Annotated in this window: 216 protein-coding genes, 2 tRNA genes, 1 pseudogene and 1 riboswitch (2 of these 220 cut by a window edge); of the genes and pseudogenes, 139 read left to right on the forward strand and 80 right to left on the reverse strand. The window is 67.7% G+C overall.

Features of this window, described 5'->3' with window-relative positions:
• The 4 genes from ACIP5Y_RS34020 to ACIP5Y_RS34035 form a co-directional block, all read left to right on the forward strand.
• On the forward strand, nucleotides 1–964 hold the 3' portion of the coding sequence (locus tag ACIP5Y_RS34020; RefSeq protein ID WP_400356932.1) for a MurT ligase domain-containing protein. The gene continues 269 nt to the left of window position 1, outside the view; only the last 964 of its 1,233 coding nucleotides appear in the window; the start codon falls outside the window, past its left edge; it ends in the stop codon at nucleotides 962–964.
• A complete protein-coding gene (locus ACIP5Y_RS34025; protein WP_400356464.1) occupies nucleotides 961–1,671 on the forward strand; it encodes a type 1 glutamine amidotransferase in 711 nt (236 codons plus the stop codon). The genes ACIP5Y_RS34020 and ACIP5Y_RS34025 overlap by 4 nt, the downstream gene beginning before the upstream one ends.
• 320 nt (nucleotides 1,672–1,991) lie before the next feature.
• Entirely contained in the window at nucleotides 1,992–3,620 is a 1,629-nt protein-coding gene (locus ACIP5Y_RS34030; protein ID WP_400356465.1) for a GMC oxidoreductase, read from the forward strand.
• A 207-nt stretch (nucleotides 3,621–3,827) separates the two neighbouring features.
• The gene (locus ACIP5Y_RS34035) at nucleotides 3,828–4,643 is read left to right on the forward strand and encodes an ion transporter (RefSeq protein ID WP_400356467.1); all 816 of its coding nucleotides are present in this window, start codon (nucleotides 3,828–3,830) and stop codon (nucleotides 4,641–4,643) included.
• A gap of 36 nt (nucleotides 4,644–4,679) precedes the next feature.
• Here ACIP5Y_RS34035 and ACIP5Y_RS34040 read toward each other — a convergent pair whose 3' ends face one another.
• The 4 genes from ACIP5Y_RS34040 to ACIP5Y_RS34055 all read right to left on the reverse strand — a co-directional run bounded on the left by ACIP5Y_RS34040 (nucleotide 4,680) and on the right by ACIP5Y_RS34055 (nucleotide 7,442).
• The gene (locus ACIP5Y_RS34040; RefSeq protein WP_400356469.1) at nucleotides 4,680–5,888 is read right to left on the reverse strand and encodes a low temperature requirement protein A; all 1,209 of its coding nucleotides are present in this window, start codon (nucleotides 5,886–5,888) and stop codon (nucleotides 4,680–4,682) included.
• Nucleotides 5,889–5,953: 65 nt separating this feature from the next.
• Nucleotides 5,954–6,514, reverse strand: coding sequence for an SRPBCC family protein (locus tag ACIP5Y_RS34045; RefSeq protein ID WP_400356471.1), 561 nt, complete (start codon nucleotides 6,512–6,514; stop codon nucleotides 5,954–5,956).
• Nucleotides 6,515–6,650: 136 nt separating this feature from the next.
• Nucleotides 6,651–6,836 (reverse strand): DUF1918 domain-containing protein, encoded by a 186-nt coding sequence (locus tag ACIP5Y_RS34050; protein WP_400356473.1) that lies wholly within the window; start codon nucleotides 6,834–6,836, stop codon nucleotides 6,651–6,653.
• Between the two features lie 30 nt (nucleotides 6,837–6,866).
• Nucleotides 6,867–7,442: a TetR/AcrR family transcriptional regulator gene (locus ACIP5Y_RS34055; RefSeq protein ID WP_400356475.1), complete on the reverse strand. Its 576-nt coding sequence runs from the start codon at nucleotides 7,440–7,442 to the stop codon at nucleotides 6,867–6,869.
• Between the two features lie 71 nt (nucleotides 7,443–7,513).
• Here ACIP5Y_RS34055 and ACIP5Y_RS34060 point away from each other — a divergent pair, with 71 nt between their 5' ends.
• The 3 genes from ACIP5Y_RS34060 to ACIP5Y_RS34070 all read left to right on the forward strand — a co-directional run bounded on the left by ACIP5Y_RS34060 (nucleotide 7,514) and on the right by ACIP5Y_RS34070 (nucleotide 10,553).
• Nucleotides 7,514–8,101, forward strand: coding sequence for a dihydrofolate reductase family protein (locus ACIP5Y_RS34060; protein WP_400356477.1), 588 nt, complete (start codon nucleotides 7,514–7,516; stop codon nucleotides 8,099–8,101).
• 73 nt (nucleotides 8,102–8,174) lie between these two features.
• Nucleotides 8,175–9,440: an aspartate kinase gene (locus ACIP5Y_RS34065; RefSeq protein ID WP_397005624.1), complete on the forward strand. Its 1,266-nt coding sequence runs from the start codon at nucleotides 8,175–8,177 to the stop codon at nucleotides 9,438–9,440.
• A gap of 78 nt (nucleotides 9,441–9,518) precedes the next feature.
• Nucleotides 9,519–10,553 (forward strand): aspartate-semialdehyde dehydrogenase, encoded by a 1,035-nt coding sequence (locus tag ACIP5Y_RS34070; protein ID WP_400356480.1) that lies wholly within the window; start codon nucleotides 9,519–9,521, stop codon nucleotides 10,551–10,553.
• An 84-nt stretch (nucleotides 10,554–10,637) separates the two neighbouring features.
• On the opposite strand, the gene ACIP5Y_RS34075 is transcribed toward ACIP5Y_RS34070, so the two are convergent.
• Nucleotides 10,638–10,838 (reverse strand): hypothetical protein, encoded by a 201-nt coding sequence (locus tag ACIP5Y_RS34075; RefSeq protein ID WP_400356482.1) that lies wholly within the window; start codon nucleotides 10,836–10,838, stop codon nucleotides 10,638–10,640.
• A gap of 456 nt (nucleotides 10,839–11,294) precedes the next feature.
• On the opposite strand from ACIP5Y_RS34075, the gene ACIP5Y_RS34080 reads away from it, so the two are divergent.
• The gene (locus tag ACIP5Y_RS34080) at nucleotides 11,295–12,533 is read left to right on the forward strand and encodes a helix-turn-helix domain-containing protein (protein WP_397005618.1); all 1,239 of its coding nucleotides are present in this window, start codon (nucleotides 11,295–11,297) and stop codon (nucleotides 12,531–12,533) included.
• Nucleotides 12,534–12,560: 27 nt separating this feature from the next.
• Here ACIP5Y_RS34080 and ACIP5Y_RS34085 read toward each other — a convergent pair whose 3' ends face one another.
• Nucleotides 12,561–13,931, reverse strand: a complete 1,371-nt coding sequence (locus ACIP5Y_RS34085; RefSeq protein ID WP_400356484.1) for a serine hydrolase domain-containing protein — start codon at nucleotides 13,929–13,931, stop codon at nucleotides 12,561–12,563.
• 386 nt (nucleotides 13,932–14,317) lie between these two features.
• On the opposite strand from ACIP5Y_RS34085, the gene ACIP5Y_RS34090 reads away from it, so the two are divergent.
• Both ACIP5Y_RS34090 and ACIP5Y_RS34095 read left to right on the forward strand, forming a co-directional pair.
• On the forward strand, nucleotides 14,318–14,737 hold the full coding sequence (locus ACIP5Y_RS34090; RefSeq protein WP_400356485.1) for a Fur family transcriptional regulator: 420 nt from the start codon (nucleotides 14,318–14,320) through the stop codon (nucleotides 14,735–14,737).
• 68 nt (nucleotides 14,738–14,805) lie between these two features.
• Nucleotides 14,806–16,266 carry a catalase gene (locus ACIP5Y_RS34095; RefSeq protein ID WP_400356487.1) on the forward strand — a complete coding sequence of 487 codons (1,461 nt, stop codon included), beginning with the start codon at nucleotides 14,806–14,808 and terminating at the stop codon, nucleotides 16,264–16,266.
• Nucleotides 16,267–16,356: 90 nt separating this feature from the next.
• Here the strand turns inward: ACIP5Y_RS34095 and ACIP5Y_RS34100 are convergent, their stop codons facing one another.
• Nucleotides 16,357–16,950 (reverse strand): TetR/AcrR family transcriptional regulator, encoded by a 594-nt coding sequence (locus ACIP5Y_RS34100; RefSeq protein WP_400356488.1) that lies wholly within the window; start codon nucleotides 16,948–16,950, stop codon nucleotides 16,357–16,359.
• A gap of 123 nt (nucleotides 16,951–17,073) precedes the next feature.
• On the opposite strand from ACIP5Y_RS34100, the gene ACIP5Y_RS34105 reads away from it, so the two are divergent.
• Nucleotides 17,074–17,799 (forward strand): SDR family oxidoreductase, encoded by a 726-nt coding sequence (locus ACIP5Y_RS34105; protein ID WP_400356489.1) that lies wholly within the window; start codon nucleotides 17,074–17,076, stop codon nucleotides 17,797–17,799.
• Between the two features lie 31 nt (nucleotides 17,800–17,830).
• Here the strand turns inward: ACIP5Y_RS34105 and ACIP5Y_RS34110 are convergent, their stop codons facing one another.
• Nucleotides 17,831–18,583 (reverse strand): TetR/AcrR family transcriptional regulator C-terminal domain-containing protein, encoded by a 753-nt coding sequence (locus ACIP5Y_RS34110; protein ID WP_400356491.1) that lies wholly within the window; start codon nucleotides 18,581–18,583, stop codon nucleotides 17,831–17,833.
• A gap of 156 nt (nucleotides 18,584–18,739) precedes the next feature.
• On the opposite strand from ACIP5Y_RS34110, the gene ACIP5Y_RS34115 reads away from it, so the two are divergent.
• On the forward strand, nucleotides 18,740–20,284 hold the full coding sequence (locus ACIP5Y_RS34115) for an MFS transporter (RefSeq protein WP_400356493.1): 1,545 nt from the start codon (nucleotides 18,740–18,742) through the stop codon (nucleotides 20,282–20,284).
• Between the two features lie 490 nt (nucleotides 20,285–20,774).
• On the opposite strand, the gene ACIP5Y_RS34120 is transcribed toward ACIP5Y_RS34115, so the two are convergent.
• The gene (locus ACIP5Y_RS34120; RefSeq protein ID WP_400356494.1) at nucleotides 20,775–21,962 is read right to left on the reverse strand and encodes an LUD domain-containing protein; all 1,188 of its coding nucleotides are present in this window, start codon (nucleotides 21,960–21,962) and stop codon (nucleotides 20,775–20,777) included.
• A gap of 496 nt (nucleotides 21,963–22,458) precedes the next feature.
• Nucleotides 22,459–24,093 carry a GMC family oxidoreductase gene (locus ACIP5Y_RS34125; RefSeq protein ID WP_400356496.1) on the reverse strand — a complete coding sequence of 545 codons (1,635 nt, stop codon included), beginning with the start codon at nucleotides 24,091–24,093 and terminating at the stop codon, nucleotides 22,459–22,461.
• Between the two features lie 213 nt (nucleotides 24,094–24,306).
• Between ACIP5Y_RS34125 and ACIP5Y_RS34130 the strand changes: the two genes are divergently transcribed.
• Together ACIP5Y_RS34130 and ACIP5Y_RS34135 are read left to right on the forward strand one after the other, a co-directional pair.
• A complete protein-coding gene (locus ACIP5Y_RS34130) occupies nucleotides 24,307–25,539 on the forward strand; it encodes a cytochrome P450 (protein ID WP_400356498.1) in 1,233 nt (410 codons plus the stop codon).
• A gap of 45 nt (nucleotides 25,540–25,584) precedes the next feature.
• Entirely contained in the window at nucleotides 25,585–26,079 is a 495-nt protein-coding gene (locus ACIP5Y_RS34135) for a glutathione peroxidase (RefSeq protein WP_400356500.1), read from the forward strand.
• A 7-nt stretch (nucleotides 26,080–26,086) separates the two neighbouring features.
• On the opposite strand, the gene ACIP5Y_RS34140 is transcribed toward ACIP5Y_RS34135, so the two are convergent.
• Both ACIP5Y_RS34140 and ACIP5Y_RS34145 read right to left on the reverse strand, forming a co-directional pair.
• Nucleotides 26,087–27,445 carry a cytochrome P450 gene (locus ACIP5Y_RS34140; protein WP_400356501.1) on the reverse strand — a complete coding sequence of 453 codons (1,359 nt, stop codon included), beginning with the start codon at nucleotides 27,443–27,445 and terminating at the stop codon, nucleotides 26,087–26,089.
• A 94-nt stretch (nucleotides 27,446–27,539) separates the two neighbouring features.
• Nucleotides 27,540–28,103, reverse strand: coding sequence for a TetR/AcrR family transcriptional regulator (locus ACIP5Y_RS34145; protein ID WP_400356933.1), 564 nt, complete (start codon nucleotides 28,101–28,103; stop codon nucleotides 27,540–27,542).
• 118 nt (nucleotides 28,104–28,221) lie between these two features.
• Between ACIP5Y_RS34145 and ACIP5Y_RS34150 the strand changes: the two genes are divergently transcribed.
• Together ACIP5Y_RS34150 and ACIP5Y_RS34155 are read left to right on the forward strand one after the other, a co-directional pair.
• Entirely contained in the window at nucleotides 28,222–28,593 is a 372-nt protein-coding gene (locus ACIP5Y_RS34150; protein ID WP_400356503.1) for a hypothetical protein, read from the forward strand.
• 113 nt (nucleotides 28,594–28,706) lie between these two features.
• Entirely contained in the window at nucleotides 28,707–29,450 is a 744-nt protein-coding gene (locus tag ACIP5Y_RS34155; protein ID WP_400356505.1) for a short-chain dehydrogenase/reductase, read from the forward strand.
• 68 nt (nucleotides 29,451–29,518) lie between these two features.
• On the opposite strand, the gene ACIP5Y_RS34160 is transcribed toward ACIP5Y_RS34155, so the two are convergent.
• The 6 genes from ACIP5Y_RS34160 to ACIP5Y_RS34185 are packed head-to-tail and all read right to left on the reverse strand — an operon-like array spanning nucleotide 29,519 to nucleotide 35,341.
• Nucleotides 29,519–30,376 carry an LLM class F420-dependent oxidoreductase gene (locus ACIP5Y_RS34160; RefSeq protein WP_400356506.1) on the reverse strand — a complete coding sequence of 286 codons (858 nt, stop codon included), beginning with the start codon at nucleotides 30,374–30,376 and terminating at the stop codon, nucleotides 29,519–29,521.
• Between the two features lie 15 nt (nucleotides 30,377–30,391).
• Nucleotides 30,392–31,861 (reverse strand): FAD-dependent oxidoreductase, encoded by a 1,470-nt coding sequence (locus ACIP5Y_RS34165; protein ID WP_400356508.1) that lies wholly within the window; start codon nucleotides 31,859–31,861, stop codon nucleotides 30,392–30,394.
• 13 nt (nucleotides 31,862–31,874) lie between these two features.
• Nucleotides 31,875–32,234: a carboxymuconolactone decarboxylase family protein gene (locus tag ACIP5Y_RS34170; RefSeq protein ID WP_400356509.1), complete on the reverse strand. Its 360-nt coding sequence runs from the start codon at nucleotides 32,232–32,234 to the stop codon at nucleotides 31,875–31,877.
• Nucleotides 32,231–33,109 (reverse strand): NAD(P)-dependent oxidoreductase, encoded by an 879-nt coding sequence (locus ACIP5Y_RS34175; RefSeq protein ID WP_400356511.1) that lies wholly within the window; start codon nucleotides 33,107–33,109, stop codon nucleotides 32,231–32,233. Before ACIP5Y_RS34175 ends, ACIP5Y_RS34170 begins: the two co-directional genes overlap by 4 nt.
• Nucleotides 33,106–33,858: an SDR family oxidoreductase gene (locus ACIP5Y_RS34180; protein WP_400356513.1), complete on the reverse strand. Its 753-nt coding sequence runs from the start codon at nucleotides 33,856–33,858 to the stop codon at nucleotides 33,106–33,108. The genes ACIP5Y_RS34175 and ACIP5Y_RS34180 overlap by 4 nt, the downstream gene beginning before the upstream one ends.
• Nucleotides 33,859–33,871: 13 nt before the next feature.
• Nucleotides 33,872–35,341, reverse strand: a complete 1,470-nt coding sequence (locus ACIP5Y_RS34185; RefSeq protein WP_400356515.1) for an aldehyde dehydrogenase — start codon at nucleotides 35,339–35,341, stop codon at nucleotides 33,872–33,874.
• Nucleotides 35,342–35,575: 234 nt separating this feature from the next.
• On the opposite strand from ACIP5Y_RS34185, the gene ACIP5Y_RS34190 reads away from it, so the two are divergent.
• The 8 genes from ACIP5Y_RS34190 (at nucleotide 35,576) to ACIP5Y_RS34225 (ending at nucleotide 43,211) form a co-directional block, all read left to right on the forward strand.
• Nucleotides 35,576–36,781, forward strand: coding sequence for a cytochrome P450 (locus ACIP5Y_RS34190; protein WP_400356517.1), 1,206 nt, complete (start codon nucleotides 35,576–35,578; stop codon nucleotides 36,779–36,781).
• On the forward strand, nucleotides 36,781–37,608 hold the full coding sequence (locus ACIP5Y_RS34195) for an SDR family oxidoreductase (protein ID WP_400356519.1): 828 nt from the start codon (nucleotides 36,781–36,783) through the stop codon (nucleotides 37,606–37,608). Before ACIP5Y_RS34190 ends, ACIP5Y_RS34195 begins: the two co-directional genes overlap by 1 nt.
• Entirely contained in the window at nucleotides 37,608–37,811 is a 204-nt protein-coding gene (locus ACIP5Y_RS34200; protein ID WP_400356521.1) for a ferredoxin, read from the forward strand. Before ACIP5Y_RS34195 ends, ACIP5Y_RS34200 begins: the two co-directional genes overlap by 1 nt.
• Nucleotides 37,812–37,821: 10 nt before the next feature.
• Nucleotides 37,822–38,370 (forward strand): nuclear transport factor 2 family protein, encoded by a 549-nt coding sequence (locus tag ACIP5Y_RS34205; RefSeq protein ID WP_400356523.1) that lies wholly within the window; start codon nucleotides 37,822–37,824, stop codon nucleotides 38,368–38,370.
• Complete coding sequence (locus ACIP5Y_RS34210) at nucleotides 38,364–39,671, forward strand: hypothetical protein (RefSeq protein WP_400356524.1); 1,308 nt, start codon at nucleotides 38,364–38,366, stop codon at nucleotides 39,669–39,671. The genes ACIP5Y_RS34205 and ACIP5Y_RS34210 overlap by 7 nt, the downstream gene beginning before the upstream one ends.
• 86 nt (nucleotides 39,672–39,757) lie before the next feature.
• Nucleotides 39,758–40,468 (forward strand): acetoacetate decarboxylase family protein, encoded by a 711-nt coding sequence (locus ACIP5Y_RS34215; protein ID WP_400356526.1) that lies wholly within the window; start codon nucleotides 39,758–39,760, stop codon nucleotides 40,466–40,468.
• Complete coding sequence (locus ACIP5Y_RS34220) at nucleotides 40,465–41,235, forward strand: SDR family NAD(P)-dependent oxidoreductase (protein ID WP_400356528.1); 771 nt, start codon at nucleotides 40,465–40,467, stop codon at nucleotides 41,233–41,235. The genes ACIP5Y_RS34215 and ACIP5Y_RS34220 overlap by 4 nt, the downstream gene beginning before the upstream one ends.
• Nucleotides 41,236–41,429: 194 nt before the next feature.
• The gene (locus ACIP5Y_RS34225) at nucleotides 41,430–43,211 is read left to right on the forward strand and encodes an ABC transporter ATP-binding protein (protein ID WP_400356530.1); all 1,782 of its coding nucleotides are present in this window, start codon (nucleotides 41,430–41,432) and stop codon (nucleotides 43,209–43,211) included.
• A 65-nt stretch (nucleotides 43,212–43,276) separates the two neighbouring features.
• On the opposite strand, the gene ACIP5Y_RS34230 is transcribed toward ACIP5Y_RS34225, so the two are convergent.
• Nucleotides 43,277–44,098 carry a crotonase/enoyl-CoA hydratase family protein gene (locus ACIP5Y_RS34230; RefSeq protein WP_400356532.1) on the reverse strand — a complete coding sequence of 274 codons (822 nt, stop codon included), beginning with the start codon at nucleotides 44,096–44,098 and terminating at the stop codon, nucleotides 43,277–43,279.
• A 137-nt stretch (nucleotides 44,099–44,235) separates the two neighbouring features.
• Here ACIP5Y_RS34230 and ACIP5Y_RS34235 point away from each other — a divergent pair, with 137 nt between their 5' ends.
• A complete protein-coding gene (locus tag ACIP5Y_RS34235) occupies nucleotides 44,236–45,864 on the forward strand; it encodes a succinic semialdehyde dehydrogenase (RefSeq protein WP_400356534.1) in 1,629 nt (542 codons plus the stop codon).
• Nucleotides 45,865–45,917: 53 nt separating this feature from the next.
• Here ACIP5Y_RS34235 and ACIP5Y_RS34240 read toward each other — a convergent pair whose 3' ends face one another.
• Nucleotides 45,918–46,370 (reverse strand): YbhB/YbcL family Raf kinase inhibitor-like protein, encoded by a 453-nt coding sequence (locus ACIP5Y_RS34240; RefSeq protein WP_400356536.1) that lies wholly within the window; start codon nucleotides 46,368–46,370, stop codon nucleotides 45,918–45,920.
• A 346-nt stretch (nucleotides 46,371–46,716) separates the two neighbouring features.
• Here ACIP5Y_RS34240 and ACIP5Y_RS34245 point away from each other — a divergent pair, with 346 nt between their 5' ends.
• Nucleotides 46,717–47,577 carry a helix-turn-helix transcriptional regulator gene (locus ACIP5Y_RS34245; RefSeq protein WP_400356538.1) on the forward strand — a complete coding sequence of 287 codons (861 nt, stop codon included), beginning with the start codon at nucleotides 46,717–46,719 and terminating at the stop codon, nucleotides 47,575–47,577.
• 105 nt (nucleotides 47,578–47,682) lie between these two features.
• On the opposite strand, the gene ACIP5Y_RS34250 is transcribed toward ACIP5Y_RS34245, so the two are convergent.
• From ACIP5Y_RS34250 to ACIP5Y_RS34265, 4 genes are all read right to left on the reverse strand, one after another.
• A tRNA-Pro gene (locus tag ACIP5Y_RS34250) sits at nucleotides 47,683–47,756 on the reverse strand.
• 65 nt (nucleotides 47,757–47,821) lie between these two features.
• A complete protein-coding gene (locus ACIP5Y_RS34255; RefSeq protein ID WP_400356540.1) occupies nucleotides 47,822–49,000 on the reverse strand; it encodes a hypothetical protein in 1,179 nt (392 codons plus the stop codon).
• Nucleotides 49,001–49,047: 47 nt separating this feature from the next.
• Nucleotides 49,048–50,247, reverse strand: a complete 1,200-nt coding sequence (locus tag ACIP5Y_RS34260; protein WP_400356541.1) for a hypothetical protein — start codon at nucleotides 50,245–50,247, stop codon at nucleotides 49,048–49,050.
• Nucleotides 50,248–50,297: 50 nt separating this feature from the next.
• Nucleotides 50,298–51,260 carry a metallophosphoesterase gene (locus ACIP5Y_RS34265; protein ID WP_400356543.1) on the reverse strand — a complete coding sequence of 321 codons (963 nt, stop codon included), beginning with the start codon at nucleotides 51,258–51,260 and terminating at the stop codon, nucleotides 50,298–50,300.
• Between the two features lie 187 nt (nucleotides 51,261–51,447).
• On the opposite strand from ACIP5Y_RS34265, the gene ACIP5Y_RS34270 reads away from it, so the two are divergent.
• Complete coding sequence (locus ACIP5Y_RS34270; protein WP_400356545.1) at nucleotides 51,448–51,912, forward strand: GatB/YqeY domain-containing protein; 465 nt, start codon at nucleotides 51,448–51,450, stop codon at nucleotides 51,910–51,912.
• A 72-nt stretch (nucleotides 51,913–51,984) separates the two neighbouring features.
• On the opposite strand, the gene ACIP5Y_RS34275 is transcribed toward ACIP5Y_RS34270, so the two are convergent.
• Nucleotides 51,985–54,351, reverse strand: a complete 2,367-nt coding sequence (locus ACIP5Y_RS34275) for a penicillin-binding protein (protein ID WP_400356547.1) — start codon at nucleotides 54,349–54,351, stop codon at nucleotides 51,985–51,987.
• A gap of 299 nt (nucleotides 54,352–54,650) precedes the next feature.
• On the opposite strand from ACIP5Y_RS34275, the gene ACIP5Y_RS34280 reads away from it, so the two are divergent.
• The gene (locus tag ACIP5Y_RS34280) at nucleotides 54,651–54,974 is read left to right on the forward strand and encodes a WhiB family transcriptional regulator (RefSeq protein WP_397005530.1); all 324 of its coding nucleotides are present in this window, start codon (nucleotides 54,651–54,653) and stop codon (nucleotides 54,972–54,974) included.
• A 147-nt stretch (nucleotides 54,975–55,121) separates the two neighbouring features.
• Here ACIP5Y_RS34280 and ACIP5Y_RS34285 read toward each other — a convergent pair whose 3' ends face one another.
• Nucleotides 55,122–56,309, reverse strand: coding sequence for an ArsA family ATPase (locus ACIP5Y_RS34285; protein ID WP_400356549.1), 1,188 nt, complete (start codon nucleotides 56,307–56,309; stop codon nucleotides 55,122–55,124).
• A gap of 2 nt (nucleotides 56,310–56,311) precedes the next feature.
• Nucleotides 56,312–57,331, reverse strand: coding sequence for an ArsA-related P-loop ATPase (locus tag ACIP5Y_RS34290; RefSeq protein WP_400356551.1), 1,020 nt, complete (start codon nucleotides 57,329–57,331; stop codon nucleotides 56,312–56,314).
• Between the two features lie 170 nt (nucleotides 57,332–57,501).
• Between ACIP5Y_RS34290 and ACIP5Y_RS34295 the strand changes: the two genes are divergently transcribed.
• From ACIP5Y_RS34295 to ACIP5Y_RS34305, 3 genes are all read left to right on the forward strand, one after another.
• A complete protein-coding gene (locus tag ACIP5Y_RS34295; RefSeq protein ID WP_400356553.1) occupies nucleotides 57,502–57,666 on the forward strand; it encodes a hypothetical protein in 165 nt (54 codons plus the stop codon).
• On the forward strand, nucleotides 57,666–58,133 hold the full coding sequence (locus ACIP5Y_RS34300) for a RidA family protein (RefSeq protein ID WP_400356555.1): 468 nt from the start codon (nucleotides 57,666–57,668) through the stop codon (nucleotides 58,131–58,133). The genes ACIP5Y_RS34295 and ACIP5Y_RS34300 overlap by 1 nt, the downstream gene beginning before the upstream one ends.
• Before the next feature lie 75 nt (nucleotides 58,134–58,208).
• A complete protein-coding gene (locus tag ACIP5Y_RS34305) occupies nucleotides 58,209–59,015 on the forward strand; it encodes an MBL fold metallo-hydrolase (protein ID WP_400356557.1) in 807 nt (268 codons plus the stop codon).
• Between the two features lie 105 nt (nucleotides 59,016–59,120).
• Here the strand turns inward: ACIP5Y_RS34305 and ACIP5Y_RS34310 are convergent, their stop codons facing one another.
• Together ACIP5Y_RS34310 and ACIP5Y_RS34315 are read right to left on the reverse strand one after the other, a co-directional pair.
• On the reverse strand, nucleotides 59,121–59,795 hold the full coding sequence (locus tag ACIP5Y_RS34310; protein WP_011206875.1) for a Crp/Fnr family transcriptional regulator: 675 nt from the start codon (nucleotides 59,793–59,795) through the stop codon (nucleotides 59,121–59,123).
• 273 nt (nucleotides 59,796–60,068) lie between these two features.
• Nucleotides 60,069–60,311 (reverse strand): hypothetical protein, encoded by a 243-nt coding sequence (locus ACIP5Y_RS34315; RefSeq protein ID WP_033089361.1) that lies wholly within the window; start codon nucleotides 60,309–60,311, stop codon nucleotides 60,069–60,071.
• 91 nt (nucleotides 60,312–60,402) lie between these two features.
• Between ACIP5Y_RS34315 and nth the strand changes: the two genes are divergently transcribed.
• The 4 genes from nth (at nucleotide 60,403) to ACIP5Y_RS34335 (ending at nucleotide 63,971) form a co-directional block, all read left to right on the forward strand.
• Nucleotides 60,403–61,245: an endonuclease III gene (nth, locus tag ACIP5Y_RS34320; RefSeq protein WP_400356558.1), complete on the forward strand. Its 843-nt coding sequence runs from the start codon at nucleotides 60,403–60,405 to the stop codon at nucleotides 61,243–61,245.
• A 44-nt stretch (nucleotides 61,246–61,289) separates the two neighbouring features.
• Entirely contained in the window at nucleotides 61,290–61,940 is a 651-nt protein-coding gene (locus tag ACIP5Y_RS34325; protein ID WP_400356934.1) for a TlpA family protein disulfide reductase, read from the forward strand.
• A gap of 112 nt (nucleotides 61,941–62,052) precedes the next feature.
• Nucleotides 62,053–62,781: an NUDIX hydrolase gene (locus ACIP5Y_RS34330; protein WP_400356559.1), complete on the forward strand. Its 729-nt coding sequence runs from the start codon at nucleotides 62,053–62,055 to the stop codon at nucleotides 62,779–62,781.
• Entirely contained in the window at nucleotides 62,778–63,971 is a 1,194-nt protein-coding gene (locus tag ACIP5Y_RS34335) for a MarP family serine protease (protein WP_400356560.1), read from the forward strand. Before ACIP5Y_RS34330 ends, ACIP5Y_RS34335 begins: the two co-directional genes overlap by 4 nt.
• 102 nt (nucleotides 63,972–64,073) lie before the next feature.
• On the opposite strand, the gene ACIP5Y_RS34340 is transcribed toward ACIP5Y_RS34335, so the two are convergent.
• The 4 genes from ACIP5Y_RS34340 to acs all read right to left on the reverse strand — a co-directional run bounded on the left by ACIP5Y_RS34340 (nucleotide 64,074) and on the right by acs (nucleotide 69,020).
• The gene (locus ACIP5Y_RS34340) at nucleotides 64,074–65,027 is read right to left on the reverse strand and encodes an alpha/beta fold hydrolase (protein WP_400356561.1); all 954 of its coding nucleotides are present in this window, start codon (nucleotides 65,025–65,027) and stop codon (nucleotides 64,074–64,076) included.
• 23 nt (nucleotides 65,028–65,050) lie between these two features.
• Nucleotides 65,051–65,587 carry a phage holin family protein gene (locus ACIP5Y_RS34345; protein WP_400356562.1) on the reverse strand — a complete coding sequence of 179 codons (537 nt, stop codon included), beginning with the start codon at nucleotides 65,585–65,587 and terminating at the stop codon, nucleotides 65,051–65,053.
• 41 nt (nucleotides 65,588–65,628) lie between these two features.
• Nucleotides 65,629–66,855 (reverse strand): Na+/H+ antiporter NhaA, encoded by a 1,227-nt coding sequence (gene nhaA, locus ACIP5Y_RS34350; RefSeq protein WP_400356563.1) that lies wholly within the window; start codon nucleotides 66,853–66,855, stop codon nucleotides 65,629–65,631.
• Nucleotides 66,856–67,073: 218 nt separating this feature from the next.
• Nucleotides 67,074–69,020: an acetate--CoA ligase gene (acs, locus tag ACIP5Y_RS34355; RefSeq protein ID WP_400356564.1), complete on the reverse strand. Its 1,947-nt coding sequence runs from the start codon at nucleotides 69,018–69,020 to the stop codon at nucleotides 67,074–67,076.
• 404 nt (nucleotides 69,021–69,424) lie between these two features.
• Between acs and ACIP5Y_RS34360 the strand changes: the two genes are divergently transcribed.
• From ACIP5Y_RS34360 to ACIP5Y_RS34380, 5 genes are all read left to right on the forward strand, one after another.
• Nucleotides 69,425–70,939, forward strand: a complete 1,515-nt coding sequence (locus ACIP5Y_RS34360; RefSeq protein ID WP_400356935.1) for an ABC transporter substrate-binding protein — start codon at nucleotides 69,425–69,427, stop codon at nucleotides 70,937–70,939.
• 4 nt (nucleotides 70,940–70,943) lie between these two features.
• Entirely contained in the window at nucleotides 70,944–71,870 is a 927-nt protein-coding gene (locus ACIP5Y_RS34365) for an ABC transporter permease (protein WP_400356565.1), read from the forward strand.
• Between the two features lie 13 nt (nucleotides 71,871–71,883).
• Nucleotides 71,884–72,843 (forward strand): ABC transporter permease, encoded by a 960-nt coding sequence (locus ACIP5Y_RS34370; RefSeq protein ID WP_400356566.1) that lies wholly within the window; start codon nucleotides 71,884–71,886, stop codon nucleotides 72,841–72,843.
• Nucleotides 72,840–74,510 (forward strand): dipeptide ABC transporter ATP-binding protein, encoded by a 1,671-nt coding sequence (locus ACIP5Y_RS34375; RefSeq protein WP_400356567.1) that lies wholly within the window; start codon nucleotides 72,840–72,842, stop codon nucleotides 74,508–74,510. Before ACIP5Y_RS34370 ends, ACIP5Y_RS34375 begins: the two co-directional genes overlap by 4 nt.
• A gap of 153 nt (nucleotides 74,511–74,663) precedes the next feature.
• Nucleotides 74,664–75,413, forward strand: coding sequence for an oxidoreductase (locus ACIP5Y_RS34380; RefSeq protein WP_400356568.1), 750 nt, complete (start codon nucleotides 74,664–74,666; stop codon nucleotides 75,411–75,413).
• Nucleotides 75,414–75,867: 454 nt separating this feature from the next.
• Here the strand turns inward: ACIP5Y_RS34380 and ACIP5Y_RS34385 are convergent, their stop codons facing one another.
• Nucleotides 75,868–76,668, reverse strand: coding sequence for an HAD family hydrolase (locus tag ACIP5Y_RS34385; protein WP_400356569.1), 801 nt, complete (start codon nucleotides 76,666–76,668; stop codon nucleotides 75,868–75,870).
• Nucleotides 76,669–77,048: 380 nt separating this feature from the next.
• On the opposite strand from ACIP5Y_RS34385, the gene ssd reads away from it, so the two are divergent.
• The 7 genes from ssd (at nucleotide 77,049) to ACIP5Y_RS34420 (ending at nucleotide 82,540) form a co-directional block, all read left to right on the forward strand.
• Nucleotides 77,049–78,233 carry a septum site-determining protein Ssd gene (ssd, locus tag ACIP5Y_RS34390; protein ID WP_400356570.1) on the forward strand — a complete coding sequence of 395 codons (1,185 nt, stop codon included), beginning with the start codon at nucleotides 77,049–77,051 and terminating at the stop codon, nucleotides 78,231–78,233.
• Nucleotides 78,234–78,483: 250 nt separating this feature from the next.
• Nucleotides 78,484–79,671: a TadA family conjugal transfer-associated ATPase gene (locus ACIP5Y_RS34395; RefSeq protein WP_400356571.1), complete on the forward strand. Its 1,188-nt coding sequence runs from the start codon at nucleotides 78,484–78,486 to the stop codon at nucleotides 79,669–79,671.
• A gap of 424 nt (nucleotides 79,672–80,095) precedes the next feature.
• A complete protein-coding gene (locus ACIP5Y_RS34400) occupies nucleotides 80,096–80,908 on the forward strand; it encodes a type II secretion system F family protein (protein ID WP_400356572.1) in 813 nt (270 codons plus the stop codon).
• Nucleotides 80,909–80,934: 26 nt separating this feature from the next.
• Entirely contained in the window at nucleotides 80,935–81,537 is a 603-nt protein-coding gene (locus tag ACIP5Y_RS34405; protein WP_400356936.1) for a type II secretion system F family protein, read from the forward strand.
• A gap of 69 nt (nucleotides 81,538–81,606) precedes the next feature.
• Nucleotides 81,607–81,810 (forward strand): DUF4244 domain-containing protein, encoded by a 204-nt coding sequence (locus ACIP5Y_RS34410; protein ID WP_400356573.1) that lies wholly within the window; start codon nucleotides 81,607–81,609, stop codon nucleotides 81,808–81,810.
• Nucleotides 81,811–81,836: 26 nt separating this feature from the next.
• Entirely contained in the window at nucleotides 81,837–82,154 is a 318-nt protein-coding gene (locus ACIP5Y_RS34415; protein WP_400356574.1) for a TadE family type IV pilus minor pilin, read from the forward strand.
• The gene (locus tag ACIP5Y_RS34420) at nucleotides 82,151–82,540 is read left to right on the forward strand and encodes an Rv3654c family TadE-like protein (protein WP_400356575.1); all 390 of its coding nucleotides are present in this window, start codon (nucleotides 82,151–82,153) and stop codon (nucleotides 82,538–82,540) included. The genes ACIP5Y_RS34415 and ACIP5Y_RS34420 overlap by 4 nt, the downstream gene beginning before the upstream one ends.
• 352 nt (nucleotides 82,541–82,892) lie before the next feature.
• Here the strand turns inward: ACIP5Y_RS34420 and ACIP5Y_RS34425 are convergent, their stop codons facing one another.
• On the reverse strand, nucleotides 82,893–85,289 hold the full coding sequence (locus tag ACIP5Y_RS34425; protein WP_400356937.1) for a DEAD/DEAH box helicase: 2,397 nt from the start codon (nucleotides 85,287–85,289) through the stop codon (nucleotides 82,893–82,895).
• Between the two features lie 434 nt (nucleotides 85,290–85,723).
• Between ACIP5Y_RS34425 and ACIP5Y_RS34430 the strand changes: the two genes are divergently transcribed.
• From ACIP5Y_RS34430 to ACIP5Y_RS34480, 11 genes are all read left to right on the forward strand, one after another.
• On the forward strand, nucleotides 85,724–85,927 hold the full coding sequence (locus tag ACIP5Y_RS34430; RefSeq protein ID WP_029925108.1) for a cold-shock protein: 204 nt from the start codon (nucleotides 85,724–85,726) through the stop codon (nucleotides 85,925–85,927).
• Nucleotides 85,928–86,236: 309 nt separating this feature from the next.
• Nucleotides 86,237–89,110, forward strand: coding sequence for a type I DNA topoisomerase (topA, locus tag ACIP5Y_RS34435; RefSeq protein WP_400356938.1), 2,874 nt, complete (start codon nucleotides 86,237–86,239; stop codon nucleotides 89,108–89,110).
• A gap of 112 nt (nucleotides 89,111–89,222) precedes the next feature.
• Entirely contained in the window at nucleotides 89,223–89,726 is a 504-nt protein-coding gene (locus ACIP5Y_RS34440) for a DinB family protein (protein ID WP_400356576.1), read from the forward strand.
• A gap of 46 nt (nucleotides 89,727–89,772) precedes the next feature.
• Nucleotides 89,773–90,987, forward strand: coding sequence for a DNA polymerase III subunit delta' (locus tag ACIP5Y_RS34445; RefSeq protein ID WP_400356577.1), 1,215 nt, complete (start codon nucleotides 89,773–89,775; stop codon nucleotides 90,985–90,987).
• 76 nt (nucleotides 90,988–91,063) lie between these two features.
• Nucleotides 91,064–91,136: transfer RNA gene (locus ACIP5Y_RS34450), tRNA-Thr, on the forward strand.
• 379 nt (nucleotides 91,137–91,515) lie between these two features.
• Complete coding sequence (locus ACIP5Y_RS34455; protein ID WP_400356578.1) at nucleotides 91,516–92,724, forward strand: ABC transporter substrate-binding protein; 1,209 nt, start codon at nucleotides 91,516–91,518, stop codon at nucleotides 92,722–92,724.
• A 230-nt stretch (nucleotides 92,725–92,954) separates the two neighbouring features.
• Nucleotides 92,955–93,908 carry an ABC transporter permease gene (locus tag ACIP5Y_RS34460; protein WP_400356579.1) on the forward strand — a complete coding sequence of 318 codons (954 nt, stop codon included), beginning with the start codon at nucleotides 92,955–92,957 and terminating at the stop codon, nucleotides 93,906–93,908.
• Nucleotides 93,902–94,744, forward strand: a complete 843-nt coding sequence (locus tag ACIP5Y_RS34465) for an ABC transporter ATP-binding protein (RefSeq protein ID WP_400356580.1) — start codon at nucleotides 93,902–93,904, stop codon at nucleotides 94,742–94,744. Before ACIP5Y_RS34460 ends, ACIP5Y_RS34465 begins: the two co-directional genes overlap by 7 nt.
• The gene (locus tag ACIP5Y_RS34470; RefSeq protein WP_400356581.1) at nucleotides 94,741–96,174 is read left to right on the forward strand and encodes a PLP-dependent cysteine synthase family protein; all 1,434 of its coding nucleotides are present in this window, start codon (nucleotides 94,741–94,743) and stop codon (nucleotides 96,172–96,174) included. Before ACIP5Y_RS34465 ends, ACIP5Y_RS34470 begins: the two co-directional genes overlap by 4 nt.
• Complete coding sequence (locus ACIP5Y_RS34475) at nucleotides 96,171–96,860, forward strand: YcnI family protein (protein WP_400356582.1); 690 nt, start codon at nucleotides 96,171–96,173, stop codon at nucleotides 96,858–96,860. The genes ACIP5Y_RS34470 and ACIP5Y_RS34475 overlap by 4 nt, the downstream gene beginning before the upstream one ends.
• Before the next feature lie 59 nt (nucleotides 96,861–96,919).
• Nucleotides 96,920–98,749 (forward strand): copper resistance protein CopC, encoded by a 1,830-nt coding sequence (locus tag ACIP5Y_RS34480; protein ID WP_400356583.1) that lies wholly within the window; start codon nucleotides 96,920–96,922, stop codon nucleotides 98,747–98,749.
• A gap of 75 nt (nucleotides 98,750–98,824) precedes the next feature.
• Here ACIP5Y_RS34480 and ACIP5Y_RS34485 read toward each other — a convergent pair whose 3' ends face one another.
• The gene (locus ACIP5Y_RS34485; RefSeq protein ID WP_400356584.1) at nucleotides 98,825–99,889 is read right to left on the reverse strand and encodes a diacylglycerol kinase; all 1,065 of its coding nucleotides are present in this window, start codon (nucleotides 99,887–99,889) and stop codon (nucleotides 98,825–98,827) included.
• Between the two features lie 25 nt (nucleotides 99,890–99,914).
• Complete coding sequence (locus ACIP5Y_RS34490; RefSeq protein ID WP_400356585.1) at nucleotides 99,915–100,703, reverse strand: SDR family oxidoreductase; 789 nt, start codon at nucleotides 100,701–100,703, stop codon at nucleotides 99,915–99,917.
• A 131-nt stretch (nucleotides 100,704–100,834) separates the two neighbouring features.
• On the opposite strand from ACIP5Y_RS34490, the gene ACIP5Y_RS34495 reads away from it, so the two are divergent.
• Nucleotides 100,835–101,467: a TetR family transcriptional regulator gene (locus ACIP5Y_RS34495; protein ID WP_400356586.1), complete on the forward strand. Its 633-nt coding sequence runs from the start codon at nucleotides 100,835–100,837 to the stop codon at nucleotides 101,465–101,467.
• Nucleotides 101,468–101,541: 74 nt separating this feature from the next.
• Here the strand turns inward: ACIP5Y_RS34495 and ACIP5Y_RS34500 are convergent, their stop codons facing one another.
• Nucleotides 101,542–102,192 (reverse strand): hypothetical protein, encoded by a 651-nt coding sequence (locus ACIP5Y_RS34500; RefSeq protein WP_400356587.1) that lies wholly within the window; start codon nucleotides 102,190–102,192, stop codon nucleotides 101,542–101,544.
• Nucleotides 102,193–102,318: 126 nt separating this feature from the next.
• Here ACIP5Y_RS34500 and ACIP5Y_RS34505 point away from each other — a divergent pair, with 126 nt between their 5' ends.
• Both ACIP5Y_RS34505 and ACIP5Y_RS34510 read left to right on the forward strand, forming a co-directional pair.
• Nucleotides 102,319–102,816: a DUF2752 domain-containing protein gene (locus ACIP5Y_RS34505; RefSeq protein ID WP_400356588.1), complete on the forward strand. Its 498-nt coding sequence runs from the start codon at nucleotides 102,319–102,321 to the stop codon at nucleotides 102,814–102,816.
• Nucleotides 102,817–102,869: 53 nt separating this feature from the next.
• Nucleotides 102,870–103,058 (forward strand): hypothetical protein, encoded by a 189-nt coding sequence (locus ACIP5Y_RS34510; RefSeq protein ID WP_397005404.1) that lies wholly within the window; start codon nucleotides 102,870–102,872, stop codon nucleotides 103,056–103,058.
• Between the two features lies 1 nt (nucleotide 103,059).
• Here the strand turns inward: ACIP5Y_RS34510 and ACIP5Y_RS34515 are convergent, their stop codons facing one another.
• Nucleotides 103,060–104,373 (reverse strand): aminotransferase class V-fold PLP-dependent enzyme, encoded by a 1,314-nt coding sequence (locus tag ACIP5Y_RS34515; protein ID WP_400356589.1) that lies wholly within the window; start codon nucleotides 104,371–104,373, stop codon nucleotides 103,060–103,062.
• A gap of 53 nt (nucleotides 104,374–104,426) precedes the next feature.
• Nucleotides 104,427–104,540: riboswitch (SAM riboswitch) on the reverse strand.
• A gap of 235 nt (nucleotides 104,541–104,775) precedes the next feature.
• On the opposite strand from ACIP5Y_RS34515, the gene ACIP5Y_RS34520 reads away from it, so the two are divergent.
• Together ACIP5Y_RS34520 and ACIP5Y_RS34525 are read left to right on the forward strand one after the other, a co-directional pair.
• Nucleotides 104,776–105,438, forward strand: a complete 663-nt coding sequence (locus tag ACIP5Y_RS34520; RefSeq protein WP_400356590.1) for a heme oxygenase (biliverdin-producing) — start codon at nucleotides 104,776–104,778, stop codon at nucleotides 105,436–105,438.
• A gap of 240 nt (nucleotides 105,439–105,678) precedes the next feature.
• Nucleotides 105,679–106,353: a LysE family translocator gene (locus ACIP5Y_RS34525; protein ID WP_400356591.1), complete on the forward strand. Its 675-nt coding sequence runs from the start codon at nucleotides 105,679–105,681 to the stop codon at nucleotides 106,351–106,353.
• Nucleotides 106,354–106,395: 42 nt separating this feature from the next.
• Here ACIP5Y_RS34525 and ACIP5Y_RS34530 read toward each other — a convergent pair whose 3' ends face one another.
• From ACIP5Y_RS34530 to ACIP5Y_RS34540, 3 genes are all read right to left on the reverse strand, one after another.
• Nucleotides 106,396–106,860 carry a flavin reductase family protein gene (locus ACIP5Y_RS34530; protein WP_400356939.1) on the reverse strand — a complete coding sequence of 155 codons (465 nt, stop codon included), beginning with the start codon at nucleotides 106,858–106,860 and terminating at the stop codon, nucleotides 106,396–106,398.
• 139 nt (nucleotides 106,861–106,999) lie between these two features.
• Nucleotides 107,000–107,473: a YbaK/EbsC family protein gene (locus tag ACIP5Y_RS34535; RefSeq protein WP_400356592.1), complete on the reverse strand. Its 474-nt coding sequence runs from the start codon at nucleotides 107,471–107,473 to the stop codon at nucleotides 107,000–107,002.
• A gap of 40 nt (nucleotides 107,474–107,513) precedes the next feature.
• Nucleotides 107,514–107,834, reverse strand: a complete 321-nt coding sequence (locus ACIP5Y_RS34540; RefSeq protein WP_400356593.1) for a 2-oxo-4-hydroxy-4-carboxy-5-ureidoimidazoline decarboxylase — start codon at nucleotides 107,832–107,834, stop codon at nucleotides 107,514–107,516.
• A 214-nt stretch (nucleotides 107,835–108,048) separates the two neighbouring features.
• On the opposite strand from ACIP5Y_RS34540, the gene ACIP5Y_RS34545 reads away from it, so the two are divergent.
• Both ACIP5Y_RS34545 and ACIP5Y_RS34550 read left to right on the forward strand, forming a co-directional pair.
• Complete coding sequence (locus tag ACIP5Y_RS34545; RefSeq protein ID WP_400356594.1) at nucleotides 108,049–108,870, forward strand: crotonase/enoyl-CoA hydratase family protein; 822 nt, start codon at nucleotides 108,049–108,051, stop codon at nucleotides 108,868–108,870.
• Between the two features lie 93 nt (nucleotides 108,871–108,963).
• A complete protein-coding gene (locus tag ACIP5Y_RS34550; RefSeq protein ID WP_400356595.1) occupies nucleotides 108,964–110,616 on the forward strand; it encodes an MDR family MFS transporter in 1,653 nt (550 codons plus the stop codon).
• A 45-nt stretch (nucleotides 110,617–110,661) separates the two neighbouring features.
• Here the strand turns inward: ACIP5Y_RS34550 and ppa are convergent, their stop codons facing one another.
• Entirely contained in the window at nucleotides 110,662–111,153 is a 492-nt protein-coding gene (gene ppa, locus ACIP5Y_RS34555; protein WP_400356596.1) for an inorganic diphosphatase, read from the reverse strand.
• A 198-nt stretch (nucleotides 111,154–111,351) separates the two neighbouring features.
• Between ppa and dacB the strand changes: the two genes are divergently transcribed.
• The 5 genes from dacB (at nucleotide 111,352) to ACIP5Y_RS34580 (ending at nucleotide 117,116) form a co-directional block, all read left to right on the forward strand.
• A complete protein-coding gene (gene dacB, locus ACIP5Y_RS34560; protein WP_400356940.1) occupies nucleotides 111,352–112,788 on the forward strand; it encodes a D-alanyl-D-alanine carboxypeptidase/D-alanyl-D-alanine-endopeptidase in 1,437 nt (478 codons plus the stop codon).
• Nucleotides 112,789–112,948: 160 nt separating this feature from the next.
• Nucleotides 112,949–113,953, forward strand: a complete 1,005-nt coding sequence (locus ACIP5Y_RS34565) for a zinc-dependent metalloprotease (protein WP_400356941.1) — start codon at nucleotides 112,949–112,951, stop codon at nucleotides 113,951–113,953.
• A gap of 286 nt (nucleotides 113,954–114,239) precedes the next feature.
• Nucleotides 114,240–115,199 carry a tRNA lysidine(34) synthetase TilS gene (gene tilS, locus ACIP5Y_RS34570; RefSeq protein ID WP_400356942.1) on the forward strand — a complete coding sequence of 320 codons (960 nt, stop codon included), beginning with the start codon at nucleotides 114,240–114,242 and terminating at the stop codon, nucleotides 115,197–115,199.
• 16 nt (nucleotides 115,200–115,215) lie between these two features.
• The gene (gene hpt / locus ACIP5Y_RS34575) at nucleotides 115,216–115,770 is read left to right on the forward strand and encodes a hypoxanthine phosphoribosyltransferase (RefSeq protein ID WP_397005386.1); all 555 of its coding nucleotides are present in this window, start codon (nucleotides 115,216–115,218) and stop codon (nucleotides 115,768–115,770) included.
• Nucleotides 115,771–116,222: 452 nt separating this feature from the next.
• Complete coding sequence (locus tag ACIP5Y_RS34580) at nucleotides 116,223–117,116, forward strand: LysR family transcriptional regulator (protein ID WP_397005384.1); 894 nt, start codon at nucleotides 116,223–116,225, stop codon at nucleotides 117,114–117,116.
• Between the two features lie 139 nt (nucleotides 117,117–117,255).
• Here ACIP5Y_RS34580 and ACIP5Y_RS34585 read toward each other — a convergent pair whose 3' ends face one another.
• Nucleotides 117,256–118,650 carry an amidase gene (locus ACIP5Y_RS34585; protein ID WP_400356943.1) on the reverse strand — a complete coding sequence of 465 codons (1,395 nt, stop codon included), beginning with the start codon at nucleotides 118,648–118,650 and terminating at the stop codon, nucleotides 117,256–117,258.
• A 212-nt stretch (nucleotides 118,651–118,862) separates the two neighbouring features.
• Here ACIP5Y_RS34585 and ACIP5Y_RS34590 point away from each other — a divergent pair, with 212 nt between their 5' ends.
• Genes ACIP5Y_RS34590 through ACIP5Y_RS34600 form a run of 3 tightly spaced genes read left to right on the forward strand, consistent with a single transcriptional unit; the run spans nucleotide 118,863 to nucleotide 124,472 of the window.
• Entirely contained in the window at nucleotides 118,863–121,472 is a 2,610-nt protein-coding gene (locus ACIP5Y_RS34590) for a serine/threonine-protein kinase (protein ID WP_400356597.1), read from the forward strand.
• A complete protein-coding gene (locus tag ACIP5Y_RS34595) occupies nucleotides 121,465–123,732 on the forward strand; it encodes a protein kinase (protein WP_400356598.1) in 2,268 nt (755 codons plus the stop codon). The genes ACIP5Y_RS34590 and ACIP5Y_RS34595 overlap by 8 nt, the downstream gene beginning before the upstream one ends.
• Before the next feature lie 53 nt (nucleotides 123,733–123,785).
• Nucleotides 123,786–124,472, forward strand: a complete 687-nt coding sequence (locus ACIP5Y_RS34600; protein WP_400356599.1) for a nucleoside/nucleotide kinase family protein — start codon at nucleotides 123,786–123,788, stop codon at nucleotides 124,470–124,472.
• Here the strand turns inward: ACIP5Y_RS34600 and ACIP5Y_RS34605 are convergent.
• Genes ACIP5Y_RS34605 through ACIP5Y_RS34615 form a run of 3 tightly spaced genes read right to left on the reverse strand, consistent with a single transcriptional unit; the run spans nucleotide 124,457 to nucleotide 127,844 of the window.
• The gene (locus ACIP5Y_RS34605) at nucleotides 124,457–125,356 is read right to left on the reverse strand and encodes a PfkB family carbohydrate kinase (protein WP_400356600.1); all 900 of its coding nucleotides are present in this window, start codon (nucleotides 125,354–125,356) and stop codon (nucleotides 124,457–124,459) included. The genes ACIP5Y_RS34600 and ACIP5Y_RS34605 overlap by 16 nt on opposite strands.
• Nucleotides 125,357–125,385: 29 nt before the next feature.
• Nucleotides 125,386–126,219, reverse strand: coding sequence for an SDR family oxidoreductase (locus tag ACIP5Y_RS34610; protein ID WP_400356601.1), 834 nt, complete (start codon nucleotides 126,217–126,219; stop codon nucleotides 125,386–125,388).
• Nucleotides 126,219–127,844: an aldehyde dehydrogenase family protein gene (locus ACIP5Y_RS34615; RefSeq protein WP_400356602.1), complete on the reverse strand. Its 1,626-nt coding sequence runs from the start codon at nucleotides 127,842–127,844 to the stop codon at nucleotides 126,219–126,221. Before ACIP5Y_RS34615 ends, ACIP5Y_RS34610 begins: the two co-directional genes overlap by 1 nt.
• Before the next feature lie 155 nt (nucleotides 127,845–127,999).
• Here ACIP5Y_RS34615 and ACIP5Y_RS34620 point away from each other — a divergent pair, with 155 nt between their 5' ends.
• Nucleotides 128,000–129,268, forward strand: a complete 1,269-nt coding sequence (locus ACIP5Y_RS34620; protein WP_400356603.1) for a PucR family transcriptional regulator — start codon at nucleotides 128,000–128,002, stop codon at nucleotides 129,266–129,268.
• A 15-nt stretch (nucleotides 129,269–129,283) separates the two neighbouring features.
• Here the strand turns inward: ACIP5Y_RS34620 and ACIP5Y_RS34625 are convergent, their stop codons facing one another.
• Nucleotides 129,284–129,553: a DUF2277 family protein gene (locus tag ACIP5Y_RS34625; RefSeq protein ID WP_400356604.1), complete on the reverse strand. Its 270-nt coding sequence runs from the start codon at nucleotides 129,551–129,553 to the stop codon at nucleotides 129,284–129,286.
• A gap of 173 nt (nucleotides 129,554–129,726) precedes the next feature.
• Here ACIP5Y_RS34625 and ACIP5Y_RS34630 point away from each other — a divergent pair, with 173 nt between their 5' ends.
• Nucleotides 129,727–130,569: a DUF1266 domain-containing protein gene (locus ACIP5Y_RS34630; protein ID WP_400356605.1), complete on the forward strand. Its 843-nt coding sequence runs from the start codon at nucleotides 129,727–129,729 to the stop codon at nucleotides 130,567–130,569.
• A 105-nt stretch (nucleotides 130,570–130,674) separates the two neighbouring features.
• Here ACIP5Y_RS34630 and ACIP5Y_RS34635 read toward each other — a convergent pair whose 3' ends face one another.
• Nucleotides 130,675–131,538 carry a hypothetical protein gene (locus tag ACIP5Y_RS34635; RefSeq protein WP_400356606.1) on the reverse strand — a complete coding sequence of 288 codons (864 nt, stop codon included), beginning with the start codon at nucleotides 131,536–131,538 and terminating at the stop codon, nucleotides 130,675–130,677.
• Nucleotides 131,539–131,919: 381 nt separating this feature from the next.
• On the opposite strand from ACIP5Y_RS34635, the gene ftsH reads away from it, so the two are divergent.
• From ftsH to ACIP5Y_RS34740, 21 genes are all read left to right on the forward strand, one after another.
• Nucleotides 131,920–134,313 carry an ATP-dependent zinc metalloprotease FtsH gene (gene ftsH / locus ACIP5Y_RS34640; protein ID WP_400356607.1) on the forward strand — a complete coding sequence of 798 codons (2,394 nt, stop codon included), beginning with the start codon at nucleotides 131,920–131,922 and terminating at the stop codon, nucleotides 134,311–134,313.
• A gap of 162 nt (nucleotides 134,314–134,475) precedes the next feature.
• Nucleotides 134,476–135,096, forward strand: coding sequence for a GTP cyclohydrolase I FolE (gene folE / locus ACIP5Y_RS34645; RefSeq protein WP_400356608.1), 621 nt, complete (start codon nucleotides 134,476–134,478; stop codon nucleotides 135,094–135,096).
• A gap of 11 nt (nucleotides 135,097–135,107) precedes the next feature.
• Complete coding sequence (gene folP, locus ACIP5Y_RS34650) at nucleotides 135,108–136,034, forward strand: dihydropteroate synthase (RefSeq protein WP_400356944.1); 927 nt, start codon at nucleotides 135,108–135,110, stop codon at nucleotides 136,032–136,034.
• 5 nt (nucleotides 136,035–136,039) lie between these two features.
• Complete coding sequence (gene folB / locus ACIP5Y_RS34655) at nucleotides 136,040–136,414, forward strand: dihydroneopterin aldolase (protein ID WP_400356945.1); 375 nt, start codon at nucleotides 136,040–136,042, stop codon at nucleotides 136,412–136,414.
• Nucleotides 136,415–136,951, forward strand: coding sequence for a 2-amino-4-hydroxy-6-hydroxymethyldihydropteridine diphosphokinase (gene folK / locus ACIP5Y_RS34660; protein ID WP_397005354.1), 537 nt, complete (start codon nucleotides 136,415–136,417; stop codon nucleotides 136,949–136,951). It abuts the gene before it with no gap.
• On the forward strand, nucleotides 136,948–137,418 hold the full coding sequence (locus ACIP5Y_RS34665; RefSeq protein ID WP_400356609.1) for a DUF3180 domain-containing protein: 471 nt from the start codon (nucleotides 136,948–136,950) through the stop codon (nucleotides 137,416–137,418). The genes folK and ACIP5Y_RS34665 overlap by 4 nt, the downstream gene beginning before the upstream one ends.
• A 69-nt stretch (nucleotides 137,419–137,487) precedes the next feature.
• Entirely contained in the window at nucleotides 137,488–138,693 is a 1,206-nt protein-coding gene (locus ACIP5Y_RS34670; protein ID WP_400356610.1) for a DUF6779 domain-containing protein, read from the forward strand.
• A gap of 249 nt (nucleotides 138,694–138,942) precedes the next feature.
• Nucleotides 138,943–139,872, forward strand: coding sequence for a Rossmann-like and DUF2520 domain-containing protein (locus tag ACIP5Y_RS34675; protein WP_400356611.1), 930 nt, complete (start codon nucleotides 138,943–138,945; stop codon nucleotides 139,870–139,872).
• Nucleotides 139,872–140,798 carry a pantoate--beta-alanine ligase gene (gene panC, locus ACIP5Y_RS34680; protein ID WP_400356612.1) on the forward strand — a complete coding sequence of 309 codons (927 nt, stop codon included), beginning with the start codon at nucleotides 139,872–139,874 and terminating at the stop codon, nucleotides 140,796–140,798. The genes ACIP5Y_RS34675 and panC overlap by 1 nt, the downstream gene beginning before the upstream one ends.
• Nucleotides 140,799–140,811: 13 nt before the next feature.
• Entirely contained in the window at nucleotides 140,812–141,234 is a 423-nt protein-coding gene (panD, locus tag ACIP5Y_RS34685; RefSeq protein ID WP_400356613.1) for an aspartate 1-decarboxylase, read from the forward strand.
• A 34-nt stretch (nucleotides 141,235–141,268) separates the two neighbouring features.
• A complete protein-coding gene (locus ACIP5Y_RS34690; protein ID WP_400356614.1) occupies nucleotides 141,269–142,063 on the forward strand; it encodes a type III pantothenate kinase in 795 nt (264 codons plus the stop codon).
• Between the two features lie 178 nt (nucleotides 142,064–142,241).
• Nucleotides 142,242–142,856, forward strand: a complete 615-nt coding sequence (locus ACIP5Y_RS34695) for a cysteine dioxygenase (RefSeq protein ID WP_400356615.1) — start codon at nucleotides 142,242–142,244, stop codon at nucleotides 142,854–142,856.
• Nucleotides 142,853–143,284 carry a rhodanese-like domain-containing protein gene (locus ACIP5Y_RS34700; RefSeq protein ID WP_397005338.1) on the forward strand — a complete coding sequence of 144 codons (432 nt, stop codon included), beginning with the start codon at nucleotides 142,853–142,855 and terminating at the stop codon, nucleotides 143,282–143,284. Before ACIP5Y_RS34695 ends, ACIP5Y_RS34700 begins: the two co-directional genes overlap by 4 nt.
• A 215-nt stretch (nucleotides 143,285–143,499) precedes the next feature.
• Nucleotides 143,500–144,966, forward strand: a complete 1,467-nt coding sequence (lysS, locus tag ACIP5Y_RS34705; protein ID WP_400356616.1) for a lysine--tRNA ligase — start codon at nucleotides 143,500–143,502, stop codon at nucleotides 144,964–144,966.
• A 117-nt stretch (nucleotides 144,967–145,083) separates the two neighbouring features.
• A complete protein-coding gene (locus ACIP5Y_RS34710) occupies nucleotides 145,084–145,446 on the forward strand; it encodes an Lsr2 family protein (protein ID WP_397005336.1) in 363 nt (120 codons plus the stop codon).
• Nucleotides 145,447–145,674: 228 nt separating this feature from the next.
• Nucleotides 145,675–146,298 carry an FHA domain-containing protein gene (locus tag ACIP5Y_RS34715; protein WP_397005334.1) on the forward strand — a complete coding sequence of 208 codons (624 nt, stop codon included), beginning with the start codon at nucleotides 145,675–145,677 and terminating at the stop codon, nucleotides 146,296–146,298.
• A gap of 135 nt (nucleotides 146,299–146,433) precedes the next feature.
• The gene (locus ACIP5Y_RS34720) at nucleotides 146,434–147,054 is read left to right on the forward strand and encodes a DUF1772 domain-containing protein (RefSeq protein WP_400356617.1); all 621 of its coding nucleotides are present in this window, start codon (nucleotides 146,434–146,436) and stop codon (nucleotides 147,052–147,054) included.
• Between the two features lie 180 nt (nucleotides 147,055–147,234).
• Nucleotides 147,235–148,194 (forward strand): esterase/lipase family protein, encoded by a 960-nt coding sequence (locus ACIP5Y_RS34725; protein ID WP_400356618.1) that lies wholly within the window; start codon nucleotides 147,235–147,237, stop codon nucleotides 148,192–148,194.
• A gap of 309 nt (nucleotides 148,195–148,503) precedes the next feature.
• Nucleotides 148,504–151,062: an ATP-dependent Clp protease ATP-binding subunit gene (locus tag ACIP5Y_RS34730; RefSeq protein ID WP_400356619.1), complete on the forward strand. Its 2,559-nt coding sequence runs from the start codon at nucleotides 148,504–148,506 to the stop codon at nucleotides 151,060–151,062.
• Between the two features lie 123 nt (nucleotides 151,063–151,185).
• A complete protein-coding gene (locus ACIP5Y_RS34735) occupies nucleotides 151,186–151,974 on the forward strand; it encodes a phytanoyl-CoA dioxygenase family protein (RefSeq protein WP_400356620.1) in 789 nt (262 codons plus the stop codon).
• 58 nt (nucleotides 151,975–152,032) lie between these two features.
• Nucleotides 152,033–152,692 carry a VWA domain-containing protein gene (locus ACIP5Y_RS34740; RefSeq protein ID WP_400356621.1) on the forward strand — a complete coding sequence of 220 codons (660 nt, stop codon included), beginning with the start codon at nucleotides 152,033–152,035 and terminating at the stop codon, nucleotides 152,690–152,692.
• 16 nt (nucleotides 152,693–152,708) lie between these two features.
• On the opposite strand, the gene ACIP5Y_RS34745 is transcribed toward ACIP5Y_RS34740, so the two are convergent.
• Complete coding sequence (locus ACIP5Y_RS34745; protein ID WP_400356622.1) at nucleotides 152,709–153,371, reverse strand: response regulator transcription factor; 663 nt, start codon at nucleotides 153,369–153,371, stop codon at nucleotides 152,709–152,711.
• A gap of 20 nt (nucleotides 153,372–153,391) precedes the next feature.
• Nucleotides 153,392–154,618: a sensor histidine kinase gene (locus tag ACIP5Y_RS34750; protein WP_400356623.1), complete on the reverse strand. Its 1,227-nt coding sequence runs from the start codon at nucleotides 154,616–154,618 to the stop codon at nucleotides 153,392–153,394.
• Between the two features lie 126 nt (nucleotides 154,619–154,744).
• Between ACIP5Y_RS34750 and ACIP5Y_RS34755 the strand changes: the two genes are divergently transcribed.
• The 5 genes from ACIP5Y_RS34755 (at nucleotide 154,745) to ACIP5Y_RS34775 (ending at nucleotide 158,974) form a co-directional block, all read left to right on the forward strand.
• Nucleotides 154,745–155,665 (forward strand): ABC transporter ATP-binding protein, encoded by a 921-nt coding sequence (locus ACIP5Y_RS34755; protein ID WP_400356624.1) that lies wholly within the window; start codon nucleotides 154,745–154,747, stop codon nucleotides 155,663–155,665.
• A complete protein-coding gene (locus ACIP5Y_RS34760) occupies nucleotides 155,662–156,558 on the forward strand; it encodes an ABC transporter permease subunit (protein ID WP_400356625.1) in 897 nt (298 codons plus the stop codon). Before ACIP5Y_RS34755 ends, ACIP5Y_RS34760 begins: the two co-directional genes overlap by 4 nt.
• Before the next feature lie 75 nt (nucleotides 156,559–156,633).
• Complete coding sequence (locus ACIP5Y_RS34765) at nucleotides 156,634–157,074, forward strand: SRPBCC domain-containing protein (protein ID WP_400356626.1); 441 nt, start codon at nucleotides 156,634–156,636, stop codon at nucleotides 157,072–157,074.
• 52 nt (nucleotides 157,075–157,126) lie between these two features.
• Nucleotides 157,127–157,570: an OsmC family peroxiredoxin gene (locus ACIP5Y_RS34770; protein ID WP_400356627.1), complete on the forward strand. Its 444-nt coding sequence runs from the start codon at nucleotides 157,127–157,129 to the stop codon at nucleotides 157,568–157,570.
• A 141-nt stretch (nucleotides 157,571–157,711) separates the two neighbouring features.
• Nucleotides 157,712–158,974, forward strand: coding sequence for a DUF418 domain-containing protein (locus ACIP5Y_RS34775; RefSeq protein ID WP_400356628.1), 1,263 nt, complete (start codon nucleotides 157,712–157,714; stop codon nucleotides 158,972–158,974).
• Between the two features lie 6 nt (nucleotides 158,975–158,980).
• On the opposite strand, the gene ACIP5Y_RS34780 is transcribed toward ACIP5Y_RS34775, so the two are convergent.
• Entirely contained in the window at nucleotides 158,981–159,292 is a 312-nt protein-coding gene (locus ACIP5Y_RS34780; RefSeq protein ID WP_397005308.1) for an antibiotic biosynthesis monooxygenase family protein, read from the reverse strand.
• Nucleotides 159,293–159,405: 113 nt separating this feature from the next.
• Between ACIP5Y_RS34780 and ACIP5Y_RS34785 the strand changes: the two genes are divergently transcribed.
• The 3 genes from ACIP5Y_RS34785 (at nucleotide 159,406) to ACIP5Y_RS34795 (ending at nucleotide 162,262) form a co-directional block, all read left to right on the forward strand.
• On the forward strand, nucleotides 159,406–160,149 hold the full coding sequence (locus ACIP5Y_RS34785) for an alpha/beta fold hydrolase (protein ID WP_400356629.1): 744 nt from the start codon (nucleotides 159,406–159,408) through the stop codon (nucleotides 160,147–160,149).
• Nucleotides 160,150–160,228: 79 nt separating this feature from the next.
• Nucleotides 160,229–161,401: an acyl-CoA dehydrogenase family protein gene (locus ACIP5Y_RS34790; RefSeq protein WP_400356946.1), complete on the forward strand. Its 1,173-nt coding sequence runs from the start codon at nucleotides 160,229–160,231 to the stop codon at nucleotides 161,399–161,401.
• 48 nt (nucleotides 161,402–161,449) lie between these two features.
• A complete protein-coding gene (locus tag ACIP5Y_RS34795) occupies nucleotides 161,450–162,262 on the forward strand; it encodes an enoyl-CoA hydratase/isomerase family protein (RefSeq protein ID WP_400356630.1) in 813 nt (270 codons plus the stop codon).
• A gap of 15 nt (nucleotides 162,263–162,277) precedes the next feature.
• On the opposite strand, the gene ACIP5Y_RS34800 is transcribed toward ACIP5Y_RS34795, so the two are convergent.
• The 6 genes from ACIP5Y_RS34800 to carD all read right to left on the reverse strand — a co-directional run bounded on the left by ACIP5Y_RS34800 (nucleotide 162,278) and on the right by carD (nucleotide 167,613).
• Nucleotides 162,278–162,556: a DUF4190 domain-containing protein gene (locus tag ACIP5Y_RS34800; protein WP_400356631.1), complete on the reverse strand. Its 279-nt coding sequence runs from the start codon at nucleotides 162,554–162,556 to the stop codon at nucleotides 162,278–162,280.
• A gap of 253 nt (nucleotides 162,557–162,809) precedes the next feature.
• Nucleotides 162,810–163,793, reverse strand: coding sequence for a 23S rRNA (guanosine(2251)-2'-O)-methyltransferase RlmB (rlmB, locus tag ACIP5Y_RS34805; protein ID WP_400356632.1), 984 nt, complete (start codon nucleotides 163,791–163,793; stop codon nucleotides 162,810–162,812).
• Nucleotides 163,794–164,385: 592 nt separating this feature from the next.
• Nucleotides 164,386–165,786, reverse strand: a complete 1,401-nt coding sequence (gene cysS, locus ACIP5Y_RS34810; RefSeq protein WP_400356633.1) for a cysteine--tRNA ligase — start codon at nucleotides 165,784–165,786, stop codon at nucleotides 164,386–164,388.
• A gap of 110 nt (nucleotides 165,787–165,896) precedes the next feature.
• On the reverse strand, nucleotides 165,897–166,364 hold the full coding sequence (gene ispF, locus ACIP5Y_RS34815) for a 2-C-methyl-D-erythritol 2,4-cyclodiphosphate synthase (protein ID WP_400356947.1): 468 nt from the start codon (nucleotides 166,362–166,364) through the stop codon (nucleotides 165,897–165,899).
• A gap of 14 nt (nucleotides 166,365–166,378) precedes the next feature.
• Nucleotides 166,379–167,122, reverse strand: coding sequence for a 2-C-methyl-D-erythritol 4-phosphate cytidylyltransferase (gene ispD / locus ACIP5Y_RS34820; protein ID WP_400356634.1), 744 nt, complete (start codon nucleotides 167,120–167,122; stop codon nucleotides 166,379–166,381).
• Nucleotides 167,123–167,124: 2 nt separating this feature from the next.
• Nucleotides 167,125–167,613 (reverse strand): RNA polymerase-binding transcription factor CarD, encoded by a 489-nt coding sequence (gene carD / locus ACIP5Y_RS34825; RefSeq protein ID WP_019931623.1) that lies wholly within the window; start codon nucleotides 167,611–167,613, stop codon nucleotides 167,125–167,127.
• Nucleotides 167,614–168,076: 463 nt separating this feature from the next.
• Between carD and ACIP5Y_RS34830 the strand changes: the two genes are divergently transcribed.
• The 3 genes from ACIP5Y_RS34830 (at nucleotide 168,077) to disA (ending at nucleotide 171,533) form a co-directional block, all read left to right on the forward strand.
• Nucleotides 168,077–168,721: a hypothetical protein gene (locus ACIP5Y_RS34830; RefSeq protein WP_400356635.1), complete on the forward strand. Its 645-nt coding sequence runs from the start codon at nucleotides 168,077–168,079 to the stop codon at nucleotides 168,719–168,721.
• Nucleotides 168,722–168,999: 278 nt separating this feature from the next.
• On the forward strand, nucleotides 169,000–170,400 hold the full coding sequence (gene radA / locus ACIP5Y_RS34835; RefSeq protein WP_400356636.1) for a DNA repair protein RadA: 1,401 nt from the start codon (nucleotides 169,000–169,002) through the stop codon (nucleotides 170,398–170,400).
• Nucleotides 170,401–170,414: 14 nt separating this feature from the next.
• Complete coding sequence (gene disA / locus ACIP5Y_RS34840; protein ID WP_400356637.1) at nucleotides 170,415–171,533, forward strand: DNA integrity scanning diadenylate cyclase DisA; 1,119 nt, start codon at nucleotides 170,415–170,417, stop codon at nucleotides 171,531–171,533.
• A gap of 6 nt (nucleotides 171,534–171,539) precedes the next feature.
• Here the strand turns inward: disA and ACIP5Y_RS34845 are convergent, their stop codons facing one another.
• Nucleotides 171,540–172,208, reverse strand: a complete 669-nt coding sequence (locus tag ACIP5Y_RS34845; RefSeq protein ID WP_400356638.1) for a hypothetical protein — start codon at nucleotides 172,206–172,208, stop codon at nucleotides 171,540–171,542.
• 236 nt (nucleotides 172,209–172,444) lie between these two features.
• Complete coding sequence (locus ACIP5Y_RS34850) at nucleotides 172,445–173,068, reverse strand: carbonic anhydrase (protein ID WP_400356639.1); 624 nt, start codon at nucleotides 173,066–173,068, stop codon at nucleotides 172,445–172,447.
• A gap of 132 nt (nucleotides 173,069–173,200) precedes the next feature.
• On the opposite strand from ACIP5Y_RS34850, the gene ACIP5Y_RS34855 reads away from it, so the two are divergent.
• Complete coding sequence (locus ACIP5Y_RS34855; protein ID WP_400356640.1) at nucleotides 173,201–174,133, forward strand: A/G-specific adenine glycosylase; 933 nt, start codon at nucleotides 173,201–173,203, stop codon at nucleotides 174,131–174,133.
• Nucleotides 174,134–174,146: 13 nt separating this feature from the next.
• Here the strand turns inward: ACIP5Y_RS34855 and ACIP5Y_RS34860 are convergent, their stop codons facing one another.
• The 5 genes from ACIP5Y_RS34860 to kstR form a co-directional block, all read right to left on the reverse strand.
• Nucleotides 174,147–175,025, reverse strand: a complete 879-nt coding sequence (locus ACIP5Y_RS34860; RefSeq protein ID WP_400356641.1) for a metal ABC transporter permease — start codon at nucleotides 175,023–175,025, stop codon at nucleotides 174,147–174,149.
• Nucleotides 175,022–175,918: a metal ABC transporter ATP-binding protein gene (locus ACIP5Y_RS34865; RefSeq protein WP_400356642.1), complete on the reverse strand. Its 897-nt coding sequence runs from the start codon at nucleotides 175,916–175,918 to the stop codon at nucleotides 175,022–175,024. Before ACIP5Y_RS34865 ends, ACIP5Y_RS34860 begins: the two co-directional genes overlap by 4 nt.
• Before the next feature lie 2 nt (nucleotides 175,919–175,920).
• Nucleotides 175,921–176,841 carry a metal ABC transporter solute-binding protein, Zn/Mn family gene (locus tag ACIP5Y_RS34870; RefSeq protein ID WP_400356643.1) on the reverse strand — a complete coding sequence of 307 codons (921 nt, stop codon included), beginning with the start codon at nucleotides 176,839–176,841 and terminating at the stop codon, nucleotides 175,921–175,923.
• A gap of 164 nt (nucleotides 176,842–177,005) precedes the next feature.
• The gene (otsB, locus tag ACIP5Y_RS34875) at nucleotides 177,006–179,576 is read right to left on the reverse strand and encodes a trehalose-phosphatase (RefSeq protein ID WP_400356644.1); all 2,571 of its coding nucleotides are present in this window, start codon (nucleotides 179,574–179,576) and stop codon (nucleotides 177,006–177,008) included.
• A 281-nt stretch (nucleotides 179,577–179,857) separates the two neighbouring features.
• Nucleotides 179,858–180,511, reverse strand: coding sequence for a cholesterol catabolism transcriptional regulator KstR (gene kstR / locus ACIP5Y_RS34880; protein WP_400356645.1), 654 nt, complete (start codon nucleotides 180,509–180,511; stop codon nucleotides 179,858–179,860).
• Between the two features lie 161 nt (nucleotides 180,512–180,672).
• On the opposite strand from kstR, the gene ACIP5Y_RS34885 reads away from it, so the two are divergent.
• The 7 genes from ACIP5Y_RS34885 to ACIP5Y_RS34915 are packed head-to-tail and all read left to right on the forward strand — an operon-like array spanning nucleotide 180,673 to nucleotide 188,024.
• Entirely contained in the window at nucleotides 180,673–182,832 is a 2,160-nt protein-coding gene (locus ACIP5Y_RS34885; RefSeq protein WP_400356646.1) for an acyl-CoA dehydrogenase, read from the forward strand.
• A gap of 26 nt (nucleotides 182,833–182,858) precedes the next feature.
• Nucleotides 182,859–183,944 (forward strand): acyl-CoA dehydrogenase family protein, encoded by a 1,086-nt coding sequence (locus tag ACIP5Y_RS34890; RefSeq protein ID WP_400356647.1) that lies wholly within the window; start codon nucleotides 182,859–182,861, stop codon nucleotides 183,942–183,944.
• Nucleotides 183,929–185,098 (forward strand): acyl-CoA dehydrogenase family protein, encoded by a 1,170-nt coding sequence (locus ACIP5Y_RS34895; RefSeq protein WP_400356648.1) that lies wholly within the window; start codon nucleotides 183,929–183,931, stop codon nucleotides 185,096–185,098. Before ACIP5Y_RS34890 ends, ACIP5Y_RS34895 begins: the two co-directional genes overlap by 16 nt.
• 9 nt (nucleotides 185,099–185,107) lie before the next feature.
• Complete coding sequence (locus ACIP5Y_RS34900) at nucleotides 185,108–186,055, forward strand: bifunctional MaoC family dehydratase N-terminal/OB-fold nucleic acid binding domain-containing protein (protein WP_400356649.1); 948 nt, start codon at nucleotides 185,108–185,110, stop codon at nucleotides 186,053–186,055.
• Nucleotides 186,052–186,480, forward strand: coding sequence for a MaoC family dehydratase (locus ACIP5Y_RS34905; RefSeq protein WP_400356650.1), 429 nt, complete (start codon nucleotides 186,052–186,054; stop codon nucleotides 186,478–186,480). The genes ACIP5Y_RS34900 and ACIP5Y_RS34905 overlap by 4 nt, the downstream gene beginning before the upstream one ends.
• Entirely contained in the window at nucleotides 186,477–187,664 is a 1,188-nt protein-coding gene (locus ACIP5Y_RS34910; protein WP_400356651.1) for a lipid-transfer protein, read from the forward strand. Before ACIP5Y_RS34905 ends, ACIP5Y_RS34910 begins: the two co-directional genes overlap by 4 nt.
• Nucleotides 187,665–187,712: 48 nt before the next feature.
• On the forward strand, nucleotides 187,713–188,024 hold the full coding sequence (locus tag ACIP5Y_RS34915) for a hypothetical protein (protein WP_400356652.1): 312 nt from the start codon (nucleotides 187,713–187,715) through the stop codon (nucleotides 188,022–188,024).
• Here ACIP5Y_RS34915 and ACIP5Y_RS34920 read toward each other — a convergent pair.
• Nucleotides 188,002–188,604: a TetR/AcrR family transcriptional regulator gene (locus tag ACIP5Y_RS34920; protein WP_400356653.1), complete on the reverse strand. Its 603-nt coding sequence runs from the start codon at nucleotides 188,602–188,604 to the stop codon at nucleotides 188,002–188,004. The genes ACIP5Y_RS34915 and ACIP5Y_RS34920 overlap by 23 nt on opposite strands.
• Nucleotides 188,605–188,680: 76 nt before the next feature.
• Between ACIP5Y_RS34920 and zapE the strand changes: the two genes are divergently transcribed.
• The 9 genes from zapE (at nucleotide 188,681) to ACIP5Y_RS34965 (ending at nucleotide 197,511) form a co-directional block, all read left to right on the forward strand.
• Nucleotides 188,681–189,631: a cell division protein ZapE gene (gene zapE, locus ACIP5Y_RS34925; protein WP_400356654.1), complete on the forward strand. Its 951-nt coding sequence runs from the start codon at nucleotides 188,681–188,683 to the stop codon at nucleotides 189,629–189,631.
• Nucleotides 189,632–189,878: 247 nt separating this feature from the next.
• A complete protein-coding gene (locus ACIP5Y_RS34930; RefSeq protein ID WP_400356655.1) occupies nucleotides 189,879–191,030 on the forward strand; it encodes a glycosyltransferase family 4 protein in 1,152 nt (383 codons plus the stop codon).
• Nucleotides 191,030–192,508: a UDP-glucose dehydrogenase family protein gene (locus tag ACIP5Y_RS34935; RefSeq protein WP_400356656.1), complete on the forward strand. Its 1,479-nt coding sequence runs from the start codon at nucleotides 191,030–191,032 to the stop codon at nucleotides 192,506–192,508. The genes ACIP5Y_RS34930 and ACIP5Y_RS34935 overlap by 1 nt, the downstream gene beginning before the upstream one ends.
• Before the next feature lie 312 nt (nucleotides 192,509–192,820).
• Complete coding sequence (locus ACIP5Y_RS34940) at nucleotides 192,821–193,738, forward strand: DUF4129 domain-containing protein (RefSeq protein ID WP_400356657.1); 918 nt, start codon at nucleotides 192,821–192,823, stop codon at nucleotides 193,736–193,738.
• Nucleotides 193,739–193,784: 46 nt separating this feature from the next.
• A complete protein-coding gene (locus ACIP5Y_RS34945) occupies nucleotides 193,785–194,288 on the forward strand; it encodes a hypothetical protein (RefSeq protein WP_400356658.1) in 504 nt (167 codons plus the stop codon).
• A 20-nt stretch (nucleotides 194,289–194,308) separates the two neighbouring features.
• Complete coding sequence (locus ACIP5Y_RS34950; protein WP_400356659.1) at nucleotides 194,309–195,271, forward strand: AAA family ATPase; 963 nt, start codon at nucleotides 194,309–194,311, stop codon at nucleotides 195,269–195,271.
• Between the two features lie 7 nt (nucleotides 195,272–195,278).
• A complete protein-coding gene (locus ACIP5Y_RS34955; RefSeq protein WP_400356660.1) occupies nucleotides 195,279–196,553 on the forward strand; it encodes a DUF58 domain-containing protein in 1,275 nt (424 codons plus the stop codon).
• Entirely contained in the window at nucleotides 196,550–196,969 is a 420-nt protein-coding gene (locus tag ACIP5Y_RS34960; protein WP_400356661.1) for a hypothetical protein, read from the forward strand. Before ACIP5Y_RS34955 ends, ACIP5Y_RS34960 begins: the two co-directional genes overlap by 4 nt.
• Nucleotides 196,966–197,511, forward strand: coding sequence for an RNA 2'-phosphotransferase (locus ACIP5Y_RS34965; protein WP_400356662.1), 546 nt, complete (start codon nucleotides 196,966–196,968; stop codon nucleotides 197,509–197,511). Before ACIP5Y_RS34960 ends, ACIP5Y_RS34965 begins: the two co-directional genes overlap by 4 nt.
• A 13-nt stretch (nucleotides 197,512–197,524) precedes the next feature.
• Here the strand turns inward: ACIP5Y_RS34965 and ACIP5Y_RS34970 are convergent, their stop codons facing one another.
• A complete protein-coding gene (locus ACIP5Y_RS34970; RefSeq protein WP_400356663.1) occupies nucleotides 197,525–197,896 on the reverse strand; it encodes a hypothetical protein in 372 nt (123 codons plus the stop codon).
• 196 nt (nucleotides 197,897–198,092) lie between these two features.
• On the opposite strand from ACIP5Y_RS34970, the gene ACIP5Y_RS34975 reads away from it, so the two are divergent.
• Complete coding sequence (locus ACIP5Y_RS34975; RefSeq protein ID WP_400356664.1) at nucleotides 198,093–199,127, forward strand: AraC family transcriptional regulator; 1,035 nt, start codon at nucleotides 198,093–198,095, stop codon at nucleotides 199,125–199,127.
• A gap of 158 nt (nucleotides 199,128–199,285) precedes the next feature.
• On the opposite strand, the gene ACIP5Y_RS34980 is transcribed toward ACIP5Y_RS34975, so the two are convergent.
• Nucleotides 199,286–200,149 carry a MaoC/PaaZ C-terminal domain-containing protein gene (locus ACIP5Y_RS34980; RefSeq protein WP_400356665.1) on the reverse strand — a complete coding sequence of 288 codons (864 nt, stop codon included), beginning with the start codon at nucleotides 200,147–200,149 and terminating at the stop codon, nucleotides 199,286–199,288.
• A 312-nt stretch (nucleotides 200,150–200,461) separates the two neighbouring features.
• Complete coding sequence (gene kstD / locus ACIP5Y_RS34985) at nucleotides 200,462–202,153, reverse strand: 3-oxosteroid 1-dehydrogenase (RefSeq protein WP_400356666.1); 1,692 nt, start codon at nucleotides 202,151–202,153, stop codon at nucleotides 200,462–200,464.
• A gap of 104 nt (nucleotides 202,154–202,257) precedes the next feature.
• Between kstD and ACIP5Y_RS34990 the strand changes: the two genes are divergently transcribed.
• The 3 genes from ACIP5Y_RS34990 to dmpG are packed head-to-tail and all read left to right on the forward strand — an operon-like array spanning nucleotide 202,258 to nucleotide 205,108.
• Nucleotides 202,258–203,082: a 2-keto-4-pentenoate hydratase gene (locus ACIP5Y_RS34990; protein ID WP_400356667.1), complete on the forward strand. Its 825-nt coding sequence runs from the start codon at nucleotides 202,258–202,260 to the stop codon at nucleotides 203,080–203,082.
• 52 nt (nucleotides 203,083–203,134) lie between these two features.
• Nucleotides 203,135–204,043 (forward strand): acetaldehyde dehydrogenase (acetylating), encoded by a 909-nt coding sequence (locus ACIP5Y_RS34995; protein ID WP_397005226.1) that lies wholly within the window; start codon nucleotides 203,135–203,137, stop codon nucleotides 204,041–204,043.
• A gap of 12 nt (nucleotides 204,044–204,055) precedes the next feature.
• The gene (dmpG, locus tag ACIP5Y_RS35000; protein ID WP_400356668.1) at nucleotides 204,056–205,108 is read left to right on the forward strand and encodes a 4-hydroxy-2-oxovalerate aldolase; all 1,053 of its coding nucleotides are present in this window, start codon (nucleotides 204,056–204,058) and stop codon (nucleotides 205,106–205,108) included.
• Here the strand turns inward: dmpG and ACIP5Y_RS35005 are convergent.
• On the reverse strand, nucleotides 205,098–205,388 hold the full coding sequence (locus ACIP5Y_RS35005; RefSeq protein ID WP_400356669.1) for a DUF433 domain-containing protein: 291 nt from the start codon (nucleotides 205,386–205,388) through the stop codon (nucleotides 205,098–205,100). The two genes, dmpG and ACIP5Y_RS35005, sit on opposite strands and share 11 nt — an antisense overlap.
• A gap of 82 nt (nucleotides 205,389–205,470) precedes the next feature.
• On the opposite strand from ACIP5Y_RS35005, the gene ACIP5Y_RS35010 reads away from it, so the two are divergent.
• The 3 genes from ACIP5Y_RS35010 to ACIP5Y_RS35020 all read left to right on the forward strand — a co-directional run bounded on the left by ACIP5Y_RS35010 (nucleotide 205,471) and on the right by ACIP5Y_RS35020 (nucleotide 207,713).
• Entirely contained in the window at nucleotides 205,471–205,722 is a 252-nt protein-coding gene (locus ACIP5Y_RS35010) for a glutaredoxin family protein (protein WP_400356670.1), read from the forward strand.
• 105 nt (nucleotides 205,723–205,827) lie between these two features.
• Nucleotides 205,828–206,754, forward strand: a complete 927-nt coding sequence (locus ACIP5Y_RS35015; protein WP_400356671.1) for an NADP-dependent oxidoreductase — start codon at nucleotides 205,828–205,830, stop codon at nucleotides 206,752–206,754.
• A gap of 26 nt (nucleotides 206,755–206,780) precedes the next feature.
• The gene (locus ACIP5Y_RS35020) at nucleotides 206,781–207,713 is read left to right on the forward strand and encodes an AraC family transcriptional regulator (RefSeq protein ID WP_400356672.1); all 933 of its coding nucleotides are present in this window, start codon (nucleotides 206,781–206,783) and stop codon (nucleotides 207,711–207,713) included.
• A 2-nt stretch (nucleotides 207,714–207,715) separates the two neighbouring features.
• Here ACIP5Y_RS35020 and ACIP5Y_RS35025 read toward each other — a convergent pair whose 3' ends face one another.
• From ACIP5Y_RS35025 to hsaA, 5 genes are all read right to left on the reverse strand, one after another.
• Nucleotides 207,716–208,099: a hypothetical protein gene (locus ACIP5Y_RS35025; protein WP_400356673.1), complete on the reverse strand. Its 384-nt coding sequence runs from the start codon at nucleotides 208,097–208,099 to the stop codon at nucleotides 207,716–207,718.
• Nucleotides 208,100–208,274: 175 nt separating this feature from the next.
• On the reverse strand, nucleotides 208,275–208,847 hold the full coding sequence (hsaB, locus tag ACIP5Y_RS35030) for a 3-hydroxy-9,10-secoandrosta-1,3,5(10)-triene-9,17-dione monooxygenase reductase subunit (RefSeq protein ID WP_400356674.1): 573 nt from the start codon (nucleotides 208,845–208,847) through the stop codon (nucleotides 208,275–208,277).
• Between the two features lie 6 nt (nucleotides 208,848–208,853).
• Nucleotides 208,854–209,753 (reverse strand): iron-dependent extradiol dioxygenase HsaC, encoded by a 900-nt coding sequence (hsaC, locus tag ACIP5Y_RS35035; RefSeq protein WP_400356675.1) that lies wholly within the window; start codon nucleotides 209,751–209,753, stop codon nucleotides 208,854–208,856.
• A gap of 2 nt (nucleotides 209,754–209,755) precedes the next feature.
• A complete protein-coding gene (hsaD, locus tag ACIP5Y_RS35040; RefSeq protein ID WP_400356676.1) occupies nucleotides 209,756–210,634 on the reverse strand; it encodes a 4,5:9,10-diseco-3-hydroxy-5,9,17-trioxoandrosta-1(10),2-diene-4-oate hydrolase in 879 nt (292 codons plus the stop codon).
• Between the two features lie 4 nt (nucleotides 210,635–210,638).
• Nucleotides 210,639–211,808, reverse strand: coding sequence for a 3-hydroxy-9,10-secoandrosta-1,3,5(10)-triene-9,17-dione monooxygenase oxygenase subunit (gene hsaA, locus ACIP5Y_RS35045; RefSeq protein ID WP_400356677.1), 1,170 nt, complete (start codon nucleotides 211,806–211,808; stop codon nucleotides 210,639–210,641).
• A gap of 211 nt (nucleotides 211,809–212,019) precedes the next feature.
• On the opposite strand from hsaA, the gene ACIP5Y_RS35050 reads away from it, so the two are divergent.
• Together ACIP5Y_RS35050 and ACIP5Y_RS35055 are read left to right on the forward strand one after the other, a co-directional pair.
• Nucleotides 212,020–213,231 (forward strand): Rieske 2Fe-2S domain-containing protein, encoded by a 1,212-nt coding sequence (locus ACIP5Y_RS35050; protein WP_400356678.1) that lies wholly within the window; start codon nucleotides 212,020–212,022, stop codon nucleotides 213,229–213,231.
• On the forward strand, nucleotides 213,231–213,563 hold the full coding sequence (locus ACIP5Y_RS35055) for a hypothetical protein (RefSeq protein WP_400356679.1): 333 nt from the start codon (nucleotides 213,231–213,233) through the stop codon (nucleotides 213,561–213,563). Before ACIP5Y_RS35050 ends, ACIP5Y_RS35055 begins: the two co-directional genes overlap by 1 nt.
• On the opposite strand, the gene ACIP5Y_RS35060 is transcribed toward ACIP5Y_RS35055, so the two are convergent.
• The gene (locus ACIP5Y_RS35060; RefSeq protein WP_400356680.1) at nucleotides 213,560–213,970 is read right to left on the reverse strand and encodes a cupin domain-containing protein; all 411 of its coding nucleotides are present in this window, start codon (nucleotides 213,968–213,970) and stop codon (nucleotides 213,560–213,562) included. The genes ACIP5Y_RS35055 and ACIP5Y_RS35060 overlap by 4 nt on opposite strands.
• A 4-nt stretch (nucleotides 213,971–213,974) precedes the next feature.
• On the reverse strand, nucleotides 213,975–215,027 hold the full coding sequence (locus tag ACIP5Y_RS35065; RefSeq protein WP_400356681.1) for a saccharopine dehydrogenase NADP-binding domain-containing protein: 1,053 nt from the start codon (nucleotides 215,025–215,027) through the stop codon (nucleotides 213,975–213,977).
• Between the two features lie 96 nt (nucleotides 215,028–215,123).
• Between ACIP5Y_RS35065 and ACIP5Y_RS35070 the strand changes: the two genes are divergently transcribed.
• Both ACIP5Y_RS35070 and ACIP5Y_RS35075 read left to right on the forward strand, forming a co-directional pair.
• On the forward strand, nucleotides 215,124–216,035 hold the full coding sequence (locus tag ACIP5Y_RS35070) for an AraC family transcriptional regulator (RefSeq protein WP_400356682.1): 912 nt from the start codon (nucleotides 215,124–215,126) through the stop codon (nucleotides 216,033–216,035).
• A 46-nt stretch (nucleotides 216,036–216,081) separates the two neighbouring features.
• A complete protein-coding gene (locus ACIP5Y_RS35075; RefSeq protein WP_400356683.1) occupies nucleotides 216,082–216,822 on the forward strand; it encodes an SIR2 family NAD-dependent protein deacylase in 741 nt (246 codons plus the stop codon).
• A 2-nt stretch (nucleotides 216,823–216,824) separates the two neighbouring features.
• Here the strand turns inward: ACIP5Y_RS35075 and ACIP5Y_RS35080 are convergent, their stop codons facing one another.
• Nucleotides 216,825–217,577, reverse strand: a complete 753-nt coding sequence (locus ACIP5Y_RS35080; RefSeq protein ID WP_400356684.1) for a DUF427 domain-containing protein — start codon at nucleotides 217,575–217,577, stop codon at nucleotides 216,825–216,827.
• A gap of 95 nt (nucleotides 217,578–217,672) precedes the next feature.
• On the opposite strand from ACIP5Y_RS35080, the gene ACIP5Y_RS35085 reads away from it, so the two are divergent.
• A complete protein-coding gene (locus tag ACIP5Y_RS35085; protein ID WP_400356685.1) occupies nucleotides 217,673–219,070 on the forward strand; it encodes an amino acid permease in 1,398 nt (465 codons plus the stop codon).
• Between the two features lie 106 nt (nucleotides 219,071–219,176).
• Nucleotides 219,177–220,043, forward strand: a complete 867-nt coding sequence (locus ACIP5Y_RS35090; RefSeq protein ID WP_400356686.1) for a hypothetical protein — start codon at nucleotides 219,177–219,179, stop codon at nucleotides 220,041–220,043.
• Nucleotides 220,044–220,045: 2 nt separating this feature from the next.
• Here ACIP5Y_RS35090 and ACIP5Y_RS35095 read toward each other — a convergent pair whose 3' ends face one another.
• Nucleotides 220,046–220,369: a heavy metal-binding domain-containing protein gene (locus ACIP5Y_RS35095; protein WP_400356948.1), complete on the reverse strand. Its 324-nt coding sequence runs from the start codon at nucleotides 220,367–220,369 to the stop codon at nucleotides 220,046–220,048.
• A gap of 229 nt (nucleotides 220,370–220,598) precedes the next feature.
• Nucleotides 220,599–221,732, reverse strand: a pseudogene (locus tag ACIP5Y_RS35100) (MFS transporter); the annotation flags it as partial.
• Nucleotides 221,733–221,750: 18 nt separating this feature from the next.
• Here ACIP5Y_RS35100 and ACIP5Y_RS35105 point away from each other — a divergent pair.
• Together ACIP5Y_RS35105 and ACIP5Y_RS35110 are read left to right on the forward strand one after the other, a co-directional pair.
• Nucleotides 221,751–223,445 (forward strand): recombinase family protein, encoded by a 1,695-nt coding sequence (locus tag ACIP5Y_RS35105; protein ID WP_400356687.1) that lies wholly within the window; start codon nucleotides 221,751–221,753, stop codon nucleotides 223,443–223,445.
• Nucleotides 223,397–224,161, forward strand: partial view of an AAA family ATPase gene (locus ACIP5Y_RS35110; RefSeq protein ID WP_400356688.1) — the 5' portion only. It continues 318 nt past the right edge of the window; the window shows 765 of its 1,083 coding nt (coding positions 1–765); its start codon is at nucleotides 223,397–223,399; the stop codon falls past the right edge of the window. Before ACIP5Y_RS35105 ends, ACIP5Y_RS35110 begins: the two co-directional genes overlap by 49 nt.

Here is a 224,161-nt window from a genome sequence, read left to right on the forward strand (position 1 = left end):
GGCCGCGCTCACCGCGAATCGCACCGCGCCGCTGGCCGCGATCGAGGTGGACGAACTGCACCTGCCGCATGTCGCCGACGCGCTGAACCCGGCCGCGGTGGTGCTGCTCAATCTGTCCCGCGACCAGCTGGACCGGGTGGGCGAGATCAATATGATCGAGCGCCGCCTGCGCGCCGGCATGGCCCGGCATCCGGGCGCCGTCCTCATCGCCAACTGCGATGACGTGCTGGTGACCTCCATCGCCTACGACCACCCGAATGTGGTGTGGGTGTCGGCCGGCAGCGGCTGGTCGGTGGACGCCACCAGCTGCCCGCGCAGCGGCGAGCCGATCGTGTGGGAGGGCGAGCACTGGTACAGCACCGGCGCGGACTTCCAGCGCCCGGAACCGCAGTGGCGGGTGGACGAGCACGCGCTCTACGGTCCGGATGGCCTGGAACTGCCGCTGGCCCTTGCGCTTCCGGGGCGCGCCAACCGCGGTAATGCCGCACAGGCCGTGGCCGCGGCCGTCGCGCTCGGCGCGCGACCGGATGCCGCCGCGAAAGCCGCAGCGACGGTGCGCGAGATCGCGGGCCGCTACCGCACCGTCGAGGTGGGCGGGCGCAATACCCGCCTGCTGCTGGCCAAGAATCCGGCCGGCTGGCAGGAGGCGCTGTCCATGATCGACCCTGCCGCAACGGGTCTGGTGATCGCGGTGAACGGTCAGGTGCCGGACGGCGAGGACCTGTCCTGGCTGTGGGATGTGCGATTCGAGCACTTCGAGGGCACCCAGGTGGTGGCCGCGGGGGAGCGCGCCACGGACCTCGCGGTGCGCCTCACCTACGCCGGCGTCGAGCACATCACGGTCGCGGATCCCTTGCGCGCCATTGCCTCCTGCCCGGCCGGGCAGGTCGAGGTGCTCGCCAACTACACCGCGTTCCGCGACCTGAACCGGGACCTCGACGAGAAGGCGGCGACCCGCGCATGAGCGAATCCACTGTCCGCATCGGTCTGGTGCTGCCCGATGTCATGGGCACCTACGGCGACGGCGGCAATGCGCTGGTGCTGCGGCAGCGCCTGCGCATGCGCGGCTACGACGCCGAGATCGTCGACATCACGCTGCAGGACCCGGTTCCCGGCTCGCTCGACCTGTACACCCTCGGCGGCGCGGAGGATTCCGCGCAGCGCCTGGCCACCCGCCACCTGCAGCGCTATCCGGGTCTGCAGGAGGCCGCCGCTCGCGGCGTCCCGGTCCTGGCCATCTGCGCGGCCATCCAGGTGCTCGGCCACTGGTACGAAACCTCCACCGGCGAACGTGTGGACGGTGTCGGCCTCATCGATGTCACCACCTCCCCCCAGGAGAAGCGCGCCATCGGCGAGGTGGCCACCACCCCGATCATCCCGGGCCTGTCCCAGCCCTTGACCGGCTTCGAAAACCACCGTGGCGGAACCAAACTCGGCGGCGCGGCCACCGGCCTGGCCCGCGTCACCAAGGGCGTCGGCAATGGTGTCGGCGACAACCTCGAGGGCGTCGTCCAGGGCTCGGTCATGGGCACCTACATGCACGGCCCGGCCCTGGCCCGCAATCCGGAGCTCGCCGACTACCTCCTGTCCCGGGCCCTCGGCGTGGATTCCCTTCCATCCCTGAACCTTCCGGAAGTAGACCAGCTCCGCCGCGAACGCCTCCGCGCCTGAGGCCTGGATTTCACTTCGGCCGCGCCCCGTTTCGGGTCGCGGCCGTTGTTTTCGGCTGGGGTTCCGCAGGTTCGGCGGACGCTGCTGCCGGCTCCTGCACGGCCGCCGGGTTCTGCACATTCAACTGGGATTTCAGGGCCGGCCCTCGAGGATCGGGTGTTGGGGTTTCAGGGGCTTGCCCCTGAGAGTCACGAGAGTTGGCTATCCGCAACACATAGCGAATCGGCATGACATGCCGTCGATCTTGCCGAACCTATTGAGGGGTGGGCGGGGGCCCGGTAATCTCGCGCGCGGCCATTACATGATGAGGGAGGTGGCCGTTGCGCAGGCGCGCCGTATTGAAGGCTGCCGGTCTGGCAGCATTGCTGGGCGGGGTGGGGACCGAAACGGTCATGCGCGGCGCGGGCGCCGCCACGGCCAATCCATTGTGGAATGCGCTGTTCCAGGCATGGGTACCGGAAATCTTTGCCCCGCTGCCCGATCCACCCGACCACTCCGAGGCGATCGTCATCGGCTCCGGATTCGGCGCCGCCGTCACCGCCTTGCGGCTCGCGGAGGCGGGCGTGCAGAACGCGGTGCTGGAGCGCGGTTCACGCTGGCCGAACGATCCGTGGCGGGAGATCTTCACCGGTGACGATCTGCCGGACGGCCGCGGCTTCTGGCATCGCACCAGCTTCACCGGCGTCACCAAGGTGCCCATGCCGTTCGCCGATTTCGGTGGCGTGCTGGATGTGACCGAATACCCGGGCATCGATGTGTGGCGCGCCGCCGCGGTCGGTGGCGGTTCGATCGTGTTCACCGGCGCCATGATCCAGCCGCCGCAGCACCTGTTCGACTCCGTCTTCCAGGGCGTGGTCTCCTACGACGAGCTGGATGCCGTCTACTACCCGCGGGTGCGGGCCATGCTGCGGCTGTCCGCCATCCCCCCGGATGTGTACAACTCCGCGCCGTTCGCGCATTCCCGCATCTGGGATCAGCAGGTGCGGGCCGCGGGTTACGAACCGCAGGCGAACGATTCGATCTTCAACTGGGATGTGGTGCGCGCCGAACTGGCGGGCCAGAGCCGTCCGTCGGCCACCGCGTTCCGCAGCAATCTCGGTAATTCGAACGGCGCCAAGTTCGATCTGAACCAGAACTATCTGCGCTACGCCGAGGGCACCGGCAAGTCGGGCATCTTCCCGGGGCACCGGGTGGATTCGATCGGCCAGGACGGTGGTGGCAAATATGTAGTCACCGTGACGAAACTGGCCCCGACCGGACAGGTGCTGGCGACCCGCACGCTCACCTGTGATCGCCTGTTCCTGGGCGCGGGTTCGGTGGGCACGTCGGAGCTGCTGGTGCGCGCGCAGGCGACGGGCGCCCTGCCGGGTCTCAACGAGCATGTCGGCGACGGCTGGGGCACCAATGGCGATGTGGTGCTGGCCCGCAGCGTCAGCTCGCTGACCTCGACGGGCGGTGGCGTGCCGAGTGCCAGCCGCATCCTCGACGAGTCGGGTATGCCGCTGCATCTCGAAAACTGGTATGTCCCCGGCATTCCGGTGGAGACCGGCGCCGTCGCTTCACTGGGTATCGCCCTGGATCCGACCCGCGCCCGTTTCGGCTACGACCCGGGCCGTAATGCGGTCGGCCTGACCTGGCCGAAGTCGGCGCAGGATCAGGTGCTGGCGGCGTGCCGCGCGGTGGATCACAAGATCGCCGCCGCGGGTGGTTCGCTGGTCGATTACACGCCGCTCGGTTACGACGCGAATGCCTTCTTCACCGCGCACCCGCTGGGCGGTGCGGTGCTCGGGCAGGCCGCCGATTCGAACGGCCGCGTCTACGGTCACCCGGGCCTGTATGTCATGGATGGCGCGGGTATTCCGGGCAGTACCGCGACGGTGAATCCTTCGCTCACCATCGCCGCCATCGCGGAACGCAATATCGAGGCGATCATCCGCGCCGGGCGGTAGAACCCCACAGGTTGTGCACAACACACAGGTTGTGCACATCATGTGGATAAAGTTGCCGCGCGGACTTCTGCCGGGCGGAAAGCCGCGATAGCGGGAAAGTCGCTGTGCGGAATAGCCGTACGACCGGGGCATTCCTGCCCGACACCCGGCAATGCTCCGGCAATCGCCATTACGCTGGCGGGACCGTTCGATGTGGAAGGGGACCCGGTGAGCTACGACGCCTACCCGGTGCTGGAGGACGACGAACTCCCGAACAAGCCGCCCGTGCTGTGGCTGGACTTCGTCATGCTCGGGCTCGCCGTGGTCTCGGTGGGACTGGTCACCTGGGTGACCTTCTTCCACGTCTCCGGCGACACCTACCGGCTCATCCGTGCCCTCGACTATTCGATCTGCGCGGTGTTCGCGATCGAATTCCTGTGGCGCTGGCGGCGGGAGGGCTGGAGCTGGACCTTCCCGTTCATCTACTGGTACGAGGTGCTGGGCATGATCCCGGTCACCAGCCCGTTCTTCCGCGGCTTCCGGCTGCTGCGCCTCGTGGTCATCGCGGTCCGCGTGGGTCGCGTCGCCGACCGGGCCTTCGGCGACCGGGTCACCGCGGCCGTGGTGAACCGCTCGGTGAGCGTGATCGTGGACGCGGTGAAGCGGCCGGTCACCATGGCGGTGCTGGACGAGGTCGCGGAGGTGTTGCGGACGGGCCAGTACGCCAGGAACATCGCGAGCGCCCTCGAGGAGAACCGCGACGAACTGGACCACATGATTCTCGAATTGATCCGGGCGGACCCGAAACTGGGCCGGGTCAAGTATTTCCCGTTCCACGAGGACATCATTCGCGGCATCGCCGACGCCAGCTTCCGCATCGTCTTCCAGGTGCTGGCCGATCCGCGCACCGACGAATTCGTCGCGGACGCGCTGCGCGAGAACGTGAATCAGATGAAGAAAGCCCTGCACGAGGGCGTGCACGTGCCCGAAGCCATCGACAACCGGCTGCCACCGCGGCAGCCGACGACTCCGCCGCGTCCCTGACTCCGGCTCACACGCCCCGAATCCACGCGCCCCGAATCACGCCTCGGCGTGCCGGATCTCGTCCCGGGGCTGTGCGTACCGGATGACCTCCCAGATGATCAGCACCAGCAGCACCGCGCACAGCAGCCCCAGCGCCGCCATGGCGGGCAGCAGCGTGGCCACGGGGATCAGGGCGAGCAGCACGAGGGCGGTGATCAAGCGGGGCGTCAGCACCAGCCCGGTCGCGTAGTGCCGGAACCCGACCAGCCCCAGCAGGTAGATCGCCGGCCCGGCGTACAGCGCGATGAGCGGGATCCCGTGCAGGGCGTCGTGCAGCGAATGCCCCTGCGCCTGGCCGACATAGGTGAGCACCTTCTTCAAACCCAATGCCAGCGCCACGATTCCGATGATCATCGGGAAGTGCCAGAAGGTGTAGCAGTTGCGCGCGATCTGGATGCGCCGTTCCCCCTGGGCGTGCTGCATCTGATGCTCCACGACCATGGCCGCCACATCGAAGTACGCCCACCACAGCAGCGCGGTCACCGCCAGTCCCAGCATGGATCCCACGGCGATGGACCAGGAGATGGGTAGCCCGGCCACCCCGACGCCGATGGAGACGATGGATTCGCCCAGCGCGATGATGACGATCAGCCCGTGCCGTTCGGCGAAGTGGGAGGCGGAGTTGAGCCGCCAGTCGTTGCCCGCGAACAGCGTCCACAGCATGTCCCCGGCGAGGGCGGCGAGCCAGAGCACGATCTGCGCGGTCCCGCTGGTGAGGGCGCCGGCCACCAGCAGTACCCCGCCGATGGTGAGCGATCCGCCGGCCCAGCGGGTCACCTGCCCGCGGAGTTGTTCGTCCTCGGAGCTGGCGAAGAGCATGCCCGCCAGGTGCACGACCCGCACCACGAGGTAGGCGATGACGAAGACCAGTGGCCCGTACCAGCCGCCCGGCAGGTCATGGAACGCTTCGGGAATGGTGAGGGCGATGAGGAACATGCCGCCCATGGCGATGAACATGGCGACGCGGGCGATGCCCTCGTCGGCCTTGATCACGTTCCCCAGCCACGAGTAGCCGATCCAGGCCCACCACAGCAGCATCAGGACGACCAGGGCTCGGAGCATATTGAGCCAGCTGATCTCGTGTGCGGCCAGATCGGTGACCATGGTGAAGGCGAAGACCACGACCAGGTCGAAGAACAGTTCCAGCTGGGTCACCGAGGCGTTCTCGGAGACCGACATCATGCGGGTTCGCTGCGCACCGGGCATGCTGGACATATTGCCGGGTGCGAGCCTCGAAAGCCGGTGTCAGACGCGCGTGTTCGCCGCGAGCGTCACGCGGTGCCGAAGCCGGGCTCGAAATTCGGCCGGTGCGTGCGCTGCGGTGCGGCGGCCGGCGGCTCGTAGCCGACCTCTTCGACGTAGGGCATCTCCTCGATCTCGCCGAGTCCTTCGATGCCGGTGACGGCCTCGACGAAGGCGACGAAGTTGGCGATCATGGTTTCGCCCTCGCGGCGCTGGGTGCGCTTCATGATCATGCCGGGCGCGGGGATGGGCAGGTAGACCTCGGCGTGGTACCAGACCTCGGTGGCGCCGTCCTCGATCTCGGTGAGTTCGAACCAGCCCTTGCCACCGCCGCCGGCGCTGCTCTCGAGGACCTTCCACGCGATGCGGTGGTCGGCGCACTCGTATTCGACGACCTGCCGGTCGGAGCGGCCCATCAGGTTGGCCGAGACGTACACGCGGCGTGGACGTCCCCGGTCGTCACGGGTGGCGACGCGGACATCCTGGTGGGAGGGTGACCAATCGGGGAGCTGCTCGACCATCAGCAACGCTTCCATCACCTGGTCGGGGTCTAGCTCGATGACGAACCGGTGATCAGTTTTCGTGCGCATACCTAACCCTCCATCCGGGGACCGATTGTGACCAGCGTCGCTTCGAGAGTCAACACGCTCGATCGATGCTTCTTACCGGACAGTCGGTCTGTTATGTCGAATCACGCTGCACACCAACGTAACCCGCCCGTAAAGGTCAATCCCGGCGTCTGACCACCGAATCGGGACCCGGATAGACGAGACTCTCGCGTCCGTCGGTGAAGCGGACCACGTACGGCGGCTCCCCGTCCGCCCCGCGTACCTCGACGATTTCCGCAGTGTGGTCGGGTAAGCCGACACTGCGGCCGTGAATCACCAGATGGTCACCGACGCTTGCTCGCATGGACGCATTATTCGCCGCGCGTGACTTCCATCACAAGGATCCGATCGACCGCTCCACTGCTACCCGCACCAGCTCGGCGGCCTGTTCCTCGGTGAATATGCCGGGCAGGGTGAGCCTTTCGAGGATGAGCCAGTTGAGGGCCAGGTAGAGCAGTGCCACGGTGTGCTCGTCGCCCGGCAGGCCGGCCGTCAGGTGATTGCGGATATTGAAGTCGAGGTCGGCACGCACGCGCTGGGTGAGCAGGGCCTGCAGCTCCGGCCGGCGGGCCGCCGCCAGTCGCAGCTCGAGCAGCGCGAGGTAGCCGGTGCGGAAGCCGGAGACGCGTTCGACCACCTCGGTCATGAGTTCGGTGATGGTCTCGCGGGTGCGCGGGCCCTGCAGTTTGCCCATGGTCTCGGCGCTGGGGATCAGGCGCTCGTAATACCGGTGCCCGGTCTGGACGAGCAGTTCGTCCCGGTTCGCGAAGTAGTTCGAGGCGGTCCCGGCGGGTACGCCGGCCTCCTTGTCGACCGCGCGGAAGGTGAGTCCGCGGGCCCCGTCCCGGGCCAGGACCTCGATCGATGCGTCCAGCAGGGCCTGTCGCCGCTCCGGGTTCGTGCGAGCCATTGACACCACTCCATCCGTAGTACTAACTTCGTGACCACTACGGTCACAGTACTACGGATGGAGCGGTATACATGCGAAAGCTTGCCTACTTCGTAGCGGTCTCTCTCGATGGCTACATCGCCGGCCCGAACGGCGAATACGACTTCTATCCGGAGAGCGACGACAAGACGGCCTGGGTCAACGAGCGCTTCCCGGAGACCGTGCCCACCCATATCCGGGCACACGTCGGAATGCCTGTCGATACCCCTGATCGCGAATGGGACACCGTGCTGATGGGCCGCGGCGCCTACGAGCCCGCCCGTGCCGCGGGCATCGTCAGCCCATACGAACATATGAAACAGTATGTTTTCTCCAGCACCCTCGATCCCGTCGACGACCCGCAGGTGGAGATCGTCGGCGCCGATCCCGTCGAATTCGTCCGCAAGCTGAAAGCGGAAGCGGGCCTGGGCATCTGGCTCTGCGGCGGCGGGCGGCTGGCCGGCGCCCTCATCGACGAGATCGACGAACTGGTCATCAAGAGCTACCCGGTCATCGCCGGCGCGGGCGTGCCGATGATCGCGGGCGGCTTCCGCCCGGCCCGATTCGACGTCACCGACCGCCGCGAGTTCGGCAACGGCACCATCGTCACCCGGCTGACCAGGGCTGGAGGAGGTAGCTAGAAATCTCGTGGACCTCGGTCGGTAGTCTTGTCCATCGGTAGCAGCAATTTGTCGATCTTGGAGGATTCCCACCGTGGCTCTCGTCGTCCAGAAGTACGGAGGATCCTCGGTAGCCACCGCCGAGCGCATCCGTCGGGTCGCTGAGCGGATCGTCGAGACCAAGAAGCAGGGGCACGACGTGGTCGTCGTGTGCTCGGCCATGGGCGACACCACCGACGAACTATTGGATCTGGCACAGCAGGTCGCGCCGGCCCCGCCGGCCCGCGAGATGGACATGCTCCTCACCTCGGGTGAGCGCATCTCCAATGCGCTGGTGGCCATGGCCATTCATTCGCTCGGCGCCGAGGCTCGTTCGTTCACCGGCTCGCAGGCCGGTGTCATCACCACCGGCACGCACGGCAACGCGAAGATCATCGACGTGGCCCCGGGCCGCGTGCAGCAGGCGTTGAACGAGGGCACCATCGTGCTGGTCGCCGGCTTCCAGGGCGTGAGCCAGGACAGCAAGGACGTGACCACGCTGGGCCGCGGCGGTTCCGATACCACCGCCGTCGCGCTGGCCGCGGCGCTGAATGCCGATGTGTGCGAGATCTATACCGATGTGGACGGCGTCTTCAGCGCCGATCCGCGCATCGTCTCCGACGCCCAGAAGCTGGATTCGGTCTGCTACGAGGAGATGCTCGAGCTGGCCGCCTGCGGCGCGAAGGTACTCATGCTGCGCTGCGTGGAGTACGCGCGCCGCTACAACGTGCCGGTCCACGTGCGTTCCTCGTACTCGGACAAACCAGGCACCATCATTACCGGATCGATGGAGGACATCCCCTTGGAGCAAGCAATCCTCACGGGCGTCGCGCACGACCGCAGCGAGGCCAAGGTGACCGTGGTCGGTATTCCGGACGAGCCGGGCTACGCCGCCAAGGTGTTCCGCGCCGTGGCCGATGCCGAGATCAATATCGACATGGTGCTGCAGAACATCTCGAAGGTGGAGACCGGCAAGACCGACATCACCTTCACCCTGCCCAAGCTGGACGGCCCGCGCGCGGTGGAACTGCTCACCAAGCGCAAGGGCGAGATCGGCTTCTCGCAGGTGGCCTACGACGATCACGTCGGCAAGGTGTCGCTGGTCGGCGCGGGCATGAAGTCGCACCCGGGCGTGACCGCCACCTTCTGCGAGTCGCTGGCCACGGCCGGCATCAATATCGACCTCATCTCCACCTCCGAGATCCGAATCTCGGTGCTGGTCAAGGACACCGACCTGGACGAGTCGGTGCAGGTGCTGCACAAGGCCTTCGATCTGGGCGGCGAAGAGGTCGCGGTCGTGCACGGCGGAACGGGGCGCTGACTTGACCGGGTCAAGCGCGGAGGCGGCAGCGCAGCGTAACCACGCAGCGCTCCCGGGCAAGTCGAAAGGTTACAGCCCATGGGCGTACGCGTAGGCGTGGTCGGCGCGACCGGACAGGTCGGCGCCGTGATGCGGAAGCTGCTGGAGGAGCGCAACTTCCCGGCCGATGAGGTGCGGTTCTTCGCTTCCGCGCGCTCGGCGGGCAAGAAGCTGTCGTTCCGTGGCCAGGAGATCGTGGTCGAGGACACCGAGCTCGCGGATCCGGCCGGGCTGGATATCGCGCTGTTCTCGGCGGGCGCCACCATGTCCCGGGTGCAGGCGCCGCGTTTCGCGGCGGCCGGTGTCACGGTCATCGACAATTCGTCGGCCTGGCGCAAGGATCCCGAGGTGCCGCTGGTCGTCTCCGAGGTGAACCCGGAGCAGACCCGCAATCTGATCAAGGGCATCATCGCCAACCCGAACTGCACCACCATGGCCGCCATGCCGGTGCTGAAGCCGTTGCACGACGCGGCGGGCCTGCAGCGCCTGATCGTGTCGAGCTACCAGGCGGTTTCGGGTTCCGGCCTGGCCGGTGTGGAGGAGCTGGCGACGCAGGTGCGCGCGGTGGCCCCCGAGATGGAGAAGCTGACCCACGACGGGTCCGCGGTCGCCTTCCCGGCCCCGGTCAAGTACGTCGCGCCGATCGCCTTCGACGTGATCCCGCTGGCGGGTTCGCTGGTCGACGACGGCACCGGCGAGACCGACGAGGATCAGAAGCTGCGCAACGAGTCCCGCAAGATCCTGGGCCTGCCGGAGCTGCTGGTCAGCGGCACCTGCGTGCGGGTTCCGGTCTTCACGGGCCACTCGCTGTCCATCAATGCCGAATTCGCCGAGCCGCTTTCGGTGGCGCGGGCGCAGGAAATCCTGTCCTCGGCCGCCGGTGTGAGGCTGACCGATGTGCCGACCCCGCTGGCGGCGGCCGGTATCGACGAGTCGCTGGTGGGCCGTATCCGCCAGGATCCGGGTGTGCCGGACGGTCGCGGTCTGGCGCTGTTCATCTCGGGTGACAACCTGCGGAAGGGCGCGGCGCTGAACACGATTCAGATCGCGGAAGTGCTGTTGCAGAACCGCTGAATGGTATAGACCACTGCGTCGATTCGGACGAAGCGGGTCGTTTGATCTCTCAGGATCAAACGGCCCGTTTTCATATTGATCTTCTCAATCGGTCCACAGTTCGGCGCACGGGAGCGGCGGGAACGGGTCGGTCGCCAATCCGTCAATGATCACTTCAATGCAGTGCGGGCGTAAATTCGCTGCGAGGCGTTCGGCAATTGCGCGTTCGGCGCGATAGTTCAAGATCATGCCGCCCGGAAACCGCAGGCGCACATGAACTTCACCGGTATCCGGGGTGGACGTCATCTGGAGTGTGCCCGATGAGTTGGTCGTTGGCCTTTCGCTGAGCGAGAGTTGCAGCTACCCTCGCGTTCTAGCCGGGCGGTGATGCTCTGCACTGTGGGACCGGGCACCGGGCCGGAATACCTGGTGGCCGTGACGGCACTGGCCGCGAACCACATTGCCGCACCGCCGATTCCGGCGCCGAGTAGGAAGAAGAAGAGTTCGGCGGACATGACCACCTCTTGTCGTCCGATTGGTTCGACGGGTCCCTACAAACGTTAAACGCAGAAAAATTGCGGTGCAATAAGAAAAATACATACTTCATACTGTGCGCCGTAAGCTCGCGGTGTCTGGAATCCTTGTCGGCAGATCCCAACCGGATGGAGAAAGGGCGGGAAGGAGAAGGGCATGGTAGACATCGGCGAAACACGCGGGCGGTGACGGCCGGGAAAGCCGATCAGGCAGAAGGAGTTTGACCCGGTGGCCGAAAGTACCCTTGGGGCACGGGTAGCGGAGTTGCGCCGGCGGCGGGGACTATCGCAAAAAGAGTTGGGCGCCGCCATCAGGCGGTCGGAAAGCTGGGTGTCGCAGGTCGAGCGGGATGTACTGCCCGTCGAGCGACTGTCGGTCCTGCAAAGGCTGGCGGACGTGCTCGGAGTGGCGGTACGAGATCTGCGGCCCGAGGCGGCCGAACCCATGGCCGCGGATCGCGGCGACGGGCAACGGCCCGGCTCAGCGGTTTTCGAACAGCTGCGATTGCTGCTCACCGGACATCCCGCGCTGGAGCAACTCTTCGGTGACGAGGCCGATCGCGAGTCGGCCGAACAGTTGCCGGAGCTGCAACAGCGCGTGGATATCGTGTGGCAGCTGGCACATGAATCGCGTCTCGTCGAAGTGGGCAGCAGCCTGCTCGAACTGATTCCGGACCTGGAACACGCGGCCCGGAATTCCGCGGCGAAGCGGCCGGAGGTGCTGACCCTGCTGTCACGCACCTACCAGGTGGCCGCGACCGCCTTCACCAGGCAGGAAGAGGTCGACGCGGCATGGGTCGCGGCCGATCGCGCCCTGACCGCGGCCGAGGAATCCGGCGACGCGCTCAGCGTGGTGGCCGGCACCTACCGCATGGCACAGGCCTTCCTGCGCCTGCAACGGCTGGAACAGGCCGAGCAGGCGGCGCGCGTATCGGTGGCGGCCTTGGCGGCGCAGGTCTCCGAGGAGACCGGCACCCGTCCGGAAGTGTTGTCGCTCTACGGATCTCTGCAGCTCATGCTGGCGGTGATCGCGGCGACCGACGGAAATCGGACGGCCGCCCGCACGGGTCTGGCCGCGGCGCGCACCGCCGCGGATCGGCTCGGCGAGGGCCGCAACGATTTCGACACCGAATTCGGTCCGACCAGTGTCGCCGTGCACGCGGTGGCGGTGGCGGTCGAATTGGGCGACGCCGGTGAGGCACTCGATATCGCCCGCACCGTGGACGCCTCCGTGCTGTCCCCGGAGCGGCAGGCTCGCTTCCTGGTGGATGTGGCCCGCGCGCACGCGCAACGGCGGCAGGCCCAGGAAGCGCTGGACGCCTTGCTCAATGCCGAGCGACTAACGCCCGAACTGGTGCACAGTGATCATCGCGCGCGCGAAGTGGTGCGCGATCTGTTGCAGTTCGCGGGCCGGCGCCCGGCGGACGAGCTGCGTGAGCTGGCGGGGCGAGCCGCCGTCACGCCGTGACAGATGTGACCGTCACGCCGTAAGCACTCACTGCCGGCGAATGCCCGGGGTGCGTGGGTCGGGGCCGACGCATGCCACCACCAGGCACCCCGGTGGCGCGTCGCTGAACGGCGCCGCGAGCGGAACGTTCAGGCAGGACAGCACATTACAGCCCGGATAGGCGTCCGGGCCGACACCGAACACCGCGAGCGCGATGTCCGCGTCGAGATAGTCGGCGGTGTTCAACCGCACCGGTTTCTCCACGTAGGGGCCGGGATCGGGTATCGGGCTGTGCTCGAAAGCCGCCAGCAACCGGCGGAAGAACTCGTGCGAGAGTTCGCCGCCGTACACCAGGATGCCGAGCGGACCCTTCGTGGTGTGCACGCCGAAGAACCCGGTCCACATCACCGTGAGCCCGAGGCTGGGGATGAAGAAGACGTTCTGCAGGCCCATGCCGGACATGTCGTAGCTGTCGCCGGGCATGAAATCGGGGTTCTCGGCGCAGCCGGATCCGGTCCAGAACAGGTAGCCGTAGCACTGATCGGTGGCGGATGGCGTTGCGGCACGATGCAGATAGGCGTGCGAGACGATGCGCTGCCCGCGCCAGACCCCGTCGTTCGAGACCAGCAGCCCGAGCCGGGAGAGGTCGTCGGGCGGGATCATCAGATGCGCGTAGCCGTAGGTGTGCCCGGAGCGATCCCGCGCCCAGTAGTAGTCGCCGCGCTGGATTCCGATGGGGCCGAACAGTTCCCGCTGGGCGAACTGCTGTAGTGGTTCGCCGACGGCCAGTTCGATCACGTAGGAGAGCAGGTCGACATTGCGCTGGCTGTAGGTGAAGGTGGTGCCGGGCGGGTTGTCGAACGGGACGGCGAGGGCCTGGACCGCGCTGAACGGGTCGATCGGGATGACGCCGGTGATGCCTTCGGTGATGGTCCCGATGTGCAGGCCGGAGGTTTCGGTGAGCAGATTCTCGACGGTGATGGCGCGATGTGCGCTGTCGCCGAGTCCGGCCGGGAGATAGTGGCCGATGGGCGCGTGGATATCGAGTTCACCCCGATCCCAGGCGATTCCGGCGAGCAGCGACACGACACTCTTCGTGACACTCCAGACATTCCAGGCAATTCGACCGGTTTCGGCATTGCTCGGTCCCTCGCCGATCAGGCAGTTGTTCCGGAAAACCTGCACGTTCAATCGGTTCCGGCTCGCCGCGAACCGCAGCGCATCGGCCAGCCGCCCCGCATCCAATCCGGCCTGTTCCGGCGTGGCCCGCTCGAATTCCCGCCCGACCGGCTGGCCGCAGCGCATTTCCCCCGGCTCCGCGCGCGCCACACCACCCTCGAAGAACCCGCCACCCAGGGCCAGCACCACCGCCGATGTCACCGCTACCGCACCGGCAAGCCCCCTGCGCATGCGCAACATGCGTCACAGGCTAGTTCGCCACCACCCTGAAAACCCGGAAACCACACCGTCCCGGAAACGCCGAAACGCCGCCAGACGGGGGGATGCTGGCGGCGTCCGCTCGCAGCCCGAAGCTGCGAAGTTGGAAGCCGACGCCCAACAAGCGCCTCTCGGCGAGTGGTCGCTCGTAGCGACAAGGGGTGCGGCCCGGGGCTGTTCCGACGCCGGCAAGTCTGATCAACCGCGCCCCCACCGGATCTATTCCGGCCCACCGATTGTGACGCGCGCTACTCCGAGAGCCCGTCCGCCTGAGCGTGATCGAGTTGCCGTAATGCGCCGATGATCGCCTCTGCCAGGCCGAACGGCCTTTTCTTGACTTATTCCAGAAAACGGGGGAGGGTGTAGTTATGCACACTGGTTACGACGCTCGCGAACGGTTGCGGGCGGTGGGTCTGCGGGTCACCGGCCCGCGGGTCGCGGTGCTGGACGCGGTTGCCGAGGCGCCGCATTCGGATGCCGACGGGGTGGCTGCGAAGGTGCGCGAGACGCTGGGATCGGTGTCCACACAGGCCGTGTACGACGTGCTGAAGGCATGCGTGGGCGCGGGATTGCTGCGGCGGATCGAACCGGCGGGATCGCCGGCGCTGTACGAGGCGCGGACCGGAGACAACCATCACCACCTGGTGTGCAGGAAGTGCGGCACGGTGATCGATATCGACTGTGCCGTGGGTGCGGCGCCCTGCCTGGAACCCGATCAGTCCCACGGTTTCGTCATCGACGAGGCCGAAGTCGTGTTCTGGGGGCTCTGCCCCGATTGCGCCCCCTGAGGGGCGAGGTTTCCTGAAAGCCCGGGTCGATCCCCGGGACGATTCCAGCTGCCCGAAGGAGGCTTCGAATGACCAAGCCGACAACCACCAATACCGGCGCTCCGGTCGAGAGCGACAACGAGTCGCTGACCGCGGGTACCCAGGGCCCCATCCTGCTGCACGACCACTATCTGATCGAGAAGCTGGCCCAGTTCAACCGCGAGCGGGTGCCGGAGCGCATCGTGCACGCGAAGGGCGCGGGCGCCTACGGCGAGCTGGTGGTGACCGGCGACGTCTCCCGTTTCACCAAGGCCGCACTGTTCCAGCCGGGTGCGCGCACCGAATCGCTGGTGCGGTTCTCCACCGTGGCCGGTGAGCAGGGCAGCCCCGACACCTGGCGCGACCCGCGCGGTTTCGCGGTGAAGTTCTACACCACCGACGGCAACTACGACATCGTCGGCAACAACACGCCGGTCTTCTTCATCAAGGATCCGATCAAGTTCCCCGACTTCATCCGCTCGCAGAAGCGGTTGCCGGGCAACGGACTTCGCGATCACAATATGCAGTGGGACTTCTGGACCCTGCGCCCGGAGACCGCGCACCAGGTGACCTGGCTGATGGGTGATCGCGGCATCCCGAAGACCTACCGGCACATGGACGGTTTCGGTTCGCACACCTACCAGTGGATCAATGCCGCCGGTGAGCGCTTCTGGGTGAAGTACCACTTCAAGACCGATCAGGGCATCGAGTTCCTGACCCAGCGCGAGGCCGACAGCCTGGCGGGCAGCGACCCGGACTTCCACCGCAAGGATCTGTGGGAGGCCATCGAGCGCGGCGAGCATCCGTCCTGGACGCTCAAGGTGCAGGTCATGCCGGTCGACGAGGCCGAGGGCTACCGCTTCAACCCGTTCGACCTGACCAAGGTGTGGTCGCAGAAGGACTACCCGCTGATCGAGGTCGGTCGCTGGACGCTGAACCGCAACCCGGGCAACTTCTTCACCGATATCGAGCTGTCCGCGTTCGAACCGTCGAATCTCGTTCCGGGCGTGGGCTTCTCGCCGGACAAGATGCTGCTGGGCCGCGTGTTCGCCTACGCCGACGCGCACCGCTATCGCATCGGCACCAACTACGCGCAGCTGCCGCCCAACCGCGCCAAGGCCGCGGAGGTGAACTCCTACTCCAAGGAGGGCGCCATGCGCTTCGAGTACAACGACCCGAATGTGCCGGTGTACGCACCGAATTCGTTCGGCGGCCCGCACGCGGACGAGTCCCGCGCCGGTGACTACGGCATCTGGAACTTCGACCCGACCATCGTCCGGGCCGGCTACATCCAGCACCGCGAGGACGGCGACTTCACCCAGGCGGGCACCCTGGTCCGCGAGGTCTACGACGACGCCGCCCGCGACCGCCTGGTCGCCAACGTCGTCGGCCACGTCCTCGGCGGCGTCCAGGAGCCGGTGCTGAGCCGCGTCTTCGAATACTGGAAGAGCGTCGACACCGAGATCGGCAAGCGCATCGAAGAAGGCGTCCGCTCCGGCCTGAACGGCTGAGTCCCGCCCGATAGCTGAAAACGCAACGCCCGCACCATATTCCGTGGTGCGGGCGTTCGTCGTTCGAGTTCGGCCGTTCCGCCGATGTCTTCAGTGATCTGCCAGGATCGCGTTCGTGAGGCGGGTGGCGGCGTCCTGGTCCAGGGGCTGGTGGCCGAGTAGGAAGCGGTACCAGAAGACGCCGTAGAACTGGTCCAGCATGAGGTCCAGGTCGGCGCCGGGGGCGAGTTCGCCGCGCTGCTGCCCGCGGATGAGCAGGCCGCGGACGGCGTTTCGGCGTTGTGCGGTGAAGGTTTGGAGCAGTTCGGCCAGGTGTGGGTCGTGGGCTGCCTCGCGGGCCAGGGAGCGCAGGGCGGGGGCGGTCGATTTGCCTTGGGCACCAAGGAAAGTGGCTTCGATGACCGCTTGCAGATCAGCGCGCACGGATCCGGTGTCGGGGAGGGGCACCTGGATGGCCGAGCGTTCGGTGAGGGCGTCGAGCAGGAGTGCGCCCTTGGAGGGCCACCAGCGGTAGACGGTCTGCTTGCCGACGCCGGCGGCCTTGGCGATGGCGTCGATGGTGACTGCCTCGCCGTCGGATTCGGCGAGGAGCCGGAGCGCGGCGTCGAGGATGGCGTGGTGGGTGGCCTCGTTGCGGCGCCGGCCGGTGTGCGGGCGTTCCGGGTTGGGTGGTGCGCCTGCCATGCCCGCGCCTCCTGTGATGCACGTCACTGATTTGTCGAGACTAAAAGTCTCGGCTTCGTGGTTGTCAAGACTGTCAGTTCCGTAATGATAAACGGAGCGACGGACAGAGAGGCTCCAGAGAAAATGACCACAACACAGCGCGTCGTCGTCATGGGTGGCAGTTCGGGCATCGGCGAGGCCACCGCCACCCTCTTCGCGACCGGCGGCGCCGAGGTCATCATCACCGGGCGCGACCGCGACAAGCTGGACGCGGCAGTGGCCCGCATCGGCGGCAAGACCACCGGGTACCGCCTGGACGCCACCGAGCAGGCCGATATCGACGCCTTCTTCGCGCAGTCGGGCACCATCGATCACCTGGTGATCTCGGTGAGCGGCTCGGCGGGCAGCGGCCCCTTCGCCGGCCTCGACCTGAACGAGCTGGCCCGTGGCTTCGACGGCAAGTTCTGGCCGCAGGTGCGCATCCTGCAAGCCGCACTGCCGCACCTGGACGCGCAGGGCTCGGTGACGCTGGTGACGGCCGGCTCGTCCCGCGCCGCCTTCCCCGGCACGGTCGGGCTGGCCGCCATCAACGGCGCACTCGACGCCATGGTCCCGCCGCTCGCGGTGGAGCTCGCGCCGCTGCGCGTGAACGCCGTATCGCCCGGTGTCATCGACACCCCGTGGTGGGATCGGGTTCCGGAGGAGCAGCGCAAGGCCCTCTTCGACGGCCTGGTCGAGACCACTCCGGTGGGCCGGGTCGGCCGTCCCGAGGACATCGCCCGCGCCATCCACCTGCTCGCCACCAACGGCTTCATCACCGGCGTGGTGCTGGATGCCAATGGCGGCACCAACCTTCCGACCGGTCGCTGACCCGGCGGAACTCAGCCTGCGGCACCGGCCTTCAAGCTTGTGCCGCAGGCTTTTTCGTGCGTCCACGCACCTCGAGCCCGTCGAGGATCAGGCCGAGTTCCTGGCCGAAGAAGTCCTCGCGTGCCTGCTCGGTATCGAGGTCGCGCTGGGTCACGTAGCGTCTGTGCATGCGCGGGTAGGGCTTCGACGCGTGCTCCGCCGCGGCCATCATTTCTCCGAACCATTCCTGTTCGGTCAGTCCGCTGTGCGTGACGGCATTGAGCATGGCGGCTTCGGTGCTGGTGGAGCCGATGATGTAGGCGAAGATGGCATTGGTGGCCCGGTCGGAGGCGTCGTCGTCGAAGCCGGCTTTTTCGAAGATGCCCAGCATGGCCTCGGACACGCGCATCAGATTCGGGCCGAGGTAGGCCAGTCCGGCCCCGGTCATGACGCTGAGCATCCAGGGATGCCGCAGCAGGGTGGCACGGATCTCGCGGGCCAGCGCTGTCATGTCGGCACGCCAGCTGTCGCGGGTGGTGTCCTCCGGTACGCGGGGTTCGCCGAACGCCGCGTCGACCACGAGTTCCAGGATCTCGTCCTTGTTGGTCACATGGGTGTAGAGCGAGGTGGCGCCGGCATTGAGGCGGCTGCCGAGCTTGCGCATGCTGAGCGCGTCGATGCCTTCGGTATCGAGCAGGGTGAGCGCTTCGGTGACGATCTGGTCCCGGCTGAGTGCGGGCTGGTCGCGCCGCTGTCGTTGCGGGCGGGTCCAGACCGACGAGAACTCCTGCGTTTTTGCGGACATGCGCGTTCCTCCTTTGTCTTCCGTACAGCCTAACCGCAGCTAGAACACCGTTCGCCTAGTTGCACGCCGTGCGCTCTTGCGCACACTGTACGGATTATCGTACAGTGTTCGACAACGCCGCACAGTGTGCGGAGAGCTTCTCGAAGGGGACCGGAAATGTCTACGAACGAAATGGCCGCGACGATGACTTCGCCTGCGGCACAGCGCAACCCGAAGCGCTGGCTGATCCTGGTGGTGCTCTGCCTGAGCTCACTGCTGCTGGTGATCGACAATATGGTGCTGAACGTCGCCATTCCGGAGATCTCCACCGACCTGCACGCCGGCGCCCAGGATCTGCAGTGGGTGATCGACGGCTACATCCTGGTCTTCGCCGGCCTGCTGCTCACCTCGGGCAGTCTCTCCGATCGCTTCGGCCGCAGGCTGGTGATGATCATCGGCCTGGTGCTCTTCGGCGCGGCCTCCCTATTGGCCGCCTATGCGAGCAATCCGGAAATGCTCATCGCGGGCCGCGTCATCATGGGCCTCGGCGGTGCGCTCATCATGCCGAGCACCCTCTCCATCCTCATCGTCGTCTTCGACGATGACGAGCGCCCCAAGGCAATTGCCGCCTGGAGCACGGTGGCGATGATCGGCATGGTCGGCGGCCCGGTCATGGGCGGCATCATGCTGAACCACTTCTGGTGGGGTTCCGTCTTCCTGCTGAACGTCCCGATCGCCATCCTGGCCGTCCTCGCCGCCGTGACCCTGATGCCCGAATCCAAGGGCCCGGCCCGTCCCACCGACCTGCCCGGCATGCTGTTCTCCGTCGTGGGCCTCACCTCCGCCGTCTGGACCATCATCGAATTCCCCGGCAAGGGCATCAACGGCACCTGGCCCGGCCTGCTCGTCGCCCTGATCACCTTGTCCGCCTTCGTGATCCGCGAACTGAAGACCGAGCACCCGATGCTGCCCTTGCACCTGTTCCGCAACCGCGTCTTCACCGGTTCCAGCTTCTCCCTGGTGCTGGTCACCTTCGCCAACGCCGGCCTGATGCTGGTCCTGACTCAGTACCTGCAGTTCGTCCTGGACTACTCGCCCATCAAGACCGCCCTGGCCTTCACGCCGATGGCCTTGTCCGCCATCGTCTTCAACGGCGTCGGTGCGGGTCTGACCCAGAAGCTGGGTGTCCGTCCGATCGCCGTGGCGGGCCTGCTGATCCTGGCCGCCGGCACCGCGGTACTGGCCCTGCTCACCGTCGACTCCGCTTTCTGGATGCCCGCCCTGGCCATGGCCCTGGTAGGCGCCGGTGCGGGCCTGGCCATGCCCGCCGCCATCGGTGCTCTCATGGGCGCCGTCCCGCCGGAGCAGGCCGGTGTCGGTTCGGCCCTGAACGACACCATTCAGCAGACCGGTGGCGCCCTCGGCGTGGCCATCCTCGGCGCCATCCTCTCCGGCACCTACCGCAACGCCATGCCGGCCTCGGCCCCGGCGGCCATCCGCGAGAACGTCGCTCCGGCAATGGCCAGTGGCAACCACGACCTGATCGTCGCCGCCAAGGACGCCTTCACCACCGGAATGTCCGCCACCTTCTGGACCGGCGGCGCCTGCGTGATCGTCGCCTCGGTGGTCGCCTTCTTCCTGATGCGAGGCGCAAAAGCCGTCACGGGTGAGGGCGTTCCGGCGGAAGCGTCGATCGAGCCCGAGTTGGTCGAAGCCCGGTAGCCCGGCAGGTGGACGAAGCAGCGCGGCCCTCGGTACCCCGGTACCGAGGGCCGCGAGGATTTCGGGGCGTGGCCGGTCAGCGTATCAACCCGAACCAGTAGATCAAGCAGGCCAGTACAAAGACGACTACCGTTTCCATCGTCTCTCCCAATCTTTTTGGCGCTCTTACCTTCCATGATGCCGTATTAAGGAGCCCGCCGGTCCCGCCACCCCTCGTGGACGGGGCCGACGGGATCCTCGCAGGCCTGCCGCCCCCTTCGCGACAGGACTGGTTCCGTCGATGAGACCCGGATGACCGGTATTGCTGTGACACGACCCGGCACCCCTCGTGGACGGGTCGTGTCCCAGCGTTCCCCCCACCCCCCGGTCGGTGGTCTCGCCGCGCCGGTCGCTCCCGGCGTTGACACAACGATGCCCAGCCGTGCTTGGCACGCCCTTAACAAGATCTTGCACTCATGAAAAGCGCTGGAAGAAGGGTATTTTCGAGAGGTCACTCGACGATGACTACGACCAGCCGCCGGGGTCCCCGCACACCCGGCCCGCAGATCATCTCGAGATCGGCTGTGGCGGAACGAGGGCTGAGCCAGGTGAGCGGGCGCAACGGGTCCAGGATGCCGATCATCTCGGGAACGGACGACGCGATCTGCTCGGCGTGCACCACGCAGACATGGCAGCCGGGCACCAGCGTCGGCGCGCGCCGGCCCTGCCCGGGACCGCCGTCGAGCACCACGGTGCCCGAATCGGCAATGGCCGCAGCGCAAATGGTGATCACCGCATCCACGCCCCCGAGTTCGGCTGTGGACAGTTGTGGATCGTCCGAGACCACCCGATTTCCGGAGTCCACGGTCCACTCGGCGAGGCAGCCCTCGGGCACGCCCGCCGGGGCGATGACACTGCGGACGCCGTGCTCGTGCAGGACGGTCGCGATGGTTTTCGGCAGCACCGATGCGTCGACCCGGTGTGCTTGTGCACCAGAATGTTTCACTCGTTCGAAGAACAGTGACACCACGGCGTCGTGATCGCCGGCCTCGATTCCCGGTGCCCGCCGCAGGTATTCGCGCGGTGCGGTGATGGTGCGCTGTTCGGCGGGCAGATCAGACAAGGCATCCCGAATGCGCGCCAGCACGATTTCGCGTGCGTTCGTCGCGGTCGCCGACCGCTTCGCACGATGCCCGGGTGTGCGGTTGTCGTCGACCAGCACCAGGTGGAAGTTCCGCGGCCCGTCCCCGTCGGTGACGCCGGCCCAGGTGAACACGTACGGCGATATGCGTTTCCCGGTGCTGCCGCGCGCGGGCAGCTGCAGAAAGACTTCGAGGTCGCGCCAGGTCGGCACCACGGTCTCGATGCCCGCCACGGTGATGAGCGTTTCCGGCAGCGCCGGGCACACGCGCCCATTGCCCTCGGATTCCGCCATGACGATCGTTCCGGTCTCCGCGACAAGGAAATTCGCGCCGGTGACGCCGACCTCGGCGGCCCGGAGTCGCTCCTGCCGGACCAGTGCGTCCACCAGGAGGTTCGCCTCGGCGGCGCCGGTGGCCCAGTGCACGGCGCCGCCCGCGTCCTCGACGGCCCGCTCCAATTGCACCAGGTACGAGTCGAGATGGTGCCGCACCATATCCTCGATGGCGGCGGCGCTGTCCCGCAATTGCTGCCGGTCCGGCCGTTCCCCGACGTTCATCAGGCACGAATCGTGATCCCCGGTAGTGCGGCGCATAGGACCCCTTCGGGTGCGTCAATCGCGTACTTCGCGACCGACTTTCAGCGTGTAGAGCAGGGCGCCGACCGCGGTCAGCGCGAGCAGGACGTAGCCGAGGGTGTAGTCGTGCCGGGAGCTGTACACCAATCCCATGACCAGCGGCGGGAAGAGGTCTGCCCGGCGGACAGGCCGAGACTCTTCTCGTAACTGCTGGGTAGCGGGCCGATGAGATTCCAGGCCCAGAAGGTGAGCGCGAAGGCCAGGGGAGCGAGCGTCAAGTTTCTCGCATTCATCCCATTTTTCTAACAGACGCACTGGTAGAACGGATTGCGCGACGCGTATCAGGGGGATAAAGAAAACCGCCCCGAGCCGGTTGCATCGGCTCGGGGCGGTTCCGGGTCAGCGGTGGTCGTATCCGCTGACCCGGCGGTGCACGGAAGGCTAGGGAAGTGCGTCGTGCACCGCGGTCTCGATGGGGCTATTCCCCGATGAACTCCACGGCCTTCTCGCCGATCATGTAGCTCGGCGCGTTGGTGTTGCCGCCGGTGATGCTGGGCATGATCGAGGCGTCCACGACACGCAGGCCTTCGATGCCCCGCACCTTCAGGGTCGGGTCGACCACGGCGCGTTCGTCCACGCCCATGCGGCAGGTGCCGACCGGGTGGTAGATGGAGTGCACGCGGTTGGGCAGTTCCCGCCGCAGCGCGGTTTCGTCGCTGTAATCCGTTCCGGGGAAGAAGTTCTCGACCACATCGCCGGCAATGCTCTTGTGCGACATCACGTCCCGGATCATTCTGATGCCCTCGACCAGGAACTCGGTGTCCCACGGATCGGTCAGGTAGCCCGGGTCGATGAGCGGCGACGCGAACGGATCCGCCGACGCCAGCTTCAGTTCGCCGCGGCTCTTCGGGTAGATGAGGCTGGGCATGATGGTGAGCGCGGCCCGCCGGTCCACCATGTGCATCTTGTCCTCGTCCTGGTTGGGAGTCGGGTAGCTCCACGGCAGGGTGTGGATCTGCATGTCCGGGTGTGCGCCCTCGGAGAACTTGGTCTTGACGAAGCCCGCGGCCTCGAAGACCGTGCGCCCCATCCAGGAGCTGCCCGGGTTGCGCAGCTCGCGCATGATGCCGCGCGCGAAGTAGGTCGGAATGCCGCGGTGGATGGCCTTTTTCGACACGAAGGTCATGGGCACGAAGAGGTGGTCGTGCAGGTTCTGCCCGACCGGCAGATCCGCCTTCACCTCGATGCCGAGCTCGCGCAGGTGCGCGGCCGGGCCGATGCCGGAGAGCATGAGCAGCTGCGGGGACCCGATGACGCCGCCGGAGACGATGACTTCCTTGGCCGCGCGGACGACCCGGCGGGCACCGTTCTTTTCGGCGATCTCGACGCCCGTGGCGCGGCCGTTCTCGATGACCACGCGGGTGGCGTGCACGTGCGTCAGCACGGTGAGGTTCGAGTTCGGCATATCGGTGATGTAGCCGCGAGAAGAGCTGTAGCGCAGACCGTTCCGGACGCTCTGCTGGAAGATCGAGATGCCTTCCTGCGATTCGCCGTTGTAGTCCTCGATGATCGGCGTGCCGAGGGTCTCGGACGCGGCGACCATGAACTCCTGGGTGATCGGGGTCAGGTCCTGCTGCCGGGTGACCTCGATGGGGCCGCCGGTGGCGCGGTAGTCGTTCGCGCCGTCCTGCCAATTCTCCAGGCGCTTGTAGGCGGGCAGGATCTCGTCGTAGCTCCAGCCCTTGTTGCCCTCGGCGGCCCAGGAGTCGAAGTTGGCGCGGTTGCCGCGCACGAAGAGCATGCCGTTGACGGAGCTGGAGCCGCCGAGCACCTTGCCGCGCGTCATGGGGATCTCGCGGTCGTTGGCGTGCTTCTGCGGGATCGAGAACTGCTTCCAGGTCACGCGCTTCTTCAGCTGCGGGACGGTGTGGACCATCGTGATCATGCCGGGGCTGGTGACGAGCCGGGTGTCGTCCTTGCGCCCGGCCTCCAGGAGGATCACGCTCGCACCCCGCTCGGCCAGTCGGCCGGCCACGATGGCGCCGGCGCTACCGGCGCCCACGACGACGTAATCGGCTTCGGTTGCGTCCGCGGAGTGCGGAGAAGCGGTCATGTCAGTACCTCATCCTCGAGTGTGCCTGCGATCACTGTAGAACAAGTTCTAGTCTGTGAACACATTCGGCGCTCCGCTCGGGGCCGAGACCCACGTCAGAGCTGCTAAACGATCTTGATGAAACGCTGAACAGCCGCCGTCGCGCATGGTTCAATCGACGTGAAACACGTTCCAAAACCGAGATCATAGTGGCAACATGCCCGAGGAGGAACAGTGTCTGTTCCGTCACTGCCGGCAGGGTTCGACCTGACCGATCCCGCCCTCTGGGCAGATCACAGTCCGACCGAAGAATTCGCGGCGCTGCGCCGCACGGCGCCCGTCTGGTGGAACGCGCAGACCCCCGAACAGGCCGCGCCGTTCAGCGACGGCGGCTACTGGGCGATCACCCGGCACGAGGACGTCAAGGAGATCTCCCGCAAGCCGGAACTCTGGTCCTCCCACACCAACGGCTCCATCATCCGGATGCCCATCGACTCCACGCCCGAGCAGATCGAGCTGAGCCGCGATGCGCTACTGGTGAACATGGACCCACCCAAGCACACCAAGATCCGGCGCATCGTCGCCAAGGGCTTCACCCCGCGCGCCGTCGAAGGACTGCGGCAGGCGCTCACCGAACGCGCCGCCGCCATCGTCGCGGAGGCGAAGGACAGCGGCAGCGGGGATTTCGTATCCCAGGTGGCGTGCGAACTTCCGCTGCAGGCCATCGCCGAACTGCTCGGCGTGCCGCAGCAGGATCGGCACAAGCTCTTCACCTGGTCCAATCAACTGCTCAACTACGACGATCCGGAATTCGCGGGCGCGAACATGCAGGCCAATGCCGAATTGCTCGGCTACGCCTACACCATGGCCGAACAGCGCCGCGCCTGCCCGGCCGCCGATATCGTCACCCAGCTGGTCACCGCCGACGTCGACGGTGAGGCGCTGGGTTCCGACGAATTCGGGTTCTTCGTCATCCTGCTTTCCGTAGCAGGCAACGAGACCACGCGAAATGCCATCTCGCACGGCATGAAAGCGTTCGTGGACAATCCGGACCAGTGGGAGCTGTACAAGGAGAAGCGGCCGCACACCGCACCCGACGAGATCGTGCGCTGGGCGACCCCGGTGACCGCCTTCCAGCGCACCGCCACCGGCGATACCGAACTCGGCGGGCAGCAGATCCGCAAAGGTGACCGGGTCGGATTGTTCTACAGCTCCGCCAATTTCGACGAGACGGTGTTCGACGATCCGTTCGCCTTCGATGTGCTGCGCGATCCGAATCCGCACGTGGGCTTCGGCGGCACCGGCACCCACTTCTGTGTCGGCGCGAATCTGGCGCGACTGGAAATCGACCTCATGTTCAATGCCATCGCCGACGCCATGCCGGAACTGCACGAGGTCGCGCCGCCCGAACGGCTGCGGCACGGCTGGATCAACGGCATCAAACACTGGCAGGTGCGTTACTCCTGAACCGGCCGCCGGACGGACCCGATACCCGAACTCGTTCTACTATTCGTGCTTGTGACCAACCTTCGCGAAATTCCGTTGCGCACGCTGACCGACGAGCCCACCACGCTGACCCAGCTGGCCGGCGACAAGGTCGTGCTGCTGGTCAATGTCGCCTCCAAATGCGGCCTGACCCCGCAGTACACCGGCCTCGTGGAACTCCAGCAGACCTACGGGCCCAAGGGCTTCACCGTGGTCGGGTTCCCGTGCAACCAGTTCATGGGCCAGGAGCCCGGTTCGGCCGAGGAGATCGCCGAATTCTGCGCCGCCACCTACGGCGTCGACTTCCCGCTGCTGGAGAAGGACGACGTGAACGGTGCGGACCGGCACCCGATCTATGAGGAGCTCACCAAGGTCGCCGACGCCGCGGGCGAGACCGGGGACATCCAGTGGAACTTCGAGAAGTTCCTCATCGGCCGCGACGGCGCCGTGCTGGGCCGCTTCCGGCCGCGCACCGAGCCCAAGGACCCGGCCGTGACCGGGGCCATCGAAGCCGCGCTCTGAGCGGCGATCAGGACGGCCGGGCGCGGCGGCGGTAACGCACCGCGCACGGCTGTTCCAGCTGCACGACCATCTTCGAGTGGTCGTTGCGGTAGGTGTCCGACGGCTGCGCGAGTTCGAACTCCCAGTCGCGCAACAAGATCGAGAATATGGCCTTCAACTGCATGAGCGCGAACTGCGCGCCCACGCAGCGATGTCGCCCGGCCCCGAACGGAATCCAGGTCCAGCGGTTGGCCAGATCCTCCTGATTCGGGTCGAGGTAGCGGGCCGGATCGAAGTGGTCCGCGTTCGGGAAATCCTGCGGAATGCGGTTGGAGACAGCGGGACTCACCGCCACCAGATCGCCCGGATCGATGCGGCGATCGCAGACCTCGAACTCCGCGCGCGCCACCCGCATGAGAATGATGAGCGGCGGATGCAGGCGCAGCACCTCTTTCAGCACCGCCTCCAGCCGCGGAATCTGCCGCAGCGCATGGAAACTCACGTCCGCGCCGTCGGCGTACAGCTCGTCCAATTCGGTGACGACGCGTCGCAGCACCTCGGGATTCCGCAGTAGTTCGATAATGGTCCAGGCCGCGGTGCCCGACGTGGTGTGGTGGCCCGCGAACATCATCGAAATGAAGATGCCGGTGACCTCGCTGGCCGAGAACCGCGGATTGCCCCGTTCATCCCGCACGGACACCAGCACGTCCAGCATGTCCCGATCGTCCTTGCCCTGCGGCGGATTCGCCATCCGCCCGGCCATGATGTGGCGGACCAGTTTCACCAGCTGCCAGCGCGCCTCGTCGCGGCGGCGGAAACTCTCGATATCGGCATTCGGGTCGACGTAGCAGTAGGCGTCCGTCCCGCGTTCCAGCTCGTGATAGAGCTGCGCGAACCGGCCGTCCAATTCATTGCGGAACTTCACGCCGATCAAGCACGCCGACGACGTGTAAATGGTGAGTTCCGCGAAGAATTCGAGCAGATCGATCTCGCCCGCGTCGCCCCAGCGTGCGAGCATGCCGTCGACTTCGCGGGCGATGGTGGTGGCGTGTCCGCGCATCTGTTCCGCGCGCAGGGCGGTGTTGTGCAGCATTTCCTTGCGCCGCTCCGGCGGCGCGTCGAAGACCACGCCCTCGCCGAAGATCGGTTTCATGAACGGGTAGGCCGCCGCTTGATCCAGCTCGTCATCGCTTGCGCGGAAGAAGAATTCGTTCGCCCGCGCGCCGCTGAGCAGGATGACATCCCGCCCCGCCAGCCGGAACGAGCCGATGTCCCCGCACTCCGCGCGCACGCGCGCCATGAGGGCGATCGGGTCCGTCCGGAACTCCTCCAAATGCCCGTGCTCATGCTCGCCGCCCGACACCAGCTGTGGCTTGACCAGGGCCATCGGAAACCTCCCGCACCGGAGTGGACACCTGTCTGGACGGTACTACGGGTTGGATTGCACGGCAAGGGAATCCAGGGGACTCACCCCGTCGGATTCAGTCCTTCAGGACCCGCAGCGCGGACTTCTCCAGCAGCTCGGCGATCTCCGCATACGAGGCGTAACCCATGCCCGCCCGCACCAGCGCGCCGGCGTAGAGCAGTTCCAGATGATCGACGATCTCCGGATCCGCGTCCGCGCCCGAGGCATCCATGAGTCGCTTGCGGATCTCACTGCCGATTCGATAGCGCAGATGGGCCACATCGGGATCGGTGCCGAGCAGCGCGCTGGTCACGGCCCCCGCCAGCGCGGGTTCGTCGGCCACCAGCATGGCAATCTGCCGTAGCACCGCGAGCACTCGCGTGGTGCTGTCCGAATCCTCGTCGGCGGGTGGGGGAGTGGCGGCCAGTCGCCGCCAGAACATCTCCGCGACCAGATGCTCCTTGGAGGAGAAATAGGTATAGGCGGTGGCCGTGCCGACGCCCGCGGCGGCCGCCACCATGCGGACGGTGAGGCCCGCGAAGCCTTCCCGCGAGAGCACTTCCATCGCCGCCCGGGTGAGCCGGTCGACGGTGTCGGCCTGCTTCTCGGTGAGGCGGCGACGCGTGGCCTCCAGGTTCACCACCGAGCGGGCAGGGACGGAATCAGACACGTGTCCGGATGCTACTATGACTCGGCCCTACGGGCAATCGCACCCGGCTCGACCTGCATGAATGCCTCGGGCCCAGAAAGGTATTCGAATGGCCGCCGCCGACCCCGCAGCGCTGTCGCCGGACGAGGCGCGTGCTCTCGAAGAGGCCGTGCGCAGCTACGCGGGCACGGGCCCCGCCCTCACCATCACGCCGGGATTGCCCGCGCCGGACCCGCGAACCTGGCGCACGCCACTGCGTCTCCTGACCCTCGCCCCGCCCGCCACCGAGGCCGAGGCGGACCGCGCCTACGACGACTGGGTGCACTGGATCGCCGGCGGCGGCCTGCTGGCCCTGTCCGGCGTCTCGCCCGGTACCCCGGCCCAGCATCTCTACCGCCGGGCCCTGGCCACCGGCAAGTTCCGCGACCTCCCAGCGCCCGGCGCCCTTCGCATCCTGCACCGCACCGCGGCATGTAATTGACTCCCACCGAGCGCAAACCGATCACCCGGTATCGAATTGGGGGTGCCGGGTGTTGCCCGGAAGGCTCGAACACCGAAAACCCGGCACGAGCTACCGAATTCGAAAGGACTGACATGGATCTGGGGCTCGCGGGACGCACCGCCCTCATCACCGGCGCATCGGCCGGCATCGGCGCGGCCGTCGCGGAATCGCTTGCCGCCGAGGGCGTCCACCTCCACCTGGCCGCCCGCGGCAAGGAACGCCTCGACGAGGTCGCCGCCCGCCTGACCGCGACCTACTCGGTAACCGTGTCCACCCACCCCGTGGACCTGCGCGACGGCGCCGAACTACAGCGCCTGGCCGACTCGGCTACCCCGGACATCCTGGTCAACAATGCCGGCGACATCCCCGCGGGCACCCTGGAATCCATCGACGAAGCCACCTGGCGCCGCGCCTGGGACCTGAAGGTCTTCGGCTACATCGACCTCACCCGCTCCGTCTACGCCGGCATGAAGGACCGCGGCCGAGGTGTGATCGTCAATATCATCGGCTCCGCCGGCGAACGCCCCAAGGCCGGCTACATAGCCGGCGGCTCAGGCAACGCCGCCTTGATGGCCTTCACCCGAGCCCTGGGCGGCCAGAGCTGGCGCGACGGCATCCGCGTCCTCGGCATCAACCCCGGCCCGGTAGCCACCGAACGCTTCACCACCCTCCTCGAAACCAACGAAGACTTCCGCACCCTGGCCGCCGACTTCCCCTTCGCCCGCCCCGCCCACCCCGGCGAAATCGCCGACGCGGCAACCTTCCTCGCCTCCGACCGCTCCGCCTACACCACCGGCACCATCATCACCATCGACGGCGGCATCACCGCCTCCTGAGATCACACAGCTCCGCCCACGCGGCGAGCTCATTTGCCGCGTGGGCGGAGTCGCGAATCGGTTTCCGGTCAGTCGGGGAGGCCGAGGGGGCGGAGTTTGGTTGCCAGGCGGTCCAGGTAGGCGAGGACTTCGGGTTCGGGCTTGTCGGGGAGGCCGTAGAGGACGTCGGTGACGCCGGCTTCGGACCAGTGGGCGAGGCGTTCCGGGTCGGGGCGGAAGTCGAGGGCGACTACGCGGGGGTTGCCCTCGCGGCCGGCTTCCTGCCAGATCTTGAGGAGTAGCGCCGTGGATTCGTCGATGCCGGTGTCCTGGGGAGTGGTGATCCAGCCGTCCGCCGATTGGGCTATCCAGCGGAAGGTGCGTTCGGTGCCGCCTGCGCCGATGAGCAGCGGTATGTGGGATTGGACCGGTTTGGGCCAGGCCCAGCTGGGGCCGAAGGAGACGAAATCGCCGGAGTAGGAGGCTTCTTCCTCGGTCCAGAGGGCCCGCATGGCCTCGACGTATTCGCGGAGGGCGGTGCGGCGGCGTTTGCCGGGGATGCCGTGGTCGGCGAGTTCGTCGGTGTTCCAGCCGAATCCGGCGCCCAGGGTGACGCGGCCGCCGGACAGGTGGTCGAGGGTGGCGATGGTTTTGGCGAGGGTGATGGGGTCGCTCTCGGTGGGGAGCGCTACCGCGGTGGACAATTCGATGCGGGACGTCACGGCCGCGGCGGTGCCCAGCGCGACCCAGGGGTCCAGGGTGCGCATGTAGCGGTCGTCCGGTAGCTCGGCGCTCTGGGTACCGGGATGCGCCGCTTCACGTTTCACCGGGATGTGGGTGTGCTCGGGGACGAAGAACGAGTGGAAGCCGCGGTCCTCGGCGGCCTTGGCGGCGGCCGCGGGCGTGATGCCGCGGTCGCTGGTGAAGAGGACGATGCCGAATCTCATGTGCGTCGGCTCCTTTCAGTTCTTGGCGGCGGCCACGCCCGCGCGGCGGCCGTAGAAGCTGCCGTCGCCGAGGGAACAACCGCTGGCGTAGCCGCCGGTGCAGATGCCGGAGGTGACCCGGCCCGCCGCGTAGAGGCCCGGAATCGGTTCGCCGTCGACGTGCAGGACCCGCGAATCCAGGTCGGTGCGCAGGCCGCCGAGGGTGAAGCCGCCGGTGTAGCCGCGCAGGTCGTAGGCGCCGAGCGGGCTGCCGATGGGCTTCACCCACTGCGGCTTCTTGTTCAGGTACGGGTCCTCGCCATTGGTGGCGTGGTGGTTGTAGAGGTCGATGGTGGACTGCAAAGTGTTGGCGGGCAGGCCCATTTCGGTTTCGAGCTCGGCGACGTTCTCGGCCACCCAGGTCGGCGCGATGCGCAGGAACGACATGGACGATCGCGTGGTGAACGCCTCCTCGAGGGCTTCCTCGTCGATGATCAGGTACGCCTGATTGTCCTGATCCTGCAGCACCGCCTGACCCATCCGGCCCGGATAGGTGTCCTCGGTGATGAACCGCTGTCCGCGCCCGTTCACCAGAATGCCGCGCACCACCACCTGCGGGTCCGCGACCAGCGCGACCTCGGTGGCGTCCATGTGCGCCAGATCCGCGCCAAGCGCCTGCGCCACCCGGATGCCGATACCGTCGTGCTCCTCGACCGTGGCGGCGGGCCGCCCGTGGATCTTGGGCGCGAACTGTTCCACCATTTCGTGCCGGTAGGCGAAGCTGCCGGTCGCCAGCACCACACCGCGCTCGGCGCGCACGTTCACCGGCTTGCCGTACCGGGTGGCGGACACACCCACCACGCGACCGTCCTCGTCGATGATCAAGCGCCGCAGCCGAACATCGTATTCGTGCCGCACGCCCAGCTCGTCGGCCGTCTCGGCCAACGGCTCCATGAGCATGTAGCCGCCGCCCTTCTCGCCCAGCTTCTTGTCCTTGGTCCAGGCGAGATGCCCGCGTGGCGCCGGGTCTGCGATGGCGTTGAAGGGTGCGGCGTTCTCGCCGCCGGAGTACATCAGGCCCTGGTCGGCCGGCGGCTCGTAGCCGGGCTCGCCCCAGAACTCCTCCTTGAACGGAACACCCTGGGCGACAAGCCAATCGAAGTGTTCGACACTGCCCTGGCAGTAGTCGTGGATCTTGTCCTTGTCCACGCCCGGGCCGAGTGCGGCGGTGAGGAACTTCTCCATGTTCTCGGGAGTGTCCTCGAAGCCCAGCTTGCGCTGCAGGGCGGTCCCGCCACCGAGGTAGATGAACCCGCCGGACATGGCGGCCGCGCCGCCCCAGCCGCCGGTGCGTTCCAGTACCAGCACATCGGCGCCCGCGCGGCGGGCCTCGATGGCGGCGCACGCGCCGGCGATGCCGTATCCGACGACGACCACATCGGCCTCGTAGTCCCAGGATTCGACCTGGCTGGCGGGAAGCGGTCGTACGGTGACGGTTTCGGCCATTGCTTCGAATTCCTTACTTCTTGTTCTTGGATAAGACTTTTCGGATGGCGCCGTCGAGTTTGGTGGCGGACGGCCAGCCCACGTAGTGGGCGAGGAAGACCGCGATCTCCCGCAACTGCCCGGCATCGAGTTCGCCATTGCGCAGGGCCGCGCCGACCTGGATCTCCGCGATCTCGGCATTGCCCTGCGCGGTGATCGCGCCGAGCAGCAGCAGCCGCCGGTCGCGCAGGCTGAGCCCGGGGCGATTCCAGATATCGGCGAAGAGATGATCGACGGTGACCTCGAAGAACGGATCACCTTGGAGGTCCGGCAGATCGAAGCCGTACACCTCGCTCATCTTTTTCAGCCCGCGCTCGCGCCGCTCATCCGTCATGACTGCTCCTTTGCGATATCGCCCGGCCCGACCCCGAGCCCATCACCCAGTCCGTGCAGGGCGAGCCGGGCCAGCGGCAGCTCGACCTCCAGGCGATCGCCCAGCTCGAGGGCGAGGGCGAGATCCTTCTCGCCGAGATTGCGAACATGGGTGAGGATGGGCAGCCAGAAGTCGCCCTCCTCGATGGCGGCGGTGGTCTTGCGCAACATGATCGCCCCGGGACCGCCGGTGTGCGAGTCCGAATGCCGGACCACCTTGGCAAGCTCGGTGATATCGAGCCCGGCGGCCGCGGCCAGCCGCTGCGCCTCGGCCGCGGCGTTGAAGGCGACGAAGTGGATCAGGTTGCGGGCCAGCTTCATTCGCGTCCCGGCACCGACCTCGCCCGCGTGCACGACCAGGGAAGCGAAGGTCGAGAACGGTTCCCGCACGGCCTCGAACGCCACCGGGCTGCCGCCCACCATCACGGCCAGCGCACCCTTCTGCGCCGCGGGCGCACCGCCGCTGATCGGGGCATCCACGAATTCCACAGCGTGCCCGGCACATTCGGCGGCCAGCTCGGTGGCCGTGGTATCGGCGATGGTGGAGTGCACCGCGATCACCGTGCCCGGCTTCGCGGTCCGCAGGATCCCGTCCGGCCCGCTCACCACGGCCCGCACCTGCTCGTCGTTCACCACGACGATCGATACGACGCCGCACCGCTCGGCCAGTTCCGCCGGAGATCCGGCGGCGGTCGCCCCGGCCGTGGTGAACGGTTGCAGGGCCGCCTCGCGGGTATCGCACACCCCCAGGCCGCCCGGCCATTCCAGTAACCGCTTGGCCATGGGCGCACCCATATTGCCCAAGCCGATGAAACCAACGGACATCGAGTCGCTCATGGGCGGAATACCTGCCCGCCGTCCACGTTCAGCACTTGCCCGGTAACCCATTTCGAATCGTCGGAGAGCAGGTACAGGCAGGCCCCGACCAGGTCGTCCGGCGTGCCCAGCCGCTTGATGGCCAGCTGCTGGAGCATGAGATCGACGATATTGCCGGGCACCACGGTCCGGGTGGCCTCGGTATCGATCGGCCCCGGCGCAATGGCATTGATACGGATATTGGAGCCGCCCAGTTCCCGCGCCAATTGCTGGGTGAGGCTGTTGATTCCGGCCTTGGCCAGCCCATAGAACCCGGAGTACATCCACGCGGCGGTGGAGGACTGGTTCACGATCGACCCGCCGCCCCGCTCGACCATGGGCTGCCACACCGCGCGCGTCATATTGAGCGCGCCGTCGAGGTTCACGCCCATGAACTTCTTGTAGTAGTCCCACGGCACGGTGAGCAGGATGTCGAGCTTCATCGCCCCGTAGATGGCGGCATTGTTGACCAGGTGGTCGATGCCGCCGAATTCGGCGACCGTGAATTCGGCCAGGGCGGTGGCGGATTCGGGATCGGCGACATCGACCTCGCGGAAGACGGCGATGCCGCCGTCCGCGGTGATCTGCTTGGCGACCGCCTCACCCTTCTCCGAGTTCAGGTCGGCGACCACGACTTTCGCGCCCTCGGCGGCGAGGGCGCGGGCGTAGCCCTCCCCGATGCCCTGGGCCGCTCCGGTGACTATGGCGGATTTATCCGTGAATCGTGCCATCTCGTGCACTCCTTCAGACGACGGTCGCGATGAGCTTGGTCTCGGTGTATTCCTCGAATCCGGCGACACCCATTTCCCGTCCGATCCCGGATTGCTTGTAACCGCCGAACGGCGCGTCCGCGGAGTACCAGATGCCGCCGTTCACGCTGAGGGTGCCGGTGCGCACGCCCGCCACCACGCGGCGAATGCGCTCGGTATCGCGGCCCCACACGGATCCGGACAGGCCGTAGGGCGAGTCGTTGGCGAGGCGGACGGCATCGTCGTCGCCGTCGTGCGGGATGATGACCAGGACCGGCCCGAAGATCTCCTCCTGCGCGGCGGTCGCCGAGTTCGAAAGTCCCGCAATGAGAGTCGGCTCGATGAACCAGCCACCGGTCCCGGCGCGGCGGCCGCCGGTCACGATGGTGCCGCCCTCGTCCCGGGCGGACTTCAGGTAGCGCTCGACACGAGCCAGCTGACGTTCGGAAATCAAGGGGCCGCACACGGTTCCGGGCTGGTTCGGGTCGCCCGGCTTGATGCTCGACATGGTCGCGGCGGCGGATTCCACTGCGGCGTCGTAGTGTTCGCGCGGCACCAGCAGCCGCGTGGTGATGGCGCAGCCCTGCCCGGCATGCACGCAGACACCGAACGCCGCATAGCTGACGGCGGCCTTCAGATCGGCATCGTCCAGCACGATGAACGCCGATTTGCCACCCAGCTCCAGGAACACCTTCTTCAAAGACGCTGCCGCGGCGGCCATCACGACCCGTCCCGTCTGCGTGGACCCGGTGAACGAGATCATGTCCACCCGCGGATCGGTGACCAGTTGCGCGCCCACGCCGTGATCGTCGGAGGTGACGATATTGACCGCACCGGCCGGAATGTCGGTCTCCTCGGCAATGATCCGGCCCACGACCGCCGCGCACCAGGGGGTATCGGGTGCGGGTTTGAGCACCACCGTGGCGCCCGCCGCCAGCGCCGGTCCGAGCTTGGCGAAGTTGATCTGGTGCGGGAAGTTCCACGGCGTGAGCGCGCCGACCACCCCGACGGCTTCGCGGCGCAGCGTGCGCCCGGTGCGGATGCCCATGGGCTCGGCGACACCGAGATCGGTTTCCCACGAATAGTTCTCGGCGAGGTCGGCGAAGTATCCGAGATCCCCGATGGGCCCCTCGAGCTGCGGTCCGCGGGTGAGCATGCGGGGCGCGCCGGCCTCGGCGATGGTGATCTCGCGCAGTTCCTCGAGGTGCCCGCGCAACGCATCGCGCAGCTGCCGCAGGCAGTTCGCGCGGAAGGCCGGATCGCGGGACCAGCCGGTGTCGTCGAAGGCGGTGCGGGCGGCGGCGATGGCCGCGTCCATATCCGCGTGACCGGCATTGGCCACGTGGCCGAGTGCCTGTCCGGTTGCCGGGTCGGAGGTGGTGAACACGCCGCGCTCGCCGGGCGTCAGCTTGCCGCCGATCAATAGGGACGTGCCGCTGTCGGGGATGAGATTGCTCGGGCTCATCGGTAGCTCCCATGCTGTCCGGACACGTGTACGGACTATAAGTTCGTGGCTCGGAAACACGCAAGAACATGTTTCAGTTTGCCGGTCATGGCCGTGCCGAATGGCCGGATTCCATTGTCAGCTCAGCCGCCCGCTAGTACCGTACAGACACGTGTCCAGCTATGTGTCCTCATTGGCCGGACGGCGTTCCTCAGCGCCGATGAACGCGTTATCGAAAACGAGGTGCCCCAGACGATGACCGCAGCCTCCCTCGAACCCCTGCTGTTCGATCCCTACGACTACCGGATGCACGAGGACCCCTACCCCGTGTACGAGCGCCTGCGCACCGAAGCGCCGCTCTATCACAACCCCGGACTCGACTTCTGGGCCTTGTCCCGGCACGCCGATGTGGCCGCCGGATTCCGCGACGCCGAACGGCTCTCCAGCGCCAACGGCGTCTCCCTGGACCCCGCCGCCTGGGGTCCGCACGCGCACCGGACCATGTCCTTCCTGGCCATGGACGACCCCCGCCACGTACGCCTGCGCAAACTCGTCTACCAGGGCTTCACGCCCCGCCGCGTCACCGAGATGAGCGACCGCATCCGGCAGATCACCCGGCAATACCTCGAACCCGCCCTGGCGCGCGGCGAATTCGACTGGATCGACGATCTCGCGGGCCAGGTGCCCATGGACGTCATCTCCGAACTGCTGGGCGTCCCCGAAGCCGACCGCGCGGAACTGCGGCGGCTCGCCGACCTGCTGCTGCACCGCGAGGAAGGCGTCCTCGACGTTCCCGTGCCGGCCATGGAAGCCGCGCTGCAGCTGTACCGGTACTACTCCGAGATGATCGCCGACCGGCGCAAGCACCGCACCGGGGACCTCACTTCCGCGCTGCTGGACGCGGAAGCCGACGGCGATCACCTCACCGAAGACGAGATCCTCGGCTTCATGTTCCTCATGGTGGTCGCCGGCAACGAGACCACCACCAAACTGCTCGGCAATGCGCTGTACTGGGCCGGCCGCAACCCCGCCCAGTACGCCCGGGTCACCGCGCACCCCGAACTCGTCGACGACTGGGTGGAGGAGACGCTGCGCTACGACGCTTCCAGCCAGATCCTCGCGCGCACCGCCGCCATCGACCTCGAGTACTACGGCCGCACCATCCCCGCGGGCTCGAAGGTGCTGCTGCTCATCGGCTCCGCCAATCGCGACGCCGCCGCCTTCACCGAGCCGGATCGCTACGACATCGAACGACCCGACAAGGGCGGGCACATCAGCTTCGGCAAGGGCGTGCACTTCTGCCTGGGCGCCCACCTCGCGCGGCTGGAAGCGGGAATCGTGCTGCGCGAGTTCGCCGATCGCGTCGGCCGCTACGAGATCCCGGACACCGGAATCGAACGCGTGCATTCGGTGAACGTGCGCGGCTTCGCGAAACTGCCCGTGCGAGTGGAGGTCCGGTAATGCCACGCTTCGCGCCACATCCCGCGCGGCGGCCCGCACTGATCGCGGGCGCGTCCTCCGGTATCGGGGCCGCCACCGCCGTCGCCCTCGCCGAACTCGGGCATCCGGTCGCCCTCGGCGCGCGCCGGGTCGACGTCTGCGAGACCCTCGCCGAGAAGATCCGCGCCGAAGGGGGAGAAGCCTTCGCGCACCGGCTCGACGTCACGGACACCGCGTCGGTCGACGAATTCGTCACCGCCGCCGAAAAGGCCCTCGGCCCTGCGGAAATCGTGGTATCCGGCGCGGGCGATCTGGAATTCGGCCGGGGCTGGGAAATGGACCCCGACGTCTTCGACTCCCAGGTGCGCGTGCACCTCGTCGGCGCGCAGCGGCTCGCGCACCGGGTACTGCCCGGCATGCTCGACCGGCAGCGCGGCGACTTCGTGGTCATCGGCTCGGACTGCGCCGACCATGTGCGGCCCGGCGCCGGCGCCTACAACGCCGCCAAATCCGGCGTCGAGGCTTTCGCTACCCAGCTGCGGATGGAGTTGGAGGGCAGCGGAATCCGCTCCTCCATCGTGCGTCCGGGGCAGACCCTCACCGGGATGGGCATGCAGGCCACGCCCGAGGTGGTCGGGCCGCTGCTGGCGGACTGGGTGAAATGGGGTTTCGCCCGGCACCCGTACATGCTGCGCGCCTCCGATATCGCCGCCGCCGTCGCCGCGGTGGTGTCGACCCCGCGCGGCGCGCACCTCGTACTCGTCGAAGTGCAGCCGGAAGCGCCACTGCGGCAGCGGGATCCCGCGCCGTCGAATGATACCGATCCGAAGGACCACGGAGGTTCCTGATGCGTCTCGTCGTCGACCTCGATCTCTGCCAGGGGCACGCGGTCTGCCAGGACGAGGCCCCGGAACTCTTCCACGTGCCCAAGGCCGGCCAGGTCGAGATCCTGCGCGCCGACCCCGGCCCCGATCTCGCGGCGGCCCGCGCCGCCGTCCGCTACTGCCCCACCCAAGCCCTGTCACTGGTGGAAGACAGTTCCGCCGACTAGAGGAGCCCCCATGTCCTGGTCCCGTGACGAACTCGACGAGATGATCCGCCGCTGGGTGGACGAGAACAAGGAATGCGAAGCCCAGGGCGACTGGAAACCCTTGGCGCACTTCTACACCGAGGACGCCACCTACGGGTGGAACTACGGCCCGCAACAGGAATTCATGGCCGTCGGCCGCGACGAGATCCGCGATATCGCGCTCGGACAGGAAATGTTCGGGCTGGAGGGCTGGACCTACCCGTACCAGGAATTCGTGGTCGACGAACGCAGCGGCAGCGTCATCGGACTCTGGAAGCAGATCAACGAGAAACAACGCGCCGACGGCCGCCCCTACAGCCCGGAAGGCATCGGCGGCAGCTGGTTCCGCTACGCGGGCGACTACCGATGGTCCTGGCAGCGCGACTTCTTCGACTTCGGCAATGTGTCGGCGCTTTTCGTGGAGATGATCACCACGAACGCACTCTCGCCCGGTATGCAGAAACGGATCGAACGGTCGGTGTCCGGGGGACCGCTGCCGGGCTGGTACCCGGTCGGGCAGGGGCCGGTCCCGCTGTGGTGAACAGTCGATACGCGGCACTGTCCCGCAGCGAACTGGCGGTGCTGGTGCCCGAACTGCTGCTGTGCGGGCACCTCATCGACCGCTCCGGAATGGCCCACGCCCTCGGCGCTTTCGGGCGCGCGGGCATGACCGAGGTCGCCATCGAGGAATGGCGGCTCGCCAGCCCGATCTACACCCGGCGCATGCGCCGCGCCCTCGGCATCACCGGTGACGGCGTGGACACCATCTTCAAGGGCTTCCAGCTGGATATCGGTGCGCCACCGCAATTCATGGACTTCCGCTTCCTGGTCCGCGACCACGACTACGGCGAATTCCACCTGGATCACTGCGGCGCGCTGGCCGACGTGGAACCCATGGGGGAGGACTTCGTGGTCGGCATGTGCCATCACATCGAGGACCCCACTTTCGACGCGACTGCCCTCGCGACCAATCCGCATGCGCGGGTACGGCCCGTGCACCGGCCGCCGCGGGTGCCCGCCGACCGGACGCCGGTGTGCGCGTGGACCGTCACCATCGATCCGGGTCACGAACCGCCACCCCCGATCGCCGATGCCGAACTGGTGGCCGGGACGCACGCGGCCGGAATCGCGCTCACCGCCATCGATCCGGAAGATCCCGGGCAGCACGAGTATTCGGGCCCGCTGCTGAGCGATCTGCGTTTCGGCGATTTCTCCCGGTCGGCGCTCATCCGCATCGCCGACGAGGTGTGCCTGCAGCATCACCTGCTGACCCTCGGCTTCCGGACCGCCGTCGAGGCCCGCACCGATCCGGAGCGGGCGCTGGATATCGTGCGCAAGCAGTTCACCGGTATCGCCGGACTCACCGCTGAACGCATCCGTCTCGCACTGGGACTCGGCGATGACGCCGCCGCCCTCGCCAAGGTGCTGCGCCTGCACCCCGCCTTCAATCCCGCCGCCTATGTGGACGCCGAGGTATCCACCGAGACGACCGGCGGCGAGCAGACCGTGGAACTGCGCCTCGGCCGCGCCTGCGGCGCCGTCGACGACGGGGCCTGGGCCGCACTGCTGGTGGAACCCGGCAACCTCGCACCACTGGATGCCATGGTGCGCGGGGTGAATCCGCACTACCGCACCGCCGTCCGGGCGGTGAGCGACTGCTCGCTCACGGTCGAGATCACGCGCGCCGACACTCCGTTCCGCGAAGCCCCCGAGGTTGCCATCACCCGCTTCAGCAGCGGCGCGGGCTTCACCTTCACCGATCGCGGCACTCCGCTCCCGCTCATCCAAGCCCCTGCGCGGAGGCCCGTGAACCCGACCATGAGGTGCGATAACTCGTTATGACAAAACCGGCCGAGCCCGCTCCCGGTCACCGGGACGACTGGGCGAAACCCCTGACGGATCCTGCTGGAACCTGTTCTAATTCGAATATGGCAGAGGCGCACTCCGTACTCGGCGAACAAGTCCGGATGCCGGTCGAAATTCGCCACGCCGACGCATGCTCGGCACTGTTCCTCACCGACGCACGAGCCGCCGGCGCACTCCTCACCGGCACCGGACTCGAGCCCTTCACCCTGCTGGGCCGGGCCGTGCTCTCCCTCGCCTTCGTGCGCTACGTCGACGGCGACCTCGGGCCCTACCACGAATTCGCCTTCTCCCTGATGGCGAAACAGGCGGGACGCAAGGGCAGTACCGGCGCCTACATCCACTGGCTGCCGGTGAACCAGAGCTTCACCTGCGAAGCGGGGCAATCGATCTGGGGCTTCCCCAAACTCATGGCCGACATCGACATCACACCGGTGCGCGGCGGCCACCGCTGCGAGGTCCGCGAAGACGGGAAACTCGTGCTCGCACTGCGGATCTCGAACGGCATACCCATGCCCGGCGGCGCGGGCGGCGCCTCCATCGACGCCTACACCCACCGCAACGGCATCCTCCGGCGCACCCCGTGGGTGATGAACCCCGCCCAGGTGAGCGGACGACCCGGCGGCGCGCACATCGAACTCGGCGACCACCCCGTCTCCGACCGGCTGCGCGCCCTCGGCCTGCCCAAACCCGCACTCTTCTCCAGCCGTATCGGCGCACTGCGCATGACTTTCGACGACGCCGCCACGGTGTTGCAGACCCGGGAGGTCAGATGACCCAGACAGCATTGGTAACCGGAGCCGCCAGCGGCATGGGCCGCATCGTGGCCCAGCGGCTCGCCGCCGCCGGCTGGCAGGTCGCCGCCGTCGACCTCAACCCCGACGGACTCGCCGAGACCGCGCAGCGCTCACCGAACATGCACACCTACGTCTGCGACGTCTCCGATACCGACCAGGTCTTCGCGGTCGTCGACAAGGTGCGCGCCGAACTCGGCACCATCGAGCGGCTGGTGCACGCCGCCGGCATGTGCCACGTGCACGCCACCGCACTGGATCACGATGTGCGCCAGATCAAGAAGATGATGGACGTCAACTACATCGGCACCGTCAACTTCTGCCAGGCCGTCATCCCCGCCATGAAGAAGACCGGCCGCGGCACCGTCGTGCTCTTCGCCTCCGTCGCCGGCTGGCTGCCCTCACCGGGCATGGCCGGCTACTCCGCCTCCAAGCACGCGGTCATCGGGTTCGTCGACAGTCTTTCCTACGAACTCGACGACACCGGCGTGCGACTGGTCGCACTCTGCCCGCCCATGGTCGAGACGCCCTTCCTCGCCAAGGTGCGCGAAGAGAACGAATCCGTGCTCGCCGGCGCCAAGGGCATGACCCCCGAAGGCGTCATCGACGCGCTGGAGCAGGCGCTCGCCAAATCCAAGACGCCGCTGTTCGTCTTCCCCGGCCAGGCCCGGCCCGGCTACCTCATGCGGCGCTTCCTGCCGGGCGTCGCGCGCGCCATCGTCAAGCGGACGGTCAAACCGGCCGACTGACCCGAACGTGGGTGCCGGGCCAGTGCTCCGATCGGCATCCGCTGCCGGCGCTGGGTGATCGGGGCTCTGCGATCACCCAGCGCCGAAAACCGGGCCCCGAAACCGGCGCCTCGAAAATCAGTGGCGCGAAACACCGTCCACCAGGAACGATGAGCCATCTGTACTGCTCGAACACCTGATTCGAGAGGGGATGGATGAGTTCGCGCACCTCCGCCGTGACGCTGGTTCTGCGCTATTACGGCCGGGAGCTGGCCCGGCGGAAGATGATCACGATCCCGGCCATGCTCGGGCCGGCGCTCGGCAATATGTGTCAGCTGTACATCGCGCCACTGCTGGTCGCGATGGTCATCGGTAAGGTCGCCGCCACCGGCGACTCGTCGTTCCGGACGCTCGCACCGTACGTGCTGGGCTTCGCCGGACTGCTGATGCTCTCGGAAATACTGTGGCGCATAGGGATTCACTTCCTCAACCGGCTCGACGGATACGGCATCGAGCACCTCTACAACGTCGCCATGGACGAACTCCTCGCCAAGGACTCGGCGTTCTTCCACAACAACTTCGCGGGCTCGCTCACCAAACGAGCCCTCAGCTTCGCCACCCGCTTCGAGGAATTCGCCGACACCCTCGCCTTCGAGATCGTCGCCGCGCTGGTGCCGCTGACCTTCGCCTCCGTGGTGCTGTGGCGTTTCGACCCGATGCTGGTGATCGTGCTGCTCGGGTTGATCGCCCTCGCGGGATGCGTTGTCACGCCACTGATCCGGCGCCGGCAATCCCTGGTGGCCGAACGCGAGGCCGCCATCGCCCGGGTCTCCGGGCACGTCGCCGACACCCTCTCCAATATGCCGGTGGTGCGGGCCTTCGCCGCCGAACCATTGGAACTGGCCGAACACCGGCGGCGGGTGGCGGATCAGCGGCGCGTCTCGCTGCGCTCCTGGGACTACAACAATCTCCGGATCGACACCGCCGTCATGCCGTTGATGGTGATCGTCAATGTGGCCGGACTGCTCATCGCGCTCGGGCTCCGCGGCGGGCACGCCGGCGTCGAGGTGATCATGGTGACCTTCACCTACTACTGGAACGCCACCGGCATCATGTTCCGGTTCAACCAGATCTACCGGCGACTGGAGAGTTCCACCACCGAGGCGGCACAGTTCACCGAACTGCTGCTGGAATCGCCCACCGTGCTCGACCGTGACGAGCCGGAACCCTTGCGGCCCAAGGACAGCGGTATCCACTTCGACAAGGTGCAGTTCGCGCACCCGGGCGCCGCACCGCTGTTCCGGGGACTCGAACTGGATATCCCGGCCGGCGCCAGGATCGGGCTGGTCGGCCGCTCCGGCGGTGGCAAGAGCACGCTCACCCAGCTGCTGCTGCGCATGATGGACATCGACGGCGGCGCGATCCGCATAGGCGGCCAGGACATCTCGCGACTACGGCAGGCCGACCTGCGCGGTCTGCTCTCCTACGTCCCGCAGGACCCGGCCATGTTCCACCGCACCCTGCGCGACAACATCCGCTTCGCCCGGCCCGACGCCACCGACGAAGCAGTCCGGCGCGCCGCCGAGGCCGCCCACGTCACCGAATTCTCCGACGACCTACCGGAAGGCATGGACACCCTGCTCGGCGAACGCGGCGTGAAACTGTCCGGCGGCCAACGTCAGCGCGTCGCCCTGGCCCGCGCCATCCTCCGCGACGCGCCCATCCTGCTGCTCGACGAGGCCACCAGCGCCCTCGACTCCGAAAGCGAAATGCTTGTGCAGCAGGCCCTCTGGGAGCTCATGGAGGGACGCACGGCCATGGTCGTCGCACACCGCCTGAGCACGGTCGCCGGCATGGACCGGCTGGTCGTCCTCGACCGCGGCCGGATCGTGGAACAGGGCACGCACGACGAGTTGCTCGATGCCGAAGGCGCCTACGCGCAACTGTGGCGGCGTCAATCGGGCGGCTTCCTCGGTGAAGAAGTAGCCGCGCGCTGACGGCCGGCAGGACCGCTGCCGCTGATCGGGGTGTGGGGGTGTAAACCCTCACACCCCCGATCTCTTTACTTCCCTTGGAAGTTCGGCTTCCGCTTCTCGGCGAAGGCGCGAGGGCCCTCCTTCGCGTCTTGGCTGAGGAAGACGGGCAGACCGACCTTGGCATCGATCTTGAAGGCTTCTTCCTCGTGCAGGCCCTCGGTGTCCCGCATGACCTTCAGGATCGCCTGAACCGCAAGCGGCCCATTGTTATTGATGATCTCGGCGAGTTCGAGCGCCTTGTCCAGCGCCGTCCCGTCCGGCACCACGTGCCCGATCAGGCCGAACTGCAACGCCTCGGCGGCGGTGATGTGCCGGCCGGTCAGCAGCAGCTCGGCGGCAATGGTGTACGGGATCTGGCGGGGGAGCCGCACCGCGGACCCACCCATCGGGAACAAACTCCACTTCGCCTCGGAGATACCGAATTTCGCGCTCTCACCGGCGACGCGAATATCCGTGCCCTGCAAGATCTCGGTCCCACCGGCAATGGCCGGCCCCTCCACCGCCGCAATGAGCGGCTTGGTGAGGCGACGCCCCTTCAGCAGCCCCGGGATCCGTGAAGGATCGAACGGGCTGCCCTCCTTCATGTTCTCGCCCGGGTTCTGCTTGTTCATGTTCTTCAGATCCGCGCCCGCGCAGAACGCGCCGCCCGCACCGGTCAGGATGCAGGTGCGGATCTCCGGATCGTTGTCGACCGTGTCCCACGCGTCGGTCATGATGGCGAGCATCTCGCCGGTGAGGGCGTTCTTGGCCTTGGGCCGGTTCATGGTGACGATCAGCGTGCCGCCGCGCTTCTCGACCAGGGCATGCGGCTCGGTGTTGCTACTCGTTTCAGCAGTCGCTGCGGTCATCGCCGACCTTTCCTTCCACGTGGCCAATCCTGGATCCGGGGACGAAACTACCCCGCACCGTTGTCCTGAACAATAACGTGTTCTAGTTTGGAACATGGTGACCGCCGTCACGGGCGGCAAGTAGTGGAGAGAGCGCCATGAGCACAACGGAGACGCAGAGCGGCTCGGAAGCCGGGACCTCGGGCCTGAACAAGGCCCAGCTCCCGCCGGGCATCACGGAATCGATGATCGACCGGCTCACCGGCATGGTGGTCGCGGGCAAGGCCGGTGAGAAGCGCGAACCCTTCGACATGATCGAGGTCTACACCGGCGACCTCATCGGGCAGCTCCCGCAGTCCTCGCCCGAGGACGTGGTCGCCGCGGTCCGGACCGCTCGCGCCGCCCAGCAGGAATGGGCCTCCCGCTCGCTGCACGACCGGCTCGCCGTCTTCGAACGGGCACACGAGCTCATCCTCTCCGAAATCGAGACCATCGCGACGCTGATTCAGCTCGGCTGCGGCAAGACCCGCCGCATGGCCATCGAAGAAGCCTGCGACACCCCGATGGTCATCGCCCACTACCTCAAGACCGCCGAGAAGACGCTCAAGCCCAAGAAGCGCAGCGGGCCCATGCCGATCATCACCTCCTCCACCGAGGAACACCGGCCCAAGGGCGTCGTCGCGGTCATCGCGCCCTGGAACTTCCCGTTCGCCATCGCCATGTCCGACTCCACCCCGGCGCTCATGGCCGGCAACGGCGTGGTCATGAAGCCGGACAACAAGACCGCACTCTGCACCCTCTACGGCATCGAACTGCTGCACCAGGCGGGCATGCCGCGCGGACTCGTCCAGGTCGTATGCGGCAGCGGACCGGACGTCGGGCCCACCCTCATCGACAATGTCGAGTTCGTCATGTTCACCGGCTCCACCGCCACCGGCCGCCGCATCGGCGAGCAGGCCGGCCGCAACCTCATCGGCTGCAGCCTGGAACTCGGCGGCAAGAACCCGATGATCGTGCTCGACGACGCCAACCTCGACGAGGCCATCCCGTCGGCCACCTTCGCCGTCTTCGGCAATACCGGCCAGGCCTGTATGCACATCGAACGCATCTACGTGCACGAGCGCATTCACGACCAGTTCGTACGCCGATTCGTCACTGCCGCAGAGGAACTGGGCTCCAAGATCGGCGCCGGCTACGACTTCGAACCCGAATTCGGTTCGCTGGTATCGGTCGATCAGCTGCAACGCGTCGCCGCCCACGTGGACGAGGCCCGTGAGAAGGGCGCCACCGTCCTCACCGGCGGCAAGCCGCGCCCCGATATCGGCCCCGCCTTCTACGAACCGACCGTCCTGACCGGCGTCACCCCCGACATGGCGCACGCCACCATGGAAACCTTCGGCCCGGTCGTCACCATCTACAAGTTCACCACCGACGACGAGGCCGTCGACCTCGCCAACGCCACCACCTACGGCCTCAATGCCAGCGTGTGGGCCGGAAACCTGGACCGCGCACGCAAACTCGCCGAACGCATCGAAGCCGGCAGCGTCAATATCAACGACGGCTTCGTCACCACCTACGCAGCCAAGGGCACCCCCTCCGGCGGCATCAAACAGTCCGGCGTCGGCACCCGCCACGGCGCCGCCGGCCTGCTCAAGTACACCGACACCATCAATATCGGCGTGCAGAAGAAGCAGATCATGGCCGCCCGCTCCGGCATGCCCTACGAGAAACAGCTCAAATCCACCCTGGTCACCCTGCGCCTCATGCGCCGCCTGCACCTGGGCTGAAAACCTTTACACGACAAAGGGTCCCGGTCGGCCGGGACCCTTCGCCGTGCTGATCAGGGACGCTGGGCGACCAAGGTCAGGTGCGCCACCCCGATGATGTGCGAGCCCATGGAGAACGCCGCTACGGTCGGGGTGGTCGCCGCGGGCAGGCCCAGCGATGGGGTATCCAGGGCCAGGACCGAGATCTGGTAGTGGTGCGGGCCGTCACCGGACGGCGGGCACGGGCCCACATAGTTCGGGATGCCCGCGTCGTTCAGGCCTGCGATGCCTGCCGCGCCGGCGGTGAAAGCCGTTGCGGTGGCGGGAATATCCCAGTTCATCCAGTGCCAGAAGCCTGCGCCGGACGGCGCATCCGGATCGAACATGGTGACGGCGAAGCTCTTCGCGGCGGCGGGTGCGCCCGACCACTGCAGGTGCGGAGCATGGTTGGCGGCGGTGCAGCCGAACGCATTCGCGTAGAAGTCGGCGGGGAAGGTGCGATCGGATGTCTCATCCGGTGAGGTCACGGTGAACTGTGTGGCCGTCGCGGGGATGTTCGAGCGGACCCGCACCGACGGCACGGCCGTGGCGGTCGCGGACGTCGTGGCGGGGACGGAACTCTTCGCACTGTCCTGTCCGCACGCGGCGACGGACAGGAGGCCGCCACGGCGAAGGCTGCGGAAACGATGCGTGCGGTGCGAATCATGGCGGTACTCCTCAGGGCGTTTCGAATAGCAAGACAAGAATCCTGAAATCCGGGACATCCAGGAAGGCCGTCCGCACCCTGGTATTGCGCATGCCACCCAGCCGGGCGGCCTAGGCTGGGCACCGGGGGTCCGTGGCCGGTGGGATTCCCGCGAGAGGAGGACCACCGTGGACGCAACGGGACCCGGAACGGAACTGGGCGCCTTCCTGCGCGCCATGCGGGAACGGCTCTCACCCGAGGCAGCCGGACTGTCCAGTACCGGGCAACGCCGCACCCCCGGACTGCGCCGCCAGGAGGTCGCACAGCTCGCGGCCGTCTCCATCGACTGGTACATCCGCCTCGAACAGGGCCGCGCGGGCACCCCGGGCGCCGCCATCCTCGACGCCCTCGCGGAAGCTCTCCAGCTGAGCGACGCCGAACGCGCCCACCTGCATCTGATCGCCCGCGGCGCGCAGCCGCCCAGCCGCACGCGGCCCACCGAACCGCCGCCGTCCCTGCGCGCCATCCTCGACGGCATGCCGCAACTGCCCGCCTACCTCATGGACTTCCGGCTGGACATCTTCGCGCGCAATACCGCCGCCGCGGCCACCTTCGGCCCCGACTTCGAAGCCGGCGCCAATGCCGCCCGCCTCACCCTGCTCGACCCGGCCACCCGCGTCGCCCAGCTCGACTGGGAACGCATCGCCCGCGAAACCGTCGGCAATCTGCGCCGCAATGCCGCCCGCCACCCCGACGACCCCCGCCTGCAACAGGTCATCACCGAATTGCACAGCGAGAGCCCGGAATTCGCCGCCTGGTGGGACGACCACACCGTCCAGGACCGCAGCCACGGCACCAAACGCATCAACCACCCCGAAGCCGGCCACCTCACCGTCTACTACGACACCCTCACCAGCCCCGACGGCTCCGACCACAGCATCGTCGTCCTCACCCCCGCCGACCCGGCCTCCGCCGCCACCCTCGGCACCATCCTCGCCACCCACGCCAACCACCTCGGCGGCACCCTGCTGCGCCCCGCCGCCGGCTGATCCCGAGTTCCCCTGCGGAACAAGACAACTGCGCAAACCCGCACATACGAAAAGGCCCTGACCAGTAAAACTGATCAGGGCCTTTCCTGTGTCTCAACCAACACGTCGGGGTGACAGGATTTGAACCTGCGACCTCTTCGTCCCGAACGAAGCGCGCTACCAAGCTGCGCCACACCCCGTGAAGCGAACCTGGAGTAGCTTAGCGCAAGGTTGCGTCCGACGTTAAATCGGCTGGTCAGGTGGTCTAAAAGAGGCGGAAGGTGGCTAGTAGCCTACGGGCGAAGTCGGCGTTCACCGAGCGATCCACGCCGGTGTCGGCGGCGATTGTCAGGACCAGGGACTGGGTGCCGCTGCTGACGGCGAAGGTGTAGACGGAGTAGCTGGAGGCGCAACTGGGATCCGGTGGCGTGAACGCGCCATTGGTCTCGAGGTAGACGCCGTTCAGCTTGCCGTCCGTCGACGAGAAGGGCTGGGCCGCTCCGGCGTTCGTGGAGGTGCGGGTCGACCAGCCGACCTTCGCCATGCGCGCGCCGACATCGGCGGCCGCCGCCGCGGCATCGGACTTGTCGCTCAGGGTGAGGAACATGTTGGTGCGGGTGTAGTTCGGGCAATAGTTGTCGCCCTCGGTGGCGAGACCATTGACCGGAATTGCGTCTGCGCCCGTCCCGAAACCGGTCGCCGTCTGATCGATCTTCCAGTCCGCCGGGACATCCCACGCCGCCTTCACACCGTTCGGAACCACCACCTGATAACCGGGAATGATCGCCGCGGGTGTGGTGGTGGCCGGGGCGGTCGTCGCGCTGTACGGCGTCGTGGTGGTCGCCGGCGCCGTGGTGGTCGTCGTGGACTGCGCGCTGGAGCCGGAATTCTGATTCACGAAAACCACCGCCAGCACCACCGCGATCACCACCACCAGCGCGCCGATACCCACGAACAGCCACACCCGCCCCCGGCCCCGGCCGCCGCCACCCCCACCACCGCCGCCGCCGGTCGGGGGATAACCCGTATACGGCGGCACCGGTGGCGGCTGCTGCGCGGTCCGATACGCACCCGGACCCGACGCGTAGGGATTCGAGCCGGACGGATACCCGGGCCCCGTCGGCGGATTCTGGCCCTGCTGATAGGGATTCGTGCCGAGCGGTGAAGTCTGGCCCGGCGGAAAGGGATTCGCGCCCGACTGGTACGGCGGTGCACCGGACGCCGGGCCACCGGACTGCCACGGCACCGGACCCTGCTGCGGTGGCCCCTGTTGCGGCGGGCCTTGCCGCGGAGGCCCCTGCGGTTGCACCGGACCCGGCGGCTGCACCGGATGCAGCGGGTGCGACTCCCACGGTGATCCGGGCTCCGGCGCCCCCTTCCACCAATCCCCGCTGGACGTGGTCCGGTCCGGATCGTCCTTGCCATTGTCGAAACCACTGGTCATCGTCGGACCCCCTGTCTGACGAGTCGAACTGCCCCGGCCTGCGCCGGCTACATCGGTCGGATACTGGCCAGAATCTTCTTCGCCAGTGTCGCGTCCACCGACTTGTCCACCCCGGTGTCCGCCGCGATCGTGAACACGAACGCGCCATTGTCACCGGGGAAGGCGAAGGTATAGATCGAATAGGTGGAGGCGCAGCCCGCGGCCGGAGCCGGCGCATTGCCCTTGGATTCCATGTAGACGCCCTGCAACTGCCCGTCGGAGGACGAGAACTGCTCCGCCGCACCGACGGTCGTGCCGGTCGAGCTGGTCCAGCCCACCCGGCCCATGCGCGTGGCGATATCCGTCGCCGCCTTGGTCGGATCCTGCTCGTCGGACTGACTCAGGAACACGTTGGTGCGCACGTAATTCGGGCAGTACTCGACGCCGTCCTGTGCGAGACCCGCGATCGGGATCTGATCCGCCCCGCTGCCGAAGGCGGTCTGACCGGTCTGATCGATCTTCCAATCCGCCGGAACGTCATACGCCGCACCATTGTCCGGAATCGTCACCACCTGGAAGCCCGGAATGACCGGCGCCGGCGTGCCACTCGGATTCTGCGAACCGTTCGGCGTCGTGGTCACGACGCTGTCCAGCGGCGATGGGACGATCGACTTGGCCGACGGCGTACCGGAATGCCGGTTCACCAGCACCAGCGTCAGCACCACGCCGATGATCACCACCACCAGCAGGCCGATCCCGCCCAGCAGCCAACCCCGGCGCCGCCCGCCACCCGGCGGCGGCCCGTACCCGGGCGGCCCGAACTGCCCTGGCGGCGGCGGAAACTGCGGCCCGGCCGGGAACTGCTGCGTCGGCTGATAGGGCTGCGACTGATAGGGATCCTGGCCGTAACCGCCCGGATACGACTGTCCCGGGTACGAACCACCGGTGATCGGCGCGGTCGGCGGCGGCGTGCCACCCGGCTGCCACTGCGGATTGCCTTGCCCGCCACCGTAATTCGGCGGCGGAGAACCGAAGCCCGGCGGCTGCGCCCCATACCCGGGCGGCTCGGCGCCGTACACGGGTGGGCCGAAAGCCGGTGGCGCATCGGAGATCGGCGTCTGCCCCTCGACGGCAGGCGGCTGACCCGATTCCCGCTCGCCCTGGTCCGGCTGTTCATCCCGTGGTGACTCCGGGGTGGCGGCGGCCTGCCACCAGTCCGGTTCCGGACCCGGCCGCGGTGCTTCGTTCGGCCCATTTCCACTGGTCACGGTCGTCCCCTGACTCACTACATGCCGCGACGGCTATCGCGGCGGGTACTTCAACGCACGACGGCCTCGGAGGTCGCGCGTCCCCGGCCGGACTCCGACACCGGCTTCTTCGGCGGTGCACCCACCAGTGTCAGCAGGGTCGCCTCCGGACGGCAGCAGAACCGGTACGGCGCCCACGGCGACGTACCCAGACCGGCCGAAACATGCAGGCGGGTATGCGCACCCCAGCGGGAAGCGCCCTTCACCCGCGCCCGGTCGATACCGCAATTGGTCACCAGCGCACCGAAGAACGGCACACACAACTGGCCGCCGTGCGTATGCCCGGCCATCACCAGGTCGTAGCCGTCCGCGGCGAAGCGATCCAGCACCCGCGGCTCCGGCGAATGCGTGAGACCGATGCTCAAGTCCGCCAACGGATTCGGCGCACCCGCGACGGTGTCGTACCGATCCCGCTGCAGATGCGGATCATCCACGCCCGCGGTCGAGATCTTCACGCCCGCGACCTCGATATCGCGGCGCACATGCGTCAGATCCAGCCAGCCCCGCTCGGTGAACGCGGCGCGCAGATCCTGCCAGGGCAGCGGATCACCGTAGACGCGCTTGTGATCCTTGTCGAAGTACTTCAGCGGATTCTTCGGCACCGGCGCGAAATAGTCGTTCGACCCGAACACGAAGATGCCCGGCCGCGCCAGCAGCCCGCCCAGCGACTGCACCACCGAAGGCACCGCCTTCTGATGCGACAGATTGTCGCCGGTGTTCACCACCAGATCCGGCTCCAGCCGATCCAGCTCCCGCAACCACGCCTGCTTCAACTGCTGGCCGGGCGTCATGTGCAGGTCGGAGATGTGTAATACCCGTAGTGACGGCTTCCCTGGTTCCAGTACCGGTAGCGTCGCCTCACGCAGCGTGAACATGTTCCGCTCGATGAGCGAGGCATAACCGATTCCGGCGACCGCGGCCCCGGCGGCTCCCAAGGCGGCGCGGCTGAGGGCGGAGGTCGAGATTACGGGCATTTGCCCAGAATAGGCGACCGGGCCGAGAAACATCGACCCAAATGGCGGGGACCACTCCGCTTGGGGTGTATGTGGCGATTCCCGAGACGGGACATGCCTCCTGGGGTTTCGGTGGCTTGCGCCTGGTCAGGACAACACCTCGGAAAATCCGGCGATCCGCCGGGTAACCGGCGGTAGCGTGTGCCTCATGTCGGAACTCAAGAGCAAACTGCGATCGGACATGACGGCCGCGATGAAGAGCAGGGATACGCTGCGCCTCGGGACGCTGCGCATGCTGCTCGCCGCCGTCCAGACCGCGGAGGTCGCGGGCCCGGAGGCGCGTGAACTCTCCGACGCCGAAGTCATCGCCGTGCTGTCCAAGGAATCCAAGAAGCGCAACGAGGCCGCCGTCGTCTACGAGCAGAACGGCCGCGGCGAGCTCGCCGCCAACGAGCGCGCCGAAGAGCAGATCATCGACGAATACCTGCCCACCCCGCTGACCGACGCCGAGGTGGCCGATATCGCCGACACCGCCATCGCCGATGTCGCCGAGCAGCTCGGTGAGCGCCCCGGCATGAAGCAGATGGGCCAGGTCATGAAGATCGCCACTGCCCTCGCCGCGGGCCGCGCCGACGGCTCGCGCATCTCGGCCGCGGTCAAGTCCCGGCTCTGACCGATTCCCTCCGGAACGACAACGGCCCCCGTCCGAAAAGGACGGGGGCCGTTGCGTTTTCACCGGTCATCCCTACCTGGGGATGGGAATCGGTATGGGTATCGGCGGCAGTGCCGGCAGCGGTGGCAACCCCGGAATGTTCGGTAGCGGCACGTTATTGGGCGCGGCCGGCGCGGGTACCTGACTGCCGTCACTCACGTACAGGTTCACCACCGACCCCGGAATCGCCGACCCACTCGGCGAAATACCCAGCACCTTGCCCTTGTCCGGGCCCGGCTGCGTGGTCACCGACACCTGGAATCCCGCCCCGACCAGCGTCGAGGTGGCCTCCGCCTGATTCATGCCGACCACATCCGGGATCTGCGAATTGTTCGATCCGCGAACGTACTTGTCGTCCAGGGGCGGTAGCACCGACGGCGGATAGTGATCCAGCATCGGCCGCATGGCCCCGAGCCAGGTCTTGGCGGGCTCGTTACCACCGAACAGGTTTCCGCTGCCGCAGCTGCGCAGCGGGAACGAGCAGATCTGGCCGGGCGTACCGGTATCGCCGTAGATGAGCGCGGCGCCGGCGAACGAATTGGTGAACCCGAGGAACGCCGACGAGCGGTTGGTCTCGGTGGTACCGGTCTTCGACGACAGCGGCACGTTCCAGCCCACCGACCGGCCGGACGCCGCCGCGGTACCGCTCACCACGTCCTGGCTCAGCGCATCGTCCAGCGTATTGGCCAGCCCCGGATCGACCACCTGCTCACAGGCCTGCTGGGTCAGCGGCACCTGCTTGCCGTTGCGGTCCAGCACCTCCTTGATCGGGGTGGGCGGGCACCACTTGCCGCCGGAGGCCAGTGTCGCGGCCACATTCGACAGTTCGAGCGGATTGACCGCCAGCGGGCCCAGGGTGAACGAACCCAGGTTCTGGCTCTTCACCATGTCGGCCAGGCTCTGATTGCCGTTGCCGGACGTCCCCGGCAGCGTGTACGAGCGCAGCCCGAGGCGGACCGCCATGTCCACGGTCGGCGTCACGCCCACGGCCTGAATCAGCTTGACGAAGGCCGTGTTCGGCGAGGTCGCGAGCGCCTCGGTCACCGACATCGGCGACTTGTAGTTGCCCGCGTTCTTGACGCAGTAGGTCTCGGCGGGACAGCCGGGCGAATCCGAATTACCCATGCCCTTGGCCTGGAACGACCCGGGCACATCGAGTTGCGCGCTGGTGCCGAGCCCCTTCTCCATGGCCGCGGCCGTGGTGAAGATCTTGAAGATCGAGCCCGCGCCGTCACCGACCATCGAATACGGTTGCGGCTGCACCGTTTGGTGCGCGTTCGCGTCCAGGCCGTAGAAGCGGCTGGACCCCATGGCCAGCACCTGATGCGAATCCTGGCCGGGCGCGATGATATTCATGACCTCGGCGATGTCGTCGAGATTCGGGTCGGCGTTGGCGACCAGTGAATTGCGCACCGAGTCCTGCACCGCCGGGTCCAGGGTGGTGCGAATCAGGTAGCCGCCGCGGTTGATCTGATCGCGGCTGATGCCCGCGTCGGCCAGGTACTGCAGCGCGTAGTCGCAGAAGAAGCCGCGGTCGTTGGCGGCGATGCAGCCACTGGGCAGGCTCTTCGGCTCGGGCAGCACGCCCAGCGGCTGGGTCTTGTCCTGGCGGAACTCGTCGGCACGGCTCGGCACGTTCGCAATCAGCGTGTCGAACACCGTGTTCCGGCGTTCCAGCACGCCCTGCGGGTTGGTGTACGGGTTCAGCTTGGAGCTGGACTGCACCATGCCGGCCAGCATGGCGGCCTGCACCATGGTCAGATCCTTGGCGTCCACGCCGAAGTAGGTCTGCGCGGCGTCCTGAATCCCGTAGGAGCCGTTGCCGAACGACACCAGGTTCAGATAGCGGGTGAGGATCTCGTCCTTGGTGAGCTGCTTGTCCAGCGTCAGCGCCATGCGGATCTCGCGGATCTTGCGCGCGGGCGTGGTCTCGATGGCGGCGCGGCGCTCGGCATCGGTCTTGGCCACCACGAGCAGCAGGTAGTTCTTCACGTACTGCTGGTCGATGGTCGATCCGCCCTGCTGGATCTCACCGCCGGAGGTATTGGTGAGGAAGGCGCGGAACGTGCCCTGCCAGTCCACACCGTGGTGTTCGGCGAAGCGACGGTCCTCCACCGACACGAGCGCGAGCTTCATGTCGTTGGCGATCTTGTCGCTGGGTACTTCGAAGCGGCGCTGCTCGTACAGCCAGGCGAACGGTGTGCCGTTCGCGTCGACCATGGTCGACACCGCGGGCACGGTGCCTTCCACGAGTTCCGCGGAGACATTGTCGACGGCGTCGGCTGCTCGGTTGGAGATGAAGCCGAACCCGCCGGCAAGCGGGAACAGCAGTCCGGCGAGAAGCACGGCGGCCAGGACGCAGCTGCCGGCAAGTCTCCAGAGCGTTCGTGTGATCGGCACGGCCCCTAGCCTAATTGCCCTTTCTGGCAGTCGGTGTCCGCGTGGCGCGGGTGTCCATTCGTCCTGAAAGAGACGGACTGCCCGGTTCCATGTCTCGAATGCATGGACGGACGTACCAGAAAATCTCGGGACGGTCTTGCGCAGGCCGCACACCATTACCTAGATTGAGAACCCAGTGTGATAGAGCTAACACTCAAAGTGGAATGTGGTGCAGTTCGCAGTGGGGTTGGGTAACTGCGCGCTGCACGCGATTCTGGAGCGCCGTGACCCGGTGTTCGGACTGCAAAGGGGCACACCAAATGCATATGACTACCCCCATCGCTCGATTGGACGTAGAGCAGGCCGAAGCGAGAATCGCCTGGGTTTCCCAGGCCCGATGCAAGGAAGTAGATCCCGACCAGCTGTTCGTGCGTGGCGCGGCACAGCGCAAGGCAGCGACCATCTGCCGGCATTGCCCGGTGCTGATGGAGTGCGGGGCAGACGCCCTGGACAACCGTGTGGAGTTCGGTGTGTGGGGCGGCATGACCGAGCGGCAGCGCCGTGCGCTGCTCAAGCAGCATCCTGAGGTAACCAGCTGGTCCGACTTCTTCCGAGTCCAGCGAGCGCAGAAAGTAGCGATGTAGCCAAGTATCCCCGAAAGCAGAACGGATCGAGCCCGCTTCGAGCGGGCTCGATCCGTTTTCAGGGACAAGCCGGGCGAAACACTCCTTTCCGGAGGTTTCATCCGGAAACATTCCGGTGCGAGGCCCACATGGGAAGGGGCCTTGTCGCTAAGCCGATCCCGCCGCGCCCGCTTCGGCGAGTTGATCGCCCACCGCGCGCAACGCCTCCAGGTCAGCGACCTCGAACGGCAGCGCCGTGACCGCCGCGATCGGCACGCTCGGATGCGCACCCGTGAACCGGTGCAGCAGATGCTGTTCCCGCTTCGCGGTCGCCGCCCGATGCGCGTGAATCCGCAACACGGCGGCCGTGAGAGCCTCCGGCGTCTCGGGCGTGTCGCCCTGCGCGTCGGCTTTACCGTTCACCGGCGTCTCGGGGGCCAGACGGTCCGCGGCCACCTGCGCCTGCTCCACCGACAGCGAACTCAGCACCGGATGCGTGCGATTCAGCACCAGACCCGCCAGCGGCATCTTGTCCGTCGACAGCCGATCCACGAAGAACGACGCCTCGCGCAACGCATCCGTCTCGGCCGCCGCCACCACGATGAAGTGGGTGCCGGGCCGGGACAGCATGGCGTAGGTGCGATCCGCGCGATCCTGGAAACCACCGAACATGGACTCCAGCGACTGCAGGAACAGCGACGCGTCCTTCAGCAACTGCCCGCCCACAATGGTCGAGACCCCGCGCAGCGCCAGGCTCATCGCGCCCGCCACCAGCTTCCCGACCCCGCGGCCCGGCGCCATGATGACGCGAATCATCTTGCCGTTCAAGAAGTTCCCGAGCCGTTTGGGCGCATCCAGGAAGTCCAGGGCGTTCCGCGACGGGGGAGTGTCGACCACGATCAGATCCCACTCGCGCTTGCCGGCGAGCTGACCCAGCTTCTCCATGGCCATGTACTCCTGCGTGCCACCGAAGGAGGACGCCACGGTCTGGTAGATCGGGTTGGCGAAGATCTGTTCGGCCTTCTCCGGCGTGGTGTGCTCCAGCACCATCTCGTCGAAGGTGCGGCGCATGTTCAGCATCATGGCGAACAGTTCGCCCTCGGCCTCCGGGCCGAGTTCCACCCTCTGCGGGGTGTTTCCGAGATCGGACACGCCCAGCGACTGCGCCAGCCGCCGCGCCGGATCGATGGTCAGCACCACGACCTTGCGGCCCGACTCGGCCGCGCGCAGGGCCAGCGCCGCGGCCGTGGTGGTCTTGCCGACCCCGCCGGAGCCGCAGCACACCACGATGCGGGCCGACGGATCGGCGATGATCTTCGAAATGTCCAGGGGGACAACGCCTGCCGGAACGATCATGACTAGCGGACCCCCTGCGCCGCGAGAACCTCGGCGAGCTCGTAGAGCCCGCCCAGGTCCATGCCGTCGGCCAGCGACGGCAGGTAGAGACGGGAAATGTTCACCTGCGCCAGATCCGCGGCATTCTCGTCCTGCGCGTGCAGGCGGGCCGAATGCTCCACGGTTTCGGCCACCAGGCCCTGGAAGTCGGCCTCGGACAAGGCGATTCCGGCCTCGGCGAGTCCCGTCCGCAGCGCGTCGGTGTCGATGTCGCCGGCGGCGGCGCGCTCGCGCACCGGCTTCGGCAGGTAGCCCTCGCCGGCGCGGTTCACGATGACCGTGCCGATATTGAGGTCGTTGGCGGTGAGTTCCGCGACGGCGTCGGCGGTCTCCTGCACCGGTAGCGCCTCCAGCAGGGTCACCAGATGGATCATGGTCTGCTCGGAGTGCAGCAGCTTCGAAACCCCTACGGCCTGAGAGGCGATGGGGCCGCCGCCGGCGATCTCGGCCATGGCCTGGGTGACGTCCAGGAAGGCGGCGATGCGCCCGGTCGGCGGTGCGTCGATGACGATCTCGTCGTAGACCGGCTTACCGGACTTGTCGACGCGCACCGCGCATTCCTTGATCTTGCCGGTGAGGATGACGTCCCGCAGCCCCGGCGCGATGGTGGTGACGAATTCGATGGCGCCGACCCGCCGCATGGCGCGACCGGCGAAACCGAGGTTGTAGAACATGTCCAGGTACTCCAGGAAGGCATGTTCGACATCGAGCGCCAGCGCCACCACTTCACCGCCGCCGTCCGCGGCGGCGATGCGAGTTTCGGTGGGCGGCAACGGCGGCAGATCGAACAGCTGCGCAATGGACTGCCTGCCCTCGACCTCCACCAGCAGGACGCGCCGTCCGCCGGCGGCCAGCGCGAGCGCCAATGCTGCCGCGACCGTCGACTTACCGGTCCCCCCTTTGCCGGAAACGTAATGCAGGCGGGCCTTGTCCGCCCGCTCCGGCCAACCTGCCTCGACCCCCGGCTCAACCGAAACGGGCACAGCTATCGGTACTCCCACGCTCGCGACTCTATAACTCGTTCCTGGTTCTCGCCCACAGGACTCCGCAACTGTCTGATACACCACTCTGGAAACCCGTATTTCCCAATAGGGGAGCGTACTCGGAGGGCCTGGGGTACTGGGGAAACCACTCCGAGGGCTAATCTCGCCCCATGAGTGATGTGACCAAGTGGGAGTACGCCACGGTGCCGCTGCTGACCCATGCGACCAAGGCCATCCTGGACCAGTGGGGAACCGACGGCTGGGAACTCGTCACCGTGCTGCCCGGCCCGACCGGCGAGCAGCACGTCGCCTACCTGAAGCGAGCCAAGAACTGATGGCCGCCGCCACCGCCTGGGCGGAGAACCTGAAGAAGCTCGGCCTCGAACTACCGTCCGTGCCCGCCCCGGTCGCGGCCTACATCCCGGCCGTGCGGACCGGCAATCTCGTCTACACCTCCGGCCAGCTGCCATTCGTGAACGGGCAGCTGCCCGCCACCGGCAAGCTCGGCGCCGAGGTCGCCACCGAACAGGGCGCCGAACTGGCCAAGCTGTGCGCGCTCAACGCGCTGGCCGCCATTCACGGGCTCGTCGGACTCGACAATGTCGTGCGCATCGTGAAGGTCGTCGGATTCGTCGCCTCCGCACCGGGTTACGGCGATCAGCCGCTGGTGATCAACGGCGCCTCCGAATTCCTCGGAGAGGTCCTCGGCGATGCGGGCGTGCACGCGCGCTCCGCCGTCGGCGTCTCCGAACTGCCCAAGAACACCCCCGTCGAGGTGGAACTCATCGCCGAGGTGCGCTGAAAAAGCTTGGCGTACAAAGCAAGCGCGGTGCGTTCAAGGCTGGACGCACCGCGCGCCGTGCATTAGGACAAGAGCATGACCCTCACTCATCCCGCCTACGAGCAACTGCGGCAGGTCACCCCCTCCGCCGGAGTGGTGCTGGCCGACAACCCCAGCGGAATGACGCTGGAGGGCACCAACACCTGGCTGCTGCGCGCCCCCGGCAGCACCGCCTACGTGCTCGTCGACCCGGGTCCCAAGGACCGCAAGCACACCGAGGAACTCGTGCGCGCGACGGGCGGGGAGATCACGCTCACCCTCATCACGCACCACCATCACGACCACACCGGCGGCATCGACCGCCTGGTGAAGGCCACCGGAACCCCGGTCCGCGCGGTCGAATCCGACTTCCTGCGCGGTTCCGGCCGCGCCCTCACCGACGGTGAGGTGATCGAGGAAGCGGGCCTGCGCATCACCGTCCTCGCGACCCCCGGCCACACCACCGACTCGGTCAGCTTCCTCGTCGACGGCCCGGACGACGAGCGCCTGCTGCTCACCGGTGACACCGTCCTCGGCAGCGGCACCACCGTCCTCGAATCCCGTGACGGCGCACTGGCCGACTACCTGGATTCCCTCGGCAAGCTGGTGGAAGCCGGCAAGGGACGGGCCCTGCTGCCCGCTCACGGCCCCGACCACCCCGATGCGGAACCGGTGCTGCGCTTCTACATTCAGCACCGCGAGGAGCGCCTGCAGCAGGTGCGGGAAGCCCTCGAGAAGCTCGGCCCCGACGCCAAGACCCTGCAGATCGTCGCGCACGTCTATGCCGACGTCCCCAAGACCCTCTGGCCCGCCGCTGCCAGCTCGGTGAAAGCCCAACTGGCCTACCTGCGTTCGCACGGCTGAAGACACGAAAGGGACCGTGCTGTCCTCACCGTCGGTGGGGACAGCACGGTCCCTTTATCGTCTCCGGGGTTTCAGGGGCTTGCCCCTGAGAGCTCCCGAGAGTTGTTACCGCGCGCGGCGCGCCAGGCGCTCCGAGTCGGAGATGAGCACGCTCTTGCCCTCGAGTCGCAGCCAGCCGCGGTGCGCGAAGTCGGCGAGCGCCTTGTTCACGGTTTCGCGGGAGGCGCCGACCAGCTGGGCGATCTCCTCCTGGGTGAGGTCGTGGGTCACGCGCAGCGCGCCCGCCTCCTGGGTGCCGAACCGCTGTGCGAGCTGCAGCAGCGCCTTGGCGACACGGCCCGGGACATCGGTGAAGATGAGGTCCGCGAGGTTGTTGTTGGTGCGGCGCAGGCGCCGCGCGAGCACGCGAAGCAGCTGCTCGGCGATCTCCGGACGCTGGTCGATCCACGACTTGAGGGCGTCACGGTCCATGGTGACCGCTCTGACCTCGGTGACGGTGGTGGCCGTCGAGGTCCGCGGACCCGGGTCGAAGATCGACAGCTCGCCGAACATATCCGACGGACCCATGATCGTGAGCAGGTTTTCACGACCGTCAGGGGACCTGCGGCCGATCTTCACCTTGCCCGAGGTGATGATGTAGAGCCGGTCGCCCGGCTCCCCCTCGTTGAAGATCACGTGGCCGCGCGGGAAGTCAACGGGCTGCAGCTGTTTGGCGAGAGCCGCCACCGCGGTGGGCTCTACGCCTTGGAAGATGCCTGCTCTGGCGAGGGCCTCGTCCACGAATGTGCTCCTTATGGGAAATGGCTCTGTCCTGGACCGAAACGACTCGGCCGACAGTGCAGTCTACTTTGCAATACCGCCGGGTAGTGATAGACACCACGCGCCGAGCTCATTCTCGGTCACTTGGAAGCCCAGTACGCGACACGCATAGAGCGGATTTGCGACACGCGAACTTCAAACTTACGACACGCCGCGCAGGCTGCGAAATGACGATTGCGAAAGAAGTCCGTTTCCGGCCGGTGGCCGGGGGATTCGTCGTTGGCGAGCCCGGAGCTAGCTCGCCTGTGCGACGTCCATGCCCTTGGCGGCGGGCCGAGCCCGCCGGGGACGCGCCGCCGCGGCGGGCAATCCCAGTTTGGTCAGGTCGCTGACCTCGGCATTCGTGGCTCGATCGAGGTACTGCTGGACCTCCGGGTCCGGCTCGAGCAGCTTCCTCAGCCGATTCTCGACCCGTTCCATCACCAACGCGAACAGCATCAGCGCTATCGGAAACAGCACCACAGCGAGTCCTTGCATAGGGGTGAGTAAACACGGAGAAGGTCTCAGATGGAACACGGCGGGTAGTCGGGCCGGTTGTCGACACGATCCGGTTCCGTAAGGTGGACGGGTGCGTGTCACCGAATCCAACGCGACAGCCGGCGCGGCATCCAATGCGACAACGAAAGCCGCCGCCGAGACTGCCACCGCTCCGGCCGCCGGCGGGTCTGCCAAGGTCAAAGCGAAGTTTGCGAAGGAGACACGGCTGGGCCTGGTGCGCCGGGCCCGCCGGATGAACCGCGAGCTGGCCGTGGCATTCCCGGACGCGCACTGCGAACTCGACTTCACGAATCCGCTCGAATTGGCTGTGGCGACAATCCTTTCCGCGCAATGCACGGATGTGCGTGTGAATCAGACCACACCGGCGCTGTTCGCGAAGTATCGCGACGCCCGCGGTTATGCGGAAGCCAATCGCGCCGAACTCGAGGAGTACATCCGGCCGACCGGCTTCTACCGCAACAAGACGAATTCGCTGATCGGCCTGGGCCAGGAGCTGGTCGAGCGCTTCGACGGCGAATTACCGTCCACCCTGGACGAGCTGGTCACGCTGCCGGGCATCGGCCGCAAGACCGCCAATGTCATTCTCGGCAATGCCTTCGACGTGCCGGGCATCACCGTCGACACCCATTTCGGCCGGCTGGTCCGGCGCTGGGGCTGGACCACCGAAGAGGATCCGGTGAAGGTCGAGCACATCGTCGGCGAGCTCATCGAGCGCAAGGACTGGACGATGCTCTCGCATCGGGTGATCTTCCACGGCCGCCGGGTCTGCCACGCGCGCAAGCCCGCCTGCGGCGCCTGCCTGCTGGCCAAGGATTGCCCGTCGTTCGGCGAGGGCCCGACCGATCCGGTGACCGCCGCCAAACTGGTCAAGGGACCGGAGACCGAGCATCTGCTCGGCCTGGTGGGGCTGTGAGCCCGAACGCTTCGAGCGGAGAAGACCCGACCGACCCCACCACAATGACCGGCAGCGCGCGGTGGCGGTGGGCGGCGGTGGCGGTGATCGTGGTCGTCGCGCTGGTGGTGGCGCTGTGGCCGTTGCTGCATCGCAGTCACGACAGCGCGGCCTCGATACCCGCCTCCGAGGTGCCGTCGGCACCCGCCGAGGAGCAGGTTTCGGCTGCTGATCGAGCGGCGGCGGCGCTGGCCGCCTGCCCGGCTCCGAGTGGGGCGCCGGTGGGGGACAGTCCCTTGCGGGGCATCACTCTCGACTGCCTGGCCGACGGCCGCCCGGTGGATCTGGTTGCCGCGCTGGCCGGAAAGCCCGCGGTGCTCAACCTGTGGGCCTACTGGTGCGGGCCGTGCGCGGAGGAACTGCCGCTGCTGCAACAGTTTTCCGAGCAGGCCCGCGGCGCCGTGACGGTGCTCACCGTGCACAGTGATCCCGGCGCCGCCAAGGGCCTGTCCCGGCTGAGTGGCCTCGGCATCCATCTGCCGGGTGTGGAAGATGCGAATACCAAGGTGCGCACCGCCGTTCACGCGCCCGCCGTGCTGCCGATCTCGGTGCTGCTGCGCGCCGACGGCACCGTGGCGAAGGTCGTGGTGCGCCCGTTCACCAGCGTGCGGGACATCACCGATACGGTCGCGGCCGAACTGGGAGTGCGCGCGTGAACGGCGGGTCGCCCGGCACGAATTCCGAGTGGCGGCGAAACTGTATGCGCCGCTTCGCCGCTGTCAGCAAACACCGGGGAGCGGTGAGATGGGCTTTCCTGGGAGTGTGGGCATGAGACTCGAGGCGTCGACCGATGGGATTCCGGCGTGGCTGCGCGGTGTGGCCGAGCATGATCCGGCCGACCCCACCGGAGTGAATCCGGTACTGCGGCGAAACGCCATGCAGCGCTTCGCCGCGGCCGTCACCCCGGCGCGCGAGGCAGCGGTACTGGTGCTGTTCGGCGGCTCGCCGGCGGCGGACCCGGACGCGCCGGGCGGTCTGCCCGCGGACGCGGACGTGCTGCTGACCCAGCGGGCCGCCACCCTGCGCCAGCACAGCGGCCAGGTGGCCTTCCCGGGCGGCGGCGTGGAACCGGGGGACGACGGCCCGGTCGGTACCGCGCTGCGCGAGGCGCAGGAGGAGACCGGCCTGGATCCGGGCGGCGTGGAGCCGCTCGCGCTGCTACCCAAGATCTTCGTGCCGCCGTCGCGGTTCGATGTGACCCCGGTGGTCGCCTACTGGCGTACCCCGGGGGAAGTGGGGGTGGTGAGCGAGACCGAGGCGTCGCGCGTGGCGCGGGTGCCGCTGTCGGAGCTCATCGACCCGGCCAATCGGTTCGTGGTGCGGCATCCACTGGGCTATCGTGGCCCGGCGTTCGCCGCGGACGGCATGTTGGTGTGGGGTTTCACCGCGGGCGTGCTCGCCGGGCTGCTCGCGGTCTCGGGGTGGGAAAAGGAATGGGATCATCACGACGTACGTGATCTGCAGGCCTCCTTGGCCGCGGTAGGGATGACGTTATGAGCGCCTCGGGCTGGCTCGACCTCGGAATCATCATTCTCGCGTTGCTGGCCGCCACCTCGGGGTGGCGGCAGGGCGCGGTGGCGTCGTTCCTGGCCTTCCTAGGCGTCGTATTGGGCGCCGTGGCGGGCATTCTGATCGCGCCGCACATCCTCATCCACCTCGGTGAGGGCCGCAGCCGGGTGCTGGTGGGCGTGCTGCTCATCGTGGCGCTGGTGATCGTCGGCGAGGTGGCGGGCATGGTGCTGGGCCGGGCCGCGCGCAGCAATATGCGGGATCCGTTCACCCGCAGCCTGGACAGCGTGGTGGGCGCCGGCCTGCAGGCCGTGGCGGTGCTGGCGGTCGCGTGGCTGCTCGCCCTGCCGCTGACCAACTCCTCGCAGCCGGGAATCGCGGCCGCGGTCAAGAACTCTCAGGTCCTCATCAATGTGGACCGGGTGGCGCCCAACTGGTTGCGGCGGGTGCCCAACGAATTCTCCAACCTGCTCAACACTTCCGGGCTGCCGGACGTGATCGGGCCGTTCGGACGGGTACCGATCGCGGCGGTGGATCCGCCGGATCCGAGCGTGCTGCAATTGCCGGTGGCGCAGTCGCTGCAGCCGCAGGTGCTGCGCATCCGCGGTTTGGCGCCGAGCTGCAACCGGCAACTGGAGGGTTCGGGCTTCGTGGTCGCGCCCGAGCGCATCATGACCAACGCGCACGTGGTCGCCGGCACCAACAGCCTGAGCGTGGACACCGCGCACGGGTCGCTGAACGCCACCGTGGTGCTCTTCGACCCGTCCGTGGACATCGCGATCCTGGCGGTGCCGGGCCTGAACGAACCGGTGGTCCCGCTCGCGCAGAGCGCCGCCACGTCCGGTGAGAGCGCCATCGTGCTCGGTTACCCGGGCGGCGGCCGCTACACCGCGAGCGCGGCGCGGGTCCGCGAGACGCTGGATCTCAAGGGCCCGAACATCTATCGCGACGCGAATGTGGAGCGTGAGGTGTACACGATCCGCGGGCAGGTGCTGGCCGGCAACTCGGGCGGCCCGCTGGTGGACACCAACGGCAACCTGCTGGGTGTCGTGTTCGGCGCGGCCGTCACCGACAGCGACACCGGTTATGTGCTGACACTCAACGAGGTACGGCCGGAGATCAATGCGGCGGCGGGTGCTTCGGCACCGGTGAGCACCGGCAGCTGCGTGCTGAGCTGAGGCGCTGAACCGAAGAAGCGGCGAGGGCGCCCGGTCGAATCGACCGGGCGCCCTCGCCGTTTTCGTGGTGCTGTGAATCCGTGGTGCGGTGAATCGTGCCGGTCAAGCCAGCAGTTCGGCGATCGCGGCGGTGACCGTTTCCGGGTTCTCCTGGTGTGCAAAGTGTCCCGCGCCGGGCACGGCGATCAGCTGCCGCTCGGGAGAGAGCTCCTGACCTCGGCGGAGGGTGCCGGCCAGCATGTACGGGTCTCGATCCCCGTACAGCGAAAGCACCGGGATACGAACGGGTTCCCGCATGGCCGACATGAATCGCGCGCCGTCCGGCCGCCATTGGCTACGGAAGGCCCAGCGCTGATACTCCAGGGCGGAGTGCGCCGCGCCGGGAATTCGGATGGCGGTGCGCATGCGCCGGGCGGTATCCACGAATTCGGCTGTGCCGGCCCACTGTTCACCGGCCCGCTCGCGCAGCAGTCGTTCGATCTCGAAGCCGCTGTGCTTGGTGAGCAGATTCTCCGCGTAGCGGGGGATCTGATAGCGCAGGAAGTCCGGCAGGTAGGCGCCGCGTTGCCGCTTGTCGCGCAGTATCGCCCGCTTCAGCGCCACCGGATGCGGTGAACTGACCAGCGCGATGGACCGCACCAGCCGTGGATGCAGCACCGCGGTCGCCCAGCACACCAGCCCGCCCTCGGCATGGCCGACCAGCGTGGCATCGGTGTGCCCGAGCGCGCGGATGAGTCCGGCGATATCACCGGCGAGGGTCCAGCCGTCGTAGCCGCGGGGCGGTTTGTCGCTGTCGCCGTAGCCGCGCAGGTCCACGGCCACCGTGCGGTAGCCGCGTTCGGCCAGGCCGGTCAGCTGATGCCGCCACGACCACCAGAAGTCGCCGAAGCCGTGCAACAGCACGACGAGAGGCGTACCCGGCTCCGCGTAGGCCGCCCCGCTGGCGGGGACGGCCTCGACCACATGGAAGCGAATGCCGTTGGCATGCACGTCGCGATGGGTCCACGGTCCGTCGTAGCGGACTGCGGACGGATCCGGCTGCGAATTCGACGACACGCCGATGGAGCGTAATCGAAGGTCTACGGCCGCGGCTTGCCGACTTCGACCGTGGCAGTGCCGGTCCCGGCGTCGATGTCGATGGTCTGCTCATCGGAGTGACCGAAACCACTGGGCAGCAGGGTCTTCGCCTCCTTCAGCGATTCGATCGTCTTCTCCGGCGCGCGCAGCTTGCGGACCTTGAGCCAGCCGAGCACACCGCAGCCGGCGGCCGCGGCGATCATGAGCAGGAACACGACCAGGAACGCGGCCCAGCGGTACAGCCACACATCGAGCAGTTCGGCGAGGAAGAAGAAAAAGAAGAACGAGCTGAACAGCAGGATGGTCAGCGCCAGGATGAAGAAGACGCTGCCCTGCAGGCCCTTCTTGATCTCGCCGGTCACCTCGGACTTGGCGAGCTCGACCTCGGCGCGTACCAGCGTCGACATCTGCTCGGTCGCGTCGCGCACCAGGCTGCCGATGGTCGCCGAGGCGTGCGCATCGACATCGGACAACGGAATCGAGGTAATGGTGCGGGTGCGGTCCCCGTTCTGCCCGTTACCGCCCTGTGTGAAGCTCAATTGCTCGACCCTTCTCCATGTCCCGGCTCTGTCCGGTCGTCTCACTCTTGATTCTGCAGTGCTCGCTCGTCACGTCGTGCCTGGTGAGCACGGCCCCGACGCAACAGTAGCGCCGAACCCGCCAGGGAAGCCGCCAAAGACGTGAGCAACACCGCCGCTTTTGCGAGTTCTGCTTCGGATCCGTCGCCGACGCCTTCCAGAGCGAGTTCTGCCACCAGAAGGCTAACCGTGAAGCCGATCGCGCCCAGTACCGACAGGGCGAACATGTCCCGGTTACCGAGATCGTTGGGGCGTTCGGCGATGCCGAGCCGTACAGCGGCCCAGCTGAATCCGAAGATGCCCAGCGTTTTTCCGACCAGCAGGCCGAGCACGATGGACAGTGCGAGGCGGTCGGTGAACAACTCGGAGAACACCTGCGAGTTGAGGGTCACGCCGGAGGCGAAGAGCGCGAACAGCGGTACGCACAGCGCCGCCGAGATGGGCTGGAAGACATGCTCGAGATGGGTGGCGGGCACGCAGTGCTCGTCCTCGTCCGGATCGGGCCGTACCCGGGTGAGCAGACCGCAGATCACGCCGGCCAGGGTCGGATGGATGCCGGCCTCGTGCAGGCCGTACCAGGCCACCAGGGCCAGCGGCACATACACGAACGGCGTCCCGATCCGCTTGTGCTGGGCCAGCGCCCAGCCCGCGAAGCACAGCACCGCCACCAGCAGCCACACCATCTTCAGCGTGGTGGTGAAGAGGACGGCGATGAGAATGATGGCGATCAGGTCGTCCACCACGGCCAGGCTGAGCAGGAAGACGCGGGCGCTGGCCGGGATGCGCGAGCCGGTGAGGGCCAGCACGGCCAGCGCGAAGGCGATGTCGGTGGCCACCGGGATGGCCCAGCCGCGGTCCATGCCGTCCACACCCCGGCCGACGCCGAAGGCGATGAGCGCGGGCACGACGACGCCGCCGATGGCGGCCAGGATGGGCAGGCTCGCGCGTTTGCGGTCGGCGAGTTCACCGACCACGAGTTCGCGTTTGAGTTCGAGTCCGGCGACGAAGAAGAAGAGGGCGAGCAGCCCGTCCTTGGTCCAGTCGGCGAGGGTGAGATCGAGATGCAGTGGCGGGATGGGGAGTTTGGTGTCGATCATCGTCGCGTAGCTCGCGCCCCACGGTGAGTTGACCCACAGCAACGCACCCGCTGCCGCGATGAGAAGCAGTGCGCCACCGACCGTTTCGGTTCTGAGGTAGCGGACTATCTCCGAGCGGACCTGGGAAATCACGGGTGCACCTTTCAGCCGTTCGTTCGACGAACCTGCGGCGTGCGACACCACTCCAGTAAGGGCCGGGCACATACCGCATGCCGACCAGACTTCCCGGCACACCTTACGCAATCCTAACGGGTCGCTGCGGCGAGTCGTACACCGGCGTGTTGATGCATGAAACGACAACGGCCCCCGCAACCAGGTTGCGGGGGCCGAATATCTTGCGGCGGAGCGCTTTATGCCTTCCCGGCGCGAATCGCTTCGAACACGTTGGGATCGACCAGCGTCGAGGTGTCGCCGAGCTCGCGGCCCTCGGCCACGTCACGCAGCAAACGCCGCATGATCTTGCCCGAACGGGTCTTGGGCAGCTCCGGCACCACGTGGATCTCACGCGGGCGCGCGATCGGGGAGATCTCCCGGGAGACCTCGGCCTTGAGCTCCTTGATCAGCTCCTCGCCGGTGTCCTTCGCCTCGCCGGTCAGGATCACGAATGCCACGATGCCCTGACCGGTCGTGGCATCCGAAGCGCCCACGACCGCGGCCTCGGCCACGTGATGATGCCCGACCAGCGCCGACTCCACCTCGGCGGTGGAAATACGGTGCCCGGAGACATTCATGACGTCATCGACGCGCCCGAGCACCCACAGGTCCCCGTCCTTGTCGAGCTTGGCGCCGTCACCGGCGAAGTACCAGCCCTTGTCGGCGTAGCGCGCCCAGTAGGTCTCCTTGTAGCGCTCGTTGTCGCCCCAGATACCGCGCAGCATCGACGGCCACGGCTCATCGAGCACCAGGTACCCGTTGGCCTCGGTCTCGCCCAGCTGAACCGGATGGCCTTCCTCGTCAACGACTTTCGACGAGATGCCCGGCAGCGGGGTCATGGCCGCGCCCGGCTTGGCGGCGGTCACGCCCGGCAGCGGGGAGATCATGATGGCGCCGGTCTCGGTCTGCCACCAGGTGTCCACGATCGGAGTCCGGTTGCCGCCGATGACTTCCCGGTACCAGCGCCACGCCTCCGGGTTGATCGGCTCGCCGACCGAACCCAGCAGCCGCAGGCTGGACAGGTTGTGGGCGTCGGGAATCTCCCGGCCCCACTTCATGAATGTGCGCACCAGCGTGGGCGCGGTGTAATAGATGCTGACACCGTACTTTTCGATGATCTGCCAGTGCCGGTGCTCATCGGGGAAGTTGGGGGTGCCCTCGTAGACGACCTGCGTGGCCCGGTTCGACAGCGGCCCGTACACGATGTACGAGTGCCCGGTCACCCAGCCGATATCGGCGGTGCACCAGTACACGTCCTGCCCGGCCTTGTGGTCGAACACATTGTGGTGGGTGTAGGACGCCTGGGTCAGGTAGCCGCCGGAGGTGTGCAGGATGCCCTTGGGCTTCCCGGTGGTGCCGGAGGTGTAGAGGATGAACAGCGGGTGCTCGGCGTCGAAGGCCTGCGCCTCGTGCTCGGGGGAGGCGTTCGCGACGGTCTCGTGCCACCACACGTCGCGGCCCTCGACCATGGGGGTGTCGATCCCGGTGCGCTGCACCACCAGCACCTGCTCGACGGTGTGCTCGCCCTCGGCGAGCGCCTCGTCCACGGCCGCCTTGAGCGGGGCCGCGTTACCGCGCCGCCACTGGCCGTCGGTGGTGATGACCAGGCGGGCCGCGGCGTCGTCGACGCGCTGGCGCAGGGCGCTGGGGGAGAAGCCGGCGAACACCACCGAATGGGTCAGGCCCAGGCGGGCGCTGGCCAGCATGGCCACGATGGCCTCGGGAACCATCGGCATGTAGATGGCGACGCGGTCGCCCGCGGTCAGGCCGAGTTCGGTGAAGTAGTTGGCGGCGCGGGACACCTCGGCCAGCAGGTCGGCGTAGGTGAGGTCGCGGGAATCGCCGGGTTCGCCCTCCCAGTGGATGGCGACCTGATCGCCGTGCCCGTCCAGCACATGCCGGTCGACGCAGTTGTAGGCGACATTCAGCTTGCCGTCGACGAACCACTTGGCGAAGGGCGCGTCATCCCAGTCCAGGACGCGGGTCCACGGCTCTGCCCAGTGCAGCCGCTGCGCCTGTTCGGCCCAGAACGCCTCCCGATCGGAGGCGGCCCGGTCGTAGAGAGACGCGTCGCCGTTGGCGGCGGCCGCGAACTCAGCGCTCGGTGGATAGGCATCCAGGTGGTCGGCGGTGGTTTCGGTCATCTCGTCTCTTCTTCTCTCGCGTGCGGGCCGCGGGGGTGACCGCGGCCACTTTCGACCCTAACGGACTGTGATGTGGGTCGTGATCGACTGTCTCGTTCGACGGTCCACCTTGGCGGATCCCTTATGACCGAATTATGAACGGCCGTGATTCGGAACTGAGCAACTTGCGCGGTTGATCTCGCCTCGCGCGCCGCTCATGTTGCTGTATTGCTAACAAGCTGAACAACCGTGTTTCGAACCCCTGACAATCGGGGTCTCGATGGTTACTGTCCCTAGTCATTCAAGGCGGCCCAAGATCAGGAGAACGCGTGCGAATCAGAGGGATCTCCGTATTGGCCGCGGTGCTCACGCTGATCGCGGCAGCGGTCCTGGCCGGATGTTCCGTCCCGCCGGCCTACGGAAACATGATCGCCGTCAACGGCAGCGAACCCCAGAACCCGCTGATTCCCTCGAATACCAACGAGAACGGCGGCGGGCGCATCGTGGACCGGCTCTTCGCGGGACTGCGCTACATCGACGCGAAGGGCAACCTGCACGACGAGGTCGCGCAGGCCATCGACACCACCGACGAACAGCACTACCGCATCACCCTGAAACCCGGCTGGACCTTCAGCGACGGATCACCGGTCACCGCACACTCTTTCGTGGACGCGTGGAACTACGGGGCACTCGTCACCAACGCCCAGTTGCAGAGCTACTCCTACGGGCCGATTGTCGGCTACGACGATGTACAGGCGGATCCGCCACGCGCACAGACCATGTCGGGACTGAAGGTGATCGACGACCTCCACTTCACGGTGGACCTGATCGCACCGACCATCGACTTCCGGGCGCGGCTGGCCTACGCACCCTATTACCCCCTGCCCACCGCCGCCTTCAAGGACATCAAGGCGTTCGGGCAGCACCCGATCGGCAACGGCCCCTACCGTTTCGCCGACGGCAACGCCTGGCAGCACGACGTCCAGCTGACCGTCGTCCCGAACGAGCACTACAAGGGCGGACGCCCGGCCCGGAACAAGGGCCTGACCTTCGTGTTCTACTCCAACTACGATGCCGCCTACTCGGACCTGCTGGCCGACAACCTGGACGTGCTCGACACCGTCCCCGACAGCGCCATCGCGGTCTTCCAGAAGGACCTCGGCGACCGCGCCGTCGAGGCGCCCATCGCGTACAGCCAGTGGCTCAGCTTCCAGAGCAACCTGCCCCGCTTCGGCAGCGGCGAGGAAGGGCGATTGCGGCGGCAGGCCGTCTCCATGGCGATCGACCGCGAGCAGATCGGGCAGAAGATCTTCCACGGAACCCGAGTTCCCGCCCGTGACTACACTTCTCGCGCCCTGCCCGGCTTCGATCCGAAGCTGCCCGGTTCCGAGGTCCTCGACTACAACCCGGCCGGGGCCGTGAAACTGTGGGACGAGGCCAACCGGATCGCACCCTGGGGCGGGCAACTGCAACTCGCCTACAACGCCGACGGCGGCCACCAGGCGTGGATCGACGCCGTGGCCAACAGCATTCGCAATACCCTCCACATAGACGCCGAAGGCGCGCCGTACCCGACCTTCAAGGTGCTGCGTGATCAGGTGGTGCACCGCACCATCGGCAAGGGGTTCCGGTCCGGCTGGCAGGGCGACTATCCGACCATGCTGCAGTTCCTCGAACCCAACTTCCTGTCCGATTCGTCGACCAACGACGCCGGCTACCGCAACCCGCAATTCGATCGGCTGATCGCCGCCGCCGAAGCCGCGCCGAGCGAACCGGATTCCTGGAAGCTGGTGGGGCAGGCGCAGACCGCGCTCTTGCACGACCTGCCCATCATCCCGCTCTTCGACACCACCGCCGCGGCCGGTTACTCCAAACGCGTGCGCAATGTGGCCATCGCCTGGAACGGCATGGCCGACTTCGAGAACATCGAGCTGAGGTGACCTGGTGGCCTGGTACATAATTCGTCGACTGCTGCAGATGATCCCCGTGTTCTTCGGGGCGACGCTGCTGATCTACTTCCTGATCTGGAAGGTCACCGGTGGCTCCGTCACCGCCCTGGCCGGGCAGCGCACGCTCACGCCGGCGCTGGAAGCGCAGCTGAAGGCGCAATACGGTCTGGACAAACCGTTCTGGTGGCAGTACCTGCACTACATCAAGGGCATCTTCACCCTCGATTTCGGCACCGCGTATTCGGGCCGGCCGGTACGCGAGGTGCTCGCGCGGGCCTTCCCGATCACCCTCCGGCTCTCGGTGCTGGCCGTGTTCTTCGAAGCGGTGTTCGGCATCTTCTTCGGCGTCATCGCCGGACTGCGCAAGGGCGGCTGGTTCGACTCCACCATGCTGGTGCTCAGCCTCATCGTGATCGCCATGCCCATCTTCGTGATCGGCTTCCTCGCCCAATTCCTGTTCGGCGTCACCTGGCATATCGCACCCGTCACCGTCGGCTCGGACGTGAGCATCCCGCGGCTCATCATGCCCGCGCTGGTGCTCGCCTCCCTGTCCTTCGCCTACGTCCTGCGGCTGACCCGAAGTTCGGTGGCGGAGAACAAGGAAGCCGACTACGTGCGCACCGCCACCGCCAAGGGCCTGGGCCGGCGGCGCGTGGTGATCGTGCACATCCTGCGGAACTCGCTCATCCCGGTGGTCACCTTCGTCGGCGCCGACCTGGGCGCACTCATGGGCGGCGCCATCGTCACCGAGGGCATCTTCAACATTCCCGGCGTCGGCGGCACGCTCTACCAGGCCGTGGTACGCGGCGAGGCGCCCACCGTGGTGTCCTTCGTGACCGCGCTCATCGTCATCTTCCTGCTGTCCAACCTGATCGTGGACCTGCTGTACGCCGTGCTCGACCCTCGGATCCGCTATGCCTGACGGGAGCGCCGACATGACCGAAATCGCTGAGCCACAGCGCTATACGCGACCCGGACAGGAACGCTGGGTGGCCCCGCCGGAAACCGTCGAAGTGGTCACCACCGACCGGGTCGACGTGCACGGCACACCCGCCGGATTCTGGGGCTCCGCCTGGCGGCAGCTGCGACGCAAACCCCTCTTCCTGGTCTCGGTGGCGATCATCCTGCTGGTGGTGCTCGTCGCGGCCTTCCCGAGCCTGTTCACCGGCCAGGACCCGCGGTTCTGCATGGTGGACAACAGCCTCGGCTCGCCCAGCCGGGACCACTGGTTCGGCTACGACCTGCAAGGCTGCGACATCTACGCGCGCACCATCTACGGCGCCCGCGCCTCCGTGCTCACCGGCATCGGCGCCACCCTGCTGTTCCTGTGCGTCGGCGGCACCCTCGGCGCACTCGCGGGATTCTATGGGGGGCTGCTGGATTCGATCGTCTCCCGGATCTCCGAGATCGTGTACGCCATCCCGCTCATGCTCGCCGCCATCGTCATCATGCAACTCGCCGGGCACCGCACCATCTGGGTGGTCATCGCCATCCTCGCGGCCTTCACCTGGCCGCAGGTGGCCCGCACGGCCCGTGCCGCGGTCATCGCCGCCAAGGGCAGTGACTACGTGCTGGCCGCCACCGCGCTCGGGGTCTCCCGCTTCCGGATACTGGTGCGGCACGTCATTCCCAACGCGATCGGGCCGGTCATCGTGGTGACCACCATCTCGCTGGGCGTCTTCATCGTCACCGAGGCCACCCTGTCGTTCCTCGGCGTCGGACTGCCCTCCACGGTCGTATCGTGGGGCGCCGACATCGCGGCCGGGCAGCGGCAGCTGCGCGCCGGCTCGCTCATCCTGTTCTACCCGGCCACCGCACTGGCGCTAACGGTGCTCGGCTTCATCATGCTCGGTGACGCACTGCGCGACGCGCTCGACCCGAAGGAGCGGCGATGACCGGACCACTGCTCGAAATCCAGGATCTGCGAGTATGTTTCGGCTCCGGCGACCACCGGGTCGAAGCCGTCCGCGGCGTGAACCTCAGCGTGTATCCCGGGCAGACCGTCGCCATCGTGGGTGAATCCGGATCCGGGAAATCCACCACCGCGCACGCCGTGATCGGCCTGCTCCCCGGCACCGGACGCGTCGAATCCGGCAGCATCCGCTTCGACGGCAAGGAACTCGCCCGCGCCGCCACCGCCGACCTGGTCGCGGTGCGCGGCAACGGCATCGGGTTCGTTCCCCAGGACCCCATGTCCAATCTCGACCCGGTCTGGAAGGTCGGCTTCCAGGTCTCGGAAACCCTGGCCGCCAACGGCATAGCGCGCGGCACCGCCGCCCGGCAGCGCGCCGTGGCACTGCTCGCCGAAGCGGGCCTCAAGGATGCCGAACGCCGCGCCCGGCAATACCCGCACGAATACTCGGGCGGCATGCGGCAGCGCGCGCTCATCGCCATCGGCCTGTCCGCGCGACCCAAACTGCTGATCGCCGACGAACCCACCTCCGCGCTCGACGTCACCGTGCAACGCCAGATCCTCGACCACATCGACGGAATGACACGGGAACTGGGCACCGCGGTCCTGTACATCACCCACGACCTCGGCCTCGCCGCCGAACGCGCCGAACACCTGGTGGTCATGTACCGCGGCCGCGTGGTGGAATCCGGTCCGGCACTGGAGATCCTGCGCGAACCCCGCCACGAGTACACCCGCCGGCTGGTGGAAGCCGCACCGTCCATCGCCGCCCAGCGCGAGTCCACCACCCGGAGACGCGCCACCTACCGGGAACTCGCCGTCGACGTGGCCGCCGCCGAAGCGCCCGACGAACCGAACGACATCGTGGTCGCCGACCGCCTCACCAAGCGGTATCGGATGCGCGGCAGCGTGCCCTGGAAACACACCGAATTCACCGCCGCCGAAGATGTCTCGTTCCGCCTGCGGCGCGGCACCACCACCGCCCTGGTCGGCGAATCCGGTTCCGGGAAGAGCACCGTCGCCAATATGGTGCTCGGATTGTCCGCGCCCACCTCGGGTTCGGTGAAATTCGACGGCGACGACGTCACCGAACTGTCCCGCCGCACCCCGCTGGCCTTCCGCCGCCGCATCCAGCCCATCTTCCAAAATCCCTACGGCTCACTGGATCCCACCTATTCGATCCACCGCGCCATCGCCGAACCCCTCCGCACCCACCGCATCGGCACCCGCGAATCCCGCGACGCCCGGGTGCGGGAACTCCTCGACCTGGTCGCCCTCCCCGGCACGGTCGCCGCCCGCTATCCGGGCGAACTGTCCGGCGGCCAGCGCCAGCGTGTGGCCATCGCCCGCGCCCTCGCCCTGGAACCCGAACTCATCGTCTGCGACGAGGCCGTCTCCGCCCTGGACGTCCTCGTGCAGGACCAGATTCTCACCCTGCTCAACACCCTGCAGGCCGAACTCGGCCTCTCCTACCTCTTCATCACCCACGACCTGGCCGTGGTCCGCCAGATCGCCGACTCCGTCCTCGTCATGCAGGACGGCAAGGTGGTCGAATCCGCCCCCGCCACAGACCTTTTCGACAACCCGCAATCCCCCTACACCCAACGCCTCCTCGAAGCCATCCCGGGCCGCGACCTCCTCGTCAGCTGACCTCACCCTCGATCACCCGGCCTCGCAGACGGCCGCTACCGCATGCGGACGAACGCATGCGGTAGCAATCCGTGCGCGAGCAGCGGCTTCATGTTGCGCGGTCCGCCGAGGTGGCGGCCGGTCGCGGAGTACCCACCAGTAGCCTCGTATTCCGTGACCGACCCGCTGCAGCCCCTCGTCGACCTGCCCGGTGTGCGCGATGCCGCCGACAAGGCCCGTGACGCGCTCGCCGAAGTGCACCGGCACCGGGCGAACCGCCGCGGCTGGCCGACCACCGCCGCCGAGGCGGCCGTCCGCGCGGCGCGGTCCTCCGCCGCCATCGAGGGCGGATCCATCGACCTGCCCGGCGCCGACGGCCGCGTCGACGACCCGATTCTGGCCGGCGCCCTGCGGGTCGGCCAGGCCCTGGACGGCGACGCCCTCAACACCCTGGTCGGCATCTGGCAGCGAGCTCCCCTGCAGGCCCTGGCCCGGCTGCACCTGCTGGCCGCCGCCGGCCTCACCGACGACGAATCCCGGCTCGGCCGTCCGCGCACCGCCCCGGGCGTCGCCGAACGCCTGGCCCTGCTCTCCGAAACGGTCCTCACGACGAAGGCCCCCGCCCCCGTGATCGCCGCGATCGTGCACGGCGAGCTGCTCGCCCTGCGCCCCTTCGGCACCGCGGACGGCATCGTCGCCCGCGCCGCCTCCCGCCTGGTCGCCGTGTCCAGTGGCCTGGACCCGCACAGCCTCGGTGTCCCCGAAGTCTTCTGGCTCCGCCGCCGCGACGCCTACCTCGACGCCGCCGCACAATTCGGCATGGGCACCGTGGACGGCGTGGGCGGCTGGGTCATCTACACCTGCGGCGCCCTCGAAGACGGCGCCCGCGAGGCCCGCTCGATCGCGGACGCGGCCACCGGGTAATCCCCCTGGATCGAATCCCGTTGCGCAGCAACGCAACCGGCCTTACACATCAAAGCGGGCGGCGTAGTCGCTGTTGCGACCTCACCGCCCGCTAGCACGGACTACCCGGTTACCAAGCGTGCTCCTCGGGTTGTGTACTGGCCTCGGCGAGCTCTCCGGGGTCCGGTGGTTCATCCCCGCAATGGGTGCGAGGCCCTCGCCGTCGAAATCCCGGATAACGCAGGCCCACAACACTCGTGCCCTTGTCGCGGCGTGCTCCGCGTGGGTGCCTGGTGTCCGTGCTGGGAAGGGTGGGTCGGGAGGTCGGATCTTCTCTTCCGATCCGATCTTGGCCTGCCGTCCTTCCGTGCATCCATTGTTACCCTGTGAGCGGCCTCACATCAAGACCTGCGAAAACATTCAAATATCCGGCGTGTCCCGGGCCTTTCGAGGCCCGGGCGTTTCGGAATGGGGGTCAGCGCCGCCGGCGCAGCAGCCGGTAACTGACCGCGCCCATCGCCACCGCACCCAGCCCGACCGCCACGCTCGCCGCGACCGTCGTGCTGGAGGGGGCGGGAATCCGCGCCCACAACGAGACCGGGTTCGAGAACGTGAGAATCGGCCAGCCCCGTGAGGCGGCCTCCCGGTGCAGCTTCCGGTCCGGATTCACCGCCGTCGGATGCCCGACCGCCGTCAGCATCGGCAGATCGGTGGCCGAGTCCGAGTAGGCGTAGCAGCGTGCCAGGTCGTAACCGTATTGCGCGGCAAGGCGTTTCATCGCCTCGACCTTGCCCTCGCCATAGCAGTAGAACTCGACTTCGCCTGCGTACTTACCATTTTCGATGACCATCCGGGTGGCGGCGAAGTGATCCGCGCCCAGCGCCGCCGCGATCGGCGCCACCATCTCCTCGCCGGAAGCCGAGACGATAACTACGTCGTGGCCCCGAATCCGGTGGTCCGCAATGAGATCCGCGGCTTCGGCGTAGATGAGCGGATCCACGATGTCGTGCAGGGTCTCGGCCACGATGGAGCGAACCTGGTCCACATCCCAGCCCGCGACCATCTTGGTGAGGTGCTCGCGCATCCGTTCCATCTGATCGTGGTCGGCGCCGGAGAGCAGGAACAGGAAATGGGCATAACTGCTCTCCAGCACGGCGCGCCGGCTGAGCAGACCCTGATCCAGGAACGGCTTGCTGAACACGAAGGCGCTCGACCTGGCGATCACCGTCTTGTCGAGATCGAAGAAGGCGGCGACTCGTCCGCGTTCGGCTGTCACGTGTCCAGGATATGGTTCGCCCCGATGCCACGGGTCCCGCGGTGGCCGGTTACCTCAGAACCGGGTGGTTTCTATCGGGTTAGCCAGCCGAAAGCCGGGCCGTGACCGTAGGAAAAAGACTCGCCGGACGGACTTGCAATCCTGGCAGGGCATGGGTGTAGTATTGCCGTTACCTGGACATGGTCCAGGCGTGTTCAGCCCGACCCCCCGGGGCTGAACCCCGACGGCCCCAGCCTCCTCCCCCCCCGGCTGGGGCCGTCCTCTATCTACGGACCGTTTGCGGTTCCGCATCCTGCCCGAGTTGTCCACAGGCCGTGTGTTATCCACACTCGCCGTAACGGGGATTTCCTCGCGCCATTTGCAGGCGGACTCTGACCTGCATGAACTCCGATGCTGCGGCCGGGTTTCCGGCCCTCGCCCTGGTCTCCGATCCACGGCTGCGCGATGAGGTCCGCCGCATAGCCGCGGCGGCCGACCGCCCACTGGACGAGCGCACACCACCGCTCGGCCGCCATCTGTGGACGGCCGCACCGGTGATCGTGCTCGACACCGCCGCGGCCCGTAGCTGCGCGTCCGCCGGACACCCCCGCCGGCCGGGAATTCTCCTGGTTACCGACGGTGAGCCGAGTTTGCTCGACTGGCAGGCCGCCACCGAAGTGGGCGCCGAGCAGGTGCTGGTCCTGCCGGGCGCGGCCGACACGCTGATCGCGTCGTTCGCCACTTACGGCCGTCGCGTTCGCGCCGATGGCGCAGTGGTGGCCGTGGTCGGCGCGTGCGGCGGTTGCGGGACCTCGACGCTGGCCGCGGCCGTAGCCCTCACTGCCGCAGCACACTTCCGTGATCGCACTCTGCTTGTGGATTGCGATCCCGTCGGCGGCGGGCTGGATCTCGTGCTCGGCGTGGAGAAGTCACCCGGCCTGCGCTGGCCCGATCTCGTCATCGAGGACGGCCGGGTCGCCGCGCCCGCTCTCCATGAGGCCCTGCCCGCGGCCGCCGGCGTCGCGGTCCTCTCCTGCGGAAGGGGCCAGGCCGCAACGGATCTCACTCCGGCGGCGGTCCGCTCGGTACTGGAGGCCGGGCGCTCGGCGGGTGATCTCGTCGTCTGCGACCTCTCCACGGACCGCGGCCCGCACATCGACACCGTCCTCGAATTCGCCGATCTGATCGTTCTGCTGGTGCCGGCCCGCCTGCGTGCCGTGGCCGCCGCGGAATCCGTGTCGGCCCGCATTACCTCCCGAAACCCCAATCTGCGCTTGATCGTTCGCACGCCATCGCCGGGAGGATTGCGCCCCGCGGATATCGCCGCGACCCTCGAGCTCCCACTCTTGACCGTCCTTCCCGCCCAGCCTCACCTCCCGGAACGACTGGAGCGCACGGGCCTCACCGTCCGGCGCCGTACCCCGCTCCGCGCGGCCGCCGAATCCATCCTCACCGCACTCTCCACCAATCCCCACCCGCCACGGACCAGTACGCCGACCTGGTGGCGGCGAACCACGCCCAGCCCTGTTCGCCTGCACCCCAGCGAAACCGAAGCCGTCGTCCGCACCGCGGGAGCTCACCGATGAGCCCCCGGCCGACGCCCGACCCCGCCCAGCGAACAGCCGCGCGGTGGCTGTGGGTGCGGGTACCGGTCGCGCCGGGGCGGCGCCCCTGCTGGTTGCGGGTGCGTGTGACAACCAGCCCGCTCCGTGGACCGGATGGGCCGCAAGCGCGGTCGGCCGGGCTGCCGTTGGGGGCGCGCGCGTCGATCGGCGTGGTCCGGCGCTCGGGTGCGCCGACGGAGCCTCGCGTGATCCACGGGGCGAGTTGTTTGCGATGAGTGGGCTGGTGAGTGCGGAGCTGCTGGATCGAGTGCGGGATCGGCTGGCCGAGAGCGCTTCCGAGCCTGATCCGGCGCAGGTCGCGGCGGCCATTCGGGCGGAAGCCGGTGGCGTGCTGGGGGATACCGATCTGCTGCGGGCCCTGCGGCTGCTGCAGACCGAGATGACCGGCGCGGGTGCGCTGGAACCGCTGCTGCACGATCCGGAGGTGGCCGATGTGCTGGTCACCGCGCCGGATGCGGTGTGGGTGGATCGCGGGCACGGTCTGCGGCGCACCTCGGTGCGATTTCCCGACGAGGCGGCGGTGCGCCGGCTGGCGCAGCGCCTGGCGCTCTCGGCGGGGCGTCGCCTCGACGATGCCCAGCCCTGGGTGGACGGTCGCCTCTCCGGATCCGAAGCGGCGCTGGGCGATTCGTTCGGCGTCCGCCTGCACGCAGTCCTGTCGCCAATCGCGCACGGCGGCACCTGCCTGTCCCTGCGCATCCTGCGCCCCGCCACCCAGGGCCTGGACGCGCTGGCCGCGGCGGGCGCCATGCCGGCCGAGGCGAAAGCCCTGCTGGAGCGCATAATCCGAGCCCGCCTGGCCTTTCTGGTGGTGGGCGGTACCGGTGCGGGCAAGACCACCCTGCTGTCCGGTCTGCTCGCCACGGTCGATCCGGCCGAACGCATCATCTGCGTGGAGGACGCGGCCGAACTCGCGCCACCGCATCCGCACGTGGTCCGCCTGGTGGCCCGCCCCGCGAATGTCGAAGGCGCAGGCGAGGTCACGGTGCGCGACCTGGTCCGCCAGGCCCTCCGCATGCGTCCCGACCGCATAGTCGTCGGCGAGGTTCGCGGCGCGGAGGTGGTGGATCTCCTGACCGCCTTGAACACCGGCCACGACGGCGGCGCGGGAACGGTCCACGCGAATTCTCCGCGCGAGGTGCCCGCCCGTCTGGAAGCCCTTGCGGCGCTGGGCGGTATGTCCCGCCCGGCCCTGCACAGCCAGCTGGCCGCCGCCATCCAGGTCATCCTGCACGTCCACCGTCATCCCACCGGCGCCCGCACCCTCCGCGAAATAGGCCTGGTCACCCGTACTCACGATCAGGTCCACATCCTGCCCGCCTGGTCCGCCGATCCCGGTCACCCGACCCCCGCTGCTCGACCTTTGAACAACCTCCTCGACGAAAGGACAACGCCATGAACGCCTCCCGACCGACCAGCTCATCCGCCGAGGCTCCTGTTCAGCCACCGCTCGCCACTGTGCATTCACTGGAATCGGACGTCGCTTTGTCCGCACCGGGCACAGCCTCTGTGCCGCCGCGGGCGGTAAGCCGAACTCCGTCGGAACGATCGGGCAGCCGTACCGGGCCGCCGCACTCCGGCAGCCGCCTCTCATCGGCGCCAGTGGGTGGTGCTCCACCGCATCCGTCGGCTGCGTTCGGGCCGCGCAGGTATGTCCCGCCACCGTCCACCGCATGCGCGTGCACCTGTGGCACGCGGGATCAGCGGTGCGACAAACTCTTTCGGATGCGCCGTACCCAGCCGCCCGGGCTAAGGCCGGGGTGGCGGAGTGTGTGCCGGCCCGGGGTTCCGCAGCCCGAGATTCCGACGTGGCGGGGCCGTAGATGAGTGCCGGGATCCACGGCGGGAGTGCGGCGCTGGGTTGCCTGGCGCTGGCGTTGCTGGCCCTGCCCGCGCCCGCGACTCGCCGGCGTTTTCTGCGGTTGTATCGCTGTGCGCCGCGGATCCGAAAGCCCGGGGCCGGTGCGCTGATTCGGGTACTGCCGGTGCTGGCCTTGCCGAGTTTGCTGGTTTTCGAACTCGGGCCGCTGGTCGCGGCGGGGCTGGTGGCCGCGACGGCGGGGTTACGGCGGCGGCGTGCGGTGCGGGATCGGCGGCGGGCCGCGGAGACCGGGCAGCTGCTGGAGGGGCTGGAAGCGGTGATCGGTGAGTTGCGGATCGGGGCTCATCCGAGTGCGGCGGCGGAGGTGGCGGCTCGCGAGGTCGGCGGTGAGGTGGCGCGGGCCTTCGCGGTCGGTGCGGCGCGCAGCCGGTTGGGTGGGTCGGGCGCGGAGGGGCTACGGCGGCCGGAAACGGTGGTGGCGCAGGACTTGTCGCGGGTGGCCGATGCCTGGCGGATCGCCGAACGGCATGGTCTCGCCCTGGCCGAACTGCTTGCGGCGGCTCGGCTGGATCTGCTGGGCCGCAGGAGATTTCGGGAGCGCACGCGGGCGGCGCTGGCCGGCGCGCGAGCCTCGGCAATGGTGCTGGCGATGTTGCCGCTGCTCGGCATCCTGCTGGGGCAGCTCATGGGCGCCGCCCCGCTGCACGTGCTCTTCGTCTCGCCGGCAGGCGTTTTCCTCCTCCCGCTGGGTGTGGCCCTGACCTGTGCCGGTCTGCTCTGGGCCGATGCGATTACCGCGAAGGTACTGCGGTGAGCCCCGAACTCTGGAAAGGCGAAGTCATGAACCTGCTTTCGCTGGCCGCGCTGTCGTGCGCCTGCGCCCTGCTGGTATTGCCCGGCCGGGTCGCCGGATTGCGCAGGTGGCGGCGGTTACAAAGTGCGGGGTCGGTCGGGGACCGGGATGGGGTGGGCAAGCGGCCCACGGCCGATCCGCTGGATGCGGCGGGCACTTTGGACCTGTTCGCGGCTTGTCTGCGCGCGGGGCTGCCCGCGGCCGCCGCGGCGCGGGCGGTGGCCGCGGGCGCTGCCGAGCCATTGGGCGGAGTATTGCGGCGGGCGGCGGATCTCCTTGCGCTGGGCGCGGATTCGGCGACCGCGTGGGAGCAGGCGACGGCCGGCTGCTCGGACGCCGCCGTGGGGGCGCTGGCGCGGATGGCGCGACGGTCGGCACGGTCCGGCGCCGGACTGGCCACCGCCGTAGCCGAATTGGCGGAACAGCGCAGGGCCGAGGCCGAGGATTCGGCCGCGGCGCGGGCGGAGCGGGCCGGGGTATTGATCGGCGGTCCACTGGGTCTGTGTTTCCTGCCCGCCTTCGTATGCCTGGGGATCGTGCCGGTGGTGATCGGCCTGGCGGGCCGGGTGCTGGGCGGAGGTCTGGTGTGAACCGGCCCGGTGTGCACCGCGACTGTGCCGATGCGGAACGACCGCATCGGATCGAGGAAGGGAGAGACCGTGCGAAATCTGGCCTGGGAACTGCGAACTCGCCTGCTGCTGGCCGCGATGGCCGACGACGGCATGTCCACCGCCGAATACGCGATCGGCACCATTGCCGCCGCGGCCTTCGGCGCCGTCCTCTACACGGTGGTGACCGGCGACAGCATCGTGAACGCCCTCACCAAGATCATCGACCGTGCCTTGAAGACCACGGTCGGCTGATCACCCGCACTACCGCTGATCGCGGTATGGCGACGGTGGAGGCCGCGCTCGCGCTGGCGGCCGTGGTCGCGGTGCTGGTGCTGTGTATTGCCGCTCTGCTGGCGGCGTCGGCACAGATCCGCTGTGTCGACGCCGCGCGGGAGGCAGCCCGGCTGTCTGCGCGCGGTCAGGACGCCGCGGCGGTGTCCCTGGCGCTCCGGGTGGCGCCCCCGGGCGCACAGGTCGGGGTGCGGCACGACGCGGACTTCGTGACCGCCACGGTGAGCGCTCGCTCACCACTGCTTCCGCTCACCCTGAGTGCGAGTGCGGTTGCGGCTCGCGAACCGGGTGCGGACACGCCGTGACGTACACGCCCGCGGACTGGAGTGAGAAAGCGCACCGAGGGGATGAGGGTGCGGTCACCGTCACAGCCTGCCTGGTCCTGGTCGCCGTGTTGGCGATCACAGTATTGGCGGCACAGGTCGGGGTCGCGGTGACCGGCCGGCACCGGGCGCAGGCGGCGGCGGATCTAGCGGCCTTGGCGGCCGCCGGTGACCTGGACTCCGGTACCGCCGCGGCATGCGGGCAGGCAGCGGAAATAGGCCGGCGAATGGGTGTGCGGTTGATGACTTGTGTGCCGGATGGGTGGGATGTGACAGTCGAAGTCGTGGGCCGCGTGGAGTTGGGTCCGATGGGTGTCCGGGAAGTGCGTGCGAGAGCGCGGGCGGGGCCGCTGGGGGATTGGCGGTAGCGAGCCAATGTCTCGTACTGAGCGGTTGGTTAAGAATGCGATGGCGCGGGCCACATCAGTAGTCGATCAATGCCGATATTCGATGAAACCGATAGGCGAATAGATTGGGTATCGATCGGTTTCCAATTCGTTCCGAAGACTGATCGGAAAGAATGCACAGGTAAATCCGCTAACGACATTATCGAACGGAGCAACCTGCCAGTTAACAGGATCACATCCCTTTTTAATCGTTCCGGGCCCGCCTACTGCGCCGCCCGGGCGGGTGCGCCCGGACCGACCCGATACTTCTCAGCTGACCAGCCCCAACCGGTCGGTCGCATGGCGCTCCGATCTCGCCACGGCGACGTCATGATCACGGTTCGGGACAGTCGCCGTCATCCGGCCCGAGCTCGGCCAGGATCGCCGCCAACAGCCGCACCGCACCCGCCTTGTCCAGGGGATTGTTCCCGTTTCCGCACTTCGGCGACTGCACGCAGGACGGGCATCCACCCGCACAACCACACGATTCGATGGCCGCCAGAGTGGCCGAGAGCCAGTGCCGCAGCCGGGTGAATCCGCGCTCGGCGAAGCCCGCGCCGCCGGGGTGACCGTCGTAGACGAACACCGTGGGCAGCCCGGTATCGGCATGTTCGGCGGTCGACACGCCGCCGATATCCCACCGGTCACAGGTCGCGACCAGCGGCAACATGCCGATGGCGGCGTGCTCCGCGGCGTGTAGCGCGCCCGGGACCCGTCGCGCGTCGATCCCGGCGCGCGCCAGCAGGTCCGGTGTGACCGTGTACAGCACCGCGCGGGTGGGCAGGGTTTGTGCGGGCAGGTCCAGCGGCACCATGTCCAGCACCTCGCCACTGGGGAGTTTGCGCAGGTAGCCGATGACTTGGCGGGTCACCAGCACGTCTGCCAGCGCCGTGGTGACCGACCCGTGTACGCGGTGTTCGGTGACCTCGTCGACTTCCAATGAGGTGACCGCCCGGGCGCTGGTGGTCCAACCCGGCGTATCGGCGTGCACGAGTGCGACGCCCTCGTCCAGGTCGAGTTCGTCGACCACATAGCTCTCGCCCTGATGTAGATGTACCGCCCCGGGATGCAGGGTGGCCGGCGCCCGTCCCGCATCGGTGGTTCCGAGCATGCGGCCCGATTCGCCGTCCACGACCGCGATTGCGGATCCGATGCCGCCGCGCACGTCCACCGCATCGTGCGGGTGCGCGTCCGCGGTCACGTACCAGCGGGCCGTGCCGTCGCGTCCATTGCCCGGCCGCCGCCGGATCAGGCCGTCCCGGGCCAGCCCGGAAAGCAGTTCCCAGGCCCGGTATTCGTGCACCTCGGCGTCGGTGAGCGGTTGCTCCATTGCGGCGCACAGTAGATGCGGACCCAATACATAAGGGTTGTGCGGATCGGTGATGGTGGCTTCCAGCGGCCTGCCCAGCAGCGCCTCCGGATGATGCACGAGGTAGGTGTCCAGCGGGTCGTCACGGGCGATGAGCAGCACCAATGACCCCTGCGTGCGCCGACCTGCCCGCCCGGCCTGCTGCCAGAACGAGGCCACCGTGCCGGGATATCCCGCCACCACGACGGCATCCAGACCGGCTATGTCGACGCCCAATTCGAGCGCATTGGTGGTGGCCGCGCCCAGCAGCGAGCCCTCCGACAGCGCCGCTTCCAGCGCCCGCCGGTCCTCGGCGAGGTATCCGGCCCGGTAGGCCGCCACCCGTTCGGCCAGCCCGGCATCGACGTCGGCGAGCAGTCGCCGCGTGTCCATGGCCACGAGTTCGGCGCCGCGCCTGGATCTGACGAAGGTCAGCGTCCGCGCGCCCTCGGTGACCAGATCGGCCATGATCTTCGCGGCCTCCGCCCCGGCCGAACGCCGCACCGCGGCACCGTTTTCCCCGGTCACGCCCCCGCCGAGCAGCGGTGGCTCCCAGAGTGCGACGGTCCGGGACCCCTGCGGCGACCCGTCCTCGGTGACCGCGACGCACGGCGCGCCGATGAGTGTGGAGGCCGTCGCGGCGGGATCGGCGGCGGTCGCCGAGCACAGCACGAATACCGGATCCGCCCCGTACCGCGCGGCGAGTCGCCGCAGCCGGCGCAGCACCAGCGCCACGTGCGATCCGAATACACCCCGATAGATATGGCATTCGTCGACCACCACGTACCGCAGCTGCCGCAGAAGGCGGGCCCAGCGCTGGTGGGAGCGCAGCATGCCCACGTGCAGCATGTCGGGATTGGTGAAAACCCAGCGTGCGTGGGCGCGCACCCATTGCCTTATCTCTGGGGGCGTATCCCCGTCATAGGGTGCGGGATGGATGCCGCGCAGTGGATCTTCGCTGGTCAGCTCGTTGACCATGCGCAGCTGATCGGCCCCCAGCGCCTTGGTGGGCGAGAGATAGAGGGCGGTAGCGCGCGGATCCTCCTGCAGCGCGGTGAGCACGGGTAGCTGATAGGCCAGCGACTTCCCGGAGGCGGTACCGGTCGATACGACGACGTGCACGCCGTCCGCGGCCAGGTCTGCGGCGAGTGTCTGGTGGCTCCAAGGTTCCTCGACGCCAGCGGCCTGAACTGCGGCGATGACGTCCGGAGATGTCCATTCGGGCCATTTCGTGACCTGGGCCGCACGCGGTGGTAGCTCCGCGATATGGGTGAGGCGGGGGTCACTTTTTTCTACCCCTGAGAGGACACGATTCAGCAACGATCTCCCATAGCTGGTATCGCCGGCGTCTCGGATCGGGCGCGTCACGTCGCCAGGATTCATCGAAGCGTTGCCGCGACACGCGCCGGGGGTGCGAAAGGTGTGTGCGCCCTGTCGTCTACCTGCCATTTCACTGCAGAGTAGCGACCCGCCTCACACCCCGTTTGCCAGATGCTCGCTCTGTTATCAGGAAGCAAACCAACTTCAAGTACGGATTTGGGCATTATGCCCCTCACCTGCGCATTCGCAAGATCAACTTTTTTGCAAATTGTGGGTAACTCGGCTGTTGAATTGCGCGAAGACATGGTTCACTGGTTCCTGGTCGCAAGCTTCTGTGTTCGAGGGACGGATCCAAAGTCCAAACCATCAGCAGGATCGATGTTGCGAACGGTGTACTGGGTGCTTTCCTGCAGGGGGAACAGAGTACAGCGGTCGGAACGGACCCGGTGGATGAACCTACTTGTCCGCCGTTCCGGTATGGAAAGAGAAGGAACAGAATGGCACAGGGAACTGTGAAGTGGTTCAACGCGGAGAAGGGGTTCGGCTTCATCGCGCCCGAGGACGGCTCCGCTGACGTCTTCGTCCACTACTCCGAGATCCAGGGATCGGGCTTCCGTACCCTCGAGGAGAACCAGAAGGTCGAATTCGAGGTCGGTCAGGGCACCAAGGGCCCGCAGGCCACGGGTGTGCGCGCGCTCTGAGAGCGGGCTGACCCACAGGTATCCGTCCCCCATCGCCACCCGGCGGTGGGGGACGACTCATATCCGGACCCATTACACTCGATCACGATCAGGGGCTACATCGTCGCCGCGCACGAGCCGCGGCCTTTGAACACGGTATAAACGTTGCTGGCAGCGATATCAGTAGTCGCAGCCGCATGCCCCAGCCGCGTTTCGCGCGCACCAGCGCCGCGCGGATCGACAGGAAAGGTGTGTTCGCCGGTGGCAACACGAGACCGCGGTGCATCGCCGAAATCAGCACCCGACCAGGGGCGTTCCCTGCGTCGTCTCGTGATCGTCGAGTCGCCGACGAAGGCCCGCAAGATCGCCCCCTACCTCGGCCGCGGATACGTGGTGGAGGCCTCGGTCGGTCATATCCGGGACCTGCCGCGAGGTGCGGCGGATGTACCCGCCAAATACAAGGGCCAGCAGTGGGCCCGGCTCGGCGTCGACGTCGATCATGATTTCGAGGCCATCTATGTGGTGAGCCCGGATAAGAAGGCGAAGGTCAGCGAGCTGAAGGCGCTGCTCGCCGACGCCGACGAGCTCTACCTCGCCACCGACCCCGACCGCGAGGGCGAGGCCATCGCCTGGCATCTGCTGGAGACGCTGAAGCCGAAGGTGCCGGTCAGGCGCATGGTGTTCCACGAGATCACCGAGCCGGCCATCCTCGCCGCGGCCGCCGACACGCGCGAGCTGGACAAGGATTTGGTCGACGCGCAGGAGACGCGGCGCATCCTGGACCGGCTCTACGGTTATGAAGTTTCGCCGGTGCTGTGGAAGAAGGTCATGCCGCGGTTGTCGGCGGGCCGGGTGCAGTCGGTGGCGACGCGTGTCATCGTGCAGCGGGAACGGGAGCGCATGGCGTTCCGTTCCGCCGAGTACTGGGATATCGCGGCGAAACTGGATGCCGGCGGGCAGGAAGAGGGCGGGAATCCGCGCGTTTTCGGCGCCCGATTGGTGAATGTCGACGGTGCGCGCGTGGCGTCCGGTCGCGATTTCGGTGCCGACGGTCAGTTGAAGACCGTCTCGGGCGTGGTCGTGCTGGATGCGGAATACGCACGGCGGCTGGCGGAATCGCTGCACGGCGTGGATTTGACTGTTACTTCGGTCGAGTCGAAGCCGTACACGCGGAAACCGTACGCGCCGTTCATGACTTCGACCTTGCAGCAGGAGGCGGCGCGCAAGCTGCGTTTCACTTCCGAGCGCACGATGCGGGTCGCGCAGCGGCTCTACGAAAACGGCTACATCACTTATATGCGTACCGACTCGACGACTTTGTCCGAGTCGGCGATCAACGCGGCGCGGGCGCAGGCCACACAGCTGTACGGCGCGGAATATGTGAGCCCGACGCCGCGGCAGTACACCCGCAAGGTCAAGAACGCACAGGAGGCGCACGAGGCCATCCGGCCCTCCGGCGACACCTTCGCCACACCCGGGCAGTTGCACAACAAGCTCGACGGTGACGAATTCCGGCTCTACGAAATGATCTGGCAGCGCACGGTCGCCTCGCAGATGGTCGACGCGCGCGGCACCACCTTGACGGTGCGGATCACCGGTATGGCGAATACCGGTGAGGAGTGCGTGTTTTCGTCGTCCGGCCGGACGATCACCTTCGCGGGCTTCCTGAAGGCGTACGTCGAGAGCGTCGACGAGGAGGCGGGCGGTCAGTCCGACGATGCGGAATCGCGGCTGCCGGCGCTGACCGAGGGGCAGGGTGTCACCGCCATCGAACTGCTGCCGGACGGGCACACCACCAATCCGCCGCCGCGGTTCACGGAAGCCTCGCTGGTCAAGGCGCTGGAAGAGCTCGGCATCGGGCGTCCTTCCACCTATGCGTCGATCATCAAGACGATTCTCGACCGCGGATATGTGTACAAGCGCGGTAGTGCGCTGGTGCCGTCGTGGGTGGCGTTCGCGGTGATCGGGCTGCTGGAGGATCACTTCGGGCGGCTGGTGGACTTCGACTTCACCGCGGCCATGGAGGACGACCTCGATGCCATCGCCGGCGGGCGCGAGCAGCGCGGAAACTGGCTGACCTCTTTCTATTTCGGCGGCGATCACGGTGCGCAGGGTTCGGTGGCGCGATCCGGCGGCCTGAAGAAGATGGTCGGCGAGCGGCTCGACGACATCAATGCGCGAGAAGTCAACTCCATCAAGCTGTTCAGCGACGACGAAGGTCGCGACGTGGTGGTGCGGGTCGGCAAGTTCGGGCCGTACCTGGAACGCATGATTACGAATCCCGATGACCCGGAAGGTGATTCGGTATCGCAGCGGGCGAACCTGCCCGACGATCTGCCGCCCGACGAGCTGACGCCGGAGGTGGCCGAGAAGCTGTTCTCGACACCGCAGGAAGGCCGTTCGCTGGGCCAGGATCCGGAGTCGGGGCACGAAATCGTCGCCAAGGAAGGACGTTTCGGCCCGTACGTCACCGAGATCCTGCCGGAGCCGGTGGAGGAGATCGACACCGGCGCGAAGAAGACCGCGAAGAAGGCGGTGGCGCCCAAGCCGCGCACCGGCTCGCTGTTCAAGTCCATGGAGCTGTCCACCATCACGCTCGACGACGCGCTGAAGCTGCTGTCATTGCCGCGGGTGGTGGGTGTGGATCCGGTGTCGGGTGAGGAGATCACCTCGCAGAACGGCCGGTACGGGCCGTATCTGAAGAAGGGCACCGATTCGCGTTCGCTGGCGAACGAGGATCAGATCTTCAATGTCACGCTGGACGAGGCGTTGAAGATCTACGCCGAGCCCAAGCGGCGCGGCGGGCAGTCGGCCAGTGCGCCGCCGTTGCGGGAGCTGGGCGTGGATCCGGTGTCGGAGAAGCCGATGGTGATCAAGGACGGCCGGTTCGGCCCGTACGTCACCGACGGTGAGACCAATGCCTCGCTGCGCAAGGGCGACGAGGTCGAATCCATCACCGACGCGCGGGCTTCCGAGCTGCTCGCGGATCGGCGGGCACGGGGGCCGGTGAAGAAGGCGGCCAAGAAGACCGCCAAGAAGGCGCCCGCGAAGAAGGCCGCCACCAAGACCGCCGCGGCCAAGAAGACCGCCGCGAAGAAGGCGGCGATCAAGGCGACCGATCCGGCCAATGTGGTGAAGAAGGGCACGTCCAAGAAGGTGGCGGCGAAGAAGGCCGCCGCGTCGAAGGCTGCCGCGCAGTCCTGAAGATCGAGTTCCGGGTGGAAATCCGCTGTCTAGGGCGGTGGATTTCCACCCGTTTCTGTCGGTGTCCTCCCGTAGCGTGATGCCCGAACACGCAGCAGGGGAAGGATATTCGATGGCGGATCTCGAGCGTGAAGAACTGATCAAGATGCTGGACAACCAGCGCGAGCTGTTCCGGATCACGGTGCGCGGGCTGGAGGACGATGATGCCCGGCACCGGACGACGGTCAGTGAGCTCACCCTCGGCGGTCTATTGCATCACGTGATGCATACCGAACAGCACTGGACGCGGGTCATCGTCGAACGTGATCCGAACTCCGAATTCGATGTCTCCGAAATGGATTCGGAGTACAAGCTGGGGCCGGACCAGTCGGTCGCCGGCCTGCTGGCGGAATGGGATGCCACGGCGGAGCGGACCGCCGCGCTGATTCGCGAGCTGCCGAACCTGGAGGATTCGATCCCCACACCCACCGCGCCGTGGGCTCCGGAGCGGGTGTGGATGACGGTGCGCTACATCCTGCTACACATTCTGCGCGAGATCGCCCATCACTCCGGGCATGCGGACATCATCCGGGAGGCCTTGGACGGCGCGAACACGACCTATCAGCGCGCTTCCTGACGGAGGCGGCGGGGGAATGTCGTAGGCCGCCAGTAGGGTGTATGCCGTGGCGGGTGTCTTCGATCGGCTGGTCGGCCAGGATTCGGTGGAAGCGGAATTGACCGCTGCCGCGGTGGCTGCGCGGGGTGGTGCGGGATCGTCCTCGGCCATGACGCATTCGTGGCTGTTCACCGGGCCGCCCGGATCGGGGCGGTCGGTCGCGGCGCTGTGTTTCGCCGCCGCGCTGCAGTGCACGGATCCGGAACGGCCGGGCTGCGGGCGATGTCACGCCTGCACCACGACCATGGCCGGCACCCACGGCGACGTGCGGCGGGTCGTGCCCGAGGGCTTGAGCATCGGCACCAAGGAGATGCGCGAGATCGTGCAGGTCGCCTCGCGGCGGCCCAGCACCGGCCGCTGGCAGGTCGTGGTGGTCGAGGATGCCGACCGATTGACCGAGGCCGCCGGAAACGTGCTGCTCAAAGTGGTCGAAGAGCCGCCGGCGCGGACGGTGTTCCTGCTGTGCGCGCCCTCGGTGGATCCGGAGGACATCTCCATCACGCTGCGCTCCCGTTGCCGGCACGTGCATCTCGCGACACCGTCGGTCGACTCCATCGCCCAGGTGCTGCGCGAACGGGATGGCCTCGACGCCAAGGTCGCCCAGTGGGCGGCCTCGGTCAGCGGCGGTCATGTGGGCCGGGCCCGCCGGCTCGCCACCGACGAGGACGCGCGCGCCCGGCGGAAGAAGGCGCTCGCCCTGGTCGCGGCCACCGCCCGGCCCGCGGCCGCCTACAACGCCGCCGACGATCTGGTGCGATCCGCCGATGACGAGGCCAAACAGGTCAGCGCCACCCGCGACGAGAAGGAGCGGGACGAACTCGCTACCGCCCTCGGCGCGGGCGGCACCGGCAAGGGCGCTGCCTCTGCTACTCGCGGTTCGGCCGGCGCGCTGAAGGACCTGGAGAAGCGGCAGAAATCGCGAGCCACCCGGACCGGGCGTGACGCGCTCGACCGCGCGCTCATCGATGTGGCGGGTCTCTACCGCGATGCCCTGGCCGTCCGCTTCGGCGCGGCCACCGCCGACTCCCGTTCCGGCGTCACCCTCACCCACCCGGACATGGCCGATCAGATCCGCGAACTGGCCACCGACATCCGCCCCGAGGGCCTGCTCCGCTGCATCCAGGCCGTCCTCGACTGCCGTGAGGCCCTCGAAACCAACGTCAAGCCCCGCTTCGCGGTCGCCGCCATGGTCGCCACCCTCATGGCCGCCCGCGCGGCCTGACCACCACCGGGTGATCGCGACCACCGATTTTCGCGATCCGGGCCCGAGACGATACACTCGCAACGCCGGAAGGCACGCCGCCTTAGCTCAGTCGGTAGAGCGCTTCACTCGTAATGAAAAGGTCGCGAGTTCGATTCTCGCAGGCGGCTCCGAAGAATCAGGTGGAGAGCGATTGCCGCTCTCCACCTGTTGTCGTTTCCGGGCTGAATTCCGCTGTGTACCCGGACCTCTGCTGTGCGTCCAGCAAAATCACTTCCGTATGGCAGCAAATTCACTCCGTGTGACAGCAGTCGTGCGGAGTGAATTATGTTGCCGTACTTCGCTATTGATCTTTACCGGGGGATCGGAACGTCGGGGGTGGCCGGGCCACCGCCTGCCGGGGACTTGTGTTCGTGGTGACTCGAAATCTGTTCGTGCGAGAACGGTTTTGCGAATCTGGCGAGGCTGCCCCCGGCGATCGGCCGGGGAGGGAGGCGCTCCGGCTCCGAATAACGGTGTGGGTGCGCCGCGATGAGGAGGACCCTGGCCATGGCAACCGACAACGAACAGGCCCGACCGCACGATAATGCCGACGGGTCGGCGGCGGGCGCCGCCGCATCCGCGGAGGACGGTGGTGTCGCCGGCACCGAAGCTGCCGCCGGTAATGAGGGTGTGGCCGGTGGTGTCACTGCCGGGCACCCGAGTGCCGCCGACGATGAAGACGATCTGGAAGTACCCGGGGAGCTCGAGGTTCCGGGGTTGTCGCGGCGGAAGCTGTTCGCGGGGGCGGGGATTGCGGCCGCCGTTGTGGCCGGTGGCGGGTTGGCGGCCTGGTTGACGACGCGGCGGACGCCGGGGTCGGGGCCGGTCGATCGGGCGTTGAAGATCGGGTATGGGGGCGGGGTATGTGAGGCGCCGCTGTTCGCGGCCTTGCACGCGGGGATTTTCGAGAAGCACGGATTGAAGGTGGAGGCCGTCAAGACGGGCGGCGATCAGATCAAGGATGCGGTGGGGGCGGGGAAGCTGGATGCGGCGCCCGGGATCTTCTTTTCGTGGCTGAAGCCGATCGAGCAGGGGATCGATGCCAAGCTGGCGGCGGGGCTGCATGAGGGCTGCCTGCGGCTCATCGTGCCGCCGGACAGTCCGATCAAGACCATCGGGGAACTGCGGGGCAAGACGATCGGGGTGGGGGCCATCGGGGATTCGTCCATGTCGTTCTTCTCGCTGGATCTGCTCGATGCGGGGATCAATCCGAGCGAGGACGTGGAATGGCGGGTGTATCCGGGCGACCAGTTGGGGGATGCGCTGGTGCGCGGCGATATTCAGGCCGTCGCGGGCAGTGACCCGGATGCGCTGGTGCCGACCCTGCGCGGGAAGGCGCGGGAGCTCACCAACAATCAGACGGGCGCGAACCGGGAACTGTTCTGCTGCGCGACCGCCATCAATGGACGTCTGCTGCGCGAGGATCCGGATACCGCGCGGGCGCTGGTGACGGCGTGGGCGGAGGGCAGCCGCTGGGTGGGCGCCAATGTGCCACAGACCGCGGGCATCGAAGTGGACAACAAGTATGTGGCCGCGGATCGCAATATCATCGAGGCCACGTTGAAGACGTACGGCTACAACCCGTCCGCCGTGAAGTTCAAGCCCGAGATCACGCCGGGCATCGAGAAGTTCGCCAGGACCGGATATCTGGAGAAGAAGACCGACCCGATCGCACTCGCCGACAAGGTGTTCGCCGACCTGGGGCTGACATGGTGACCACCGCGACGGGCCGGTCCGCCGCAACAGAACCGAGCTCGCCGGATGGGGCGGAGCCTGTCGCCGCGGATCTCGGCACGCCGCAGCCGGCAACAGCCGAGGCCGGTACACCGCGTTCCAGCGCAGGGGTCGTTGCCCTGTCCGGTCCGGAGCAATCGACCGGGCGTCGCTCGGCTGAGACCGTCACTGCGACCGCCGGTTCCGCGAGCAACCGAGGCGTCGGGGCAGAGGTGCGGCGATACCCGCCCACCTTGGGGTTCGGGGTGGCGTTCGCGTTGTGGGTGCTTGCCGCTGCCTCGACGCTGGTGGTGCCGGATCGGCTGACGGAGGCGTCGGCGACCGTGGCGGGAATCCCGTTCGCGGTAATCGCTTTCGCGGTTCTCGTGTGGGCGGTGGCCGCTTATCGGAACCGGCAGGCGACTGTGCGGTTGCGGTATTGGACGCCGTGGATCGGGGTGGTGGCGGCGTGGGTGCTGGTGTGGGAGTTCGCCACCGCCAAGACCGGGTGGCTGGAGCCGCCGCATTTCGCGTCGCCGCAGCAGTTGTTGCAGGTGTACCTCGATGACGGTGGGTTGCTGGCGTCGTGTACCTGGCATTCGCTGGTGTTGCTGGTGGTGGGGTTCGTGATCGGCGCTGTCGGCGGGCTGGTGACCGGGATCGCGGCGGGGTGGTCGAAAACCGTTGCCTACTGGTGGCATCCGCTGATGCTGGCGTTGGGGCCGGTGCCGCCGGCGACGATTCTGCCCGTGGTGTTCATCCTGTTTCCGAGCACCTATGCGGGCAGTGTGTTCATGGTGGCGCTGGGGGTGTGGTTCCCGGTGTCGTTCCTGACACGAGTCGGGGTGTCGGGGGTGGCGCGCGGATACTTCGATGTGGCGCAGACACTCGGGGCGTCGAACCGGTTCCTGATCTGGCGGGTGGCCGTGCCGGGCGCGCTGCCCAGCATCTTCACCGGACTGTTCATGGGGTTGTGTGCGTCGCTGACCGCGTTGGCGGTGGCGGAACTGCTGGGGGTGAAGAACGGGCTCGGCTGGTACATCCAATGGACCAAGGGGTGGGCGGCGTATCCGCGCATGTACGCGGCGATCGTGATCATGATCGTGCTGTGCGCCGGTGCGATCACGGTGCTGCTGTCCATCCGGAATCGGGTGCTGGCCTGGCAGAAGGATCTGGTGCGATGGTGAACGACGGAATCGCGGTCGACATCGACGGGGTATCACATCAATTCGCGGTCGCGGGTGCGCGGTCGCGGAGTCTGCTGGACCGGGTACTCGGCCGGTCCGCGCCCGAGCCGACACGGGCGCAGGAACTGGGGCGGCTGCGAGTGCTCACCGATGTGTCGCTGCGCATCGAACCGGGACAGTTCGTGGCCTTGCTCGGGCCGTCCGGGTGCGGGAAGTCGACACTGTTGCGGCTGCTGGCCGGACTCGACCGGCCCTCGCGCGGCACCGTGAGCGCCGACGGGGTGCGGATCGACGGCCCGGATCCACACCGCGCGTTGATGTTCCAGGATCCGACACTGTTCCCGTGGCGGACCGTCGAACAGAATGTGGCGCTCGGGCCGCAGGCGCGCGGCACCCTCGCCGCCGACCGGGAACGCGTCGGCGAGGCGCTGGAACTGGTTGGGCTGCACGGATTCCGGGACTCCTATCCGGCGCAACTGTCCGGCGGTATGGCGCAGCGGGCGGCGCTGGCGCGGGCGCTGGTGAACCGGCCGCGGCTGTTCCTGCTCGACGAACCGCTCGGCAAACTGGATGCGCTCACCCGCGCCACCCTGCAGGGCGAGATCGCCCGGCTGTGGGAACGCGACCGCTTCACCGCGGTGCTGGTGACACATGACGTCGACGAGGCGTTGCGCCTGGCCGATCGGGTCGTGGTGTTCACGCCGCGGCCCGGAAAAGTGGTGCGGGACCTGGCAATCGATCTGCCGCGCCCGCGCGATCACGATCACCCCGATTACCTTCGACTGCGCCGGGAGCTGTTCGCAGCGCTCGGCGAGACAGGCAGGGCCGCCGCATGACCACCGTCTCCCACACCACCGCCGGAGTGTTCGACTCGTTCGCCGACGCCATCGGCAATACGCCGCTGGTCCGGCTCAACCGGGTGATCGACGACATTCGCGCCACCGTGTACGTGAAGCTCGAATACCTGAATCCCGGTGGCAGCGTGAAGGATCGCGCCGCGCGGGCCATGCTGCTGGCCGCGGAGGAAGCGGGGGAACTGCGGCCCGGCGGGACCGTGGTCGAGGCCAGTTCCGGCAATACCGGGTTGGGGCTCGCCGCCTTGGCCGCGGCGCGCGGGTATCGGACCATCGTGGTGGTGCCGGACAAGGTGAGCGCGGAGAAGAAGGCGCTGCTGCGGGCGCACGGGGCGGAAGTCGTGGTGACGCCGGGGCTGCGGCCCGTCGACCATCCGGAGCATCTGCGGTCGGTGGCCCTGCGACTGGTCGAGGAGATTCCGGGCGCTTGGTTCGCCGGGCAATACGACAATCCCGCCAACCCGGCCGCGCATCGCGCCACCACCGGACCCGAGATCTGGGCGCAGACCGGCGGTCGGATCACGCATTTCGTGGCCGGTATCGGCACGGGCGGAACCATCACCGGCACCGGCGAATTCCTGAAGGAAGCCTCCGGCGGGGCGGTCCGGGTCATCGGCGCCGACCCGGAGACCTCCGTGTACGGCGGCGGTGACGGGCGGGTCTGGTACGTGGAAGCGGTCGGGCACATCCTGCATCCCGAGACCGCGGAGGACGTGTGGCCGGATTCGTATCACGTGGATGTGGTGGACGGGATCCAGCGGATACCCGACGCCGAAGCCATCCGGGTCCTGCATCGAGTGGCGCGGGAAGAAGGGCTGCTGCTGGGTGGATCATCGGGTACCGCGATTGCCGCCGCGCTGCGGACTGCCCGAGAGTTGGGGCCCGAGGATGTGGTGGTGGTCGTCGCGCCGGATTCGGGGCGGGCTTACCTGTCGAAGTACTACAGCGATGAATGGCTCGGGACGCTCGGCTTTCCGCTGACCGGGGCCGCCGAGGGCGTGACTGTCGGTGAGGCGCTGGGACTGCCGCAGGAGGTGCCCGCGCAGGGGACGGCGGTGTCGTCCGGTGCCACCGTCGCGGAGGCGAAGGGCCTGCTCGGGGCGGGCGGGGCGCTGCCGGTGGTGTTGCAGCGCAGCACTTCTGGGCCGACGGTCGTGGCCGAGGTGCTCGGATCGGTCACTGCGGCGGGGCTCGCGGATGTCGCTGAGGACGATCCGGTCGGGGACCATCTGGACGCGGCGCTCCCCGTCGTCGGTACCACCGCGCCGCTGGCGTGGGCCCTCGAAAAGCTGGCCGGGCATGCGGGGCCGGTGGTGATCGCCCACGAGGGGCGGATCATCGCCGTGCCGGACGCGGCCCGGATCAGCGAACTGTCTGTGGAAAACACTGGTGTGAAGGAAGATTCGCGGTGAAATACGGTTCTTGGGTTGCTGTCGTGGCGGCGGGTGCGCTGTCCATGACGGGCGCGGGCGTGGCGTCGGCGCACGTGACGGTCAGTGCGCCCGACGCGGCGGCCGGCGGATACGCGGAAGTGGCGTTCCGGGTGCCGGACGAATCCGCCACCGCGGGCACCGTGAAGCTGGAAGTGACACTGCCGCAGGATCATCCGTTCACCGAAGTACGCACCCTGCCGACACCCGGGTGGCAGACGGAACTGAAGCGGACGGCGCTCGCCGCGCCCCTGAAGGATGACGACGGGCATCAAGTGACGGATTACGTGTCCTCCGTCATCTTCACCGCGCAGAACGGCACGCAGATCGGGCCCGGGCAGTTCGGGGAGTTCAAGCTGCTGGTCGGACCGCTGCCGAGCGTGAGCGATGTGGCCTTCCCGGCCATTCAGACGTACAGCGACGGGACCACGGTGTCCTGGATCGAGCGATCCGCCGACGGCACCGAACCCGAGAAGCCGGCACCCGTCCTGCACCTGACCGCCGCACACGGTGACGGGCACGGACAACCGGCCGCAGCACCGGAGCAGCAAGGGCAACAAAAGGATTCGTCCGCCACCGAGTGGCTCGCCGGTATCGCGCTGGCGCTGTCGATCATCACCCTCGGGGTGGTCGTGGCGCCGCGACTACGCCGCGCCCGCAGCGAGTGACAACCGGAACACTTGCGCGCAACCCTCGCCGGACACCTCGAAAAGCGCTACGCACGAACATGATTCGCGTAGTTTTGGTGTCCGGCCTGGCGTTGCTCGCGCTCTGGTGCGGGTCTGCCACCGCCTCCGCGCACGCCGTCCTGGTGAGCAGCGATCCGGCATACGGATCGACGATCGCACACGAACCCGATCGCGTATCCCTGACCTTCGACGAACCGGTAACCGCCGCACAGGATGCGGTCACCATCAGCGACGCGGACGGCCGGCGCGTCGACACCGGCGGCACGACCACCATCGACGGCGGCCGCACGGTGCAACGCCACCTGCGCGCCGGCCTACCCGACGGCACCTACCTCCTCGGCTGGTCCCTCCTGTCCGCTGACGGCCACCTCGTCTCCGGCTCGATAGTCTTCGGTATAGGCGTCCCGCCCGACCTCAGCGTCGCCGCCACCCGCCCCGACCCACTGGTCGCGGCCCTCGACACGATCGTCCGCCTGCTCACCGGCCTCGGCTACGCAGGCCTCGCCTTGGCAGTAGGCATCCCGATAGCGGCCCGCCTGACCTGGCCCGCAGGCTTCCGCACCCGCGCCGTACCCCAATTGATCCGAATAGGTGCGGCCACAACAGCCCTGACCGCGCTGCTGATCTTCGCCGCCACCCCCGGCCGGCTCGCAGGCTCGCCGGGCTGGGGGCAGCCGCAGGTATGGGCGCAAGCAGCAACGACAGTCCTCGGCGCCGCCGCCCTCCTCCGCGCCGCGGCCGCAACCCTGCTCGCCTTCGCGGCCTCGAAGACCGCTGCCGCATTCGCGGCGTCGGCGGTAGCGAAGCAGACAACGCAGCCATCCGGGTCGTTCGGAGGACGAACCGCCCCGAGCGTAGTCGCGGGGCTGGTGATCATCGGTACGACAGCGGTATCCGGGCATGCGGTGAGTGGTGAGTATCGTTGGATTGCAATAGTTTCCACCGTGCTGCATCTCGTCGCCATGGCGGTGTGGACGGGCGGCGTGGCGATCGTGCTGCTGGTGTGGCGGACACCGGCGCGAGCCGAGGTGGTGCGGCGGTTCGGTCCGGTGGCGGCGAGCGCAGTGGGGGTTGTCGTGGTGACGGGGATCTTCCAGGCATGGCGAGCGGTGGATCCCGTTGCGTCGTTGTGGAGTACGTCGTGGGGGCTGCTGCTGCTGGCCAAGGTGGCGTTGGCCGGGCTGGCCATTGTCGCGGCGCTGGTGGTCCGGCGCGGGAAAAGCGCTGGAGCTCAGGCACTCACGACCTGGGTTCCGGTGCGGGAGAGCCGGCAGCGCATCGAGCGTTCCGGGGGCGGAGTCGTATCGCGGCTGCAGGGCGATCGCGGGATGACGGCGGCCGGCGCGGATGGCGCGCGGCGCGCTGCCGCTGTGCGCGTGGATGGTTCGGTGCGCAGGGCTGCTCGTCGGGCCGGCTCGGCTCGTCGGGATCGCGGGTGGGGTGTACGGGTGGAGTTCGGGCTGCAGGTGGCGGTGTTGGTGGTGAGCGCGGTGTTGACAGGGGTGGCTCCCGCCCGGGAGACCTATGATCCGGCCACCACCGTGGAGGCGGGGATCGGGCCGTTTCGGGCGGAGGTGGTGGTGGATGGTGCGCAGGTGGGGCGGCAGGAATTTACTGTGCGGCTGCGGGATTCGGGCGGAGAAGCGGTGGGGGCGCAGGACGTGACGGGGAAGTTGGTGCCTGCGGATAGGCGGGCGGGGGCGGTGGATGTGGTGTTTCGGCGGGTGGAGCCGGTGGAGATCGGGCCGGATTATTTTGTGTCGCAGCGGGTTCCGGTGCCCTTCCCTGGACGGTGGCAGTTGCGGCTCACGGTGGTGGCGGACCGCGTGAATGCCTATGCGGCGACGGTTCCCTATCGGGTGTGGTGACAGCCACCTGGTGGAGGTGCGGCGGTCGATGACCGCAGCGGAGCCGGTACGGGCTCCGCCGCGATCGGGGTGACCTCAGGAGACGAGGCCGCGGCCCGTGGTCAACGGGAGGTCGGTGGCCGTCAAGAGGCCGGGGCGGGCCTGGACCACGGCGGGGATGGCGCTGACCAGGCGGGCTGCGGTGCCTACTATGCCTGCTTCGGCGTGGTCGCCGTTGATGTAGAGCTGGAGGTCGAGGAGGTAGTCGGGTTCGCCTTTGATTTCTACTCGGTAGCAGCCTTTTCCGGCGGGCTGCGGCCAGTCGGGGGCCAGGGCGGGGTGCAGGCGGGTGACGTGTTCGAGGGTGAGGATCTCGCGGCCGGCGCGGACGCCGTGCACCTGGAAGCGGAGGGCGGCGGCGGTGCCCTCCTCGATGACGCGGCCGCCGATCTTCAAGGGTTCGGTGGCGGGGAGGCGTTCGAAATGCTGGGTGACCGTGTCCAATTCGATGTCGAGCGCGGCGGCCAGCTGGCGGATGACGCTGCCCCAGGCGAGGGTCAGGACATTGGGTTGCAGCAGGAGCGGCAGGTCGTCCAGGGCGCTGCCGAAACCCATGATGTCGAAGAGGACCTTCGGGTTGTCGTAGGTGGAGTAGTCCATCAGCTCCGAGCAGATGATGGCGTCGATGCGTTCCGAGCCGCTGGACAGCAGCAGCGGCAGCCAGTCGTTGGCCCAGCCGGGGTCGATGCCGTTCACCCACAGGGAGGCGCCGCCCTCGGTGGCCGCGTCGATGATCGGGGTGATGGCCTCGTCGGGCAGGGTGCCATACGGGAACTGCAGGAAGACGGGGCTGCTGGACACCACATTGATGCCGGCGCGCAGGAAGGTCTTCAGATCCTCCACGGCCTCCATGAGCCGGTCGTCGGCCATGGCGGTGTGCACGATGCAATCGGGTTTCAGGGCGATGAGGGCCTGCGCGTCGGTGGTCGCGGTGACGCCGACGGTGTGGTCGAGACCGGCCAGTTCGCCGGCGTCCTTACCGTCCTTCGCCGGTCCGGACACCCAGACGCCGGCCAGTTCGAGCTCGGGCCGGGCAATGATGGAACGCAGCGTACGGCGGCCGACATTGCCGGTGCTCCACTGCACTACGCGATATGTCATGCGAATTCTCCTGTGTGCGTGCGGATCACAGATCCGGCAGGCCGAGTTCCAGGTTGGGGGCCTCGATTCCGCCGTCCACTTCCAGGACCTTGCCGGTGATGTATCCGCCCGCGCGGGAACTCAGGTACACGATGGCGGCGGCGATCTCCCACGGTTCCCCGAGCCGCTGCAGTGGGGTGGCGGCCTCCATCTTGGCCTTGATCTCCGGTTGCTGCGCAACGACTTCCAGCGCCGACGTGAGTACCGAGCCGACGGCGATGGCGTTCACCCGGATGCGCGGGGACAGGTCGGTGGCGGCCAGCCGGGTCCAGTGCGCGAGCGCGGCCTTGGCGGTGCCGTAGGCGAGGAAACCGCGGCCGGCGGAACGGCCCATCATCGAGGAGATATTGACGACCGAACCACCGTCGTTCTTCAGCATGTGCGGTACGGCGGCCTGCGTGAGGGCGTGCGCGGTGGCCACATTGAAGCGGAAGGCGTCCTCGAGGAAGTCGGCCGAGGTGGTCATGAAGGTGTTCGGCATGGTGCCGCCGACATTGTTGACGATGATGTCGAGGCGGCCGAGTTCTGCGGCGGTGGCGTCGGCCAGGCCCGCGACCGTGGACAGGTCGGACAGGTCGGCGGGGATGGTGATGGCCTTGCGGCCCAGGGCGCGGATCTTGCCGGCCACTTCGTCGAGCTGGGTCGCGGTGCGGGCGGAGAGGGCGACATCCGCGCCGGCTTCGGCGAGGGCGAGGGCGGTGGCGGCGCCGATGCCGCGGCCCGCGCCGGTCACGACGGCTACGCGGCCGTCCAGTCGGAAGGTGTCCAGGATCATTCGGGGGAGCCCTTCTATGGGTGACGACAGTCACAAGCAGCATTAAGCAGTTATTCTTAATCGTCAAGGAGGAGTTCTTTATCCACTGGTTGGCCGCTATGGTGCACACACAAGACAGGACGGAGGACCGAGTGGCAGTGAACGACGCGCGCGAGCGGATCATCCTCGCGGCGGAACAGCTGATCGGCGAGCGCGGGCCCGCCGTACCGCTCCGCGATATCGCCGCCGCGGCCGGACAGCGGAACAATTCGGCCATCCAATACCACTTCGGATCCCGCGACGGGCTCATCGAAGCCGTCGTCGAGCACCGGCTCGCCACCCTCGAGATACGACGGCTGGAACTGCTCGCCGAACAAGCCGGCGCGGGCAGCGCACCCGGCGTGCACGGGCTACTGGAAGCCCTGGTCCTCCCCATGTTCGAACTCGCCGAACGACACGGAATCCACCATTACGCACGGTTCTTCGAGCAGATCCACACGCACCCGGCGGTCACCGACGCCGCCAACCTCGACAGCGAACGACGCACCTCGGTGCGGGTCATCATGCAGCAGCTCGACCGCGAACTGAACCACCTGCCGAAACGCCTACGAATACGACGATTACGCGCACTCCCGACCGTGCTCTTCGCCCTCCTCGCCGACCACGAGCGAGCCGTCGAAGCCGAGCGGGCCCGGGCCGGAGACGTGAACGCCTGGGGCGAGGTCGTCGACATGCTCGCGGGCGTCCTCACCGCCCCCGTGGCCGAACGCGCACCGTTGCGCTGAAAGCCGAGCCGCGGATGCGAACGGCCCGGCCGGATGATCCGGCCGGGCCGCGAAAAGTGAAGCGCTGAAACGGATTACCGCTGATAATCCTGCGGCGGATAGTCCTGCCGCGGCTGGAATCCCTGCTGCGGTGCATACCCTTGCTGCTGCGGGTGACCCGGTTGCGACCGATACCCGGCAGGCTGTGCCGGGTTGTCCTGCGGGTTCGGGGCGGGGTACGGCGACGGCGCGGCCTGGCGGGGCTGGTTCGGATACTGCGCGGGCTGACCATAGTTCGGCTGCGGCGCATAGCCGTTCGGTCCGTTCGGCGAGCCCGGCTGAGCGTAATTCTGTGGCGCCGGCTGCGGGAAGCCCTGCTGCGCGGGCCGGCCGAACGCGGGTTGGGCCGCCGGGTAGCTCTGCTGCCCCGGTTGTGCATAGCCGGGCTGAGACTGTGGGTAACCCGGCTGGGCGGGATAGCCCGGAGTGGCCTGCCAAGCCGGTTGACCCTGACCGGGTTGCGGTTGCGCGCCCGGCAATGGGGCGATGAGGGGTGGTTCGGCGTCCTGGCGTTTACGGACGGCGAAATAGACGCCGCCGCCGAGAACTATGACGACCGCGAGGCCGATCAAGCCGAAGAGGTGGCCGATGACGCGCACCCCGACCCTGATGAAAATAATGAGGAGGATGGCGCCGACAGCGGCGAACGCACCCCCGATTCTGCCGCGGCCATTCTTCTGGCTCATATGGACTTGCCCCCGAATCGAAAACTGTTGCCGGGGCAGCATACCCACCGCGCGGACCGCTCGCAGCGGGAGGAGGACGGTGGGTGACCTGGCAGGTTCGGTGCCGCGCGGCTACCGTTGATGCTCGTGGACACCGCTGCCGACGCCGATTCGCGGGAGCATTCCGTGGGCGAGACCTCCAGCCTCCCGGCGCACCCCGCCGCTGCCGCCGGTCGGCCGCGCTGGCTGAGCGCCGGATTGCCGCTGCTCGCGGGGGGTGCGGTGGCAGGCGGGCTGGCGCTCTTGCATTTCCGCGATCCGCATCGGGCCGGGTCGTACGGAGTGTGCCCGTTCTATGAGCTGACCGGCTATTGGTGCCCGGGATGCGGTGGCTTGCGTGGCTTGCACGATCTCACCGATGGCCGCGTGCTCGACGCCATTCACAGCAATATCCTGTTGCTGCCACTGATGCTGGGATTCCTTGCCTGGTGGGGTTCGTGGGTGTTGCAGGGGTGGCGTGGGCAGCGAATTCCGGGTCTGCCGCGGATATTGCCCAGATCGGCGCTGTGGATAACCGTCGCATTCCTGGTCGCTTTCACCGTATTGCGTAATTCGCCGTGGGGTACCTGGCTCGCGCCCGTATGACCTTGCGGCGTGCCGGGTCGAGTGAACGAGAACGGCAGGGGCATGCTCTCGGTATGAGCCAATCACTGAAAGAACGCGTGCGCGCCAAATTGATGCGCCAGCTGACCGAAGACGGGCCGCTCGATCTGGACCAGGACGACGTCCGGCAGCTGTCGGTCCAGGATGACCTCGTACTGCTGAGCGCCGTCGAGGACGACGATCCCCTCGTCGAAGAACTAGCGGCCCGATACCTGGTGCCGTAGTTCAGAAGCCGCAGGGCGCCGCGCCCTCGGCGCCTTTGCCGAACGGACGGGTCTCGGGGACCGGGTTCCAGTGTCCTTCGGCGCGAGCGTAATTCCAGGCCGGACCCTTTTCGACGAGGGTCGAGACGGCGTCGATGAGCCGATCCACATCGGCCGCGGTGGTACCGAGGCCGATGCTGGCGCGCAGGGCGGCATCCACACCGAGACGGGCGAGCAGCGGATGCGCGCAGAAACGGCCGTCGCGGACCCCGATACCGTGCTCGGCGGACAGGTAGGCGGCGACCTGGCCCGGCTCGAAACCGTCGACGGTGAAGGCCACGATGCCGACCGCGTCGGTGCTGTCCCGCCAGATACGCAGGAAGTTCACGCCCGGAACGGTTTTCAGGCCGTAACGCAGGCGGTGGGTGAGGTACTGCTCGTGCTCGAGGACCGTCGTCGCGTCGAGAGCGGCCAGCGCGTCACAGGCCGCGGCCAAGGCGGCCACACCGAGCACATTGGGGGAACCGGCCTCGTGCCGCTGCGGGGCAGGGGCCCACTCGACACCGTCCGCGGTCACCGAGCGCACCGCGCCGCCACCCGCCAGATACGGCTCCGCCCGGTCCAGCCAGTCGCGGCGGCCCACCAGCACACCCGCACCGAACGGCGCGTACGCCTTGTGCCCGGAGAAGGCCAGGTAATCGATGCCCGTGGTCTGCAGGTCGATGCGGCGGTGCGGGGCCAGCTGCGCGGCATCCACCAGGATGCGGGTACCGCACTGATGCGCGATCCACGCCAGCCGCTCCAACGGCAACAGTTCCCCGGTCACGTTCGAGGCGCCGGTAACCGCAAGCAGCGCAGCGGGTTTCGAGCACAACTCCGCGACCAGGCGCTGAATGGTCTCCTCGATGGTGTCCGCGATCGGCACCACGCGGCGGCCGTGCCGCGTCCAGGGCAGGAAGTTGGCGTGATGCTCCACATCCAGCACCACCGTGTCACCGGGCACGCAGGAGGCCAGCAGGTTCAGTGAATCGGTGGTGTTGCGGGTGAAGACGACCACCTGATCGTCGGCCGCGTTCAGGAAGCGAGCGACCGTGGCCCGCGAGTTCTCGTAGCAGTCGGTGGAGACGCGGGAGGCGTAGCCGGCGCCGCGGTGCACGCTCGCGTAGAACGGCAGCAGTTCCGCGACGCGGTCGGTGACCTGCTGCAAGGCGGGGGCGCTGGCCGCGTAGTCGAAGTTGGCGTAGGTGGTGGTGCCGCCCTGCACGAGGGGCACCTGCAGCTCACAACCCGAGACGGTGGCCAGCGGGGCACAGGTCTGGTCGGCGAAAGCAGTCATCACGAAATCCCATCGGATCCAGGGACGCGCGATCAGAGAAAAGAGTGATCGAGAGTCCGCGCTTGCCGCGCCCGGTCGGGCGACAGCCGGGTCGTCACCCGGAGCACCCCACCGCGGAGGAGGGTTGCCGACCAGCAAGCCGGGGCTGAACGCTGGTACTCATGACCTGATTGGAGAGGCTGGCAGATGCACGGCACGGTTGTCAACCCTGCCCGGCCGGTAAGGGCCCAACCCCGCCAGGAGTGCGGCGGAGGGCAGATCGCACACAAATATCATCCGAAAGTTGGATCGGGTGGGCCCCGAAGTTCGAATCGCGCGATCGTTGCTGGCGCGTACGGTTGGTGGAGAAGTTAGGGTAGCCAAAGGAGAGCGCCCGGGGAGTTGAAACGAGGTTGCTCGACCATGTTGGACACCACCGACACCACCACGCCCTTCTCGACGCTCATTCGCACCGCGACCGAGCAGCAGCACAACGAGGCCGAACACTCCACCTTCATGCGTGACATGCTCGGCGGACAGCTCGGGGTCGAGGCGTTCTACCGCTACACCGCGCAACTCTGGTTCGTCTACGCCGCCCTCGAAAAGCATTCCGCCGCACTGGCTTCCGACCCGGTCGCGGGACCGTTCGTGCGTCCCGAACTGGAGCGCCTGCAGTCCCTCGAGACCGACCTCGCCCACCTCGGCGGCGAGAACTGGCGCGCCGGACTCACCGCGCTGCCGTCCACCGCCGCCTATGCCGCCCGCATCGACGAATGCGCGCAGACCTGGCCCGCCGGATACGTGGTGCACCACTACACCCGCTATCTGGGCGATCTGTCCGGCGGGCAGGTCATCCGCGGTACCGCCGAAAAACTGTGGGGCCTGCCCAAGAAGGGCGACGGCGTGCGCTTCTACGTCTTCGACGAGATCTCGAATCCGGCCGCCTTCAAGCGCGAATACCGCGAGAGCCTGGACCGCCTGCCGGTCGAAGGCTCCGAGGTCGACCGGGTACTCGACGAGGCCCGGCACGCATTCACGCTGAACACGGACCTGTTCCGTGAACTTGGCGCGGAATTCGCCGCGTAACAACGAGATTCACGAAGGTCGCCGGTCTGTCGGAGGGATCGGCGACCTTCGCCGGATCGGCCGCGGAGACCGGCGCGTGGAAGCGGCTCTTCGCGGCTGAAAGACCGCCGGTCGTGCGCGCTGTCACGGCCGGCGGTCTTGCGCTCGCCGACGGGGATGCGTTCTCCGGTCCCGTGTTCGCGGTGCGCGAAGTCTTGCCTGCTCTTGCGCTCGCGGGGCGGGATGGGTTGCTATGAATCGGTGAGTATCGCGCTGCTGTTGAGTTTTCTGGGGCTGTGTATTCTGCTGGCCCTCACGCCCGGGCCGGATACGTTTCTGGTGCTGCGCTTCTCGATGGCGGGATCGCGACAGGGCGTGGCCGCGGCCATCGGGTCGGCATTCGGCGGGCTGGTGTGGGCCGTCGTGGTCGCGGCGGGGGTGGCGGCGCTGCTGGAGCAGTCGGCGACCGCGTATCGCACGTTGAAGGTGGTCGGCGGAATCTATCTGCTGTACCTGGGGGTTCGGGCGCTGCTCGCGCATCGGCGGGAGCAAGGCCGGGCCGCCGCGGAACTGGACGAGGTCGGGGCGGAGCTGGAAGAGGCTGGGGCGCAGCGGGAAACCGCCGGGACGCGGGCCGCGTCGTCGTTGCGCTCGGCATTCGCTGCGGGGTTGCTATCTTGCATTTTCAATCCCAAGGTGGGGTTGTTCTATCTCGCGGTGCTGCCGCAGTTCCTGACGCATGTGACCTTCGGGGGTACGCTCACCCTCGGCGCGATCGAATCCACCATTGCCGCAATCGAAATGGTGGCGGTGGCGGTGGCGGCCTCGCGGGCGGTGGCCATGTTGAAGCGGCCCAAGGTGCGGGCGCGGCTGGAGCAGGCGAGTGCGGCGATCCTGGCGGCGCTGGGGATCGGGACGGCCGCCTCGGCGGTGTGAGCCGGACTCCTACCCGGTCCGAATCGAACGCTGCGGGGTGAGTCAGTCGGCGATCTCGGCGCGGTGATAGGCGCCGTTGTAATAGACCAGCGGGCCGGCTGCCGGGCCGTCGGTGGTGTTGTCGTGGACCCGGGTGACCAGGCCGATGACCAAGGTGTGGTCACCGATCGGGAGGAGCTGGTGGACGGTGGCGCGCACCCAGATCGGGGTGCCGTGCAGGATCGGCTCGCCGGATTCGATGGCGGTCCAGAGCGACCGGTCGGTGAAGCGATCCTCGGCGGTGCGGCTGAAACGCTGTGCCAGATGTTTCTGATGCTCGCCGAGGAAGTGCACGACCACGGATTCGGCCCGCAACAGGGACTCGATGCTGGAGGACGTCTCGGCGATATTGAACGAGATGAGCGGGGGCTGGGCGGAGAGGGAGGCGAAGGAGGTGGCGGTGAAACCGACCGGGCCGTTCTTCGAGTGCAGGGTGACGATGGTGACGCCCGCCGGATAATGCCGCATGGCAGCCCGATACTGCTGCGCGGTGATGCCGCTCAGATCATCGGGTACATGTAGCTCGGACCCGGGCGCCGGAGAATCGCTCACGTCACGAACCTACGTGTCCGGCTGCCCGGATATTCCGCCCTGTGCCATTTGTCGCCTAGTCCACATCGATGGCCAGGCCCGCCGTGATCCGCACCAGCTCGCCGAAGGTCGTGCGGAACAGCGTGTTCGGATGCCCGCCCGCCGCCCACAACTCCGTATGCCGGGACAGGGCGTTGTCCACGAACGTCGGCAGATTGGTCGGATGGCCGAGCGGGGCCACCCCGCCGATCGGCTGCCCCGTCACCGCCGGCACCATTGCCGCCGGTGCGCGGGTCAGCGTGCCCTCCAATCGCTGCCCGGTGCGGGACAGATGCACCTGGTGCGCGCCGGAAACCAGCAGCAGTACCGGATCGTCGTCGAGCAGGAAGAGCAGCGATTTGGTGATCGCACCGAGTTGCACGCCGAGGGCATCGGCCGCTTCCTGTGCGGTGTGGGTGGGATTCTCCTGGGTGATGATCACCCCGTGATGGCCGCGCGCGATCAAGGTGTCGGAGACCTTCGACGCGACCGGTGGCAGGGACCTGCGCATGGCACCAAGGGTAGATCGATTGCGGTGGATGTGCGGAGGATCAGTATTCGGGGTAGCCGTCTTCGGGCCCCAGCATGGTCTTCAGGCGGGCCCGGGTGATACGGGTCAGCTCCTCCAGGGTGTGCGCCGAAACGGATTCGTGCACACAGGAATCGAATACTCGCTCCAGATCGACTGAAGACAGGGCGTCCAGTTCGGCCTCGCCGGCCTTGCACAGCGCCTCGTGACTCGGGTACGGCCTGCTGTCGGCCAGCTTCGCCGCCCACGTGACATTGCAGCAGCATTCGAAGAGGGCATGCACGGCACGGCTACGGGTCAGGGAATTGAAGCGCTCCAGCCCGATTCCGTGATGCATCATCATCTCGGTCCTCCACACCCGCGTATGCGCTCCGGCGATGAAGAGAATGGTCCGTCCGCGGGGTCATGGGAACCAGTGGGCCGCAGCAGAATTAGCACAGCTTTTACACCGTGCCGGCCAACTCTGCGAACCGGTTGGTATCACTCGGGCCGCGCCGTCCGGCGGGGGCCGAGTGGCGGGGGGTGGAAGGTCTCGGTTGTCCCGTTACGCTGGACCGATGACCGATTGGAAGGCTTTCGACGTCGAGAGCAAGGACTACGTCGCACAGGTGACACTCACCGGCCCCGGCAAGGGCAATGCCATGGGACCGGACTTCTGGCGCGAGCTGCCGCTCATCTTCGGCGAACTCGACGCCGACCCCGAGGTGCGGGCCATCGTCCTCACCGGATCGGGCAAGCATTTCTCCTACGGACTCGACCTGCCCGCCATGAGCCCGCTGTTCGGGCCGCTGCTGGCCGACAAGGCGCTGGCCGGGCCGCGCACCGGCTTCCTCCGGCACGTGCGCACCATGCAGGACTCGGTCACCGCGGTCGCCGACTCGCACAAGCCCGTCATCGCCGCCATCTCCGGCTGGTGCATCGGCGGCGGCCTCGACCTGATCGCCGCCGCGGACATCCGGCTGGCCAGCGCGGACGCCAAGTTCTCGCTGCGCGAGGCCAAGGTCGCCATCGTCGCGGACATCGGCTCGCTGCATCGGCTCCCGGGCATCATCGGCGAGGGCCACCTGCGCGAACTCGCCTACACCGGCAAGGACATCGACGCCGCCCGCGCCGAGAAGATCGGGCTGATCAACGACGTCTACGCCGACCGGGAGGCCGTGCTGGACGCCGCGCACGCGCTGGCCCGCGAGATCGCGGAGAACCCGCCGCTCGTGGTGCAGGGCATCAAGGATGTGCTCGACCAGCCCAAGGCGGGCAAGGTGGCGGACGGGCTGCGGTACGTCTCCGCGTGGAATGCCGCCTTCCTGCCGTCGGAGGATCTGACCGAGGCCATTCAGGCCGTCTTCGAGAAGCGGCCGCCGCGCTTCCAGGGGAAATAGCAGCTTGGAATCGGTCGCTCGCCCAGCGTAAAAGGACTACAGACCTCCGCTTATCGGCCTATCGTGAGGCGGGTAAGGCTGGAGGTTTGGGCCATGGCTACTTCAGAAGTGGGCGAGTCGACCGAAACCGGCGACTTCAGCCACCGGGAAATATTGGTGATACTCAGCGGTCTGTTGCTGGGCATCCTCCTCGCCGCCCTCGATCAGACGATCGTTTCCACGGCGATCCGCACCATCGCGGACGATCTCAACGGCTACTCGCTCCAAGCCTGGGCGACCACCGCGTATTTGATCACCGCGACGCTTGCCACCCCGCTCTACGGCAAGCTGTCGGACATGTACGGGCGCAAGCCCTTCTACCTGACATCCATCACCCTGTTCCTCATCGGCTCGCTGCTCTGCACCACCGCACAATCCATGTACGAGCTGGCAGCCTTCCGGGCCTTGCAGGGGCTCGGCGCCGGCGGACTCATGTCGCTGGCCCTCACCATCGTCGGCGACATCGTCAGTCCCCGCGAAAGATCCAGGTACCAAGGCTATTTCCTGGCCGTCTTCGGCACCTCCAGCGTGATCGGGCCGGTACTCGGCGGACTGCTCGCCGGACAGCACCACATCCTCGGCATCGCCGGCTGGCGGTGGGTGTTCCTGGTCAACGTGCCCATCGGACTGTTCACCCTCGTCGTGGTCACCCGCGTGCTGCGCCTGCCCCCACGCGAGAAATCCCGCGACCGCGTGGACTATTGGGGCGCCCTCGCCCTCGCCGTCGGCATCACCCCATTGCTCATCATCGCCCAGCAAGGGCGCCAATGGGGTTGGCTCAGTGGGCGTTCCATCCTCTGCTACGTGGTCGCCGTCGTCGCCCTCATCGGATTCGTGCTGGTGGAAGCCGCACTGGGTGATGCCGCACTGGTGCCGCTGCGCATCTTCAAGAACCGGACCTTCGCGCTGGGCGTGGTCATCTCGTTCGTGGTCGGCGCCGGCATGTTCGGCGGAATCCTGCTGCTGCCACAGTATCTGCAGGCCGTCCGCGGTGCGTCCCCCATGCTCGGCGGGCTCCAGATGATCCCCATGGTGCTGGGCATGATGATCGGATCCATCCTGTCCGGGCAACTGATCTCCAGAACCGGCCACTATCGCGCCTACACGCTCATCGGCGCGGCCATGATCACCGTCGGACTGTTCCTGCTGCACTACCTGAAGGCCGACACGGCCTTCTGGATCATCGCGCTGTTCATGCTGTGCGTGGGCTTCGGGCTCGGGAACCTCATGCAGCCGCTCATCGTGGCCCTGCAGAATGCGCTGCCACCCAAGGACATGGGAGTGTCGACCGCCGCCGCGACCTTCTTCCGGCAGATCGGCGGCACTCTGGGCGCCTCGGTATTCCTGTCCCTGCTTTTCGACCGGCTGGCCCCGAATATCGGCTCGCAAATCGTTGCGGCGGGACGGGATCCGAATTTCCAGCACGCCGTGATCGCCGGTGCGCACGACGGGAATCCGGCGGATATGGCCCTGTCACAAGGCTTTCTGAATCACAATATGGCTGCCGCGCAGCAGGTGCTCAGTGACAGCTCCATCATTCAGAAGCTGAATCCCGTACTGGCGCATCCCTTCAAGGTCGGATTCGCCGAATCACTGTCGACGGTGTTCCTCACGACCTCCGCCGTCACCCTGCTGGCATTCGTGCTCGTGCTCTTCTGGAAGGAAGTGCCGCTGCGCACCACCGCGGGACTCACAGTCACCGAATGAACGAAAGCGGGTGGCGCGCAACGCACCACCCGCTTCCCGGCGAACTCAGTGGTCGCCCTGCTCCTTCAGGCGCGCGTACGCCTCGTCGACCAGGGTCTCCGCCTTCTCACGGCCTTCCCAGCCCTCGACCTTGACCCACTTGCCGGGCTCCAGGTCCTTGTAGTGCTCGAAGAAGTGCGCGATCTCCTTGCGCTGGAACTCCGGAATGTCCTCGACATCCTGAATGTGGTTCCAGCGCTTGTCACCGGCCGGTACCGCCACGACCTTCTCGTCACCGCCGGCCTCGTCGCTCATGATGAGCACGCCCACCGGACGGGACTCCACCAGCACACCCGGGAACACCGACTCCGGCAGCAGCACCAGGCAATCCAGCGGATCACCGTCGGAACCCAGCGTGTCCTCGATGTAGCCGTAGTCGGCCGGGTACATCATCGGCGTGTACAGGTAACGGTCCAGCCGCACGCGCCCGCTCTTGTGATCTACCTCGTACTTGTTGCGCTGACCCCGGGGGATCTCGATGGTGACGTCGAACTCCACGTCATCTCCTTCTTCGGTGGGCGGTATGGCTGCCGACTCGCCAGCTCGTTCGGGGGAACGACTGCGCAACGAGGATAGTGTGGAAGCCGGGCGCGTGGGTTCGGCAGGGACGCCCGGGCCGTCACCAGCCGAGGTGCCGCCCCCCACCACACGGTATTCAGGAGACAGCGGCAGGTGTTTGGTCGGAACAAGCAGAACATCGGTGGTCTGGAGGCCAGACGTCGGCGCAGAACCTGGATCGTGGTCGCAACGGGCCTGGTCGTGGTGCTCGTCGGGGCGACCGCCGTCGTCCTCACGGTGAAACCGTGGACCGAGGAATTCCGGCACGGGGGATTGACCATCGCCGCCCCGCCCGCACCCGTGAAGGCCATGCCGCAGGTCGTGCCCGCACCCGCGTCCGCGCCCGCGGCCACCAGGAACGGGCTCGCCGCGGCCCTCGGGCCCGTCGTCGGCAACCCGGATCTGGGCGCCTTCGCCGCCTCGGTCACCGACGGGGACTCCGGAAAGGTGCTGTGGACGCAGGACGCCGACAAGCCGATGATCCCGTCGTCCACCGGCAAGATCCTCACCATGGCGGCCGGACTGCTGGTGCTGCCCGCCGACCACAGGCTCACCACCAAGGTCGTGGCCGGATCCGCACCCGGTGAGATCGTGCTGGTCGCCGCGGGCGACCCCACCCTCACCGCACAGCCCGACGGCAACGGCTACTACCCGGGCGCCCCGAAACTCTCCGACCTGGTCGCGCAGATCAAGGCCACCGGGCAGCAGGTCGACTCGATCAGTGTCGACACCTCCGTCTACGCCGGCACCAACTTCGCGCCCGGCTGGGATCGCTCCGATATCGCCGGCGGTTCCATCGCACCGCTCGACCCGATCATGATCGACGGCGGCCGCGTTCAGCCGCTCGTCGAATACTCGCCGCGCGTGGACGATCCCGCCCTCGACGCCGGACGCCAACTCGCCACCGCCCTCGGCGTGGACCCCGCGCACGTCAAGCTGGGCACCGCCCCGGCCGGCGCCACCCAGCTCGCGGCCGTGCAATCCGCGCCCCTGCGTGACCGGATGCTGCAGGCCATGGTGCACTCCGACAATGTGGAAGCCGAGGCCATCGGCCGCGAAGTCGCCATGGCCACCGGACAGGAAGCCTCCTTCGCCGGCGCGGTCAAGGCCACCGCCACCGCACTGCAGGCCGCCGGCTTCGACCTCACCGGCCTGAGCATGATGGACTCCAGCGGACTATCCACCGACGACCACATTCCGCCGCGCCTGCTCAACCGCATCCTCACCGTCGCCGCACTGCCGGACAACCCTGCGGCACAAGCCAATTCGAGCGTCGACCCGGCCGCCACCGGACCCACCGGCTCCCCGCTCACCCCCATGCTCGACTTCCTGCCCATCGCCGGCGCCACCGGCTCCCTCGCCGACCGGTACACCGTGCGCAACCACGACGCCGCCGGCTGGGTGCGCGCCAAGACCGGAACTCTTTCCGTCTCCAGCGCGTTGGTCGGATATGTGCTGGACCGTGACGGGCGCGTACTGACCTTCGCGCTCATGTCGAACGATCGGCCGCCGGAAGTGAGCCGGCCGGCGTTGGACGCGGTCGCGGACGCACTGCGCAACTGTGGATGCTCGTGACGGGTGGATGAACATGACCGGACCCGAAAACCCCTCGGCCCCAGCCGATCCGCACGGAACAGACCTGTCCCGGCCGCCGGAACAGGTGCTGGTCGACCCGGACACCGGTGAACTCACCCGGAAACCCCGCACCCCGCTGACCGGCGCCGTCGACTGGAACATGGCCGCCCGCACCGGTTCCGCGCTGGTCCCCGCCGGACCGCGCACCAGCCGGTACTCCGCCGAACAGGCCGTCGCCGAACTCGCCGCCGCCTCCAAGCACGCCGAAGGGCCCGTGCGCCAGGTGAGCCGGCTCGTCGACGGCTCCGTCGTACCCGAGGCACTCATCGTGGACCGGCCCGGCTGGATCCGCGCCGCCGCCGACTCCATGTCCCAGCTCACCGGCAGCGGCGTCGACGACGCCGCCGAACGCGGCAAATTCGCGGGCAAACCCGCGGGCCTGCAGGCCGGAGCCATGCTGGCCTTCCTGTCCACCGCCATCCTCGGCCAATACGACCCCTTCACCGGACCCAACGGCACGCTGCTGCTGGTCGCGCCGAACATCATGGCCGTGGAACGAGCACTCTCGGTGCCGCCCAGCGACTTCCGGCTCTGGGTCTGCCTGCACGAGGTCACCCACCGGGTGCAGTTCTCCTCCGCGCCCTGGCTGTCCGACTACATGAAGAGCAATGTCGAAACCCTCGGCGACACCGGTGACGAACCGCTCGCCGACATGCTCGGGCGGCTCGTCGAAGCCGTCAAGGAACGCCGCCGCGGCATCGAGGACCCGGCCGGCGGCGTCATCGGCCTGCTCCGCGCCACCCAGGCGGAACCACAGCGCGACGCCCTCGACCGGCTGCTCATGCTCGGCACCCTGCTGGAAGGCCACGCCGACCACGTCATGGACGCGGTCGGACCCGCCGTCGTGCCCTCGGTCACCCGCATCCGCGCCGCCTTCGACCAGCGCCGGAAACGACCCGCCAACCCGATCCAGCGCCTGCTGCGCGCGCTGCTCGGCATGGACGCCAAGGTCGCGCAGTACGTGCGCGGCAAGAAGTTCGTCGACGAGGTGGTGGACACGGTCGGCATGGACCGCTTCAACACCATCTGGACCGACGCCGAAACCCTGCCGCGCACAGACGAAATCGCCGACCCGCAGCGGTGGGTGCGGCGCGTCCTCGGCTAGCGCCACGGTAACGCCTTGCGGCGCCCGCGTTCTCGGACCTGCGGGCCGCGTCCCCGGACGCGCCCGCTCTGCAGAGCGGTGCGGTGTGCATGGTCCTGGATTGTTCGTGAGGCCATGGACCACGGCCCTTCGTGAGGCCCCCGGCCGGACGGTTCGAGGCCCGGACCGGACGGCGGAGTCGGGGCGGATACGCCCGGCACCGGTCGTGAGGATGGCGGCGTGCGCATGCAACGATCGGGGCGTGAACGATCGGCCCAGGCTGCCCGAGACGCGCGCCGCGCTGGAGATGCGGCGTGCCGTGCGGGAATGGCTGGGTGCGTACGCGTCTGCCGGAGTGGTGGCGGTCGGACTGTCCGGGGGCGCGGATTCGCTGGCGCTGACCGCGGCCGCCGCCGCCGAGGCCGATGCGGTGGACGCGCTCGTCGTGGATCATCGGCTGCAGGACGGGTCCGAGGTCGTCGCGGCCGGGGCCGCGGCCGCAGCGATGCGGCTGGGGTGCCGGAGTGCGCGGGTGCTGACCATCGAGGTCGGCGGGGAGGGCGGACCGGAAGCCGCTGCCCGGCGGGCTCGATACGCGGCGCTCGATCAGGCGCGGGACGGGCTGCCCGTGCTGCTCGGGCACACCCTCGACGATCAGGCCGAAACCGTGCTGCTCGGACTCGGCCGCGGATCGGGGGCCCGATCCATCCGGGGCATGGCCGAATTCGACGAACCATGGGGGCGGCCGCTGCTCGGGGTGCGGCGGGCGACCACCCGGCAGCTCTGCGCGGACCTCGGAGTGGACCCGCACGAAGACCCGCACAACAGCTCACCCGAATTCACCCGGGTACGCCTGCGGACCGAAGTGCTGCCGCTGCTCGAGGACGTACTCGGCGGTGGTGTCGCGCCCGCGCTGGCGCGCACGGCAGCCCATTTGCGCGAGGACGGCGAGGTCCTCGATGCGCTCGCTGAGAAGTTGCTGGACCGTGCGCGAGACGCCGGCGGACTGCGCGTAGAGACGCTCGCCACTGCCGCGCCCGCACTCCGCCGCCGCGCCCTGCGCGCCTGGTTGCTGGAACGTGGCGCAAAATCATTGACGGACAGCAATTTACGCGCGGTGGAGGCCCTCGTCACACAATGGCGAGGACAGGGCGGGGTCGCCGTGGGCGGTTCGCTCAATGGGACCAGGTTGGTTGCCGCGCGTGAACATGGCAGGCTCATACTGGGCTCGGACCGGACCGGACCCGCACGGGGACGGCATCACTGAAGGGAAACCAGCGGACGTGTACGGGGACGACATCGCGTCGGTGCTGATCAGCGAGGAACAGATCTCGGACAAGGTCGACGAGCTCGCGGATCTGGTCGCCAAGCGTTATCCCGCCGATGCGCCCGAGGGCGATCTGCTGCTGGTGGGTGTACTCAAGGGCGCCATCTTTTTCATGACCGATCTGGCGAAACGGCTCACCGTGCCGACCCAGATGGAGTTCATGGCTGTTTCTTCCTACGGATCCTCGACCTCGTCCTCGGGCGTGGTGCGGATCATGAAGGACCTGGACAAGGACATTGCCGGGCGCAATGTGCTGATCGTCGAGGACATCATCGACTCGGGGCTCACGCTGTCCTGGTTGCTGCGGAACCTCTCCAGCCGTAACCCGGCCTCGCTCGAGGTCGTCACCCTGCTGCGCAAGCCCGATGCGCTGCGCACGCAGGTGGACGTCATGGCGGTGGGATTCGATATCCCGAACGAGTTCGTGGTCGGCTACGGCCTCGACTATGCCGAGCGTTACCGCGATCTGCCGTACATCGGCACCCTGGATCCGAAGGTCTACGGCGGGTAATCGACAACTCTCGTAACTCTCAGGGGCAAGCCCCTGAAACCCCGAGGGCGGGGTTCGGGGCGAAGCCGCTGAGGGGTCCCGCGAGTCAGGCAAGCCGTCTTTCCCGAGTGGGGGAGGCGGCTTTTCCGGCTCTCTGTGATGAATTTCACTCATCCCTCTGTTCAGGTGTCAGGGCCTGGGAGGGGGTGGGTTGCTGGGTGTTCGGTGCGGGGAAGGTGTTGCGGGGGAGGGGGTTCGGGGTGGTGGGGGTTACTGCTGGTCGCATGTCCGTATCAATTGCCGGGTGGCGCGGCCGGGGTGGAAGCGGGAAATTCGCGGATCCGGTTAACGGAAAGTTTCGGGGCCGTCCTATGCTGTCTTTAACAAACCTGACGGCTGTTTTCCGACTTCGTTGCAAACTTTCGGGTCGGATACGGCTGGTAAATCAAGACCGATTCTGATAGCAAGGGGCTATGGACCCGCATTTGCGCGACCTGCGGTATTTCGTCGCCGTCGCTGAGGAACTTCACTTCACCAATGCCGCCCAGCGGCTGCACATCGCACAACCCACCCTGTCACGACAGATCCGTCAGCTGGAACGCCAGCTCGACGTCGTGCTGTTCGACCGCAATCAGCGCAGCGTGGCCCTGACCGTCGCCGGCAAGGAACTCCTCGAAGGCGCCCGGAAGATCCTGGAACTGTGGGAGGTGACCAACGTCGCCCTCCAGGAGGCGGGCGAGGTGCTGCGCGTCGGCATCCAGTCCTCCATCGGGCGCGGCCTCATCACCGACCTGGAGAGCGCCAGCGGGCACCGGCTCGCCCTGCACTCCGCGTCCTGGACCGACCCGTCCAGCGGCCTCGCCGGCCGCCAGGCGGACCTGGCCCTCATGTGGCTGCCCGTCCCCGACACCAGCCGCTACCGGTGGCAGGTACTACGCACCGAGCCACGCTGGATCCTGCTGCCCGAGAACCACGCCCTCGCCAACCACGAGAGCATCGACTTCGCCGACCTGGCCGATGAACCGTTCATCGCCATGCCCGCCGAAGCCGGTGCGGCCCGCGACTTCTGGCTGGGCGCCGACGCCCGCGGCGGCCGTCAGGCCCGCATCGGAGCCGAAGCGGCCACCGCCGAGGAACGCCTCGAGGCCGTCAGCCTGGGGCTCGGCGTCTGCCTGCTCGCCGAGAACAATGTCCCCATGTACCGCTGGCCCGGCCTCACCGCCCGCCCGCTGACCGGCCTCGCCCCGTGCGAACTCGCCGTCGCCTGGCGCGCCGACGACGACCGGCCCACCATCCTCGAGTTCGCCGCCCGCGTCCTCGACGGCGGCTTCGCCGACACCAAGGAACCGGTCGCCGCCGCACAGTAACCACAGGGCGGCGGCACGGGTCGGAGGGTGCCGCCACCCACCGCGAACGCACCCGCCGGGTGCCGCACGGTCCAACGACAGCAGCCCCGCATCACGAGTGATGCGGGGCTGCTTCGTATTTCGCCGCACTGCGGCGCCGCTACTCGGGTATCGGGGCGGTGCGCTGCCAGGGGCGGGCCGTCTCGAGCTGCGCCGCCAAGCGGAGCAGGGTGGATTCGCTGCCGGGCGGGCCCGCCAGCTGCGCGGCGACCGGGGTGCCGGTGCGGGGGTGGATGCCCATGGGGACGGAGAGAGCGGGCCAGCCGATCAGGTTCCAGAGCGGCGTGAAGGGGGAGAAGCGGGCATTCGCCGTGACATTCGCCAGCCACGGGCGACGGTACCAATGGCGGGCGCGCAGGGCCGGGGCGGCCAGCGTGGGCGTGATGACCACGTCGTAGCGGTCGAAGTAGTCGAGCAGCCTGGCCTCGACCCGATCCACCTGGGCGGGGCGCAGCAAGCCGGTCTTCAGGACCCACTGGCCGAGGGCGATATGGGTGCGGGTGCGGCGTTGCAGTCGATCCGGATGCGCGACGGCCGCGGACTCGCGCGCCGCATTGCCGAGCCAGCGCAGCGACAGCGCGAATGTCGCGCCCTGGTAAGGCAGTTCGGCCAGACCCACCGTGTGCCCCGCAGTCACGGCGGCGGCCGCGGCCTTGTCGGCGGCCGCGGTCCAGGCCAGGTCCACCCGGGTGCCGGGCAGCGGCGGGCGGGTGGCCAGGCCGATGCGCAGCTGCTTCGGCGACTCCAGTTCGGCCAGCGCCGGACGGTCGGCGAGCACCGACAGCATGAGTGCCGCATCCGCGACAGTCGTTGCGAGCACACCGTTTTCGGTCATGCCGCCCCACGAGTCGATGCCCACCTCCGCGGGCACCAGGCCGCGGCCGGGCTTCAGGCCGACCACGCCGCAGCAGGCCGCCGGAATGCGCACCGACCCCAATCCGTCGTTGCCGTGCGCGATCGGCACCATGCCCGCCCCCACCGCGGCGCCGGAACCACCCGACGACCCGCCGGCGCTGTACCGCGGATTCCAGGGACTGCGGGTGATGCCCGCGGGCGAATCGGTGGCCCCCCACAACCCGAATTCCGGAACCGTGGTCAGGCCGACGACGATCGCGCCGGCCGACCGTAGTCGGCGCACCACCGGATGATCGGCGGTAGCGGCCTCGTCGGATCCGGCGAGCGAACCGCCGCGGGTCACCTCACCCGTCACATCGATATTGTTCTTCACCACCACCGGCACCCCGGCCAGCGGCAGCATGTCCAGGTCGGGCCGATCGGCCATGGCCCGCGCCTCGGCGAGCGCGGCCTCCTCGCGAACCACCGTGAACGCGTTCACCTTCCGGTCGCGGGCGCGGATCCGGTCGAGGGCCGCGGCGACGGCTTGTTCCGGGGTGAGCAGCCCGCTCTGTACCGCTGCCGCGGTCCCGGCGGCGGTGCCGAGGTCCGGGCGGGTCCCGGCCGTGTCGTCGGTGTCCGCCGCCGCCTCCGCCGCCATGTCGTCGGTCAGCGTGCTGCCCTCGTCGTACATGCTGGTCTGTCCCCCGTCGCCTCGTGTCGAAATCGGGTGATCCGGTCGTGAGCCGCAAGTTATCATTCCGGCAATTGGTCGGGGATGATGGTGTCGGGTGTGGCGGATTTTCTCCGTCGCATCCCCGGATCGAGAGTGCGGATTCCACGGTATCCGTGCCGAGCCAGATGGGTGCGGACATGGCTTCTGGTTCCGACCACCGCTCCGGGCCTTACTCGGCCGGAACGGAATTCAGCGCGGTCACGGCCTTCACGGCAGCGTGGGACGCGGGTGGCTCGCCGCCGCGTATCGCCGATTTCCTGCCCGACGCCACCACGCTGCGGCTGACCGCGCTGATCGAACTGATCCGCGTGGACATGCGGCATCGCTGGCTGCGCCGCCCCGGCCTGCCGCCGGGCCGTAGCGGTGTCCCGCCAGGCCGCTCGCAGCCGAAACGGCTCGGCGACTACTGCACGGAGTTTCCCGAACTCGCACCCCATGAGCTGCCCGCTGGGCTGGTGTACGAGGAATTCGTCATCCGCCGGCACAGCGGCGTACGCGTCGACCCGCGCGACTGCCTGCGCGAATACCCGCAGCAGGCCGCCGAGCTGCGGGAACTGCTGAACGCCGACGACGAGGACCAGAGCACCCGCCGCAGCCACTTCGACGAATCCACCCGCAGCAGCAGCACCGTCTCCGACGAAACACTCGGCCGCCGCGCCGTCACGCCGCCCGACACCGGTGCCGGGTCACGGTTCGACGAGACCCGCCGGCACACCGCCGGCGACAGCTCCGCCACCCGCGCCGGCGAAACCACCCACGTGCCCACGCCCGGCGAGCTCACCGTGCACGCCGATGCCCTCCAGCAGACCGGTCTCGCCGCGGCCGCCACCACCGGCAAGGCCGCCGACGAGGTCGGCGATCTGCTCGACAGCATCGAGATCGGCCAGCGCATAGACGATTTCGACCTGCTCACCAGCCTCGGCAGCGGCGCCTTCGCACGCGTGTTCCTGGCCCGGCAACGATCGCTGCAACGCCTGGTCGCGGTGAAGATCTCCGCCGACCACGGCACCGAACCGCAGACCCTCGCCCAGCTGGATCACGATTACATCGTGCGCGTCTTCGACCAGCGGCTGATGTCCGGCGGGCACACCGATACCGGGCGCCGGCTGCGACTGCTGTACATGCAGTTCCTGCCCGGCGGCACCCTGCTGGGCGTGCTGCGCTGGGTGCGCGCCACCCCGCCCACGGAACGCAGCGGGCAACTACTGCTCGACGCCGTGGACGCCGCCATGGAGGAGAAGGGCGAGATCCGGCCCACCGATTCCAGCGTGCGCGCCGAACTCGCCGGACTGTCCTGGCCGGAAACCGTTGCGTGGCTGGGTCGCCGGCTCGCCGAAGCCCTCGACTACGCGGACGGGCACGGGGTGCTGCACCGCGACGTGAAACCCGCGAACATCCTGCTCACCGCGGAGGCGGCGCCCAAACTCGCCGACTTCAACATCAGCTTCAGCCGCACCCTGGACAGTGCGAGCCCCGTCTCCTACTTCGGCGGATCCCTGTCCTACATGTCGCCGGAACAGCTGGAGGCCTGCCATCCCGGGGTCGCGCGCACCGCCGCCGACCTGGACACCCGCGCCGACATCTTCTCCCTCGGCGTGGTGCTGTGGGAACTGCTCACCGGCGCAAAACCTTTCGACGACAGCACCGCGGGACCCGGCGATCACGGCGACCGCACCACCCTGGAAGCCATGCTGGCACGGCGACGCGGCGGCGTGGAAGCCGCCGCCCTGGACCGGATGCCGCCCGATTGCCCGGCCGCGCTGCGCCGCGTCCTGCTCACCTGCCTGGCGCCCGACCGCGCGGACCGCTGGGCGGACGGCGCCGCACTCGCCAAACAATTCGAGCTGTGCCTGGACGCCCGCGCCCGCGACCTGGTCGACCCGCCACCGCACAGTTGGCGGCGGCGGTTGCGGCCGTGGATGATTCCGCTGGTCGGCCTGGCCATCGCGGTACCGAACGTACTGGCCTCGCTGTACAACATCGCGCACAACCGGGCGTTCATCATCAGCCATCTGTCCGACGGCGCCATGCACACCTTCGCGCTCACCACGGCCACCGTGAACCTGGTGTTCTTCCCGCTCGGGGCGATCGCCATCACCTATCTGTGCCGGTATGTGCTGGTGGTGCCGCGCGGCCTGCGCCGGGGCCGCGACTACGACCCGGGCATGCTACGCCGCGCCCGCGCCGACGTACTCCTTGCCGGAGAACGGATTTCGTTCGTAGTGTTCTCGCTGTGGGTGCTGGCGGGCATCGGCTTCCCGCTGGTGCTGCGGCTGACCGCCAAGGACCTGCCGACCAGCGGCGTCGTGCATTTCCTGGTGTCGCTGGTGGTGTGCGGGGCGATCGCGGTCGCCTACCCGTTCTTCCTGGTCACCTTCTATCTGGTGCGCTGCATCTATCCGATGTTCCTGCGGCACGGCGATATCAGCGCCGAGGACGCGGTCTGGCTGCATCGGCTCGGCCGCCGCTGCAACAACTATCTGGCGGTGGCCGCGGCGGTACCGCTGCTGGCGGTGGCGGGCGTGACCTTCCTGCCGCCCGAGGACATTCCGCGGGTGATCGTCGCGGTGCGCGTGCTCAGCGTCGGCGGCATTCTCGCGTTCGTGGCCGTGTACGTGATGTTCCGGGCCCTGGAATCCGATCTGGCCGCCCTGGAACGCGTGGTGTCGCCGGGCCGCCCGGTGCGCGATGACACAGAATCACCGACTGTGCACGAGGACACGGGACCGGTGCCGGATCGTGAGTGAACTGCCGGAGGAGGCCGTCGCCCGGTTCACGGCCGACTGGGAATCCACGCTGCGCGGCGACCGCACCGAACCGCCGCGCCTGGACCGCTACGTCCCCGACGGCCGCGAGGCCCGGCTCACCGTCCTCGCCGACCTGGTGCGCATCGACCTGCACCGCCGCTGGCGGCGCGCCGGCCTGGAGAAACGCATCACCGAATACCTCGAGGAATTCCCGGAGGTCACGCACAGCCCGCAATTCGCCGACCTGGTGTGCGAGGAATACCTGGCGCGCAGCCGCTACCGGCCCGTCGACGTGGACGACTTCACCGCCGAATACCCGGCGATCGCCGCCGAGATCCGCCGCCGCCTCACCGGCGACGCACCCGTGCCCGCACCACCCACCCTGCCCGACGGTATCGAAATCGGGCGTCGCCTCGACGATTTCGACCTCCTCACCGATCTCGGCGGCGGCGACCACAGCCGCATGTTCCTGGCCCGCCAGCTCTCCATGCAACGCCTGGTCGCGGTCCGCGTCGAAGCCGGCGCCGACAGCGACACCGACACCGTCGCCCAGCTCGACCACCCGCACATCGTCCGCGTCTTCGACCAGCGCCTCATCGCCGACGGCAGCACCGGAAAACCGTTGCGGCTGCTGTACATGCAGTACCTCCCGGGCGGCGCGGTCCAGGAACTGCTGGCAGCGTTCGACGACGCCGGCGACCCGCGACCGCGGAGCGGCGAACTGCTGTTGCGCGCGGTGGACGCGGCCATGGAAGCGCGCGGCGAGATCCGGCCGTCCGGCTCCTCGGTGCGCGCCGAGATCGCGGCCCTGAGCTGGCCGGAAACAGTGGCCTGGGTCGGGCGGCGGCTGGCCGGGGCACTGGATCACGCGGCGCGGCAAGGGGTCCTGCATCACGACATCCGGCCCGGGAATGTGCTGTTCACGGCCGAGGGCGTGCCGAAGCTGGCGGACTTCATGCTGGGACCCGTATATTGGGCCGCCGGGAACCTGAACGGGCACGGCGCGGTCGCCGGCGATCCCGCCGCACTGCGATACCGCTCACCGGAAGTGCTTGCGGCACTGCTGAACCCGAACTCTTCGCTGCCGGATGAGCGCAGCGACATCTACTCGCTCGGCCTGCTGCTGTGGGAAATGCTCACCGGCACACTGCCGTTCGACGACCTCCCCGCCGGGACCGGCCACCCGCAGGATTCCGCCGTCGCTGCCGACGGTCGGCAGCCCGGGCCGGAAGACACCGAACCCGAGCGTTCGGTGGTGGCGGAAATGCTGGCGCAGCGGCAAGCGGGAGTGTCCCCGAAGGCCCTGGAACAGCTGCCCGCCGATACGCCCGCGGCCCTGCGCCGGGTCCTGCTCGAATGCCTGAGCCCCGATCCCGACCTCCGCTGGCAGCACGGCGCCGACCTGGCGGGTCAGCTGGACCTGTGCCTCGACCCGCGGGCCCGGGATCTGGTGGATCCGCCGCCGGGCCGCTGGCAGGCGCGGCTGCGCGGCTGGCCGGTGCCGATCGCGGCCATGTGTGTCGGGCTGCCGAATGCGCTGGCCAGCCTCTACAACATCCGCATCAATCAGAGCCTGATCGTGGACGAGCTGTCGGTGGCGGATCAGCATCGGTTCGCGACGGTCGCACTGGTCAACAATGTCGTCGCCTTCCCGTTGGTGGCGGTGCTGTTGCTGTGGCTGGCGCGGCGACCGCTCACCGTCTCGTACCGGCTGGGACGCGGCCACGCCTACAGTCCCGCGGAACTCGCGCGGGCGCGCGCGGACACCCTGCTCATGGGGGAGCGTGCGGTCTGGTTGCCGTTCGCGGCGTGGGTGATCGCGGGCGTGGCGTGGCCGCTGACGCTACAGGCCATGGGAGCGGACCTGCCGCACAACGCTTTCCTGCATTTCTTCACCGCACAGCTGGTGTGCGCGGCGATCGCGCTCGCGTATCCGTTCTTCCTGATCATGGTGTACGCGGTGCGGTCGCTGTATCCGCAATTACTGGCGCGCGGTTCGGTCGGCCCCGCGGATCGGCGGCAACTGGCGGCGCTGGCGCGGCGCAGTAATTTCTATCTGGCCGCGGCCGCCCTGGTGCCACTGCTGGGCGTGGCGAGTGCGACCTTGGTCGATCAGCACGACCTCGGCCTCGTGATCGTGCCGCTGCGGTTCCTGAGTGTCGGCGGCATTCTCGCGTTCGTCCTCACCTATCGATTGTTCCGGCTGCTGGAAGCGGATCTGGACGCGCTCATGCGGGCGATACCGCAGGGCGCCAGGTAACCGTTAGGGCGCGCCCGCAACGAATTCCGGTGCAAGTCCGTAGGGTTGATGCGGTGGCGACCCGCGGCAGTGTCGAAACCTCCCTGGCGGAGCTGGCGGCGCGTGTCCGCCGACGTGCGAACGGACAGCACGGCCGGTTCGTCCTGGGCATCGCCGGCCCGCCCGGTGCGGGCAAATCCACGCTCGCCCGCGGCATCCGCGACGAACTGAACCTGGCCGCCGGCCGCCGCCTCGCCGAGATCGCCCCGATGGACGGATTCCACCTCGCCGGCGAACGCCTGCGCGCCGACGGGAATCTCGAACGCAAAGGCGAGCCCGACACTTTCGACGTCCTCGGCTACGTGGACGCCCTACGCGAAGTCCGCTACACGCCACCCGGGCAACCGGTGCCGTGGCCCACCTATTCGCGGGAGCTACACGAACCCGTCCCGGCCGGAGTGGTGTTCGAGGAACAGACCATCGTCGTCACCGAAGGCAACTACCTGCTACTCGACGATCCGGGCCATCCGGGCTGGTCCGCCGTCCGGCCCCTGCTCGACGAAACCTGGTACCTCGACGTCCCCGAGCCCGTCATCGAACAACGCCTGATCCGCCGTCACATCCGCGGTGGCCGCACCCCCGCGGCCGCGAAAATCAAAGTCGCGCACAGTGATATGCGCAATGCCCGGCTGGTCGAAGCCACCCGGCCGTACGCCGACCTGATCATCAAGAAAGCCGGGCGCGGTTACCGCATCGACTGATCACGCCGCTCCCGGAAGTGCCGCATCCATTCGCGGGTACCGACGAACCCGCAGGACAGCGTCGCCACCTCCGCCGCCTGCGTGAGCGCGGTCGCGAAATCCGCACCGCCGCCGTGGAAATGACAGAACGCGCCGTGCAGAATATCGCCCGCGCCCAGCGTGTCCACCGCCCGGCCGGTATGTACCGCGATCTTCCCGCGTCCCGACGGCGCCGAATAAGCGATGGGGTGATCACCCCGGCTGATCGCGGCCCGATCCGGTCCCGCCGCATGCAGGAAATCGAAAACCGCATCGAGCGAATCGGACCGCACACCAGGCGGTTCGAAAGCCGACGAGCAAATGGCGATATCCACGAGCGGCAGCAATTCGGCATGGATGGGCCGCCAGCGTCCCGCATCCAGTACCACCGGAATACCCGCCGCCCGGGCAGCCGCGGCGATACGCAGTGCCGGTTCACCGTAGTGCCCGTCAACGAGAACCATTGCCGCACTGCCCAACTGACCGGTCGCATCCTCCAGTACCGGCCGGATACGCGAACCGTCCAGCGACACAATGGTTCGCGTCGCCGCCTCCGTCGCCACGATGATGGACGACACCGGCGGCTGCCGATCCGCCCCGGGCGTCAGATCCACCGCCTCGACCCCGCACCGGTGCAGATCCTCGCGAATCAGCTCGGCCAGTGCGTGTTTGCCCAGCGCCGTCACCAGCCGGGGCCTACGCCCGGACAGGAACGCGTACGTCACCGCCGCATTGGCGGCCGGGCCACCCGCACCCAGGAACAGGTCATCTGCCTGGGTCTTGCTGTCCTCCGCCGGATAGCGGCCGACGGCATAGGACAGGTCGAGCGTCGCCAATCCGACGAATACCGCACTCGCACTGCCCATGCCGCCGACCCTACCCACGGCGGCACCCGCTAGTCGCGCACCCGCGACTCGTACGCCTTGCGCGCGTCGGAGTCCACATCGTCGAGGAACGCGGACTGCGCGCCCAGCGCCCGGCCCAGCGCATCGCTGACCGACTCCGGCAACAGGCCGAACAGCTGCGAGATGACCCCCGCCATCGCGGTGACCCGCACCTTCGACCGCGGCTGCGCGATCAGCTTGACGATGGCGTCCGCGATCTCCTCCGGCTCGGCCGGCTTCAGCAACCGCGTCGGCGAGCTCACGCCCGACCCCAACTCGGTCTTCGTCAGCGTCGGCAGCACCGACGAGAACCGCAGACCCGTCCCGCGATACTCCTCCCGCAGCGTGTCGGTGAAACCGAGCACCGCGTGCTTGGACGCGTTGTAGGTGGCCAGACCCGGAATATGCGTCTCACCCGCGAGCGACGCGATATTGATGACCTGCCCGCGGCCACGCGGCAGCATGCGCGCGATGCCCAGCTTGGAACCCAGGATCACGCCGTACACATTGATGTCGAGAATGCGGCGGGTGATCTGATCCGGCTCGTCCACCAGCCGCCCCGTCGGCATGATCCCGGCATTGTTGATCAGCACATCGATCGGGCCGAGCCGGTGCTCCACGTCGTCGAGGAACCCCGCGAACGACTGCTGATCGGTGACATCCAGCTTGCCGAAGACCGCGAAATCGTGTGCCGCACCGGACTCTTTCACGGTCGCCTCGTCGATATCACCGATGGCGAGCTTGGCGCCCAGCGCCTGCAGCGCCTTCGCGGTGGCCAGGCCGATACCGCGCGCACCACCGGTGATCACCACCACCTTGCCCGCGATCGAGCCGAAATCCGGCATTACAGTCCCCTGACGGTCTTGATGATGGCCGGCACATTGATCCGGCGGATACCCCGCGTGCCCGCCGCCCGCATGGCCGCCATGGCGAAGGTCAGCTTCGGCGGCGAATACGGGAACCACAACGGCTCCTTGGTCTGCGTCGGCAGGATCGGCTTGGTGATCGCCTGCTGCCGGCAGTACTTCCGCACCCCGTTCGGGCCACCCCAGCGCGCACCGGTGCCGGACAGGCCCCAGCCGCCCATGGGCAGCGCGAAACTGAACATGTTCGCGAACACATCGTTGATATTGACCGCGCCCGCATTCAACTGGCGCGCAATGCGTTCCGCGCGATCCTTGTCACCGCTCCACACCGACGCGGACAGGCCGTAGATCGAATCATTTGCCAGTCGAACGGCTTCCGCCTCATCGGCCACCTTCATGACCGGCAGGGTGGGACCGAAGGTCTCCTCGGTCATACAGGACATGGTGTGATCCACATCCGCCAGTACAGTGGGCTCGAAAAGCGTTCCGACACCGGTGCGTTTGCCGCCGGTGGTCACTCGCGCGCCCGCCTTCACGGCCTCGTCCACGTGCCGCTGCACGATATTCGCCTGATTCTCGTTGGCGAGGGCGCCCATGTCGTACTGGGGTTTCCGGCCGTCGACACCCTGCCGGACCTCCTTGACGGCGGCCGTCAGCTTCTTCAGGAACTCGTCGTAGACCGGCGCTTCCACGTACACGCGCTCCACCGAGATACACACCTGCCCCGCATTGAACAGGCCGCCGAAGGCGATACCGTGCGCGGCGCGATCCAGATCGGCATCGGCGAGCACGATGGCCGGATCCTTGCCGCCCAGTTCGAGACTGAACGGGATCATCCGCTCGGTGCACGCCGTGGCGATCCGGCGGCCGGTCGCGGTGGATCCGGTGAACTGGATGTAATCGGCGTTCGCGACCACCGCCGCACCGGTCTCACCCGCACCCGTGACCACCTCGAACACCGGCGGCGCACCGATCTCCCGCCAGCCGCGCGCCAGTTCGAGAGCCGAAAGCGGCGTCACCTCGGACGGTTTCAGAATCACCGCCGCACCCGCGGCCAGCGCCGGAATCACATCGATGACCGGCATGGCCAGCGGGAAGTTCCACGGCGTGATCACACCCACCACCGGATACGGCCGGAAGACGGTGGTCAGCGACTTCACCCGGGCCAGCGGGCTGTGCGGCGAAGGATGTTCGTCCGCAAGGAATTTCGCGGCGCGGCGCGCGTAGTAACCGGTCAGGTCCACCGAGAACGCGGGATCGATGAGCGAATCCACCCGCGCCTTACCGGTTTCCGACTGCAGTACGTCCGCCAGGTGATCGGTGTTGTCCACCAGCCAGTCCTGCAGCTTCAGCAGCCATTCCTTGCGGCCGTCGGGGCCGATGGCCTCCCACTCCGGCTGGTACAGGCGCAGTTCCCGCACCTTCGCCGCCACCGTGTCGGCGGAATCGATCGGCACCGTGCCCGCGAGCGCTCCGGTCGCGGGATTACGCACCTCGATCTCCGTGGGGATCTCGGCGGGCGGCTTCGGGACCGCCTTGGTTCCGGCGGGCTTACGGGTCCCGGTCTTGCGGGGTGACCCCGCGGCAGGTTCGGTATTGGTCACGACGGCCTCTCCCACGTGCGCTGCATTGCGAACGGCGAGCTGTGCTACAGCTCACTGGTCTATGATCGTGACACAATTCGGGAACCACATTCTTGGCATATCGGGTCAATTGTTCCCGCCGGTTTTGTGCTTCGAGTACAAGTTCGGAGGAGTTCGTGGCGACCACCGCAACCACCGCGGAAATCCGGCAGTGGATCGCCGACTTCGTCGCCGAAACCCTGCACACCGAAACCCTCGAACAGGTCGTCACCCGCCTCGACGAGGCGATCATCGCCCGCATCCCGGAACTCCGCGACCGCGACATCCGCCGCGACCTCGCCGCCAGCAGCCGCGCCCACGCCCTCGAAGTCCTCAGCGGCCTCACCCAGGACCGCTTCGACTACCCGGTCCCCGAAGAAGCCCACGCCTTCGCCCGCACCCTCGCCCGCCGCGGCCACGACATCCGGCTCCTCCTGCGCGTCTACCACTTCGGGCAGGAAGCCGTCATCGACTACATGAGCGAGATCCTCGAGGAACGCCAACTCCCGCAGGACATCGAACGCGCCGTCCTGCTCCGCCTCTTCGACCGCACCACCCGCTGGATCAGCCACTCCGTCGAAGCCCTCACCGACACCTACATGGAAGAACGCGAACGCGGACTGCGCGCCGCCCTCGAACAACGCGCCGAACTCGTACGCGGCGTCCTCGACGGCATGGACCCGGACCTCGAAAGTGCTTCGGCCAGGCTCGGATACCGGCTCACGCAACGACACCTCGCCCTCGTCCTGTGGACCGACGAGGACACCACCCCGCTCCGCGCCGACGGCAGCGGCCCCCGGCCCGACGCCTCCGGCGACGCGGCCGGACTCCTCGAACGGGCCGTCTCCCGCTACGCCACCGGCGTGGGCAACGGCAGCGCCTTCACCATGCCCGCCGGCGCCTCCGCCCTGTGGGCCTGGATCGGCGTCGACGGCGAACCACCCGACGCCACCGACACGGCATGGTCGGTCGAGGCACCCGTCCATGTCGCCATCGGCACCCCCGCCGCACACCTCGCCGGCTTCCGCGACAGCCACCGCGAAGCCGTCGCCGCCCGCCAGGTCGCCGAACGCGCCCGGCCGGGCCTCGCCCGCGCGGTGCACTACCCCGACGTCGAAGTCGCCTACCTGACCGGCCTCGACGAAACCGCCATGCGCGCACTCATCGCCCGCGAACTCGGCGCCCTCGCCGCACCCGGCCCGCACTCCGCGCGACTGCGCGAAACCTTGCACGCCTACCTGCGGGCGGGACGCAGCCCCGACGCGGCCGCGAAACTGCTCGGCGTGCACAAGAACACGGTCCGCTACCGCATCCAGCGCATAACGGAACTACTCGGTCACTCCATCGACCACCGCGGACCGCGACTCGACATCGCACTCGACTGCGTGGCCGTCTACGGGGTCTGAACACCCCGCGAAACCTCAGCTCGCGTCTTCGACCACAGCCGTGACACGCGGCCTGCGCGTCGGCGGCTCGGCCTCGGAGGGCAACCGGCGTTCCGGCAACTCCGACAGCAACTGCGTGGTGGCCGCGGCGATCGCCGCCACCGCCTTGTCCACAGCCGCCTTCGTAGTCGTCGTCAAACCGGACACGCCACCGATCTTCCGCACGTATTCCTGTGCGGCGGCGTAGATTTCCTGCTCCGTTGCGGGCGGCTCCAGCCCACGCAGCAGGGTGATGTTCCCACTCATACCCGCACAGGTTAGCGCCCGATTACCTTGTGTGACAGGGCGAGATTCAGACAGTTGCTCGAGTAGGCCGCCGGCACCCGCATGAGCCGGCCGCCGGAGTTTGCTGTGCATGCCGCCACACGGCATCGGCGAATAGTGGGCCACTCCAAGATCGATGGGGAACAATCGATGGCATGCCCGCTCGCGACGTGCCATCGCTGACGACCTTCCCCTACCCGGAGCTCGATCAACGCGAGGAAGACCACTGGTCGGGTGCGCAGGTGAACGACGAGGAATTGCGCGCCCTCGCGCTCGGCGGCTTCTACTCGGCGCGCTGGGACGCCTTCCACGACGCCCTGCTGCTCGGACCGGAACGCCAGCATCCGCTCGGCGACCGCCGGGAACTCGCCATCGACACCCTCACCGGCGCCTGGGGCATCACCGACGGCACCGAAGCCATGGCCTCCATGGAACAACTCCTCGACGGCATGCACTCACCGCTCTACGCGCTGGTGCACCCACTCGTCATGGCCGCCATCAACTCCTCCGAACGCGACCGCTTCGGCGAACGCGCCGACCGGCACCGCGCCTTCCTGCGGCAGGTCGGCTCGTTCCGCGGCATGGAGAATCCCGAAGCCCTGGTCCGCGATTACGACATCTGGTCGCAGGCCATCAAACTCGGCCTCACCGACCACCTGGTCCGCCCGCTGCCCACCGATATCCAGGCCTGGGACCTGGCCCGCGTGGTCGCCGTCGCCCGCATGGCCTACACCGCCGGCTACCTCGACGCCGATATCGCCTGGGACTACCTGCTGCGCGCGTTACCCCCGGCGCAGCGGAAATACCGCAATTGGCGGCAGTTCGGCGACGCCTACCTGGCCGGCTGGACCTACTGGCAGGCCTGCGAGGACCTCGCCGAACTGAAAACCGGTGGCGTGGACCGGCGCATGGAACTGCTGCGCCTGTGGACCCGCCCCACCAGCCCGTGGCGGCGCGTGGAGCTGCAACCCGAGGAACCGGCCGCACCGACCGCCTGACGGCGCCTGCACGCCGCGGAACGCCCGAGAACGGAAAACGGCCCGCCTCACGAAGAGGCGGGCCGTTTCCCGATATCCGTCCGCAGTGATCCGCCGACCGGCTGATCAGTCCGGCAGTGAGCGCAGGATCCCGCGCCCGTAACGCTGGAATTGCGCATCGTCCACCATGCCGAGGGAATGGCGCTCGACCAGCAACTCCCATTCCCCGTACAACTTCGACACACCCGGGTCGGCGGGCCCCGCGGAACCGTCGGCGGTTTCCCGCTGTATTGCGAAATTCAGTGCGCCCGTTACCCTTTCGGTGTCGGCGCGATCGGTTCCGCTGAAATACCAGGTGAGGTTTCCATCGTTCAGCTCGACCCCGAATTCGCCCGGAGCGGCCGCGGACTCGTCCGTGGTACGCGCCCACAACAGCGCCGCGATCGGCAATTCGTGCGCGAATTTCTTCGACGTCCCGGTGGAAATGAAGATCAGGCGATTCGTGGTGATCGCCAGCAGGCCCGGCGCCTTCGGGGCGGGCGGCTGCGCGGTGACGAGCGCCGTCTCCAGCACGTACTCGTCCACGGTGGCGAACCGGTGCAGGGCGGCGACGGCCGCCTTCGCGTCGCGCTTGGGCGACATCCGCCGGACCGCGCGGTCCACATCGGCGCGCGTCGGGCCGGTACGGCCCCAGGACGGCGTCGGCGGTGTGAGATCGGGCGCACCGACCTCCAGGCGCTGGGTGGCCAGAATCTGATTGTTGATCCGCTCGACGATCACCGTCGCCGCGGGCACATCGTGCTCGGCGATCAGCACGGGTAGTGGAGTCCGATCGGCGGGAACACCGGTGAGCACGGGCGTCGGGTAGCGGAGATAGATCTCGATGACGACGGCGTCATCGGCGCGTCGGTTCAAGCGGACCTTCAACAGGTCGCTGACCGGCACGTCGAGCACGCGCTCGCCGTCCGTCCCGGGCCGCAATACCGTCAACCGCCCGTTACCGTGACGCACAATCGCTGTGGGTGTCCGTAGCTCGACTATGTCCATACCCCCTGCGCTCTGTTGTGTCGTCACTCACGATAGGACGACCATGCCATGATTGTGACCACTCGGTCCGACACCAGGGGGTGATCGACCCGACGTGTTGCCGCAGATGGTCGGGGAACCACCCGCGTTCTCCAGCCGTTTACCTGTTGAACTGCACCAGCTGCCGAACTGCGCGATGTAACGACTAGACCGTACGCGGTAACGTGGCATGTCCGCATCCAATCGATGCGAACGGGCCAGCCCGTCACTCGATTGGTAACGACAAAGCATCGCAGGCAAACCGGATACACCCCCCGGAAAGGATTGGCCGCCGGCCGACGCTCTATGAACCGCAAGACTGTGTTCCGCAACCTGGCCATAGTCGCGGGCTTCCTGCTCGTGATCTACCTGGTCAGCTATTTCAGCAACGACACGCGCGGCTGGCATAGCGTCGATACCTCGGTGGCGCTCTCCCAGCTTCAAGACAAAGGCAATGTGTCGTCGGTCCAGATCGACGACAAAGAGCAGCAGCTGCGCATCACGCTGAACAAGGGCAATGACGCCACCGGCGGCGATACGAAGATCATCGCCAAGTACCCCGGCGGCGGCGAAGTGTCCCAGCAGGTGTTCCAGGCCGCGCAAGCCTCCGGCGCCAAGGTCAACACGAGCGTCAAGCAGGACTCCTGGCTGAGCCAGATCCTGCTGTTCATGCTGCCCATGGTGGTCCTGCTGGGCTTGTTCATCTTCGTGATGGCCCGCATGCAGGGCGGTGGCCGCGGCGGCATGATGGGCTTCGGTAAATCGAAGGCCAAACTGCTCTCCAAGGACATGCCCAAGACCACGTTCCAGGATGTGGCGGGCGCCGACGAGGCCATCGAAGAGCTCTACGAGATCAAGGACTTCCTGCAGAACCCGGCCCGCTATCAGGCGCTGGGCGCGAAGATCCCCAAGGGCGTGCTGCTCTACGGCCCGCCCGGTACCGGTAAGACACTGCTGGCGCGCGCGGTCGCGGGCGAGGCGGGCGTGCCGTTCTTCACGATCTCCGGTTCGGACTTCGTGGAGATGTTCGTGGGTGTCGGTGCCTCCCGCGTGCGTGACCTGTTCGATCAGGCCAAGCAGAACAGTCCCTGCATCATCTTCGTGGACGAGATCGACGCGGTCGGCCGTCAGCGTGGCGCCGGCCTCGGCGGCGGCCACGACGAACGTGAGCAGACGCTGAACCAGTTGCTCGTCGAGATGGACGGCTTCGGTGAGCGCACCGGCGTGATCATCATCGCCGCCACCAACCGGCCCGACATCCTGGATCCGGCGCTGCTGCGCCCGGGTCGTTTCGACCGGCAGATCCCGGTGGGCAATCCGGACCTCGCGGGCCGGCGCGCGATCCTGCGCGTGCACTCGCAGGGCAAGCCGATCGCACCCGATGCGGACCTGGACGGGCTGGCCAAGCGCACGGTCGGCATGTCCGGCGCGGATCTGGCCAACGTCATCAACGAGGCCGCCCTGCTCACCGCGCGTGAGCACGGCAACCTGATCACGGGTGCGGCGCTCGAGGAGTCGGTCGACCGCGTCATCGGCGGCCCCCGGCGCAAGTCCCGCATCATCAGCGAGGAAGAGAAGAAGATCACCGCCTACCACGAGGCGGGTCACACTCTCGCCGCGTGGGCGATGCCGGATATCGAGCCCGTCTACAAGGTCACCATCCTGGCCCGCGGCCGCACCGGCGGCCACGCCATGACCGTGCCCGAGGACGACAAGGGCCTGATGACCCGCTCGGAGATGATCGCCCGCCTGGTGATGGCCATGGGCGGCCGCGCGGCCGAGGAACTGGTGTTCCACGAGCCCACGACCGGCGCGTCCTCGGATATCGACCAGGCCACCAAGATCGCTCGCGCGATGGTGACCGAATACGGCATGAGCGCCCGCCTGGGCGCGGTCCGCTACGGCCAGGAACAGGGCGACCCGTTCCTGGGCCGGTCCATGGGCATGACCCCGGACTACTCGCACGAGGTGGCCCGCGAGATCGACGAGGAGGTGCGCAACCTCATCGAGGCCGCGCATACCGAGGCGTGGGCGGTGCTCAACGACTACCGCGACGAGCTCGACTCCCTCGCCACCGCGCTGCTGGAACGCGAGACCCTGCACCGCAAGGATCTCGAGACCGTCCTGGAAACCGTCGAAAAGCGGCCGCGCATCACGGCTTTCAACGATTTCGGTGATCGCATCCCGTCGGATCGCCCGCCGGTGAAGACGCCGCGCGAGCTGGCCGCGGAACGCGGCGAGCCGTGGCCGGACGAGGTCCCCGAGGCCCGCCCGGTACCGCAGCCCGCCAATGGCGGTTACCCGGTCGAGCAGCCCTACGGTGCTCCGCAGCCGTACGGCGCGCCCGGACCCTACGGGTATCCGGCGCCCGCGCCGGCCGGTTATCCGGCGCAGCCGCAGCCCGGTTACCCGCGGCACGGTGGCGGCGGGACGCACGGTTCGCGCCCGGATTACGGCGCTCCGGCGGGCTGGTCGGCTCCGGGCTGGCCGCCGCAGGAGGATCAGCCCGAGCAGCAGCCGCGGCAGTCCTACGGTGGCTGGGCGCCGGCCGGTGGGCAGCGCTATCAGCCGGGTGGGCAGCCCGAGTACGGCCGTCCCGGTTATGCGCCGGGTCAGGGCCCGGCCCGGGACGCGCAACCGGCGGCCGGGAATGACGAGGACGACAACAACGGTTGGGACGGACCGAACGGTCGTCGCTGACGACCGCACGGATACGCTCGAGGAAGTTCGCGGCCCCGGCTCGGGACCCGCTCGATTCGGGATCGTGCCTGCTCCGGCGGGTGTGATCCGGGATGGCGGGCCCGGGCCGCGGGCGTCGCGAGCCGCCGCCCCACCGCGGCGTTTCAACACAGGAGGTGTCGATTGTCGGCCAACAACAGTGTCGTCTCCGGCCCGATCGCGCTCGACACCGGTCGGCCGTTCGATCAGGCGCGCGCGGAGGCTGCCGTGCGCGAGCTTTTGATGGCGGTCGGCGAGAATCCGGATCGTCCGGGCCTGGCGGATACGCCGGCGCGGGTGGCGCGGGCCTACCGGGAGATGTTCTCCGGCCTGTACACCGATCCGGCCGAGGTACTCAACACCACGTTCGACGAGGGTCATCAGGAACTGGTGCTGGTGCGCGACATTCCCATGTACTCGACCTGTGAACACCATCTGGTGGCGTTCCACGGTGTCGCGCATGTCGGCTACATTCCGGGCGTGCACGGCCGGGTGACGGGCCTGTCGAAGCTGGCCCGCCTGGTCGATCTGTATGCCAAGCGCCCGCAGGTGCAGGAGCGGCTCACCTCGCAGATCGCGGATGCGGTGATGGCGAAGCTGGATCCGCGCGGCGCGATCGTGGTCATCGAGGCCGAGCACCTGTGCATGGCGATGCGCGGCATCCGCAAGCCCGGCGCCAGCACCACCACCTCCGCGGTGCGCGGTTTACTGCAGTCCAGTGCGGCCTCCCGCTCCGAGGCCCTCGACCTGATCCTCCGGAAGTGAGCGCACCCACCATGGCCGAGAGCGGTACGCGGGGGGCCGGTTCGGTGCTTCCCCGCGGTGGCCGCTCCACGGTGGTGATGGGTGTGGTGAATGTCACCAGCGATTCTTTTTCCGACGGCGGGCGCTATCTGGACCCGGGGCTGGCGGTGGCGCACGGGCTCGAGTTGTACGAGCTGGGTGCCGACATCATCGATATCGGTGGTGAGTCGACGCGGCCGGGTGCGGTGCGCATCGATCCGGAAACCGAAGCGGCGCGGGTGGTTCCGGTGATCCGTGCGCTGTCCGCGGCGGGCGTGCCGACCAGTGTGGACACCATGCGCGCGCGGGTCGCGGAGGCCGCCGTCGAGGCGGGCGTGACCATGGTCAACGATGTCTCCGGTGGGCGCGCCGACACCGATATGGTGAAAGTCGTTGCGGCCGCCGGGGTTCCGTGGATCCTCATGCATTGGCGGGCGGCGGCGGACTATCGCCACGCGGGCCCGGCCGAGCAGTACGACGATGTGGTCGCCGATGTCTGGTCCGAGCTGCGTGTGCAGGTGGACGCGGCGGTGGCGGGTGGTGTCGACCCCGCCAGGCTGATTCTGGATCCGGGCCTGGGTTTCGCCAAGAATGCCGAGCACAACTGGGATCTGCTGGGCGCCTTGTGTTCCGGTCCCGCCGGTATGCGTGAAGCCGGGTTCCCGGTGCTGATCGGTGCGTCCCGGAAGCGTTTCCTGGGCGCCCTGCTGGCTGACGAACAGGGCCCGCGCCCGCCGGACGGGCGCGAGGTGGCGACCGCCACCATTTCCGCGCTGGCCGCGGAGCACGGTGCGTGGGGTGTGCGCGTGCACGATGTGCGCGCGTCGCTGGATGCGATCGCCACCGCCGATGCCTGTATGCGGGCGGTGACCCGGGTGCGGGAGAAGCAGATTCGTGTGCGGGAGGGAGATTTCCGGTGAGCCCGGTGAGCACCGATCGGATCGAGTTGCGCGGTCTGCGTGTCTTCGGTCATCACGGCGTCTTCGATTTCGAGAAGCAGGACGGCCAGGAGTTCGTGGTGGATGTGACGCTGTGGACGGATTTCTCGGCCGCGGCGAAGTCCGACGACATCGCCGACACGATCCATTACGGCGAGCTGGCGGATCAGGTCGCGGCGATCGTAGCGGGTGAGCCGCGGGATCTGATCGAGACGGTGGTGTCACAGATCGCCGACGAGGTGATGAACGATCCGCGTATCCAGGCTGTGGAAGTGGTGCTGCACAAGCCTTCCGCGCCGATCCCGCATACCTTCGAAGACGTCCGCGTAGTCACGTCCCGTCGTCGCGAATCGGAGGAGTAGGTGACCCGCGTAGTCCTGTCGATCGGTTCCAATCTCGGCGATCGGCTCGCGCATCTGCGCAGTGTGGTGGAGGCGTTGCGCCCGCGTCTGCTGGCGGTGTCGTCGGTGTATTCGACGCCGCCGTGGGGTGGGGTGCCGCAGCAGGATTACCTGAATGCGGTGCTGGTGGCCGAGGATCCGGGGCTGGAGCCCAGTGACTGGCTGAAGCTGGGCCAGCAGTTGGAGCAGGCGGCCGGGCGGGTGCGTGAGGTCCGTTGGGGTGCGCGCACTCTGGATGTGGATGTGGTGTCGGCCACGCGCCGGCGGCCCGCGGGTGAGGTGGTGGTGCGCAGTGCGGATCCGCTGCTGACGCTGCCGCATCCGCAGGCGCACAATCGGGCCTTCGTGCTGATTCCGTGGTTGGAGGTGGATCCGGGCGCGGTGCTGGAGACGGCCGAGGCGGCGCATTCGCTCGGAGAGTGGTTGTCCGCGTTGGATGCCGGCGAGATCGCCGGTGTGCGGCGCACCGAACTCACCCTGGGGTGGACGACGGCATGAAGCCGACGCGGATTCTCGATCTGTGTGCGAATGTGCTGCTGGCGGCGGTCGTGGCCTGGTTGGTGACGAACGCGGCGTATTCGAGTTTTCCGGCGATCTCGGTGTTCTCGGGTGCTTCGCTGCTGCCGGTGGCGCTGCTGGAAGCGGTGCTGGCGTTCATGATTCGGCAGCGGGTGGAGAACCGGGGGATCGGGGAGGGGCCGCGCCAGTTGCATCCGATCACGGTGGCGCGGGCGGTGGCGCTGGCCAAGGCGTCGACGCAGGTGGGGTCGCTGGTGGGTGGTATCTGGCTGGGGTTCCTGGTGTGGTTGCTGGCGCAGCGGTCGGATCTGCGGGCGGCGTCGTCGGATACGCCGGGTGTGGTGGTGGGTCTGGTCGCGGGTGCGGCCTTGGTGGCGGCGGCATTGTGGCTGGAGTATTGCTGTCGGGCACCGATCGATCCGCCCGATGATGCAGCTACCTCTTAGCTAACAGATTCACGATGATCGTTGACAAGGTGGCCGCCCTGGTCGCTAGTTCAAGCTACGCTGGCGGACATGGTTTCACCCGCCCGTAGCAGTACTTCCCGTCGACGGCGGGAGGACGCGGGAAAGTTCTTCACCGGCGTACTGCTCCTCCTCGGTCTGATAGCCAGTGTTTTCCTGGTCTTCAGCGATAACGTGCATATGATTCGCGTGGGTCTGGTCGCGGCGCTCTGGGCGGCCGCGCTGGGAGCCCTCGCCGTGACGCGTTATCGCAGGGAAGCGGCCGTCGACAAGGCGAAAGTCGGTGACCTTCAGAAGGTCTACCAACTGCAGTTGGAGCGCGAGGTTGCTGCCCGCCGCGAATACGAGCTCGCGGTCGAGGCGCGGGTGCGGCAGGAAGTCGGCGCGGACGCCACGGAAATGGCCGCCCTGCGCGCCGAACTGACGGTGTTGCGCGAGAACCTGCAGCGTCTGTTCGACGGTGAATTGCCCTTCGAACGGCCCGCCCTGCGTGCGGATGCGGTCCGGGTGCAGGAACTTCCCGGTCGCGACCCCGCCATCAACCCGCCTGCGGCGAACGATAACTGGGATGACGCCGAGCCGTGGGATCCGTGGTCCTCCGCGGCCGACGACGACCCGCGCAGCCGCATCACCCCGGTCTTCGAACCCGATCACCCCGCGCCCCCGGCCTTCGCCACCCCCTACGACGACCCGGTGACCGCCGAAACTTCGGTGGTCACCGATTCGATGCGCCTCGACTACGAGCGCGCCGAGGCCCTCAAAGCGCAATCCGGCAACGCTCACGGACCGCAGCCGGGCGGTGCCCGCGAGCCGCAGCCCGGCAGTGCCCGCGAGCCGCAGCCCGGCAATGGCCGCGCGGCCGAATCCCGCACGGCGCCGCCCACCCCTGCCGCCTCGGCAGCGGAACCGCTTGCCGCCGAACCGGATTCGCAACCCGTCACCCCGGCCGCAGCGCCCACTCCGGAACCGGCCTCGTCCGTCCGCACCGCCAAACTCACCAACTTGTCCGACCCCCTCAACCCCCTCAATACGGACCCCCTCAACACGGTCCCGTGGTTCGAAACCGACTTGGCCCCGGCCGGCAACACCCCCACCGATCCGACCCCTCGCCTGACCCCGCCGGCCGCCCCGTCGACTCCCATCGGCACCGCCAGCTCCCGCCGGCGCCGCCGCTCCGACGAATCCACCGACGACTCCGCTCCTCGTCTCTCGGTCGCCGAGATCATGGCGAACCTCCGCTCCGAAACGGACCGCTGAAACAGCGAGACGTGACGACTGATTTCGCAAGTGCGGGGGTAACTCGCCGGGAACGGCCGAAATCGGTGTTTCACCTGACCGGCGGTCGCGTGCAAAACGGTCGACGGCTCTCGGTCGTGCGCTGAAGGCGCGGAGAGGCGGGGTGGCATAGCCCACAGAGAATGGCTGTCGCGAATGGGTGGCGATATTCTCGGCGGGTAACGTCCGGTACCCGCATGGCGGGACTGGAACGACTTTCGAGAGGACGAAGTGACCTCGGACAAGGATGTCTGCGGAACCGATCCTGCGCCTGCACGGTTGACGGTGGGAATCGTCTCGGCGGGACGCGTCGGTTCCGCCCTGGGTGTGGCGCTGGAGCGTGCGGGTCATGTGGTGTTCGGCATCTCGGCGATTTCGGATGCGTCGGTGCGGCGTGCCCGGACGCGACTGCCGGAGTCGCGGATCCTGCCGGCCGAGCAGGTCGCGGCGCGCAGCGAACTGCTGATCCTGGCTGTTCCGGATAGCGAATTGGCCGGGCTGGTGGCCGGTTTGGCGGCCGCGAACGCGGTGCGGCCGGGCACCATTGTGGCGCATACGTCGGGTGCGAACGGGGTGGCGGTGCTGGCGCCGCTGACCGCGCTGGGTGCGCTGCCGCTGGCGATTCATCCGGCCATGACGTTCACCGGTCACGATGAGGATGTGGCCCGGCTGGCGAATGCCTGCTTCGGTGTGACGGCCGCGGACGATATCGGCTATGCCATCGCGCAGTCGCTGGTCATCGAGATGGGCGGGGAGCCGGTGCGGGTGGCGGAGGAGAACCGCACCCTCTATCACGCGGCGCTCGCGCATGGCAGCAACCATCTGGTGACCTTGATCGTGGATGCGGTGGAGGCGTTGCGTGCGGCGCTGGCCGGTCCGGGTCTACTCGGTCAGCAGACGATCGACGAGCAGCCGAACGGCCTGGCCGAGCGCATGTTGGCGCCGCTGGCGTCGGCGGCCCTCGACAATGCGCTGCGGCGTGGCCCGGCCGCGCTGACCGGCCCGGTGGCGCGTGGCGATGTGGCCGCGGTGGCCGCGCATCTGGCCGCGTTCGAGGCTCTCGATCCGCGTCTCGCGGCGGGTTATCGCGCGCAGTCGCTGCGGGCCGCGGAGCGCGCGCAGACCAATCCCGACTTGCTCGATCTGCTGGAAGGACGCTGATGGACCCGAAACTGCGTGGCAGTTACAAGCGCGGTGAGCTGACGGTGCTGCACGATCCGGCGATCGTGACGGCGGTGTCGAAGGCGTTGCGGACGGTGGGCCGCAAGGTCGCGCTGGTGCCGACCATGGGTGCGCTGCACGAGGGTCACCTGGAGTTGGTGCGGCAGGCCAAGCGCACGAATCAGGTCGTGATCGTCTCGATCTTCGTGAATCCCTTGCAGTTCGGCGCGAACGAGGATCTCGGCAAGTACCCGCGCACCCTGGACGCGGATGTGGAGCTGCTGCGCGGCGAGGGTGTGGAGCTGGTGTTCGCGCCGAGTGCCGCGCAGATGTACCCGGAGGGCCCGCGCACCACGGTGCATCCGGGCCCGCTGGGTGACGAGCTCGAAGGCGCTTCCCGCCCCGGTCATTTCGCCGGTGTGCTGACGGTGGTGGCGAAGCTGTTCCAGATCTGCCGCCCGCACGAGGCGTTCTTCGGCGAGAAGGATTATCAGCAGCTGACGCTGATCCGGCAGCTGGTGCGGGATCTGAATTTCGATCTGAAGATCGTCCCGGTCGCCACGGTCCGGGAGGCGGACGGTCTGGCCCTGTCCTCCCGGAATCGCTTCCTGGACGCGGAGCAGCGGGAGCTGGCCACCATCTTGTCGGCGGCGCTGGCGGCGGGTCGGCATGCGTCGGGCCTGGGCCCGGAGAAGGTGCTGGAGGCCGCGCATTACGTGCTGAATTCCGCGCCCGCGATCGAACTCGATTATCTGGCCCTGCGCGGTTCGGATCTGAGTGCGGATCCGGTGAGCGGTAATGCCCGCCTGCTGATCGCGGCCCGTTTGGGTGCGACCCGGCTGATCGACAATATGCCCGTCACCATCGGCGTCCCGATCGACGGTCATCCGACCACTCCCGACCGGCCTGCCCGGGCAACTCTGTAGGAAGGCGACGACGATGTTGCGCACCATGATGAAGTCGAAGATCCACCGCGCCACGGTGACTCACGCGGATCTGCATTATGTGGGTTCGGTGACGGTGGATCAGGATCTGCTCGATGCCGCGGATCTGCTCGAGGGTGAGCAGGTCTGCATTGTCGACATCGACAATGGCGCTCGCCTGGAGACGTATGTGATCGCGGGTGAGCGGGGTTCCGGCGTGATCGGAATCAACGGCGCCGCAGCGCATCTCGTGCATCCGGGGGATCTGGTGATCCTGATCGCCTACGGCATGATGGACGAGGCCGAGCTGAAGGAATACCGCCCGCGGGTGGTGTTCGTGGACGAGCGGAACCGTCAGGTGGAGCTGGGTTCGGATCCGGCGCACGCCCCGGAGGGTTCCGGTCTGACCTCGCCGCGTTCGCTGTCTTTCGCACGATGAACCGCCGCGGCGGGAACGGAGAAACAGCGCGGTCATGCTGCTGACCATCGATGTCCGCAATACCAGTATCGAACTGGGCCTGTTCACCGGCAGCGGTGAGCACGCCGAGCTGGCGAAGACCTGGCGGACGCACACCAATCCGCTGCTGACGGCGGATGAATTCGCCTTGCAGGTGCGGGGTTTGATCGGCGCGGATGCGGATCAGGTGATGGGTGTTTCGGCGTTGTCCACGGTGCCGCCGGTGCTGCGGGAACTGCGGGAGATGATGTCCCGATATTGGGGTCATGTTCCGCATGTGCTGGTGGAACCCGGTGTGCGTACGGGTATTCCGCTGCTCGTGGACAATCCGAAGGAGGTCGGCGCGGATCGGATCGTGAATTGTCTTGCGGCGTATCACCGTTTCCGGTCGCCGGCGATCGTGGTGGATTTCGGTAGTGCCATCTGTGTGGATTTGGTTTCCGCCAAGGGGGAATTCCTGGGCGGCAGCATCGCACCGGGTGTGGAGATTTCCACGGAGGCGCTGGTTGCGCGTACGGCGCTGCGGCGTGCGGAGTTGGCCCGGCCGCGTTCGGTCGTGGGTAAGAACTCGGCGGAATGCATGCAGTCGGGTGCGGTGTTCGGTTTCGCGGGCCTGGTGGATGGGTTGATCGACCGTATTCGGGACGAATTCGACGCGTTCTCCGGCGACGATGTGGCGATCGTGGGTACGGGTCCGACGGCGGCGCTGATCGTGCCGGAGTCGGAGACGCTGGAGCATCACGAGCCGCATCTGACCCTGGAGGGTCTGCGGTTGGTCTACGAGCGCAACCAGCAACGCCGGACCAAATAGTTTGTTTGTGACGCAGTCCTCCCGGGGGGCTCTATTGCTTCCCGGGGATGCGCTGTTAGACTCCCGAACGTGTATTTCCGCGTGACCACCCAGGAGTGTTGTCGAGGCTGACCCGCCTCGGCTGTTGTCGAGGCTTCGTATAGCCCTCGACCACCACACATTCCTTGGAGTTTCGCTCATGCGGTCCTCTGTTCTCTCCCTTTCTGTTTCCGGGCACCCCGAGCCCGCCTCCCGGCTGCTGCCCGAGGTGACCGAGCGTGCCACCGCGTCCGCCCTCCCCACCCGGCTACGCCCCGCCGACCTGCTGCGCCTGACCGATGAGGGCGCCCAGGACGTGCTGGAGGGCCGCTACGACCACCTACTGCCGGACAGCGGCCTCTGGCCCACCGAAAACCGCTGGGCCACCAGGCTCCTCGCGGATGACGAGGTGGATGTCTGGCTGATCAGCTGGGTCAAGGACAAGTACACCGAATTACACGATCACGCAGGCTCATTGGGCGCGCTGACGGTATTGTCCGGCGCCCTCGCCGAATACCGCTGGAACGGCACCGACCTGCGCCGCCGCACCCTGGTGGCCGGCGATCAGGCCTCGTTCCCGCTGGGCTGGGTGCACGATGTCGTCCGCGCCCCCGACGAGGAAGCCGGCGTCACCGGCCCACTGAATCCCACGCTCAGCGTGCACGCGTATTCCCCGCCGCTGACGGCCATGTCCTATTACGAGGTCACCGGCCACGGCACCCTGCGCCGCACCCGTTCCGTTCTCACCGACCAGCCCGAAGGTGACCTCGAATGACCCACTTGACGATCGACGGCATGCTCGACCACGCCCGGCGGCAGTTGCGTCGCCTGCTTCCCATCGAATTGCCGCAGGCCATCGCCCGCGGCGCCATTCTGGTGGATATTCGGCCGCAGGCGCAGCGCCTGCGGGAGGGCACGCTGCCGGGTGCGCTGGTGATCGAACGGAATGTGCTGGAATGGCGGCTGGATCCGTCGAGTTCCGCACGGCTGGCGCTGGCTACCGACCATGACATCGAATGGATCATCGTCTGCTCGGAGGGGTACACCTCCAGTCTCGCGGCGGCTTCCCTGCAGCAGCTGGGCCTGCGCCGGGCGACCGATCTGGAGGGCGGATATCAGGCGTTGAAGACGGCCGGGCTGCTCATGGTCGCCCAGACCGCCCCGCATTTCGAACGTGAGGTGGCGACGCTCGCCTGGGTCTGAACCGGCCCTTTCCGCGCAAGTCCGCCCGCCCCCCGAACCGTCCGGTTCGGGGGCGGGTTTCCGTTTGCCCGGGCGGTGGAAAATTGAATTTCCGCCGCAGGATAGGCTTGAGTCCCGTGAGCACCCCCCACCCCCCTTCTCCCTCCGACACCACGCCTCCTGCCGAGAAAAATCGTGGTGTAGCGCCTGCTGCCGACCAAGACGTCCCGGAGCAGATGCGGATTCGCCGGGAGAAGCGCGAGCGGTTGCTGGCGGAGGGCCGCGAGGCTTACCCGGTGGTGGTGGATCGCACCCACTCGCTCGCGGAAATTCGCGCCGCATACCCGGATTTGGCGCCGGATACGCAGACGGGGCTGATGGTCGGCATTGCCGGTCGCGTCATTTTCGTCCGGAATAGCGGCAAGCTGTGTTTTGCGACGCTGCAGGAGGGTGACGGCACCCAGTTACAGGTGATGATCAGCCTGAACGGTGTCGGCGAGGACGCGCTGGCGGCCTGGAAGACCAATGTCGATCTGGGTGACTTCGTGTTCGTGCACGGTGAGGTGATCTCTTCGCGCAGAGGCGAATTGAGTGTCATCGCCGATTCCTGGTCGATGGCGGCCAAGTCGCTGCGCCCGCTGCCGGTGCTGCACAAGGAGATGAACGAGGAGTCCCGGGTCCGGCAGCGTTATGTGGATCTGATCGTGCGCCCGGAGGCCCGCGAGATGGCCCGCACCCGCGTCGCGGCCGTGCGCGCGCTGCGGAATGCGTTGGAGCGCAGGGGTTTCCTCGAGGTCGAGACGCCGATGCTGCAGACCATTCACGGTGGTGCGGCGGCCCGTCCGTTCGTGACCCACTCGAATGCGCTGGACATGGAGTTGTTCCTGCGTATCGCGCCGGAGCTGTTCCTGAAGCGTTGTGTGGTGGGCGGCATCGAGAAGGTCTTCGAGATCAACCGGAACTTCCGGAACGAGGGCGCGGACTCCACGCATTCCCCGGAGTTCGCAATGCTGGAAACCTACGAGGCGTACGGCACCTACGACGATTCCGCGAAGATGATGCGGGAATTGATCCAGGAAGTCGCGCAGGAGGCGTTCGGCACGCAGGTGGTGACACTTGCCGACGGCACCGAATACGATCTGTCCGGCGAGTGGGCGACGGTGGAGATGTACCCGTCGCTCTCGGAGTCGATCGGTGTGGACGTCACGCCGGAAACGTCCGTCGAGGAATTGCTGGCGCTGGCGGATCGAGTCGGTCTGGAAATTCCGTCGGGCAAGGGCTACGGTCACGGCAAACTGGTCGAGGAACTGTGGGAGCACGTGTACGGCGACAAGCTGTACGCGCCGACTTTCGTTCGCGACTTCCCGGTGGAGACCTCGCCGCTGACTCGTCAGCATCGCAGCAAGCCCGGAGTTACCGAGAAGTGGGACCTGTACGTGCGCGGCTTCGAACTGGCCACGGGCTATTCGGAACTCGTGGATCCGGTCATCCAACGCGAAAGGTTCATGGATCAGGCGCGTTTGGCCGCGGCGGGTGACGACGAGGCGATGCGGCTGGACGAGGACTTCCTCACGGCGATGGAGCACGGTATGCCGCCCACGACCGGAACGGGTATGGGTATCGACCGTTTGCTGATGGCCCTGACTGGTCACGGAATCCGGGAAACGATACTCTTTCCAATTGTGCGTCCGGCTGCTCGATAGAGTTGTGGGATTGCATTACCGAGGCCCGTTCTGGGACTATCGGAATTAGCGGTATTGTGGCGTCGGGTAATCGGCCTGACTATGCGGGTCGCACGATTTCGAGAGGACGTTCATCTCATGGCAAAGAAGGTCACCGTTAGCTTGATCGACGATGTCGACGGTGAGTCCATCGCGGACGAGACCATCGAGTTCGCTATCGATGGCGTCTCGTACGAGATCGACTTGTCGACGGCGAATGCGGCCAAGCTGCGGGATGGGTTGGAGACCTGGGTCGCGGCAGCTCGCCGGGTGAGCGGGCGTCGCCGGACCAAGGTGGCGGGTGCGCCGACCGCAGGCCCGAAGAACCGGGTCTCGATCGATCGCGAACAAAGCGCGGCCATTCGGGAATGGGCGCGGCGTAATGGGCACAAGGTGTCGGCTCGTGGACGTATCTCCGCGGACATCACCGAGGCTTACAACAAGGCTGCTGCGAAGAACTAGTCGCCGATTCGACTGCCGTCCGGGTGTTCGTGCGAACCCGGGCGGCAGTGGTTTTTCATACGCTTTGCGTATAACTCCGAAGGAACTCCGGGGGTCCGCGGGGGCACGCCCCTGAAACCCCCTGGACCCGCAAGTTCGCGCGATCTTGCTCGCGCCGGTGTGTGCGTGCACCATTGAATCTGTGCGGACGAAGTCACTGGCTGGAACTAGGGAAGAGGTATCGGCGCAGTGACCGCATTCCAGGGTTCATTCCTTCGGGTGAAGGATCACGAGGGCCGGCAGCACGAGCTGATGTTGTCGCCTGACCAGCCACGTATCACCATCGGCCGGTCGCCGCAGGCGGATCTGTCCCTGGCGTGGGATGTCGAGGTGTCCCGGTTGCACGCTACCGCTGAATATCTGGGTGCGCACTGGACAATTGTGGATGACGGGCTTTCGCGGAACGGCACTTTCGTAAATGGAGACCGACTGGTCGGTCGTCACCGCCTGCAGCCCGGCGACGTCATCCGCATGGGCACCTCCCGCGTCACCTTCCACGACTTCAGCGGCGCCGCAGGCGATATCACCCAGACCTCCACCGGTGGCCTGCCAACCTTGCGCTCGCTCACCGAGACTCAGCGCTCGGTCCTGATCGCCCTGTGCCGCCCGCTGCGCGGCAACGACGGCTTCGCCTCACCGGCCTCGAATCAGCAGATCGCGGCCGAGCTGTTCCTGTCCGTGGACGCCATCAAGACGCATCTGCGCGCCCTGTTCGCCAAATTCGGCGTCGAGGACCTGCCGCAGAACCAGAAGCGGGTCCGCCTGGCCAATCTGGCCATGCAGTCCGGCGTCATCTCCGAGCGGGATCTCTGACTCACTCTCAGGAGTGAGACGCACACGGATGTCCCCGAGCTTCTGAGCGATGTAGGTCGAGTCCCTGCTCCTGTTGACTGAAATCAGTGTTCACCCAGGCATTATCCGGGTGGCGGATCCAGTCAGGAGACAACGATGTTTGCACTTCGCACGGCCTCGCTGGTGGCGGCGACACTGACGACCGGACTGATCGCCGGAGTGTTCTTCGCCTACGCGACCTCGGTGATGACGGCCCTGGGTCAGGGCGATGACCGCACCTTCGTGGACGTGATGCAGCGGATCAACGTGGTCATCATCAATCCGTGGTTCATGTTCGCGTTCATGGGCGCGGTGGGCTTCACCGTGCTCGCGGCGGCCCTGCACCTGGGCAGGGGTGCGCGCACCACGCTGCTCTGGCTCGCGGTGGCGCTGCTGCTCAATGTGATCGCCTTCTTCGTGACCTCGGGGGTGAACGTGCCCCTCAACACGCAGCTCGCCAATGCCGGCGATCCCGCGCACATCGCCGATCTGGCCGCGGTCCGCGCCCACTTCGAAACGTCCTGGGTGCGTTGGAACATCGTCCGCGCGGTGATCCACACCCTGGCGTTCCTGGTGCTGATGGGTGCGCTGTTCGTCTCGGGCACCCAGCATGCGAAGGCCGCGGTCACCCAGCCTGCCCAGCAGGCGCGACCGGCCCAGCCGATCTACCCGGCACATCCGGCCCAGCAGGTGTGGGCGCCGATGCAGCAGCCCGGATTCCCCACGGGCCGACCGTAGTTCACGGTCCGATCCGGCGGTGGCCGGGACCCGATGTGCGGCAACACAAGCCGCCAGCGGGTCCCGGCCGCCGCCGTTTTCCTGTACTGGAACGAGTTGCAGAACCTACCCGCCAGTATTCCATCCTTCGTGCTTGTTTCCGTTTACGTTGTCGGAACGCGTTCTAGTTTGGGAGGGAACATGCGACGGATACTGCTGCGCCGATCGCCGGGATCACTGCTGCTCATGATCATCTTCGCGGTGCTCATGGCCGGAACGAGCGGCACCGCGCACGCGGAATACCCGGTCACATACAACTTCTTCTCGGGCATTCCGAACGAGCTGCTGAATCCCGGTGGCTCACTGCCCGGTTCGAACGACTGGAACTGCAAGCCGACCGCCGCACACCCCGATCCGGTCGTCCTGGTGCACGGCACCGGCGGTGGCGCGCAGACCAATTGGGGCGTCTACGTCCCGTTGCTCGCCAATGAGGGCTACTGCGTCTACTCGCTCACCTACGGTGCGCTGAACGTGCCCTGGCCGCTGTCGGCCATCGGCGGCATGCGCCCGATCGAGGAGAGCGCCGCCCAGCTCACCGGCTTCGTGGACCGGGTGCGCGCCGCGACCGGGGCCGCGCAGGTCGACATCATCGCCCATTCGCAGGGCAATATCGTCGCCGATTACTTCATCAAGCGGCTCGGCGGCCGCGGTGAGGTGAACAAGTTCGTCGCCATCGCGTCGCCCTGGCTGGGCACCTACGGGAATCAGATGGGCACGGTCCGCGCCTTCGCCGCCCGGCTGGGCATTTCCGGCGACACCGTGGACAGCGCGCTCGGCGCGGGCATCTGCCTGGCCTGCTCGGAGATGCTGGGCGGTGGCCGGTTCATGACCGACCTGAACGCCGACGGCGTCTACGATCCGTCGGTCACTTACACCAATATCGAGACCGCCTACGACGAAGCGGTGGTCCCGTACACCGTCGGCCTGGTGCCCGGTCCGGGCGTCACGAACATCCTCGTGCAGGACGGTTGCGCGAGCGATTACTCGGAGCATGCCGGCATCGCGGGCAGCCCGCGCGCGGCCGCCTTCGCGCTCAACGCGCTCGATCCGCGGCATCCGCATTCGGTGCCGTGTGAGTTCATTCCACCCCTCACCGGATAGGGGTTCCGAATCCGAACCGGGGTCCGGCCGCCGGCCGGGCCCCGGGTTTCGTTCCGCTGACCGGCGTGTTCGCTGTGGGCGTAGCCGAATCGGAAACGGTCTGCGCAACTGCCCCGTTATGAGTGAATGAGTCGTACTGTCGCCGCTTCGCAATAGGGTGGACGGACGACGGGCGAGACCCCTGGCAACTAGAGTGGAGGCCAGGGGGATGCAACCCCAGGGCTTCATGGCAGGCTGGCGACCAGAAGGGCAGCACAGGGTCTGAAGCGCCGGATGCCGTAGTAGGCGGAGCAGGAGAGTGAGGGAGCGATGTTCGAGAGGTTCACCGACCGCGCGCGGCGGGTCGTTGTCCTGGCCCAAGAAGAGGCCCGGATGCTCAACCACAACTACATCGGCACCGAGCACATCCTGCTGGGCCTGATCCACGAGGGCGAGGGTGTCGCGGCGAAGTCGCTGGAATCCCTTGGCATCTCGCTGGAGGGTGTGCGGTCGCAGGTGGAGGAGATCATCGGGCAGGGCCAGCAGGCGCCGTCCGGTCACATTCCCTTCACCCCGCGTGCCAAGAAGGTGCTGGAGCTGTCGCTGCGGGAGGCCCTGCAGCTCGGCCACAACTACATCGGCACCGAGCACATTCTGCTCGGTCTCATCCGTGAGGGTGAGGGCGTCGCGGCGCAGGTGCTGGTGAAGCTGGGCGCGGATCTCAACCGCGTGCGTCAGCAGGTCATTCAGCTGCTGTCGGGCTACCAGGGCAAGGAGCCGGTCGAGGGTTCGGGCTCGCGTGGTGAGGCGGGTACGCCGTCCACTTCGCTGGTGCTCGACCAGTTCGGCCGCAACCTGACCCAGGCCGCCCTCGAGGGCAAGCTCGACCCGGTCATCGGCCGCTCGAAGGAAATCGAGCGCGTCATGCAGGTGCTGAGCCGCCGTACCAAGAACAACCCGGTCCTGATCGGTGAGCCCGGCGTCGGTAAGACCGCCGTCGTGGAGGGTCTCGCGCAGGCCATCGTCAACGGTGAAGTGCCGGAGACGCTGAAGGACAAGCAGCTGTACACCCTCGACCTGGGTTCCCTGGTCGCGGGCAGCCGCTACCGCGGTGATTTCGAGGAGCGCCTGAAGAAGGTGCTCAAGGAGATCAATACCCGCGGCGACATCATCCTGTTCATCGACGAGCTGCACACCCTGGTGGGTGCGGGCGCGGCCGAGGGCGCCATCGACGCGGCCTCGATCCTGAAGCCCAAGCTGGCTCGCGGTGAGCTGCAGACCATCGGCGCCACCACCCTCGACGAGTACCGCAAGTACATCGAGAAGGACGCCGCCCTGGAGCGCCGGTTCCAGCCGGTCCAGGTGGGCGAGCCGACGGTCGAGCACACCATCAACATCCTCAAGGGTCTGCGTGACCGCTACGAGGCGCACCACCGGGTTTCCATCACCGATGGCGCCCTGGTCGCGGCGGCCACCCTCGCGGACCGCTACATCAACGACCGCTTCCTGCCGGACAAGGCGATCGACCTGATCGACGAGGCCGGCGCCCGGATGCGTATCCGTCGCATGACCGCACCGCCGGACCTGCGCGAATTCGACGACAAGATCGCCGAGGCGCGCCGGGAGAAGGAATCCGCGATCGACGCGCAGGACTTCGAGAAGGCCGCGCGCCTGCGCGACAAGGAGAAGCAGCTCGTCGCCAAGCGGGCCGAGCGTGAAAAGCAGTGGCGCTCCGGCGATCTGGATGTCGTGGCCGAGGTCGACGACGAGCAGATCGCGGAAGTGCTGGCCAACTGGACCGGTATTCCGGTGTTCAAGCTCACCGAGGAGGAGACCACCCGTCTGCTCCGCATGGAGGACGAGCTGCACAAGCGGATCATCGGCCAGGAGGATGCGGTCAAGGCCGTCTCCAAGGCCATCCGCCGTACTCGCGCCGGTCTGAAGGATCCGAAGCGTCCGTCGGGCTCGTTCATCTTCGCCGGTCCGTCCGGTGTCGGTAAGACCGAGCTGTCGAAGGCTTTGGCCAACTTCCTGTTCGGCGATGACGACGCGCTCATCCAGATCGACATGGGCGAGTTCCACGACCGCTTCACCGCCTCGCGGCTCTTCGGTGCCCCTCCGGGCTACGTGGGCTACGAGGAGGGCGGCCAGCTCACCGAGAAGGTGCGCCGGAAGCCGTTCTCGGTGGTGCTGTTCGACGAGATCGAGAAGGCTCACCAGGAGATCTACAACACCTTGTTGCAGGTCCTCGAGGATGGCCGGCTCACCGACGGTCAGGGTCGTACGGTCGACTTCAAGAACACCGTGCTGATCTTCACCTCGAACCTCGGTACCTCGGACATCTCGAAGGCGGTCGGCCTCGGCTTCGCCCAGAGCAATGCCGAGGGCTCGAACTACGAGCGGATGAAGCTCAAGGTCAACGACGAGCTGAAGAAGCACTTCCGGCCCGAGTTCCTCAACCGCATCGACGACGTGATCGTGTTCCACCAGCTGACCCAGGATCAGATCATCCAGATGGTCGACCTGATGATCGGCCGCGTCGCCAAGCAGCTGAAGAACAAGGACATGGAGATCGAGCTGGCTCCGCAGGCGAAGAGCCTGCTGGCCAAGCGCGGTTTCGATCCGGTGCTCGGTGCGCGGCCGCTGCGTCGCACCATCCAGCGCGAGATCGAGGACCAGTTGTCGGAGAAGATCCTCTTCGGCGAGATCGGTCCCGGTCAGGTCGTGGTGGTGGATGTCGAGAACTGGGATGGCGAAGGCCAGGGCGAGGCGGCGAAGTTCACCTTCAGCGCCAAGGCCAAGCTGACCAAGAAGACCGACGAGGCCGTCGAGGACAAGCCGGTCGCCGCCCTCGCGGGTGACGCCCCGGCTGCCGCCTCGGGCGAGTAGGCAGTACGAGCGAAGGCCCCGTTCCCCCTTGGGGAGCGGGGCCTTTCGCGTACCGCGGGAAATTCGGTGGCGAGTATCGGTGGCTCCCGGTCATTCTCGGAGCAGCCGATACGAAAGGACCGCATGCTCACCGACGATCAGGTCGCGGCATTCATCTCCGAGGGTTTCGTCCGCCTCGAAGGCGCGTTTCCGCGGGACGTGGCCGCTGCGGGCCGGGAAATCCTGTGGCGGGCAACCGGATGCGATCCGGCGGATCCGGCCACCTGGACCCGGCCGGTCATTCGGCTCTGGGACCGGGCGGAGGAGCCCTTCGCGCGCGCCGTCACCGCGCCCGTGTTGCTCGAGGCCTTCGATCAGCTGGTGGGCGCCGGTCGCTGGTTCCCCCGGAAGAGCCTGGGCAGCTGGCCGATTCGCTTTCCGAGCCCGGAGCCGCCCGGTGACACCGGCTGGCATGTCGATGTGAGCTTCCCGGGCGATGCCGCGCCGGACGACTACCTCAGCTGGCGGGTGAACGTCTTCTCCAAAGGCCGTGCCCTGCTGATGTTGTTCCTGTTCTCCGATGTGGACACCGACGACGCGCCGACCCGCATCCGGGTGGGCTCGCATCGGCGGCTCGCCGCGGCCCTGCAGCCGTTCGGTGCGGAGGGGACCACCATGTTCGATCTGCACGACTTCTACACCTCCCTGGACGATCTCCCCGAGGCCCTGGCCACCGGCAAGGCCGGCGACGTCTACCTCTGTCATCCCTTCCTGATCCACTCCGCCCAGCCCAATCGCATCGGCCGCCCGAAGTTCATGGCGCAACCGCCGCTGCTGCTGCGTGAGCCGTGTGTCCTGGACCGCCCGGACGGTGGGTATTCGCCTGTGGAGCAGGCCATCCGGCGTGGCCTGGAAAATGAGGAGGCGGTGTAGTCCCGCGCGGGTACGGTGGGGGTCGTTCGCACGAATCGACTCCGGGGGGAGCCACCACATGACGAATCCTGACCGCACTCTCATTGCGGTACTACTGGACCGGTCCGGGTCCATGCAATCCATCAAGTCGGACACCGAGGGCGGGTTCGCCGCCTATATGGAGCAGCAGCGCGAGGTCCCGAAGCGGATCGAGGTCACTCTCGCCCAGTTCGATACGGAATACCAACTGGTGTACGCGAATCGGCCCCTCGCGGAGGTGCCGCCGCTGAACCTGCAGCCGCGTGGCATGACCGCTCTGTACGACGCGGTCGGCCGCCTGGTCACCGATACCGGGGCCGAATTGGCTGCGCGCGGTGCGGATGACCGCCCGGGCACGGTGATCGTCGTGGTGCTCACCGATGGTCACGAGAACTCCAGTGCCGAATGGACGCACGATGCCGTGAAGGCGTTGATCACTCAGCAGCAGGAGGTCTACAAGTGGAATTTCCTGTTCCTCGGCGCGAACATGGACGCGGTCGCGATCGGCACCCGGATGGGCTTCTCCCCGACGGATTCGATCACCTATGCGGCTGCGCCCCAGGGTGTTTCGGGTGTGTTCCGGGCTGCTTCGGCGTATTCGGCACGCTTGCAGGAGGGGCCGGAGGCGCGGTCGCACGCCCGGCGCGGTAAGCGGGGTTTCACCGATGCGGAGCGTCAGCAATCGAATCCGGGCGAGTAGCCCTGCCGGCGCGGCGCTATTGCCAGCCCGGTCGCACCAGTCCGGATTCGTAGGCCATGACGACGAGCTGGGTGCGGTCGCGGGCATTGAGTTTCAGCAGGATTCGGCTGACGTGGGTGCGGGCGGTGGCGGGGCTCATGTAGAGGCGTTCGGCGATTTCGGCGTTGGTGAGGCCCTCGGCGACGAGGATCATCACCTCGCGTTCACGTTCGGTGAGTTCCGAGAGGGTTTCGGGTGGCGCGGGTTTGGCGTGGGTGGCGAATTCGGCGACGAGCCGCCGGGTGACGCTGGGGGAGAGCAGGGCGTCGCCGCCGGCGACCACCCGGACGGCCTTGAGGAGGTCGGCGGGTTCGGTGTGTTTGACGAGGAATCCCGTGGCGCCGGCGCGCATGGCCTCGAACACGTACTCGTCCAGTTCGAAGGTGGTCAGTACGACCACTTTCACGGTGGTGAGGTCGGCGTCGGCGGCGATGGCGCGGGTGGCGGCGAGGCCGTCGAGGACGGGCATGCGGATGTCCATGAGCACGACGTCGGGTTTGAGTTCGCGGGCGAGCCGCAGGGCCTGTTCGCCATTGTCGGCTTCGCCGATCACGTCGATATCGTCCTGCGCGTCGAGCAGGGCCACGAATCCGGCGCGGACCAGCGCTTGATCGTCGGCGATGACTACCCGGACTGTCATGATGCTCCCGTCTGCCGTGCTCAGGCGGCGGGTTCGGGGTGGGCGAGGTGGGTGGGCAGGCGGGCGGCGACGCGGAAGCCGCCGTCGGCCTTGGGTTTGGCGGAGAGCTGGCCGCCGAGGGCGCTGGCGCGTTCGTTCATGCCGGTGATGCCGTGCCCGCCGGTGGGGGATTGCGGTGCGGGTTGTTTCTCGGGCCGGGTGTTGTCGATGGTGAGCTGCAGTCGTTCGGCGGAATAGTGCAGGGTGACAAGCACACTCGCGCCGGGTGCGTGCCGGACCACATTGGTGAGGGATTCCTGCACGATGCGGGCGGCCGCGACGTCGACGACGGCGGGGAGCCGGCGGGGCCCGCCGGTGACCATGGTGTGCACCACGAGTCCGGCGGCGCGCGCGGGTGCGGTGAGGCCGTCGAGGTCGGTGATGCCGACGGTGGGTGTGGTGGGCGCGGCGATGATGCCGGTGCCGGCGCGGATGGAGCCGAGCAGCGCGTGTACCTCGCCGAGCGCGTCCCGGCTGGCGGTCTTGATGGCGGCGAGAGCGGTCGCGGCCTGTTCGGGTTTGCGGTCGAGCAGTTCCAGCGCCACCGAGGATTGCACGTTGATGAGGGACAGGCTGTGGGCAAGGACATCGTGCAGGTCGCGGGCGATGGCGAGGCGTTCCTCGCTGGCGTGTTGTTCGCGTTCGGCGAGTTCGCGGGCCTGTTCGGCGCGTTCGCGCTCCCGCTGCGCCTGTTCGTTGCGCCGGGCCTCCTCTTCGCGTTGCCGGCGTGCGGTCATGGCGGCGTTCCGCTGCCGGAGGCCTTCGGCGGCGGCCACCAGGACGACGAGCCAGGCGAGCAGCCCGAATTCCTGCCAGGAGCCGGTGTGGTATCCGCGCCAGTGCGGGACCGGCCACACCATGAGCAGGTAGCCGACGGCGACGAAAGGATAGGTGTACCAGCGTGATCCGCGGACGGCGGCGCTGAGGAACCCGATGACGAGGGAGATGAATATCGGCCCGTAGCCGTACCCGACCAATAGGTATGCGACGGCGGCGGCCAGCGTCCCGTAGAACACCGGTACGGGGTAGCGGTGGCGCACCGCCAGGAGCAGTGGACCGGCCACGAGCAGCGCGTATCCCAGGGGGTCGAGTTCGCGCGGCACGTTCGCGTGCCGATTGGCCAGCGTCCCGAACAGGAGCTGGATCGCGCCGACGGCGACGGCCGGCAACACGTCCCGGCGTATCAGCCATCCCCCGCGTATGTCCATAGCTGCACCGTAGCGCCGTATACCCCGGAGTGGCACCGTGTCACGCCGAAATACGTGCGGATACGTATGCCGGATAGCGCTGTGCGGCGGATGTTTTACCGCGCCGCCACGCCGAGTCTTGTAGGTATGAGCGAAGCAGCATCCGAGGCCACCGGCAGCGCGATCGTGGCCACCGACCGGTTGACCAAGCGTTACGGCCCGCACGCCGCCGTGGATGCCGTGAGCATGCGCGTCCAGCGCGGCGAGATCTACGGTTTCCTCGGCCCGAACGGGGCGGGGAAGACCACCACCTTGCGCATGCTGGTCGGCCTCATCCGGCCGACGTCGGGTGCGGCGCTGGTGCTGGGCAAGCAGCCGGGTGATCCGGATGCGTTGCGCCGCATCGGCGTTCTCATCGAGGGTCCGGGTTTCTACCCCTACCTGTCGGGCCGCGACAATCTGCGGGTGCTGGCCCACTACCGTGGCGTCGGCCGCCCCCAGGTCGAGGATGTACTGGCCCGGGTCGCCCTCCGGGACCGCGGTGACGACAGGTTCCGCACCTATTCCCTCGGTATGAAGCAGCGCCTGGGTGTCGCGGCAGCCCTGCTCGGCAGCCCTGACCTGCTGATTCTCGATGAACCAACGAATGGCCTGGATCCGGCCGGTATGGCCGAGATGCGGGAGCTCATCACCGGACTCGCCGCCGACGGGCACACCGTCGTGCTGTCCAGTCACCTGCTCAGCGAAGTGCAGGAGATCTGTGATCGCGTCGGCGTCATCGATCGGGGGAAGCTCCTGGCCCAGTCCACGGTGCGGGAATTGCGCGGCGCCGCAACGCTGCTGGTGCGCGCCGATCCGCTGGAACTGGCCTTTCCGGCGGTGCGCGCGGTGGTGGGGGATCGGTCCGCGCTGCTGACCAGCACCGGCATCAGGGTGGATGCCGGTGTGGTGCAGGCGCCCGCGGTGGCGCGTGCGGTGATCGAGTCCGGCGCGGATCTGCTGGAACTGCGCAGTGACGAAAAGTCCTTGGAAGAAGTCTTTTTCGAGATGACGGAGACGGCGAAATGACCGACCTGATGACGAGAGCCCGCGCCGCCGCTCCGGCGAGCGACTGGGCCGGCCTGGTGGCGAGTACCCGCGCGGAACTGCTGCGCCTGCGGAAGTGGCCCGCGTTCTGGATCGTGCTGGGCACCTGGATCCTGCTGAACCTCACCTTCGCCTACCTGTTCAACTATCTGGCGTACACGACCGGCAGCAGTACCCGCATGTCGGACGGCCAGCCCAAGGCCGTACTGCTGCAGCAGATGCTGCCGGCGGCGGTCCCGGAGGTGTACACGCAGGGCATGGCCATGTTCGGTGGCGCGCTCATGCTGGTGCTGGGTGCGCTGGCGGTGGGCAGCGGATACGGCTGGGGCACTTGGAAAACGGTGCTCACCCAGGGGCCCTCGCGGTCGGCGGCGGTCGGCGCGGTGGTGCTGAGCCTGGCCTTGACGGTGGTCGCGCTGGTGGTGACGGCCTTCGTGGTCGATACGGGCGTGGCAGCGGTCATCGCTGCGACACAAGGACAGTCGCTCGCCCTCCCGTCCGCGGGGCGTATCCTGCTCGGAATCGTCTCGGGCACCGCCATTCTGGGCATGTGGACGCTGGCCGGCGGCCTGGTGGGCGCGATCGCCCGCGGTCCGGCCCTGGCGGTCGGACTGGGCCTCGTCTGGGTACTCGTGGTGGAGAACCTGCTGCGCGGCGTGGCCGAGGTCTTCTCACCCATCAAGGCGATCACCGATCACCTCCCCGGCACCGCGGCCGGCTCCCTGGCGGGCTCGCTGCGCACGGTCAGCGGCGAGGCCACACCCGGGGTACTGCACATCCTCTCGCGAGGTGAGTCGCTGCTCTGGCTGGCCGGCTACGCCATCCTGTTCGCAGCAGGCACGGTGTGGCTGATCCACCGCCGCGATATGGCGTGAGCCTGCCGCGAACCGCCCGCCGCCGCAGTCACCAATCCCGGGTGACTGCGGCGGCGGGCGGTATGGTGCTCGGCCATGGACGTTGCGCCGATCCGGCCCCCTGATCTTTCCGCGCGGCCGTTCTTCCTGGTCGCGGAGCGCATCATGGCGGCTTCGCCCGTCGAGTTGTATCGGATGGCCACTCAGCAGTTCGGGTTGTGGTTCGCCGATCCGGGTTCGGTGCTGATGCGCGCCGAGGTGAATCAGCCGTTCTTCTTCACGGCGGGCGGTGGTGTCCCGCATTACGGGCGGTTCCTGCGTCTGGTGCCGGACGGCTTGGTGGAGCTGTCCTGGGTCACGCATGCCACCGAGGGTGCGGAAACCGTTCTCACCGTGGAGTTCTCGGCGCACGGCGCGGGTACGGCCCTGCTGCTCACGCATGCGGGCTTCCCCAGCGCCGCGGTACGTGACCGGCACGAGAAATCCTGGCCTCGGATCCTGGAACGCTGGGATCATCGCGCCGCCGCCACCGTCTAGCGCGGGGTAGGTTCGAGGCCATACGGCTTCTCACCGAATCGAAAGGACAGTGATGCCTACACGTACCGCGCGCACCGCTTGGACCGGCGGCCTGCAGGACGGCTCCGGTCAGGTCGAGCTGGTCAGCTCCGGTGTCGGCAAGTACGACGTCTCGTTCCCGAAGCGCGCCGCCGACAATGCCGACGGCACCACCAGCCCCGAGGAGCTGATCGCGGCCGCGCATTCCTCCTGCTACGCCATGGCGTTGTCGGGTCAGCTGGCTAATGCGGGCGCCACGCCGCAGAGCCTGGATGTGACCGCGGAGGTCACGCTGGGCCCGGATCCGGCGGGCGGCTTCCGCATTTCGAAGATCAAGCTGACGGTGGCGGGCCGGGCGACCGGTATCGACGCCGCGGGCTTCCTCACCGCCGCCGAGGCGGCCAAGGCGGGCTGCCCGGTCTCCAAGGCGCTCTCGGGTGTGGACACCATCGAACTGGATGCCACCTTCGAGGCGTAGGTCGTTGCCTCTCCGGGCGTAGTGCTCGTGGTCCCCGGCTGATCCGATAGTTAGCCGGGGACTAACCATTTCGGCTATTTCTGGCTGGAATTACCGATTTCTGCTGGCCGTATCTCCATTTATGCCCATAACCTGGCATTCATGGGAGCCGCGACCGCAGTGGAGAAATCCGAATCCGAGCATGCCGGGAATTCGCTGCCGCGCATTCTCGCGCTCGATGCGGCACGCGGTATCGCGGTGCTGGGCATGTTCGCCGTGCATGTGGGGCCACCGCCCGAAGGCCCCGGATTCCACTGGTTGTCGCTGTTCGAGGGCCGTTCGGCGGCCCTGTTCGCGGTGCTGGCGGGGGTGTCGCTGGCCCTGCTGTCCGGCGGCGACCACCCTTACACCGGAATCGCGGCCCGCCGCAGCGTGATTCGCATCGCGTCGCGCGCGGTGCTCATCTTCGTGCTGGGTCTGGTGCTGGCGCAATTGCATTCGGGTATCGGGATCATGATCATCCTGGCCTACTACGGCGTCTATTTCCTGCTCGCCCTGCCACTGCTGCGGCTGAGTGCGCGCACGCTCGCCCTGCTCGCCCTGGTGTGGGCGATCGCGGGGCCCATCGTGTCGTTCGTGATCCGAAGTCATATGGAGCAGAACCAGTTCGGCGGTCATCCGGTGTTCGAGATGTTCACATCCCTGTCGGGTCTGCGGGAGATGGCGGAGATGCTGTTGCTGACCGGCACCTATCCGGCCATCTCGTGGATGCCGTTCGTGCTGGCGGGCCTGGCCATGGGCAGACTCGGAATTCGTTCCCTGCGTGCGGTTCCGGTGGCCGCGTCGGGTGCGCTGCTGGCGCTGCTCGGTTACGGCGGGTCGTGGCTGATCCAGCATCCCGGTGGCGGCCGGGCGCATCTGGTCGACCTGCTCACCCAGGGTATGGCCGAGGCGGGGGTGACCGATTTCGATCCGGGCCTGATCATCGACGTGGGCGGTTTCGGCTCGGTGTCCACGACGAGCTGGTGGTGGCTGACCGTGGCCTCCCCGCACAGCGGCACCCCGTTCGAGGTGCTCGGTGCGACCGGTACGGCTTTCCTGGTGATCGGCGTCCTGATGGCCGTGACCCGGTTCGCGGAGCTGCCGCTGCGCCCTCTGATCTACGCGGGTTCCTGCGCCCTGAGCCTCTACATCCTGCAGATGATCGCGGTCCGGGTGCTGGTGCCGATGCCGGTGGACCCGGATGCGCAGGTCCTGCCGGGTGGCCTGCACGGCCCCGGCTGGGAACTGCTGGCGCTGCTGGCGATCGGGTCACTGCTGCTGGCGACCTTGTGGCGCAGCGTCTTCCGCCGCGGTCCGGCGGAATGGCTGCTGCACAAGGTCACCCTGTGGCTCACCGACGTGCTGGCGCCGGTGCGCGCTTAGCGCGGCTCAGTTGTTCTTGGCCGCCACGTCGAGCACTACCTCGAACTCCAGCAGCGAGGCGCCCGTGGCGACCGGCTGCCGGGCCTGACCGGCATGCGCCTCGCGGGCCGGCCCGTCCCGCCACGCCGCGAAGGACTCTTCGGAATCCCACTGGGTGACAACGAAATACCGGTTGTCGCCGGAGACCGGGCGGAGCAGCTGGAAGCCGAGGAACCCGGGCGAGTTCTCGACCGCGTGCGCCCGCGCCGCGAAGCGCTTCTCCAGCTCAGGGCCGGCGCCCTCGGGAATCTCGATTGCGTTGATCTTGACGACTGCCATGCGAGCGAATCTACCCCCGGGCCCCACCCTTCCCCCCTCGCGCCCGCCGCGGCTCCCGCGGCGAGCGCACTCGTCTTTCGCGGCGGATTTTCCGCGTCGTATCGTTCGAGGTGATGTTGTACGACGAAGGCGGCGCCGGCGTTCCGATCCTGCTGCTGCACGGTTTGATGGGCAGTGCCCGCACCTGGCGGAGCCAGCTGGACTGGATTCGCGAATACGGGCATGTGTACACGTTCGATGCCGCGGGTCACGGCCGTCCGGCGCCGCGCGAACCGACCACGGAGGCCTTCGTGGCCGATCTGGCGGCGGCCACCGCGGAGATCACCGAACCCATGGTGGTGATCGGTCATTCCATGGGCGGCCTGCACGGCTGGATGTTCACCGCGGCGCATCCGGATCGGGTGCGGGCGCTGGTGGTCGAGGATATGGCCCCGGATTTCCAGGGCCGCACCGCGACTCATTGGGCGGCCATGATCGCGGCGTGGCCGCAACCGTTTCCGGACGAGGCGGCCATGCTCGAATTCTTCGGCCCGGTCGCGGGCCGGTATTTCATGGACTCGTTCATCCACGGCCCGGATGGTTACCGCCTGCACGGCGAGGTCCCGACCTTCCGGGATATCTCCGAGGAGTGGGGGACCCGCGACTTCTGGGCGCAGTGGAAGTCCATCACCGTCCCCGTTCTGCTCCTGGAGGGTGAGTACACCATCACGCCGCCGGGTCAGATGCGGCAGATGGCCGAGGTGCATCCGGCTGCCCGGCATGTGGTGGTACCGGATGCCGGGCATCTCGTGCACGACGATCAACCGGCCGCGTACCGGGCCGAAGTGGAAGGGTTCCTGGCCCGCGTCCTCAAATGAAGGCGGCTGCCTTCAGTCTTCGGGGTGAACCGTCGTATGCTCGGGCGCGACGCACCCCAATGACGGAATGGTGACCACGATGATCGACTTCTCGATACCCGCCGACCTCGCTGCCGAACGTGATCGGGTCCGGCAGTTCGTCATCGACAAGATCGTTCCCTTCGAGCGCGACCCGCGCCTGACCGCCCACGGCCCCAATGACGAATTGCGCCAGGAAATGGTCGAATTGGCCCGCAAAGAGGGCCTGCTGACCATTCAGGCCCCCAAGGAGCTGGGCGGCCGCGGTCTCACCCACGTCGAGCAGGCGGTGCTGTACGAGGCTGCCGGCTGGTCCACCCTGGGCCCGGTCGCCATGAACTGCGCCGCTCCCGACGAGGGCAATATGTTCCTGCTCTCGAAGATCGCGAACGAGCGGCAGGTGGAGGCCTACCTGCAGCCGGTCATCGACGGCAACCAGCGTTCCGTCTTCGCCATGACCGAGCCCGGCGGCGCCGGCTCGGACCCCGATCAGCTCGCCACCGAGGCCACCTTCGACGGCGAGAACTTCACCGTCAACGGCCGCAAATGGCTGATCACCGGCGCGGACGGCGCGAAGACCTGGATCATCATGGCCCGCCTGGCCGCCAACCCGCACCTGCCCGAGGGCCCGACCCTGTTCCTCACCGACGGTGATCAGCCGGGCATCGTCATCGAGCGGATCATGAACACGATGGACCGCAATTACGTCGGCGGCCACGCGGTCGTGCAGTTCGACGATCTGGTGCTGCCCCGCGAGTCCGTGCTCGGCGAGACCGGGCAGGCCCTGCGCTACGCGCAGCTGCGTCTCGCGCCGGCCCGTCTCACGCACTGCATGCGCTGGCTCGGTGCGGCGGAACGCGCGCAGGCCATCGCGGTCGACTACGCCAAGACCCGCACGGCGTTCGGTAAGCCGATCGGCGAGCATCAGGGCGTGTCGTTCATGTTGGCGGACAACGAGATCGCGCTGCATCAGTGCCGCCTCACCATCTGGCACGCCTGCTGGCTGATGGATCAGGGCCACAAGGCCCGCCACGAATCCTCGATCGCCAAGTCGTACGTGTCGGAGGAACTGTTCAAGGTGGCCGACCGCTGTGTGCAGGTGCTCGGCGGGATCGGCATCAGCGATGAGACGGTGGTGGAGATGATCTTCCGCGATATGCGGGCCTTCCGCCTCTACGACGGCCCCACCGAGGTGCACAAGTACGCCATCGGGCGGCAGATCTTGCGGGGATAACCGCTGTACCCGGGCGTGCCGTGGGTGGCATGACTAGGATTTACCGGCATGAGTTCGGAACTGCACGTGGATGTCTCCGGTGGCGTCGCGGTGCTCACGCTCAATCGGCCCGCCCAGCAGAACGCGGTCACTCCGGCCATGGCGTCGGATCTCGGTGCGGCGCTACGCCGTTGCGACAACGACGATGCCATCGGGGCCGTGGTCGTGACCGGAACTCCGCCCGCGTTCTGCGCGGGCGCGGATCTCTCGTTGCAGGTCGGTGAGGTCAGGGGCCTCATCGACCCGCCACCCTTCAAGATCAGGAAGCCGGTCATCGCGGCGGTCAACGGGCATGCCGTCGGTATCGGCCTGGAGATCGCCCTGCAATGCGATATCCGGTATTTCGCCCGCGACGCCGTGTACGGCCTCAACCAGGTTCGCCGCGGCGCCCTGCCCGGCGGTTACGCGCATTGGACCCTGCCGCGCCTGATCGGTAGCGCCCGTGCCGCCGATCTGCTGCTCACCGGCCGTACTTTCGACGGCGAGGAGGCCAAGGCGCTCGGCCTGGCCAATGCCTGCCTGCATGCCGCCGAGGTGCTGCCGCAGGCCCTCGAGGTGGCGCACGATATCGCGCAGGGTTCGGCGCCGCTGCCGGTGGCGCTGTCCAAGCGCCTGCTGTGGGAGGCGCCCACCATGGATCCGGAAACCGTGGGCCGCTTGGAAACCGAACTCAACGACTACGTGGCCAAGAGCTCCGACGGCGGTGAGGGCGTGGCCGCGCTCAAGGACCGCCGCCAGCCGAAGTGGAACGGCAGCGTCAGTTCGGAATGGCCGGCCTGGGACGCGATCACCGGTTCGGGTCCCCGCCCGGGCCTGGACTGAGCGGGTGCGGGCGCGTTACCCGTGCCCGCCGATGGTCAGCAGCAGGGCCAGGATCGCGGTGCACACCATCAGGATGGTGCCGATGATCCCCAGAATGTGCCCGACCATGACCTGAATGCGGCCACCTTGTGCGCCTCCGGACGCGTCGATCTCGTTCAGTGCCCGCCGTCCCAGCACCCAGGCGATGGGTCCCAGGATTCCGCAGCAGAACACGCTGAGCGCCCCCAGCAACAACACCGCCGTCGCATACTCGTGCTCGACGGGATTCCCGATGGGCTGCTGAGGTATGACCACCGCCCGATTTTACGGTCGCACCCCGCCCCGGGCACCCTGACGCGCGGTGTTTGCTTGCGCCACTTCGCCGATGGCTCCGCGACACGCCACCGGATCCGCGGTATTCGCCCACTTCGCACCCGTGAAACGCGAATGCGCGCCGATGCCGTCAACGGCATTGGCGCGCAATCGCATTCACCTACCGGTCAGTCGACTCTTCAGTCGGAAGCGGTGTGCGGCAGCGGTGGATCGGCGTGCTCTCCGGCCGGTGGCCTCAGATGCGGCGCTGGCGAGCCACCTCGGCCAGGACCACGCCCGCGGCGACCGACGCATTGAGCGATTCGACCGGACCCGCCATCGGGATGCTGAGGATCGAGTCGCAGGTTTCGCGGACCAGCCGGGACAGGCCCTTGCCCTCCGAGCCGACGACGATGACCGTCGGTGCGGTGCCGTCGAATTCGTCGAGGGTGGTATCGCCGCCCGCGTCCAGGCCGACGATCTGATAGCCCTTGCTCGCCCAATCCTTCAGGGTGCGAGTCAGATTGGTGGCGCGCGCGACGGGCAGCCGGGCGGCCGCGCCCGCACTGGTCCGCCAGGCGACGGCGGTGACGCTGGCGCTGCGGCGCTGCGGGATCACCACGCCCTGCCCGCCGAACGCCGCGACCGAGCGAACGACCGCGCCCAGGTTGCGCGGGTCGGTGATGTTGTCCAGCGCCACCAGCAGTGCCTGCCCGCCATCGGCATGGACACGGTCGACCAGGTCGTCCGGATGCGCGTAGCGGTAGGGCGGCACCTGCAGCGCCAGGCCCTGATGCATGGCGTTGTTGCTCATGCGGTCGAGGTCGGTGCGCGGGAGTTCCAGGATCGAGATACCGGTGTCGGCGGCGATCTTCACCGATTCGGTGAGCCGGTCGTCGTTCTCGGTGCCGACGGCCACGTACAGCGCGGTGGCGGGCACGCCGGCGCGCAGGCATTCGACCACGGGGTTACGGCCGAGCACCAGCTCGGGTCCCTCACCGTCCTTGCGTCCGACCGTCGGCCGGCTCGCATTGCGCGCCCGCGTGGTCGCGGTCGCGGCGTCCGCCTTGGCCCGCAGTTTCGCGCGCTTCGCCGCGGCGTGATAGGTCCGGTCCTCCGCCTTGGGCGTCGCACCCTTCCCCTCGAGCCCGCGCCGGCGCTGCCCGCCGGACCCGACGGTCTGCCCCTTCTTGGACCCCGTCTTGCGGGTCGCACCGCGCCGCTGTGAATTGCCTGCCATCACTTCGCCTTCCGTGTCACGCGGGTAACCCGCTTCGCACCGGCCGCGGGACGTACCCGCTCCGATCGATCATGCGGGAGACCTGCCTCCGGTCGGCGCAGCGAACGGCTGCGCCCTGTCCGTGTCCACGCCGCCCGGGAGCAGCGCGCGGAGTCTCGCCCGGCCGTAACCGTTCGTGACTCCATTCCCGCCGCCGCGGCGGCGAGTTCGAACCTCCCGATGCCGTCCGGGCTCGCGAAGTCCGTGCCGCCACGTTGGCGGCGAGGGTGGCCTCTGTCGCCGTGTTGTCGCGAGGAGTTCGTCCCGCCGCGTGGGCGGCGATCCGGACTCCGCGCGGCCGTGGGGCTGCGAGAGGTCCCGCGCCGAGACGCGGCGGGCCGGAACTCGTCGCGGCCGCACGGCAGCCCGAGGTCCGTTCCGCCGCACTGCGGCGCGGGGATTCCGCGCGCGCCCGGGGCGGCGCGGTGAATTCCGTGCTGTCGCGAGGCAATACGGCGGGGCCGCGTTGCTCCGGGGCAGCGTGTGTGCCGGCGCGAGCCGGCTCCGGGTCCGTCTCGCCGGGGCGAGGCGGGTTCCGCCGAAGCGGAAGAGTTCACCTATTGTCCTTGGTCAGCGTCCACTCGGGGCCCTGCGGGGTGTCGGTGACCTCGACGCCCGCGGCCTTGAGGCGGTCGCGGACCTGGTCTGCGATGGTCCAGTCCTTGGCGGCGCGGGCCTGCTGACGGCGGTCGAGTTCGGCGCCGATGAGCACGTCCAGGGCATGTTGCGCATTGGTGGAGTCGGCGGGGGTGGCCCAATGCGGGTCCAGCGGGTCGACGCCGAGGACGCCCAGCATGGCCCGCACCTGGGTGGCGTGCGCCCGGGCGGCCTCCAGGTCTCCGGCCTCGAGCGCGCTGTTGCCCTCGCGCACGATGCGATGAATCTCGGCCAGCGCCTTGGGCACTCCGAGGTTCTCGTTCAGCGCTTCGGCGAAGGCGTCGGTCCAGGTGCCGACCGGCACCTCGCCGGCCCGCTCGATGGTCCGCTGGATGAACGCCTCGACGCGCTGGTAGCCGGCGGCCGCTTCGGTGAGCGCCTGATCCGAGTACTCCAGCATGGATCCGTACTGGGCGCTGCCCAGGTAGTAGCGCAGTTCGACGGGCCGCACGCCGACGCGTTCCAGCACGGCGGGGACGGACAGCGTATTGCCCAGCGACTTGGACATCTTCTCGCCGCTCAGCGTCACCCAGCCGTTGTGCAGCCAGTAGCGGGCGAACCCGTCCCCGGCCGCGCGCGACTGCGCGATCTCGTTCTCGTGGTGTGGGAAGACCAGATCCATTCCGCCGCAATGGATGTCGAATTCCGGTCCGAGATAGAACTCGGCCATGGCGGAGCATTCCAGATGCCAGCCGGGCCGGCCGGGTCCCCACGGCGACGGCCAGCTGGGTTCGCCGGGCTTGGCGGCCTTCCACAGCGTGAAGTCGCGCGGATCCTTCTTGCCCTGCCCGGCGCTCTCGCCCTGATGCACGTCGTCGAGCTTGTGCCCGGACAATTTGCCGTAGTCGGGGAAGCTGAGCACATCGAAGTAGACATTGCCCTCGGACGGGTACGCGTGCCCGCGTTCGATGAGCCGTTCCATCATGTCTACCATCTGCGTGATGTGCCCGGTGGCCCGCGGTTCCGCGGACGGCGGCAGCACGCCGAGGGTGCCGTAGGCGCGGTCGAAGGCCCGCTCGTGGGTGGCGGCCCACTCCCACCAGGGCCGGCCGTGCTCGGTGGCCTTGTGCAGGATCTTGTCGTCGATATCGGTGACATTGCGGATGAACGCGACGTCGAAACCGTTGGCGCCCAACCACCTTCGCAGTACGTCGAAGGCGACGCCACTGCGCAGATGCCCGATATGAGGTTCGCCCTGCACCGTGGCGCCACACAGGTACACCGAAGCGTGGCCGGGGACCAGCGGCGTGAAGTCACGCAGGGTCCGCGTCTCGGTGTCGAAAAGGCGCAGAGTCACGACAGAGCATCCTAGTTGTCGATAAATGTGGGTTTACGGGCGGATACGGCTTCGGGAAGGGCCGTCACACAATCTGTGTTGCGGACGCGCCGCGGAACGATCGTGAATTGTCAGGAACGACAACACAGCAGGGCGGTGGCGACCGCCGCCACGCCTTCGCCGCGGCCGGTGAGTCCGAGGCCGTCGGTGGTGGTGCCGGACACCGAAACCGGCGCCCCCAGAATTTCACCGAGTACCTTTTGCGCTTCGGCGCGTCGCGGTCCCATCTTGGGCCGATTGCCGATCACCTGCACGGCGGCGTTCACGATCACGTACCCGGCGTCGTCGAGCAGCCGCCGGACTTCCTCCAGCATGGCCGCCCCGGAAACGCCTTCCCATTCGGGACGCCCGGTGCCGAAGACCGCGCCGACATCGCCGAGTCCGGCGGCGGACAGCAGGGCGTCGCAGAGCGCGTGCGCGGCGACATCACCGTCGGAGTGCCCGGCGCAGCCGCTGTCGCCTTCGAAGAGAAGTCCGGCCATCCAGCAGGGCCGGCCGGGCTCGATGGGGTGTACATCGCTGCCGATTCCGGTGCGCAGAGCCATCGGATCGATCACGGAGCCGTCACCGCCTCGCGTGTCGTGTCCAGTCCCCCGGCAATGTCGGCGGGGTCACGCTGGGCGGCAAGCGTATTCGCGAGGACCAGATCCAGCGGTGTGGTGATCTTGAAGGCCAGGGCGTCGCCGGGCACGGTCTGCACGGTCGTACCGAGCATCTCCACCAGTCCGGCGTCATCGGTCGCCTGGGTGCCGGTGGCGTAGGCCGAGCGCAGCAGTCGCGCGTCGAAGCCCTGCGGAGTCTGCACGGCGCGCAGCCCGGAGCGATCGGGGGTGCCGGTGACCGCGCCCGTCGCATCCACGGACTTGATGGTGTCGGAGACGGGCAGGGCGGGCACCACGGCCCGCGCGCCCGCACGCAGCGCGGCGACGACACGAGTGATGAGGGCGGGCGGGGTGAGGGCGCGCGCGGCATCGTGCACGAGCACGAAGTCGGCGTCCGGCGCGGCGTCGAGCCCGGCCCGGACGGAATCGGTGCGCTCGGCGCCGCCCGTCACGACGTGTACCGGGACGGCGGACGCCGGCAGCAGTGCGCGGGTCGCGTCGACGAGTTCGGCGGGCACCATAACCACAACCTCGTCGACCGACCCGGAGGCGATCAAGCCCTGGATCGCCCAGGTGAGCATGGGACTGCCGCCGACGTGGACGAACGCTTTCGGCTTGCTTTCACCGAGGCGAACACCCATGCCGGCGGCAGGAACCAGCGCGACGACACGATCGTCGCCGGTTGATCTGTTCACGGTCAGGACGCCGCGGCGAGAACCTCGTCCAGCAGGGTCTCGGCCTTGACGTCGTCGGTACCTTCGGCGAGCGCGAGCTCACCGACGAGGATCTGACGGGCCTTGGCCAGCATCCGCTTCTCACCGGCGGAGAGGCCGCGGTCCTGCTCACGACGCCACAGGTCGCGGACGACCTCGGCCACCTTGTTCACATCGCCGGAGGCGAGCTTCTCGAGGTTGGCCTTGTAGCGGCGAGACCAGTTTGTCGGCTCTTCGGTGTGCGGAGCCCGCAGCACCTGGAAGACTCGGTCCAAGCCTTCTTGTCCGACAACATCGCGGACGCCGACGTACTCGGCATTCTCCGCGGGAACCCGAACGGTCAGGTCGCCTTGTGCGACCTTCAGGACCAGATACTCCTTTTGTACACCCTTGATGGTGCGGGTTTCGATAGCTTCGATCAGCGCCGCTCCGTGGTGGGGGTAAACGACGGTGTCTCCGACCTTAAAAATCATGTGTCCCGTGCCCCTTTCGATGTTCACAGTTTAACATGCGACTCGGTAACGGCGCGATCAACGGCGCAGGTCAGGGCCACAACGAGGCGGCGGCGGGGGTTGACAGAACGCGAATCGTGTGCATCTTGTTGTGGCATAAGGGGATACCGCTCAGTTCTGTCGGGACGCATATGCGACTGCGCACTCTGCATACGCAACTGCGCACCGCCCATAAACGGCAATGCATCGGATTGCGGCGACGCGCGAGGGCTCATCGATTTCGAGATCACTTGACAAGCCCCCCGGAATCCGGCGCCGCCGGGAAGACATCCAACGGTGTGTCGGGCCCGCGCGCGTCGCCGACGGCTCATCCAGCGCGCCACTTCCGACACACCGCCCGCGTGTAGGGGGCCGGGAGACACGGATTACTCTCTTTGACTACTACTCTCCATAGTGGAGTGAGCCGGTCGACATGGAGGACCCCGTGACTGCCCTGAAAGCCACCACAGCGTCGCAGGCGCCGCGGCGAGCCGCGATGAAGATGCAGCGGCGTGCTCTTGCAGGTATCGCGCTCGCCGCGGGCGCCGTCATCGCCCTGACGGGGTGCGGCGCCGGTCAGGTTTCACAGACCGCGAGCCAGGTCGCGGCGGTCAACGGCAATGCCGCGAATGTCGGCCAGGTGGCGCTGCGTGACGTGCGCTTCCTGCTGCCGCAGAGCGAGCAGTACGACAACGCGAAGGGCGGCACCGCGGTGCTGGCCTTCAGCGCCGTGAACTTCAGCGACGTCAAGAACGACGAGCTCGTCAGCATCAGCACCGATCTCGGCCAGGTGAGGTTCACCGGCGACAAGACCATCAAGACCCATCAGACGCTGGTCGCGAACCTGCCCAAGAAGGGTGATGCCGCGGCGGGCAGCGCCGAGGCGGTGAGCGATCAGGCCAACGACCCGAACGCGGCCCCGCTGCTCATCGAGGTCACCGGCCTGACCCGGGACGTGACCCCGGGCCTGACCTACCCGCTCACCTTCAACTTCAAAGAGGCCGGCACGGTCGTCGTGAACGTCCCGGTCGACGCCGGGCCCGAGGCCCAGCGCGCCGAGCCCTCGCAGTCGGCGAGCGCCCAGCACTGAGCCGGACCGAATCCCGCACTCCCGCACCCGCTTCGGACCTTCCGAGGCGGGTGCGGTGTTTTTGGCCCCTCCGCTTCGCTCCGGGGCGGGTTCGCGGCACTGAGTCTCGATTCTTCCCTCCCTCCGCTCCTCCGCTTCGCTCCCCCGCTCCACTCGGTCCAGAATCGAGACGGCCGCGAACCTTGGGAGTTCCCGTCTTTGAGGTGGGGCGGCGGCGTAGCACGGGTGACGGGGTGGCGCAGGGTGTTTCTGTCACTGCTGGTGGATAGGCTGCCCGCGTGGCCAAGGTGAAGTCGTTGTACCGGTGTGCGGACTGTCAGCACGAGGTCGCCAAATGGGTTGGGCGGTGCCCGGATTGTGCGGGGTGGGGCACTATCGAGGAGGTGTCGGCCTCGGCGTCGGGGGTGGCCGTGGGGCGGCGGGCGATGTTGCCGAGTACGGCGGCGGCGCCGATCTCGAGCATCGACTCGAATACGACGCAGGCGCGGGGGACGGGGGTGTCGGAGCTGGATCGGGTGCTGGGGGGCGGCATCATTCCGGGGTCGGTGGTGCTGTTGTCGGGGGAACCGGGGGTGGGGAAGTCGACGTTGTTGCTCGAGGTGGCGCATCGGTGGGCGCGGGCGCGGGACGAGATCGCGCTGTACGTGACCGCGGAGGAGTCGGCGGGGCAGGTGCGGCTGCGGGCCGACCGCACGGGCGCCGTGCACGAGAAGGTCTATCTGGCCGCGGAATCGGATCTGGCGACGATTCTGGGGCATGTGGAGCAGGTGCAACCCTCACTGCTGGTGGTGGACTCGGTGCAGACCATGCTGGCGGGGGATGTGGACGGCGTGATCGGCGGTGTCACGCAGGTGCGTTCGGTGACGGCGGCGCTCACCTCGCTGGCCAAGGCGAGCGGTATCGCGGTGCTGCTGGTCGGGCACGTCACCAAGGACGGTGCGGTGGCCGGCCCGCGCACGCTGGAGCATCTGGTGGACGTGGTGCTGCAGTTCGAGGGTGACAAGCATTCCGCGCTGCGCATGGTGCGCGGCATCAAGAACCGTTTCGGCAGCACCGACGAGGTGGGCTGTTTCGAGATGCGGGAGGCCGGAATCGTCTGTGTGGACGATCCTTCCGGGCTGTTCCTGCATCACCGCGGGACCTCGGTGCCGGGCACCGCGGTCACGGTCGCCATGGACGGTAAGCGGCCCATGCTGGGCGAGGTGCAGGGCCTGACGGTGGAGACGCAGGCGCCCGCCCCGCGCCGCGCGGTGAGCGGGCTGGACTACAACCGGGTTTCGATGGTGCTGGCCGTGCTGCAGAGCCGCGGCGGCATCTACGTCGGCAAACAGGATGTGTACGCGGCCACGGTGGGCGGTATGCGCCTGACCGAGCCGGCCGCCGATCTGGCTGTGGCGCTTGCCATCGCGAGCGCGAGCGCGGATCAGGCGCTGCCGCCGGGCATGGTGGTGCTGGGCGAGGTGGGCCTGGCCGGTGAGGTGCGGCAGGTGACGGGCCTGACGCGCCGGCTGGCGGAGGCGGAGCGGCTGGGGTTCACCGAGGCGCTGGTGCCGACGGGCGTGGAGCGCACGGGCCGCAAGATGACCCTGCGCGAGGTGCCGGATCTCCGTGCGGCGCTGGCCGTCACGGGGCTGCGGCAGCGCCGCCGGGCGCATACGCCGGTGGAGGCTGCGGAGTAGTGGCGGGGAAATGGATGACGGGTCTGCTGGGGCGTTCCGTCGCTGGTACGGGGCGTGCGACCGATATTGCCGGAGGGCAGGAGAATTCGTCCGCGGCAGTGCGCGCGGTGATCGCGCGACTTGTTCCCGGAACGCAATTGCGGGACGGTGTGGATCGCATTCTGCGTGCGGGTGGCGGCGGTCTCGTGGTGCTCGGTTATGACGAACGCGTGGAACACATCTGCGACGGAGGATTCGAATTGGATGTCGAATTCGCGCCGACCCGATTGCGTGAATTATCGAAAATGGATGGCGCCGTGGTGCTTTCCACGGACGGTTCCCGCATTGTGCGCGCGAATGTGCATCTGGTCCCCGATCCGGCGTTGCCGACGGTGGAATCCGGGACCCGGCACAAGGCCGCCGAACGCACTGCGGCACATACCGGTTATCCGGTGATTTCGGTGAGCCGATCGACGGGTTTGGTGACCGTCTATGTGAACGGCGCCCGGCATCTGGTGCAGGATTCGCCGACAATTCTTTCCCGCGCGAATCAGGCGATGGCGACGTTGCAGCGCTACCGGTTCCGGCTGGACGAGGTGACCCGGCGGCTCTCGGAGCTGGAGGTCGACGACTTCGCGACGCTGCGCGAGGTGCTGACGGTGCTGCACTGCCTGGAGCTCATGCGCCGTACGGCGGGTGAGATCGAGGAGGATGTGCTGGAGCTCGGGACGGACGGGCGGCAGCTGGCATTGCAGCTGACCGAATCGACCGCGGACACCGAGAATCTGCGCCGGCTGCTGGTGCGTGACTATCTGGTGGCCGAGGTCGCGGGTGAGCCGGAGGCGGATCGCGCCCTGGCGCGGTCGGACGCGCTGGCCGACGCCGAGCTGCTGGAGCTGGCGAATCTGGCTCCCGCCCTGGGGTATCCGGCCACGGTGGAGGCCCTCGACACGGCGGTCGCGCCGCGCGGCTACCGTTTGCTGGCCCAGATTCCGCGTGTGCCCTTCCGTAAGGTCGAGCCGCTGGTGCAGGCCTTCGGCGGCCTGCGTGCCCTGCTGGAGGCGACACAGGCCGATCTGGAGGCGGTGGACGGCATGAATGCCCAACTGGCCCGCCGCATCCGGGAAGGCTTGGCGGGCCTCAGCCGATGGTGACGGGTGTCAGGTGATATTGAACGGCTCGGGGGCGCTCCGGACCGAACCCAGCTGTGCGACAACGGTGTACGGGCCTGGGGTGACCGGCACGCGCTCGCCCGCGCAGTTGGGCTGGGAGGTGGCGCCGGACCAGGTGACGGTGAAGGCCGCCTGCTGGCCCGGGTTCAGGGTGCGGACGTCGGGGGTCCCGTCGGGGAAGCAGTCGGTGCTGGACCACAGCCGGCGGGTGCCGTCGAGGGATTGCACGGCGACCTGCTGCAGCCCGGATCCCATATCGCGCTGGCAGGCGGCGCTGGAGATATTGGTGACGACGATGCCGAACACGGGCTGGTCGCCGGCCTTGTAGGTGGGCTGTCCGACGGTCACTTTCACGGCCAGCGACTGGTCGGGGCACTGGCCCTGGGCCGCGACGGGTGCGGCGCTGCCGCTGACGCTGCTGCCCGCGGGGTTGCTCGATTCCGGTGCGCCCGTGGAGCTTCCGGCGGGCTTGTTGGTGGGGCCGTTCGCGGAGGTGGAGGGTTTGGCGGCGGCCTTGTTGTCGCTGCTGCCACCGCCCTTCAGCAGTGCGAAGGCCGCCCAGATCACCAGCGCGAGGGCGACCACGAGGACGCCGATCGCCAGCAGGCGGCGGCGCCAGTAGATTTCCGGCGGCAGTGGTCCATTCGGTTCCAGCACGCTGACAACGGTAAGGGCACGGTCGGTATCACCCCGAGCAGGGTCTCGGCGTGTCGGCGTCTGAACAGCCCGGCCGCCAGGTACATTTCGCCGCTTTACGCTGGCCGGTGCGATATCGGCGGATGCTGAAAGGGCTCGGCCCACTGCAGCAGCAGTGGGCCGAGCCGGTCAGTGGTGGGGGTCGGCCGCGGCCCTGGAACGGGCGTGGCTCTGACGGATCGGTCCTGGTCCGGGGGTTAAGCGAGTTCGCCGATGTTGCCGATGACGCGGTGCAGGCGGATTTCGCCTTCGCCGAGGTTGTAGGTGACGCAGGCGATGGCGCATTCGCCGGTGGCGACGCGCTGGGAGATGATCATGGACCGCTGCATGAGCAGGCGGGCGGTCTCCTCGACGTGGCGGGCTTCGAGTTCGTCGACGGATTCCAGGCCTTCGCGGCGGCCGATGAGGATGGACGGGGTGACGCGTTCGACGACCGAGCGGATGAAGCCGCCGGGGACATTGCCGCCGTCGAGGGCGTCGATGGTGGCGGCGACGGCGCCGCAGCTGTCGTGGCCGAGGACGACGATGAGGGGCACGTTCAGTACCTGCACGCCGTACTCGATGGATCCGAGGACCGAGGAGTCGACGACGTGGCCGGCGGTGCGGACCACGAACATATCGCCCAGGCCCTGGTCGAAGATGATCTCGGCGGCGACGCGGGAGTCGCCGCAGCCGAACAGGATTGCCGAAGGCTGCTGGCCGCTGACGAGCTTGGCCCGGTCGACGGCGCCCTGGCTAGGGTGCTGCAACGTTCCGTTGACGAAGCGCTCGTTGCCCTCGCGCAGGGATTTCCAGGCACTGATCGGAGTGGAATGCGGCATGTGTCCCATTTTCCATAGCAGATTGGTTACCGGCCAGTCTGTGGCGTTACGGTCGGGCAAAGTCATCCCGACCGCGTGGTCGCGGGTGCTGGTGGGCCGGCCGGTACCGCACGGATACCGACGCCGCCGACCATGGATACCATCGCCGATGACAAACCGGGGGATTTCCCGGCGTTCCGGCCGCCGGGAGGAGGCGAAGTGGACAGCGACGTACTGATCGACTGGTATCGCGAGGCCGCGCGTGATCTGCCATGGCGCAAGCCCGGCGTGAGCGCCTGGCAGATTCTCATGAGCGAGATCATGCTGCAGCAGACCCCGGTGGTCCGGGTCGAGCCGATCTGGCGGGAGTGGGTGGCGCGCTGGCCGGTGCCCTCGGCCATGGCCGCCGCCCCGCAGGGCGAGGTGCTGCGCGCCTGGGGCAAGCTCGGCTACCCGCGCCGCGCGCTGCGCCTGCACGAGTGCGCTCAGGTGCTGGCCGCGGAGCACGGTGATGTGGTTCCCGCCGATGTGGAGGTGCTGCTGGGCCTGCCGGGCATCGGCGCGTATACGGCTCGTGCCGTGGCCTGTTTCGCCTATGGTCAGCGAGTTCCGGTGGTGGACACCAATGTTCGCCGGGTGGTGGCCCGTGCGGTGCACGGCCGCGCGGAGGCGGGTAATCCGGCGGCCCGCGATCTGGGTGAGACCGAGGCGCTGCTCCCGGCGAAGGTGGATCGTGCGGCGGTGTTCTCCGCCGCGCTCATGGAGCTGGGTGCGATGGTCTGCACGGCCCGCAACCCCGACTGCGGTAACTGCCCATTGCCGAAGTGCGCCTGGATAACCGCGGGCCGTCCGCCTTCGGATGTGGTCCGCCGCGTCCAGAAGTACGAGGGCACCGATCGTCAGGCCCGCGGCCGCCTGCTGGATGTGCTGCGCGGCGCCTCGGGTCCGGTGGAGCGGGTTCGCTTGGATCTGGCCTGGACTCGCGATCCCGGGCAGCGGGATCGCGCCCTCGACTCCCTGCTGGTTGACGGTCTCATCGAGCAGACCACGGACGGCTTGTTCGCCTTGGCGGGCGAAGGTAACTGACTTCGCCCGGACGTCAGGCCGTGACCAGTTTTCTGCGCCGGTTGCGGGTGCGGGAGCCGACGATGCGGCAGATCACGTAGATCGAGAACGAGATCGTGGTGACGAACGTCGAGATCGGCACGCCGGGGGCCAGTGACAGCAGAATGCCTCCGACAGCGGCGGTTTCGGCGAACACGATGGACAGCACCGCGACCTTGACCGGGCTGGCGGTGAGCTGTGCGGCCGCCGCCGCGGGTGTGATCAGCAGGGACAGCACCAGCAGGGCGCCGACGATCTGCACGCCGAAGGCGGCGGTGACGCCGAGCAGTACGGCGAAGACGATGGACAGCGCGCGCACCGGAACCCCGCGTGCCACCGCCACTTCCGGGTCGGAGCTGGCGAACAGCAGCGGCCGGTAGATGACGGCGAGCACGATCAGGACGGCGGCCGTGCAGGTGGCGAGCAGTCCGAGGCCGGTATTGCCGACGCTCACCACTTGCCCGGTGAGCAGGGAGAACTTCGAACCGGCGCGTTCGGGCCCGAGCCACAGGAACAGTACGGACAGGCCGAGGCCGAAGGACAGCACCACGGCGATGACCGAATCCCGTTCGCGGGCACGGGAACCCAGCAGGCCGAAGAGCACGGCCGCGACCACGGAGCCGATGATGGCGCCGACGCCCACGCCGATGCCGGCCAGCAGGGCGGCGGCCGCGCCGGTGAGGGACAGTTCGCTGGTGCCGTGCACCGCGAAGGACATCTGCCGGCTGATGATGAGCGGCCCGATGGCGCCCGCCAGGAGGCCGAGCAGGGCGGCGGCGAGCACCGCCTGCTGCACGAAGTCGTAGGACAGCAGGTTCACGGTGGTCGACACGTCGAACAGCTGTGTGAAGAGCGTGGACAGTTTGTCGATCATGCCTGCGCCCCATCATGTTTCGAGCCGAGCGCACTGTGTTCCGCGCCGAGCGCGTCGAGTGCGTCACCGGTGCCGACGACCACCAGCCGCCCGCGCACGCGCAGCACGTCGACCTCGGTGCGGTACAGCTCGGAGAGGGTTTCGGAGGTCATCACCTCGTCGGGGGTGCCGATCCGGAACTGTCCGTCGACCAGGTACAGCACTCGATCCACCAGGGGCAGTACGGGATTGATCTCGTGGGTCACGAACAGTACGGCGGTGTCGTGGGTGCGCCGCCGCCGGTCGATGAGTTCGGCGACGAGTCGCTGATTGGCGAGATCCAGGGAGAGCAGCGGTTCGTCGCACAGCAGCACCTTGGGGTCGCCGACGAGAGCCTGGGCGACCCGCAGCCGCTGTTGCTCGCCGCCGGACAGGGCATCCAGTGGGGCGTAGGCGTATTTCTCCGCGCCCACATCGGCGATGGCGGCCGCGACCTTGCCGCGGCGTTCCTTGCGCCCGCGGAAGCCGAGCCCCCAGCGGTGCCCGTCCACGCCGAGTCCGACCAGGTCGATGCCGCGCAGTTGCGCGCCGCCCTCGATGGTCTTCTGTTGCGGCACATATCCGATGGCCGGATTCCCGAGCCGGGTGGGCGCGCCGTCGATCTCGGCCGTGCCCGCGGAGAGTGCGAGCTGTCCGAGCAGCATGCGCATGAGCGAGGTCTTACCGGATCCGTTGGGCCCGAGTACCGCGATGAATTCGCCGGGCGCGATCTCCAGATCCAGTCCCTGCCACAGGGTTCGGTCGCCGAAGGACAATCGGGCGCCGGACAGCCGTACGGCCGGGGTGGTCACCCCGGCCGCCGGGCTGCCGGCGTTCGATGAAAGCGGTTCGACCGCAGCGGAATCCACGGTCATGACTAGGACAGCGCTTGCGCGAGCGAGTTGGCGTTCTGGGTCATCCAGTGCAGGAAGTCGGTGCCCTGCGGCAGGGTCTCGGTGACCTCGACGACGGTGACGCCGGCGTTCTTCGCGATGGTGCGGAGTTCCTGGGTGGTCTTGTCCTCGGTCTGGATGTTGTAGACGAGGGCGCGAACCTGCTTGTCGCGCAGCATGTCCCGCACGGCGGCGACATCGGCGGGGGCCGGGTCGGTGCCCTGTTCGATGGCTTCCTCGAAGGCGTGCGGGGTCTTGTCGACGGCCTTGGCGGCGGTCAGCATGTAGGCGGCCAGCGGTTCGGTCTGCAGGACCGGCTGGTTGGGGTGGTTCGCGGCGATCTGCTGCAGGGTGGTCTCGATGGGCTGCAGCGCGGTGGTGAAGGCGCCGGCCCGGTCGAGGTAGGCCTGCTTGTGGGCCGGGTCGAGCTGCCCGAGGGCGTCGGCGATGTGCGCGGCGACGTGGCCGACGGCGTGCATGTCGTACCAGATGTGCTCGTTGGCGTGCGCGTGCGTATCGGCGGCTACGGCGGGGCCGCCGTGGTCGTCGGAGCCGGCGATGTCGAAGGCGTTGACGGTGGTCTTGTTCTTGCCCGCGATGGCCTTGTCGATGAATTCGTCGTAGTCGCCGCCGTTGTAGACGATCAGGGTGGCGTCACTGATCTTGGCGGCGTCGGCGGGGGAGACCTCGAAGGAGTGCGGGTCGACCTTGGGATCGTTGATGATCGAGGTGACCTTGGCGTCGCCGCCGGCGACGGCCGAGGCGACATCGCCCCAGACGTTGGTGGAGGCGACGATGGTGATGCCGTCGGAATTCTTGCCGGTGCCGCAGGCGGTCAGGGTGGCCACGGTGGCGAGTCCTGCGGCAAGAACGGCGAATCCTCGGGCAAAGCTTCTGCTGGTCACTCGGTGGTACTCCTGGCACTACGACACTTAAAACGAAAATGATTGCCATTTGAATGTAGCGCAAGCGTCCAGTAGCCATGGCATCGCTACGGACGGATGTGGCGTGCAACACGGAAGGCCCGGGGAGCATTCCGCTCCCCGGGCCTTCCGTCGTCGATGAACCGCTACGTCAGCGCGGCGACCGGCTGACTCAGCAACTGGGCGCAGCGCAGCAGGCCGAGGTGGCTGTACGCCTGCGGGTGGTTGCCGAGTGAGCGTTCGGCGACCGGGTCGTACTCCTCGGAGAGCAGGCCGGTGGGCCCGGCCACATCGACGAGCTGAGCGAAGAGCGCCTCGGCGTCCTCGCGCTTGCCGATGAGCAGGTACGCCTCCACCAGCCAGGCGGCGCACAGGTGGAACCCGCCCTCACCGCCGGGCAGCCCATCGTCGTGGTGGTACCGGTAGACGGTGGAACCGCTGCGCAGTTCCGCCTCGGTCGCCACGACGGTGGCCGCGAACCGCGGATCGGAGGGTTCGATGAGCCCGCTCAGGCCGATGTGCAGGGTGGCCGCGTCGAGGTCCGTGCCGTCGTAGGCGGCGGTGTAGGACTGGACCTCTTCGTTCCAGCCCTGCACCTTCACCTCGTCGGAAATGGTGTCGCGCAACGCCTCCCAGTCCGGGTCGATGGGCCGCCCGAACTGCCGGGCCAGGGTGATGGCCCGATCCACCGTGAGCCAGCCCATGACCTTGGAGTACACGTGATGCCGCGGGTTGCCGCGGATCTCCCAGATGCCGTGGTCGGGTTCGCGCCAGCGCCGCTGTACGGCGGACACCATGGCGTGCACGAGTTCCCAATCCGGGTCCGGCAGCGCCTTTTTCGCATCGGTCATGCCCTTGCGCTCACGAGCGTGCGCGAGCTGGGAGATGAGGTCCACGATGGGCCCGAACACGTCCAGCTGCACCTGCATGTTCGCCGCGTTGCCGACGCGGACCGGCCGGGAGCCGGCGTAGCCGGGCAGCTGGTCGATGACGGCCTCGGGCGGCAGGGTTTCGCCGTAGAGGGTGTAGAGCGGGTGCAGGCGTTCGGGTCCCGGCAGGGTTTCCAGCACGCGGTGCACCCAGGCGAGCAGATCCTCGGCCTCGGCGAGCGAGCCCAGCGACACCAGCGCGGAGGCGGTGAGCGAGGCGTCGCGCAGCCAGCAGTAGCGGTAGTCCCAGTTGCGCACCCCGCCGATGTCCTCGGGCAGTGAGGTGGTGGCGGCGGCCAGGATGGATCCGGAGGGGGAGTGCACCAGCCCGCGCAGGGTGAGCGCGGACCGCTTCATGAGATCGGGCTTGAGCGGCGGCAGTTCGAGCCGGCTCGACCATTCCGCCCAGTACCGCTCGGCTTCCCGCCGGCGGTCCAGTTCGGGGGTCATGCAGGGTGCGAGATCGGAGGTGCCGCACCGCATTTCCAGCACGATCGGGCCCTGCGAGGGGTCCACGATGGCGCGGGCGGTGTGGTGGTTGCCCTCGTCGATGATCTCCCAGTCGACGCCGGGGGAGCGCAGCACGATGGGATCGTTGGTGCCCTGCACCTCGAGCCCGCCCGCGCGGTAGACCAGGCGCACCGGCACCTGACCGAATTCCGGCCGGGGTGCGAAGGTGACGACGGCCTTGACGTCGCCGATGATGACACGCGTCAGGTCGGTCCGTTCCGGCACCACGTCGTGCGCCAGGTAGTCGACGACCTGCAAACTGGCCCACCGGGTTTCGACGGTCATGGTGCCGTCGACGTACCGCTGCGAGAGCGGCAGGCCCGGGCGTTCGGGGTGGATGGTGAAGTGGCCGGCGCCGGGACCGCCGAGCAGGTGTGCGAACACTGCCGCGGAGTCGGGTTCGGGGTGGCACAGCCAGGTGATGGTGCCGTCGGGGGTGACCAGGGCCTTGGATCGCGGGCTGGCCAGCATGGTCAGCCGTTCGATTCGGGGGGCGCTGGCGCCCGCCAGCCAGGTGCGGCGTTCCTCGAGGAGGAAGGCCAGGCATTTGGAGACCTCTTCGGTGCTGCAAACCCGGTATTCGGCAAGGCTTTCGCCGTCGCCGACCTTGATGCCGACGTCCGGACCGGACAGTCGTATGAAGGCCTTCTCATCGGTCACGTCGTCACCGATGAACAGGGCGGCCGAGGCGCCCTGCTGATGCCGGACGATGTCGAGTGCCGCGCCCTTGTCGGTCTCGACGACCGCGAGTTCGATGACCTCTTTGCCCTCGGTGACCTGGATGCCGACCCAGCTGCCCGGACCCTGCCGCACCTGAACCAGTGCGCGACGGCCGATTTCGGGGCTGGCATTGCGGACATGCAGGGCCACGCTGGCGGGTTTGATCTCGATGCCCACGCCCGGGTTGTCCTGGGCGATTTGCGAGAGGGTGGTCTGCACCTCCTGCAGCAATTGTTTGGCGTCGTTGTCGATCGCGTGCACGAAGCCGACGTCGAATTCCGAACCGTGGCTTCCGATCAGCTGCACCTCGACGGGCAGCCGGGACAGCGCCGCGAGATCTCGCAGGGCACGCCCCGAGATCACGGCGGCCGTCGTACCGGTGAGGCCGGCGAGAGCGCGCAGGGCGCTCACCGACTCCCGGTGGGGATAGGCCTTGGTCGGGTCGGAGACGATGGGCGCGATCGTCCCGTCGTAATCCGATGCGACCAGCAGCCGTGGCACGCGGGCGATCGCCGACAACGCCCGGCGAAGTTCCAGTGGCAAATCCTGTGCGCTCACGCATCCAACCTAGTGATCGGAGGAGATTTTTCAGGGCGCGAGTGATGCTACTGGGTGCTGGTTGCCCCCTTGTGTGTGCGGTGATACATAGCGTTTACAAAGTCACCCCGTGTCGTTCACCGAATGCCCGTTCTACGCGCCGGTAATCATCGAGTATGCGGCGCTGACCTGGGCTTTTCCGGTAAACGACAAGGGAGGCCTGCCCGGCTCTCCGGCCCGGGCAGGCCTCCCTCGAATTGCGAACGCACGCCGTGCGTTCTACGTCTTGCCTCCGTACGGAGCTACTCGTTGCCTCCGATGAGGAGGTCGACGGTGAGCTCCAGGCGCTCGGTCACATCGGTGGCGGACGCGCGACGGGTCAGCCACGCAACCAGATTCGACAGCCACACGTCGCTGATGACGCGGGCGATGGCGAGCTGCCGATCGGTGGGCGTCTCCTCGGCCAGCGCGCGGGCGAAGAAGCGGTCCATCACCTTGCCGACCCGATCGACCTCGGCGGCCGCGGAGGCGTCGGCGAACATGAAGGCGCGCGTCATGGCCTCGGTGAGCAGCGGGTCGCGCTGCATGGCCCGGGTGACCTGGGTGAGCAGCAGGTGCATGCGTTCCTGCGGGGTGACACCGGGGAGCGGTTTGCGCCGGCCTTCGAACTGCTCGAATTCACGGGCGAGGGCGGACACCAGCAGGTGCACCTTGGACGGGAAGTACCGGTACAGGGTGCCGACGGCGACATCCGCGCGTTCGGCGACGGCCCGCATCTGGACCGCGTCGTAGCCGCCCTTGGAGGCCAGGGCGAGGGTGGCGTCGAGGATGCGTTTGCGCCGGTCGCGCTGCGCCGCCGAGCTCAGGTCCTCCTCGCTGAGGGTGGTGACGGGTACGGCGGCACCGCGTGCGGCGCCCGCCCCGTCGGCGGCCTGCGATCGGGAGGGACTGGCCATCGGTAGAGAGTCCTTTCCTGCACGAATCGTCCGGCTTCTTCTCACCCGGCGTCGCCGGGCACGAGTTCGTACCGCGTCGGGACGGCGCTTGACTTCCGCCCGGCTCGAACATTAGAACATGTTCTAGGAGTGGAAGTCACGCCGGAAAGGCGGTATGGAGTGTGACCATAGCCACCACTGACGAGCATAAAGCCGTCCAGGACTCTATGCGTGGATGGGCCGCCGCGGTGCGGCCAATTGCAACAATGCGAACCGGAGCGCCGGATTATTGGCGCGAATACTGGTCGCGCCTGGCCGATCTCGGAATTTTCCGAGTCGCCGTCGCCGAGGAGGCGGGCGGCGCGGGCGGTACCGTCGGCGATCTCGCTGTCCTGGTGGAGCAGGCGGCGCACGATCTGGTTGGCGGACCGGTGCTCTCGACGGCGCTGGCGGGACTCGTTGCCGGCGAGATGCTCGACGAGAATACGCCATGCGGTATCGCCCTCGAGGGCGAAATCGCGGTATCCACCGGTGAATCCGTGGTCCGGGTGTCCGGCACCTGGGAGGCGGTGCTCGGCGCCGCGCCCGGTACCGCCGTGCTGGTGCCGGTCCGAGACGGTGACCGGCGACTCTGGTGCCTGATCGAACCCGATGCCGACGGCTTGCGGGTGGAGCCGCTACCGGCGCTGGACCTGAGTTCGCCACTGGCGCGGGTCGAGTGCGCGGAAGTTGCTGTGTCCCAGGATCACGTCTTCGAACCGGGGCTGCCGGTGCTCGATCTGGTCGCGGTGCTGATTGCCGCGGAGGCCGCCGGACTGGCCGGTTGGTGCCTGGAAACCGCGACCGAATACGCCAAGGTGCGTGAACAATTCGGGCGCAAGATCGGTGAATTCCAAGCGATCAAACATATTTGCGCGTGGATGCTGTGCCGGACCGAGCAGATTCGCGCCGTGGCCGCCGATGCGGCCGCCGCGGTCGACACTGGTGGTGCGGAACTGCAGTTGGCCGCGGCCATCGGTCTGACCGTCGCGCTGGACGCGGCGGTGGAGACCGCGAAGGACTGTATTCAGGTTCTGGGTGGAATCGGTTTCACTTGGGAGCACGACGCGCACCTGTATCTGCGCCGGGCCACCGCCCTGCGTCAGCTGGTGGGCGGCAGCGCCCGCTGGCGGGCCCGGGTGGCCGAGCTGACCCTGCGGGGTCACCGGCGCACGGTGGGCCTCGACCTGGGCGAATCCGGTTCCGAGGGCGATTCGGCCTGGGAAGAGCTGGGCCTGGATGCCGCCGAGGCCGCCGTGCTGGCGGCCGAGCTGGCCAAGATCGGGGCGCTGCCGAAGTCCGAGCAGCGCACCGCGCTGGCCGGGGCGGGCCTGCTGGCCTCGCACTGGCCCGCGCCCTACGGCCGGGGTGCGGGACCGATCCTGCGGACCCAGCTGGACGACCAGGTGCGCAAGGCGGGCATCGAGCTGCCGGAGCTGGCCATTGCCAACTGGGCGATTCCGACGCTGCTGCAGTGGGGTACCCCGGAGCAGATCGAGCGGTTCGCCATGCCGACCCTCACCGGTGAGGTGATCTGGTGTCAGCTGTTCTCCGAGCCGGAAGCCGGTTCGGATCTGGCGGCCCTGCGCACGGTGGCCGAGCGGGTCGAGGGCGGCTGGCGGCTGCAGGGTCAGAAGGTGTGGACCTCGCTGGCGGACAAGGCCACGTGGGGAATCTGCCTGGCGCGCACGGATACCGAGGCGCCGAAGCATCGGGGCATCAGTTATTTCCTGGTGCGCATGGACAGTCCGGGCCTGGACATCCGTCCGCTGGTGGAGATCACCGGTGAGGCGCGGTTCAACGAGGTGTTCCTGGACCAGGTCTTCGTTCCGGACGAATGCTTGGTCGGTCAGCTCGGCAATGGCTGGAAGATCGCGCGTTCGACGCTGTCCGCGGAGCGGGTGGCCATGGGCGGCAAGGGAATCGGGGACGAGCTGGAGGCGCTCATCGCGGCGGCTCCGACCTCCGGGCCGGGCGCCGAAGTGGTGGCCGATCGCCTGGGCGGGCTCATTTCAGAATCTGTAGCCGGAACTTTGCTGGAAGCTCGTGCGGCAAAAAAGATGCTGGCCGGCGAAGATCCTGCCGCGCAGAGCAGCGTACGCAAACTGGTCGGTGTTCGACACCGGCAGGCGGTAGCCGAATTTGCCGTCGAATTGTCCGGTGCGGCGGGCGCTCTCGAAACCGATGTGGTGAAAGAATTCCTGCTCACACGCTGTTTGTCGATTGCGGGCGGTACCGAGCAGATTCTGTTGACCGTCGCCGGTGAACGGATCCTCGGACTGCCGCGCGAGTCGCACGGCTAGCCCACACCTCTACCGGGAGCATGGAATTGGACTTCACCAGGGACGAGAGCCAGGACGCTGTCGCCGAGGTTGTTGTAAGTTTGCTAGAGCGTGAAAGCGCGCGTGATAGTGCATTATGGCCGATTTTCGCCCAGAGCGGTTTGCTGGCCGTGCCGCTACCGGAGCGCTTCGGCGGTGACGAAATGGGCCTGCTCGAGGTCTCGGCCATGCTCACCGAGCTGGCCACCGACGCGGCGCAGATCCCGGCGCTGAGCACGCTGGGCTTCGGCGTGCTGCCGCTGCTGGCCGTGGGCGTGCCGGATGCGGTGGCGGAGAAGGTGTTTCCCGCCGTCGCGGAGGGTGCGGTGCTGACCGCCGCCCTGCACGAGACGGGCGCGCCCTTCACCGTGAAACCGGAGACGACGGCCGTCAGTGACGGTTCCATCGTCCGCATCACCGGCCACAAGATCGCGGTGCCGTACGCCGACACCGCACGCTGGATCCTGGTGCCGACCGATGCCGGTATCGCCCTCGTGGACGGCGACGCGGCGGGCATCACCCGCACCGTGAGCCCGACTTCCGATGGCGTGCCGGAGTTTTCGCTGCAGTTCGATCAGGTGCAGATTCCGGCCGGGCAGTTGCTGCCCGGCGGGCTGGCCGAACTGCACCGGCTGGCGCTGGCCTCCATCGGTTCGGTTGCCGACGGTCTGCTGAAGGGCGTGATCGCGCTGACCGCCGAACATGTCCGCACTCGTCAGCAGTTCGGCCGTCCGCTGGCCGAATTCCAGGCGGTGGCCCAGCAGATCGCCGATGTGTACGTGACCTCGCGCACGCTGCACGCCGCAGCGCTGTCGGCCAACTGGGCGCTCGCGCAAGAACTCTCGGCCGACGCCGGGAACGTCTCCGCGGAACACCGGGAGCGCACGGACGACGACCTCGACGTGCTCGCCTACACGGTCGCCTCGGAACTGCCCGCGGCCCTGCAGAAGTGTCATCACCTGCACGGCGGCATCGGCGTCGATATGACCCACCCGCTGCACCGCTACTACTCACAGGCCAAGGACATCGCCCGCTGGCTGGGCGGCGAATCGTTCCGGCTGGATCGTTTGGGAGCCAGATGTTCATCGATCTAACCCCTGAGCAGCGACAGCTCCGGGACGAATTGCGTTCGTACTTCGCCGGTCTCGTGACTCCCGAAGAGGAAGCCGCGATGCTGGACAACCGGCACGGTGACGCCTACCGGGCCGTGGTCAAACGAATGGGCTCCGACGGCCGGCTCGGCGTGGGCTGGCCGAAGGAATACGGCGGGCAGGGTTTCGGGCCCGTCGAACAGCAGATCTTCTACAACGAGGCGGTGCGCGCCGACGTGCCGGTGCCGCTGGTCACCCTGCTGACCGTCGGCCCGGCGCTGCAGTCCTTCGGGACGCCGGCGCAGAAGCAGCAGTTCCTGCCCGGAATTCTCACGGGCGATATCCATTTCGCCATCGGCTACTCCGAGCCCGAGGCCGGTACCGATCTCGCGGCGCTGCGCACCAGCGCGGTCCGGGACGCGAACGGCGACTGGATCGTCAACGGCCAGAAGATCTTCACCACCGGCGCGCACGAGGCCGACTACATCTGGCTGGCGGTCCGCACCGGCACGGTCGAATCCCGGCATCGGGGCATCACGATCCTGATCGTGGACACCAAGGATCCCGGCTTCTCCTGGACGCCGATCATCACCGCGGACGGCGCGCATCACACCAATGCCACCTACTTCGACAATGTCCGCGTGCCCGCCGACATGATCGTCGGCGAGGAGAACGGCGGCTGGAAGCTCATCACCACCCAGCTCAATCACGAGCGGGTGAGCCTGGGCCCGTCCGGCAAGATCGAGCAGCTCTACGAGCGGGTGCGGGACTGGGCGCAGCGCCAGGGCGTGCTTGGCGAGAACGACGTACGCCGCTCGCTGGGGCGCCTGCACGCCATGGTGCGGCTCAACGAGCTGCTGAACTGGCAGGTCGCCTCGAATATGGAGCGGCCGGACGTTTCCCAGTTCGAGGTGGTGGCGGATGCCTCGGCGACCAAGGTGTACTCCACCGAGGCGCTGCAGGAGGCCGGCCGGCTGGCCGAGGAGATCGTGGGCCGCTTCGGTGATCCCGCCGAGCCCAAGACCGCGGAACTGCTGGTCTGGCTGGATCGCCGCACCAAGCAGAACCTGGTGGTCACCTTCGGCGGTGGCGTCAATGAAGTCATGCGCGAGCTGATCGCTCAAATGGGCCTGCGGTTGCCGCGCGTCCCCAGATAGGAGTCACCTGTGACGCAGAGCTTCACGGCCGACGAGATTCGGGCGGCCGTCGAGAAGATCAAGGCCGCGGGCGAGTCCGCGGCGCGGGTGGCCCGGGATCCGGTCAACCAACCCATGATCAACAACTGGGTCGAGGCGATCGGTGACGCCAATCCGATCTACGTGGACGCCGAGGCCGCCCGCGCGGCCGGGCATCCCGGCATCGTCGCGCCGCCCGCCATGGCACAGGTGTGGACCATGCCCGGATTGCACGGCGTCCGGGCCGACGACGATCCGATGACCCGCACCAACGAGCTGTTCGACGCGGCCGGTTACACCTCGGTGGTCGCCACCAACTGCGAGCAGATCTACCACCGTTACCTGCAGCTCGGCGAGCAGGTGACGGTGCGGTCCACCGTGGACGAACTGGTCGGGCCCAAGCGGACCGGGCTGGGTGAGGGCTGGTTCACCACCTATCGCACCAACTACTACGTGGGCGAGGAACTCGTCACCGAGATGTTGTTCCGGATGCTGAAGTTCGCACCCGGCACGGCAGCCCAGCAGCCTTCCTCCGCCGACGATCTCAGCAAGCGCGTCAAGCCGACCGTCTCGAAGGACACCGAATTCTTCTGGGACGGTGTGAAACTCGGCGAGCTGCGCATCCAGCGCAAGCCCGACGGCGCCCTGCAGCATCCGCCGATCCCGGCCATCTGGCAGGACAAGGCGCAGCAGAGCGATTACGTCGTGGCCTCCGGCCGCGGCACGGTGTTCAGCTTCGTGGTGCACCACGCGCCCAAGGTGCCCGGCCGTCAGGTGCCGTACGTGATCGCGCTCGTCGAGCTCGAGGAGGGCGTGCGCATGCTCGGTGAGCTGCGCGGCATCGACCCCGCCGAGGTGGCGGTCGGGCTGGCCGTCGAGGCCGGTTTCGAGGCGCTCGACGACGACAACACCGTGCCCTACTGGAAGGTTGTCCGATGACTCTCGCCGAACACGCCGCCGTGCAGGTCGGAACGACCCTGCCGGAGTTGGCGATTCACGCCGACCCGACCTTCGTGATCAGCTCGGCGCTGGCCACCCGCGACTTCCAGGACGTGCACCACGACCGCGACAAGGCGGTGCAGCGCGGGTCCAAGGACATCTTCGTCAATATCCTCACCGACACCGGCCTGGTACAGCGTTTCGTCACCGACTGGGCCGGGCCGCGCGCCATCGTGAAGTCCATCGCGCTACGCCTCGGCGTGCCGCTGTACGCCGGTGACACGCTGACCCTGTCGGGCACGGTGATCGCCGTCGACGCCACCACCGAGGGCGTGGAGGTCACCGTCGAGGTGGTCGGCAAGGACAGCCTCGGCGACCACATCACCGCGAAAGCCGTTCTCTCCCTGCAGGAGGCCCGCCAGTGAGCGCCCCCAGCTCTCCCCTGAGCCGCAAGGCCGCCATCGTCGGCATCGGCGCCACCGATTTCTCCAAGGACTCCGGCCGCAGCGAATTGCGGCTGGCGGCCGAGGCGGTCACCGCCGCCCTCGCCGACGCGGGCCTCACGCCCGCGGATGTGGACGGTCTCACCACCTTCACCATGGACACCAATACCCAGGCCGCGGTGGCCCGGGCGGCGGGCATCCCGAGCCTGAAGTTCTTCTCCAACATCCCCTTCGGCGGTGGCGCGGCCGCCGCGACCGTGCAGCAGGCCGCCATGGCGGTGGCGACGGGCGTCGCGGATGTGGTTGTCGCCTATCGCGCGTTCAACGAGCGCTCCGGTAATCGCTACGGCCAGTTCGCCACTCATCTCGCCACCGGCAATCCATCCTCGTCGGGTGTGGACAATGCCTTCTCCTACACCCACGGTCTCGGCACGCCCGCAGCCCAGGTGGCCATGGTGGCCCGCCGGTACATGCACGTATACGGCGCGCGCAGTGAGGATTTCGGCCGCGTCGCGGTCGCCGACCGCAAGCATGCCGCGGTGAATCCGGCCGCTCACTTCTACGGCAAGCCGATCACCCTCGAGGAGCACCAGGCTTCCCGCTGGATCGCCGAGCCGCTGCACCTGCTGGACTGCTGCCAGGAGACGGACGGCGGGGTAGCGCTCGTCATCACCAGTGTGGATCGGGCCAAGGATCTGCCGCAGCGGCCGGCCGTGATCGCCGGTGCCGCACAGGGTTCCGGCGCCGACCAGTACGTCATGACCAGCTACTACCGGGACGCCATGACGGGCCTGCCCGAAATGGGCCTGGTGGGTGACCAGCTCTGGTCCCAGTCCGGTCTCCGTCCCGAGGATATGCAGGCCGCCATCCTCTACGACCACTTCACTCCCTTCGTGCTGATGCAGCTCGAGGAACTGGGTTTCTGTGGCCGCGGTGAAGCCAAGGACTTCATCAAGGACGGCGCCATCGAACTGGGTGGCCGTCTGCCCTTGAACACTCACGGTGGTCAGCTGGGCGAGGCCTACATCCACGGCATGAACGGCATTGCCGAGGGTGTCCGGCAGCTCCGCGGCACCTCGGTGAACCAGGTCGCGGGCCTGGAGAACATCGTCGTCACCGCCGGAACCGGCGTCCCCACATCGGGTCTGGTCCTCACCGCGAACTGAGCCGGACGCGTAGATTGGTTCCGGTCCGACTCTGGGGAAGGGACCGGAATGACACTGCTCGACAAACTGAACGATCTGCCCGGCGTGAGCGCTCTGATCGTGTACGGGGAGCCGCACACCACGCCGGACGGGTCGACCATCATCACGGTCACCAATTACGCCACGGTGCTCGGCCCCCGCCCGATGGGCGTGTTCGTCGTGCACGGTGGTGAGGTGAAGTGGGAGCCGGCCGTGGACGCCGGCCGCATCGCCATCCTCGGTGTGGCGACGGGCCTGATCGCGGCCACGCTGGCCACGGCCGCCATGCTGCGCCGGCCGCCGTGGCCGGACACCGTGATCAGGATTTGGAAGCGCTCCTGAGCTGAGTCGCCAGGACACCGGCGAGCTGTCGCACGCTCGCCGGTGTGCCGGGTGTGAGATTCGTTCTGGCCCCGGCGAATCGGTCGAAGACCAGACCTTCGATCACGGCGATGAAGTCGGCCGCCGCCGTCGCGGGTGAGCGCGCGCCGAGCGATTCGAAGAGATCCGTCGCCTGCCGGTGTGAGAACAGGCAGCCCGCGAGCCGGGCGTGCAGTTCGGCGTCGCCGAGCAGGTCGACGATGAGCGCGTGCCGCGCGATCAGCTGATTGCGCCGTTGTGCCAGTAGTCGATCCAGCCAGTCGGCGATGTCCCGGGCGATGCCCTCCGCTCCGACGTCCTTGCGCAGTGTGTCGTTCGCCTGTGCGGCAGCGAATTCCGTGCGGGAGCGGGTGGCGATGCGTTCCACGATGGCCTCGACGAGTGCCCGCTTGGTGCGGAAGTAGTAGGACGTCGAGCCGGCGGGGAGTTCCAGCGCGGTGTCCAGGGCACGGTGGGTGAGGGCCCGAAGTCCTTGTTCCGCAATGAGATCGATGGCGCTGTCGACGATCGAGGTGCGCCGGTCTGCTGTGGAAGTGGTCACGTTCGCTCCTCCGCGGATCCTCGAGCCTCTACAACTATAGAGGTAACTCTACGGGTGTAGAGGCTGGAGGATTGTCATGGATGCCACGGAGATCGTGCTCGACCCGGATCAGCGACTCGTCGCGGACCGGCTGGCCGCCATTGCCGCCCGGGGCGGCAAGCGGTGGCAGCACCCGCGCGGGCTGTACGTCCACGGCGGTCCGGGCCGCGGCAAGACCATGCTCATGAACCGGTTCTTCGACTCGGCGCCCACGGAACGCAAGCGGCGGTACCACTTCCACCGCTTCTTCGCGCAATTGAACGCGGGCATCCACACCCACGGTTCCATCGACGCCTCGGCCGAGGCCCTGCTGGGCAATGCCCGGCTGCTGTGCTTCGACGAATTCCATGTGCACGATTCGGGTGATGCCAGGCTGGTCGCCCGCCTGCTGGACCTGCTCTTCGCCCGCCGCATCACCCTGGTGGTGACCTCCAATTACCCGCCCGAGGAGCTGCTGCCCAACCCGTACCTGCACGCCATGTTCGTGCCGACCATCGAGCGGATTCTCGAGCACCTCGACGTCGTCTCGGTGAACGGCCCGCTGGACTACCGGACCCTGGGCGGCCGCCGCATCGGATTCGGGGCCGGGCGGTACGTGATCGGCGATCCGGGGGTCACCGATCGGGTGGACGTTCCGATCGCGCATCGGCTCATGCACGCCCGCGCGGCCGGGAGCGGTGCGCTGACAGTCGATTTCGCGGAGCTGTGCGGGATACCGGTGTCGGCGGCCGATTTCCTCGAACTCGCGGCCGAGTTCCGGCGCTGGACGGTCTGCCGCGTCCCCGCCATGGACACCGTCGCACCGGACTGGGTGATGCGTTTCGTGAACCTCGTGGACGTGCTCTACGACGCCGATCTGGAGCTTTCGGTCTACGCCGAAGTCCCGTTGCCGGAATTGGGCGCGGAGCTCGGGCGGGTCCCTGACCTGTATCGGACCCTCAGCCGGCTCGGGGAACTCCGGGTTGGGGAGGCCGCTGTCATCGGTTGAACCTGCCGTCCGGGACGGTTGTGCGAAGGGATGGCGACGGCTCGGTGAACACGCCGACTTGATCGACGCGGAGGATTCACGCGCCGTCTACGCGGAGGGGGGCCTGCGTTGCAAGCCACTTCTTACCGTGCAATCAGGAGCAGCACCGAACCGGAGGGGACCGATGCGAATCCGCGAGCAGGCAAGGGATTCCGAGCCGCGGAACCCGAGCATACCGAGTAACCCTGGCATCCGGAAAAGTCCCCGGTTGCGTGTCCTGGTCGTCGCCGAGTCCTTCCTTCCCCAGGTCAACGGCGTGACCAATTCCGTTCGGCGAGTGCTGGACCATCTGGCGGCCAAGGGCCACGAGGCGGTGCTACTGGCGCCCACCGGGCCGGAAAAGTATGCCGGGTTCCGCGTCCATGTGGTGCGCGGGGCCCGGCTTCCTTTCTATCGGGATTTCCGTATAGGCCTGGAGACCCGGCGTCGTTTGCGCAAGATCATCCGGGAGTTCCAGCCGGATGTCGTGCACATCGCTTCCCCGGCGACGCTGGGTTATCAGGCGGCGAAGGTCGCGAACGAACTGGGCATTCCGACCGTCGCCATCTATCAGACCGATCTGGTGGGTTTCGCCGAGCGCTACGACCTGCCCGGCGGCGTCCGCACCATGACCGCGCTGACCCGCCGCATCCACCTGCGGGTGGATCGCACGCTCGCGCCCTCCACGGCGAGCCTGCGGCAGCTGGAGCTGATGGGCATCCCGGGGCTGGCCCGCTGGCCGCGGGGCGTGGATCTGCAGCAGTTCGGGCCGTTCCGGCGGTCGGAAGAACTGCACCGGCGGCTCGCCCCCAATGGTGAACTGCTGGTGGGCTATATCGGCCGGCTCGCTCCGGAGAAGGAACTCGAACTGCTCACGCATGTGCAGTCGCTGCCCGGGGTGCGCCTGATCATCGTCGGCGGCGGACCCGAGGAGAAGCATCTGCGGAAGCTGCTGCCGCGGGCGGAATTCCTGGGTGTCCTGCACGGTGACGAACTCGGCGCGGCCTACGCCACGCTGGATGTCTTCGTGCACACCGGCCGGCACGAAACCTATTGCCAGGCAGCGCAGGAGGCGATGGCCTCCGGTGTGCCCGTGGTCGCGCCCCGCGCGGGCGGCCCGATCGATGTGGTGTCGCCCGGCGCCGGCTTCCTCTACCCGCCCGGCGACGCGGAGGCCATGACCGGTCTGGTCCGCCGCCTGGTGGACGACGCCGAACTGCGCGAGCGGACCGCGGCGACCGCGCAACGCAGCGTCAAGGACCGCTCCTGGGCGGCCGTCAACGACCTTCTGATTCGCCACTACCGCGAGGTCATCGCGGAGCGACTGCTGCCGGATGCGTCCGGCGAGCTCCGTGAGCCGCTCACCAAGGAGGCCTCCTGATGCTCCGCATCTCCGTCATCGGCACCGGCTATCTGGGTGCCACGCATGCCGCGGGTATGGCCGAACTCGGCTTCGAAACCCTGGGTGTGGACAACAATCCGGCCAAGGCGGCGGCGTTGTCCGTGGGCCGGGTGCCCTTCCATGAGCCGGGACTGCCCGAGCTGCTGTCCGGCCACGTGGCGGCCGGACGGCTGCGTTTCGGCACCTCGCTGGTCGAGGCCGCACGGTTCGCGGACATCCACTTCCTGTGTGTGGGAACGCCGCCCGGCGCGAACGGCGCGGCCGATCTGTCGCAGCTGTATTCGGCGCTGGACGGGTTGGTGCCGCATCTGACCCGCAACTGCCTGATCGTCGGCAAGTCCACGGTGCCGGTGGGTACCGCGGAGGCGCTGACCGAGCGGATCGCCGAGCTTGCGCCGGCGGGTATTTCGGTGGATCTGGCCTGGAACCCGGAGTTCCTGCGCGAGGGTCACGCCGTCTACGACACCCTGCACCCGAACCGCCTGGTCTTCGGCGTCACCACGCCGGACGCGGAATGGGCGCTGCGCCAGGTCTATTCGACCCCGATCGCCGGGGGCTCCCCGGTGGTGATCACGAATATGCCGACCGCCGAGCTGATCAAGGTGTCCGCCAACGCCTTCCTGGCCACCAAGATCTCATTCATCAATGCCATGGCCGAACTGTGCGAGCTGACCGGCGCGGATGTGACGCTGCTGGCCGAGGCGCTCGGCCACGACGACCGCATCGGCCGCAAGTTCCTCGGCGCCGGACTGGGTTACGGCGGCGGCTGTCTGCCCAAGGATGTGCGCGCGCTCATCGCCCGCGCCACCGAACTGGGGGCGGGGGAGTCGGTAGACTTCCTGCGCGATATCGACGCGGTGAACCTGCGCCGCCGGGAGCGGGTGGTCACCGACACCCTGGACATCCTGCGCGGCAGTGCTTCCCGCTGGGGTCGCGCGGTGGGCGTGCTGGGCCGGGTCGGGGTGCTGGGCGCGGCGTTCAAGCCGCTGTCCGACGATGTCCGTGATTCGCCGGCGCTGGATGTCGCGGCCCGGCTGCATGCCGCGGGCGCGGAGGTCACCGTATTCGACCCGGCCGCAACGGTTCCCGCGCGGGCGGTGGCCCCGCAGCTGGTCTATGCGCCCAATGCGGCGGCGGCGTTGCACGGGGCCGATGTGGTGCTGCATCTGACCGAGTGGAGTGAATTCCGCGAGCTGGACCCGGCTTTCCTGCGGTCGGTGGCGCGCGGGCGCACCATCATCGATGCCCGCAATACCCTGGATCCGGCGCCGTGGCTGGCGGCGGGCTGGGATTTCCGTTCGCTCGGCCGCCTGGTGGAACCGCGTCCGGCCCCGGCGCGCATCGATTCCACTCCGGTGCGCATCGATAAGGTCGTGCCGATCACTCAACCGGCGCAGGAGCCCTGGACCACTTCGGCGTTGACGCGGCTGCGCGCCAGGGTGCGCCGTACTGCTTGATCGATTCCGGTCCTGCGTGGCACGAACGGTCCGTACGGAGACTCCGTACGGACCGTTCCTGTCGGTAGCCGCATGCCGTCTGTTCCGTCATGAATCGGCGCCGGATCATCGGACGTCCGATCGGCGAATTGTCGGTGGTCACAGGTGAATCCGGGTAGCTTTGGTTTCCCTCATGACCAGTGCCGATATATGTTCGAAGTGTATGTGAGCCGTGTTCGTCGTTTTCGACCTGAGAAACCGCTTGGCATGTAACTATGTGCCTGATTTAGGCGGAACTCTGGTTGGGGGTGCTCGGTGACTGGGGTCGGGACGGTGGCATCGCGCGTGGTCGGGCTGATCGCCCTGCTGGTGCTGGCCGTTGTCGCCCTGCGTGGGTACATCCCCGGCACCGGCGGTCCGAAAGCCCCCCATACGCCTTCCGCGGTGAGTCTCGCGCTCATGCCGGTGCTGTTCCTGGTGTCGATCGTGATCCTGGCCGCCGGGGTGATCAACAGTCAGCATCGGCTGCCGCTGTCCATGCCCGAACCCGATCGCAAACCCGATCGCCGCTCCTGGCGGCTGGGCGGCCTCGGGCTGCTGGTGCTCATCGGCATTGCCGCGGTGGGACTATTGGCGGCCTCGATCGTGTCGGTGTACGTGGCCGGACCCGGCAAGCACACGCAGACCGAGACCACGCAGGCCCCCGCGACCGGCACCACGAATCCGATGGCAACCGTTCCGCCGCCGCCGGATACGAATCAGCAGCCCGCGCTGGGCGGTACCGCGCTGCTGATCGTGGGCATCGGGGCGGGCGTGCTGGTGCTGGTGGCGCTGTCCGGTCTGGTGGTGGTCGCGGTCGGCACCACCCGGCGCCCGGCGCCGCAACCGGGAGTGTTCACCCCCGCCGCGGAGACCGAGATGGTGTCGCTGGCGAAGGTCGCGGAGATGGGCCTGGCGGCCATGACCGCGCCCGGCCAGGATCCGCGCACCGCCATCATCGCCTGTTACGTGGCCATGGAACGTGGTCTGGGACAGGCGCGGGAGGTGGCGCCGCTGGCCTCGGACACCCCGTCCGAGGTGCTGGCTCGCGCCTTCGATCGCGGCTTCCTGCACGATGCGTCGGCGCGGGAACTGGTGGCGCTGTTCGAGGAAGCCCGCTTCAGCCCGCACTCCATGCTGGAGTGGCAGCGTATGCGGGCCGAGCAGTTGCTGCGTATCGTATTGGCCGATCTGCAGGGGCAGCCGGTATGAAAACCGTTGTCACAGTGACGCTTCGGCCGGAACGGAGAGTCCGCCGATGAATCGGATCGCGATCGTGGTCGGTGCGGTGGTGCTGGCCGCGCTCTTCGAATTCCTCGCCTTCGGCAATCAGCGCGACACCCTGCTACCGGTGGCGGGCCTGCCGGTGGCGGGCGGGCTGGGCCTGCTGGTCTGGTCGATGGTGCAGCGTTCGCGCCGGATCGCCCCGCAGGGCCCGGCCGATCACGAGATCGACAACGGCCCGGCGGAAATGCTGCGCCGCTGGGAGGCGCGCGCCGGCATGCTGGCGGACCGTTCCGAGGGTTCGCGCGCCGAATGGGACCGCCATCTGCGCCCCCTGCTCGCCAAGGAATTCGAGCTGACCAGCGGGCATCGCATGGCCAAGAACCGGCGGGCGCTGGAGACCGCCGGTCAGCTGCAATTCGGCCCCGAACTGTGGCGCTGGGTGGATCCGGCGAATTCGGCGCTACGGGACCAGGAGAGCAAGGCCCCCGGCCGCGCCGCCCTGGACGAGATCCTGCGCCGCCTACAGACCATGTGAGACGAGATGCGAGACATGCGATGACATCACCGATGGATCTGACCATCAAGCGCACCGACGCCATACTGCGCGAAATGTCCCGGGTCGTGGTCGGCAAGCGGGAAGAACTGCAGCTGATCATGATCGCGGTGCTGGCCGGCGGGCACATCCTCATCGAGGATCTGCCCGGGCTGGGCAAGACCCTCATCGCCCGGTCGTTCGCGGCGGCGCTGGGGCTGAACTTCACCCGGGTGCAGTTCACGCCGGATCTGCTGCCCGCGGACCTGATCGGCTCCACCATCTACGACATGCATTCCGGCCGTTTCAGTTTCCGCCGCGGCCCGGTGTTCACGAACATGCTGCTGGCCGACGAGGTCAACCGCACCCCGCCCAAGACGCAGGCCGCGCTGCTGGAGGCGATGGCCGAGGGCCAGGTGTCCATCGACGGCGAAACCTTCCCGCTGCCGGATCCTTTCATCGTCATGGCCACCGACAACCCCATCGAGTACGAGGGCACCTACCCGCTGCCCGAGGCCCAGCTGGATCGTTTCGCCATGCAGTTGCGGCTCGGCTACCTCTCCGAGTCCGATGAGATGAGCATGATCCGCCGGCGGCTGGAACGCGGTTCGCAACCGGCCCAGATCGGTCAGGTGGTGGATGCCACCGGCCTGCTGGAGATGCGGCAGGCCGTCGAATACGTGACCGTGCATCCGGATGTGGTGGGCTATGTCGTCTCGCTGGCCGCCGCCACCCGCGGCCATCCCCAGGTGGAGGTCGGCGCCAGTCCCCGCGCGGAACTCGATCTGGTCCAGATGGCCCGGGCCCGGGCGCTGCTCAACAATCGCGACTTCGTGGTCCCGGAAGATGTGAAGGCCCTGGCGGTTCCGGCCATGGCCCACCGCATCACCCTGCGCCCGGAGATGTGGGTCCGCCGCATCCGCGGCGAGGACGTGATCGCCGAACTGCTGCGCCGCCTGCCCGTCCCGCGCGCCACCTCGGCGTGAGGCGCGTATGAAGCATCGCGATACCAGCGCCACCTCCGAGACCGAATTGCGGTGGCGGCCGGCACCTCTGGTCTTCATGCTGGCGGTGGCGTCGGTGCCCGCGCTGGTACTGGCGATCGTGCTGGGCCGGTGGCAGCTGGTGGTGTTCGCCGCGCCCATGCTGGGCGTGCTCGCCACGGCGCCGCTCCAGTTGTCGCGCACCAAGATTCAAGTGGACGGCGCGGGCGTACTGCGCTGCTTCGAGACCGAGGAGGTGGTGCTCACCGTGGCCGCCTTCGTGGAGACCGGGCATGCGCTGCTGCGCTTGCATTCGGAATCGGTGGCGGGCATGGAATCCCGCGTGGAGGAGACCGTCGACTCCGGGACCGCGCCCGCCGGTCTGCGGCTGGCGCTGTCCGCGCCGCGCTGGGGCCGGTACCCGGTGCCCATGCGGGTGACGGCGCTGAGCCCGGCCGGGCTGGCGGTGGCGTCGGTGCAGCTGCCCGCGGGTGAGGTGTACGTGTACCCGATCACCGATCCGCAGCGGATGCGGTTGCCGCGCACCGAACTTCCCGAACGCATGGGCACACACCTGACCCGGCGGCACGGGCCGGGCGTGGAATACGCGGACATCCGGCCCTATACGCCGGGTGACCAGCTGCGCACGGTGAACTGGCCGGTGAGCGCGCGGCGCGGGCAGCTGTTCGTGACCGAGCGGTTCACCAACCGGGCGGCGGATGTCGTTGTGCTGGTGGATACTTCGCTGCAGGCGCCCGGACCGGCCTCGGATTCGCTCGAACTGTCGGTGCGCGGGGCGGCGCAGGTGGCGCAGTCGGCGCTGCAGGCCGGTGACCGCACCGCCGTTGTCGCTCTGGGGCGTTCGCCGCGCTGGCTGCGGCCGGATATCGGCCGCCGGCAGTTCTATCGCATCGTCGATACCGTGCTCGATGTCGGCGACGAGCACATCCTGACCGAGGGCACCCTGGCGCCGCACGCGGCGGTGCCCATCGGCGCGGTGGTGGTGGCGTTCTCCACACTGCTCGACACCCAGTTCGCGCTGTCGCTCATCGACCTGCGCAAGCGCGGGCATGTGGTCGTGGTGGTGGACGTGCTGCGCGGGCCGCCGTTCCATCAGGGCCTGGATTCGACGCTGGCGCGCATGTGGCAGCTGGAGCGCACGGCGATGTACCGCGATATGGGCACCGTCGGCGTGGACATCGTCCCGTGGCCGGAGGACACCCGGCTGGATCAGGTCATGCGCCTGCTGCCCGACCATCGGCGGACCGTGCGGGTGCGCCGATGACCAGATTCCTCGCGGTGCTGTCCGGACTCCTGCTGACCCTCGCGGTGGGGCTGGTGCAGCCGTGGGCGGTGGCGCCCGCCCTGGTGCTGGTGGTGGCCGGCTGGCGCTGGCGGGTGAGCGCGGTGGCGGCGGTGCTGGTCGCCGTGGGCGTATTGGCTCTCGACGGGCCCGGCGCCCTGGTGGCGGGCGCGATCGGACTGGTGGCGACCACGTATCTGCTGAATACGGCCACCGTGCGGGCGCCCATCGGCGTGGTGCCGACGACGATCCCATCGGTCGCGGGAGCCCTCGTCTTCACCGTCGCCGCAGGGGCCGCGACCCTGCTCCCGACAGGTGTGGCGTGGATCCCGATCGCCGCGCCGATCGCGGTAATCCTGTTGTACGGCTTGATCGTCCGTGGCCTAGTGGACGGATGAACAACGCACAACTGATCAAGACGTCGAAACGGCTGTCGAGGCATCTGCGGCATGCGCCGGAGGAGATAGGCCTCCGGCTGGATCCGGCCGGCTGGGTGGCGGTCGCGGACCTGCTGGCGGGTTTCGCCCGGCAGGGCCGCGCGCTCACGCGTGCCGAACTCGACGAGGTGGTCGCCGGAAATGACAAGCGGCGCTTCGAGTTCGATGCGGGTGGCACTCGCATCCGCGCGAGTCAAGGGCACAGCGTGGACGTGGACCTCGCCTATGAGGTGGCCACTCCGCCCGATGTCCTGTACCACGGCACCGTTGCCGCGGCGCTGACCGCGATTCGCGTGGAGGGACTGAAACCGATGCGCCGCCACGCGGTCCACCTCTCGGCGGCTGTGGAGACCGCCGTCAAGGTGGGTGCGCGGCGCGGCAAGCCCGTGGTGCTGACCGTGGATGCGGCTGGTATGCAGCGCGCTGGGCACGAGTTCCGGGTCAGCACCAACGGGGTCTGGCTGGTTGCCGCTGTCCCGCCCACATTTCTCGGTGGGTTGTGAGCGGGGGGTTCGACTATTGCATGGCCGGGGGCATGCGGGTCGGCTTGATGCGGCCCGCCTCGACGAGCGCCCGGAAGGCGGCCGCCTTGCGCGCACATTCGGCCACCGGGCAGCGGCGGTGCTGCTGCATGGCGCGGTGGGCTTCCGAGACGTCGAGCGGGTGGTCGGGAGCGAGATGCGACCATGCCGAGGTGGCTGACAGGGTCTTCGCGGTATCGGTCCCGGCCTTCACGGGTAACGCGGTGCGCTCATTGCTGATTCGTTCCCGTATCCGGTCTACGGACAACCTGTCTGGATCTTGATGGGGGTGATGCAGACTCACTATGGCGATCGCCATGATCGTGAGGGTTGCGAGAGTGGCCGTGAACACCTGCCAGGCGGCCATTGGTTCACCTTCTCCGTATCAATCGGTAGTAGAGACCCAAGATATTCAGTTGGTTAGCTAGATATTCACCGTATGTCCTGGGACGTTACTTCTGCCAGTGTCTGCTGGGTCAGAAACAACCGAATTTCGGCCTCTTTCAGCAACTTACCGACCGGTTCCGGATACGGACACGCTGAAAGTTTGCGACCATTCGCAGGTGACGGACGGTCAGGGTCAACTGCGCTCCATCACCAGTGCGGCACTGCTGGTCGAGTTCTCGACGGCCCGCGGACTGGCCGTGTCCCGGTTATTGCGGGACACCGGGATTCGCGAGCAGGACCTGGTGGACTCGACCGCGGAGATCACGCTCGGACAGGAACTGGCCCTCATGCGCAATGTGGTGGCCGGTGTCGGCGACGAGCCCGGTATGGGATTGATGGCCGGATTGCTCTGTCATCCACCGAGTCTCGGCGTACTGGGCTTCGCCCTCATGAGCTGCCCGACCGTGCGTGACGCGGTCGATCTGGCCCTGCGCTACGCCGATCTGTCCTTCACCGTGGCCCGCCATCACCTCGTCATCAATGGCGAGGAGGTGTCGATCGTCCGCGACGACAGCGGCGTGCCGCCGGAGGTGCGGCGCTTCGCGGTGGAGCGAGATGTGGCCGCCATCTGGACGATTCAGCAGGACGTGATGCCCATGCGGCCGCCGATCACCCGGGTGGCGGTGGCCTTCCCACCGCATCCGGTCTACGAGATGTTCGGCGCCATGCTGGGTGTGGACGAGGTGGTCTTCAATGCGCAGCGCTCGGTGGTGACCGGACCGTCCGGTATGCAGAATTTGCCACTGCCGCAAGCGAATGCGGCCACCGCCCGCTTCTACGAGCAGCAGTGCGCCGACCTCATGCAGCGCCGCAAGCGCCGCCGGGGCATCAGCGGTCAGGTGCGGCAGTTGCTGATCTCCCGCGGCGGCGTGGCCGATCAGTCCCGCATCGCGGCCGAACTGGACATCAGCGTGCGCACGCTGCGCCGCCGGCTCGCCGATGAGGGCACGACTTTCCGGGAGCTCTCCACCGAGACCGTCGGTCTGCTGGCCGAAGAGTTGCTGGTGGCCGGAATGACGGTGGAACAGGCCGCGATCCGCCTGGGATACGCGAGCGTCTCGGCCTTCACCTCCGCCTTCCGGTCCTGGAAGGGGCAGAGTCCGGGACTTTTCGCCCGGGAGAATCGCGGGCGGGTTTCCATTCGGGTGTAGGCGGACGCACCAGGGATTGCGCATTCGTGCGGCGGGCTTCCGGGTGTTTGCCCGGGTCGGTGCGGCGTCCGCGAGCACGCCCCGCAAGCTGACCGAATACCGAAGGGCCGCGACCGAAATCCGATCGCGGCCCGCCCGATTCGGCAAGTTTGTCTTGTTTAGCCGGTGTAACTGAGCACCACATCGCCGAGGATAGGGGCGTCATCGCGCTCGACCACCGTCGCCGCAATGGTCAATTCGCCCGCCGACTGCCAGATTCGGCTGCGGATGGTCTCGCCCGGGTAGAGCACGCCGGCGAAGCGGGCGCGGAAACCGGTGACCCGGGTCGCGTCCGAATTCAGCACGGCGTCCGTGGCCGCCTTGCACACCAGGCCGTAGGTGCACAGGCCGTGCAGGATCGGGTTGGGGAATCCGGCATTCCGGGCGAATTCCGGATCCGAATGCAGTGGATTGCGGTCACCGCACATGCGGTACAGCAGGGCCTGCTGCGGCAGGGTCGGCATCAGCACCTCGAAATCCGGTGCGCGATCCGGCAATTCGGTCTTGGCCGACGGACCGCGCTCGCCGCCGAACCCGCCCTCGCCCTTGGCGAAGATGGAAGACCGTGCGGTCCACAGCAGTTCGCCGTCATCGCTGGTGGCGGTGTGCTCCTGCCAGATGACGGCCGCCGAGCCCTTGTCCCAGATCTCGGTGATGCGCCGCTCGAAGGTCGCCTTCCCCGACGCCGGAATCGGCCGGTGCACCACGATCTCCTGGCTGCCGTGCACCACCTTCGCGAGATCGATATCGATGCCCGGGAACTTCACCTGCGGCGGCTCGGTCTCGTGGAAGAACGGCGCCACCGTCGCGAACGTCGGCAATACCTGCGGCGCACGGTCATCCAGGTAGCGCAGCTCAGCCGGATCGGTCCAGCGCGCCCCCGCGCCCAGCGCCAGGTGGTACAGCTGCGGCTCGGTCGGCGACCAGCTGAACACCACCGTCGGCAACTGCGCGCCGAGCGCGATATTCGGATCGATAGGCATGAAGTTCTCCTCGTATTCGGTGGGCGCGCACCCTCTCGCGGCGAGGCCCACTCGGTCCGATGATGCGACGGCCACCCGGCCGCGGGCAAGGACCGCGCCCGCTCGCCGGGACGGAGTTTCCGCTTCCGGCGCGCCGAGTGTGAGAGGGCGCGCCGGACGCGGGCGGTGTTCAGTTGTGCGGGCCGCCGCGCCGCCGGGATAGAGCGGTCCGGCGGCGCGGCGGACGGGTCGGGCGCGGGTTCGATGTGACCCGGTACCGCGCCCGGACCCGGTCCCGAACCGGGTTGGGACGGTTCGGGACGACTGGGTGGCCTAGCTGCCGGACTTCGCCTTCGCGGCGGCGTCGAGGGCGGCCAGGTAGCCGAAGGTGATGGCCGGGCCGATGGTAGCGCCGGGGCCCGCGTAGGTGTGGCCCATCACCGGGGTGGAGGTATTGCCGGCGGCGTAGAGGCCCTCGATGATCGAGCCGTCCTCGCGCAGCACGCGGGCATCGTTGTCGGTGACCAGACCGCCCTTGGTGCCGAGGTCGCCGGGGACCATCTTCACCGCGTAGAACGGGCCGACCTCGAGCTTGTTCAGGCACGGGTTCGGCTTGATGGTGGGGTCGCCGTAGTAGCGGTCGTAGGCGCTGTCGCCGCGGTGGTAGTCCTCGTCCTTGCCGGTCTCGGCGAAGCCGTTGAAGCGCTGCACGGTATCGGCCAGGGTCTCGGCGGGCACACCGATCCTCCCGGCCAGCTCGGACAGCGTCGGGGCGATGACGATCAGGTCGTTTTCCATCCAGCGGGACGGAATCCGCTGGCCAGGCTGCAAACCGGCGAAGATGTAGCGACTCCGGTAGCGATTGTCGAACACCAGCCAGCACGGCACGTTCTCGCCCGGACCCTCACCCTGTCCATATTCGCCGCCGTACATGGTGTGCACGGCCTCGACGTAAGGAGCGGACTCATTTCCGAATCGCTTGCCGTCGTTGTTCACCATGATGCTGCCGGGCAGATTGCGTTCGGCCAGCGCGAACCACGGCTTGCCCGTGCCCTTGAACGTGGTCGGACCCCACCAGGCGTCCTCCATGAAATCGATGGCGCCGCCGGCTTCCATGCCCGCGCGGATGCCGTCGCCCTCATTGGCTTTGGCGCCGGTGGTCCATTCGGTGGTGATGGGTTCACGCTGGTACTTGTGCCGCATGTCGTCGTTGTGCTCGAAGCCGCCGCTGGCCAGGATGACGCCGAATTTCGCGTTGAACCGGACGGTTTCGCCGTGCTGCTCGGCCTCGACGCCGGTGACCACACCGTTCTCGATGACCAGGGACTTCAGCGGAGTGTCCAGCAGCACCGGCACATTCGCGTCCAGCAGGCCCTTGCGCATGCCCGCGATGATGGCCTGGCCCATGCCGACCAGCGCCTTGCCGGTGGCCTTGCCCCACGCCCAGCGCGCGCCGACCCGCATGACGCGGGCGATGCCGGAGGGGTGGCGGCGAATCAGGTTGAGCTTCTTGAAGTCCGCCTGGGTGACGACGACGTTCAGCGGCGCCTTGCTGTAGGGCGGCTCCAGCTTGAAGCGCTCCGCGCCGAGGATCTTGGTGTCGAACGGCTTGGGCTCGCAGGAGCGGCCGTCCGCCTTGCCGCCCGGTGCCTCCGGGTAGTAGTCGGAGTAGCCGGGGACCCAGGTCATCTTCAGCGGCGAGTGGTCGAGCACGAAGTCGAAGGCCTCGGCGCCGCGGGCCAGGTAGGTGTCGATCTTCTCCTTCGGCACCACGTCGCCGATGATGCTGTACAGGTACGTCCGGGCCTCGTCGAGGTCGTCGCCGCGGCCCGCGGCCTTCAGCACCTTGTTGCCGGGAATCCAGACGCCACCGCCGGAACGCGCGGTCGAGCCGCCGTAGTGCTCGGCCTTCTCGATGAGCACCGTGCGCAGACCATGGTGTGCTGCGGTGAGGGCGGCGGTCATGCCGGCGGCACCGCTGCCGACCACCACGACGTCATAATCCCGATCAGTCATGTAGAACACGTTATAGAATCAATCCTGGTTTGGTCTATCTTGGTCTGGCAGATGGGACGCCTGAAGCGATGTTCTTCACAAAAACTCGTTTCAGTTTCTAGTCTCGTAACCGTATGGCCACCGGCCGGCCCATCCAACTGGAAGGACAAAGCGTGCTGACCGACGCGCTACGGAGTGAACTGGCAGAAGAGCTCGCTGTCGCCGAGCGGGATCGCGTCGCGATCGACCCGCTGGTCGCGCGGTATCCGGACATCGACGTGGTCGATGCCTACGAGATCCAGCTCCGCAATATTCGCGGGCGGATCGCGAACGGAGCCCGCGTCATCGGCCACAAGGTCGGACTCTCCTCCAAGGCCATGCAGCAGATGATGGGCGTCGACGAACCCGACTACGGGCATCTGCTCGCGGAAATGGAAGTCTTCGAAGACGTTCCGGTGGAGTCGGCCAAGTACCTGTACCCGCGGGTGGAGGTCGAGGTCGCCTTCATCCTCGGCGCGGATCTGCCGGGCGAGGACTGCACCGAGGAGGACGTGCTCGCCGCCACCGTCGCCTACGCGCCGTCGCTCGAGCTCATCGACACCCGTATCAAGAACTGGAAGATCGCCCTGTGCGACACCATCGCCGACAATGCGTCGTCGGCGGGCTGGGTGCTCGGACCGGAGCGGGTCGCGCCGGGTGAGCTCGATATCAAGAAGATCGACGCGACGCTGACCCGCAATGGCGAGCTGGTGGCCGAGGGCCGCTCCGACGCCGTGCTGGGTGACCCCACCATCGCCGTGGCGTGGCTGGCCCGCAAGGTCGCCTCGTTCGGGGTGCGCCTGAAGAAGGGCGACATCGTCCTTCCGGGTTCCTGCACCCGCGCCATCGACGCCCGCCCTGGCGACGACTTCACCGCCGAGTTCGCCGGACTCGGTTCCGTCCGTTTGCGTTTCAGCTGAGCCGCCGCATGGCGTCCCAGAGAGCACAGAGACTTTCGAGTAGGAGAATGCCGTGACGGCAAGCAAAGTCACCGCCGCGATCGTCGGCTCCGGCAATATCAGCACCGACCTGCTGTACAAGCTGCTGCGCTCGGAGAAGATCGAGCCGCGCTGGATGATCGGCATCGACCCGGACTCCGAGGGCCTAAAGCGCGCTCGCGGCCTGGGCCTGGAAACCTCGGCGGAGGGCGCGGATTGGCTGCTGGCTCTGCCGGAGAAGCCGGACCTGCTGTTCGAGGCCACGTCGGCGTACGTGCACCGCGCATACGCGCCGAAGTACGAGGCCGCGGGCATCCGGGCCGTCGACCTCACCCCGGCCGCCGTCGGCCCGGCCGTGATTCCGCCGGTGAACCTCGATTCGCTGCGGGATGCCCCGAACGTCAACATGATCACCTGTGGCGGTCAGGCGACCATTCCGATGGTGGCCGCCGTGTCGCGGGTCGTTCCCGTGGCGTACGCGGAGATCGTCGCCTCGGTCTCCTCGGTATCGGCCGGGCCCGGAACCCGCGCCAATATCGATGAATTCACCAAGACCACCTCCAAGGGCGTCGAAACCATCGGCGGCGCCCAGCGTGGCAAGGCCATCATCATCCTGAATCCGGCCGAGCCGCCGATGATCATGCGCGACACCATCTTCTGCGCCATTCCCGAGGACGCGGACCGCGATGCCATCGCCGCCTCCATCCATGAGATGGAGAAGTCCATCCAGGAATACGTGCCCGGCTACCGGCTGCTCAACGAGCCGCAGTTCGACGAGCCGTCGCTGGTTTCCGGTGGCATGGCGAAGGTTTCGATCTTCGTGGAGGTCGAGGGCGCGGGCGACTTCCTGCCGCCGTACGCGGGCAACCTCGACATCATGACGGCCGCCGCCACCCGCGTGGGTGACGTGCTGGCCGACCAGATCATTTCCGCTCGGGTGTAAGGAGTTTCATCAATGAGCAATGTCCTGAAGCCCTTCTCGGGCGAACTCGATGTGCGGGTCACCGATACCTCGCTGCGTGACGGTTCGCACCACAAGCGCCACCAGTTCACGGTCCAGGAGGTGCGCGATATCGTCGGCGCCCTCGACGCCGCCGGTGTCCCGGTCCTGGAGGTCACCCACGGTGACGGCCTGGGCGGTTCCTCGTTCAACTACGGTTTCTCCAAAACCCCTGAGCAGGAACTGATCAAGGCCGCCGCGGAGACCGCCAGGCAGGCCAAGATCGCCTTCCTCATGCTGCCCGGCGTGGGCGTCAAGGAAGACATCAAGATCTCGCAGGACAATGGGGCGAGCATCTGCCGCATCGCCACCCACTGCACCGAGGCCGACGTCTCCATCCAGCACTTCGGCCTGGCCCGCGAACTCGGCCTGGAAACCGTCGGGTTCCTCATGATGGCGCACAGCACCACCCCGGAGAACCTCGCCAAGCAGGCCCGCATCATGGCCGACGCGGGTTGCGAGTGCGTCTACGTCGTCGACTCGGCGGGCGCCCTGGTGCTGGACCAGGTTACGGACCGCGTCGCCGCGCTGGTCGCCGAACTCGGCAATGACGCCCAGGTCGGTTTCCACGGCCACGAGAACCTGGGCCTGGCCGTCGCCAACTCCGTGTACGCGGTGCGCGCCGGCGCCACCCAGATCGACGGCAGCGCACGGCGTTTCGGCGCGGGTGCGGGCAATCTCCCCGTCGAGGCCTTCATCGGCGTCTGCGACAAGCTCGGCATCAAGACCGGCGTCGACTTCTTCGCTGTGACGGATGCCGCGGAAGATGTTGTGCGCCCGGCCATGCCGAGCGAATGCCTCCTCGACCGCCAGGCCCTCATGATGGGCTACGCCGGCGTCTACTCCTCCTTCCTCCGTCACGCCGAACGTCAGGCCGAACGCTACGGCGTCTCCGCCGCCGAAATGCTGGTCCGCGCGGGCAAGCGCAAGCTGGTCGGCGGCCAGGAAGACCAGTTGATCGATATCGCCCTGGAACTCCAGCGCGAAAAGGCGGGCGTCACCGCCTGAGCTCGGAGGGAGAACCGACGCTCGTGGGGTGATCCGCCGGGCCGCAATCGAATCCGGTTGCGGCCCGGTTCTTTTCCGGCGTGGTGAGCAGCGTCGCGTACATCATGGCCGCGACCAGATCCTCGCGGGTCAGGCCGGGGCAGTCGGTGAGGACCTCGTCGGCGGTGACTCCGGCGCGGAGCAGGTCCACGAGGAGGGCGACAGGGTAGCGGGTGCCCTGGATGATGGGTTGGCCGTGGCAGACGCCCGGCTCGAGGGTGATGCGGTGGAGGAAGGACATCTCCGAAGCCTAGAGACGGACCGTAACCGAACTCTGAGGTAGCGGTGACCCAGCTCTGTGGGGTTGGCCTAGGGTCGGGTGCATGGACGAGATCGTGATGTACGGGGCGGACTGGTGTGGCGACTGCCGGCGCGCGAAGGTCTGGTTCCGGGAGAACGGGGTGGCGTTCACCGAGGTGGATGTCGAGCATGACGAGGTCGCCCGGGATCGGGCGATCGAGCTGGCCGGCGGGCGTAAGAACATCCCCGTCGTGGTGTTTCCGGACGGTGCGGTGCTGGTCGAGCCGACCAATGCGCAATTGGCCGCGCGTCTCGCCGGCGATACGCGCGGATAAAAACGGGAGATTTTCAGCCATTCAGAGTCTTGTCGCTGCTGCCTAACGTTGTCCTCGTTCGGTTCGCCGGAACGACCGGCGGACGAAGCGGCAGAGGAGAAGACAATGCGTGCGGTGATCCAGAAGACCTTCGGCGGCCCCGAGGTACTGGAAGTGGTCGAGGTCGAGAAGCCGGCCCTGCTGTCGGGCGAGGTGCTGGTGCGGGTGCATGCCAGCGCGATCAACCCGGTGGACGTGGCCGTGCGCTCGGGTGCGTTCCCGCTGCTGGGACAGCCGCCCTTCGGCGTCGGCTGGGATATCTCGGGTGTGGTCGAGGCGACCGGGCCCGGTGCCCGGTACGAGATCGGTGAAGAGGTCTACGGCATGCCGTTCTTCCCGCGGGCCGCCAACGCCTACGCCGAGTACATTGCCGCACCGTCGCGGCAGCTGGCGCGAAAGCCCAAGTCGATCAACCATGTCGAGGCCGCCGCACTGCCGCTGGCCGCGCTGACCGCCTGGCAGGGACTCGTGGACAAGGCCGGGGTGCAGGAAGGCGATCGGGTGCTGATCCACCGGGCCGCCGGCGGGGTCGGCCACCTGGCCGTGCAGATCGCCAAGGCGCGGGGTGCGTATGTGATCGCGCTGGCCAGTGCGGGGAAGCACGATTTCGTGAAGTCGCTCGGCGCCGATGAGGTGATCGATTACCGCACAACGGATTTCACCCAGGTCGTCAAGGACGTCGATATCGTCTTCGACTCCGTCGCGGATGGCGCGCGGTCGCTGTCGGTGCTGAAGCCGGGTGCGACGCTGGTGACCATCCTCGAGCACGTGAACCCGGAGTTGGAGGCCACCGTGAAGGCGTCGGGCCGGCGCTTCGCCGGGGTCTCGGTGGAACCGGACTACGCGGGCCTGGAGGCCATCGCGGAGCTGGTCGACGCCGGTAAGCTGCGTCCGGTCATTGCCGCCACGCTGCCGCTGGAGGAGGCGGGCAAGGCGCACGAGCTGGTCGCCGCGGGCGATACCGTCGGCAAGGTCGTGCTGACCGTCGACTGATCGGCCGCACCGGAAAGGAGACCGGGATGGACGTCCTCAGTGAGGCGCTGGCCTCGATGCGGACCGGTGCGCCCAATTCGGTGCGCACCGACGGGCGGGCGCCCTGGGGGCTGCGGCTGCCGGCCACCGCGGGCGCCGGATTCCATGTGGTGCTGCACGGCACCTGCTGGATCTACCCGACGGAGAATGCCACCGAGCCGATCGCGCTCGGCCCCGGCGACGTCATCTTCGTGCGGGACGGTTCCGGCCACATCCTGGTCGATCATCCGGACACTCCGCCGCAGATTCCAAGTCCGGAGCAGTACACCGCGCGTCCGCCGGTGGGCGCGCTGCAGATCGGCGGTGACGGTCCCGCCACCAGTTTGCTCTGCGGTAATTACCACCTCGACGGGCAGCGGCCACACCCGTTGCTGCGGCAGCTGCCCGAGGTGATCCATCTACCCGCCCGGCACGGCCGGCACCCGGAACTGGCCGCCGCGATCCAGCTGCTGAGCGCGGAACTCGACAGCCCGCGCATCGGCTCGTACGGCATCGTGCCCGCGCTCATCGACTCACTGCTGCTCTACATCCTGCGCGCCTGGGTGGAGGAGCAGCCGCGATCGGAGGCGGCGGGATGGGCTGCGGCGCTACGGGATCCGGCCGTCGCACCGGCTCTCGAGGCCATGCACGAGGATCCGTCCGCGGGCTGGACCGTACAGTCCCTGGCGGACCGGTCCGGCTTGTCCCGCGCCGCTTTCGCCCGCAAGTTCACGAGCATGGTCGGTGAGCCCCCGCTGGCTTATCTGACGCGCTGGCGGCTGACCACCGCGGCCCGGCTGCTGCGCGAGGAGGATCTCCCGGTCGGCACCGTCGCCACCCGCACGGGCTACAGCTCCGAATTCGCCTTCAGCAAGGCCTTCAAACGCGAATACGGCCTGGCGCCAGGGCAATACCGGCGCCAGGCCCGCGCTGCGGCCTGAACTCAGGCGGCGGAGTAGGGGCGCTGCGGCAGCCGCGACACCAGCGCGTCGAGCTCGGTGCGCCAGCGGCGGTGCACATTGAGGCGTTCCGGCTCAGCGGTATTCGGCAGCCGGTAGTAGACCTTCGACCAGATCGAATTGATCTGCATATCGGCGAACTGAGCGGTCGAGAAGTGTTCGGCGGAGATGAAATTCGTGGGACGTCCGGTCCACTTGCTGCATTCCACGATCACCACCGACGTCTGGGTCAGCACGACGAAGTAGTACTTGCGCAGGAAGATCATGACGAAACGCACGTAGGGCAGGTCGTCCACCCACGGGCTCGGTCCGGTGATGGCCTGGAACGCGACCTGCATCTGCTCGCCGGGCGGCGCGAATTCGGTCATTTTCTCGGCGATTTGCTTCTGAATGGTAGATTTGCGGAATGCCATAATGGCCAACCCCCGTGGAAGAGAACGCATTTCCGGCGCCACGGTGGCGGCGGAACGCACCGACCCTAACCAAAGGGCCCGAGCGGATCAAATTATCCGCTCGGGCCCTTTTCGATTGCTAGCGTTTCGCTTACAGCCAGGTATCCAGGGTGGTGGTCGTGAGGAAATGCTCGAGGTCGGCGCGCCACGGGGCGGGCGTCGACTTCTCCGGTTCGATGGCGGTGTACTGCCCGCGGTAGAAGAGCAGGGGCCTGCCGGAGTCCTTGGACTCCGACAGGGCCTGTACTCGGCCGATCACGATGTAGTGATCGCCGCCGTCGACGACCCTGTCCACAGTGCACTGGATCGTGGCCAGGGCGTCGTCGAGGATCGGTACGTCCAGTTCGCCTGTGCGCCAGCCGACTCCGGCGAACTTGTCCGGTTCCCGGGAGCCGAACCGCGCGCACACCGGCTGCTGTTCCTCGGCGAGCATATTGACGCAGAACTTCCCGTTCTGCTCGATCGCCGCCCAGGACCGGGATTCCTTGGTGGGGCAGAACAGGATCAGCGGCGGATCGAGGGAGAGGGCGGCGAACGATTGGCAGGCGAAGCCGATCGGGTTGCCCTCACCGTCGAGCGTCGTGATGACGGTGATGCCGGTGCAGAACGAGCCCAGCACATTCCGGAAGGCGCGGGGGTCGATCACGGGATCCGTCGTTGTCATGGCCGCCTACTTGAATCCGACCGTGAAGTCGTGACCCCACAGCGAGACCGCGGTGGATTCCCGCGCGATCCACGAGTGATCGTCGACTTCCAAACCCTCGCAGCCGAATTCGATATCGAATCCGCCCGGCGTCTTCATGTAGAACGACAGCATCTTGTCGTTGATGTGCCGGCCCAGCGTGGCCGACATCTTCACCTTCTTGCGAATGGCGCGGTCCAGGCAGAGCCCGACATCGTCGGAGTTCTCCACCTCGACCATGAGGTGCACGATGCCGGTCGGGTTGGGCAGCGGCAGGAACGCCAGCGCGTGATGTCGCGGGTTGCAGCCGTAGAACCGCAGCCAGGCCGGATCGCCGTCGGCCGGGCGGCCCACCAGCTGCGGGGGCAGCCGCATGGAGTCGCGCAGCCGGAAGCCCAGCACATCCTGGTAGAACGCCTGCGCCGCAGCATCATCGGAGCAGGTGAGCACCACATGGCCCAGGCCCTGCTCGGCGGTCACGAACTTGTGGCCGTAGGGGCTGACGAACCGGCGGCCGAGGTACTGCGCGCCGTAGAAGGCTTCCAGGGTGTTGTCGGACGGATCCTGGAAACGGATCAGGCCCTCGACGCGTCGCTCGTCGAGCTCTTCCTTGGTGCCCTCGGCGTAGGCAATGCCGTTCTTGGCCAGGGTTTCCCGCAGCCGCTGCAGCGCGGGCGCGTCGGTGACCTCCCAGCCGGAGACCAGCAGCCGGTCCTTTTCCCCGGGCACGATCACCAGGCGCGCCGCGAAATCGTCCATGCGCAGGTAGAGCGCATCCGGGTTGGCCCCGCTGCCCTCCATCATGCCGAGCACCTTGAGCCCGTACTCGCGCCAGGCCGCCATATCGGTGGCCTCGATGCGCATGTACCCGAGCGCCTTGATACCCATTGTCACTTCTCCTTGACGCCGAGCAGGAAGTCCGTTGCCAGGCGGTTGAATTCGTCGAACTTCTCCAGCTGCGCCCAGTGCCCGCAGCCGCCGAAGACATGCAGCTGCACGCGCGGCACCATCTTGAGTGCTACGAGCGCACCGTCGATCGGGTTCACCCGGTCCTCGCGACCCCAGATCATGAGTACAGGTTGCCGCAACTTGAAGGCGTCGCGCCAGATCATGCCCTTGGCGAAATCCGGTCCGGCGAAGGATTTGCCCATGGCGCGGGTGGCGGCCAGGGACTCCGGCTGCGCGGCCTGCGCGAAACGTTCCTCGACGAGTTCCGGCGTGATCAGCTTCTGGTCGAAGACCATGATGCGCAGGAACGCCTCCAGGTTCTCCTTCGTGGGTTCGAAGTTGAACTTGGACAGCAGTTTCACGCCCTCGGTCGGGTCCGGCGCGAACAGGTTGGTGCTGAGCCCGCCCGGACCCATGAGCACCAGCTTGCCGGCCCGCTCCGGGTAGTCCAGCGCGAACCGGGTGGCCGCGCCGCCGCCAAGCGAATTACCCAGCAGGTGGACGCGTTCGGTGATGCCGAGGGTGTCGAGCAGATCGTTCAGCGCCGTGGCCGAATGCACGAAGTACTGCGGGTGCTCGGTCGGCTTGTCGGACAGCCCGAAGCCGGGCTGGTCGACGGCGAGCACGTGGAAGTCCTTGGCCAGCACCGGAATGTTCTTGGCGAAATTGGACCAGGAGGACGCGCCCGGGCCGCCGCCGTGCAGCAGCACGATGGTGGGGCCGTTGCCGACCCCTGCCTCGTGATAGTGCAGCTTCAGGTCCGGTCGCACCTGCGCGTAGCGCGAGGTGGATTCGAAGGTGATCTCTCCTACCGAGGTCATAGGGCTACACCATCGTATCGGTGATCGGCAGGCCGAAGGCGTGCGTGCCGTACATGACGTACGCGCGTTCCGGATCCTGCGAGGCGTGCACCCGTCCTGCGTGCGCGTCACGCCAGAAGCGCTGCAGCGGAGTGCCATTGGCGAGCGCCGTCGCGCCCGAGGCCTCGAAGAGCCGGTCGATCGAGGCGATCACCCGGCCGGTGGCCCGCACCTGGTCGCGGCGAGCGGCGGCGCGCAGGTCGAACGGAACATCCTTGCCCGCAACCAGTAACGCGTACTCGTCGGCCACATTGCCCGACACCTGACGCCAGGCGGCGTCGATATCGCTGGCGGCCTCCGCGATGCGCACCTTGCCGAACGGATCGTCCTTGGCCTTCTCGCCGGCGAAGGCGGCGCGCACGCGCTTGCCCTGATGCTCGACGTGCGCTTCGTACGCGCCGTAGCCCATGCCGATGATGGGCGTGGTGATGGTCGCGGGATGAATGGTGCCCCAAGGCATCTTGTACAGCGGATCTGTATTCTGCTCCAGGCCAGGGGCTTTCAGCTCACTCATGGCATTGAAGCTGAGGAAGCGGTGCCTGGGTACGTAGACGTTCTCGACCACGACGGTGTTGGAACCGGTGCCGCGCAGGCCGACCACGTGCCAGACGTCGTTGATCTTGTATTCGCTGCGGGGGATGAGGAACGAGCCGAAGTCGACCGGCTTGCCGTTCTTGATCACCGGGCCGCCGACGAACACCCAATCGGCGTGATCGGAGCCGGAGGACCAGGCCCAGGAACCGTTCACGGTGTAGCCGCTGCCGTCCTCGGTCACCACGCCCGCGCCCATCGGGGCGTACGAGGAGGAGATGCGGACCTCGGGGTCCTCGCCCCAGACCTCTTCCTGCGCGCGCTGATCGAACAGCGCGAGGTGCCAGTTGTGGATGCCGAGGATGCCGGCGCACCAGCCGGTGGAGCCGCATGCGCTCGCGATCTTGCGGACGGTGTCGTAGAAGACGACCGGATCCGCGGCGTAGCCGCCCCACTGGCGCGGCTGGACGAGCTTGAAGAATCCGGTCGCCTGCAGGTCCTTGACGGTCTGCTCGGGCAGACGGCGCAGGTCCTCGGTCTCCTGGGCCCGCTCGCGCAGGGTGGGCAGCAGCGCCTCGACCCGCTCAATTACTTCTTGCGTCATCTCGCCAGTTGCTCCTGCCTGGTGCATGTGTTCATGAACGTTCGGGAAGCGGTTCACGTTTGTCCCTGAGAGTAGAACACGTTCCTATTCCTGTCGAGAACGGTGTTCAAACCCAGCTCAGAGCGCCCCCATCCTGGTCGTCGGGCGTATCGCTGGCGTTCGCGAACGCAATTTTGTAACGTGTTCTAGTAATCCCAGAGGAGGAACAACGATGGCGACAACCCCCCAGGGGCCCCGCGGGAAGGTCCGCGAGATCGACGTGGGCTCCATGCCCACCCGGTATGCGCGGGGCTGGCACTGCCTGGGCCTGTCCAAGGACTTCCGCGACGGTAAGCCGCACGCGGTCAACGTCTTCGGCACCAAGCTGGTCGTATTCACGGACAGCAAGGGAGAACTGAAGGTTCTCGACTCCTACTGCCGCCACCTCGGCGGTGACCTCTCCATGGGTGAGGTGAAGGGCGACTCCATCGCGTGCCCCTTCCACGACTGGCGCTGGGGCGGCGACGGCAAGTGCACGGGCATCCCCTACGCCCGGCGCGTGCCCCCACTGGCCCGCACCCGGGCCTGGACGACCCTGGAACGCAACGGCCAGCTGTTCGTCTGGCACGACCACGAGGGCAATGCCCCCGCGCCCGAGGTGACGATCCCCTACATCGAGGGCCCGTTCACCAACGCGGACGGCAGCGACTCCGAGACGCTCAACGAGGGCTGGACCGACTGGACCTGGCACTCGCTGCTGATCGAAGGCTCCAACTGCCGCGAGATCATCGACAACGTCGTGGATATGGCGCACTTCTTCTATATCCACTACGCCTTCCCGACGTACTTCAAGAACGTCCTCGAGGGCCACATCGCGACCCAGTACCTGGAGACCAAGGGCCGCCCCGATATCGGCCAGGCCGCCGAGAGCGGCATCGATGTGCTGCTCAAGTCCGAGGCGTCCTATTTCGGGCCCTCGTACATGATCAACCCGCTGCTCAATATCTACAGCGGCTTCGAGGTCAAGACCGTCCTCATCAACTGCCACTACCCGGTCACGCAGAACTCCTTCGTGCTGCAGTGGGGCGTCTCGCTGGAGAAGCCGAAGGGCCTGCCCGACGAGCAGGCGCAGAGCTTCGCCGCCAAGATGACCGAGGGCGTCAGCCAGGGCTTCCTGCAGGATGTCGAGATCTGGAAGCACAAGTCCAAGATCGACAATCCGCTCCTCACCGAGGAGGACGGCCCGGTCTACCAGCTGCGCCGCTGGTACGACCAGTTCTACGTGGACGTCGCCGACATCGACCCGCGCTCCACCCAGCGCTTCGAATTCGAGGTCGACACCTCCAAGGCCAATGAGGCATGGGAGGCCGAAGTCTCCGAGAACCTGCGCAAGCGAGCGGAAACCGAAGCGGCCGAGACCGCTTCCGAGGAGGCGAGCGTCTGATGACCGCCTGGGCGAAGGCACCCGATTTCGCGGACCGTCCGGACCAGCAGGCCCTGGTGCGCGCCCAGACGGTTCTCGACAAAGAGCACTACATGGAGTCGGGGATGACTCCCATCGCGTGCCGCACCTGCGGCACGGAAGTGCTCGTGCGCAAGCACAGCAGTAACCAGAAAACCGTGCAGTGGACGGTCGATCCGGCCCGAGCCTGCCCGGTCTTCCGCAAGATGACGGAGGAGGGCCACCCGGTCTTCGGGAAGCCCGACACCTGCCCCAACCTGGAGCAGACCATCGACCACGCCGTGGCCGAAGGTCTGCTCGGAATCGACGATTAGTCGAGACGGAAGTCCGCGAAGTCGAAACCCGGTGCGACGATGCAGCTCACGAGCACGTAATCGTCGCCCGCCGGGCGGGCCGCCTGGCTGACCCCGCCCGGAACGATCACTTGCGGTCGGTGCCCCTGCTCGACATCGGGACCGAGGACGACCTCCTCGCCCCCGATGTTCAGCAGCAGGGGACCACCCCGATGCCACAGCCAGATCTCGTCCGACTGCACGGTGTGCGGCGCGGATTTCTCACCCGGCAGCAGCAAGAAGTAGATAGCGGTCGCGCTCGCGCGCGGGCCCTGGTAGCCCTCCGGCTCGAATTCCACCCCGCTACGCCAGGTTTCGCGATACCACCCACCCTCGGGATGCGGCAGTAGATCCAATTCCTCAGCCAGCTTCGGACGATCTTCGCTCATCACTTCACTGTATTTCGATCTTCCAGTCGATGTCGTGCACCCCGAGCGAGGTCAGGAAATCGGCGGCGTCGAACGCCTCGGCCGGGACGAGCACACCCGCTTTCGCGCTGCCACCCGCCAGCCGGACGGCCGCCTCCACCGCGATCAGCCCCGAATCCCGGTACGAATCGAGGCCGCTGAGCACGCCGCGTAGCCGCCGCCCGTCCGCGCCTACCGCATCGACCACCAGGTCATGTCCCATATCGGAAGCGGCGCCGGGCTTTTCGGGCAGAGCCGCCACCAGCTCGGGGGTCAGGCCGATGACCATGTCGCGGAACTCACTGCGCAGCACCCCGACGACACTCGCGGCATCGATGTGCCGGGGGATGGTCAGTACCGCGCCGAAAGGGAACTTCGCGACCGGCGCAGGCGCCGCTTCGCCGGGGTAGTGCATCTCGGCCTGCCGCACGGGGCCGGTCCGGAACTCGCCCTCCGCGAAGTGCCAGCCGCCATCGCGGAACCAATCCTGGCTGGCCAGCAGGGTTTTCGCACTCCCGCGGGAGCCGGCGCCGCCGCGGGTGTGGTGGCCGATGGTGAATTCGACCGGGGCGGGCAGTCGCCTGGCGATGAGTTCGGCGATCAGGTCGGCGGGCAGATTGGTATCGGTGACGCCGGGAAGAACGGTCACGCCGGCGGCCTCGGCCCGCGGGCCGTACTCGTCGAGCACCCTCTTCAGGAAGAGTTGCTCGCCCGCGATATCGACGTAGTGCGCACCGGCCGCGATGGCCGCCACCAGAATGGGCTCACCGAGCTCGACATAGGCGGGCAGGCTGCTGATCACGGCATCCGCGCCGGAGAACGCGGCCGCAAGCGCATTCGGATCGTCGAGGTCGGCGAGGCGGATATCCGGATCGGTGAGTCCGGCGGCGGTCGCCGCCGCGCGCAGGCGATCGGTATTGCGCCCCACCAGGATCGGGGTGAGGCCGCGGCGGTGCAGTTCGGTGAGGAGGTAGCCGCCGGTGTGGCCGTTGGCCCCGTAGACCGCGATGGTGGGCCGGTGCGCCTCGTGCTTCGTCATGATTCGAAGCTAAGCGGAGTAGATGGGTGTTTGAATGGCTTGAATGCTCAGTTGTATGTCCATAACGCTCAATGAGTGAGCTGTATGGTGAATATCGTGGACATCTTGAGCGAGGCCATCACGGCCATCCGCACCGGAAACCCGGCGTCCGGCATGTTCGTGCGGCATGCGCCGTGGGGGCGACGCTATCCGGTGGTGCCGGGCGCCGGATTCCATGTGGTCCTGCAAGGTTCGTGCTGGTCGGTACCGCCGCAGGGGGAGCCGCTCGCGCTGGGCGTCGGCGATGTGCTGTTCATGCCGCGCGGCGCCGTGCACGACCTGGTGGACAGTCCGGACAGTGCGGTCACCGAGACCGCGCGGCCGGGTGAACCCAGGGTGCTCACCGGCGCCGGACCGCGCACCGTATTGCTGTGCGGGGCCTATGAACTCGGCCGGCAGCGCAGCCATCCGATGCTCGACGAGCTGCCCGAGTTCATTCATCTCCCGGCGCGGCCCGGCCGGCATCCGGCGCTGCGCTCGGTGGTGGAGCTGCTCGCCGCCGAGGTGGCCGAACCGCGTCCCGGCACCGACGCCGCCATTCCCGGACTCCTGGATACGCTGCTGTTGTACGTATTGCGCGCTTGGTTCGAGGAGCAGGCGGACGCCGCGGGCTGGGCGGGCGCCTTCGCCGATCCGGCGGTGGCGGCGGTGCTGCGCGCCGTGCACGAGTCACCGGAGCGGGCCTGGACGGTGCCGGAACTGGCTGCGGCGGCGGGGGTTTCGCGCGCCACCCTGGCCCGTCGTTTCGCCGTGACGGTGGGGGAGCCGCCGCTGTCCTATCTCACCCGCTGGCGCATGCTCACCGCCGCGCGGCTGCTGCGCGAGACGGATACGCCGCTGGCGAGCCTGGCCCGCCGGGTCGGCTACCAGTCGGAGTTCGCCTTCGCCAAGGCCTTCAAACGCGAATACGGCCTGGCCCCGGGGCAATACCGCCGCGCCGAGGAGAAACCGGCGGTGATCGCGGTATGAAAAAGGTGATCGCACGATGGATATGAACCGGCCTAGGCTGAACAGGATGACGGACTGGCGTGCCCGCAGCGGGCCGATCGGGGTGCTGACCGGGGCAGGCATCTCCACGGACTCCGGAATCCCGGATTTCCGTGGACCGCGCGGGGTGTGGACCGAGAACCCTATAGCCGAACTGCTCTCCACCTACCAGAACTATGTGGCCGATCCCGCCCTGCGGGTGCGCGCGTGGCAGGCCCGGCGCGACAATCCGGCCTGGCAGGCCACCCCGAATCCGGCGCATCTGGCGCTGGTCCGGCTGGCGGAGTCGGGGCGGCAGGTCGGGATCATCACCCAGAACATCGACCGGCTGCATCAGCGCGCCGGCTCGGGCACGGTGGTGGAGATCCACGGCAATATGTTCGAAGTCGTCTGTATCGACTGCGAATTCACCACGTCCATGGCCACCACACTGGGACGGGTCGCCGCGGGCGAACCGGATCCGGCGTGCCCCGACTGCGGCGGCATCCTGAAGGCGGCCACCATCATGTTCGGCCAGCAGCTGGATTCCGATGCCATCCGGGAGGCGGTGCACATTGCCGAGACCGCGGAAGTCTTCCTCGCCGTGGGCAGTTCGCTGCAGGTGGAACCCGCCGCGTCCATGTGCGCGGTGGCGGTGGACGCGGGCGCCGACCTGGTCATCGTGAATGCCGAGCCGACGCCCTACGACGACTACGCCGCCGAGATCATCCGCGAGCCCATCGGCGACGCGCTACCGCGACTGGTGTCGGAGATCCTGGGCGACAACTGATTTCAGGAGAAGGGCGTCTTCGGGCGCGGCTGTAGTTCGCCGTCGATCCAGATATCGACCTTCTCGTTGTAGAAGGAGGCGAACCCGGCGATCTTCTGGCTCTCCGGCAGTGGGGCGCGGTAGATCCAGACCAGGTCCCGGAATTCGTTCTCGCCGAGCTTGACGTTCCAGTATTCGGCGGTGCCCTTGTAGGGGCAGTGCGTCTTGGTATCCGACGGAGTCAGCAGATCCATGCGGATATCGGTGAGCGGCAGGTAGTAGCGCGCCGGCAGGCCCGTCTCGAACAGAATGCGCGGCCCGTTGGATTCGGCCAGCGTCTGCCCGTCCAGCGCGACCCGTACATGCCGGGAGCTGCCGAGGATGTCCACGCGCGTGTAGGGGTCGCGCGGGTGCACGTAGATCGGCTCGTCCTCCTCGAACCATTCGGTCATGGCCTGGAAGTCGAGCCGGATCAGGTCGTGCAGTTCCGCGATGGGCGAATCCAGGTAGTGGATGGCCGCGCCCGGCGCGGTGGCGGAATCGGTGATGACATCGAATTCGGTGCCGTCGCCGCGGCTCGGTGAGTGGCGGGTCTTACCGGAGGGTTCGAGCTTGGCCCGTACGTCGGCGGCGGGCAGGTAGTACGTGGGGTAGTGCGGGGATTCCCATACCAGCGTCGGGTGCACGGTGTCGGCCACCAGATGCCCGCCGAGATAGGCGCGCACCCGCTTGGCACTGGTTTCGACCCGAATCCGACCACGCTGTGTCTCGGTCATACCTCCCGACGGTACCCGCGGGCGGGGACAGTCGGCGGCGGCCCGAACGATAAGGTGATCAGGCAAAATTTTGGCAACATGAAGGTGGCGGTCGGATGTCGGAGACGGTGAGCACGGAGCAGCAGGGTCTGCGGACGGGCCTACGACGCCGGCACATGACCATGATCGCCATCGGCGGCGCGATCGGCGCCGGGTTGTTCGTCGGCAGCGGCTCGGTGATCAAGACGGCCGGGCCCGCGGCCATCCTCTCCTACGCCGCCGCGGGCCTGCTGGTGCTGTGCGTGCTGCGCGCCCTCGGTGAAATGGTGGTGGCCCGTCCCGTCGCCGGTTCGCTGGCCGAGTACGCGCGCATGGCCATGGGTCCGTTCGCGGGCTTCACCATCGGCTGGCTGTACTGGTACCTCTACGTCATCCTGGTGGGCGCCGAGGCCACCGCGGGCGCGGCCATCCTCGCGAACTGGATCGACCTCGACCCCTGGGTGCTCTCGGCCGGGCTGCTGATCATCATGACGGCCGTGAACCTGGTCTCGGTGAAGTCCTTCGGTGAATTCGAATTCTGGTTCGCGTCAATAAAAGTCGTGGCCATCGTATTGTTCCTGGTGATCGGCCTGGCCTGGATCTTCGGCCTCTGGCCCGGTGCGGAAGCCGGCTTCCACAACCTCACCGGCAACGGTGGTTTCGCCCCCAACGGGATAGCCGGCATCTTCTCGGCAATCGTCGTGGTGATGTTCGCCTTCGGCGGCACCGAGATCGTCACCGTGGCCGCCGCCGAGTCGAAGGAACCGGGTCAGGCGGTGGCCCGGGCCACCAACAACGTCCTCTGGCGAGTGGGCCTCTTCTACGTGGCCTCGATCTTCCTGGTGGTCACGATCCTCCCCTGGAACGACGCCAAGGTCCTGCGGAGCCCGTTCGTCAGCGCCCTCGACCACATGGGCATCCCCGCCGCCGGCACGATCATGCAGGTCGTCATCCTGACCGCGGTCCTCTCGGTCCTGAACTCGGCCATCTACGTCTCCTCCCGCATGCTCTACGTCCTCACCCGGGACGGCGACGCCCCCGCGGCCCTCACCAAGGTGAACAAACGCGGCGTCCCCGCCCGCGCCGTCCTGCTGGGCACCATCGCGGCCTGGGCCGCGGTAATCGCCTCCTACATCTCCCCCGACAAGGTCTTCACCTTCCTGGTGAACTCCATCGGCGTAGTCCTGGCCTTCGTCTACATCGCGATCATGTTCTCCCAGTTGCGACTCCGCGCCCGCCTCCGCCGGGAAGACCCCTCCGCCTTGACCTTCCGCATGTGGGGCTACCCCTACATCAGCTGGGCGGTGGTCATCGCCATCCTGGCCGTCTTCGTAGCCATGGCCTGCAACCCGGACCAACGCAACCAACTCATCGCCTCCACCATCAGCCTCGCCGCCGTAGCAGCCCTCTACCCCCTACGCGCCCGCTTCGGCCGCAAACCCCCGGTCCGCGAGGTAGAAGTCCTCCACCACTGACCCAGATCGCCTGCGGCACACTGAAAGTCGCTATCAATCGGGCGATTCCGGACAACATCGAATCGGGATCGAACAAGATTTCGATCACAGATTTACTGTGCTGTACATGGTTGGCTCCAAACATGAAGCGATGCACCGGCTTTTTCAAAGTCATCCGGAAGTATTCGGGCGCGCGTTCACTGCTCTCGGACTACCGTTTCCCAACCCGACTGCGGTGAGCCTGCTACCGAACGATCTGACCGAAATCGATCCGATCGAGCGCCGGGTCGATACTCTGCTTCGTCTCGATACTGATGAGGGGCCGTTCCTCCTGCTGGTCGAGGCGCAGGGGAAGGAGGATCCGAAGAAACCGGCCGCCTGGGCGTACTACCTGTCCCATGTGCACGCGAAGTACAAGCTGCCGCCAATTCTTCTAGTTGTGTGCCAGGGCGCCGCGACCGCGGAGTGGGCAACAGGGCCGCTGCGCATCGGGCCACGGCAGTGGGCAAGCTTGGTGCTTCGCCCGCTGGTGCTGGGCCCGCACAATGTCCCCGCCGTGACCGACCTGTGCACCGCAGTGGACGACATCCCACTGGCAACACTTTCCGCAATCACCCACGCCAACGACTCTGATATCGGTGCAATACTGAAGACGCTGGCCACCGCGTTGCAGAGCATCGACGAGGATGACGCCCTGATCTTTGCCGAACTCACCGAACTCGGTTTGGGCAAAGGCCCGGCCGCAAAGACCTGGAGGCAGTTGATGACCGTGGATCTTTCGTTCTTCCGCTCCGAAACCTCCCAGCGTCTCCGTGCCGAAGGCAAGGCCCAAGGGCTGGCCGGCGCGATCCTGAAAAGCTTGAACGCTCGGGGCATCGATGTGCGGCCCGAGACGCAGGAACGAATCATCGGTTGTACTGATCCAGAGGTGCTCGATACTTGGCTCGACCGCTCTTTCACTGTGGACTCGGCTGACGATCTCTTTGGCGTGTAGCGCTATTCGGCGGGCTTGATCATTACGGCGGTGCCGTAGGCGGCTACCTCGCTCATGGTGTTGGCGATCTCGTTGCAGTCGAAGCGCATGGCGATTACGGCGTTGGCGCCGAAAGTCATGGCGTGCTGGCACATTCGCATGACGGCTTCGTGGCGGGAGTGGTAGAGGAGTTGGGTGTATTCGTGGATCTCGCCGCCGCCGAGGGCACGGAAGCCGGCGGCGAAGTTGGCGCCGAGGCCGCGGCTGCGGACGGTGAGGCCGGCTACCTCGCCGAAGACCTGGGTGATCTGGTGGCCGGGGACGTCGTTCATGGTGGAGACCAGGATGGGGAACTGCGGGGCGGGTTGCTGCGGCTGCTGGGCCTGAGGCGGGTAGGGCTGGGCGCCCTGGGGATAGGCGGCGGCCTGCTGGGGATACTGCTGGCCCTGCTGGGGGTAGGGCTGGCCTTGTTGCGGGGGGAACGGTTGGTTCATGACGCGGATCGTACGGGGGCGGAATTACAGGAAAGGCGCCCGCGGGATGCGGGCGCCGTTCGTGTCGGGATGGGGTGCGGGGTCAGTCCTCGCCGTAGGTGATGGCCGCGGCTTCGGCGGGGGTGTGGGTGGCGGGGGCGTGGTCGTCCATGTGGGCGAGGAGCTTTCGGCCGGAGAAGAGGACGAGGACGGCGGCCGCGGTGCAGGCCGCGCCTACCCAGAAGGGGAGGGACATTTGGTGTTCGCCGAGTTTGCCGGCGAGGTAGGGGGCCGCGGCGCCGCCGGTGAAGCGGACGAAGCTGTAGGCCGCCGAGGCGGTGGAGCGTTCGACGGGGGCCGATTCCATGACGGCCTCGGTGATGAGGGTGTTGTTCACGCCGAGGAAGAGGCCCGAAAGGACGGTGCCGATGATCAGGACCGGGCGGTGGTCGGTGAACATGGCCATGACTGCCAGGTCCGCCGCGAACAAGGCGAGGGCGAGAGCCATCATCGGCACGGTTCCGAAGCGGCGCTGCAACTTCGGGGCGAAGACCACCGAGGACAGGGCGAGCAGCAGGCCCCAGCCGAAGAAGATGAATCCGATCGCGTAGGTGCCCATGTTCAGGGGGAACGGGGTGTAGGCGAGCAGGGTGAAGAAGCCGTAGTTGTAGAGCAGCGCGGTCGCGCTCACCAGCAGCAGACCGGGGAAGGCCAGGGCCTTGAAAGGCGCCGCGATGGAAGCTCGCTTGGCGGGTTTGGGAGCCTCCGGAAGCATCAGGACCAAGGCGACGAAGGCCACCGCCATCAGTACCGAGACGCCGAAGAACGGTGCGCGCCAGCTGAAGTGGCCGAGGAACCCGCCCACCAGGGGACCCGCGGCGATGCCGATACCCAGCGCCGCCTCGTACATGATGATGGCCCGCGCGGTGCCGCCGGTGGCCGCGCCCACGATGGTGGCCAGGGCGGTGGCGATGAACAGCGCATTGCCCAGACCCCAGCCCGCGCGGAAGCCGACGATCTGCCCAACAGTGCCGGAACTGCCTGCGAGAGCGGCGAAGAGGACGATGATGGCCAGGCCTGCGAGCAGTGTCTTCTTGGCCCCGAACCGGCTGGAGACGACGCCGGTGATCAGCATGGCCACGCCCGTCACCAGCATGTAGCTGGTGAACAGCAGTGTCACCTGGGAAGGTGAGGCATGCAGTTGCTCGCCGATCGGCTTCAGGATCGGGTCCACTAGTCAGATATAGTGACCCATATGCAGCAGCTAAGGGCCCTGGTGGGCGCGCGGGTGTCGGTGTACCGAGGGGACGACAAGACCTCGAACGTTACTCAGGTCAAGACAGCTACGGAGTGGGTAGAGCGTAACGGGCACATAGTCGTTGGAACCTTCGAGGACCTGGACATTTCGGCGGATAAGTACTCCCCGTTCGAGCGTCCGGGCCTTGGGCCGTGGCTTACCGACGAACGGGCGCATGAGTGGGATGTGTTGGTCTTCTCCAAGACCGATCGTGTTTTTCGCAAAGCCGAGGACTGCGCCGATGTGGCCCGATGGATTGAGAACCACGGCAAGGTCTTGGTTTTGGTCGATGACAACCAGGTCTTGAACTTCCGTGAGGACTCCAGCGGGTTCGAGCGGACCATGGCGAAGTTCTTCCTGATGATCGCGGCGTTCTTCGCCGAGATGGAACTTGAACGGGTGCGCTCCCGAATCAAAGACACACACCGCACGTTGCGTCAGACACAGCGCTGGATGAACGGCACTCCGTCACTGGGATTCACCACGGCTGAGGCCCCGGACGGGCGGGGTCGTGTGCTGGTGCATGACCCGGAAGGGCAAGCCACGCTGCATGACATCGCTTACCGGTTGTTCGCTGGGCACTCGTGGAACAAGATTGCTCAGGCGATGAACGCCGATGGTGTGCTGACCAACGGCGATCGGGCGCGTATCGCGCGTGGTGGGGAGCCCAAGAAGAATCCGTGGGCACCGACAACCTTGATCGACATCATGACGAGCCCGATTACCCAGGGCATCAAGGTGGACAAGCACAAGCATCCGATCCTTGACGCGGACGGTCACGAGATCACGATGGCTGAGCCCTCGTTCTCTCAGCAGGACTGGGACCGCATCCAAGCTGAGGTAGCGAAGCGCAAGAACCGAGGGAAACAGCGGGTTCACTCGGCTAACCCGATGCTCGGTGTGGGTTTCTGCGGGCGGTGTGGTTCGACGCTGAGTCAGAAGGTATCCCGGAATCGGGAAGACGGTCCGGAGTACCGGTATTACCGGTGCGGCAATGCCAAGAACCGTTGTGCCGGTGTGAACATCCGCGCCGACATCGCGGACCAGGCATTAGAGGCCCAGTTCTTGGACCACTACGGCCCACGGCCAGTGACCAAGAAGGTATTGGTTCCAGGATCTGACCACCGAGCCGAATTGGAGCGCATCCAAGGCGGGATCGACCGCTTGAAGGCGGAGTCCGATGCTGGCCTGTTGGAGATGTCCACGGATGAGTACGTGACCCGGCTCGGGCAGCTCAGCGTGCGTAAGCGGACGTTGGAAGCGAATCCGATCACCCCGCCACGGTGGGACGTGGAGACTACCGGCGAATCCTTCGCTGAGGCGTGGGCTAGCGCCGAGGACAACGAGACTCGTCGGAATCTGCTGGCAGACAGAGGACTCCGATTCGAGTTGTTCAGCTCGGTCCATTACGGGTTGGTCGATTTGATGGACACCGAGGACGGCTACGCAGAATGGCAGGCTCGCTGGGAGGCCGAGAACGGACCAAGCGGGTTGATGACCTGCAACAAGTGTGGCCAGTTGTGGCCGCTGGCAGACTCGCGGGACGGCAACTGCGGCAGGTGCGAAGGCTTGCCGGAGAGGGTCGAGCCGAATCCCTGGGTTGAATGGGACTGGGCTCGGTCTGCCGAACGGTTCGGGACGAATCGAGGATGAGGATTGAGGGGTACGAGGCTGTGACTGAGATTTACGATCTGACGCCGGAGGAAGAGGCGCAGCTGGAGCTGTGGGACGCTCAGCAGCGCTTCACCACCTACACGTTGGCCGAGGCGGCGAACGAGGCTTCAGAGCAAGGTGATTGGCTGGTTCCGGGGTTGATCGCGTCCACTTCGACGCTGGTCTACGGTGAGGCGAAGATCGGTAAGTCGTGGCTGGTAGCTCACCTGGTCAGCGCGCTGGTATCGGGTGGTGAGTTTCTGGGGGTAGAGGTTCCCCGCCGGCCGTTTTCGGTCGGTGTGTGCTTCACCGACGATGCCGGGCACCGTGAGTACAGCAACCGAATCGGATCGGTGTTGCCGGGTACGGATCACCCGGTGATGTTGTACGGGTTGCCGATGATGAAGCGCGCGGATTGGGATGCGCTGCACCGGGTTGTGACAGACGCGGGTCACAACGTGCTGGTGATCGACAACCTGACTCAGATCCTGGACGGGTCGATGATCGACGACGACGTGATCCGGCGGTGCTTCGATGGCATCCGCCGGTTCACCCGCTCGGGTATCCCGGTGGTGATCGTTGGCCATGCGACCGATGCTCAGGGCAAGAACGGGTGGAAGCCGGATCGGCCGATGGGCTCCGCGTCGATCTCGCAGTCGGTGCGATGGCTGATGCAGATTCGGAGCGCCAAGGGCGGCAATCTGAAGGTGAAGACG

Origin of the sequence: Nocardia sp. NPDC088792 (assembly GCF_044750615.1) — a bacterium.
GTDB lineage: Bacteria > Actinomycetota > Actinomycetes > Mycobacteriales > Mycobacteriaceae > Nocardia.

Excerpts from the sequence above, each read along its gene's own strand:
- ACIP5Y_RS34025 (WP_400356464.1), top strand. The coding sequence starts at position 961 with ATGAGCGAATCCACTGTCCGCATCGGTCTGGTGCTGCCCGATGTCATG.
- ACIP5Y_RS34040 (WP_400356469.1), bottom strand. The coding sequence starts at position 5,888 with ATGCCCGGTGCGCAGCGAACCCGCATGATGTCGGTCTCCGAGAACGCC.
- ACIP5Y_RS34045 (WP_400356471.1), bottom strand. The coding sequence starts at position 6,514 with ATGCGCACGAAAACTGATCACCGGTTCGTCATCGAGCTAGACCCCGAC.
- ACIP5Y_RS34050 (WP_400356473.1), bottom strand. The coding sequence starts at position 6,836 with ATGCGAGCAAGCGTCGGTGACCATCTGGTGATTCACGGCCGCAGTGTC.
- ACIP5Y_RS34055 (WP_400356475.1), bottom strand. The coding sequence starts at position 7,442 with ATGGCTCGCACGAACCCGGAGCGGCGACAGGCCCTGCTGGACGCATCG.
- ACIP5Y_RS34060 (WP_400356477.1), top strand. The coding sequence starts at position 7,514 with ATGCGAAAGCTTGCCTACTTCGTAGCGGTCTCTCTCGATGGCTACATC.
- ACIP5Y_RS34070 (WP_400356480.1), top strand. The coding sequence starts at position 9,519 with ATGGGCGTACGCGTAGGCGTGGTCGGCGCGACCGGACAGGTCGGCGCC.
- ACIP5Y_RS34075 (WP_400356482.1), bottom strand. The coding sequence starts at position 10,838 with ATGACGTCCACCCCGGATACCGGTGAAGTTCATGTGCGCCTGCGGTTT.
- ACIP5Y_RS34085 (WP_400356484.1), bottom strand. The coding sequence starts at position 13,931 with ATGTTGCGCATGCGCAGGGGGCTTGCCGGTGCGGTAGCGGTGACATCG.
- ACIP5Y_RS34090 (WP_400356485.1), top strand. The coding sequence starts at position 14,318 with ATGCACACTGGTTACGACGCTCGCGAACGGTTGCGGGCGGTGGGTCTG.
- ACIP5Y_RS34095 (WP_400356487.1), top strand. The coding sequence starts at position 14,806 with ATGACCAAGCCGACAACCACCAATACCGGCGCTCCGGTCGAGAGCGAC.
- ACIP5Y_RS34100 (WP_400356488.1), bottom strand. The coding sequence starts at position 16,950 with ATGGCAGGCGCACCACCCAACCCGGAACGCCCGCACACCGGCCGGCGC.
- ACIP5Y_RS34105 (WP_400356489.1), top strand. The coding sequence starts at position 17,074 with ATGACCACAACACAGCGCGTCGTCGTCATGGGTGGCAGTTCGGGCATC.
- ACIP5Y_RS34110 (WP_400356491.1), bottom strand. The coding sequence starts at position 18,583 with ATGTCCGCAAAAACGCAGGAGTTCTCGTCGGTCTGGACCCGCCCGCAA.
- ACIP5Y_RS34115 (WP_400356493.1), top strand. The coding sequence starts at position 18,740 with ATGTCTACGAACGAAATGGCCGCGACGATGACTTCGCCTGCGGCACAG.
- ACIP5Y_RS34120 (WP_400356494.1), bottom strand. The coding sequence starts at position 21,962 with ATGAACGTCGGGGAACGGCCGGACCGGCAGCAATTGCGGGACAGCGCC.
- ACIP5Y_RS34125 (WP_400356496.1), bottom strand. The coding sequence starts at position 24,093 with ATGACCGCTTCTCCGCACTCCGCGGACGCAACCGAAGCCGATTACGTC.
- ACIP5Y_RS34140 (WP_400356501.1), bottom strand. The coding sequence starts at position 27,445 with ATGGCCCTGGTCAAGCCACAGCTGGTGTCGGGCGGCGAGCATGAGCAC.
- ACIP5Y_RS34150 (WP_400356503.1), top strand. The coding sequence starts at position 28,222 with ATGGCCGCCGCCGACCCCGCAGCGCTGTCGCCGGACGAGGCGCGTGCT.
- ACIP5Y_RS34155 (WP_400356505.1), top strand. The coding sequence starts at position 28,707 with ATGGATCTGGGGCTCGCGGGACGCACCGCCCTCATCACCGGCGCATCG.
- ACIP5Y_RS34160 (WP_400356506.1), bottom strand. The coding sequence starts at position 30,376 with ATGAGATTCGGCATCGTCCTCTTCACCAGCGACCGCGGCATCACGCCC.
- ACIP5Y_RS34165 (WP_400356508.1), bottom strand. The coding sequence starts at position 31,861 with ATGGCCGAAACCGTCACCGTACGACCGCTTCCCGCCAGCCAGGTCGAA.
- ACIP5Y_RS34170 (WP_400356509.1), bottom strand. The coding sequence starts at position 32,234 with ATGACGGATGAGCGGCGCGAGCGCGGGCTGAAAAAGATGAGCGAGGTG.
- ACIP5Y_RS34175 (WP_400356511.1), bottom strand. The coding sequence starts at position 33,109 with ATGAGCGACTCGATGTCCGTTGGTTTCATCGGCTTGGGCAATATGGGT.
- ACIP5Y_RS34180 (WP_400356513.1), bottom strand. The coding sequence starts at position 33,858 with ATGGCACGATTCACGGATAAATCCGCCATAGTCACCGGAGCGGCCCAG.
- ACIP5Y_RS34185 (WP_400356515.1), bottom strand. The coding sequence starts at position 35,341 with ATGAGCCCGAGCAATCTCATCCCCGACAGCGGCACGTCCCTATTGATC.
- ACIP5Y_RS34190 (WP_400356517.1), top strand. The coding sequence starts at position 35,576 with ATGACCGCAGCCTCCCTCGAACCCCTGCTGTTCGATCCCTACGACTAC.
- ACIP5Y_RS34195 (WP_400356519.1), top strand. The coding sequence starts at position 36,781 with ATGCCACGCTTCGCGCCACATCCCGCGCGGCGGCCCGCACTGATCGCG.
- ACIP5Y_RS34200 (WP_400356521.1), top strand. The coding sequence starts at position 37,608 with ATGCGTCTCGTCGTCGACCTCGATCTCTGCCAGGGGCACGCGGTCTGC.
- ACIP5Y_RS34205 (WP_400356523.1), top strand. The coding sequence starts at position 37,822 with ATGTCCTGGTCCCGTGACGAACTCGACGAGATGATCCGCCGCTGGGTG.
- ACIP5Y_RS34215 (WP_400356526.1), top strand. The coding sequence starts at position 39,758 with ATGGCAGAGGCGCACTCCGTACTCGGCGAACAAGTCCGGATGCCGGTC.
- ACIP5Y_RS34220 (WP_400356528.1), top strand. The coding sequence starts at position 40,465 with ATGACCCAGACAGCATTGGTAACCGGAGCCGCCAGCGGCATGGGCCGC.
- ACIP5Y_RS34225 (WP_400356530.1), top strand. The coding sequence starts at position 41,430 with ATGAGTTCGCGCACCTCCGCCGTGACGCTGGTTCTGCGCTATTACGGC.
- ACIP5Y_RS34230 (WP_400356532.1), bottom strand. The coding sequence starts at position 44,098 with ATGACCGCAGCGACTGCTGAAACGAGTAGCAACACCGAGCCGCATGCC.
- ACIP5Y_RS34235 (WP_400356534.1), top strand. The coding sequence starts at position 44,236 with ATGAGCACAACGGAGACGCAGAGCGGCTCGGAAGCCGGGACCTCGGGC.
- ACIP5Y_RS34255 (WP_400356540.1), bottom strand. The coding sequence starts at position 49,000 with ATGACCAGTGGTTTCGACAATGGCAAGGACGATCCGGACCGGACCACG.
- ACIP5Y_RS34265 (WP_400356543.1), bottom strand. The coding sequence starts at position 51,260 with ATGCCCGTAATCTCGACCTCCGCCCTCAGCCGCGCCGCCTTGGGAGCC.
- ACIP5Y_RS34270 (WP_400356545.1), top strand. The coding sequence starts at position 51,448 with ATGTCGGAACTCAAGAGCAAACTGCGATCGGACATGACGGCCGCGATG.
- ACIP5Y_RS34280 (WP_397005530.1), top strand. The coding sequence starts at position 54,651 with ATGCATATGACTACCCCCATCGCTCGATTGGACGTAGAGCAGGCCGAA.
- ACIP5Y_RS34285 (WP_400356549.1), bottom strand. The coding sequence starts at position 56,309 with ATGATCGTTCCGGCAGGCGTTGTCCCCCTGGACATTTCGAAGATCATC.
- ACIP5Y_RS34295 (WP_400356553.1), top strand. The coding sequence starts at position 57,502 with ATGAGTGATGTGACCAAGTGGGAGTACGCCACGGTGCCGCTGCTGACC.
- ACIP5Y_RS34300 (WP_400356555.1), top strand. The coding sequence starts at position 57,666 with ATGGCCGCCGCCACCGCCTGGGCGGAGAACCTGAAGAAGCTCGGCCTC.
- ACIP5Y_RS34305 (WP_400356557.1), top strand. The coding sequence starts at position 58,209 with ATGACCCTCACTCATCCCGCCTACGAGCAACTGCGGCAGGTCACCCCC.
- ACIP5Y_RS34315 (WP_033089361.1), bottom strand. The coding sequence starts at position 60,311 with ATGCAAGGACTCGCTGTGGTGCTGTTTCCGATAGCGCTGATGCTGTTC.
- ACIP5Y_RS34325 (WP_400356934.1), top strand. The coding sequence starts at position 61,290 with ATGACCGGCAGCGCGCGGTGGCGGTGGGCGGCGGTGGCGGTGATCGTG.
- ACIP5Y_RS34330 (WP_400356559.1), top strand. The coding sequence starts at position 62,053 with ATGAGACTCGAGGCGTCGACCGATGGGATTCCGGCGTGGCTGCGCGGT.
- ACIP5Y_RS34335 (WP_400356560.1), top strand. The coding sequence starts at position 62,778 with ATGAGCGCCTCGGGCTGGCTCGACCTCGGAATCATCATTCTCGCGTTG.
- acs (WP_400356564.1), bottom strand. The coding sequence starts at position 69,020 with ATGACCGAAACCACCGCCGACCACCTGGATGCCTATCCACCGAGCGCT.
- ACIP5Y_RS34360 (WP_400356935.1), top strand. The coding sequence starts at position 69,425 with ATGATCGCCGTCAACGGCAGCGAACCCCAGAACCCGCTGATTCCCTCG.
- ACIP5Y_RS34370 (WP_400356566.1), top strand. The coding sequence starts at position 71,884 with ATGACCGAAATCGCTGAGCCACAGCGCTATACGCGACCCGGACAGGAA.
- ACIP5Y_RS34375 (WP_400356567.1), top strand. The coding sequence starts at position 72,840 with ATGACCGGACCACTGCTCGAAATCCAGGATCTGCGAGTATGTTTCGGC.
- ssd (WP_400356570.1), top strand. The coding sequence starts at position 77,049 with ATGAACTCCGATGCTGCGGCCGGGTTTCCGGCCCTCGCCCTGGTCTCC.
- ACIP5Y_RS34395 (WP_400356571.1), top strand. The coding sequence starts at position 78,484 with ATGAGTGGGCTGGTGAGTGCGGAGCTGCTGGATCGAGTGCGGGATCGG.
- ACIP5Y_RS34400 (WP_400356572.1), top strand. The coding sequence starts at position 80,096 with ATGAGTGCCGGGATCCACGGCGGGAGTGCGGCGCTGGGTTGCCTGGCG.
- ACIP5Y_RS34405 (WP_400356936.1), top strand. The coding sequence starts at position 80,935 with ATGAACCTGCTTTCGCTGGCCGCGCTGTCGTGCGCCTGCGCCCTGCTG.
- ACIP5Y_RS34415 (WP_400356574.1), top strand. The coding sequence starts at position 81,837 with ATGGCGACGGTGGAGGCCGCGCTCGCGCTGGCGGCCGTGGTCGCGGTG.
- ACIP5Y_RS34425 (WP_400356937.1), bottom strand. The coding sequence starts at position 85,289 with ATGAATCCTGGCGACGTGACGCGCCCGATCCGAGACGCCGGCGATACC.
- ACIP5Y_RS34430 (WP_029925108.1), top strand. The coding sequence starts at position 85,724 with ATGGCACAGGGAACTGTGAAGTGGTTCAACGCGGAGAAGGGGTTCGGC.
- ACIP5Y_RS34440 (WP_400356576.1), top strand. The coding sequence starts at position 89,223 with ATGGCGGATCTCGAGCGTGAAGAACTGATCAAGATGCTGGACAACCAG.
- ACIP5Y_RS34455 (WP_400356578.1), top strand. The coding sequence starts at position 91,516 with ATGGCAACCGACAACGAACAGGCCCGACCGCACGATAATGCCGACGGG.
- ACIP5Y_RS34465 (WP_400356580.1), top strand. The coding sequence starts at position 93,902 with ATGGTGAACGACGGAATCGCGGTCGACATCGACGGGGTATCACATCAA.
- ACIP5Y_RS34470 (WP_400356581.1), top strand. The coding sequence starts at position 94,741 with ATGACCACCGTCTCCCACACCACCGCCGGAGTGTTCGACTCGTTCGCC.
- ACIP5Y_RS34480 (WP_400356583.1), top strand. The coding sequence starts at position 96,920 with ATGATTCGCGTAGTTTTGGTGTCCGGCCTGGCGTTGCTCGCGCTCTGG.
- ACIP5Y_RS34485 (WP_400356584.1), bottom strand. The coding sequence starts at position 99,889 with ATGACATATCGCGTAGTGCAGTGGAGCACCGGCAATGTCGGCCGCCGT.
- ACIP5Y_RS34490 (WP_400356585.1), bottom strand. The coding sequence starts at position 100,703 with ATGATCCTGGACACCTTCCGACTGGACGGCCGCGTAGCCGTCGTGACC.
- ACIP5Y_RS34500 (WP_400356587.1), bottom strand. The coding sequence starts at position 102,192 with ATGAGCCAGAAGAATGGCCGCGGCAGAATCGGGGGTGCGTTCGCCGCT.
- ACIP5Y_RS34510 (WP_397005404.1), top strand. The coding sequence starts at position 102,870 with ATGAGCCAATCACTGAAAGAACGCGTGCGCGCCAAATTGATGCGCCAG.
- ACIP5Y_RS34515 (WP_400356589.1), bottom strand. The coding sequence starts at position 104,373 with ATGACTGCTTTCGCCGACCAGACCTGTGCCCCGCTGGCCACCGTCTCG.
- ACIP5Y_RS34520 (WP_400356590.1), top strand. The coding sequence starts at position 104,776 with ATGTTGGACACCACCGACACCACCACGCCCTTCTCGACGCTCATTCGC.
- ACIP5Y_RS34530 (WP_400356939.1), bottom strand. The coding sequence starts at position 106,860 with ATGCGGCATTATCCGGCGGGCGTCACCATCGTCACCCTGCACTCGAAG.
- ACIP5Y_RS34535 (WP_400356592.1), bottom strand. The coding sequence starts at position 107,473 with ATGCGCAGGTCCCTGCCACCGGTCGCGTCGAAGGTCTCCGACACCTTG.
- ACIP5Y_RS34540 (WP_400356593.1), bottom strand. The coding sequence starts at position 107,834 with ATGATGATGCATCACGGAATCGGGCTGGAGCGCTTCAATTCCCTGACC.
- ACIP5Y_RS34545 (WP_400356594.1), top strand. The coding sequence starts at position 108,049 with ATGACCGATTGGAAGGCTTTCGACGTCGAGAGCAAGGACTACGTCGCA.
- ACIP5Y_RS34550 (WP_400356595.1), top strand. The coding sequence starts at position 108,964 with ATGGCTACTTCAGAAGTGGGCGAGTCGACCGAAACCGGCGACTTCAGC.
- ACIP5Y_RS34565 (WP_400356941.1), top strand. The coding sequence starts at position 112,949 with ATGGCCGCCCGCACCGGTTCCGCGCTGGTCCCCGCCGGACCGCGCACC.
- tilS (WP_400356942.1), top strand. The coding sequence starts at position 114,240 with ATGCGGCGTGCCGTGCGGGAATGGCTGGGTGCGTACGCGTCTGCCGGA.
- ACIP5Y_RS34580 (WP_397005384.1), top strand. The coding sequence starts at position 116,223 with ATGGACCCGCATTTGCGCGACCTGCGGTATTTCGTCGCCGTCGCTGAG.
- ACIP5Y_RS34585 (WP_400356943.1), bottom strand. The coding sequence starts at position 118,650 with ATGGCGGCGGAGGCGGCGGCGGACACCGACGACACGGCCGGGACCCGC.
- ACIP5Y_RS34590 (WP_400356597.1), top strand. The coding sequence starts at position 118,863 with ATGGCTTCTGGTTCCGACCACCGCTCCGGGCCTTACTCGGCCGGAACG.
- ACIP5Y_RS34605 (WP_400356600.1), bottom strand. The coding sequence starts at position 125,356 with ATGGGCAGTGCGAGTGCGGTATTCGTCGGATTGGCGACGCTCGACCTG.
- ACIP5Y_RS34610 (WP_400356601.1), bottom strand. The coding sequence starts at position 126,219 with ATGCCGGATTTCGGCTCGATCGCGGGCAAGGTGGTGGTGATCACCGGT.
- ACIP5Y_RS34625 (WP_400356604.1), bottom strand. The coding sequence starts at position 129,553 with ATGAGTGGGAACATCACCCTGCTGCGTGGGCTGGAGCCGCCCGCAACG.
- ACIP5Y_RS34630 (WP_400356605.1), top strand. The coding sequence starts at position 129,727 with ATGCCCGCTCGCGACGTGCCATCGCTGACGACCTTCCCCTACCCGGAG.
- ftsH (WP_400356607.1), top strand. The coding sequence starts at position 131,920 with ATGAACCGCAAGACTGTGTTCCGCAACCTGGCCATAGTCGCGGGCTTC.
- folP (WP_400356944.1), top strand. The coding sequence starts at position 135,108 with ATGGCCGAGAGCGGTACGCGGGGGGCCGGTTCGGTGCTTCCCCGCGGT.
- ACIP5Y_RS34665 (WP_400356609.1), top strand. The coding sequence starts at position 136,948 with ATGAAGCCGACGCGGATTCTCGATCTGTGTGCGAATGTGCTGCTGGCG.
- ACIP5Y_RS34670 (WP_400356610.1), top strand. The coding sequence starts at position 137,488 with ATGGTTTCACCCGCCCGTAGCAGTACTTCCCGTCGACGGCGGGAGGAC.
- panC (WP_400356612.1), top strand. The coding sequence starts at position 139,872 with ATGGACCCGAAACTGCGTGGCAGTTACAAGCGCGGTGAGCTGACGGTG.
- panD (WP_400356613.1), top strand. The coding sequence starts at position 140,812 with ATGTTGCGCACCATGATGAAGTCGAAGATCCACCGCGCCACGGTGACT.
- ACIP5Y_RS34690 (WP_400356614.1), top strand. The coding sequence starts at position 141,269 with ATGCTGCTGACCATCGATGTCCGCAATACCAGTATCGAACTGGGCCTG.
- ACIP5Y_RS34695 (WP_400356615.1), top strand. The coding sequence starts at position 142,242 with ATGCGGTCCTCTGTTCTCTCCCTTTCTGTTTCCGGGCACCCCGAGCCC.
- ACIP5Y_RS34700 (WP_397005338.1), top strand. The coding sequence starts at position 142,853 with ATGACCCACTTGACGATCGACGGCATGCTCGACCACGCCCGGCGGCAG.
- lysS (WP_400356616.1), top strand. The coding sequence starts at position 143,500 with ATGCGGATTCGCCGGGAGAAGCGCGAGCGGTTGCTGGCGGAGGGCCGC.
- ACIP5Y_RS34710 (WP_397005336.1), top strand. The coding sequence starts at position 145,084 with ATGGCAAAGAAGGTCACCGTTAGCTTGATCGACGATGTCGACGGTGAG.
- ACIP5Y_RS34720 (WP_400356617.1), top strand. The coding sequence starts at position 146,434 with ATGTTTGCACTTCGCACGGCCTCGCTGGTGGCGGCGACACTGACGACC.
- ACIP5Y_RS34725 (WP_400356618.1), top strand. The coding sequence starts at position 147,235 with ATGCGACGGATACTGCTGCGCCGATCGCCGGGATCACTGCTGCTCATG.
- ACIP5Y_RS34730 (WP_400356619.1), top strand. The coding sequence starts at position 148,504 with ATGTTCGAGAGGTTCACCGACCGCGCGCGGCGGGTCGTTGTCCTGGCC.
- ACIP5Y_RS34735 (WP_400356620.1), top strand. The coding sequence starts at position 151,186 with ATGCTCACCGACGATCAGGTCGCGGCATTCATCTCCGAGGGTTTCGTC.
- ACIP5Y_RS34740 (WP_400356621.1), top strand. The coding sequence starts at position 152,033 with ATGACGAATCCTGACCGCACTCTCATTGCGGTACTACTGGACCGGTCC.
- ACIP5Y_RS34745 (WP_400356622.1), bottom strand. The coding sequence starts at position 153,371 with ATGACAGTCCGGGTAGTCATCGCCGACGATCAAGCGCTGGTCCGCGCC.
- ACIP5Y_RS34750 (WP_400356623.1), bottom strand. The coding sequence starts at position 154,618 with ATGGACATACGCGGGGGATGGCTGATACGCCGGGACGTGTTGCCGGCC.
- ACIP5Y_RS34755 (WP_400356624.1), top strand. The coding sequence starts at position 154,745 with ATGAGCGAAGCAGCATCCGAGGCCACCGGCAGCGCGATCGTGGCCACC.
- ACIP5Y_RS34760 (WP_400356625.1), top strand. The coding sequence starts at position 155,662 with ATGACCGACCTGATGACGAGAGCCCGCGCCGCCGCTCCGGCGAGCGAC.
- ACIP5Y_RS34765 (WP_400356626.1), top strand. The coding sequence starts at position 156,634 with ATGGACGTTGCGCCGATCCGGCCCCCTGATCTTTCCGCGCGGCCGTTC.
- ACIP5Y_RS34770 (WP_400356627.1), top strand. The coding sequence starts at position 157,127 with ATGCCTACACGTACCGCGCGCACCGCTTGGACCGGCGGCCTGCAGGAC.
- ACIP5Y_RS34775 (WP_400356628.1), top strand. The coding sequence starts at position 157,712 with ATGGGAGCCGCGACCGCAGTGGAGAAATCCGAATCCGAGCATGCCGGG.
- ACIP5Y_RS34780 (WP_397005308.1), bottom strand. The coding sequence starts at position 159,292 with ATGGCAGTCGTCAAGATCAACGCAATCGAGATTCCCGAGGGCGCCGGC.
- ACIP5Y_RS34785 (WP_400356629.1), top strand. The coding sequence starts at position 159,406 with ATGTTGTACGACGAAGGCGGCGCCGGCGTTCCGATCCTGCTGCTGCAC.
- ACIP5Y_RS34790 (WP_400356946.1), top strand. The coding sequence starts at position 160,229 with ATGATCGACTTCTCGATACCCGCCGACCTCGCTGCCGAACGTGATCGG.
- ACIP5Y_RS34795 (WP_400356630.1), top strand. The coding sequence starts at position 161,450 with ATGAGTTCGGAACTGCACGTGGATGTCTCCGGTGGCGTCGCGGTGCTC.
- rlmB (WP_400356632.1), bottom strand. The coding sequence starts at position 163,793 with ATGGCAGGCAATTCACAGCGGCGCGGTGCGACCCGCAAGACGGGGTCC.
- carD (WP_019931623.1), bottom strand. The coding sequence starts at position 167,613 with ATGATTTTTAAGGTCGGAGACACCGTCGTTTACCCCCACCACGGAGCG.
- disA (WP_400356637.1), top strand. The coding sequence starts at position 170,415 with ATGACGGGTCTGCTGGGGCGTTCCGTCGCTGGTACGGGGCGTGCGACC.
- ACIP5Y_RS34850 (WP_400356639.1), bottom strand. The coding sequence starts at position 173,068 with ATGCCGCATTCCACTCCGATCAGTGCCTGGAAATCCCTGCGCGAGGGC.
- ACIP5Y_RS34855 (WP_400356640.1), top strand. The coding sequence starts at position 173,201 with ATGGATACCATCGCCGATGACAAACCGGGGGATTTCCCGGCGTTCCGG.
- ACIP5Y_RS34860 (WP_400356641.1), bottom strand. The coding sequence starts at position 175,025 with ATGATCGACAAACTGTCCACGCTCTTCACACAGCTGTTCGACGTGTCG.
- ACIP5Y_RS34865 (WP_400356642.1), bottom strand. The coding sequence starts at position 175,918 with ATGACCGTGGATTCCGCTGCGGTCGAACCGCTTTCATCGAACGCCGGC.
- kstR (WP_400356645.1), bottom strand. The coding sequence starts at position 180,511 with ATGGCCAGTCCCTCCCGATCGCAGGCCGCCGACGGGGCGGGCGCCGCA.
- ACIP5Y_RS34895 (WP_400356648.1), top strand. The coding sequence starts at position 183,929 with ATGTTCATCGATCTAACCCCTGAGCAGCGACAGCTCCGGGACGAATTG.
- ACIP5Y_RS34905 (WP_400356650.1), top strand. The coding sequence starts at position 186,052 with ATGACTCTCGCCGAACACGCCGCCGTGCAGGTCGGAACGACCCTGCCG.
- ACIP5Y_RS34915 (WP_400356652.1), top strand. The coding sequence starts at position 187,713 with ATGACACTGCTCGACAAACTGAACGATCTGCCCGGCGTGAGCGCTCTG.
- zapE (WP_400356654.1), top strand. The coding sequence starts at position 188,681 with ATGGATGCCACGGAGATCGTGCTCGACCCGGATCAGCGACTCGTCGCG.
- ACIP5Y_RS34935 (WP_400356656.1), top strand. The coding sequence starts at position 191,030 with ATGCTCCGCATCTCCGTCATCGGCACCGGCTATCTGGGTGCCACGCAT.
- ACIP5Y_RS34945 (WP_400356658.1), top strand. The coding sequence starts at position 193,785 with ATGAATCGGATCGCGATCGTGGTCGGTGCGGTGGTGCTGGCCGCGCTC.
- ACIP5Y_RS34950 (WP_400356659.1), top strand. The coding sequence starts at position 194,309 with ATGACATCACCGATGGATCTGACCATCAAGCGCACCGACGCCATACTG.
- ACIP5Y_RS34955 (WP_400356660.1), top strand. The coding sequence starts at position 195,279 with ATGAAGCATCGCGATACCAGCGCCACCTCCGAGACCGAATTGCGGTGG.
- ACIP5Y_RS34960 (WP_400356661.1), top strand. The coding sequence starts at position 196,550 with ATGACCAGATTCCTCGCGGTGCTGTCCGGACTCCTGCTGACCCTCGCG.
- ACIP5Y_RS34965 (WP_400356662.1), top strand. The coding sequence starts at position 196,966 with ATGAACAACGCACAACTGATCAAGACGTCGAAACGGCTGTCGAGGCAT.
- ACIP5Y_RS34970 (WP_400356663.1), bottom strand. The coding sequence starts at position 197,896 with ATGGCCGCCTGGCAGGTGTTCACGGCCACTCTCGCAACCCTCACGATC.
- ACIP5Y_RS34980 (WP_400356665.1), bottom strand. The coding sequence starts at position 200,149 with ATGCCTATCGATCCGAATATCGCGCTCGGCGCGCAGTTGCCGACGGTG.
- ACIP5Y_RS34990 (WP_400356667.1), top strand. The coding sequence starts at position 202,258 with ATGGCCACCGGCCGGCCCATCCAACTGGAAGGACAAAGCGTGCTGACC.
- dmpG (WP_400356668.1), top strand. The coding sequence starts at position 204,056 with ATGAGCAATGTCCTGAAGCCCTTCTCGGGCGAACTCGATGTGCGGGTC.
- ACIP5Y_RS35005 (WP_400356669.1), bottom strand. The coding sequence starts at position 205,388 with ATGTCCTTCCTCCACCGCATCACCCTCGAGCCGGGCGTCTGCCACGGC.
- ACIP5Y_RS35010 (WP_400356670.1), top strand. The coding sequence starts at position 205,471 with ATGGACGAGATCGTGATGTACGGGGCGGACTGGTGTGGCGACTGCCGG.
- ACIP5Y_RS35015 (WP_400356671.1), top strand. The coding sequence starts at position 205,828 with ATGCGTGCGGTGATCCAGAAGACCTTCGGCGGCCCCGAGGTACTGGAA.
- ACIP5Y_RS35020 (WP_400356672.1), top strand. The coding sequence starts at position 206,781 with ATGGACGTCCTCAGTGAGGCGCTGGCCTCGATGCGGACCGGTGCGCCC.
- ACIP5Y_RS35025 (WP_400356673.1), bottom strand. The coding sequence starts at position 208,099 with ATGACCGAATTCGCGCCGCCCGGCGAGCAGATGCAGGTCGCGTTCCAG.
- hsaB (WP_400356674.1), bottom strand. The coding sequence starts at position 208,847 with ATGACAACGACGGATCCCGTGATCGACCCCCGCGCCTTCCGGAATGTG.
- hsaC (WP_400356675.1), bottom strand. The coding sequence starts at position 209,753 with ATGGGTATCAAGGCGCTCGGGTACATGCGCATCGAGGCCACCGATATG.
- hsaD (WP_400356676.1), bottom strand. The coding sequence starts at position 210,634 with ATGACCTCGGTAGGAGAGATCACCTTCGAATCCACCTCGCGCTACGCG.
- hsaA (WP_400356677.1), bottom strand. The coding sequence starts at position 211,808 with ATGACGCAAGAAGTAATTGAGCGGGTCGAGGCGCTGCTGCCCACCCTG.
- ACIP5Y_RS35050 (WP_400356678.1), top strand. The coding sequence starts at position 212,020 with ATGGCGACAACCCCCCAGGGGCCCCGCGGGAAGGTCCGCGAGATCGAC.
- ACIP5Y_RS35055 (WP_400356679.1), top strand. The coding sequence starts at position 213,231 with ATGACCGCCTGGGCGAAGGCACCCGATTTCGCGGACCGTCCGGACCAG.
- ACIP5Y_RS35060 (WP_400356680.1), bottom strand. The coding sequence starts at position 213,970 with ATGAGCGAAGATCGTCCGAAGCTGGCTGAGGAATTGGATCTACTGCCG.
- ACIP5Y_RS35065 (WP_400356681.1), bottom strand. The coding sequence starts at position 215,027 with ATGACGAAGCACGAGGCGCACCGGCCCACCATCGCGGTCTACGGGGCC.
- ACIP5Y_RS35075 (WP_400356683.1), top strand. The coding sequence starts at position 216,082 with ATGACGGACTGGCGTGCCCGCAGCGGGCCGATCGGGGTGCTGACCGGG.
- ACIP5Y_RS35080 (WP_400356684.1), bottom strand. The coding sequence starts at position 217,577 with ATGACCGAGACACAGCGTGGTCGGATTCGGGTCGAAACCAGTGCCAAG.
- ACIP5Y_RS35085 (WP_400356685.1), top strand. The coding sequence starts at position 217,673 with ATGTCGGAGACGGTGAGCACGGAGCAGCAGGGTCTGCGGACGGGCCTA.
- ACIP5Y_RS35090 (WP_400356686.1), top strand. The coding sequence starts at position 219,177 with ATGGTTGGCTCCAAACATGAAGCGATGCACCGGCTTTTTCAAAGTCAT.
- ACIP5Y_RS35105 (WP_400356687.1), top strand. The coding sequence starts at position 221,751 with ATGCAGCAGCTAAGGGCCCTGGTGGGCGCGCGGGTGTCGGTGTACCGA.